This window comes from Paenibacillus sp. BR2-3 (genome assembly GCF_046529485.1).
In the GTDB taxonomy this organism is placed as follows: domain Bacteria; phylum Bacillota; class Bacilli; order Paenibacillales; family Paenibacillaceae; genus Paenibacillus_AQ.
The window spans coordinates 3,229,604-3,460,289 of the sequence record NZ_CP126311.1; the positions used below are offsets into that span (position 1 = coordinate 3,229,604).

Consider the following 230,686-nt stretch of genomic DNA (forward strand, 5'->3'; position numbering starts at 1 on the left):
TTAGCTTACTTCTGATGTGTATTACCGCATATTCATTTCCGCATATTAACCTCTTTAAACTTCCGCTTTACGGATTGTCTTGCTTGACTCTATTTCGACAAGTTCAATTCGAAGAGAAAATAAAAAAAATCACTCCGCTAAGCTCATAAAGAGGAAACGAAAGTAATTTTTCAAAATAAAATCTAGCGGGCTTTCGGGCTCGCCAGCACCCACGCTGCTTCTGAGGCGCTGGGAGGACCCGAAGGAGTGAAAATCCTATTCTATTTGCTCGTCAGATAATGAGCGTTGATAAGCCTCAATAGCATGAACTAGCTGTCCATTATTACCTGTACCATGAATCATTGTATGCTTCAATAAAGAGCTTCCGTTAGTCTCTATAAGCGACCTAAGAATACCTGCCCTCACTAGATCCTCGATGCATCCCTTTGGAAACCCTTGTTATTGAGAATATCAAAGGTCTTGTTTATGTCTTTAGATTCTAAAATCCTTTCATCTATAAGCAATAAGTTCTCATCACCTGTTTGCTTTCTTGACCCAAGATATCTCTTTAAATAATCATGCGTTCTTGCATTTAGATTCATCCATTCAATTAAGTCGGGATTCTTATCCCTTCTTAAATGGACAACGTGTTCTACTGGAAATATTTAATATTTATTCCATATGAGATTCAAGGTCAACACTAGCATACCTTTGATCTATAAAGATATTGTGAATAAATTCACACCTTAACTATACTAAAATAACTGTCTTGACATCGTGTAGCACCATATTCTCACATGCTGCTGTATATTGATTGGAAGTTATTACAATGGACTTCTTTGCCCGATAATACCTAATCGAACTGTAAACTTCTTGAACAGCACCCAATCCTACTGGATTTGAATAACGCTTTGCCTGGACAACATTTCGATATCCTTCCCGATCTGTAAAAACTAAATCAGATCCAAAATCTCTACTGCCGACTGTTTTATACGCATCCTTATACCCCAAAGCCAAAAATAAACGATATAGATATTCTTCAAACTCCTTGCCGTCTTCCATACGATCTATATCATGGATCGTAATTTTAAGTGGATCGATTTCTGCAATTTTGGAATAGCCACTTTTCCTTTTTGAAAGAACAAAAGCTACTACAACAGTTGTAATAACAACAATAAAAACCATTAGAATTATAGTATTGGTCAACCTATTTCCTCCTAAAAAAGAGACCTCACCAGCAATGCCAGTAAGGTCTCTTATCGATACTTCCGGACTGCACTGTCGGTGCTTCCAGTTCGTTTAAGATTACATTATCATATTTAGGACAATTGTAAGTTCTCTTATGGCTCTTTACACAACAATGCCACCGCTACGTTAAACAAAATTGTTGATGCTACTCCTGTAACCGTTATTGATATTCCAACCATCCATAAAATCATTTTCGATGTTTCTTTGCCAATCTGAGATTCAACAAAAGTCTCAGTTGCGAGGCCAAGGTTTTTACTTTTGTCACTGATAATGTTTTTTATGGCGTCTTCATTAGGTACTTTAGAAAGTGATTGTTGAATTACATCCTTAATTTCACTGGTTTGATCTTTCATTTCTGAGCGAATTACGTGACCTAATTCTCTCAAATCTTCCTTAGATGCCATGTTGGAAAGGCTAGTCTCTACTTTTTCAAGTCTTCTGAGGATGTCATCCATACCGCCGCCTCCTCCACCTGAATATGAAAGCTCTGATGTAGCTATTGATTCTAACGCAGCAGAACCACTCGTTCTATAATCTGGAGTTACCTTATTTTTTGAAGCATTACCTATTGGAGTTACATTTGAGAAACTAACAGTAGCATTCTTGATCGGTTTAAATTTATCACCCATTGTCCGTACCAACTTCTTCATCTATCCTAAAAAAACTCTCTCCGATTTTTGTTCCATTCTTTAGTATTAACACATTAAATTCTCCTGGACGTACCTATTTATTCACAACAAAAAAAGGAATGAGCCGCTATGTCTAGCATTATCAACCTCATGACACGCTGTTTAAGCTCTCCCACCTGACGATCTACAAAGGAAATTCGCACTAACTGTGCTGGGAGGTATAAATACACCTTTCTTGAGCAGCAGCCCTGAGAAGCGCAGTAGATCGTCCTAAGAGCAAACAAAAATCCGATGCATGGGAGCACCGGATCAAGGTAACTATTTAATTCGCTTTAACTGAGCTTCCTGGTCAATGGACCGGACCGAGAGCAATTCAATAATTTTATGTTGCGACTCTTGAACCTCTTCAATTCTCTTCACACGCTCATTCGTGTCCAAGACAGCTTGTTTAATAAGAGTCTGTTCTGTCTCTATCCGATCCAAGCGTTCATTCACAGGAACTAACTCTTCCCGAATGACGGATCTCAATAACTGCACCAAATCATTATCCATGTGCTCCGCTCCTTCAAACTTGATAGAGACATTGTATCAGAATCAGATATTTTATTCTACCGGGAGGAATTGTATTATGGCAAGCATTCAAAAGCGTGGAGGATTGTTAGTTTTCACCGACCTCCAGTGAAAAGTCATATCGCCGTATTCTGATGTTTTTGCCGAAGCTCGGCAGAAAGTATGGTGTAATAGGGCAATCGCAAGTTATCGTGTTTCCTTCACCGCGTGAAGAAAATAGTTTTCACACAATTGATCGGTTACTTTCTAGCGCTCGATACCAAAAACTACTTTTGTGCGCTGCCCGCACAAAACTCAAATATTTCCACCTGGTTACTGTGCTTCACATAGTTTTGCGCACCCTGCACGCGAAACTCCAAAATTCTTTAGCTGCCGGACAGCAATAATTTGGAGCATTTTAAGCGAAGCCCACCTACTTATATCTCATCTTCAACAATGCAATCATCCTATAATTGAATTGAGGAAAAACAATGAAAATGAAAAAAATAAGCTTAGATGGTCGTAAAGTATATCCAAGACCTTCAAAAAGAAATCGAAAAGCAGGAACACATAATTCAATTGATCGAATCCTACTCACCTGAAACTCTTGAACAAAAGATTATTTTAGAATATGCAATTGAAGAAAGCGTAAAGAACGTTGCTGATAAGATCAATGCTGAGGGTCATAGAATCGGGGAACGGAAATATATAAGCAATGATATTACAGCGGTAATAATCCAAAAGCCTATACTTGATGAGCTACACGAGATTGTAAAGAAATCATTTGAGCACAACAAAAAAGGAATGAGCCGCTATCTATGATCCATAACTCGTCTTTTAAGCCCTCAAACGTGACGATATAGTCAGGAATTTCAACCTAACTGCCCTGGGAGGTATAAATACACCCCTCCGCTCTCATAGGCCGTAATTCGCATTTACGTAGCCACAAAATAAAGAAAAGTCCGACACCTGACCACGCCGGACTGAGCAATCTATTTAATTCGCTTAAGCTTGGCTTCCTGCTCAATGGATCGCGCCGAGAGCAGCTCAATAATTCGATTCTGATTCTCCAATATAGATTCTACATTGATTACACGTTCGTTGGTGTCCAGCACAGCACGTTTGACCAACTCCTGATCTTGCATCATTATTTGCTGGTCTTGTTTCATGTTCTGCTGTTCTATTTCTATTCGATCCAAGCGCTCATTGACGGTTAATAATTCTTCCTTAACGGGAACTAATTCTTCCCGAATGACAGAACGCAATAACTGCACCAAATCGTTATCCATATGCTCCGCTCCTTCAAGCTTAATATATAGATTGTACCAGAATCAAATTTTTTATTCTACTTGGGAAATTAGGGAGGTCACATAACTATGGAGAAAGGAAACATCGAACAACGAGGTAAAAACTCATGGAGACTGACCGTGGAACTTGGCTACGATGCCCAGGGAGAACGGGACTTCGAGCGCAAGACAATCCGTGTAAAGGATCCTGAATTGCAGCGGGCCCCGCGGCGGCTACAAAACCACCTGGACGAGGAATTGGTGAAGTTCAAGATGGAAATCGAGTCCGGTCATTATATCCGGCCTGAGAAGCTCACATTCAGTAAATTTAGAAGTGGATTGCCAAATTCGTGGAGAATGAGCTTGAGGAGAAAACGAAAATCAGTTATAAGTTCCACACTAAGCGCCGGATTCTTCCCTACTTCAACCAAAACGATGGTTATGCCGATCTGCGCCTTCTTCAGCTAGTTTAGTGCTACCTTCAAATTCATGCACATGCCTTTGTACCAGTTTATAAGATGATGTTTTCTGCTTTAGTGTGTGTCTTTTCTTCTAATTCCTTATTGCAATAGCATTTAAACGAAGAGCTTCCCTAATGGACACTCTCGCTGCCAGCAGTTCACGTCTTGCTCGACTTCCAATGGGTAATCTGCGAAGATTTTCATTAATTCCCTCAAGTCTTTCCAACAAAATGGTAATTAACGATGTTAATCTCTTCCTTCGGAAGGAATTTTTTAATCATAAAATAATTTATTTATAGGCTAACGCCGTGAACGTTATGGGTTGCAGTCCATAGACTATGGTCGAGGTATTTTTATCTGAGGAGGTAATTCATGAATACAAATTATTATCAACAAGTCAGTTGGAGCTGCATGAATAAATATGTGGGTGTAATAACAACTGACGGTCAGTCATATGACGGGTTTATTGCTCACGTAGACCAGGACTATGTTACTCTTGCTATTCCCACGAACGAAATGGTAGATCGTTTGAACGGAATGCCGGCGCAAGAATCCACCTATAGACAATTCGGATTCCATCCAGGTTTTTTCCCAAGACGCCGCTTTTTCCATCGACGAATTCCTTTTTTCGGAATACGGGACTTATTTTTGCTTTCATTTTTCATATGACGATATGATTAACCGGGGATTCTCCCAAGAAAGGGCGTTCCGAAAGGGCAATGTCATTAAGTTAAGGCGCAAGGCCAAAAATCAAGAAAAAGAGTAGGTTATCGAAAAGATAGCCCGCTCTTTTTTTTGCACTAAAAAAAGAACTTGACAAGCAGATGGAAATGTGTGGCGAAGCCCCTTGAAAAAACGAGGAGGTTACGCCAATGGATGAGTACGCGATCTCGCTAAAAAAAACGCTGACATCCCTCATACGAAAAATGTCAGCCGCACCCGCTCCTTTTGTCAAAAACCCTGAAAAAGATTTTACCCGAAAGAAAAAGCTGCCCTTTGAAACGGTCATGCAACTCCTGATTTCCATGGGAGGAAACAGCCTTTACAAGGAACTCTTGGAATCGCAGGGCTATGACGTAAACACCGCAACCACTTCTGCTTTTGTCCAACAGAGGAATAAAATCCTGCCGTCTGCTGTGGAATTCTTGTTTCACGAATTTACGCAATCCTATACGGATATCAAGGACTACCGAGGGTATCGATTACTTGCCATTGACGGTTCGGATTTGCATATCGCAACCGACCGGGCGGACACGGATACCTATTTCCAAAGTCAACCGAACACGAAAGGCTACAACCTTCTGCATTTGAATGCAGCCTATGACTTATGCAACAGACTTTACGTGGATGCCATTATTCAGCCACGGAGGTTGTGCAACGAGGGAAGGGCGCTGGCTGCCATGGTTGACCGTTCCCCCATTCAAGGCAAAACCATTGTTACTGCCGATAGGGGTTATGAAAGTTACAACAATTTCGCGCATATGGAACGCAAAGGGTGGAGCTATGTCATACGGGTTAAGGATTTGGATTCGAATGGCATTCTTTCGGGCTTGCATCTGCCCTCTGGCGGAGCGTTTGATATGGACGTTCATCTGACACTCACCAAAAAACAAACCAAAGAGGTCAAGGCTCATCCTGAGATGTACAAGTTCGTCCCTTCCACGTCTACCTTTGATTTTTTAGATTTGCACGAGAACTTGTTTTACCCGATTTCCTTTCGGGTTGTCCGTTTCGTCCTGCCGGGTGGCGCTTATGAAACCGTCATTACGAATCTTTCTGCCGCTGATTTCCCACCCGATGAAATCAAGTCCATTTATAACATGCGATGGGGCATTGAAACCTCTTTCCGGGCATTGAAATACACCGTCGGCCTGACGAATTTTCACGCAAAGAGACAAGAGTCCATCACCCAAGAGATTTTTGCAAGAATGATCCTGTACAATTTCGCTGAAATGATGACCTCGCACGTCGTCATTTCCCAAATGGATAAACGGCACCCCTACCAAGTCAACTTCACGGTTGCCGTTCACGTTTGTAGACATTTCCTGCGCTCACGGGACGATGAACCCCCGCCCGATGTAGAAGCACTGATTCGCAAGAACATTTTGCCGATTCGACCCATTCGCCCAGGGCAGAAGAATACGCGCAAAATCCGCTGGAAATCAGTCGTTAGCTTCGTCTACAGAGTAGCATAATTCGTTTCGTATGAACATTTTTTTAAGCGGATATTCCGTCCGCTTGTTTGCTGTGCGCTTTTTTCTTGCTTGCACCAAAAAAACAAACGGCACAGGGCTTTTTCCCATGCCGTTTCGGATTCCATTTTTATTCCCAGTCTTATCTTTGAGCTTATCTTAATGACATTGTCCGAAAGGGGCACCCTTTTTCTATGTTAAACCCTTTTCATACATAGTATTATTAGAAGAAACAAGTTCTTAATATAAGCGGTATTGAGGCAATATTTAAATATCTGGTTATTGATTAGCACTATACATACGTATTTATTGAAGATGCGCATATCCCCAATATTTTAAATCGAAAAGCAAAGAGCATTTATCTTGATTGGATGTTTCCTCTAAACAAGAGTGTCCTGATCTATGTTTTTGAAGCAGAGTAAGGAATAAATGGCGCCCCTTTCGGGACGCCCATTTGTATTTCGAACGATTATACCAAGAAAGATTTCGAAATGATTACCAGCAGGATGAACAGCACCAGAATTGCACCGGTGGATGTAAATCCGCCCATACCATAACCTCTATTTTCTTCACTCATGATTAATTCCTCCTTTGTAATTGAGTACAAAACAAGATATGTTCGTTCCGGGCAAGGTGTTTGGGTTCAATCGTAAAATAGCCTCATGCCCTGTCCCAGCCGAAGGTTTAAATTGCTCCATAAATAGCGTAAAATAAAGCATGGAAGAACTATCGTCCCCACCGATGGTTTTTACGAATGGCAGCAGCGGGAAACTGGAAAACAGCCCATGCGAATCGTTATGCGTGATGGAGGCATTTTTTCCATGGCGGGTCTTTACGATATATGGACCAGTCCGGAGGGCAAAAAACTGAGCACTTGCACGATTATAACAACCGCCCCAAACAGTCTTATGACAGACATTCACGATCGGATGCCGGTGATCCTGCGACCTGAGGATGAGGAAGAATGGCTTAGTCGGGACAACTGCGGGGTGCCGTCCTTGATGAAGCTGCTGAAGCCTTACGATCCTGTGAAAATGATTAATCATCCTTTGTAGAACCGTACCGCTTGTTAAAAGCCAGTTCGAACAGGCCCGTTGCCGATAACCCGGCAAGTCCTCCTGACCATAGCCGCAGCACCAGATCCATCGAAGTAAACGGATAGGCCAGCACACCGACCAGCAGACCGATAGCCAGCCCTACGGCTGGAACAATGTTCCGCGGCAGATTCACCGTATTCTTTACAAGCTGCACTAAGGCCAGTACAAACACAGCTAATACTGAAGCAAAGGCTAATACCCCGTTCAATGCTTCGTTATTCATAGTACGTCAACCCTCCTTCGCCGTTATAAGCAATCCCGCACGGTTCAATACGGTAAGCATCCGGTAAAAATCATAGCTGCCCCCCGCCGGCGTATCCAGAAGACCCGCCTTAAACGCTGCCTTCACTGCAGGCTCTGCCCATGCGGGAATGGTCATAGACGCCCGGCTTTCGATTAAAGTCAAACGTTCTGCAAAGAATGCCCGCAGCTCCTTCAGCTCTGCTTCGAGCTCCTCAAGCTTCTTCTTATCCTCGACCGACATTTCTTCCTCCTCCTTCGCACCTTCGTCATATTGGTAAAGATTGTACATGTCCATGATGCCGATCAGCTTCGCAGCATAATCCGGGTCTGTGGCATACCCGGCAGCAGCAATCTCTTTTGCCGCCGTTATACCTGATGCTCCAATTACCTTACGATACAAATCCCGATTCCATGACACCCCGTTCTTAATAATTTCGGAGTGGTCCGACACCGATTCACCCCAGTTATGATAGGCACGAAAAGCAATATTCAACTTTACAGCCTTGCCGTTTACATATTCGGTTGTCTGTACATTCACGCTGCCAGCTGGGCCACTCCCTTTGATCCCAAACAAATTATTGGCTCTGGAAGTTAATCCGCTATTCCCCCAACCGGATTCCAAAGCGGCCTGGGCTATAGTCAGCGATGCAGGAATTTGGCTCTGCTGCATATTCAGTACGGCCAATGGAGCGATGGTTGCGATAAACTCTATCTTGTTCATGTCTTCACCCCCTCTCTTACTATTAAATGCTCGCCTTTATTGAATGCTTGTGCATATACAGCAGCAAAAAGCACCCTTTGACTGTAGTTTTCAACTACAACCAAAAGGTGCTTCCTGTCATTCATCTTTTACCCGATTTGTGATCTGGCTTCGCTTTCCAAACTCAGCAGCTGCTCCCTGACCTTGACTACTTCACCGATAATAATAAGCGCCGGATTGCTTATGTTCATGACTGCCAACAGCTTCTCCATGTTGTTCAATGTTCCGGTGACGGTGCGCTGGCGGCTGGTGGTGCCGTTCTCAATCACCGCAACGGGCGTTGTTCCCTTCTTTCCGTGCAGAAGTAATTGTTCCCGAATGTCGCTGAACTGACTAATTCCCATATAGATGGCAATCGTATCCACACTGTTCACAAGGCGGTCCCACCGGACGGGAGATTCATGACCGTGACACCTGCTGCCTGTCACGATGGCGAAGGAAGCCGCCAGACCACGGTGCGTTAGAGGGATGCCCGCAGAAGCAGCCGCGCCGATAGCCGAAGTGATGCCGGGTATCACCTCATAAGAAATACCTGCCTCCGCCATCGCCAAGGCTTCCTCGCCTCCCCTGCCGAATACAAAGGGATCTCCTCCTTTAAGACGCACCACCTTGTTTCCGTCTGCGGCATACTGGATCATCAGCTGCTCTATTCTCTCCTGCGGCATAGAATGATGTCCCGGCGATTTGCCGCAATAGATGCGCAGCGTTTCCGGTTTAGCATAGCTTAGCAACCCTTCATTCACCAACCGGTCATACAGTATAACGTCAGCCTCTTGAATCCGAAGCATCGCTTTTATGGTAATGAGCTCCGGATCTCCAGGACCCGCTCCAACGATGGCAACACTCCCGGGCTTCATGAGCTTTTCTCCATAGCTGCGACTTCCAGACCTGCCGGTTCCATGCGTCCTCGGGAAGGCTCTTTAATAGAAGGAAGCAGTTTGATCATAGAGCTTCTTTGAGAGAGATAGAACAGGATACCTGTAAACAGAACACCACCGATGAAATTACCGAGCAGAACGGGTACTCCGTTCCAGATCCACCAATCAGCGAAGCTGACATCCGCACCCAGCATCATTCCGGCCGGGATCACGAACATATTGACAACCGTGTGTTCAAAGCCCTGTCCGAAAAAAGTCAGGATCGGCAGCCACATCGCCAGGATTTTGCCGGAAGTGGATTTGGAGGTCATAGCCATTACAGCACCAAGCGTAACCATCCAGTTACAAAGTATCGCCTTAATGAAGGCGAGGAGCATTCCATCTCCGCCCATTTGCTTGTAAGCAATGGTCTTGCCTTCACTTGCAGTAATTAAGGTTTGAATTAACGGGTTGCTCATATCAGTGCCCATCTTTGTTATCGTAAGTCCATAGAGAGCCGCATAAACTGCACAACCGATCAAATGTCCTGCTATGACCCAAACGTAATTATTGAGCATGCGGCGTACGGATGTTTTCTTCTCAAGGACTGCGAGCGGAATCAATGCAAAGCTTCCTGTCACAAGTTCCAGTCCAAGCAGAATAATCATTACAAAGCCTACCGGAAAAATAAGTGCGCCAACCATAGGGATTTTCGTCTGTGCCGCCGCTGTAAAGGCCAGTGTTGTCGCACAAGCGAGAATAGCACCACCCAGGGCACCGCGAACCAGCAACTGAGCAGATGAGAGTTCAGCTTTGACCTTCCCGGTCTCTATCATTGTGTATAAAACCTCATTCGGCTTCACATAATCCATATTAGTCCCCCCCTCCTGTTGGTTTGAGTTACACGGTCACATATACAGAACCGTTAACCGGATCAACATCAACAACGAAGGTGGTGACGCAGCCGGTATCCGGCTCCTGCACGGCACCGCTGTGCAGGTCAATACGCCAGTCATGCAGCGGACAGTGAACCTTGGTGCCGCAGACCATCCCTTCCGATAATGCTCCGCCTTTATGCGGGCACTTATTTTCAACGGCCAATACCTCACCGTCAGACAGACGGAACAGGGCAATTTCGATGTCGTTAACTTTGAAGGTTCGTGAGCCCTTTCGGTCAATATCGGTTACATTTCCAATCAGCATTTTGGTCATAGTCATGGCTGAATCCCCCCTATTTATTTAATCTCTACTGGTTCTATAGCTATAGGCTCGAAATTTTTGCGCAATTCCGGCTCGTTAACGATTTGCTTCCAAGGATCACTGGTAAGGTTGAGCGTAGTCTGGATTCTTTCCTGCAGTGCAAGCCGATCCTCACGGTTTTCCAGTGCCTTTTTCACACTATCCACACCGACTCGCTCCACCCAGATCGATGTCCGCTCATTCCACCCGGCATTCTCGCGATAATATTGAAGGAAAGCGCTGGCCCATTCCACTACCTCATCTTCCGTCTTCACCACACAGAGCAGATCGGTGGCCCGGACATGCACGCCGCCATTACCTCCAATATGCAGCTCCCAGCCTCCGTCAATCGCCACAACGCCAAAATCCTTAATGGTCGCTTCCGCGCAGTTTCGCGGACAACCGGATACGGCCAGCTTCACCTTCGCCGGAGCATTCAGGCGCTCGAACTCTTTCTCCAGCCTTATCCCCATGCCGATGGAATCCTGTGTGCCAAAACGGCAGAAGGTGGAACCTACGCAGGTTTTTACTGTACGCAGTGTTTTGCCGTAAGCATGCCCGGAAGGCATATCGAGCTCCTCCCACATCTTCGGCAGGTCCTCTTTCTTGACGCCGAGCAGATCCAGCCTTTGTCCTCCGGTAAACTTCACCATCGGCACCTCGAATTTCTCGGCGATCTCTGCTATTTTTTTGAGCTCTGTCGGGGAGGTAACTCCCCCGTAGATGCGGGGAACCACAGAATACGTTCCATCCTTCTGGATATTGGCGTGATAGCGTTCATTCGTGAACCGCGATTCCTTCTCATCCACATATTCTTCAGGCCACAGCATCCCCAGGTAATAATTGAGGGATGGACGGCATTTGGAACAGCCTTCCTCATTGTTCCACTCCAGCACGTTCATCACTTCTTTAACGGTCTTTAGCTCCATCCGTTTAATCTCGGAGACAATCTCATCCCGGCTCAATACGGTACAGCCGCAAATCCCTTCCTTAACGGATACTGCCGCATCTCCGGCATACAATTGCAGCAGCCCTTCCACCAGCGGCTTACAGCCTCCGCAGGATGCAGATGCTTTTGTACATGCCTTGATTTGACCGACACTGGTGCAGCCTCCGGATTGAATGGCCTCGGCAATTGCGCCTTTCGATACGCCGTTACAGCCGCAAATAATCTCGTCATCCGCCATAGCTTCCAGACGATTCTCCGAGGATGACGACATACCGTCCACAGAAAATCCAAGCAGCAGTTCCTTCTCTCTGCCTTTGATATTCTCACCCTTCTTGATCATCGAGAAGAGCTGGGCACCGTCATTCGTATCGCCGAACAGAACCGCCCCAATCAGCTTATCCTCCTGAATCACGAGTTTCTTGTAAACTCCGTCTATTTCATCCTGATATCGGAGCGCCCGGGAGCCTTCAGGCTCAATAAACTCTCCTGCAGAGAATACGTTCACTCCGGATACCTTTAACTTTGTAGAGGTGACTGATCCCGCGTAGCCCTCTGTCGGCGCTCCCGCCAGTCTTTTGGCAAGCACCGCGCCTTGTTCATATAAAGGGGCGACCAAACCATAGGCGATTCCCCGGTGCTCCGCACATTCCCCAAGCGCAAAGATGCCGGGGATATTCGTTTCCATATAATCATTCACGACGATCCCGCGATTCACTTCGATACCTGTCTTTTGTGCCAATTCAATATTTGGCTTGATGCCTACTGCCATCACAATCAGATCGGCTTCCGCGATACTTCCATCAGCGAAAAGCAAGCCTTTGACCCGTTTCTTACCGAGGATGGCTTCCGACTGCTTGCGCAGCAGAAACTTCATGCCCTGTTCCTCCAGCTCTTTCCTAAGCATTTCCGACGCTGCCTGATCCAATTGGCGTTCCATAATATGATCTTGAATGTGTACTACGGAAACCTCCATTCCCAAATGAAGCAAGCCTCTTGCCGCCTCCAGACCCAGCAGACCTCCGCCGATAACCACCGCTTTTTTATAAGATTGGGATGTCTCCTGCATGATCCGGCAGTCCTTGATATCACGAAAGGCGATTACTCCTTCTTTATCCGCACCCGGCAGGGGAAGCATGAAGGGGTTGGAACCCGTCGCCAATATCAGCTCGTCGTATTCCGCTTCAGCCCCTCCGTCTGAATATACTTTGCGGCTTTTCGTGTCAATTCGGGTCACGGTATGGCCGATATTTAATGTAATATTATGACTCCGATACCATTCCAGATCGTTAATGATGATTTCATCCAGGCTCGCTCCACCGGCAAGAACAGAGGATAACATAATCCTATTGTAGTTCGTGTGTGGTTCTGCACCGAAAATTGTAATTTCATAAGCCTCGGGAGCAAGCTTCAGCAAATGTTCAATAGCGCGAACTCCAGCCATACCGTTACCTATAAGTACAAGTTTTTTGCGGGTTGATGTCATATTTATCTCTCTCCTCTCCGTATTGCACAACATAAAAAGCCCGCTTCACTCCGCACGGAAACATAGAGTTCCCGAGCAAAAAGTGAGAGCAGGCGCCATTGCCGCTTCAACCGAACACATCGTTGTATTCGTGATTGATAAATTTGTTAAACCGACTATACAACACAAATCCGGTATACGTCAACAATTATGACATATAAAATTTTAAAATCTTAATTCCATCGACAAACAGGTGCTTTTTATGTTATATAATATAACATGTTATTCTTTTTCCAATACTACAAGCTGGTTCACTTATAGACTATCTTAGAAAAAAGGGGCGTCAAACTATGCATTCCCTGTTGGTCATTTATAACGGTACGACTAAAACAGAACCCATAGAAGACTCCCTAAAGTGTAAATTACCGGAGTTCATCCTCCGATCCAGCGGTTATTTGGTAGATGTGGCATACACGGCAGATCAGGCTGCTTCAAGGATTAAGGAAGCCGATGCTTCTATTCTGCATGTACCGGTTTCCGAGATTAAAACCTGGGGAGCTCTTCTTATGAAAGAAAAAACCGCACCCGTTATATGGTGGTGCAATGATGAAACTGCCAATCTATCACTTGCCGCTTGCGGGGATCATATTATGGTAGACGGTATCTTGGGACCCTCCATGCTGCCCCGGGAGATTCATTGGAGTCTTCACTTCAGCGCCAAGCAATGCTTCGAAAGACAGCAATGGCTTAAGGAAAGGGAACAGCTGCTGTCCCGTATTGAAGAACGGAAATGGATTGATATGGCAAAGGGAATCTTGTCCAAGGTAAAAAACATATCCGAATCCGAGGCATACGACCTTCTGCGCAAGCAGGCGATGAACGAACGCAAGCGTATGGTCGATGTTGCTACTTCCATAGTCAAGGTGTATCAGCTGCTGCAGGATCAAACACAAGGGGGCACCACGTTATGATTAACCTGTTAAAAGAAGTTGCCAGAGGCAAACGGGGCGCCCGCGATTTAACTTATGAGGAATCCGTCCAGGCTGCCGAATCCATTCTGGGTTTAACCGCAACTCCTGCGCAAATCGGCGCCTTCCTGATTGCAGAGCGCATAAAGCTGGAGAGTGTCGAAGAATTGGAAGCGTTCGTCTCCGTATGCCGTAAATATGCGCATCGGGAGCCTGTCCGGGAAGGCCTGGATTGTGCAGGTCCCTACGATGGAAGAACCTCCTCCTTTGTCGCTACGTTTCCTGTGGCCTTTCTGCTGGCGGCGGCAGGCTTGCCTGTCACATTGCACGGATGTGCCTCTTTGCCTCCGAAATGGGGAGTTACGCTCCCGGACATCATCTCGGAAGCAGGGATTGATATCGGCAGCTTGTCACGCGCCCACGCCATATCCGCAGCCAGGCAGAGCGGTGTGCTGTTCGCAGACGCTGAACAGTGGTGCCCTCCGCTGGGGGATATCCGCAGGATCCGCGAGGAAATTGGCATGCGCACTATTTTTAATACCGCTGAGAAGCTGATTGATTATAGCTGTTCTCCATTTATCGTGTTTGGAATCTATCACAACACCGTCTTTGATCGGTTGTCGCGGCTGTTAATTAAGCTCGGTTACCGGAAAGCACTGGTTGTGCAAGGCGCGGAAGGCTCCGAGGATCTCTTTATCGATCGTCCAACCCGGATATATACCGTAAAGAACAGCACTTCCGGCCTGGGAATCATCGATCCGGAATCCATGGGGCTGGACACGCCTGTGCCGGAGATGCAATGGACTTCCCGCCAGCAGTTTCTTACAGCGGAAGCTGTGCTGCAGGGCGGCGGCCACATGGCCTTTTATAATCAGACTCTGCTGAACGGAGCCGTCAGACTGCATCTTGCTGAAAAAGTTAACTCGGTTGAAGAAGGGCTGTATATCTGCAAGGACCTGCTGGATAACGGCGAGGCATGGAATGTATATACGGCTTGGAAGAACGCGCTGCTGCGAAGCGGAGAAAAATGCGAAATATAAAAAGAAACGGCTTTGCCGTCCTTAAAGGGACGGCATCCGGTTCTCGTAAAAAAACGCCGGAGCTGAGCCTCCGGCGTAAATCTTGTCACATATGACGATTCGCCCTTACACCCATAATGTGCGGGTAATAATGACCAGTAAGATGAAGAGCACCAAAATAGTTGCCGTAGATGTTCCCCAACCTCCGCCCTTTCCTACGCAGCAGCCAGTATATTCACCCATCATAATTCCTCCTTTATCTTTTAACGTACAAAGACATATTATGCCGGTATTCTGTATTGGAGTGGGTGTTTAACTATTCTTATACAGCTGTTTCAAAGGTAATCCGGTTTTTTCCGCTCCGCTTTGAAATATACAGCGCTTCATCCGCCAGACGCAGCGTCTCACTCGTATCTTTATATTCCGGCCTCCACACCGCAGCCCCTACACTGCAGCCAATATTAACGGTTTCTCCATCAAATTCAAACGGCTCATTAATGGTATTAATAATCCGCTTGGCAACGACTTCGGCCTCCAGCATCGCTTTAACCGCCGATGTATGTAGAATAATTACAAACTCATCTCCGCCGACCCGGGTAACAATTTCATTATCCCGTGTACAATCCTGGAGACGCAAGGATACTTCCCGTAGCAATTTATCACCTATAGCATGTCCCATAGTATCATTCACTTTCTTGAAGCCGTCAAGATCAAGATAGAGGAAACTAAGGGTCGTCTTGTTGTGCTTGGCCCGGCTGACGGCACGAACGAGGAAATCATCAAGTGCTAAGCGGTTCGGAAGGCCAGTAAGGGGATCATGACGCGCCATATCTGACATATAACTGAGCGCTGTCTCGGTTTTGGTCAAATTATTGACTAAATTTCGCAGTGATCCGGACAAAATAGCAATATCCTTAAATCTGTTAAAGGTAGGGATTTCAACATCCGCACCAATGCTGATCAAATCAGCAGTTTTCGCTATTTTGTTAAGCGGACGAACAATCCAGCCGGCCAAAAGCCAGCCAATGATCCCGAATACGACCGCTGCTGCCATTCCTGAGATAATGATAAACTTTTTAAGCTGATATATTGAAGCGAACGCTACTTCCGCAGGCTGACGAATAATGACTGACCAGCCCAGTCCGGGATAATTCAAATAACCATCGCCATAGGAGAAACCCGTCAGATACGGCTTTTTATCGGTACCCGGATCGATCATCCAGGAATTCTCACCGTTACGGGCCTGCTGAAGTGCATCGCTGGACATCTTATGACCAACAAGCCCCTTTGGACCGAGCAGTATAGTGTCATCTTTTTTGCTCACAACATATACTTCTACATCCTTCAGACGACCCTGCAGTGGCTTTAAAATAGATTGCTCAACCTGATGGGACCATTCCCAGCTGAAATGGGCGGCCAAAACGCCGATTTTCCTCGATTGCTTATCATAGATCGGGAGGCTGTAATCGACGAATTGCAGAGCCTCTCCGGATGGGTTGGGCAGCAGTTTGGCCAGAAGAATAGCATCGTGAACATCACCGATATAGGGTCCTTTGAACCCCTCTTGAAAAACCGGCCGCTGTGATATATTTCCCCCTAGCAAAACATTGTCGGTTGAAGATAATACATTCCCTTCTGTATCCAGAAAGCCCACCCAGGTGAAAACAGGCATGCTCCTTTTCAATTCATTCAGCAGCCCGTCTATCTCCTCTTTATTCACCGGCTCCTGGAAAGCTTTAAGCTTGCTTAGCACCTCCACTTCCCCGGATCGCGACCACATAAAGTGATCGAGATTCTCGGACATTTGATAAGCAACCTCGGCTAAAGAAGTGCCGATACTCACCTCAACGGATTTCGTGGATTCCCTCCCAATTACAATACTTAGCAGTGCAGTCAGCAAAATAATCATAACTGCGAATGCGCTTGAAAAAACCGTGCGCAGGCTCAATGACACTTCACATTCTCCTTATCCGTTGCTATTCACAATTTCATTTACCTCAAATGTCGAACACAGTCGATAAATAATTTATCGGCTGGATGTCAGCTTTTATTAATATCGGCTGGCTGGATCTAGAACGATTTCTTGATTAACCTCACCAATTTTATCAATATTGTACTGACTTCATCACTGCACCGTGATTCCTCTTCAGCGTTGTAGTATAATCTGCTAAGAATTGTATACCCAAAATAAGGAGTGACGTCAATGTCCGAACAATATGAAATGTACGACGACCCGTTTAAAATGCTTATCCTGCTGGCTACACTGGTATCCGAGAAGCAGGGCGTTGAATTAAAGTATGAGAACGTCCCTGCTTATGAAAATGATGTATTCTCGATCCAGCATCAGAAATTCGTATATAAAAAAGACGGTACCGAAATTTCCTGGTTTGAATTCCTGGGCCGTGACATCGCTTCATCCAACGACCTGAGCCGAGCCGAGTATAACAAAATGTTCGTTGACTGCATGGCTTCCCTTTACAGCCTGTAAACCCTCAACCGATCTGCATAAGGCTGCCTGATTGGAGCCTCTCCTGCTGCTATTTCAGATAGCATTCCGGAGAGGCTCCTGTTTGTGTGTGATACTTCCGTTATGTATACTAAAAATTTTATCAAAATACTACTTTAGGAGATTGTCGCGCTGCGCTCATTTCGATATAATAGCAAATAAACAGGCGGTGGTAACTATGGAGGGCGCCAGCAGAAAAGAACCATTCCGTTATGTGATGAACCAGCCGATTGAATGCTGGATTGAAGTGCCAGCCAGCAATTCCGGGCCAGGTGCAGGAAAGCTGACTGAAGGCGTGCTGCTTGACCTCAGCCGATCCGGCTGTAAGGTTCGCTCTTCCCTGAACCTCCGCTTCTCGTCCGGAGATACCAAGCTGCTGATTCATTTTCAATTAAATGAAGTGAAGCTAAAGCTGGAGGGCAGTGTCCGCTGGGGCTGGATGTACGGTTTGGGCCAATTCCAGTATGGTGTACGGCTTGATTTGGAGGATGAGGAAGAAGAATTGCTCCTGAATGAGATCGAGACATGGACCATTGCACAGCATTCAAGTCATCAACTGCCAAAGTAAATATAACAACAGTTACGGACGTCTATCTCCACGTGAGGGGCGTCTTTTTTGCATAATATAAACAATAGGAATGTTAGGGGTGTACACCCCGTGGGAGGCCTGATTCTTGATCTGAAACTAATGCTTGTTCAATAAGTAAATTTTTAACGTCCATGCTGGTCTTGAAATTAACCGAGCAAGGTATCCTTGATTTAGATGACGATGTGAACCATAGACTTACTTCCTGGAAGGTTCCTGACAATGAATTCACCCATACTAATAAGGTTACCCTTCGAAAACTGCTTAGTCATCAATCGGGGGTCATGGACCCTGAAGGAAGTTTTGGGGAGCTTGATTCCACTCAAAGCATGCCTGCAATGATTGAGCTATTAAAGGGAAGAACCTCTTACTGTAAAGAATCAATAAAAGTCAAGTACGAGCCTGGGAGCGACTTTCAATATTCAGATGCAGGTTTTTGTATCATACAACAGCTAATAGAAGATGTTTCTGGAAAGCCTTTTGAGCTAGTAATGAATGAACTTGTACTTGGACCGTTAGATATGAAAAATAGTAGAATAGAACAATCAATACCGAAAGCAATAAGCGGAGAGTTTTCTTGCGGACATAAAAACAACGGAAATGTTGTTGAAGGCAAGTATCCGATCTACCCTTATCCAGCAGCTTCTGGACTTTGGACAACACCATCAGATTTAGCCGTATTGGTGATTGAATTAATGAATGCCTTAAAAAGTAAAAGTAAAATGGGACTTTCTGAAAGCAAGGTAAAAGATTTGATGACCTCACAAGGTTGTAAAGAATGGACTGGATTAGGTGTTTTTCTGGATGGTTCAGGACAAGAAATTGAAATTTCTTCACTTGGCTGGGGTGTAGGGTTTCAATGTATGATGGTGGCGTATCCGTATTTAGAGTCTGGTGCGGTTATTATGACAAATACAGATTTAGGAGTCCATCAATTAAAAGGGATTATTGGAGAAATATTTAATTCCCGCTGAAAGCAGCGGAGAGGACGGAACGATTGCGGAAAAGCGGCAGAGGTCGCCTTGCTCTCCGGATTTTTACCGTTAAGGAAAATAAATAAAATCTGGAGAGCACAGCGATTGGAGCAACGGTCCGTTCGCGGAGCGTCCACCTAAAACATCGGTTAGTATTCTTCTAGGCTATCAGGATTCAACTCTCCGCTTAACAAGCACCGTAATTACATATAACATAACAGCAGCAAAACCCGCCTCAAACAACATTGGCCCTATTTTGAAAAGATCCTGAAAGGCTACCGCCATACCCCCATCGGATGTCGGAACTTTTCCGGTCAGTTTGATCTGAAAGGCACTGTCAAGAGAATTAATACTTGAACCGAATAGTGCTAGCTCCAGCCAAGCAAAGCCATTCTGGACTACAATAAACGTGGCAATCCCGATCCATACGCCAGCTCTAAAACGAAGGCTGCGGGCTATGGTTATGGACAGCATGAGAATGAGCATCACGAAGCAGGCAGACCAGAGCAATTGAATGAGTCCCGCTGCTGCGACGGACCCGAAATCCTCCGGAATCCCCCGTGAGTCCAACAGCATATATAAGCCTAAATGGAGGGCCGCCAACGCAATAACACCAAGCAGCATGAATAAATACGTCAATAGCGGTGAAAGAACGGTATATACGGATTTCAATGGCAAAAGACGGCGGTGATAGGATTTAAGATTGTAATCGTACGTAATGCATGCCTGCACCAACAGGACAACTCCGCCAATGGTATAGGATGCAATGTTCATAATAAACATCGCCTCCCGATCCCAGTCCGAAACCTCTGCCGATATCCAAATCCCTGACTGCACAAGCAGCAATACTACCAAGGCGCCCCATATTTTGTCTCTATTTCGTCTAAGGTCATACTTAACCAGCTTCAGCATTCCGCGTACACCTCTCTGAACAGTTCAATGATACTTTTGCCTTCCCGGAGGCGAAGGTCTTCGACTTCACTATGCAGGACGATTTCCCCCTCTTTAATGAAGATCACATCGTCAAAGATCCGCTCGATATCCGAAATCAGATGAGTCGAGATCAGAATCGTGCTGTCTTCTTCATAAAATTCGACCAAGGCATCCAGAATTCTCGTACGTGCCACCGGGTCTACTCCGCCAATGGGCTCATCCAGAAGATACAGACTGGCTCTTCGCGATAAAGCGAGTGTAAGCTGCAGCCGTTCGTTCATTCCTTTGGATAGTGTCTTGACACTGTCGCTTTCCTTAAGCTTCATAAACTCCAGCATGCGCACCGCTTTATCATTATCGAAATCCACATAGAAGTCACGATAAAATTGCAGCGCATCCCTTACCTTCATCCAGGATTCCGTAAGGGGCCGATCCGGCATGAACGAGACTACCGCTTTACTCTCCAGACCAACAGGCGAACCCAGGACAGACACCGTACCGGAGGTAGGCTGGGTCAGCCCGGCGATAATTTTCATAAGAGTACTTTTACCGCTGCCGTTGCTGCCCAGCAGTCCGGTGATTTTGCCCGCGCCAAGCTTAAAGGACACGCCGCGCAGCGCTTGCTTGGATCTGTATTTTTTCGTAACCTCATGAACTTGAAGTATGCTCTCCACTCTGTAGATCCCCCTATTCTCCATCCTTTGTACGGATACTCTCAGCCACGACGGTTACAATTTCTTCCCCCTCGAAGCCAAGCTCCTTCATTCCGCGAATAAAACGGTCCAATACATCCTTCGCCATTTCCTTTTTGATCGTCATGATTTTATCTTCCTCACTTGTAACGTATCTTCCCATTCCGCGCCGCGTCTCCACAATCTCTTCACGCTCCAGCTCCTGAAAGGTTCTTTGCACCGTATTCGGATTGATCTGCAGTTCACTGGCCAGCTCACGCACCGAGAGAATCTTATCCCCCGGCCCCAGCTTCCCCGTAACGATTTCACCTTTGATATAATTCATGATCTGGATGTAAATGGGCAGGTTGTTATCGAATTCTATCGTCATGGTCAGGCAACGTCCCTTCGTTTGAACACTGTAAATCCTGCCAAGAGAAACAGGAGCAAATAGACGGCCAGCATCACAATGGAAAAGGAAAGCGTCATCCCCGGCATTGGAGCTCCTCCATTCTCATAAACCGCGAGGTTCAAATTAGGAAATAAGAAATATTTATAGAAATCTTTGAAAATAACCATTTTATCAATCGTTATGGCAAACATCGTAATCCCTATCGTTACACCCGTGGAGGTCGTCAAAATCCCGATCATAAAGGCTAGAGTTAAATATATGGTTGTGTATATGAACCCATACATAACGGACTTGAGAATCTCATTGAATCCTGCCTCTCCCCCGCTGGTACCGAACCATAGTATGCCGGAGGCATAAGTTGCAGCTACCGTCACTATCGTCAGGGTCAAGGCATACAACAGCACCGCAATATATTTCGAGGTCAGGATCGCTGTCCGGCTGCGGGCGCGAATCAGCAAAAACTTGATGGTCCCCTGGCTGTGTTCCTTGGCAACAACACCGGCTGTGCCGATGATTGCGATAATCGTCAGTGCCTGACCGAGACCGTTCGGCAGCAGCATCTCTGTAGAGAAGGCAGCGGCAGACGGGAACATTTCGCCGGCTACCGAATGCACGATATAACCAATCACAAGCGGCAGCATGATTAACAGCAGATACGGCACGAGAAACGTGCGTTTTTTTGATATTTTGAGCCATTCGTTCAGCACTAAGCGGTTTAAGTTACGCAATGCGGTTGCCCCCTGTCCATTTCAGAAAATCTTCTTCCAGACTTTGTTTGTTCTCGGTAATCCGGTAAATCCCTATTCCCCCGGCAGCGAGGGCTCCCACCAACTCAGGTACCCCGGAATCGTTCAGGGTTACGGTTAACTCACTGCGGTCACTGTCCGCAACGATTAACTTAACCCCATCCATTTCATTCAAAATAGAAGCGGCGTTGTCCGTCCGGTCTACACGAATGGTTAAGGTTACCTCTTCTGTTTCATCCGGCTCTGCGCCAAGATTTGTCACGGTCACCAGTTTTCCATTCTGGATCACAACCGCGCGGTGACAAATCTGTTCAATCTCGGCGAGCATATGGCTGGAGATCAGAATGGAGATCCCTTCCACTTCCGCTATCGTACGCATATAGTCACGCATTTCGCGTATTCCGGCCGGATCAAGTCCGTTCGTAGGCTCATCAAGAATTAACAGCTTCGGCCGGTGCAGGAGCGCTTGGGCAATTCCGAGCCGCTGGCGCATACCCAGCGAATAGGCCTTAACCTTCTTGTTCATTGCTTCTTGCAGTCCTACCAGAGTTACTACCTCATCAATCCGTGCTTTATCCACGTTCTCGGACATACGTTGATACTGCAGCAGATTATCAAACCCTGTCATATAGGGATAGAACTCCGGATTCTCAATGATGGCTCCGATATGAGCAATAGCCTTCTGGAAGTCGTTTCTAATGCTGCTGCCCTGGACGATTACATCCCCTTCTGTCATCCCAATCAATCCGGTCATCATGCGAATGGTTGTCGTTTTACCTGCGCCATTTGGCCCTAGCAGTCCAATAATCTCTCCTTTGCTGATATCAAAAGAAAGCTTATCGACGATGGATTTCCCCTTGATGATCTTACTGACACCGTTCATTTGCAGCACAAGGGTGTCGTTTACGTGCTCTGTACTCTGCTGGTTCATGGTAATCCTCCCTATCTAGGTTTGAATTCAGGTATTGGACGTAGCTCCGATGAATATTTGGACTTCCGGCCGCTGTTGTCTCTGGATTTCTTGATTTATACCGCTGTTTGCGGATGAAATCCAGAGACAAAGGCGGTCGCTATCGCTCCTACAGTTCCAAAATTCCCCTTCGCTACTTCCTCTACCTGATATCTTTTTTCAAGTTCATCTTATATAGTACGTTTTGCTTTATCGCGTTAGTGTTATAGTTGAATAGTACACTAATATTATGACTCTGTAAAGCCCGATTTGAGAAATTATTTCCATGTTCATCTATTAATCTGAAACACCAAGTATTCTGCTGCCGTTTCATGTGGTTAGAGGCTCTTCGATCCGATGCCTTTTTGTCTCTTTTCCGCTATAATGACTTCATACATATCAAAGTAAAGGAAGGGATAATTATGGAACCTGTAGTCTCTATTCGCTGGCTGCTGGCGCGGTTGTACGAGACGGAGCTAGTCATCGTCGATTGCCGTTTTCTGCTCTCCGACCCGGAAGCCGGACGCACAGCATACAATAAAGCTCATATTCCCGGCGCGATATATTTACATCTGGAGGAGCAGCTCTCCGCTCCTGTCGGCGCCCATGGCGGACGGCATCCGCTCCCTGACGTGGCTGCACTTGCCCAAACCCTGGGCAAAGTTGGCATTAATAAGGATAGCATCGTTGTAGCGTATGACGATCAAGGTGGCGCATTTGCTTCACGGCTCTGGTGGCTGCTTCAGTATTTGGGACATGAACGCGTATACGTTATGGACGAGGGATACACCGCTTGGAAAAACGCAAAGTTCCCCGTCAGTGACCATCAGGCGGTGCGGATTCCGAGTCAATATGAAGTTAATGTACAGCATGACATGCTTGTTAGCGTGGAGGATGTGCAGTCCGCAATCAGCAACGGGGCTTCGTTATTGATTGATTCGCGGGAACCCCGCCGCTATGCCGGACTGGAAGAACCCATTGACGCTAAAGCCGGACATATTCCCGGGGCGGTCAACAAGTTCTGGAAGGATGTACTGGATGAACAAGGGCGCTGGAAGAATGCTGATGCGCTTAAAGAACATTTTGCGGATATTAAAATGGAGCAGGAAGTCATTGTATATTGCGGTTCAGGCGTTACGGCCTGCCCGAATGTGCTTGCACTGGGGCAAGCGGGTTACAGGAATGTGAAGCTGTATGCGGGGAGCTGGAGTGATTGGATTAGTTGGCAAGATAACCCTATCGCCACTGGGGAAGAATAAATACCAAGAGCCCGCGTTGGACGCGGGCTTTTTATGCAGAGGTTATGGCGGTGTAGGGTTCGTACAGAGTACCAAGAGATATCTCAAGTCAACGTGGAATCAACCGGAAGTCGCAGAAAACAGATGCAGAGCGCAGCGGGCAGTATGCTGCAAAGCGCCAGACCCTACATCATGGAAGAATGCTGGCGGCTACCTAGGTCTGGTGTAATAACACACTTTAGTTTGCCGATCCCTGAGAGGGGCCAGTGGTAGAGAGGCAGCAGCACCAACCGCACCGATGTAGGTTTTGCCCTCTTGCTTGCTGTGAGACCCGCCATGTGCATGGTGTCTGAGCACGAATAAACTTGCCGCTTACCATACGCCCGCATGCAGAATAGGGAAGCTTGCTGGCGTGTCCCCTTTTTGGCGTGCTGCTATAACGGTGATGTGAGTGAGTCAACTTCTTATATGAGTGGTCAACCATGAATCAACGCTAGTATCCTAACGCGTGTGATACCGTATGATAGCTTGGAACCAAGCTGTTTCCTCGAACAGCGGTGCGAATAACTTATTCAACATTCTGGTATTTAACAAGTGGTATACGGCATTGCCAGGACTAAGTTTTAGTGAACCTATAGTTTAACCGCCAGGCAATAGTTCACATTATCGAATGCCGTTATTTTGTGTTCAGGCTGGCTGTCATTGTAGGCTTGAAACAGCTGTTCGGTAATTTCCGCAGGAGTCAAATGCTGGTAGATAAGCAGGTTGGCCTCTTCCAACATCTGCTCCAGCTCGGAATAGGAGTAGCTTGCCTGCATGGGCTCGCCCGCCTGCGCGGCCATCATCACCTGCTTCTGCGCCCGTTCACCTGCCTGCGAGGTGAACGTCTGTTCATCGGGATAATCAAAGACGATACTGCTGCCGCTCGGGAGCAGTGAAGCAATGGCAGACAAGAAATGCTTAAACACATCCTTGGGCAAATAATAGCTGATTCCCAGCAAGCTGCTAAAGCTGATTAGACTCGGGTCAAAAGCGGGGCAGGCCAGCACACGGCTCGGCCAATCCGGTTCGCCAAAGTCGGCTGAAATGCAGTGCAGATTTGACGGCGCGTCATAATGTAGGGCTGATACACGTCTGCGTTTGTCGGCTGCAGTAGCAGGATGATCGATTTCAAAGATTTGCAACTTCGTTGCCCACTTCGGCTGGCGGTAAGCGAAGGTGTCGTAACCTGCGGCAAAAATGAGATATTGTCTGGCGCCCAGCGTGGCGGCAACCGCAAGTGCCTGTTCGGCAAATGCAGCCCTGCCAAGTGGAGTTGGAGACAGTTGATGATCAACGATTTTACGCAGCGCTTGCTCCTGTGAACCAACAAATTCTGGCTCGAAGAAAGCAATCGCCAGTGACATATTGCTGGCAATATTCTCGTATTCCTCATCGGTTAATAGTTGTATGGCGAGTTGATCATCAAAAATTTTGAACTGATTATGCTCGGCGTGATACGCTCTTGAGAACGCACTGACGAGCGCAGTTAAACTTTTATTTTCCATTATCCATCACCTCATATCTGTTGTAGCATAGAGACAGTGAACGAAACAATACTTGATTTTTTTGTATTTTTATGGTATAATAATAGTAATAAATTTATAAAAATCACACTTTCGCCATATTTAGGGGCGTTTTTTTTGTTTCGACGCTGACAAATGGCGCTAATTGATACACTGGTGGAATCGGATGCTGCCGTGTAGTTGCTTCTCTTTTCTGAGGCAAAGTCGGTAGCAGCACTGAAAGCACTTCCTGACGGCAATGATAAGAACGGTCTATCCGAATGCTTGCTCGTATGCTGTTTAATACACCATATGGACCATTGCGTGACACAATGAAGGCCGGTAGACTCTCTCTTTCGAGTAGCTACCGGCCTATTGGTGAACGACTAAATCGTACCTCACCAACATCTCACGTTACTTATGCAGAAAAAAAGTCAACAACGTACTTTGTGTTCCAGCTTAATCAATAGAGAATCAACAAGCGATGCACCAACTAGAATTAGCAGAAATTTATCATGTTAAGTGTAGCGGTCAGGCGCAACGTTTTGTTAGATTTTGTTATTATGTTTCAAAGTTATGACTACATTTCCTTTTTTATGACCTTGATCGACATACCGGTGCGCCTCGACCATTTACTCCAGCGGATAGCAGCGATCAATAACCGGTTTCAGCCGGCCCGTCTCGGTAAGTTCTTTGAGAAAAATCAGTTCTTCTTTGCGTGGGACTGCTGTCCCACCGATGACTTTCTTGTCTGTTGTCATAGAATACCACAGCCCTTTAAATTCTGACCCCACCATGCCCGTATGAAGATAATATCCTTTGTTCTTCAGCGAGCTTTTACATTGGGATAGCGTAGTCTTGCCTACTGCGTCAAAAATCATATCGTAACCCGAAGCGCCAATAATGAGGACTTTTTCCGGTCTGGATGTTGCCTTTTTTGAGGAAAAACAGAGCGGTATTTGCTCCAATAGCAAGAGTAGCGGCTTCCTCATAGGTCAAATTGTTCGGTTTAGTTACCACTGCCCCATCTTCGGGCAGACATTTGTACTCGGCGTGTGCACCAAAATTCAACTTGAAGGTCGATGCAAAAATCGGGTCACCTGCCTTGAACCGTGTTACATCTTTGCCGACTGCTTCAACTTCACCGGCTAGTTCCATTCCGAATATCGGATTTCTTGGTTTTCTGAAACCTAAAGCGATTCGACCGGGGAGCCAGAACATGGGGGGGACTGTAAAACTTCGCATTCTAGAGTCCCCGACGTTTAAGGTAGTCGCATGCACTTTTACCAATATTTCATTGTCTTTGGGCGTAGGTTTTTCGAACTCCTTGAGCTGAAGAACCTCCGGTGATCCGTATTTTGTTGCTGCAATTGCTTTTATAAGTACTCCTCCTTAACATTGAATCCTTTAACAATGAGCAATACTGTACCTGAAGCCTGAAAAGAGACGGTATCCGGGGCTCCTGCTGCTAAAATTCGCGGCTTAAGGTCAACAAGGACAGCACACTGATTACTCCAACAGTAATGATAATCGCTTCAAGAAACCTGAAGCAAACATGCCAAAGAGCTATAGTTTCATTATACTTTCTTAAAATTGGAAACATTGTAGTTGCAGTACCAACCGCTGAAACGGACAAGAATTAACTCCAAAAGCGCTCCCAATATCACCTGGCCCGCGTGTTCGGAACCTTTAATCAGGTAATCGGGACCTTTTAGGATAGGATTGTATAAATTAAGACCTATTACCGCCGTAACTGCTGCAAGTATAAACAGTACTCCCACAATTTTTGCAGGCTTTCTGTTAGGATTCACTGGTATCCCCATAAAAGAACACCTCTTCCAAAGGTAAGTTGAAGGCCAGAGCAATGCGAAAAGCCAGTTCCAGAGACGGGGAGTAGTTTCCCTTTTCCAGGGCCACGATCGTTTGTCTTGTTACGCCCGCCTTGTCAGCCAATTGCTGCTGGGTCATTTCATCATGGTTGAATCGTAATTTTCGGATGTGATTGCCGACAAGATTTTTGCCCATATTAGACTCCTCTCCGATAGTGATAAAGTTTCGTAACGGAGCCGGTCACATCGGAGATGAATCCGGAGGCGATCAGGATCACGAACATCACCTGTAACGGCTGATCCATGACCAGTGAGCCCATGGCAAGAAGAAAGCCGACGACAAAGACAAAAAATGAATTTCGGGTCGCTTTCAAATCAATGAGTTTATCCAGTTCATCCGCAAATGCCGGTTCCTTTTCTCTGGTCGTTATTCTAAAGACAATGTTAAAAATAATGCTGATTATGATATGCGCGACGATTGAAATCACAGTCAGGACGAGGACGAAAGAACCCCAATAGCGAAAGGTTTCCGCGGTCCCAAGCCCTCCTTCTGGATACTGTGTATACATGTACAAGCAATAAAATCCAAAAATGAGTATGGCGCTGATCAACGATACGATGCTCTTCTTTTCTTGATAGGTCATGGTTTACGCCTCCTAAAATAAGATCCTATATAAGATGAACTAAAGATTTTACTATTTAGGGGTCGTTCGTAACTACGGAGACTGTTTGGACTTCCGGCCGCTGTTGTCTCCGGATTTCTTCAATTGTACCGCTGTTCGCGGCTGAAATCCGGAGACAGCCCATGCTTTCGGAGCGAGCTTTCCTGCGAAAAGCTTTCGGGCGGTCGCTATCGCTCCTACAGTTCCAAACCTCTCCTTCGTTACTCCTCACCCTAATATCATTTTTTAAGTTCATCTTATATAGTCATTTTGCTCCAAACAAATAACCACATTTCCCCTTTTGTGTCCTTTTTCAACATACGCGTGAGCCTCGGCCGTCTGTTCCAACGGATAGCGCCGATCTATGACTGATTTTATCTTCCCCGCTTCAATAAGCTCTTTGAGGAAAACTAGATTTTCTATACTCTGCTTTAAGCCTGCAGCCGTAAATATTGCTTTTTTGCTGCCGATCTTTGAAGTCCATAACATTTGAAGCATAGTTCCCAGTGCAGGGACAGTCGAGAGATAGACCCCTCTTTGCTTTAGTGAGCCTTTACAACGTAAAAATGAACTCTTGCCTACTGCGTCAAAAATAACGTCATAGGTCTGCACGATTTTTGTGAAATCCTCTTTGGTATAGTCGATTACCTTATCGGCTCCCAGCGACTTCACTAATTCTACATTCGCTGTACTGCATACCCCGGTCACTTCTGCCCCAAAAACCTTCGCAAGCTGCACCGCATAAGCGCCTACGGACCCTGAAGCGCCATTGATTAGGATTTTTTGTCCGCTCTGAAGATTTGCGGTATCTCGAAGGAAAATCAATGCCGTTAATGCCCCATCGCAGACGCCGACGGCTTCTTCATAGCTCATATTGGCCGGCTTTAGGGCCACCGTGTCGCTTTCGGGCAGACATTTGTACTCGGCATGAGCACCGAAGCTTTTTGGACTTACACCAAAAACTTGGTCACCTGTCTTAAATCGCTTTACATCTGTGCCTACGGATTCGATTTCTCCGGCCAGCTCAACCCCTAATATTGAATATTTGGGTCTTGCAAGACCATAAAGGAATCTAATAATGAAGGGTTGAGCCTTTCGGAAGGCGCAATCCGCAGGCGTTACAACTGCCGCAACGATTCGTATCCGTACTTCATTGTCCTTTGGAGTGGGTTTTTCTACTTCCTTTAGCTGAAGAACATTCGGTGTTCCATATTTTGTGCATACGATCGCTTTCATCAGTAAACCTCCTCCTATGCGGTAATTTTTTCCTTAGTAAAGTATTATGTACATAATGTAACTTAAACTATACATTGAGTCAAGGGTGCTTTACACCTAATTGAGAAATAAATCCCTGACCATTGCGAATTTTAGTACGTAATAACAGCAACTGGACCATATATTAGCAGTGTATCTGAATAAGTTATCGTTATTGTGCAGGAGGTGCGAATGTTGAATAGCCCGAGACCCGTCAAGCTGTTGGGACTTATAGCCGGGGTTGTGTTCCTGGACATTTTAGTTTTGTCACCAGGCTTATTAGGGGTGGAAATTGGAGGAGAAAGTGTGCTGGAAACAGCTTCCGGCGTAACCTTATTGGTTATCAGTATCCTTGTTGTACTTTACGGGAGTTATGTTTTACTGTTTAAACCTCCGGTTGTGACGCCTGTAAAAGACATGAAAACGGATGAGGATTATATCGAGGCTCTTACCCATTACCGAAATGTAAAAGTGCTAAAGAAGGATATTTCTCTTGCCTTGGATCAGTTAGCACGAATAGACAAGAAGAAGGACACCTTGTTAGATATCCTTAGTCAGAGATTTGATCAAACGGAGCTAAGCTACAAGAAGTTTATCGCTGTCATTGATGAGGTCCAAAACCTTTTTTACCTAAATATCAGGGGTATTCTGAATAAGCTTAGTGTTTTCGATGCATCAGAGTTCTCCATATTCGCCAGTCAGCAAAGACCTGTGCAGTTCTCTAATAAACTGGTACAAGAAAAAACAGATCTATACAATGAATACCTGGCTTACGTGACAGGGTATCTTGGCGCAAATGAGGAAATTCTGCTGAAACTAGACAAATTAGTATTGGAGATCTCTCTTTTAGGCAGTACAGATTATAGAGATGTCGAAGATATGCCCTGCATGCAGGAAATAGATGCATTGATCAAACAGACCAAATTCTATAAGCAATGAGAGGAAGATGAGTATGGCTGGCAAAGGGAAAGGTAAAGCGTTGGTGGTGTTGGGGGCTATTGCTGTGGCCGTTTTTGCACTTGTCTATTTCGGGATCAGCTTAACCTCTAATATTGGCAAAACCCAGACTCAAATCACTTCGGAAGATGCAGCTAAACAACTGGATAAACTCTACAAAAATATCACTGTAACTACTGCCGAACAGATAAAGGGTCAGATAGACCTTGATCCTGTTGCTGTTGGTGATTCTTTGCCCGATATCTCTAAATTCCCTGTATCCGTAACAAACACTACCGACCATTTCGTGGAGATCTTCTCTTCCACTGAGAAATCTGGAACGGGTATGAATGGATGGTTGAATGAAGTAGCGACAGATTTCAATAAGTCCAATATTGCGATGAACGGGAAGCCTGTTTCGGTCAAAATCCGTAATATTGCTTCGGGTACAGCCACAGATTACATTAGGTCTGGCAAGTATGTGCCTGATGCTTTCACACCTTCCAATGAGCTATGGGGAGAAATAGTAAAGGCACAAGGCATTCCCACTCAGCTTGTATCCAAGCGTCTTGTCGGCAATGTAGCTGGCATAGTAACCAATAAGACAAAATATGATGAGTTGGTAAATAAATACGGTTCCTTAAACGTCAAGACCATTACTGATGCTATTGCGGATAACGAGCTGGCTATGGGGTACACCGATCCTTTTGCCAGTTCTACGGGGTTAAACTTTCTGGTGGCCGCCCTTGGGACTTTTGACAGCTCTGATTTGCTTGGAGAAAAAGCGGTCCAAGGATTTGAGAAATTCCAAGCCAATGTACCTTTTATAGCGTCCACAACTTTGCAAATGCGTGATGCAGCCAAGTCGGGGATGCTTGATGCTTTTATCCTGGAGTACCAAACCTATGTGAACGCACCAGATCTGAAGGGAAGCTACGTTTTCACTCCTTTTGGCGTAAGACATGACAGCCCGCTTTATGCTTTAGGTGATTTACCTCAAGATAAGCTGGATATTATCAAGAAGTTTGCAGAGTTTGTTGAACAAGATCGATATCAGCGTTTGGCTGAGGAAAAGGGTTTTAATGGACTGGATGATTACAATTCAGAGCTTAATGCAGTTGATGGCAGTGTCTTATCCTCTGCACAGAAGCTGTGGAAGGAAAAGAAAGATGGGAATAAACCGATTGCGGCGGTATTTGTTGCCGATGTATCAGGGAGTATGAATGGCGAACCTCTAAATCAATTAAAAGATTCCTTATTAACAGGTCAAAAGTACTTGGGCAGAGACAATAGCATTGGTTTTGTTTCTTACTCCAGTAACGTTTCAATCAATCTTCCTATCGGGAAGTACGACGCGAATCAGCAGTCCATGTTTGTTGGAGCGATAAACAGCCTTCAGGCTAGCGGAGGTACAGCTACATTTGATGGAATTGTGGTGGCAATGAAAATGCTTCAAGATGAGTTAGCTCTCCACCCTGATGTCAGACCTCTGATCTTTGTTTTAAGTGATGGGGAAACGAATGAAGGGCATTCTCTTAAGGATATCCGGGGGATAATTGAGAACTTCAAAATTCCAGTTTACACGATTGGTTATAACGCAAATATCCAGGCACTTGAAAGCATTTCAAGTATTAATGAAGCAGCCAGCATCAATGCAGATACAGAAGATGTTGTATATAAAATCAGCAATCTGCTCAACGTTCAAATGTAAATTTTATCCCAAAAGGAGCGGTATTCATGACATTTACAATGGAAGTCGCAAGTCCCGAGATGCTTAAGTCGGCGATTGAAGAGCAGGTTAAACCTGAGCCGGAGGAAGTATCACAACTAAAAGAGTTGGCATTAAGCAATGTCACTACGATTTTGGAGTTGGATATCGAGTCATTGGAGAAGCGGAAATCGGTATTGCAATCCATTGATAGTTTCGGTATGAATTCCATGAAGTCATCCTCGGAGAAAAACTCCCTCTTGCAAGTATCTGTAGGGAATTTATCCAAAACAGGCGATGAAGGCGGCCAGGTCGCCAAAAGCTTGACGGAGCTGCATCTGCAGTTGAAGGATCTGGACCCGAGCGCAGTGGATTTTGCCAAAAGTGGTTTTCTGGGAAAATTCTTTAACCCATTGCGTGCTTACTTTGCCAAGTATCAAAAAGCGGATGCTGTCATTTCGGACATTATTACTTCTTTAGATAAGGGGAAGTCTGTCTTAAAGAATGATAATACAACCTTGGAGTTTGAACAGCATGCACTTAGGGAGCTTACTAAAAGACTTCAAAAGGAAATCCAGCTGGGTGTGTTGATGGATGAAGAGATTGAGACCCAGATTGAAGCCGCAAAATTACGTAAGGAGTCAGAAGATAAAATCCGGTTCATTACAGAAGAAGTGTTGTTTCCTTTGCGTCAGCGTGTGATGGACCTGCAACAAATGCTGGTAGTTAATCAACAGGGAATCATGGCCATTGAAGTTGTCATAAGAAATAACAAGGAGCTGATCAGAGGTGTAGACAGAGCCAGAAATGTTACGGTTTCAGCCCTGAAAATCTCGGTTACTGTGGCCAGTGCGCTCTACAATCAAAGAATTGTCCTGAAAAAAATTGAACTTCTAAACCAAACCGCGGACAGTCTGATCAGCGGCACCTCAAAAATGTTGAAAGATCAGGGTGCAGCGATCCATAAGCAATCTCTTGAAACCAGTATTTCAGCAGACACTTTAAAACAGGCTTTCACTGACGTGCTCTCGGCTTTGGATTCTATTAGCACCTATAAGCAGGAGGCCCTCCCCAAAATGCGTGAAACCATTAATCAGTTCAGAGAACTGGCTGATCACGGAGAACAGCAAATCGCGCGGCTGGAGAAAGGCCAAAGGTTGGGTTTGTAGGAGAATCTCAATCTCCAGCCAGCTTAAGCAGTTCATTGACGACCAGATCAGGTTGGTAGCTGTGAATGTAATGGGAACTTTCAGGGACGATGATTTGACTGCCTGATACTGACCATGCGGGAAGCGCCGCTTCGCTGTCCATCCATGCTTTATCCTTGCTCAGCTTGCCGAAATAGTCGGCGGTCAGAACGGTAATGGGGATATCGAGCGGTCTCTTGTTGGCGAGTATAATCTCAGCATTTTTCTGACTTTGACGGATTTCATCCGTCATGTCCCGGTTCCCCGCCTTTAGCAGAGTGGCTTTGCGGTTCAACTCCTTCAAATCGTCCGACAGCAGGTACTGCCTATTGCTTTGGTCGGAAGCCCACTCCGCGAAGCCATCCATATGATACAATGCCCGCAGCGCCCCCGTTGTTCGAAGTACCCGATATACAAGTGGAATGACTGTAAACCCCGAGTTGGATGCGTAATATTCCGGGCTTCCGCCATCAATGAGTAGAATGGCCTTCACTTCAGATGGGAACCGCTGTGCATATCGAATCGTCTCCAGTGAGCCGAGCGAATGGCCGACGAAAATATAAGGCGGCTTCTGCCCCGAAACACGGAGCAGCTCATGAATCTCCTCCGTAACGGTATCAATATCTCTTTTTCTGCCTGTCGTATCGCTATACCCATAGCCAAACCGGTCATAAACCGCAAATTTAACATGGGGTTTGAGCCCCTCATATAAAGGATAAAAGTCCGCATATGGATTTGCTGTCCCCCAACCGGAAGCGAACACGACTGTCGTGTCCCCCTTCCCCCCGGCATATAAATGCATCTTATGATCCGCCACCTCATACAGATTGCCGACAGGTTTATACGATTTAGCGTCCTTCACTGAACCGTACCATTGATATGCAGATCCGATACCTGCCAGCAGAATAAGAAGGCCAAGCAAACTAACCGCGATTTTGCGAATCCATCTCCACATGATTCATCATCTCCTTCGACGTGCCTCTATTTAGTACCCCATTCATCAGTTTGCCGATGGTTCCAGACAGGTTTCTGTTTTACGGGATACCAGTGCCTTTTGTTCCCATGCTCTGCTTCTCCAGCGCATAAAGAGTACCAGGCCCCGCACCCATTCGTCAATAATGAATCCCCAATACATACATAAGCGGCATGCTGAACAGCCACATAATCAATAAGGCAGAATTCATTGTGAACCGGGCATCGCCTGCAGCTTGCAGGGACCGTTCGAAGATAATATTGAAGTTTCTTCCCGGCTCCAGTAAAAAGCTTAATAGAATCAGATTCGACCCCAGCCGGATAATCTCCTCCGATTCGGTGAACATTTCAAGCATCGGAATCCGGAAGATGCAAATAATGGTGACGGCCGCCAACGTGATCAGCGTACTGCGGAACAGATTGCGAAGCACTTGATTATAGGCTTCCTCACGCTCGCCGGCCCCTACAAGTTGTCCGACAATGATTTGAATTCCCCTTCCGATTGAAATCGCTATAATCATGACGATGAACAAGATGTTCTGTGTGTAAATCCGGGTGGTCAGCATCATGGCGCCAAGTGACGAGATGAAGGAGATAATAACCAACTGGCTAACGTTATAGGACAGGTTCACCGCGGAGGACGGAATGCCGATCTTTAGCACTTTGGACACAAGGTCGCGCTTCCAATGAATTAAATTGAACCACCGGACAGGGATGCCAACCACCTTCCGGAGGATGAACAAATTCAGCGTTAAACCGATTAACTGGCTTACATTCGTCGAGATTGCCACACCCGTCACACCAAGCTTGGGAAACCCCATAGGACCAAAAATGAACATATAATTACCGAAAATGTGCAGTAAATTGATCCCTATGGCTACCAACATAGTATGACGGGTATATCCATGAGATTGAATGATCGCCACCGTCACCGTGTTTAGTGCCAGCAGCACTAAAGCCCCTCCGGTAATCAGCAAGTAAGTTCTTCCACTGAAAAAAACGACAATCATGCTCATGAAGAGACCGAAAAGAAAATTGATTCCCAGCGATGAAGCAACGATTGTTTCGATTTCCTCCGTTCTGCGGGACCCGAGATATTGGGTAATGACAACGGTGGAACCTAATGCAATGAAGTTAAATGTCAGCACGGCAAACATGATAATCTGATTGGACACGCCGACAGAGGCAACCGCTTCATCCGAAACCTTGCATATACAGACTCATTTTGTACAATAGCGACTTTTGCTGCAAGAAGGATAAAAACCAGCAAGTTCCCAGTTTATTGGGAGCTTGCTGGTTTCTGTGTATTTCATTATCATCCTGTGGCGTCTTGCATACCGGAGAGAGCTGGACGGATAGGTTATTCTACATTCATGTAACGCTCATACGCATCGGTACGAATTTTGAGCAACTTATCAAGTCCCATATCATTGAGTTTTTTTAGATAGGCATCCCAATTTTTGTCGATTTCGCCTTTCGTTACCCACTGGGCACGCATCGTTGCCACATAACTGTCGATGTCCGTAGTCAGGGTAGGCAGCTCCTGGAACTCATTCGCGTTATACATTACATTAGGGAAAGGTGTCGTTACGAACTCACTTCCCAGCTTGTCAATCTTCAGTTTCAGGCCGTCACCGGTCTCGGGATTGAGAACAATGTTCTTCTCGAAGGACGGGCTAACATATTTCGGACCGAAATCCCGTAAAGACTGTTCCCAGTACCAGGCATCCGCGCTAGTACCTGCAGGCGGGTCCATCAGCGTGTAAGTGCCGTCGTCGTTCTTTTGAAGGACGGTTCCAATAGCGCCCCAGAAATTCTGGATACTGGCTTCATTCGTATAGAACTGGTCGGCCCAACGGGCGACAATTTCCGGGTTTTTACTGGAAGTGGTAATCAACAGCTCATTGCGTCTAAAGCTCAAGCCGTTCGGATCTCCAGGCTGATACTGCTTACCATCCGGACCGGCAATCGGCGGAATCGTCACATATTGATCCTTCCATTTTCCGAATACGGCGTCCGGTGTCCACTGATTCGTGAATCCCAGAATCGGAGCGTCCGCATTTTGCTGCTTGGCCGATGTCATGGTGCTGTCCTGGGTGAACATCTCTTTATCGATCAGGCCCTCGGCATATAATTTATGCGCATACTCGAGCCCTTTCTTATATTCTTCGGAAACCGGAAAGAAAACGGGTTTTCCATCCTTAACCATCATACTGTTGCCATTGAGATCCGTGATTCCAAATGGATTGAGGAAATCCGTGCCTAAACCTTTCTCGGTGTAAGGAATCTCGTCGTTCTTTCCGTTCCCGTTCGGATCCTGTTCTTTAAAGGCTTTTAGCACAGTATAAAGTTCATCCACATTACCGGGAACGCTCAGCCCCAATTTGTCGAGCCAGGTCTTGTTAATAACGGGTTGTTGGGAAGTGATGGGACGCGACGGCAATCTTGCAGGCAAGGAATAGATTTTTCCGTCGGGAAAGGTGCTGATTTTTTTCATCTCAGGCGTTTCTTCCATGGCCGCTTTCAGATTAGGCATATATTGGTCAATATATTCGTCCAGCGGACGGAAATAGCTCAAATTATTAACGATGTCGGAATCTGAGAATACCTGATCGCCCAGGACGACATCCGGCAGTGTGCCGCTCGCAAGCATGATGGATTTCTGTTCGCCCCAGTCGTTGGAGGACATCACCTGCCACTCGATTTTAACATTTGTATTCGTTTCGAGATCCTTAAGCCATTGGTTCTTTGTGAAAGTGTCTCCCATATTTCCCCATCGAACAGTGAGTACTTTCAGTGTTATGGGCTCATTTACAATCGGCAGACCTTCTTTGTTAAAACCGCTTGCCGCAGTTTTGCCTGAATTATCCGCCTTGTTTCCACTGCACCCGGCAAGACCGACCAGCAGCGCTGACACAAGAAGAATTGCAGTAATCATTTTATACAAACTTTTATTTACGTTATTCCCCATTCCGAGCTTCCCCCATTCAATTTAGATAAGCAGTCGCGTTACTCCTTCACGGCGCCGATCATCACCCCCTGGTTAAAGTACTTTTGTACAAAGGGATATACGCACATGATCGGCACTGTTGCTATGATAATCACGGAATACCTCATAATATTGGCGAGACGCAAAGCGATTTGCGCGGCCTCGCCGCTTCCCATGCTGGACTGCATCTGATTGGTGATCAGTATATTGCGCAGGATTAACTGCAAGGGATACAAATTCGGATTCTTCAAATATATCAACGCGTTAAAATACGAATTCCAATAGCCGACGGCGATCCATAATCCCAGCACTGCAATCACTGCTTTCGACAAGGGCAGAACCATCTGGACGAAATACCGGAGATTGCCGCATCCGTCAATCTGGGCCGACTCCCACAGATCGCCGGGAATACTGGTTTGGAAAAAGGTCCTCGCAACGATGATATTGTACACCCCAACGGAGAATGGTAGCACCATGACCCAAAAAGTGTCATACAAATGAAAATCCCGGATGGTCAGAAAGGTGGGAATCAATCCGCCGTTGAAAAACATCGTAAAGATGAAAAACAAGGAGAAAAACTTCCGTCCGACGAGATCTTTTCTCGACAGCGCGTACGCCGCTGAAATATTGACGACCAGCCCGATGGCGGTTCCTACCGCCGTATACAAAATGGTATTTCTGTAGCCGATCCAGATATTTTCATGCCTCAGCAGCTCTTTGTAGCCTTCCAGCGTAAATCCTTTCGGAAACATCCATACCTGTCCATTCGCCACCGCGGCCGGATCGCTGAATGAGGCGATCACGATGAAATACAGCGGGTATATCAGAATGACCAGTAAAATCACCGCAACAGTGTACATTAGAACTTCCATTACTTTATCGGATGAGCGATCTTTTGGCTTGCCTACGCTCTTTTTAACCATAGCTTCCAGTACTCCCATTGGTTCCGCCCCCCTGCTACCATAAACTGTTGTTGCTGATTTTTTTCGAAATCTGATTCACAAGAATCAATAGAATAAAATTGATGACGGTGTTGAACAAGTTAATGGCCGAGGAAAAGCTGTACTGGCTGCTGAGCAGCCCGATTTTGTACACATAGGTCGATAGTATCTCGCTTGAGGTGATATTCAGGTCATTCTGCATCAGATACACCTTTTCAAATCCGACTCCGAGCAGTCCGCCCACCCGCAGAATAAGCAGTGTAATCGCAGTCGGCATGAGCATGGGAATATCAATATAACGGATTTTGTGCCAACGGCTGGCTCCGTCCACAGTAGCCGCCTCATACAGACTCGGGTCTACCGCAGAGAGCGCGGCGATGTAGATAATGCTGTCCCACCCGGTATGCTGCCACACATCCGACCAGACATACACGCTGCTGAATAATCCGGAAGAGCCCATCAGATCGGGAGCCTCTCCACCAAACAGATGGTATACGTTTCCAACCAAACCGGTGCTTGGTGAGAACAAAATCAGCATGAGGCCGACCATAACAACCGTTGAGATAAAATGCGGCATATACGTTACCGTCTGGAAGAAACGTTTAAACCGGTTTGCTCTCATTTGGTTGACCATCAGTGCGAGCACAATCGGAATCGGAAAGGTAAGCAGGCTGTAAAGACTGATGACAAGGGTGTTCTTAATAGTTGCCGAAAATTGATAGGAATGAAAGAACTTTTCAAAGTATTTGAATCCCGCCCAAGGGCTATCCGTAATTCCGGTGGCCGGACTGTAATCCTTAAAAGCGATTAGCACCCCGTACATCGGTTTGTAGGCAAATAAAAGTGTTAAAATTACAGCTGGAAAAAGTAATACGTACAGGCCCCAATTTCGTCTGACCAGTCCGTATGCCCGCCCTATATCAAATTGACCGGATCTCATGATATTCCATTCCCTCCTGATAACAAATGTTAAACCGCTTTCATGCCCCTTTTGCGCCGGCCCTTTGAACTTCTTCAGTATAACTTCTTACATCCCCGTTTACCGGACATAGTAGGAGCATTATTCGGACATTTCCGGTCCCGTCCACTGCAAAATAGGGAGTCGGCTTCATGCACGGGCGGGAAACAATAACGATATCCAGACTTTTGTATGCGCTTTCCGGACTTTGACGTCAAATGGAGCCGATTCGTTATGCTTTTTTCAAACAAAGGTTTTATAATGATTTTTGTACCCATTAAAAGCGCATTCAATAGGAATGGATGTGCGTGAAAGGACAAGACACCTGGGCTTATGGCAAAAACTAAAGAAAAGAAATCGTACCCCATCATGCATTATGTAAAAATCATGCTCCTTATTTCATTCATTGCGCTCGTGGTAGACTTGGTGATCAGCATTGCTTCCATTTCCATTGTCAAGCAGCAGTCCACGCGAAATTTGCAGGATACAGCCGATTTGTATATCAACCGCATCAATCATGATTTTGCTTATATTAACCACTATATGGGGTGGACGCTGGCGAACAATGAAAACCTGAACACGATGGATAAATATCCTGTGAACAGCGTTGCGTTTCTAAAGGCCAATGAAAGACTGTATAAGCGTTTCGCCGAACTTCAGAAAAATTACGAGCAAGGGTATAATTTCTTTTATTATTTGGAGAATCATCAATATTTCCTGAATGCTGCTCCAATGGGTATCTCCTATTCGGATTACCAGAAGCTTAAACAGCAGATTATGTTATTTGTTGAGGATAAAGATGTATACGAGAAGTTTTATTCCAAATGGACCCCCATCCTGGTAAACGGCAAATATTATATCATCAATATGGTTCCTTACTACGATCACTACTTAATAGGGCTAATCTCCGCGGATGATCTGATCCATCCCTTGCGTCAAATCAATCTGGGAGCAAACGGGTATGCCGCTTTGGTGGATGAGCATGGAAAAAGCATATCCGGACAGGTATCCGACAGCGAAAGCTTACCGCAAAATAACGAAACATCTTCCATCTTAAGCTTTATGCAGTCCCGAACCATGGTCAGCAGCGAATTCTCTAACGCTACGTTCAGCGCCCAGATGGTAATCAGGTTTGGAGCCTTTGAAAAGATCATGATTGCCCAGTTGATGATTATTCTCCTGTTCTTCATTCTCATCTCCACGCTCAGTGCCGTAATGATGTTATTTATTAGAAAGGTGCTTAGTCCCATTCAAAGCTTCTCGGAAAATCTGGCGCTCATCACGGATGATGGCGAACCGGCCAATTTTGAAAGCAGTAAAATTATCGAGCTGGAACAGGCCAACGAGCAATTTAAAAACCTGGTTGAGCAAATCAAGAAATTCAAAATCGATATCTATGAGCAAGAACTCGAGAAACAAAAAATTCGGCTCGATTATATGAAATTACAAATCAAGCCCCATTTTTTTCTTAACTGCCTCACAAGCATTTACAGTATGGCGCAAATTCAAATGTATGAGGAAATCGAGAAAATGGCGATGGCTACCTCCAGATATTTCCGGTATATCTTTCAAAGCGGTGAGAATTTTGTCAGACTGGATGATGAAATCGAGCATGTCCGAATCTATCTCGATATTCAAAAATCACGTTATCAAAACGGCTTTTCCTATCAAATCCAGCAATCGGAGGATACAGCCAGCACGGTGATTCCGCCGTTAGTGCTCCAGACTTTTATCGAAAACTCCATTAAATATGCAGTTTCAAGAACCCAGGAATTGCAAATTGTTCTGGCGGTATTCAAGCGAAAACAAGAAGAAGAGGAAATGATTGTGATGCGGATAACCGATACGGGTCCCGGATTTCCGCCGGATATACTGGAGAAATTGATGAATGGCACGACTTTGGAGCAAACCGGCGGCAGCCGCATCGGTATAATGAATACCCTGCAGCGGTTAGAGCTCCTTTACGGCCAGAAGTCGAAGGTGGTTTTCTCCAATGGAGAAGATGGAGGCGCTTGTGTCACAATCACACTCCCAAAATTGCCGCTGACTTAAGAACATCCCAAGAGAGGGGTATGGACTATGAATGCTTTGCTGGTGGATGACGACTATTTTGTAATCACGGCACTGGAAAAGAGAATGGACTGGAAGGCGTTATCCATAGATAACATTTATACAGCCTACAATGTCGCCCAGGCGCGTGAAATTCTGCTGCAGCATCCGGTTCAAATTCTTATATGCGATATCGAAATGCCCCAGGGAAGCGGACTTGAGCTCCTCGCCTGGATTCGTGAGGAACGGTACAGTGTGCAGGCGATTTTCCTGACCAACTATGCCGATTTCAACTATGCCCAGAAGGCGATTGAGCTGCAGAGCTTCGATTATTTCCTCAAGCCGATCGAGTTCGACAAACTGACGCTGATTATACAAAAAGCCGTCTCCAAAGCAAAGGAGCAGCAAAACAATGAAAAGGCGATACGCGAAGGGTATTTTTGGCATAAAAATCGAACACATATGCTGGAGGATTTTTGGCGCAGGCTGATCTTGGGGAAAGCTTTTCCGTCCAGTTCCATCGCCATTGCTTCTTTTCTGACAGAGCATAATCTTCCGTACCAGATAACGGATCAGTTTCTCCCAGTACTGGTCAATCTTTTTCCTTATGATGGAAGTTTGGTCAAAGAAGATAAGAACCTGTTCGATTACGCCCTGCTGAATGTGATGTACGAGCTGTTCCAGGACTCTCTCATTTCCATTGAAACGATTACGGAATTTAAAGATTACAACTGGATGGTTATTCTGAAATGGAACGGCTCCCCCGAGTCCCGGCTTATCGAACAAATATGCGGCTCGTTTATTCAACAAGCGAATAAATTCCTCAAATGCGACGCTTGCTGCAATATTGCAGTATCCCGTACACTTGAGCATATCCGCAAAACGATTAAAGACCTGCTGCAGATGAACGAGGAATTGATCAAACACCGCAATCAGACCTTTTTGCTGGAACAATATCATCAATCGGAAGCGGTTTACACACCGCCGAACCTTAATCTTCTGGAACAATTACTGAACGATAACGGCTATACCGCTTTTCTTGAGGAAACGGGCAAGTATTTGCACAATCTCATTCAGGGCCAGGTCCTGAACACTTCGGTTCTGAGCCTGCTGCGCCTTGACATTGTTCAGCTCGTGTACGCCCATTTGAAAAGCAAAGAAATTCAGGCACATAAACTGTATACAGGAAGATCCGGGGATCAATTATTGATGCAGTCTCTGAATTCCATTGAAGATATGCAGAAGTATATCAAATATTTGGTGAATACCGCCGCGGATTACCGCAATTTTGCCGAACAACCCAAATCCGTCGCCCAGAAAATCACGCATTACATCCATACCCATTGCGGTGATGATCTCTCAAGAACAAGTCTGGCGGAGATCGTCTTTCTCAATCCGGATTATCTGGCAAGGCTGTTTAAAAAAGAAATGGGAATATCGCTTGGCCATTATATTATCCAAACCCGGATTGCAACAGCAAAGCACCTCTTGGAAACCTCTAATCAGTCGGTCGATGTCATCGCAAGCAAAGTCGGCTATTCGAATTATTCGCATTTCTCCAAGCTGTTCAAACAGGATACCGGCTGCAGTCCAAATGAATATCGGAAAAACCGGAAGGCCGAGTTTACCCGTTTGAGCTGAAAAGCAAATGCGTTGGAAAACTTTCCCTAGCTTGTCATCACGAAAAGGCCGCAGCCCCCATCTATGGGGAGCTGCGGCCTATAGCTTGTTTTTTACTTAAAGCACCCAATTCCCCTTACGAAATACCGGTTCTATTGTTCCATCCGCCAGCTCGCCGTCAATATCCAGCTCAGTGGAGCCGATCATGAAATCTACATGCGTTAAGCTGACATTTGCGCCTTTTTGCAGAAGCTCCTCGCTGGTGAGCTTGGTCCCGCCTTCGATATTAACCGGATAAGCGCTGCCAAGCGCAAAATGACAGGATGCATTCTCATCAATACCGGTATTATAGAATACCCGGTTGAGACGTGAGATCGGTGAATCATGCGGCACCAATGCCATTTCGCCAAGGTATGAGGCCCCTTCATCCGTTTCCAGCAGGGAGGTCAGATGCTCACGGCCGGATTCGGCGTCATAGGATACAACCTTCCCATCCTTAAAAGTAAACGTTATTCCCTCCACCAATCGTCCGTTCAGATTTAGCGGAAGTGTGCTGGCAACCGTACCGTTAACCCCTGTTCGCAGCGGCATGGTATAAATTTCTTCTGTAGGCATGTTTGCTACAAAATACACACCGCTCGCATTCTCACCGCCGCCTCCACGCCACAAATGACCTTCCGGCAACTCCACATGCAGATCTGTGCCGGGGGCGCGGTAATGCAAACTCTTATAACGTTTGGCGTTCATAAGGTCCTGGCTTTTTTTCAAATGGCCGATATGCTCGCGCCAAGCCGCTACCGGATCATCACTGCCCACCCGGTTCATCTGGAATACGGCTGCCCACATCGCCTCTACCCGCTCTCCTTCCGGGAGATCGGCAAATACTTTATTGGCCCAAGCGCGTGTCGGCGCCTTGATCAGTGACCAGCTGATTTTACTGTTCCGGGTGTAATTCTGATAATTCTTACGCGCTATTGCGGCTGCTTTGACCGCCGTCGACACCTTGGAGGAATCTATCCCTCGGAACAGTTCAGGGTCCGGCACTTTTATATGTAAAATAGCTCCGTTCTCTTCGGCAAACCGCTCCAGCATATCCGCCTGCCACTGTGGATAGTAACTGAAGGAGTCTTCAGGCGCCTTCTCGTAACGGATGCGCGTAGTGACCTCATCCTCCCATTCCACCATCACATATTTGGCCCCCGCTTCATAAGCCTTCCCAACTATCAAGCGTGTGAGATCTACGGTTTCCAATGGGGAATGTATCATCAGCACTTGTCCGGGCTGCACATTGACCCCGACCTTCACGACCAGATCCGCGTATTTATCCAGCATCAGATCAAAATCTTTCATCATTTTCTCTTCCTCCAACTCTTTGATGACTTTACCTGCTGTTGTTATTTTAGCGCAAAACGGGAACGGTTGCGATTCGAATAGAAATAAAGCGGCTCCCGAAGAGAACCGCTGCTGCATAGTAAGGGACCTTCTCTTTCTATTTTTTATCCACCTGAAGCATTGTGACGGTCTTTAAAGAATAGGTATGCATGATCTTGTCTTCAGAGATGACATTCAGCTTGGTCAAGCTTGCCACCTTCGCCGGGTCTGATTTGGAGAGCATACGCCATACCTCGGGGTCGGATAAGGTTGCATAGAGCTTGTGATCATCATATTCTTTTCGGTTTTGGGTCACAAGCTTCACTTTATAGCTCCCGATCTCCGTCTCGTTGATCCCCTGCCCGCTAACATATGTCATAATATCCTGCCGAAGCTCGGCCAATTCCTTTTCGACCTCTTTTTGCTTCTGCTTGAGCCGATAGTATTGCTGTACCTTTTTCTCCATGATCCTCACGCTCCTCTCCTGATATATGTATGCCGAGATCAACACATAAATTATTCACAGAAAACTGGGAGCGAAATGTTATAAAATAGAAATATGCAACTCTATTAATCCTGAGCTGAACGTGCTCAATACGAGGGGATGAAATGATGGAAACTACTACCACCAGCACCAATCTGCAATTACCGAGAAGCCGCCCGGAAGAGCAAGGGATTACATCAACAGCAATATCGGACTTCCTGAATGCGGTGCATAACAAAAATTTGGAGCTGCACAGCTTCATGCTGGTGCGGCATGGTCATGTGGTGGCAGAAGGCTGGTGGTCTCCGTACAGAAGCAACCTCCCTCATATGCTATATTCCCTAAGTAAAAGCTTCACCTCTACTGCAATAGGTCTAGCCGTTTCCGAAAACCTGATCTCTCTGGACGACTTGGTCATCTCTTTCTTCCCTGATGAAGCCCCTGAGGTCATCACACCGAATTTGGCCAAAATGAACGTGCGGCATTTATTAATGATGGGCACGGGACACGTAGTGGAAACCATGGAGGCGATACATCGGAGTGAAGATGGCAACTGGGTCAAAGCATTCCTCGGGGTCCCCGTAGAAAAGGAACCTGGTACTCATTTTCTTTATAACACCGGGGCTACTTACATGCTGTCAGCCATACTCCAAAAGGTCAGCGGTCACACCCTGCTGGAATGTTTAGAGCCGCGCCTCCTTACTCCGCTTGGCATTGAAGGTGCAACCTGGGAATCCTGTCCCCGCGGTATAAATACCGGAGGCTTCGGCCTTAGTCTTACAACCGGAGACATCGCAAAGTTCGGCCAGCTGTACCTGCAAAAAGGTTGCTGGAACAATCAGCGTATCCTGCCGGAAGCTTGGATTAATGAAGCCACCTCCAAGCAGATTTCTAACGGAGATGGCGGCGATAGCGATTGGACTCAGGGTTATGGCTATCAGTTCTGGCAATGCCGACATGAGGCTTATCGCGGCGATGGGGCATTTGGTCAGTTCTGCATTGTCCTGCCGGAACAGGACGCGGTTATAGCGATTACTAGCGGTACAAACGATATGCAGGGTGTGATAAACGCGGTCTGGGAGCATTTGCTGCCCGCTATGCAGCCGGAGCCGATTTCGCCCTTTGATGCCTCAGCAGCCGCTAATACGACTGCCCAGTTAAATCTTTTAACGATTCATCCACCCACCTTGCAACTCTCTTCATCATTAGAGGAAACAATTAGCGGCAAGCTTTACAAGCTGGATGACAATGAGCAGCAATGGCATTCCTTCTCCATATCCTTCAACAATAATGAAGCCGCTGTCACTCTTCAGAATGCGCTCGGTGAACATATCATTCATTTAGGAAGAGGTGTATGGGTTGAGAGCTTTGCCGCCATTCTTGACGGGAACCTAAACCGTATGATGTCCAGCTTTACCTGGATAACAGAAGATACGCTCCAGTTAACTCTCCGGTTTATAGAAACTCCTTATTATGTAACCGTTAACGTCAAAGTTGAGAACCATATGATTATCCTTCAACACAAGTTCAACGTTTCCTTCGATCAGACGGAGCCGGAATCAACAGTCGGAAGAGCATAATTCCCGCTGAACGATTTCAAAAGAATAAAGGCCGGGAACCTCTTTCCAGAGGAATTCCGGCCTTTTTTTGCTAAACTTCAAACTCGGCAATTTCGAGAATAACCGGACAATGGTCGCTCCCTAGTACGTTGCATTCTATCGTCGCATTAACCAATCGGGAGGCAAGCCTTGAAGAGGCCAGAAAATAATCGATCCGCCAGCCCACATTCCGCTCCCTTACCTTCGGCATGTAGGACCACCAGGTGTACGCCCCTTCTTGCTCAGGATATAACTGTCTGAATGTATCCATAAATCCGGCTCCCAGCAGAGTTGTCATCTTGCCTCTCTCTTCCATGGTGAATCCGGAGTTGCCGCGGTTGGACTTTGGATTTTTCAAGTCGATATCCTCGTGGGCCACATTTAAATCTCCGCAAACAATAACAGGTTTAAGCTTGTCCAGCTCCAGAACATAATTCCGGAACCGGTCCTCCCAATCCAGCCTGTACGGAAGTCTCGACAGATCACGTTTTGCATTGGGAGTGTACACATTCACCAGATAGAAAGAGTCGAACTCCAGCGTTAGAATCCGCCCTTCGGCTTCCTGATCTTCTTCCAATCCAAATCGGACAGAGAGCGGTTTGATTTTGGTAAAAACGGCCGTTCCCGAATACCCTTTCTTCAGCGCATAATTCCAATATTGATAGTATTCCTCTCCCAGCTCCAGCTCTATTTGCCCTTCCTGAAGCTTGGTCTCCTGCACACAGAATATATCTGCTGCGCTTTCTGTAAAATAATCCATAAATCCCTTGGTTACGCATGCTCTTAAGCCATTTACATTCCAGGATATCAGCTTCATACCATTCACTATCTCCCTACAAGTCACTATGATTGATTCCAGTGTATCATAACTTCTGCTGATTACATCGCCAAACCATTCTATGAATGCACCTGAACTATTACGAGGCTTTAACTTTTTATATTTTGCACTGCTGGCCATGTTTATTCCTTTTCTCCCGGTTTACCTGGATGAGCAAGGCTTAAACCCGGCACAGATTGGCTTTATCATTGGTACAGGGGGTTTCGTAACCCTCATTGCCCAGCCGTTATGGGGGATGATCAGCGACCGGACCAAGACCATCCGCAAAGTGCTGCTGGTACTGCTGCTGTGTTCGGCCGTCTTCGGCTTTCTATTATATGACTCCAGCAGCTATGTCCAGCTTGTATTATTTGCTATGCTGCTCTATTTCTTCCTGATGCCCATTGATCCGCTTACGGAAAGCCTGAATTTCCAGATTGCCGAGGCATCAGGAATCAGTTACGGCTCGATTCGAACGTACGGTGCTCTCGGTTATGGGGTAATGGCTCTGCTCACCGGTTATGTTATGTCCTATTTGGGTGCGCACAGCCTGGGGGTTCTATTCGCAGCGATTGGCATTATAAGCATTATCGTAAGCTGGTTCATGCCGGTTGCGCCGGTCATAGGGAAACCCGTTACACTAAGCAGCCTGAAGCATTTTCTAAGCAACAAGGAGACTTTACTATTTCTGGTGCTTGTGTTTATCAGCTCTGTTCCGGCTAGGATGAACGATACCTTCCTTGGGGTATATATCAGTGAGCTGGGCGGCAGCCCTGAACTGGTGGGTCAAGCCTGGTTCCTGGCGGCAGGCAGTGAAATTATCGTATTTGCCCTAAGCTTCTGGTGGCTGCGCAAAGGCAAAGAGCTGATCATTATTTCATTCTCCGGCGCCTTTTATTTCATCCGTTTCTTCCTGTCGGCCTGGATTACGGACCCGCAGCTGCTGGTCTATCTGCAAATTCTCCAAGTCCTTACCTTCCCGGTCTTCTATTCGGCGGCCAGACTCTTTACTTGTCCGTTTCGGCTATGTCTTTTCTGGGAATGGTATTCGGCCTGATTCTTTACCGGATTTATGGAAGAAGACTCCATGACGCTGAGAGAGCAGTTTAACATACCAAACACACGTTGATGTACTTAAGAAATCGCTCCTTTTAAAATGGTTGTAGTCCGACACTTCCATTTTTCCAAAGGGCGATTTCTTTGTTTTGTTCTATTAATATTTTAAGAAACGATTCCCGCTGAGAGCAGCGGAGAGGACGGAACGATTGCGGAAAAGCGTCAGCGTTCGCCTTTGTCTCCGGATTTTTACCACTAAGGTAAATTAAAAAAATCTGGAGACAACAGCGATTGCAGCAACGATCCGTTCGCGGAGCGTCCACCCAGAAACCCTACCTATATCCTACTCCAAACTTTAATTGAAGTCCGCATCGACCCACTCTATTGAATTGTGCTTACTACCTAAGTTATTCGTTCACGCATTAATAGATTTACTTGAATAGAATATTCTATCAAAACGGAAAGGAGGTCATTATCATGGCTATCTTATTACCGCAACAATTCTTCAATTTAGCTGCTAGCGTCGGAAAATCCTACTACGAGGATTTATCGGGAGGAGTTAACGCTACAGTAACTGTACAGAACAACTCTGGCAACCCTGTGAGTCTAGTGATTTACCGCGTCAATGCACCAGTTATCACTTATCTCATCCCTGCATTTAACAGTCTGACACTTGCCGTTGACTTACTATTAGTCGCTGCTCTATTAACTTCAGCTGCTGGCGCTGCATTTGGTACGATTCAAATTGCAACCTCCGATTTCTAATCTCCCCAACATCTCTGACTGATTGTTCAGTTGGAGATGTTTTTTATGTTAAGATGGGTTTAAAACCGCGAGGAACGATCCAATTATGAATGATACCCTCAATGTCCTGATCCAGCGCCTGGAGGCGAGTAAAGATCCGATAACGGCTAAAGCTATGTCCGCTTATATGCGTGACCAGTTCCCTTTTCTCGGAATCAAAACACCCCTCCGCAGTGAAATCATCAAGGAATTTCTGGCCCTTCATCCCCCGGAGAGAGAATACCAGTACACAGCACTCGATATTTTGCTCAAAATAAGAAGAAAACTGGAGCCGCAGGATCTCCCGCTTATCGAGGGCTTCATCACCAGCCGCTCCTGGTGGGATACAGTAGACCTTCTGGCTTCTAATGCTGCAGGCTTCCTATTACATAAATTTCCACAGCTGCAAGCAGAATATGGAGAGAAGTGGCTTCAATCCGATAACATGTGGCTGAACCGGACAGCCCTTCTCTTTCAGTTGCATTATAAGCAGGACACGAACGAAGCCTTGCTGTACCGCTACATTCTTACCCATGCGGAATCTCCCGAGTTTTTCATACAAAAGGCGATAGGCTGGGCATTACGCGAGTATTCGAAGATCAATCCCGCCTCCGTGAAGAATTTCATCGAAAAGGAAAATTTGAAGCCTCTTAGTAAACGGGAAGGCCTCAAATGGATGAATAAATAAATCTATTATTTATCCGTAGTGACATGACTGCCCCAAATGGAGATCCCTTCCTTGCCAGTTGCGGTGAACGTCATTACATAAGTGCCCGTCCCTTCATTCCACTCTTTCAGAAATACACCCTTGTATACTGCTCCGTCTATGGTTAGCTCTGCTGCATGTTCTTCCGTAAGCTTCCATGTTCCGGTGACGGCGCCGGATATGGAGCCATCAGCTGACAGCTCTATTAACTCCGACTGGACAATATCCGCTGAAATATCTTTATTATGGTTGACGTATTTATACGCGCCGGTCACTTCTTTTTTGCTGTACTTGCCAATGGATTCTCCGCCATAGCGGTGAGGGGCAACAACCGGCCATCCGTCACTGTTCATAAACATCTGATCCACCCTTACTTCATCCTCTTCTCCGCGGTTCGGAAAACGGGTATGAAATATCAGAAAGTACTTTCCGGAGTCTTCATCATAATAAGCCGAATTATGACCCGGTGAGATTAGCTTGACTCCGTACGGCGAGTAGGCAGGATCATCGAATAGAACACCGGCGGTCCCTTGCGCGTCAATCATCTTCTTATCCTCAGCATCGGTAAAAGGGCCCTCTGGTGTCTTCGAACGGGCTACGCGGATATTATAACCGCCGTTCGCATCAAGACCGCCATAGGAGAAAAACAGGTAATAGTAATCGGTTTCAGCACTGTACAGCATATAAGGACCTTCAATCCGCGCATGATTTGCGCCAAGCAGCTTCTTCCCGTAGCCCTGATCCGGCAGCGGAAAACCGGTTGTCGTATCCAGCTCCAGTATAAAGATGCCTCCGGAGTATGAGCCGTATACCATCCACAGTTTACCTTCCTTGTCGAAGAAAACATCAGGATCAACAACGTTCGGCTTCTGGGTCGCATCATAAATTTCGCCATCGTTACCGATTCCGGACATACCGGATTTTAAAATAATGCCCTTGTTCTTATACGGCCCCTCGATATGCTCCGATACGGCGATTCCCATCGCAGACAACGGAGAATCTCCTCTGCAGGCATCATAATACATATAAAATTTGCCATCAGCCAGCTGAATTACATCCGGAGCCCAAAGTGTATCTGACTGAGCCCATGCAAAAATAAAACGCCAAGCCACAGAAGCGGCCTGACGCATAATCCGTCTATTCTGATTTCCAGTACTGATTACTGCTTAATAATCGCCGTTCTCCACCAAAACCGGTACTTCATATACGCCCTTCAGGACACGCTGTTTCTTCTTCACTACATCTGGCGGCTCTACAGCAGGCGCACTCGGATGCAGAAGCCAGGATTTTACCAAGTGTGTATCGGACACCTTATATACCGGAGGCTCATGTTTGAGGTCAATTTCCATAGCATACGTGCTCCGTAAAGCAAAAGCATCACCAACCGGAGGCTTGATCAAATCAGGCGGCGTTCCGGGGATGGCAGTGAGCATGGAGCCTTTATTCTCCAAACTTGGCATGGAAGCGAGAAGACCCCATGTGTAAGGATGCCTTGGATCGTAGAAAATTTCCTCCGCGGTTCCCATTTCAACAATCTGCCCGGCGTACATAACCGCTACCCGGTCTGCCATTTTGGCTACGACACCCAGATCATGAGTGATGAAAATAATCGCTGTACCGATCTTTTTCTGCAAGTCCTTCATCAACTCGAGAATCTGTGCTTGTATGGTTACATCGAGCGCTGTAGTCGGCTCATCTGCAATCAAAAGCTTTGGATTGGCGGCAAGCGCCATAGCAATGACGACCCGCTGTCGCATCCCTCCGCTGAATTCATGCGGATACTGCTGGAACCGCCGTTCAGGGGAAGGTATTCCAACAAGGCGAAGCAATTCAATTCCACGTTTGACTGCGGCTTCTTTAGTTATTTTCTCGTGTTTAAAAAGAACCTCCGTAATCTGTCTTCCGACCTTCATCATCGGATTCAGCGACGTCATGGGGTCCTGGAAAATCATACCGATCTCCTTGCCGCGGATTTTCTGCATTTGCTTATCCGTCTTGCCGATCAATTCCTGTCCATCGAACAAAATCTGCCCGCGTTTATACTGGCCTTGCGGCGTCGGAATCAGTTTCATAATCGCCTGCGAGGTTACACTTTTACCGGAGCCCGACTCACCAACGATAGCAAGCGTCTCTCCTTTATCTACATGGAAGCTGACACCACGGATCGCTTGAACTTCTCCGCCGCGAGTTTTGAAAGAAATCGCTAAATCTTTTACCTCTATAAGGCGCTCCATTCTGTCACCCTCTCCATTGTTTGTTATTTATGATAATGATTATCATTATTATGATCATACTTATAATTTTATCTATTTTTATAATCGGGAGTCAAGATTTTTCTGATTTATCCCGTAAATCTCGCCCCATAAACAAATCGCTCCCAAGCCTTTCGGAGCACAAGCACTTCAAAGCTGTGTTCTGTTTTCGGTCCTGGGAAAACGGAGGCGGTTATTGGTGCGGAAGTCCGACACTGCCGTCCGGCCGCCACATGAAGGAAATGTTCTCCAGCACGGTTTTGGCGATTTGGCGAGAGGAATAGATGCGCTGAGTGTAGGCGTAGATGATGCCTTTAGTGAGCGTTTTGGGATGGTTGGTGGTACTTCCATTTTACCAAAAAGGCGATTTTTCTTTTTGCTATTTCTAGAGAAGATTGAAGAAGCCATTTAGGCTCAAAGCAGCGGAGAGGACGGAACGATTGCGGAAAAGCGGTAGCGGTCGCCTTTGTCTCCGGATTTTTACCGCTAAGGAAAACTCCCACCTCATTCTTTCTCCAAAAGCAAAAGGATATCCCACAGCCATTTCCATGGCTTTGGGACATCCCTTTTTTTAGCTTAAACCCACCACATCTCGCCGAGCGGCTCATGAATCAGCACCTGACCGAGGTTATCGACGGCTTTGGAGAATCCCTCCTCGACTGACATCAGTCCGTCTTCATGCTCAATGCTGACAACGTAGTCATACCCTACCAGACGCAGGGCGCTGATAATATCCGCCCAGGTCTTCAGGTCATGACCAAAGCCAACCGAACGGAACTGCCAGGCGCGGTCAAGCATTTTCTCATAGGACTGCATATCCGTCAGACCATGCATGTTCACATTGATCGGATCAATTACGGTGTCCTTAGCGTGGAAGTGATGAATCGCACCCTTACGCCCCAAAATATGAATGGCCTGTACGGGATCAATGCCCTGCCACCACATATGGCTCGGGTCCAGATTGGCGCCGATTACCTCACCAGCAGCTTCTCGAAGACGAAGCAGTGTTGCCGGTGTATGTACGGAGAATCCGCCATGCAGCTCCAGTCCAATCTTCACATCATGCTGAGCCGCAAAGGCTCCCCATTCCGTCCAATAAGGAATGACTTTATTCTCCCATTGCCAGGATAGGATCTCCTGGTAATCGTTAGGCCAGGGAGCTACCGGCCAGTTAGGATATTTGGCATTCTCGTGGTCACCGGGACACCCGGAGAATGTATTTACAACCGGAACTTCGAGCTTTTGGGCCAATTTTACGGAATTGACGAAGTCTTCGTGATCCTTGCGAGCAAGCTCCTTCTGCGGGTGAAGCGGATTGCCGTGACAGCTTAACGCACTGATCATCAATCCACGGGACTCCACTGCATGCTTGAATTCCTTCAATGCCGTTTCGTTCTCCAGCAGCAGCTGTGGATCGCAGTGGCTTTTGCCGGGGTTGCCTCCGGTGCCGATTTCTACCGCCTTAAGTCCTTTGGATGCCACATAATCCAATGCATCTTCCAGCTTGCGTCCGCCGAACAATACCATAAATACTCCAAGTTTCATGCTGCTTCTCCTCTCATTATCCAGGGTTTAGCCTATTCAGGCCTTTTTATATCTTAATTATCGGATGATCCGTCAAAATAAACCGCGCGGCCTGTCCGGGCCGATTCATAAATGGCTTCCAAAATTTGCGTGACGACAAGCGCCTGTTCCGGCTTCACCAGGGGTTCCTTATCTTCTTTTACCGCTTCCAGCCATAGACGGGCTTCACGGTCCGCTTCAGTCTCTTGGGCGCCTGTGTAGAAAGCCACACCGCCGGAGGAAAGATCTACCTTGGTCTCATACAGACGTCCGGCGCGTTCTCCGTTCAGACGAAGTCCGTCCGTCATGTCCGCACCGCCTTCTGTTCCTGCAAGCAGCGTCTTAGCTTCCCCGAACTCCGAAACGTTAAGCGCCCAGCTGGATTCCAGCACAATCGTCGCACCATTCTCCATCGTGATAAAGCCGAACGCCGAATCCTCTACCTTGAACTGCTCCGGGTCCCAAGGACCAAAAGCGTTGGCGGCATTCTCTTTATGTCCTAGCTTATGGAAGACAGAACCGGTAACACTGCGCGGCTTGTAGTTATCCATCATCCACAATGTCAAGTCCAGCGCATGCGTACCAATATCGATCAGCGGACCGCCACCCTGCTTCTCCTCGTCCAGGAATACGCCCCAGGTTGGAACCGCACGCCGGCGTAGCGCGATAGCTTTGGCATAATAAATATCGCCAAGCTCACCGCTCTCGCACAGACCCTTCAGATATTCGCTATCCGAACGGAAACGGTTTTGGTAAGCAATCGATAGCTTTCTGCCGGTCCGGCGGGCTGCATCCAGCATTTCCTGCGCTTGGGCAGTCGTTTTGGCCATCGGCTTCTCACACATTACGTGGCAGCCTGCTTCCAGTGAAGCTACAGTAATAACGGAGTGGCTGTCATTCGGCGTACACACATGAACGATATCGAATCCGCCGTCTTTCAGCATTTCCTCGTAATCGCTGTATACCTTTGCTCCTTCTACCCCGTATTTCTCTGCGGCTTCCTCCGCACGCTCGAGCTCAATATCGCAAAAGGCAACCATCTCGGCGCCGGCTTGACGAGACAAGCTAGGCATATGTTTTCCGTTTGCGATACCACCGCAACCGATAATAGCAATTTTTAATGTGTTAGACATGAACTTTTCCTCCTTGTTTTGCGTACTCTTGTACCCATTTCAAGCTATCGGCAACGCTTTCGAGCGGGGAACGGCTGCAGAAATCCTGTTCGACTACCGCCCATTCCACACCAGCTTCTGCTGCCGCCTCCAAAATACCGGGAAGATCCACTTCTCCCTCACCCAGTACAACGGTCTCTGCGGAGCCATCTTCACGCTTCTTCATATCTTTCAAGTGGATAATCGGCAAACGTCCGGCATATTTATGGATATATTCCACCGGATCATATCCTCCATAATATACCCAGCACGTATCCATCTCTACCTGAAGCAGATCAGCCGGCACCTCTTCAAATATACCGTCGAACGCCGTCCGCTCCCCGTAGTGCTCCGTGAATTCAAAATCATGGTTATGGTAGGATAAAACAGCGCCGCGATTCTTTACTTTTTCACCGATGATCGCCAAATTCGCAGCAACCTCACCCCAATTGCGCTGTTCCTCCGTCAGGTAAGGCACAGTCAGGTTCTTATTGCCAATGGCCAGATTATACGTAACTTCCTGTTCCGTATCATTAAGCATGGCATCATAAGGACGATGTGCGCCCAGAGCAACCAGCCCGGTTTCCACCAGTAAATGCTTAACTTCCTCCGAACTGCGACCAAAAAAGTGATAAAACTCCACTCCGCTATAACCGAGGTCCGCCACCTTGCGCAGCGTTCCCTCGAAATCCTGTTCTAACTCTGCTCTAAGTGTGTACAATTGCAAGCCAATTTTCAACATTACTCAATCACTCCAATTAGTGTAATCTAGTAACATGTTAGTATGAAAGCGTATAAAATAAAATGAAGAATATGATTAAAACATGAACGATCTGATCAACATTTTATTGTTTCTTCATTAAGAGACAGAAAGTGCTGCAGCTGCCCGGCCTGACCCGGACTCATAGAGATCAAAATCCTTTACGACCGCGTTTGTTCTGCCTGCTTCAAAGACAGCATCAATTAACTTCAATACCCGTAGTACTTCGGCATTATTGACAATGGGTTCCGCTGTTCCTTCAATTACTGCTGTAAAGTTATCAAAGAAGCTGGAGGGCTGAACATAAGCTGCAGGTAAAGCTTCAGTGATTGTCGCCCCTTCGGATGGGGGAGCCATGGTTTTGGTTAAGCCTACCCCTGCCTGAATAGGCTTTGGCTCGATTTTTTCCGCCTCATTATTCCGCTTCACAATTCTTCCCTTCAAAGACCAGTCCTCGATAATAGCTGATCCCTCAAGACCTTTAACATACCATCGCGGCAGCGTAATAAAGTTTGTAGTTCCAACCTCAACAACTGCAGTGACTCCATTCTCAAAGTGCAAGCAGGCTTCAAATCCATCATCCACTTCATTGCCCAAGATAAAGCTCAATCGGCTGGTTACACTGGTAACCTTACTGTCAATCATGAACAATAACTGATCCAGCAAATGAACGCCCCAATCTAAAAGCATGCCGCCGCCGTTTTCCTTAAGATGACGCCAATCTCCCGGGATGCCGTTTGCTCCGTGCACACGGGATTCGATTTGGAACAGGTCACCGATCGTTTTCTGATCATACATTTCTTTGATAACCAGAAAGTCTTCATCCCAGCGTCTGTTCTGATGGACCATCAGGACGCAGTTGTTCTCATTCGCAACGGCAAACATTTCTTCAAAATCCTCACAGGAAAGGGTCACCGGTTTCTCACAGATGATATGTTTGCCAGCTTTCATTGCCTGTATGGAAAGATCCTTATGGATCTCATTTGGAGTTGCGATTAAGATAACTTCAACCTTCGAATCATTCAAAACGTCCTCGTAACTATCATAAGCAAAATAACCGTCTTCGATGGAGGCTTCCTGACGTGCCTGAAGCACATCATATGTTCCTACGACTTCCAAGCCTGCGTTTTCTTTGATCAGCTTACCGTGATAACTTCCCATACCGCCATATCCGATGATCACTACGGAATGTTGTTTTGTTGTACTCATGGATTCGCCTCATCCTTTTTGTAATTTATATGTCAGCTGTTTCCCTATTTACATGGTAATCTCTAAGCTCCTATAATAAAATGAATAATATGATACATACATGAACAATTTGGCTATCATTTTAACACTCAGGAGGATTTATGTCCCACGCTGCCGCATGTCACGTTTTATCCGCCGGCTTTTCTTTTCATCGCAAGCCGTTTCATATGTCACAGAGTGAAGGAATCAAGAATTATCTTATCCGCCTTCAGACAGAGGGCCGCAGCCGGGCTCTGATCGATGGAGTCATGTCTCCGGTAGAGACGGGCGATCTGATGCTGTTCGCGCCTGACGATCCTTATTATCTAATTATTGACAAAGAGAGCTATCCCGTAGGCAAACCGCGGATCGAAAGTGGTGATTATCACATTTTTTGCGGGGGAGAGTGGATTGAAGATTGGTGGCAACGTTGCCCTCGACCTTCACGTCTGAGTGTTCCGCTCAGTGAGGGCTTTCTCGGCTTATTCCGTCAGCTTGTGCTTGAACAGCGCCGGTTATCCAACTTTTCCCCAGAAATATCTGGATGTTACCTTCAAATCCTATGTATGGAAATCGACCGGATCATGACGGACAAGCCTGCGATTACCCCCAAAGGCTATCTGGCTTCCCGTATGAAGCAATATGTTGAGGAGCACGCTGCATTTCCGTTTCATCTCGAGGATGTTGCCAGTCATGTAGATATTTCCGTCTCACGCGCTGTCCATCTTTTTAAAGAATCCTTCGGGACCAGTATCGTCAAATATGTAAATGATGTCAGGCTGGAGATGGCCAGAGAGCGGATTACCTTCAGTCCCATGCCCCTGGAGCATGTCGCGGAGACCTGCGGTTTTGCGAACTACACCTATTTTCACCGCGTATTCCGGAATCGGTACGGCATGTCTCCCAAACAATTCCGAAGCTTCAGCAGAGAGCGGATGTAGGCCCCAGCCCAAACGTCTATTTTTCCCCATAAAAAAGGAGCGCCATCCGTCGAGATTCGCTCCTTGTGCTTGATCTTATTCATTTGCTGCTGCTTGCTGGGTGTTACACGGACATGCTGTGAAATCGCACCATAATCTCCATTAGTTCTACGGTTGTTTGCTGAGCACCAGGCTCCGGACCGCTCCGCTTTAAGAAGGGCCTTTTGGGTTTTCGTACGCGCCATGCGGCACCACTCTCCTGTTCAATAGTATGTTTTTTAGGACATCCGTTCCTATTTATATTTTATCACAGGATTGCTATTAGTGAAGCGGGCATTTCAGTATAATTACTATAAGAAAGCAGACCTGCCATCATTTCAATAAAAGACTTGGAGGAATATGAGATGCAGTACGAGGTATTATATGAGGGCGCGTTTGCCATGCTGAAGGTGAACCTGAATCCCGGGGAAAGCATCAAAGCCGAGATGGGCGCTATGGTTGCCATGTCTCCTAATGTTGAATTAAGAGGCACTGTGGACGGCGGTTTAATGCGGGGTCTGGGCCGAATGCTGAGCGGTGAAAAGTTCTTCTTCCAAGAGCTCACCGCCACCCGTGGACAAAGCGAAGTGCTGCTGTCTCCTGGTTCTATAGGGGATGTTCAGGCTGTAGAACTGGACGGGTCCTATAAGCTGTATGTGCAAAAGGACGGATTTCTGGCCGGTACGCAGGGTATTCAGGTCAATACCAAGATGCAGAATCTGGCTAGAGGCTTCTTATCCGGCGAAGGATTTTTTATCGTGGAGATCAGCGGCAGAGGTACCGTCTTCCTCTCCTCCTTCGGCGCCATTCATGCCATCAATCTGGAGGCTGGCCAAGAAATGATTATTGATAACGGGCATCTTGTCGCCTGGCCGGATTACATGGATTACAAGATCGAAAAGGCATCCTCAGGCTGGATCAACAGCTTGACCAGCGGTGAAGCCATTGTCTGCCGCTTCCGCGGGGAGGGCGTTGTGCTGGTGCAAAGCCGTAACCCGGGCAACTTCGGAACGTGGATCAGATCTTTTGTGCCTACCAGAAGCTGAGTACCGTTATAAACTAGTTCAACATTAAAAGGTGACACGATAGGCTCTCATGTCACCTTTTAATTTATTGCTATAACTCATGACACCTCAAGTGCTGCTTATGATACCGCTTCGCTTTCCTTTTCCCTTTTACATCCGCTGGACTTGCAGGTATTATAGGAGCCCTTGAAATCCAGACGGTGATCCGTAACGGTAAATCCATATTCCCGCTCTAGACGATGCTCCAGTTCAAGCAGCCAATCCTCCTTAATTTCTTCCAGCTTCCCGCATACGTTGCAAATCAAATGATGATGCATATGTTCATGCACGCCTCCGCGCAAATCATAACGGGCCACCCCGTCGCCAAAATTCATTTTCTCCACAATGTGAAGGTCGCATAACAGCTCCAGGGTTCGGTACACTGTCGCCAGTCCCAGATGCGGATAGCTGCTTTTGACGATCATGTATACTTCCTCCACACTTAAATGGTCCTGCTCATGATCAAGCAAAACCTGGACGATGGCTTCGCGCTGTGACGTTAATTTATAGTTTTGTGCTGCAAACTGCTGCGCAATATGTTCAATTGGGTTCATAATCTTCTCCTACTCTAAACGATCAGATATAATTAGTAATCGTTACGAAATAAGCATAACAAAATTAACCACGGATGAAAAGAGGCTACTCGCTGCTGCAACATTACCACTTTCGACTTCGTTATAGAAGATAAGAATGCCGTAGTGCCTAATCCTATTACGAGGTGAATTCATATGAACATGAAAAAAAGTGCATTGACCGCTATAACAACCGCGTCTCTTCTCTCCTTCTCCCTGGGAGGACAAATCTTCGCCGCAGAAGGAAGCTTCAAGGATCTCGGCAGCGTGAACGGAAAAGAAAAAATAATATCCTTAAAAGATCAGGGATTAATCAAAGGTGTTTCGGCTTCGCAGTTTTTGCCACAGAACAAAGTAACCCCTTCTTACCAAGGCAGCATCCAACGTTCATTAAAATACAATATCACCACTTTGGATGCCTCCGGGAAGTTTAATCCTAAAAGTGAAATTACCCGCGCTGAAGCAGCTATTATGCTGTATAACGCGCTGGAGTATCTGAAATCCCACTCTGTTGAAACTCCGTTTCAGGAGTAAACTATTCCGCTTCCCCGCTCAGCCGGTTAAGAAATTGCCGCGCGCGGGGACTTTTCGGATTCACCAGCACATCCTCGGGCGTTCCTTCTTCCAATATATTACCCTCGTCCATCAAAATAAGGGTATCCGCCACATCAGCGGCAAACTTCATCTCGTGGGTTACAATCACCATGGTCATTCCTTCAGCAGCCAGCTGCTTAATTACCTTGAGCACTTCTCCTACCAGTTCGGGGTCAAGTGCCGACGTGGGTTCGTCGAACAGCAGCACCTCCGGTTCAACGGCCATCGCACGGGCAATGGCTACCCGCTGCTGCTGTCCCCCGGACAACTGGTGCGGATAGGCCTCCGCTTTTTCCCCAAGGCCAACCTTCTCCAGCAGCGTCAAAGCACGTTTCCGCGCCTCTTCTTTAGAGCGCTTCTGGACGGTCACCTGGCCTTCCATCACGTTGCCGAGGGCTGTCATATGGGGGAAAAGGTTGTAGGATTGAAAAACCATGCCTGTTTTTTTACGCAGCTCCAGAACTTTATTTTGCGGGATTCTTCTGGAGTCTGTAAAGCTTAGCTTTGTATCACCGAGTACAATGCTCCCCCGGTCGGGTACCTCCAGCAGGTTGAAGCAACGCAGCAGCGTCGTTTTTCCGGAACCGGAAGGGCCAATAATGACAAGTACTTTTCCATGCTCCAGCTTCAGATTAATACCCTTCAATACCTGCAAAGGGCCGAATGATTTATGCAAATCAGAAATTTCAATCAAGCGAATCTTCTCCTTTAGCTCGCAGAATATCGGTCAAGCCGCTTCTCCAGGTAATTCTGCAATGCGGACAGTACGGAGCTGAACAGCAAATATACCAGACCCGCTTCGCAGTACAAAAGCAGCGGTTCGTAGGTTGTAGCTACAATCTGCTGTGAAGTTCTGAACATTTCCGTATAAGTGATCGCTGCTGCAAGAGATGTGTCCTTAACCAGACTGATGAAGGAGTTGGCAAGCGGCGGAACCGATACGCGTGCAGCTTGCGGCAGTATAACCCTGCGCAGAGCCTGGCCTCGTGTCATTCCTACCGAAAATGCTGCTTCCCACTGACCTTTATGTATGGAAAGAATGGCAGCACGTACTATTTCCGAAGCATAGGCCCCGACACTGAGCGAGAACCCGATAACGGCAGCCGTGAACGGTTCCAGTATAATTCCGATAGCAGGTAATCCGTAAAAAATAATAAATAACTGCACCAATAACGGAGTTCCCCGAATGACCCACACATAGAAACGGGCGATCAGCTTCGGAAGAGTCCAAGAGGACAGACGGACAAGTGCGGTCAGCACGGCCAGCAGTAATCCCAATGCAAAAGAAACCAGTGTCAGCGGAATGGTAAAAGCCACCCCGGCTTTAAGCAGGGGCAGCAAAGAATCAATTAGTATCTGTATTTTACGGTCATCCATTGATCAGACATCCTTTTTGGCATCTATTATTTGGAAACGTCCTCCCCGAAATATTTCTCAGAGATTTTCAGATAGGTTCCGTCGCTCTTCATTTCAGCCAGCGCGTCACTGACAGCTTTGACCAGTTCGTCATTGCCTTTCAGGAAGACTGCTGCGCTTTGAGAGCCCTCGGCAATTTCATCGACCTTCTTGATCTTCACATCGGGTTTTTGTTTCTTCAGGTCCAGAAAAGACAAACCGTCATTTACCGTTGCATCGATCCGGCCCGAGGTCAGCAAATCGATAGCCTGATTGAAGCCTTCCGTGGCTACGATTTCCGCACCGTTCTCACGTGCAATGTCCGACAGGTTGCTGGTGAGAGATTGACCGGCTTTTTTGCCCTTTAAATCCGCAAAAGTCTTAATGTCTTGGTTATCTTCACTAACAATCAGTACGGCTTTGGAAACGATGTACGGATCGGAGAAATCATATTTAGCTTTACGATCTTCCGTGATCGATACTTCATTGAAGATAACATCGAACCGCTTCGCATCCATACCGGCAAAGATACCGTCCCATTGTGTTTCAATGAACTCAGGCTCCACGCCAAGGCGCTTGGATACTTCCCGGGCAATCTCGACATCAAAGCCCGTAAGCTTGCCATCCGAATCATGGAAGGTGAACGGTGCATATGTACCTTCCGTACCAATCCGCAGCTTGCCGCTGGCTTTAACGGCTTCCAGGCTATTGGACTCAGCCGGCGCTGCAGTAGCAGCCGCACCTTCGTTAGCTGCTGCCGATGGCTCAGCAGTTGTATTGTTGTTGGCATTATTGCCGCAAGCGGCCACAAGCACCACAGTCAGCACGAATAAAATCATTAAACTAAATTTTTTCATTTCAATTCCCCTCTCTTATCCTTATCTGTATAGTGCGGGTTGTTCCCGGTAAAATGAATAGTACACTGTCGTGTCAGGTTCGTCAATACCTTTTTTCCGATTATAACCATCGGATTTATCGAATTAGGTAAAATTCCTCCTGTCCTTCACATTTATACCAGCATATTTATCTTACCCAAAAGTGGCTAAATGCCCCCGGCCTTTTACATATCTTTAAGTTATGGTATATTTAGAACCAATTGCGAATTCAATATTGACCTGTTTATTTCACTAGGGGAGTCTGATGACTGAGACGGTGCTTGAGCTCCGGACCCTTGGAACCTGATCTGGATCATACCAGCGGAGGGAAGTGGAACCGGACTTTCAAGTGATGCATATTCATGCAGACTGGAATTTGTGGCCCATTCATTTCCTTCGGAAATGGATGGGTCTTTATTTGTTTAAAGGAGGCAAGTCAGATACGAAAATGATCTCCATTCATGAATTATCCTACTCTTTTGGCACATTGCTGCAAGCCCCTGTCTTCTCCGGGTTGTCTTTGAAGGTTCAGCAAGGAGAGTTTGTCTCTGTCGTCGGTGCCAGCGGTTGTGGAAAAAGCACTCTGTTCAAAATCATTGCCGGGCTTCTGGAACCTGCTAGCGGAGAAATATTCATGCATGGCAAACCCTCCTCCACACGCACCCGCTTAGGAAAAATTGCTTACATGCCCCAGCAGGACCTGCTGTTGCCCTGGAGGACGGTATTGGATAACTGTCTGCTGCCCTGGGAAGTTAACCGGGTCCGCACCAAAGCGGAGACGATCACTGCAATACGGGAAACGCTGGAGCATTTTGGACTGGCCGGAATGGAGAACGCCTATCCGTGTGAATTATCGGGCGGAATGAGGCAACGGGTTGCTTTTCTCAGAACGCTAGTAACCGGAGGTGACCTCATGCTGTTGGATGAACCCTTTGGCGCACTCGACGCGATGACCAAACGGGAAATGCACAGGTGGCTTGTGGAGCTGTGGGGCGGACTGGGGAAAACGGTGCTGTTCATAACACATGATCTGGAAGAAGCAATACTGCTCAGTGACCGGATTTACGTGATGCATAACAGAAGTCCTGATGGTTTCCTGCAGGAAATGACCGTAGATTTACCGAGACCCCGGCGATACACCATGAATTACGAACCGCGGTTCCTGAACCTGCGAGAGGATTTGGAGCGAAGATTGTATGACACGAACACGAACTCTTTTTAGGAAATGGCTTTGGAATTACAGCGCTTCCTTCCTTCTGTTCTTATTCCTATTGGCGGCTTGGGAGACGGTCGTGCGTGCCGGGTGGATTCCGGCCTTTATACTTCCTGCCCCTACCTCCATTTGGAGAGCTCTGGCAGAGAACAGAAAGCTGTTATTTGGACTGCATTTACCGGCTACGCTGCAGGAGGTTTTACTGGGATTCATTCTATCCGTGGTCCTGGGATCGCTGCTCGGTACCGGTATGCATATGTCGCGTATGGTTGAGAAAGCTTTATACCCTTTTATCATTATTAGCCAGACCATTCCGCTGATCGCTTTGTCTCCTGTCTTCATTTTTTGGTTCGGTTACTCCCTTGGGGGCAAGGTTGCCGTCGTCTTTCTGACTGCTTTTTTTCCGATTGTTGTAGGTTGTTACGATGGACTGCGCAAGGGCGCAGATCGTTACAGAGAGTTGCTGATGACTATGGGCGCGAACCGCTCACAACTGCTGGCAAAAGTTCAGATTCCGCTGGCGCTGCCCTCCTTCTTCTCCGGACTAAAGTTAGCCATGGTGTATTGTGTGATCGGAGCAACCATTGGCGAATGGCTGGGCGGCAGCAAGGGGCTCGGTTATTTCAGCCGTCGTATGGCGGGCAACCTGCAGAGTGATGATATGTTCGCCGCCGTTTTTCTGCTATCTGCACTCGGACTTGTTCTGTTCATGCTTCTCGTACTATTAGAAAATATTATTCTCAAGAAAAGAGGTTCCTCCTAATTATGAAAATGTTGAGTAAATTAAACAACCCTGCTTCCCTGCTGCTTCTATGCCTGTTCCTTTTCCTGAGCGGCTGTTCTGCCTCATCCAATTCTGATTCCAAAAACTCACTCCCTACAGAAGCCAGTCCGGCTCTTCACAAGCTTACGCTGATGCTGGATTGGTATCCGAATGCGGTGCATTCATTATTTTATGTGGCTGAACAGAACGGCTATTTCGCAGAGCAAGGTTTGGATGTGGACATCCGGATGCCTGCCGACGGCAATGATGGTCTAAAGCTCGTTGCGGCGAATCAAATCGATCTGGCTCTGAGCTATCAGCCTCAGGTGCTTATGGCACGCGGGGAGGACATTCCCGTTCAATCTATCGCTGCTATTGTCAGACATCCGCTCAACCACATGATGGTTCCGGCAAACGGAGATGTACATAGCCCTAAGGATTTGGCCGGCAAAAATATCGGCTACTCCTCCATTCCGCTCTATGAAGCTATGGTCCGCACCATGATAAAGAACGACGGCGGTGACCCGCAGTCTGCCAACCTGATCGATGTAGGCTTTGACCTTATTCCGGCTGTATCCACTGGAAAAGTGGAAGCTATTATGGGCGGATTCATTAACCACGAGGCGTTGATCCTGGCTAAAGAGGGGCATCCTGTAACCTCCCTCAATCCGACAGACTATGGGGTACCCGACTATTATGAGCTTGTGCTTGTCGCCAGTGAACAAGGAGTACAGGAATCGGAAGATGATTTCAAAAAATTCATGACCGCCATCTCGAAGGGTCAACAGTTCGTACAGGAGAATCCGGAAGAAGCGTTATCTATATTGCTCAAGCATGAAGATCAAACCTCTCCACTGGACCAGGAAATAGAAAAGAAAAGCCTGCAAATCCTGCTGCCGCTTATGGATGCGGGTGATCAGGCCTTTGGCTATCAGGACCCTGCGTCCTGGGAGAAGGTTCATCAATGGTTAACCGAAAATGGACTGCTTCAGACTGAAGTAAAGACCGAGGAATCCTACATTAACCTATAAGTAATAACCTTTCAGGAGGAAATAAAATGACATATTTATCAAAGGTACGCCAGAAAAACCCGCTTGTTCACAACATCACCAACATCGTGGTCACTAACTTCACAGCGAACGGACTGCTCGCACTGGGAGCCTCCCCTTTTATGGCGGATGCGCACGAGGAAGTAAAGGATGTCGCCAAAATGTCCGCTGCAGTGGTTCTTAACATTGGAACACTGAACGATCATACGATTCAAGCGATGCTGCTGGCCGGACAATCGGCCAACGAACACGGTGTGCCTGTTGTACTTGACCCTGTGGGTGCTGGAGCAACAGCCTACCGCACGGACGTCACGCACAAGCTGACAAGTGAAATGCAGATTACAGCCCTGCGCGGCAATGTAGCCGAAGTTGCCCATGTGGTTGGCGCGAGCTGGTCCATTAAAGGTGTGGATGCAGGAGAAGGTGAAGGCGATGCAGTCACCCTCGCTCAACAAGCCGCGCGCAAGCTCGGCTGCGTAGTCATCATTACCGGCAAGGATGATATCATTTCTGACGGGGACATCACCTACATTGCCAGCAACGGTCACCCCATTCTGACAAAAGTAACTGGCACAGGCTGCCTGCTAAGCTCAGTCGTCGGAGCTTTTCTGGCTGTAAGCGGCGGTGCTTGGCTGGAAGCGGCTGTGGAAGCCATCTCCTTCTATGGAGTTGCCGCTGAACTGGCTGCCGAATTAACGGCTGAGCAAGGGCCGGGCAGCTTTCAGATTGAGTTACTGAATCAATTGGCACTCCTGACTCCGGAAAAGTATCAAGAGTTGTCCCAAATTAAAAGGCTTGCCTAATTAATCAGCCCCCTCTAAGGAGAAGCATAGATGAAAATATATAAAGCATTGACGATTGCCGGCTCGGACAGCGGTGGCGGCGCGGGCATTCAAGCCGATCTCAAAACCTTTCAGGAATTGGGCATCTACGGGATGTCAGCCTTGACCGCGGTAACCGCCCAAAACACGTTAGGTGTGCAGGGTGTCTTCCCGCTAGAGAAAGAAGCGATAGCGCAGCAGCTCGATTCTATCGGCGATGATTTGGAGCCGGATGCTGTAAAGACAGGAATGCTGTTCAGCGCGGACATTATTCGTATCGTAGCGGCAAAAGTACAGCAATATGGATGGCGTAATCTGGTCGTTGACCCAGTTATGGTTGCCAAGGGAGGCTCCAAGCTTTTACAGGAGGAGGCCGTACAAGCTTTAATTGATCATCTGCTTCCACTGTCCCTCATAACAACACCGAATATCCCGGAGGCCGAAGTTTTAACCGGCATGAGGATTTCCAGCTTGAAGGATCGTGAAGAAGCAGCCAAAAAAATAGTGGCGATGGGCTCACGCTATGTGGTGTTGAAGGGCGGGCATGATGCCGATAGCCGCGGGGTTGTCGATCTTGTGTACGATGGGCATGAGGTCTTATACATGGAGAGTATGCGGGTTCAGACCCGGCATACTCACGGCACAGGCTGTACCTTTTCGGCGGCGATAACCGCTGAGCTTGCCCGGGGTAAGTCCGTAACGGAGGCGACCCAAACAGCCAAAGCCTTTATTCAAGCGGCGATTGAAGATGAACTTGGTATCGGCGGGGGACATGGGCCAACGAACCATTTTTCCTATCAAAACAGACTGCGGGGTAGTGGTTATGGGGCGCATTAATAGCGATGTCTTGAGGGAGAAGCTGAAAGTCTATTTCATAATGGGCAGCATCAATTGCCGCAAGTCTCCTGAGGAGGTATTAACTGAGGCGATTACCGGAGGCATAACGATGTACCAGTTCCGTGAAAAGGGGATCGGAGCGCTGACAGGCTGCGCCAAGTATGATCTGGCCAGAAAACTGCAGCAGATTTGCCAATCACATGGCGTCCCTTTTATCGTAAACGACGATATCGATTTGGCAATCGCGCTTGATGCCGACGGCATCCATGTAGGACAGGACGATGAACCAGCCAGGTTGATCAGGCACCAAATCGGCGCTCATAAAATTGTAGGCGTATCTGCCCATACGCTGGAGGAAGCACGACAAGCAATTGCGGACGGAGCGGATTATCTCGGGATCGGCCCGATCTATCCTACCACCTCTAAAGATGATGCCAAAGCGGTTCAAGGTACTGCGCTTATTGAACAAATTCAGGTTCATGGGTTAACCCTTCCTCTGGTCGGGATAGGCGGAATCTCGCTGCTGAACGCAGCTCCTGTCATTGCGGCCGGTGCGGATGGAATCTCAGTGATATCCGCAATTGCCGCAGCAGATGATATCAGCGGAACGGTAAGGGGTTTGGTGCAGATCATTCGGGGGACATAACCAAGGGGGCCGACGCCCCCTGATTTCCTGAAGATTTAACGCCCGGACCCATCGATGATCAGATCCGCTTTTTCATGTGGTTGTTCCAGTTCAACATATTTCTGTTCTGCCGGCATCCATACTTCTTCCCAGGTATGTCGCATGTTTTCCCCATCTCGTTCAATTCCTCGTGCTAACCGGGTTGAAAAATCAGTTTCTATCCAAATCGAGTAGTCGTAGTAATCCACAAGCTCTTGCCTAAGAGCGTACACGCCCTCAACAACCAATAATCCAATGGGGACTCTATGCCAATCATCTAGTGCATCCTTGTTCCAGTCATATCTCTGATAGAAACCGTCTGTGTGATTTTTAATTGGTATCAATACTTGATCCAGCAATCTTCTCCAGTCAAAATTAACGCCAATCCCGTCATTTTCATCCCCTCTTCTGTTGGAAGGCAGGTAGAAATCGTCCATATGTACAATAGAGGCTGGTAATTCCCCATGATAATGATCCCTTAGCTTTTGGGCATAAGTGCTTTTACCGGCTCCACCACAGCCATCAATCCCAATAATAATGGATTTTTTATTTCGATTTACCCTTAGAATTTCCTCTAATACTTCCCTGATACCCGGTTCATTCATCGTAATATCTCCTGAATTTTTCACTTTAGATTTGTCGTATAAATTCTTTAAATCTCGTGCCCTGATAGATCAATTCTCCTTGATCACCAACGGAAATTAACCCAAATTGATTTGCTCTTAAATGGAATTTATTCCGCGTGCTATCTTCAAATTTGAAAGTAATGAAGTAATTCGTACTGGCACTTGAATCGGAACCTCGGCAGAATTATTTGAAATCCAACTTTTTAATCCCTTAATGATAATAAACAAGAATGTCCCCACCACTAATGTAAATACAAGACCTCCAAAAATTCTGAAGAACAAAGGCGTATCTCGTAAAAATCCAAAAAAACCATCGGGTTCACCAAAACTAGTCATGAATTACCTCTTTCTTTATTGATTTAAGTAATAGACCCATTTGCCAATCTCTTTCCCTGTGTAATAAACCACATCAATTAATATTATTACTACTACTACTACTAATAATACAGAAAGCTTTGGATATTTCTTAAATAAAGGTTTCAAATTCTTTTCAATAAAATCCATTTCATCCCACCTTCAGCTAAACAAAATTAAATTGCTTTATTTATCGAAAAAAGACAGCCCTTGCAATTCCAGTGCTTCTCGAAGCTGCTTTACTGCTTTTGGGCCTAAACCATGCAGTTGTTTTAGTTCCCGCTCACTGAGCTTTGAAATCTGTTCTAATCGTGTGACGCCGGAATTCGCGAGTGCGCGAAGCGCAGGCTGCGACAAACCAGTTGGGAAATCATTTTCCTGCTTATTCAGATTATCCATCTTAGTAGCACTCCTTCTATTTTTCAATAATTGTTCATTAGTTGCTTGATTACGGGTTCAATTCTTTTTTCTAAATCCTCTTCAAGCTCATAAAATTGATCATCTATTTTTTCTAATTTGCTGTCCGTCTCTTCATCATCCCATGAACTTATAATCTCGTTCCTTTCATCTATATCCGTAGGGACATTTCCTTCAGGAAACAGCTTATTCACTTTCAAAAGAAGTTTAATGACCTTATCGGCTTTTATTCTATGGAGATCTTCCATCGTTTCTATCAGGTAATCTGCACCCGTGTTGTAATAAAAACTGATCAAACCTCCATCGTTCACACTATCAATCAGGACCCTTGTGTTATACCAGCTATATATTCTCTTAGTGCCTTCAGCCATATCGGATCTGACTCGGCCATGGTTTAATATCCTTCGCTTAAATATACGGTAAAGGCATAAATAACGAGGGAAATCTAAATAAAATATGGTATCCGACTCTTTCAAACGCACTTTAAGTGTCCTTGAATAGTTTCCATCCAGCACATATTTATCTTTATGAATCAATTTTTCAATGACCAAATCCCATTCTTCTGCACTGGAAGCTTGCCATCCCGGTTTCCAATATAATGAATCAAGATGAACAACCGGAAGTCCCTGATTCTTTCCTAATAATTCTGAAAAGGTAGATTTCCCTGAACCTGCACAACCTAAGACAAGTACCTTTTTCATACAGTTCCTCCCGGCTGCTTATCGTTTATCCTCTCGTTATCTTGTATATTTCTCTGGCAGTAACTCATTTATTTTCATTTTTATATATTTGTCTTCCCTCTTTAAAATGACATAAGTATCCTTTCCATAATCACTTATGAGTTCTCTGCAAATCCCGCAGGGAGATACAACTTCAATTTCTTGATGGTCCTGGGATGGATCAGGGTGTCTTACAGCTACAATGGTATCAAAATCACTTTCCCCCTCGGAAATTGCTTTTCCTAAAACAATAGCTTCAGCACAAACAGATACCCGTCCGATATAAGCTTCTAAATGAACAGCCGAATATATTTTCCCGGATTTTGTTCTTACCGCAGCTCCAATATGATGTTTGCCGTCTATGTATAACCTCTCGATTGTGCTCTTTGCCACGTCTATAAGATGAAAATCTTCTTGATCTAACAGCATATTGAATTCACTCCTGGTCTATTCACATTTCATATATAGTTTTTCCATCCAACTCCATACCCATAGCCCCCAAAACAAACCACCTACAGGAAATATGATTAAAGAAGTAACTAAATCCATAATAAAATCCTTATCGAATATTATTGTGTATTGATGATCAAAAAAAGACGAGATTAATGTAAAAAGTAGGGCGGTAGATATTCCCCAACCAACGATGCCATTGATTATTAAAAATCTTTTCTTTCCTTTAGTTCTCGTTTTCTCCCATTTATTCCTTTGTGCTTCTTTCACTGAGAGCAACCATCCTTTTAGTTGGATTTTATAAAACGTTTAGGTTCGGCCCCTTTGAACCGGTTTTTCAAGTGCATATAATTCGTCTTCTATTTGATTTATTCTTTCATTGAGCATAACTCTGGCGTCCGTTATTGCCTTGTTGTAGATATAGGGTCCAAGCTCTTTTATCATAAAATCAATAAGTTGTTCCGCAGCTAAATCTCCGATGATTTCGGATCTCTCGTTTTCAAAATAGGTCCTAACATTGTCGATAATCTCATCCTTTTCTTCTTTGGGCAGTTTTATTGAAATGATCATGTGGTAATCTCCTTCAGAAAGATTTTTTTCTAAGATGATTCTCCTGTCAATATTCATACAGGGATGTACAGTAATTACTCAAAAAATGCATTCGGATACTTTAATTCGCCTTTAATTTTATTTAACTCATCAACTTTCAATTCAAATACCATAAACACTTCATCTGGAACTTGAAATTGCATTAATTCTAATCCAAATGGTCTAGCTGGTCTAAATCCGAACTGTGGATAATATATTTATTAATTGCTTACCTATGCCCTGTTTTTGATGGCCAGGTCTTACAGCAATAGGTGCTAATACGATTACCTCGTGCTCCATATCTCCTTCAATTACTAATGCTTTGCTCATCAATAAATGTCCAACTAATTCTTTTTCATCTTCAGCAACTATTGACAGCTGCGGAACAAAATTATTGGATACTCTTATCCTTTCAACTAATCTTGCTTCTGCTTCTCGATTTCCAAAAGCAACAAAATTGATGAAAGTTTTCGCAAACTCGTGACTTCAGTCGTGAGTTAGAAAACTTCGGATAGGGCGTGGCATAAGACACGTTAACTATCCGACTCTTCTTTGAATAACTCACAAGAACTGTTATAATTAACTTGTACAGATTGCTCATTGAAAACTGAACATATGGGGTTGCAGGGGGAAGGCTCTCCTGCGTAAAATGTTCAAGCACATCCGCCCTCTCTAGCTGAAAAGCGAAAACCAAGCAGTAAGCTAGAGAGCAGAGTCCAACGTACAAGCTTCGTAAGAACCGCAGGAACTGCGGGGATAGCCTGCTTATCTTCGCCTGTCATGGCGTTCAGCGCAGGAATCTCGTGACTTAAGTCATGAGAGGTTCAATTCAGTTAGTATTTCATAGACATGTTTCTGTCTATGATTTCCCTTTGACAAGTAGTCTATGTTATAAAAAAAATGAATTTCGTGGTTCATGGTTTATCCTTCCATTCTAATGATTCTGATGAATTTGGCCTCTCAAAATTTCTTCTATTTTATTTAATGATTCTACGATGAAGTCAGGTTGTATCTCATGATCCCATGTCCTCTTATTTCGATTAATCCAGCAGGTTGAAATCCCTTCTCTATTGGCTCCAAGAACATCTGAAGCAGAATCTCCAATGTGAAGTACCTGTTTTGGATGAACATTGTAGGATTTGAGCACTTCTTTAAACATAATATTTCTGTCATCATTTTTATAGGATTGATACTGCTCGGATGTAAAAAGTTGGGCACCGTATGTCGCAGATATATCCGGAATCATAGCAACATCCGCATCACTAACTATACAAACCTTATATGTACGTGAAATACTTTCAAGAAAGTCAACTGTATCATTATAAAAATGCGAAAATGTATGTTCTTTAAACAAGATTTTGACTGCATCACTTGTATCATATGAAATCTTTAATTCACTAAATAACGTTCTAAAGCTGGACTCATAGACTTCTTTCATTAATAAAAATTGTCCAGTCTTTCTCGATTCATTCCATTGAATGAAAAAATGTTTAAGTAATGAGTCTGCACACTATACAGCAATTTGATTCGTATAATCGCTTTGTAAAACAGGCTTCCATATCTGTTCTGTTCTACTGTCCACATTTACTAATGTTTGAAACATGTCTAAACTAATAACTTCAAATTGCTTCATTGATTTATCACCCCCGAAATTAATCTTCAGGAACAATCCGCTACTCCCGTCACCCCAAGTAAGAAAAATCGCCGAAAGCCAAGAAAATGGGATAAAGAAATCTACAAGGAACGGCATTTAATTGAATGCTTTTTCAATAAAGTGAAGAACTACCGTCGCTTGGCGACTCGCTTCGATAAACTGGCGCAGAGCTTCCGAGCTTTTTTAACGCTTGCTTCAGATTATGGTTTGGCTTGCTTAGGTTTGCATACACGCCCTAATCATTTAATCCCTTTCCACCCAGAATTTGCTGCATACATTTTTCAACCCTTGACTCTCGAGTTTTGGATTGTTTGGGTTCAGAAAAATAAAGAATATATGCTCTTTGCCGTCCGGGCGTCAATGCTTCAAAAGCAGTTTTCAAGGCAGGGATTTCATCGAATTTATTTTGAAATTCTTCAGGAATTATGAATTCTGTATTCTTTTTAAAATCCACCTCCAAACCGGCTTTTTCAACTTCAATGGCTTCATAAATATAGGCTTTCAAGATGGTTTCCATTGCAACTATTTCTCGAACATTGGTGAACCGAATCTGGCGCCCCGCCTGTACATTCTCCGTTTGTTTGATTAGAATACCATGGGCATCATGTAACAAGGCACCTTTGAAAAACAGAAGCGCACAGTATTCTTTAAATCCATGTATTAAAACTATGTTTCTTTTCTGAAACGTGTAACAAGGAACACCCCACTTCAATTCTTCGGTCAGCTGACAGTCAAGAATGATCATTCTCAATTTCTCAAATTCTTCCTGCCACTTTTTGGCTTTACTTAAATATTCATCAACCTTAGGATTCATTCTACTATTTGTCATCAAGGAACACCCCTCTTCATCATAATAATATTGTGTTTTCAAAATAAGCAGTTCATTTTCAAAATCTACTTGATTGCTTGCTTAGCTTGCCCCCTTTTGCGCCCGATCCATGCTGGTGAACACGGACTACGGTCGTGTCGATCATGACCTGGCTCCAATCGGGTTCTATCGAAACATGATCCAAAATGATGTCCCATATCCCTGCCTTTTGTAAGCGCCAGAAAAAACTGTAGGCGGAAGACCAGGAACCATAATAGGCAGGCAACTCGTTAATGGTCTTCCTGCTTTGGAGAGCTTCGACTACACCAATACTTCCGCTCAAGCGGTCTGCCAAAGCCCCAGGGACGCCATGTATAAGATAGGTATTGTACGGCGGTAATCCGTATGTTTTATACAATTTAAGGTGGGGTAAATTACAAATCAAGACCTAATCTAATCATATCCCTGCATTGAATTCCGTTTTCGTGAATCTCTTCTTTATAATGTCTTGTAAAAAAATCCCGATCAATCCCAGTAATGCGAAATCCACATTTCTGATAAATCATAAGCTGATCTATGCTTGAGTTTCCTGTGCCTATTTCGATAGTTTTAGCATTTTGTTCTTTTGCTTTTTCCATCGCGTTAAAGATTAATTTTTTACCTATCCCTTTTCCTTGGAAGTCTTCACGCACGGCGATATTCACAATTTCAACGGTTTCAGGCCGAGTCCTTATAAGTACCAAAGCACCAATGATTTCTTCGTTAATATGGGCTACGAAGCATTGACCTCTGGCGAGATATTCTTTAATAATCTCCTCCGATGGATCAGCAAGAAGCAATAATTCGATGGGCGCATCCTCGCTAGCCTTTAATAATCTGATTTTCACTTCCATGAAATTTCTCCTTATAATACTCCATAGTAAGTTACACTCAAAAAATCAGTTATTCAATGTACTTTAAGTTAAGGTCATTACACCAATCAATCGCTATTTGTTTATATCGTCTGTCCCGATAAGCGTACCATTCTTGTTCAATTCCTAAATGATTCACCTTATCCTTAAATCTTCTGAAAGCGCCCTTACCTTGAATAGCTTCAAATAGAGAATCTCTTCTTCTTTGATCGTCCACTTCATAACAGAAATCATTCATCATTAAATATTCGTTAATATCAAATGTTGATGGCAGTTCTTCATATTTCTCAAAGTTTTCGAGTACATCTATTGCAGTTATAATATTCTCTAGTTGCCAATCCCGTAAATGACTAAACGGTTCATCCTCTTCTGCAGTTCTGATATCTTCATCAGATACTGAGATAACTTCCCCTGTTTTGAGGTTTAAGTATGCACTTGTCCCCTCTACTTGCATTTCCATACCGTCAATAATTTCCTGAAGATTAATAGGTTTGTTCATCTGAATCCTTCCTTCATTAAGATATTATGTTCTTCATAGTGTTACAAAATAATTGCAAAAAATATAACGAAGTGGCTCTTCTCGGACGTTTTTAAGTGATTCCCAAAAAATATCATCAGTGTATATACCGCTTGATTTAACTTCAATCTTATTATTTTCAGACATGTTTATCATTCCTCTTGTACCGATAAAAGCAATTGTTGAGTTACTTGCGAAAAAGACAATATTTCTATTTAGTTCCCCCTTTTTTACAGTCTTAGCAGAAAAATTCATTACTTTTACGGAAAGCTTATTTTTCTCGATATATTCTTCAATTGAAAGAGAAAGATTCATAGTACTTTACTTCCTTTCTAATGCTTCTGTTTATTTTCGCCTAGGTTCTGTTATTCACGACGTCCATCTGGCGCCTCTTATTTCTCAAAATACAATGACAAACAACAATTGAAAAATAACAACGACACCATTTAGCAAATTATGTGCAATCATACAGCCCACAATGCTCTTAGTCTTTAAAAACAAATAACCATAGAACAACCCAGATACAAGACAAGTAAGCTGTTGTAATATATTGTAATAAATTATTTGAAATGGCGAAAGCGAAAAATTAATATGGGCTATCATAAATATTGCTGTTGATGCTAGAATAACCAGGCTAAATAATTGTTTATCATTCTTAAAATGATTCTTCCACAAAAACACCATTAATGTGATGACTAACGATCTAAACAAGATTTCTTCACTGGTACCGGAAAGAAGAATCTCAAACAAATAATAGCCTGTAAAATTAATAGTGTTTACCGGAAAAGAGAATTGTGGTGATGTTCCATAAACTGTTATTAGTAAGACGCCAACTCCCGCCTGAATAATGATCCATACCACAATAAAAATTAAAACAGCCTTAAGGGAATATCCAAAACAATTGAAATTAAATCCAAAACATTGAAAATCTACATTCAAAACCTTTGTAATCAATACAATCACTAAAATAGTTATTAAAGCTTGACAAATATGATGAATGATGAGGACTATAAAAACATTATCTGGATCTAGGTTTTCAAAAAGGGGATACAGCTTTTGTGCAACAAAAAATGAAAAAACACTAGTGATTTGAACGTATGTGACTAAACAAATGAATGATATTATACAATTTATCAACCTTTTCATTATCCACTACCTCTTGTTATGATCTTCCCTCAATTACCAAAATTAATTTATTTCTATAAAACTTTGTTTGAATACGGAATTTTTCGAATTAAATAATGGCTAACTAAAAAGCTTAATATAATACCAAACAGGCTTACAAGAAGAAACTTAACATATGCAGAAACATCTAAATTTTCGACTGTATACTGCAGGATAACTACAATGGGAACATGAAAAATATACACCGTAAAAACATCTGCCGACAAATATTGAAAGATTGAATTAGTCTTATTGAATTTCCTATGAAATAAAAATACTAATCCAATACTTAGTCCTGAGCACAAGTAGGTTTCCACTACGGAATATGTTAAACTACCCCAATTTAATCCACCTTTTTGGAAAATAGAAAACTCACCAGAATATAAGACTAAAGCAAGTAATATCCCAATTAAAAGCCATATAACACCAACTGATCTAGGAATTTTAATTATCCAATTATTCTTTGCTGCAAAAATTCCCGCAATAAAAAATGACATATATTGTGTAACATGAGCGAATTCAGTTTGTATGACTCCAAGGAAACCAGTCCAATGGTCAATCGGATACCAAATCCGGACAATAAAAGTAAACATAGCTATCATAAATGTAAAAAGTATTATACTGATTTGACTAGGAAATGACTTAGGTGGTTTTTTATGTGTTATGTATTTCTGCATTATCGTTCGTATAATCGTATAAATAAAAACATATACCAGTAAATGTTCGATAAACCATAAGTGACCAAAGTTCATATCAGGCCATGAAGGGCCTGTCCATCTTGTAGGTTGTCCTCCGATTCCAAAATATATCTTAATATAATAGTCCCAAATACCAATAAACGAACTATCTCTGAAATTTATATAATAAGAATACATAAGAAGTGGAATTATTATAAAAAAACCTAAAATTAGAGGTATACCGAGTCGTATAAGACGATCTTTAAGAAACTCTCTAATCCCTTTTTTATCAAATGAATGAGGTACAAAATAAGCCGAGATTAAAAAGAAAAGACTCATAAAAAATGCAGCATTCACAGCAAAGAAAGATCCTAAGCCTGGTGAATTAATTGTTTTAAAGTACCACCATCCCTCTGAACCTCCGTAGGGTTGACCTGCATGATGAGCGACCACAAGCATGATTAGTACTATTCTTAAATTGTCTAAAAAATATAATCTGTTTTCTGATTCTTTCAAATGTGTTCAGCTCTCCTTTGCTTTGTTTCTTTTGATTTTTTATTCGATACAATTGGCTTGGATGGTTTATTCCCCTTCTAAGCTCGTAGGATAAAAACCCACCTTCGGCGAGCAAGCTTGGGGTGGGTTTTTACTTTCTCTTGTTGTGATTAATTGTATTTATATTTTGCCTCTTATCATTTAACCGCTGTAAATCAGATACTCTTTGTCAAAATAATTTCTAAAGGCTCATTCTCCAGTAATAAACATCCTGAGTCCGTATAACCTAATTTTCTATAGAAATGTTGGGCTTCTTCGTTTGCTAGTGTTGAAGTCATTACAAATTTAAATCCTCTTTGTTTCATCAATTCTTCCCAATATAGAACAACTTTTCTTCCAATACCGTTACTTCGATATTCTTCATCAATCCATAATAGGTTCATAAATGGTGTGTTGTCCCAAAAATACCCATATCTCATCCAACCGATATTTTTATTTTCTTCGTTACGTAAAATGAATATTTCATTTCCTTTTATCTTGGATATAACTAAGCTCTCTAAAATATGTCTATCTCGTTCAATAATATATTCATAGTCTGCCTCAGTAGAATAATCAATTTTCATTGATGCCCCTCCTCATTTACATCCCATAAATACTACATCCAGACCAAGTATCGCTTGCGGCCAGCCGCGTTATCAAATTAGTTTTACTACAACACTTATGAAATAAGCTGCTGGCTCTAATAATAATTGTGCAAGTAAAGTACCCAAAAAGCGTGATACCATTAAAAGAATATATATCTTGCCAAGTCGGTCACTGTATTCCTTATTATTCAAAGCTTTATCTGTTATTAAACCGACTTGCGGGTCTATAAAAATAGTTAGTAAAATTGTTGCAATACCGTTTATTAGTCCAGATGCTTGTGATGCTGTCGTACTTAATTCAGGTACTAAACGCGCAGCGTATAATGAAGATAACACTCCAATTGTATAAAAAGCAGTAATGAACAGATTAAATAATATAAATCTTTTGGATATCCCAAGATATCTAAACTGATGTAATGTTAAGGACGGCTTTCTGATATAATGCTTTGTATTCTTAATCTGACCAATTGTCACACTCGTGATGAGTCTTGGTAATGAGCCGGCAACTTCAAATTTAGAGATAACTCTACCCCATAAAAGAACAAATGAAGGAAAAAGGATAATTGCAATTAAAGTACCTACCGAAGATGCAATAATTATAATTCTTAGATATAGCAAGAGATTAAATGAATCATGATTCTTAGCAAAATCAATAAATTTAGCTGTCAAAGGGGCTTGAACCAAATTAGCTGTTCGAGAAACAAGAACCATAATTCCTGTTAATGATAAAGCTACGGCAATTTTACCTGTCTTGACTCCAGCATACCTTAAGGAGTAAGACAACGTTTCGCATGTGTGAATAATCATTGTTAGAATAAAAGTAATTAACAAGTATTTCTCCATGGTCCATCCCCACTTACGATCAAAGTTCCTTTAGAATTTCAACAACTTGAATTAACGTTTCGTCCCATAGTTTTTTCCCTAGTTCTTTGGATGCCTTCGTCGGATCTCCGATAACGCCAGTTTTAGAGTATTTTGTAAAATCCAGTAAAGGATCTCCCCAATCCGGTTCGCTACTCATTGGATTAGAAATTAATTCAGGTTTTATACTGTCCGGCCTTTTATATAATCCAATCGACGTAGTAAAGCTATCCGCATGTCCGCCGGGAAATTCAGGATCTTCAAACTTACACCACACGCTATAAAAGGGATGCCCCGGATTAAATATCTGAATGGTGCGATTATAAGTTTCGTTCAACTCAGTAATCAGGTGATCCAAATTATGCCCTCCACAGCCTCTCCAAATCACAAATTTCTTAAATCCCTGTTCAATCATAGATTTTATAATGGATTTAATCACTCCCTCAAAAATGCTTTGTGGAAGATTTATGTATCCTGACCCATAATTCTTATGTTCCGGCGTTGGCCCAAACGGTAATGCAGGAAGCACCAATGCTTTAAAGTTAGATAATCGATACGCTTCTTGTGCAGCTTCAACCATCAATGTTTCTGCGAACCAAGTATCAAAATCAACAGTTGTATGCGGCCCTTGTTGTTCCGTGCATCCGGTTGGAATGATAATTGTATATTCTTGTTCTGCCTTTTCTTTGATCTCCAGGTAGGTTAAATGACCATAACGAACTTCCATCATCTTTTTAATACACTCCTTCTCCATTCATTTAAATATTGTCCTTATTAATTTGACGGTATGTGTTTAGGCTCATCGGAATATGTCCAAATGCTAATATCAAACTACTAAGAAATAATAAAGAGGAATGCAAAACGATCGAAGCACATAGAAAATATAGGACTGGACTCACAGCTAAGGGTACAGGTATGCCAATCATTGGAGAGAAAAGCAATTTATATTCCCGATCTCTTCTAAAATATCGTATCCATCCAACATAATATAGCAGTAGGAAAATGAACATTCCGATTAGGGATAGAACTTCATAGGGCTTATCAATATGTATTGATGAAAAAATGGGTAGTATAAATACCCCAAGCCTCCCAAGCCCTTCAGCTATCTTGAAAATCGAACTTTCTTTATCTTCCAGTTTTGCAGGCATATTTTTAGGTGGTATTCCAAAGAACAAAAGATTAGGCAATAATACAGCAATCGGGATGATTAAACTAATAATATGAAACAATTCAATCTCTCCTTACTATCTCAATTATTATCTTATGTAACCTACAATTTCGTTTAACTTCTCTATATCACAGGGTCGTATCTTTAAAGTTGTCTGTGGTACCCCTGTTCCTCCATATACGTATTTGAATCGATTCAATTGGCTGTCTAATATGGTTGGTATTTCTTTATTAATTAATGATACACTTCCGATCTTACTTCCAGTAACTTGTTCTACTTCTTTCGGAGAGGCTAGTTTGACTTGTTCAACTGATAATATCTCCCTAATCGTACTAAAATTAACCCTTCCATGATCTCCAGAAAGTATCAAACCCAAAAATCCTTTTTCTGTTTTTAAAATTAGTGTTGGAGCGGTTTGACCGATCTCTATCCCAAAATACTCAGCCCCTTCCTTAGCAGTGTTAATCTGCTTCAAGTGTTTAATAATCTCATAATCAATGTCCTGTTCATCTAAAAGAGAAACTAATTTATCCATAAACTCACTTCTTTCACAATTGTATCTGTAGACCAAGGGCGTTAACTCCGCAGCTTAAATATGTTGTTAGATGCAGTCGATCTTTTATGAATTCACTTCAACGTCGCTATTGTTTAAAAAGTTTAGTATGTAATGATTAATAATTTTAGGCTGCTCCATTGACATTCCATGCCCTACATTCGGAATTAAAACTGCCTGAATTCTAGGAATCCATTTCTTTGCTCTCGCGATGACCTTCCTGGGGTCGTAAATCACTTCTTTATCTCCCACAAGTAATAAAACACTCACCTTTATTTTTTGTAACTCATCATTGGAAAGAACACTGGGCCATGCAGACTTTGATTTGCTCTTCAATCTATGTTTACTCGATGTACGCTTTAGATTAATACCTGCTGCAAATTGTTGAATAAATAACGGGTTTAGTTGATATCTTCCATCAAACATCCAATCCATAAAACTTTGAAGTACCTTCCCCTTGGAAAATAACAAAAGCGAAAAAATTCTCAGGAAAAATTGTATCCTAAAAGGTTTTAAAGTCGCAGCTGGACAAAGTAATATCACCTTATTTACAAACTCAGGAAAATGACTTGCGAAATTAAGTGAAATAAATCCACCATAAGTCAGTCCTGCAATATTTGGCTTTTCTAAGTGGAGTGCGTTAATAACTTCAAACAACCATTCAGATAAATCTGTTCTATTCGTTGGCTTTCGATTGTAAATACTTTTATTTCTGTCCCCAATGATATCAATACAATAGGTACAAAATTCTGCACTTAGTCCTTCTATATTGGGATACCACATTGTGGAACTAAAACCCAGACCATGTAATAGGAGCAGTGGAGGCTTATCCTCTGAACCACTAATTATTACATGTGTTTCACCAAAAGTTGTTGAGACGTAAATCGTTTTATATGGAACAGGCCACAAAGAAAGACACGTAGTATAAGCATCGCAGTAGTCTTGAAAACCGTTCTCTTTTTCTATTTCCAAAATAGCAACACTCCCTATTCTTTTGTGAATCGTTAAAAATCAGCTAGTTAATCCTATCCTTAGCATTATGCTATCTATTATTTCATTTGTACTTAGTTGATCTGTGTTGATATGCTCTTTAAATAATTCGTTTCTTAGAGTGGCTAGACATTTTATCGTTTGTTGGTAGGTCCACCCTCCTTCATGATCCCCTCGGGAAGCTAATCTTTGATATATAGTTTCTTTTGAAGCCATCAGACAGAAGTGATAAACCTCATTATCTATGCTTTGGAATCCTTTTAGGATGTAATCAAAATTTCCCGGTTTATATATAGTCATTGGAACTATTAAATGTTTATTGTACTTTTTCTTTACTTCACCAGCCGTTTTCACAGTTAGAGTTTTCCATAACTCCATATCCTGAAAATCATCCGTTCTTTCCTCTTGACATCTAACCTCTTCAGGGATGATTTTCCTTAGCATATAACCAATCTCTTCAGGATCAAAAATCATACTATTAGGAATATGAGTTTGAAGTACTTGGGCAGTTGTGGTTTTCCCGGCACCAAATGCTCCGTTAATTATTACTATCATCTATGGCCTCCCCGCAGCGTTGAATGCTATGTTATCAGAAGTTACCCTACTCTCCGATTAAGCTATGAATGAGGGGGATTTCTGAAATGTTTGAGATTATCCGAAAACTATGGTGTATCCGTCGGGATCTTGTATATAAATATTTTTAAAAGTCCTCCCGTTGTTATTTGTTGCTTCAATAGGACCTAATGGTAATTCATATGAATAAATGTGTCCCACCCCAAATCTGGACCCTTCCAATCAGTCGGATAATTATCACGCTTTGCCGAAGCTTGATTTGGTTTCACGTCACTGGGTTGTTTAGCTTGTTGAAGAATCAATTTCAAGTCATCTCGTAAAGCATGTCCCCAATAATTAACATCACAACCAAGCACATCACGATACCAAGCTAACGATACTTCAAAATCCGTTACAAGTCTCACTTGCAAACTTTCATTAAAAGTTACTCTAATAATTTTTATAGTAGCAAATAACTTAATACTAAAATAACAACATCATGCAAACCATGAGCAATAGAAAGTGATAATAATGTACAGTCCTTGATTTTATATCTCGCAAATCCATATATTAAGCCTAGAACAGAGGTCATTATAACTTGCATAATGTTATGCCCGTTCGGATAATGAGACAAACCAAACAAAATAGAAGAAAATATAACGGCCTTAAGTTCGGAATTTGTAGCGCTCTGAATTCCTTTATAAAAATATCCCCTAAAAATGAATTCTTCACTAAATCCTATAAATATAAGTAGATAGATGATATAAAACACCAAAACACTAGTTGAAGATGGCTTAAAGTTTAATATGTCATTCTTATTTATTCCTACTAGCAATGGCACAATAACAAATGAAATAGTAATTGCAAAAATTCCAAATGCGATCATAATTTGTTTTGTTAGCTTATTCCTGCTGAATCCCAAATCTGAAAGTTTATTATTTTTAATTCTAAGTATAATCATTGGGATTAATGCCATTACAACGGGTATAAGTAATGTAATTATCTTTTTAATTGGAATATTACTACCCAAAGAAACTAAAGCCTTTGAAAAAGATACTATTACAGCAATAACAATAAACGTGAAAAGCATTTCTGCATACAGCTTTACTTTCTCTTTCATCTCACTATCTCCTTGTGAACTTCGAATACCATCCCAATTAGTTTTTTCATAACCTCTTGGTTTCTATTAATTCTTCTTCATTGAATTCCATCCTGTATACAATTCCATGAGTTCACGCTTCTGACAAATCGTACTAGATTCCCCCTCCATGTAACGAAAAATCCGGTTCAGAAAATAACTTCTCTAAAGATGGATACAATTCCTTATCAGACATGACCTTATCTTCACTTGAAAACGTCATCTTTCTTAAATCTTCAAAAACTAATACCTCTCTGACCTTCCCTTGTCAGTAAGCCCACGTGTTCTTTCGCTTCCTTCAGTTTTAGGTGATTCGCCGTGCCTTACCAATCTAATAGCTGTGATTTCATCTCGCCCTTGATGTCCTGTCAGGCTTTATACAAATATACCACTACCCCTAATAAATGGTAATGGTAAAATAGATGTTTATATATAATTTTTCTAGATTGCATATAACGTTTTTGTATTCACGACGCTCTACCACTAGGGGAGCGATACGGTTGGGGCCATCTTACGATACCTTCAAAATGTCTCATTCATTTACTAAGTATTCAATTACGGGATAGGAAACCACATTCCTATCTCTATAGGTTGAAAGAATTACGTCACTTTCTGTACTCAAAATGCCTTGTTGTAATATTACCGGTTTGAATCCTCTTTCAATTGCTCCATTATAGGTAAATAACACGCAATGCTCAGTTGCAAATCCTGCAATGATAACTAACTCAATACCCTGATTCAACAAGATTTGTTCCAGTTCTGTCTTCCAAAAAGCATTCGAGTGCTCTTTAGTCATTTTCAGATCATTATTTTGGATTTGAATTTCCGGTATAAAATTATATAAATCTCTATTTGATTCTTGAATGCCTTCTAAATATCAACAATTAAGAACCCTAACCCCATCGAATCACAACTCCTCAAAATATTATCAACTACCGATGGCTACAGTAATACTTGTAATAAGCAGCAACAAAGATACAGGTGCCCAAATTCTTCTTTCCCATACGCTCCTTGTAATAAAGTTCAGTATAGTAGCAGTCACCGAAAAAATAACAACAAACCAGATAGCCGATTTTGTAAACGAATACCACCCCGGAAATATTAAACCTGATTTACTTAGCACTATAGAGGCTAGTAATGTCAGAATAATGACTTGAAATAAACAGGCCATACGCATAGCTGGTGGATATTTTCCGGGAAATTTCCCGCCCATTGCATAACTTCCCCAAGGCATTCCTGCTGCTAACGCAAGTTGAAATAGAATTACAATTCCGATTAAAGTAGAGAATATTATTGCTGATATTGATACAAGCATAGTTACACCTTCTTTTTAGGATTAACACCAGAATCAGTACTTGACAGGCAGGGATAAGCGGATTCAAGCCGTTGGGCAGACTGTATAGCCCTTATTATCGTGCTGATATACTAAAAGAGAACAGACCGGACTGAGGTGACGCTAATTGTGGATTCAATGCCTTCTTTAGCCCGCTTTCAGCAGAATAAGTGCACCTCTGTCCGCCAAATACGAAATCAGGGGTATTTCAAGAAGATAACGTCTCCTGGGTCCGTTCACAACCCGAATTTGAACTTAGGAATTTCCTTTACAGGTGTCGATCATAACTACGATCCGAGTAATTCCTTTTGCACAGTATCCCTCTCCGTCAAGAACTGATAATGATGTTGAGCCTCTTTTTAAGTTTCACCTATGATTTAAAATTTTTTTTATTAATCTCCAAATCACTTCGAATAGGGAGTAGCTAATTCCGAAAACAATTATCCACTCGATCATTTTTGCTTCACCATAATAATGTTCATATAATTTTACCGCAGTCAAAGTTACAAATATTTGAATTAAAGTGATTATCGTATACATATAGTAATTCCTATTCATACTATTCCCCCACAAACGAAATTGCCTTCTTTTTTACGATCATGACCCTACATTGTATGTCAGCGCACTCTTCGAATAGACTCATAATTAGTCAAATTGATACCCGCATGTACCAATTAATTTATTGTTTGTCTTTAAAAATAAACCCCATGCCCACTTATTCCGTACTGAGACTAAAATCCATTCCGAATTGAATTAATCCTAATTTTTGTGCTACTTTATAGACAGTTAATTTTTCTCTTCTTCATCTCCAACCAATAAATTACCACTTGATAATTTCCATTTTTCACTTACCGAATTCTCACCAGTATAATAATCTACTTTATCATCAGTTTGAAATACTTCTTGGTACGGTAATATATTAATCTTACCAGAATCAGGATACTCACAAATGTCTATGCCAACATTCGTACGAATATCAAGATACTTACATGGTTGTTCTGTATGGTTAAATAGTTGATGTGCTCCTTTCGGTCCCATTTCAAAAAACGCAATATCCCCTTCGTTTAATTCCACATATCCTTCTGGAGTTCGTAGCATTGCTTTACCTGCTAAAACAACAAATATTTCTTCTGCATTCCGATGGAAATGATATGGGTACGAATACTTACCGGGATCTAACGATCTTATATCGAAATATAAGTGTTTTGATTTGACCAATTCTGCCAATTTATCACTTGTATGCCAAGCGAATTCTGCAATTGGTGACTGCCTTTGTGTAAAAGTAATATTCTTTTCATTAAAAATGTTAGCCATATGAACACCTCATTATTTATTTGTTTTTTGGTTTTATGTATGGTCTTATAAATCAATTTACAGCCCTTTCCGATAACGTTGTTATATTCACGAACCCTCACTGGCTTAAGGGACGCTAGCCCCGGGTCCGAAGGACTTAGCCAGTGCAGGGTTGTCTGCTGATTTCGCTTCCTCGAAATGCCTCTGCAAACCAAGGACCGTATGGCCCGCAGCGTGAATACGGTGTTATATGGCGTAACTGCCTTCTTTGATCAACATTCAAATTCTTGTACAAGTATTGAGTAAATATATGAATCTTGCCATCTATTCTTAGATCTAACATGTTCTCTTAAATGCCCTTCCTTCTTCATTCCGATCTTTTCCATTACTCTTGCTGAGCCAACATTCTGTGGTCTGCACGTCGCATAGATTCTATGAAGTCCTATTTGTTTAAAGCCAAACTTTAACAGTATATTTGCAACCTCGGTTGCAAACCCATTACCCCAGTAATTCTTAGAAAAACAATACCCGATCTCTGCATTGCTCCCCTCAATGTTTAAGCAACAGTTTCCGATAAGGTCATTAGTAGTTTTAATAGTTATTGCCAATTCATGTTTTTCTCTGGGATTTATGTACTGAGCCGAAATGGATTTATTTATGAAATCTTTAGTATGGCCTTCTGAGTTGGGGCCCCACAATGTATATTTTGTTACTTCCTCATCGGAACAGTAACTATGTACCCTTGACCAGTCTTCTTCTTTGAAATCTCTTATTAAAAGTCTCTTGGTTTCGATAATCATTTTTGTCACCTAATCTTTTATGTTGTATTTTTATAAGCATTGCAGTTATGTCATATAACGTTTCCGCATTCACGAACCCGAGAGGCTTAAGGCAGCGTAGCTGCCGGGTCAAAGACTTAGCCTCGCAGGGTTGTCCGCTGAATCCACTTCTCGTAATGCCTCTCGCGGACCGAGGGCCGAATGGCCCGAAGCGTGAATATTGTGTTATCGGATGTCAGCAGCTTCTTCGAAAAACTAATTTCATTTATTTGCTTTCCTTTATTATATTGTTAAAATTAATGATTTCACCAACCTTGTATTCTATGAACTCCTCTTTATTGCCCCTATAGATATTAATCACGATAGAGTTTAACGCGCTCCTTATTATTTCTTCACTTAACCCTTTAGAATAAAAAACAAATTCTCCTTTATATCTCGCTATGTTTTCATAATTATTGTTTTGTTCAGAAACATTTCCAAACCAATACCTATTAATGTTATCTATGGAGTTTAGTGATTGTTTCCATTCTATTAGGGCGTGTCTGAAAACTAGATATTGCTTCAAAAACGTAACCGTAGCATAATTTTACAAGGACGAAATTACAAGGAGCTTGTAAAAAGATGCTAAGACGCCACGAAATTAAAGACCAGGACTGGGAACGAATACAAGATTTATTGCCACCCGAAAACACAGGAGAAGGCAGGCCCTCAAAATCCAACCGAGTGATGCTTAATGGAATGCTCTGGAAAGTCAAAACAGGTGCGCCTTGGCGTGATTTGCCTGAACGGTTTGGTCCTTGGAAAACTGTGTATTCCCGATTTCGTTTGTGGAGTAACGACGACCTTTTTCAAAAGATTTTTGAGGCCTTGACCCGCGATGCGGACTTGCAGGATGTCTCTCTGGACAGCACCTCCTGTAAAGTTCATCAGCACGCAGCGGGGGCTAAAAAGGGGCCGAAAACGCCGAAACCAATCAAGAAATCGGACTTTCCCGAGGGGGCCGTAATACCAAAATCCACGCCGTAGTAGATGCGCTGGGCAATCCAATTCGCCTGTATTTAACACCTGGAAATATCCATGACTGTACGGTAGCCGCCCACGTCCTCTCTGACGTAACGTTGTCTGGCAGTGCTGTTTTAGCCGATAAAGCTTACGGAACTCTTAGCATTCGAACGTATATTGAATCCCAAAACGCAACGTTCTGCATCCCGCCTAAATCCAATACGACAGATCCTTGGGACTGTGATTTTTACCATTATAAAGAACGCCATCTTGTGGAATGTTTTTTCAACAAACTCAAACAATTTCGTGGGATCGCAACACGCTATGACAAACTTTCCCGAAACTTTTTGAGCTTTGCCTTTCTGGCTTCTGCGATGATTTTGTTGAAATAGCTCCATTAAGATTAGTTTTCAGACACGCCCTAGTTGAGGAAATTCAATTTTAGTATTTGATGAATGTTTCACCTCAAAATTAAATTCTAATTTCCGAAAATGATCCTTGGTTGGGTTAATTAATCCTTGAGTACCGACTTCACTGTATTGTTCATTACTTAAAATTGAAACAAGTGCTTCAACTGTAATTTCTGGTTCAGGAAAATTATTACAAGAAGCTGAGAATAAAACAACAGTTAGTATGCTTATTAATCCCCTTAAGTATCTCAAATAATCGCCTACTTCCACTTCACTTATTTCTATTCATTAAATCTCTTCAATATATGACACACTAACTGATTTTAATCATTTCGCTGATTTCCGATAACGTTGTTGTATTCACGAACCCTCACCACCTTAAGGCCGTCAGGTCGGCCGCGATGCGGTTAGGTGGTACAGGGTTGTCGCCTGATCAACATCAGTACATTTACCTCGGGCGAACCAAGGAGCGTCAGTTCCGCAGCGTGAATACGGTGTTATCAGAAGTCATATGCCTTCTACGAGTTATCTTAACATTCTTCATTCAGGTCTTTCTTTAGGATATCCATAAATGCTCCTGTAATGTTTTCTTTCCTCGGTAAAATCCCACCATTGCTTTCCATAGCAACTATTATTTGCGTAATATATAATGAATCTAAATTGATCTTCTACACAAGGATCAATCCTTTCCCCATATAAATGTTCTAAATCATAAAATAATCTTGCACCGTCTTTATCTCTTAATTCATTCCAAGAATAATAACCTAACATTAATAAATCCTTTGCAAATTTAGGTCCAATTGAGGGTAAGCTTTGAAATTCCGATAATGCCTTTAGTTCCTTTGCTCTAGATTCTGAAACTTTTAAAATTGAACATATTTCGTTAAGTGTAATTTTATGAATTTCACTTATGAGTATTTTATTGCTTCTTAGCTCTTTTCTCTCTAGAGTAGTTAATTCTAGTTTTGGGCTCTTATTCTTTTTCATTCTCTTACTCCTTTTAGAGTTCACTAGAATTTAATTTCATATGATTTCTGATAACGTTGTTGTGTTCCCGACGCCTCACCACCTTAAAGCCCATAGGGCTGGCCGCGATGCGGTTAGGTGGTGCAGGTGTGTCTGCTGAATTATCTTCCTCGAAACCCCTCTTGCGGACCAAGGATCGCTTGCAATCCGCAGTGGGAACACGGTGTTATATGATGGGGATGCCTTCTTCGAGTTACTCACAATATTGTCTTATCGTCTCTAATACATCTTTAAATGGTTTTATGTCTTAAGTGACTTTTGAATATTCCTTTCATTTAACTTGCTTTTGATTTGAAGCAATTATTTGAATGTGGTATCATATTATTAAGAAAGACCAAGTGCTGGTAACACTTGGTCGATACAATTGGCTTGGATGGTTTATTCCCCTTCTAAGTTCGTAGGCAATAAAAACCCACCTTCGGCGAGCAACCTTGGGGTGGGTTTTTACTTTTTCTTGTTGTTATTAACATACGTTAAAAGAGCAAGGATAAACATTCCAAAGAGGAACATAATCGTCAATGCATCTTTTACTTCCATGGCTTCACCTACTTTCGAAGGGAAACCATGCCCACCCAAGATTCAATTGTATCTATATTTTACCAGTTATCCCTTAACCGCACAAGCGTTCTTATTAGTCTTTTAGTTTTAATAAGATCTTTATAGATTTGTATCCCTTTCATATAACGTTCTGGTATTCACGACGTCCCACCACCCTAAAGGAGCGAAGCGACTGGCCGCGACACGGTTGGGTGGTGCGGATGTGTCCGGCTGAAAATGCTTCCTCGGTACTGCCAATTGCATCATCGAATCCACATCTAACTTCTGCCGGACCAAGGACCGTATGGCCCGTAGCGTGAATACGGTGTTATATGAAGGATAGGACTACTCGATTAACTCTCAAGTGTTGGATTCCATACAGCGATGCTATCTCCTGGAACAGCGATTACATCCCAATGTTCATTCTTATTAGTATTGTTCCAAACCCCCAATTGCCAGCTTTCATATCTGTCATGATGTCCAAAAACAAAAAGCACTTCCCCTGACTCAAAAGTAATAAAGAGATGAGGAATTGTATCTCCTAACTTTATATCTATCACTAGCGTTGCAATAACCCTGACATAAGATTGAGATATCGATATTATTGGATTTAAAAGAATATTTTTACATCTCGTTTTTCGTCTTAGAAGCTAAAAGGTAAGGGGGATATACATGTAGGTCAACAGTTGTCAATTTAATCCATATTTTGTGTGTGAATTACTTTTTGCTCGGCCGAAGTTCACCCACCGTTGTTCGTAAGATCTTGGGCTTTTGCCTGGCTCCCGGCGGTTTTCCTTTGGAGGCTCTGCGCGGTCGTAGCACCTCTTGTTCCAAGGAAGACCACGGCAGATAGAGATAGACCCGCATCACTTTGAGCAGTTGCCAAGGCGTATGTCTGGTGGCAAAAGAGGCTTGCACCTCTTGAACCAGAAGTGCTGTGATCAAGACCAGAAACAACTGGTTCCAGATCGCCTGCGGCTTATAGCTGTGCACATGCACCGTCGACAAATGCTGCTTGATCCATTTGAAAAACAACTCCACCAGCCAGCGGCTTTTGTAGATCTGTGCGATGTCCTCAGCCGACAAATCCCAGATCGAAGTGACGAGCCGGTAGCGACGTCCCTGCTCATCCGTGAATTCAATGAGCCGTAGCGTTTGCTTGTCGTCACGAAAGGCACTGCCCATTTGAACCTTGGTATCCCGGAGGATTCGGCCCTCGGCCTCCACGGGAGATTCCTCCAAAACAGTAGTGAATGCCCGATCTCTCAGACGCATCACAAACCGAATCCCATCCGTGCTCCATGCCTCCATCTTTTTGTAGTCATCGTAGCCCCGGTCCATTACATAAGTGGTGTCGGATGGGATGACGAGATGAAGGGCACAGGCCCGGTCCCCGACATTGCCGGAGGTGGGTACCATGGCATCGGGAAAGACGGTATCTGGCGATGCGGCCACGAGACGCAGGTGCATCTTCACGCTGCTGGCTTTGCGGGACACCCGCGCCCAATCCCCAAGGCCAAATGGCAACGAAATACTGGAGGCATCCACGATGCTCAGTTTCCAGATGGTTTTGGAGATCCCACCCAGCGTTGCCGTCCGTCGTTTGGCGCGCTGGGCAAGTTGCTGAAAGATCCACTCGGGCAGCTCGGTGGGCAGACGATCCAAGGAACGGGACAACTGGGAGCCACTGATGCTGTCGAGATGGAACAGGCGCTGCAGCTCGGGTTGTGCACGAATATGAGTTCGATTTCGCTATAGGAAGACCATCGGTTCATCTGAGCGACGACAAAAATAAAGACGGCTTTCATGACGGTGAGCTTTTTGCTGTAGTGATCGAACAAGGTCCGATCCAGAACGTTGACCGGAAGTAAAGATAAGAATTGACGAACGACCGAATTTACGCTAACGTTATCCATGTGAGTCTCCTTTGTAAGGGGGTATGGACAACGTGCCTACCCTTTTACAATAGGGGATTTTTCTATTTCTCGCCAGTTCGTTTATACGATTCGGTTAATGTCAGCTTTTATGCAACGCTAGTGTATATCTATAATTTGTTTTAATCGTAATTCACAAATAATTTTTGAAGCTTCTATCCATTCCAATTCTGGCAAATCGTCTACACTAGTCGGAATGTGTTCAGGAAAACAATCAAATACTTTAAATCTACTTTCAATATTTAAATAAATCTGACCATCTATTATTTGTCTATTTGCTTCTGATTCAGAAAATTGTACTTGTATGCCGTAAAATCTAATTCCTTCAACCTGAGAACCTACACAAAGGTACTTTAATGTCTGTTCTGCAAGACTCCTTTGAGTCGCTTCCAAAGTAATCACCTCTCTTAGAGAACTGCCTATCTTTCATATAACGTTCCCTGCATTTACGACGTTCAAGCGGCTTAAGGCAACGTAGTTGCCGGGTGGCTCCACCACTTAGCCGGTTGAATGTGTCCGGTGAATTCGCTCCCCGAAATACTCCTTCCGGACCAAGGGTCGCATGCGACCCGCCGCGTAAATGCAATGTTATCGGTTGTCAGCGACTTCTATGAAATACTTACAAAGTTCTTCCACTATCGTTCCCCATTAGTTCATCGGACATAGTAAAGTAGAAAAGGCTCGTGCCGAAAGGTTTCGGACCTATACCATACAAGATTCAAATTTAATGACTAATTATCTTTTCCCGTCGGAACAGATTTGGCCCATATAATAATTTTCATTCGAGGTAACTTAAACCATGAAACACCATCGAACGCCGAATTTATCAATAAATTGGACTAGACAAGGACTGAAGAATATTGGACCTATTGGAGTAATCGTTTTGCTGTCATCATTCATTTTATGATATGCCTCTCTTAAAACTTCTTCGTTCTCAAAAATAGCGACTATTTCCATAGTGGAATCTGCTGTTAATTCTTTTGTGCCACCAAAGTCACTTAGCATTAATCTAGTACCAAGAATGTGCATTTCCGCATGAATAACAAATTTTTCAGGCTCTTTTTGAGAATCATACATGATTGAATCCGTGTCGGTGTTAAAAGCCTTTTTATAAAGATCGATTGCTTCACAACAAGTGCCATTCAAATATAATTGTGGTACTAACATGCTTTTTCTCCCCTTTGTTAATTCACTTTGTTAAGAAGTATCTACGTAATTGAGTATTTAAATCTTTTCTTTCGCTGATTTCATATAACGTTGTTGTATTCACGAACCCGTAGGGTTGTCTGCAAGCATTCACTTCCTAGCCCTATCTTCTGCAGACCAAGGAGCGTAAGCGAAGCAGCGAGAATATGGTGTTATACGCTGGTTCGTTCTTCTGTGAGTCAACCACATTGCTTGTTTCTTTATTCGATTGTACAATGTTTATATATGTTTTGGAGGTGTTGTTTAATATGGATTGGCCAACTGTACGAGAAAAATATCCAGAAAAATGGGTCCTAGTCGAAGCTTTATCTACTCAATCCTTGAATCATAAAAGAAATATTAATAATATGTCAGTTATATCAGACTTCTTAAACCCTAAAGAAGCTTGGAGTTCATATAAAAAACTTCACTTATCAGACCCGAGTAGAGAATTATATGTATTCTATACAGGTAATGAACTCATTGAAGTAATTGAACAGCCATTCACTGGAATTAGAGGTCTTCAATGAAAATTCAATTAGTCAACGGTCTTCCGATTATCTCCTTCCCATTAACTTACAATAATCAAACCATCCTCTTGAACAATGTCCTCTTAGATACCGGATGTTCCACCACCATATTTGACACCGATATTGTTGATAAAGTCGGTTTAGAAATTGACTTTATTAGTGGTAAGTCAGTTCGCATGTTTGGTGTTGGTGGACAAAGTGAATTATGCTACCAGCAAGCAGTTTCTAATCTATTGATAGATCATCTTTCACTTCAAAACTTCACCATTCAACTCGGAATTACAAAAGAATCATATGGATTCGAAGCAATACTTGGTATCGATATCATGTTGCATTTTGGTTTTAAGATAGATTTTGTGAACTTAAAGGTTTTATACAATCTTTAACGAACTTGCGTATAACGTTGTTGTATTCACGACGTCCCTACACCTTAAGCCCGAAGGGCGGCCGCGATGCGGTTAGGTGGAGGGATGTGTCCGGCTGATTCTGCTTCCCTGCTACTGAAAATCCATCCCAGGGGGATATTGGGATTCACTACAGTTTGAGGGGACGATCTATGAGGAGGCTATTGATGATTCCACACGCATCAAGCGCCTGTTTGAGAAAGTGGAACGTTTGGAGCGAAGAATTTCTGAGCTCGGTAGGGAGAACCTTGATCTTCGCGTTAAGTTAGGATTGGAAGATGGTGTGCCCTTTTGAAGAAGCGATGCCGGGTCCGATACAACGACGCGCTTGTTCCTGATGTAACCGTCTTATGGATAACCCCTCAGATGCTATGTGCTATTTTTCACAGGTGGGGGAGTTTTAAATGCTCATGTGTGAATACTCCGGAGCAAATTGAGCCATCGTTCCGGTGAGTGAGAGCCACCTCTCCGGCGTTTTTGAGCCACCCTTCCGGAAGAGAGAGCCATTGCATGAAGCTCCTGCTAGAATGTTCTTTATGCGTTGTTGAAAGATAGCGCAAATCATTCGTGAGGAGGTCATACAATGACCCCATATCGTGAAATCTTGCGGCTTTATAGCCAAGGGATTAGCCAACGTAACATCGCCCTTAGTTGCGCCTGCTCGCGCAACACCGTCTCCAAAATCATTCAACGAGCTGGAGAACTTGGGATTGTCTGGCCGTTAGAGAAAGATCTAACGGATGGTGAGCTTCGCCAGCGGCTGTTTGCTGAGGCGGCCCAGGCTCCGACCCGCAAGCATCCGGACTACGCGTACATCCACAAGGAGATGGCTAAAAGCGGCGTAACGCTTAGTTTGCTTTGGAATGAGTATTGCGAGAACTGCCGAGCGAGCCAAGAGATTCCGCTCATGTATTCGCAATTCTGCCACCACTATCAGCAGTACACCATGAAATCGAACGCAACCATGCGTATCCATCGTAAGCCAGGCGAACAACTTGAAGTGGATTGGGCAGGACAAACCGCGTCCACCATTGACCGTGAGACAGGCGAGATCATGACCATGTATGTTTTTGTTGGCGTGCTGGCCTACAGCCAGTATGTTTATGTGGAAGCCTTCGCTTCGCAAGATCAGGAGAGCTGGATTACCGCCCATATCCATATGTATCAATTCTTTGGTGGATCCACTCGTGTACTCATTCCGGACAATCTGAAGACGGGAGTAGAAAAAGCATCCGGGCACTCCCCAGTGATCAATAAGATCTATCATGAGATGGCTGAGCACTACAACACCGCCGTCATTCCCGCACGTGTTCGTAAACCAAAGGACAAGCCGAATGTGGAGGGAGCCGTTGGTGTAGCCTCCACATGGATTCTAGCGGCGATACGTAAACAACAGTGTTTCAGTGTTGCCGAACTAAATCTAGCCATCCGGGAGAAACTCGATGCCTTAAATGCAAAGTCCTTTCAAAAAAAAGAAGGGAGCAGGCACAGTGTATTTATGACGGAAGAAAAACCGTTCTTACTCTCCTTGCCTGCTACCCCCTATGAGTTGGCGACCTGGAAGATCGCCACTGTCCAATTCAATTATCATATAAGCGTTGAGAAGATGCACTACTCAATCCCCTATGAATATATTAAGCATCGCGTAGATGTACGAATGACGAGAGGCGTGATTGAAGTCTTCTACCAGAATCACCGAGTATGCTCCCACCCGCGCCTTCATGGAAAGCCGGGGCAGTACAGCACGGTGGAAGATCACATGCCGGAGAACCATAAGAAATTCATCCAATGGAACGCGAACCGTTTTATCTCTTGGGCACAGAGTGTGGGCACGCATACTGCCGCCTCTGTCCAAGCGATCCTCAACTCCCATAAGGTAGAGCAGCAGGGCTACAGAAGCTGTATGGCCCTGCTCAAGCTTGCCGATAAACATGGCGTTATTCGCCTTGAAGCCGCCTGCGCCAGGGCATTGTCCTACACGCCAAGGCCTAGCTTCCAAAGCATCAAAACGATTCTAACTACCGGACAGGATCGGCTTGAAGCGCAGCCAGAAACACAGGAACCCTCATCCCCTTCTGAAAGCCATGGCTTCATCCGCGGCGCAGATTATTACGGGAGGGGTTAATCATGGTGCATGAACCGACCCTACGCAAACTACACGAAATGCGCCTCTCCGCTATGGCGGACTCCTATCAAAATCAATTGTTAGACCCAAACTTTCAAGCCCTTTCGTTTGAAGAACGTTTTGGACTCCTGGTTGACACGGAATGGTCTAGGAGAAAGAACAATCGGCTGACCACGTTAATCCGCAAGGCAGACCTTCAACAAAGCAACGCGTGCATTGAAGACGTTGAATATCACGCCGACCGCAAACTGGACCGGACACAGATCCTTCGCTTGGCAACTGGAACGTACATCCATGATAAACTCAATATCATCATCATGGGTGCGTCAGGTGCAGGTAAAACCTATCTAGCTTGCGCCTTCGGCATTGCCGCCTGCAGGAACTTCTACCCGGTCAAATATATACGCTTGCCCGAACTGTTAAATGAGCTTGCCGTAGCACGAGGGGAGGGGATCTTCCAAAGGGTGATGAAAAGTTATAAGAAGGTTCCTTTGTTGATCATGGATGAATGGCTGCTTGTTTCGCTAAAAGAAAGCGAGGCCAGGGATCTACTTGAAATCGTAGAGACACGCCATCAAAACGGGTCCACCATATTCTGCTCGCAGTTCGCTCCTGCCGGCTGGCATGGAAAAATTGGTGAAAGTACATTGGCAGATGCTATTCTCGACCGAATCGTACATTCATCCTACACGATCACAATCGAAGGCATGGACTCCATGCGTAAGCGCAAAGGACTCATCAACTAACCATTCCTACTTTTACAGGAGCTACCGATTACTAGTGGCTCCCACCACCGGAGAGGTGGCTCACTTTTCCCAGAGGACTGGCTCACTTATCACCGGAATGATGGCTCTATTTCATCGAAATATTCACATGTGGGGGGATTTTCAGTTGACAATTACATAATACATCTTTAAATGGTTTTATGTCTTAAGTGTCTTTTGAATATTCCTTTCATTTAACTTGCTTTTGATTTGAAGCAATTATTTGAATGTGGTATCATATTATTAAGAAAGACCAAGTGCTGGTAACACTTGGTCGATACAATTGGCTTAGATGGTTTATTCCCCTTCTAAGTTCGTAGGCAATAAAAACCCACCTTCGGCGAGCAACCTTGGGGTGGGTTTTTACTTTCTCTTGTTGTTATTAATATACGTTAAAAGAGCAAGGATAAACATTCCAAAGAGGAACATAATCGTCAATGCATCTTTTACTTCCATGGCTTCACCCCCTTTCGAAGGGAAACCATGCCCACCCAAGATTCAATTGTATCTATATTTTACCTTCTATCCCTTAACCGCACAAGCGTTCTTATTAGTCTTTTAGTTTTAATAAGATCTTTATAGATTTGTATCCCTTTCATATAACGTTGTTGTATTCACGAACCCTCACTGGCTTAAGCTGCAGGTCGATCCGCACAGGATTGGCCTGCCGGGTCGAAGACTTAGCCAGTGCAGGGTTGTCCCTGACATTGCTTCCCTGCCTCCGCCTCAGGGGACCGAGGGCCGTAAGGCCCGATGCGTGAATGCGATGTTAGACGATGTACAAGCCTTCTTTGATTTTACTTGCTAAATTCCTTTCGTATTTTCGTTATATATGAAAACACATTGCCAATTTCAACAAAATCAATTGCTTCTCGAAGTTTTGAACATATAAATTCTAATTCTTCTCTCCTTTCTTCTATACCGTCTTCATATTCTTTATAGTCATTAATAAAATCAGCTTCGTTTTGATATATATCAAATCTCTCAAGAACATATACTTCTTTAAGTTGTACAAACAAAGCTATGAAGTCTCTAATATTTTGGGCTACTAGTTTCATTTTTCTATCATCCATGGGTTGAATGAATAAGATAGGACATTCTTCAAGATCCTCAACAGTCCAGTTATTTGTAGAGAATGCAAAGTGATCCCCATCAGTGCCCGTACGCCCAAAAATAACTGCATCATTAGGAGTACAATGATATCTGTCTTCGTCATCATTAAAACTAATATAGAATCCCATATAGTCATCGAGTGAACTATCATACTTTTCTTGTAATTCAAAATCTAATTGAATAAGTTTCTTTAGAGTTTTTGGTTCTTTGTATTTTCTGAGCACCCATGTTTCCTCCCTGTGTTCTGCTTGTATTTCGCCTAACGTTCTTGTATTCACGACGCCCCACCACCTTAAGGGACAAAGTCCCGGCCGCGATGCGGTTAGGTGGTGCGGGTGTGTCCGGCTGATTCTGCTTCCCTGCTACTGCCAATTGCATCATCGAACACACTACTAACTTCTGCCGGACCGAGGGTCGAATGGCCCGATGCGTGAATATGGTGTTAGCTGATGGAACTGCCTTCTTCGAAACAACTGACATATTCTCTTCTAAGTATTGAATACATCTTCTGGTCTGTAAATTTCCCCTTTACTTTTAATTGTTCTCTTAATATCCCTTCAAATGTCATCCCTAATTTTTTCATCACTTTTTCTGATCCTAAATTTTCAAAATTACAACGTCCTTCAATCCGGTTTAATTCTAACTCTTCAAACCCATACCTAATTATCGGTTTTGTCGCTTCCGTAATAATTCCCATGTTCCAAAAATCGTTTGATAGGGCAAATCCAATCTCAGTTCGTTTATGTAATTCATCTATACTAACAAATCCAGTTCTTCCAATAATCTTGTTCGTATCTTTGTAAACTATTCCCCAATGATATGCTCCTTGAGAGTTATACTTATCAATTACTTGATTTATGTAATTTACTGAATCTTCTAATGACTTATGATTATCCCACCAGGTAAATGTTGTAACTAACGGATCAGAAGCAAATTCAAAATAATCACTAGCATCTTCTAAATTCAATCTTCGTAAAAACAAGCGATGTGTTTCGAAAACCGGAGAGTAATCAAATAGTTTATTAATTTTCATGTGTTTTATTCCTTTATAATAGATTTGCAGTTCTTTCAGCTAACGTTCTTGCATTCACGAACCCCGAAGGGGTTGTCCGCTGACTCCACTTCCTCGAAATGCCTCTTGCGGACCGCGGGCTCAGCCCGATGCGTGAATGCGGTGTTAGCTGAAGTACCTGTCTTCCTCGAATTAACTAAGACAATTACTTAAACTTTGTTCTTTGGAAACTAATAATGTTATCAAGCCTTTCGTCCCATTCACTTCCCAAATAAGAGTTTAGAAGGAAAACAATGTTTTCGTAATTTATTATGGTGATCCTTTGGTCAATATCCGCAAGTGCGCCATTTACATAACCGGTACAGAAAATAATACCTTTGTTTATCTTGTCGTTATTCACTGTATAAGCAAAAGATTTCACGTAGGTGTTAGTTAATTCAGTTATTTCATACAACTTGCACTCAATATAAACACGTTCCTCCCCATCTGGCCGAGCTATTGATGCAATAATGTCTTTGCCGCCATCTCTTGTCGCAGAAGTCCACTGCGTTTTGTAACCCATACGGGAATATAAATACTCAATTAACCATTCAAACTCTATCGGTTTCAATTTCATAAGATTTCGCCGTGGTTTATTTAAATAGATAAATCGAGCATAAATTATCTTTACACACTGACTAATCCCAATAATTCTTTCGTCCGGTAAATTATGTTGAGAATACGCGTACCCCTCTATTGCAACTACAGCTTGATAGGGAGAGTGAGGCAATAGTTCTAAAATCCACGTCAATCCTTCCCATGCATCGTTACGATTTCCAATTCTTTTATACATCTCATTTGATTCCATAGCTATTAATACTTTTTTCATTTCTGGGCTAATCATTTCAGTTTCTTTTAGATATTTGTATGTTTTGTAACTATCAAGATCAATATTTCTATTAATCGGAACTAATAAACATCGCAATAAAGACTTTACTTTACTGATGCTTTTACTTCGAATATTACTTATGTAATCTTCAAGCCATTTATCGTAAGGAATTCTTAATTGAGGGTAAACATTTTCTCCTTTTAATATTAATTCAAACCATTCATCAAAGTTTTGATAATTGTCAGAATAAAGATTTTGTAGCAACTCCATATTTATTATGCACCTACTTCATGGTTTTCTGTTTTGATCCGCAGGTATTTCAGCTAACGTTCCTGTATTCACGACGTCGAAAGACTTAAGGGCTGATTAGGATGAGCGAAGCCATCCATGACACCGGTTCGCGTAGCGAAATTAGTCTTGAGATGTGTCCGCAGCTTACGCTTCTTCGACTCCTGAGTTATCTTCCCTGTATTCGCTTCTTACCTTCTGGCGGACCAAGGGGCGAATGCCCCAAAGCTTGAATACGATGTTAGGTGTTGTTCTTGGGGGGACGTCTGTGAGCTTCTTTCCACATTTAAAATGAGTCAGTTTCCGAACAGGAAACGTTCCTTTGTATCTTCGAGTCCACCCGACTGGCTTTAAAATCCGTCTGTTTCCGGAGGAAACATTCCTACCCCTCTGTCAATCCGCATACCTTTAAAATCCATCGCTTTCCGCACAGGAAACGTTCCATTGATCCAGCCCTTCACAGTATTTATACGGGTTTCTCCCCCCAAGAATTTCACTTAACGTTCTTGTATTCACGAACCCTCTCTGGCTTAAGGCCGCCAGGCCGGGTGGCTTCGCCACTTAGCCAGTGCAAGGTTGTCTGCTGATCCCACTACCCCGAAATGCCTCTGCAGACCAAGGACCCGCCAGGGTCCACAGCGTGAATACTGTGTTATAGGATGTTCCGGCCTTCTTCGATTTTTCATAAAAAATATTCTTTGTAATGGATGGGACAGTTCTTTATTTAGTTCTTTATTCGGCCCTTACTTATATCTTTATTTAGGTCTTTATTCAGGTCTAAATTTAGTATTACAGGTTTTCACTGCATTAAAGTTATGTTATGATTTGAACAAGAAAGCCGAGTGCGGCTAACACTCGGCCATACAATTGGCTTAGATGGTTTATTCCCTTCTAAGTCTTCTCAGGTCATAAAAACCCACCTTCGGCGTGCAACCTTGGGGTGGGTTTTTACTTTCTCTTGTTGTTAGAATTGATGTATGTTAATAGTGCAAGGATAAACATTCCAAATAGGAACATAATCGTCAATGCATCTTTAACCTCCATGGCCTCACCTCCTTTCGAAGGGAAACCATGCCCACCCAAGATTCAATTGTACTTCTAGAGTTTACCATACTAGTCCATTGTTGGATAGAATGTTTGTTCGTCTTTTAGTGTTTTAATACGTTTTGCCGGAATTTCCTATAACGTTCCCGTATTCACGAACCCGAAAGGCTTAAGGCGCTTCAGCGCCGGGTCGAAGACTTAGCCTTGCAGGGTTGATCGCCTGATTCCGCTTCTTGGCTTCTTACCTTCTGGCGATCCAAGGGCCGAATGGCCCGCAGCGTGAATATATTGTTATACGCTGTTCCTGGCCTCTTGAGTAAACCTTCGAATCCTTATTTTTTGTTTTCTATATTGATTGATTCTTTTAGTTTTTTAATCGTTTTTAATATTGCTTCTCTGTTGTTTTTTTCCTTAATCCATTTAGGTAATCTACTAAAAACCCTTGATTATACCATCCTAATTTTTCATGTTTATTGCTTTCACGAAGTTTAGCTTTCACGTAGTCTTCAATAAATTCTAAATGTTTTAAATTGTAAGCCCATAGTATATTTCCTTTACAATTTGCTGTTAGCCATAGTTGATGATTATTCGAGTTCACTTCTATTCTGCCACAATGATTACAAACAAAAGTCTTCTTCTTAAAAAGGTTAAAAACTTTCTCTTCATTACTTGTTGTTACAGTTGCGCATTTATGACAAGAAGGGCACTTAACTAAAAAAGAATCAGCAAAATCATAAAGATGAAGTCTTGGATCTTTAAATCGAAATACCATGTGAAATCACCCTCATCTATTATTAAAGATTTTTCTGTTTTCAGGAATTGCGTATAACGTTGTTGCATTCACGAACCCGAAAGGCTTAAAGCGACGTAGTCGCCGGGTGGCTCCGCCACTTAGCCTTGCAGGGTTGTCCGCTGATTCCGCTTCTCCGAAATTCCTCTTGCGGTCCGAGGGACAGTTTAGCTGGCCCGATGCGTGAATGCAGTGTTATAGGATGTCAGCGCCTTCATCGAGAATGCCCAACAGCTTTTCATTTACTTTACATCCTTTGTAATTTCGCGAAGTTCTTTATCGGTTATTAGTTTATCAATAGCTCCAGTTTGATTCCTAATTAATAATTTGTGTTCTCCTTGAGCGTCAATTTCGATTGTCTCAACCGTCTGTGAAAATGGGATATCATACGTTAGACCCAATAACTCAATCAAATGGCCAGAGATCTTAAGATATTTTCCTTTTAAATAAAATGAGCCTTGCGCAGAATGACCAAAACCGCCTCCAAAATTATTGGATGTTAATTCACTCACAGACGTAACAACATTTTCCTTTTGATCATAAAAATTATCCACACAAATTCTATGTTGACCTTCTATTAATTGACCTTCTTTTATCAATCTTTTAATTTCACTGTTTCCATTATTAGAAAATATAGGTGCATAAGTTGCCTTCTCATATTCAGGTAAAAAGATATGCATACTAATAATAATCTTCATTATCCGTCCCTGTTCATCCAACTTGGTCGATGGTCTTAAATTATAAAGTTGAATATCTTTTCCTATCATCTTTGAGCTTGCTTCTGCATATTTGATAGCTGGTCCGGTGTAATCAGTAGCGGAAAAGAACATTCCGCTTGATACTTCATTTAAATCTATCAAAGCACCGCCTAATTTCTGAAGATCACCTCTACCTACTTTTGCGCCTTTCACAGTATAATCCTTTGCTTCTCCCATTTCCTTTTTAGATTGTTGTTCTAACAGCACATCTATTTGATACAATGTATTACTAAATGATCCCCGTAGTTTTTCATCATGTGTAACATTACTATCTTTGTTAAGAAGCTTCATCGCAACTGCTGAAATTTTTTCATATGCTTCTCCGTCCTTTTTGGGCTTATATCCAAAAATTTGTTCAAATAAAATATCAATAGGTGAACTCATTATTATCCCTCCATCGATTATTAGATAATATTTCAAACCATCATTAATGTGATAGTTTTGCAGTTTGAAGTTTTTGCGTTGATTTCCTATAACGTTCTTGTATTCACGACGCACCACCACCTTAAGGTCACGAAGTGACCGGCCGCGATGCGGTTAGGTGGTGCGGGTGTGTCCGGCTGAATCTGCTTCCTTGCTACTGAAAATTCCTCATCGAATCCTCTTCTAGCCTCTGTCCGGACCGAGGGGCGAATGCCCCAAAGCGTGAATACGGTGTTAGACGTAGTTCCTGACCTCTTCGAATTGCCACAAGGTTTTAATTATTGGTTAATATTCTATCGCCCTTAGTAGTTGGTTGAGATATTACTAAAAATTCTATTGAATCATCTGTCTCATTAAAAATTTGATGTGGTGTTTGTTGAGGTACTTCAATACCTTCCTGTTGATTTAATTCATAAACTTCTCCATTGATTTCAATTACAGCTTTGCCTAAGAGAATAAAAAAGAATTGTCTTGATCGATTATGATAGTGTCTTGCCTCCTCAGTACCTGGAGGCATTCTTTCGTGAATTATGCTTAAATTATCTTGTTTTAAGAGATGCCATCCATCACAATTAATTCCCCAAATATAATGTTCTCCTGTTTCTTTACTTATCTTCATTATGTAATTTACTTCCTTTCAGTTGCAGCATTTAGCCGCGGGTATTCGCGGCGACTATTAGTACATAGCTTTTCTTTTTGAAGATTCGACATTACTCAACATGTTTTTTTGTTCAGTTTACAATTTCTGTATTGGAATTTAATTTCCTTCTTCAATATGAAAAAAGAGTCGCTTCAATAATACGACTCTTCAAAATTAATCTATTTGTCGCCCTTCAGGAATTACGTCTAACGTTCCCGCATTTACGACGCCGACGGAGTCGGTGTGTCTCGGCATATGCTTCCTCGCTTCCTACCTTCCGGGACCAAGGGACGGCATAGCCGGCCCGTAGCGTAAATGTTATGTTATCTGATGCATCTGCCTTCTTTGGAGTTAACTTGCTAACTCTCTTCTTTATTGTATCAAGTGGTTAATATATGCTTTTTGTTTTGATATCATTTTAATACAATCTTTACATAGCTTTTCTTTTTTCAAATTGTCCTTAAACATAACAATATATTCTGCTTTGACCTTTAATCCACCACCCTTACAACTTGAACAATACGCAGTTCTCGCTTTACTCCCATTTACAATGTTTGGGTATTTAACTTTTAAATCTCTATCTTGTACTTCGATTAATTCAATTTGATATATTGAACTACTTCCAAAGTCATAGACATATTCAAAGATCTCATTCACCCTAATATTAAGTTTATCTAATTGTGGTTTCGAACCTGCGCCAAATCCTCCGGGTTCGATTTCACCTAATCCAGAATTTGAAAATGCCTTACCACGATAAAATTCACTTAAATGATCATAGGTATCATGGTGAAATGCATCTCTAATAATATTGTCGAATTGTCCAAGAGTTTGTGAACTTAATATCGCTATTGTTTTCCATTTTGATTTTTGTCCTTTCTTTGAGATTTTAAAAATTAGTACTTTCTCCATCGAATTCACCCTTCATTATTAAAGTATTTGCAGATGTTTCAGATAACGTTGTTGTATTCATGGCGTCCATCTCCCTTAGATAGCTCTTATCTTAGAGAGATGGATGTGTCCGGTTGAATATACCCACTGCACTTCTTCATCGATCCGGACCGAGAGCCGAATGGCTCGAAGCATGAATACGTTGTTATACGACGATTCTCACTCCTAGAATTACTCACAAAAGTACTTTAATGACTTTAATGCTTCTCCTGTTAATTCAATCTTATTTTCGTTAGTAAAAACTTCAATTGAACGTTTTGTAGCTAGCCTAGTTTTGTCAGTTATCTTGTCTAAAAAATCAGCCCAGTCATAAAAATCACTTTTATTAATTCTTAATGTTTCGGAATGTAGATATTTCTTTGATATCTCTTTCTCATCTAGATGTTGTTTATAATACTTAGTAGTATACATTCCGCCATGATGAACCAATAGATTGCGGTCATTAAGTAATTTATCAAACTTCTTAGATTCATCACTTGAAAATGGTGAAATAACTAGAAGATCCTGATAAAGAGAATTTACCGTTTTCGCAGTTCCAAAATCCAATCCTTCCGAAACAATAAAACCAATCTTGTCCTTTATTTCAAAATCAAAGAATAATATATCATTCAAGTCTATATTTATTTCTTTTCTTTTCTTTAGAAATCTTTCAAGTAATCTTGGACAAATATTTATTGCGGCTGCAAAATTGTTCTTACAAAAAGACTCGAAATAAGCAACAAGCGCAATTATTGAGACTATCGCAGAAGCATTCGATGTATATTGTTCATCCTTACTATTATCTACAATGGTTCTTAATTGATTGATATCCATGTCGTATATGGCACCAGAAGGAACATGACCTGCAAAATGTTTTAAATCAATCATCGTGAGTCAACTCCCATTCTTGTATTCAGATTTATTGAGAATTGTCGTATAACGTTGTTGTATTCACGAACCCGAGAGCCTTAAGTGACCGTAGGGAACGGGTCGTCAGACTTAGGCCGCAGCGGTTGTCCGGCTGAATTACCCTCGGCATTTCTACTTCGGTCCGGACCGAGGGGCGGATGCCCCGAAGCGTGAATACGTTGTTAGACGCTGTTGCCTCTTCCTCGAAATCTCCTACTAATAATTACATTACTTATATGTCCCTTGCTTTATATATGGTTTTGTTTAATATATCTCTTACAAATTCAGTCTTCTTAAGGCTGTAATTATCTATATCATATCGGTAAGTTTCAGCAAGTTTAATTTTCAATAATTCATAGTCTATACGAGCGGTTTCATTTGCTCGTAAATAATCTCGAAATGCAATATGTTCTACAAATCCCTTTCCGTCTTTAGGGCATACATAAAGATGATACTTCATGCATCCATCGTTATGATTCCTTCTAAATACTTCTCGCCCCTCTGTTCCTAAATCCCCCTCATACTCATATCCTTCTTGTGCTAATCGTTCAATAATACTCGGCAAAATATCATATCTCTCAATTACAACATCAACATCAATAATCGGTTTGGCTGATAAACCTTCCACAGATGTGCTTCCAACATGTTCAATAGTTAAAATTAAATCTCCGATATAACTAAATATCATTTGCTTAATTTTTTCAAATTCTGTTTTCCATTCAACGTTATATGAAACAACTTCTATTACTCTTCTTTTTTTCGTCATTTTTATCTCCTTAGACTTGACTGTAGAGATATTTTTATATTCATTTAGGCAATTGCGTATAACGTTGTTGTATTCACGAACCATCACTGGCTTAAGACAGCGCCAGCTGCCGGGTCCGATGGACTTAGCCAGTGCAGGGTTGTCTGCTGATTCCACTCCCCTGATAATGCCTCTTGCAGACCAAGGGCCGTCAGGCCCGCAGCGTGAATACTGTGTTATGCGATGCCCTTGCCTCCTTTGAGTCATCTACTCCAATAATATTGTTGCTTTTTCGATTTCTCCTTGTTCATCTAGGTATTTCAAAGTCCTATCAATATCTTCATTATTCATAGTTTTTACAATTATTAAATGCTGAATATTACATCCTGGTGAATCTAGATTAGGTTGTTCAAAATGCTTTACTAATCTTTCTGGCGTGGTTACCAAACACCATCTCTTCATTCCATTATTAAAAGTTATAGTTACTTCAATTAGATCAAAAGAGTCCAATTCATCATCGAACCTCCAACTTTGTAGTATTGGAACAGCCACTTTCCCCTCAACAAAATAGTTTTTATTGATCCATATTCTTCTGTTCTGATTTCCGATTATTCTAAATTTATCATCATCTTCAGTAATTACTTTATAAAACCTTCCTATAGTAATTGCATGTCCGTATACCCCAACACTGGTACAGGTAATAATTCTTTCATCCATGTAATCACATCCGATACTAAGTTCTGATTGGTCTTTTATGTTTCCAAAAATTCTTGCAAGGGTTTCGCATAACGTTCCCGCATTCACGAACCCGAGAACCTTAAGCCCCAACGGGGCGGCCGCGACGCGGTTAGGTTCGCAGGGTTGTCTGCCTGCCCCAACTTCCTCGACTTTACTTCTGGCAGACCCAGGGCCGTATGGCCCGCAGCGTGAATGCATTGTTATGTACTGTACCTGGCCCCACAGAGTTACCTTCAATAGTGTTATTGTCCTTTAGTCTTGTTCAATGTTGGTTCTTGTTCATCTTCTAGGTTGTATATCAAATTTAGTGCATAATAATATTCCTCTTTCTTAAACCTCATGGTCGGTACAAGCCCTAACCATTGTACTTCTTCGCCCAAGTCTTCAATATTGTTTGATAATTGGCTTGTATCAAGGCCTATCCTATTCCAAATTATCTCTTCATCCTTTATCATGACTTCCGCCACTATTACTGTGCAGTACAGATCGCAATCATCCGGACACATCAGGATCGGAAGGATTTCCGGATTCATCGTCGATCGGTAGCGCGATTGAGCGAGTTTTCTTTCTTCTTCAGAACTTAGCCAATCGATCATTACTGGAATTAGTCCTAAATAGTGATTATTCGGGTAAAATTCATTTAGCCTTACATCAAAAGCAATTCCATCAATTACTATGTTGTAGTGTTCATCTTGTATGTACTGACTTTTTAGCTTTTCAACTTTGATGTGATTAAATATGATAATCACCTCATCTTTATACTTTGGTATCAGGTATTGCACATAACGTCTCCGTGTTCACGACGTCTATTCACCTTAAGCCCCTCTAGGGGCGGCCGCGATGCGGTTAGGTGAATGGATGTGTCCCGGCAATCGCTTCTCTGACTTATCTTCCGGGACCGAGGCGGCCTGTCCGCCGATGCGTGAACACATTGTTATACGCTGTTGCACGCTCCTTGAAATACGTTCAAAGCTGCTCTTTGAATATTTATTGATAAACTCTTAATATGGTAATTTCTTGTTATAATAAAAATAGTAAGTGTTTGTTTTCTTTCATCTTCTTTATAAATTTAACGATTCCTCGAATAATAATTATTGATAAAATGATAATAATGACTGGACCAATTTCTAAAATAAAAACAGGAACTAGTGCTGATAATGAAACGGAAATCTCGTAAATAAAAAAATAATCAACTATTCCAACAACTACAAAAGACATTACAATCAATTGAAATTTCTGATAATAATAACTAAGTTTATAATAGGCTCTTCTTAAGTAATCAAAAGCTTTCATGCTTCACCTCAATGCAATTTATTTACAATAAGCTACGATTGTGTTTGGAAATGGTTTCAGGTGTTTGTGCAATTGCGTATAACGTCTTTTTCACGAACTTCACAATCGTTGGGTTTCTCGGTGGTATTTGTGTATTTCGGGAATACCCTCAATGTTGCTTTATTTGTGCTCTTTTTCCGTAGTGCGCAAGCTTAATATTCCATTTGGTCAAGTGGGCTTTGGATGCGTCGGACATCTTTTACACTTACATGCGTGTATCGCTCAGTTGTACGTGTACTTTGGTGACCAAGCAGCTCCTGAATATAGCGAATATCGATTCCTCCTTCCAATAAATGAGTGGCAAATGAATGCCGGAGTGAGTGTACGCTTACCTTTTTCGTAATACCTGATGATTCTACAGCTCGTTCAAATAGTTTTTGGACGGAACGTTCCGTCAAATGGCGCCCTTTTGTTTGCCCTGGAAACAGCCAATCTTCCGGTTTTTCTTGCTGAATGTACTGCTGAACCACTTTAAATGCTGAATCGGACAATAGGGTCAAACGATTTTTCCTTCCTTTTCCTTGACGGACATGCAGCGTTTTTCGATCTTTGTCCAGATCCTGATACAAAATAGACTGATGCTTCAAGTTATGGGTTGATTTCAGGATCAACATGACTTCATTCATGGACAACACATTGGGGAGTTTATTCTCTTTTTAGGTCTGATATAAGGGACAGTCTCATCTTGATGAAGCACCTTTTGAGAAAAAAATTTGATCGCGCTTATTGCCTGGTTAATGTAAGAATGTGAGCATCCTTTATGCAGTAAGAAAAGAGAATAATCTTGTATCAACCGATGATTAGCAGAAACGGACTTCTCGCTGGTATACTTCATAAATCGTTCGACCTGACCACAATAGGCCTTAATCGTCTTGCTGCTGTAGCCCCGTAAAATCAATTCATTTCTTAATTTTTGTTCCTGATCTGAATTCCATTTAACCGTAGTTTCTTTTTGTAAGTTAGCCCGTTCTTGAAATAAGTAGCAGTCCTCCAACAATTCATTTTCCACATATAATACGTCGTCTTTAAAAACGACTAACAGCTGTTCAACCTTCTCGAACGTAAAGGCAGAGTCCAAACAGCTTCTTCAGGGAGCCACTTTCTTCCCGATTCATTTTTGATTTTAGCAATGTCTACGCCCTTAAACTTGTTGAACTTTAAAGCCAATGTCTTCTCATCACGTTGTGTTATCGATATCTCCACAAGTCTCACCCTTTCATTATACCAATCGCACTAAATTATGGGAATTAAAAAAGGGAGACCGCAAAGTCTAAATAGACTTCGAAATCTCCCGATGCTTTCGGTGTATTCATTCTAATTTCAACAGAAACCCTGTCTTCTGATTTTTACTAAAGCCTGCATTCTCATAAAAGCTATGTACTTCTTCCCGTTTAGATCCTGTCATTAACATGACTTTATAACAATTGAATTGTTGAGCGATTTATACACAGGAGGAAATGAGCTCACCATTCCGTTCAATGACAATAATCTTGATAAACCTATCATTCCAGATGTCACCCCATAGTTCTTCAAGTGAAGCGTTAATCTCCAGTTCAGGATCATCTTCATGTAAATGCTTGTACAATTGAAGTAATTTCGGCAATTCATCCCTCTGTATTAATCTAGCAGAAACTGCTGGCATTATAAATGTTCACACTCCTTCCGATATGATGATTTCCGTTGTTGCCTCATAAGCTTTTAGGCTGGCCCGCCCGCCTATAGGATAGGTTAACATTGGTGAGGTGTGTCCGAAATCGACATCGGCAATCACCGGAATCTGCTCCAGTTCCTTTTTTGTCTTTATGATTTTTCTTAACAGGTCGCTTGTCATGTGGGATGCTTTTTGAAATCTTCCGATCACTAACCCCTTCACATGTTTGAAGTCAGATTGGTGGATCAGGGATTGCAGGTCTCTGTCAAAGGTGGCCGGTGAGGATTCATAATCATCTTCTAAAAAAAGCACGGCGTCCGCCAGACTCGGCATATATTCGGTTCCCTGCAGCAGGTTTAAGGTACACAGATTTCCGCCTATTATTGTACCCTCCGCTTGCCCCTCGTTAATGGTAAAAGGCCATTTATTCGTCTTGAAAATACGGTTCTCCTGATCCAGAAACCACGAATCATCGCTCCACTGTTCGGAGGGTTCAACTTTTATCTCTTTATCGCTTAACATTAATTTTTTAAAATACTCAGTTGTATATGCATTTCCATAGCGCATGGCGAATGTAGAGAAATGGGGTCCGGAGTACGTAATTAAGCCTGTTTTGGTGTAAATAGCATGACTTAACGCTGTAATATCCGAGTATCCGCAGAGCCGCTTCTCTTTGATCCGCTGCGATTAAGCTTAGACTTCTTGAAGGTGAGATCACACGTATTTCATCGCCTAATTGTAATTTGTCTGCTCTCAATGGACCCCACTCCTTTTAGCGTTTTTCAGGCACTGGTCACTAATCGGTATTTTGCTAAATAATCTCAAGCGCCCGTTCCATCTTGCGTATATACGCCGGTTCGTTCCCTGAACACATAAACTTAACATCCATACTTAACTGAGCACTCACCTGGGTCTGAGCTTTCACTGGAGCCTGAACATTCACTATGTCCGCGCTTTTCAACACTTGGGATAACCTTCTTACGGTCCCTGCGCTTCCATCGACGATTTGAATATCGGGGAACAGTTTTCTTAGTATATTTTTATAAAAAGGGTAATGGGTGCATCCTAGCACGATTGTGCCGTAAGTACTCATATTAAACGGTGCGAGCTTCGCACGAAAATAATCATTAATAACCCTGATGTCGAAGTTTAAGGCTTCGCAATATTCCACAAGCTCCGGTAAAGGCAAGGAATCCACTATACATTGCTCATCTACCCGGGATACCAGGTCGGTATATTTCGATTGCTTCAAGGTGAGCTCGGTAGCAAAGACCAGCACTCTTTTACCGGTTGACCGGTTCATTTCTACAGCAGGCTTTACCGCGGGCTCCATCCCGATGATGGGGATATCATAACCATTTCTTAATCCTGAGATCGCTATACTGGTTGCAGTATTACATGCGATAACAATGGCTTTAACATCTTCCCGGGTAATTTGGTCTATGGACTGTTTGACATACTTGTTTACTTCCTCGCTTGTTTTCGTTCCATACGGAACATGAAGGGTATCCGCAAAATACAAAAAGCTTTCGCCAGGCAGCCGCTTCATTGCCTCATGCAATACTGTAATTCCGCCGATTCCCGAATCAAAAAAAGCTATTCCCATTTCTCCCACTCCTATTAAAAAAACATCCAGCGCATATCCAGTGCCGGATGTTGACTCTTATGATGTATTTCTATTCTTACATTGTATGTTCCGGATTAGCCTCGGTTCCCGCTTTTATTAGTTCTGTTGCCCTTTGGGCCTTCCGTTCCTTTGCCTCCCGGGCCTTCCGGTACACTCTTTTTCACTTTAATTGGCTTCGCCGTTTTATTCCACCGGGTCCAGCCCTTGCTGCCCGTTCCTCGGCCTGTGCCGCCGCCCTTGCTTTTTGCACCCATATAATCACTCATTCCAAAAGTATTTGGTTCCTGCTTGATGCCCCACCTATCTTACCATTACTAAGTGTGGAATGTTATTCATTTCAGCAAATCTTACTTAAACCAGCCTTTCTCCTTAAAGCGGGTAATCGCTTCGATCCGGTTGCCCACACCTAGCTTGTCCAGAATTACGGAGATATAGTTGCGGACGGTTCCGGTAGTGATATACAGCTGACTTGCGATTTCTTTCGTATTTTTGCCGTCGGCGATCAGTCCCAGGACTTCCTTCTCCCGCTGGGTCAGCGGGTTGGATTCAACAGCTCCATAGGCTTCATCCATCAGCTCGGGAGCATACATGCGCCGACCGGCCATTACACTGCGAATCGAAAGTGCCAGTTCCTCACTGGGGCTATCCTTGAGCAGATAGGCATCCACACCGGCCTTTACTGCACGCTCAAAATATCCCGCCCGGGCAAAAGTAGTGAGAATCATAACCTTGCAGCCCGAGCCCTTGATCGCCTCCGCCGCCTCCAGTCCGCTCATGGCCGGCATCTCAATGTCCATAATGCAAATATCCGGTTTGTAGAGCTGAACCAGTGTTACGGCTTCTTCCCCGTTGCTTGCCCTGCCCACAACCTTCATGTCCTCTTCCAAATCCAGCAGGGAGGCAAGCGCCCCAAGCAGCATTCGCTGATCCTCGGCAATGACAATTGTAATCATATTGACGCCTCCTGTTCAGACTGCTTAAATACGTTGGGGACCTTGATCACAATTGTGGTTCCGCCATCCCTCACGATATCCATACAGCCGTTTACAAATTCGAGCCGCTCTCTCATGCCCTGCAGCCCGTGACCTTTAAAATATAAATGATCCCCCGGAGTTCCAGCTCCGTTATCCCTGACCTTAATGGTCAAATCCGTGCGGGACGGTTCAATGCTGATGCAGCAGGCCTCGGCCTTGCTGTGCTTCACTACATTCGTAACGGCTTCCTTTATGCACATGCTAAGAACATTCTCCGTAATCAGCGAGGTGTTGGTCAGCTTAGGTTCACCCTCTAGCGAGAAATCTATTTCCGCCGCCTTCAGCAGCTCCCGGATACGCACCAGCTCCTCCTCCAACCGGATGCCGCGCATCTGTGTAACCATTTCGCGAACTTCCTTCAAAGCGCTTCTTGCTGTTTGGCGGACATCATTAATCTCGGATTGTGCCTGAGCGGGATTTTTGCTGATGAGCTTGCCGGCCAGATCGCTTTTGAGGCCGATCAGCGAGAGCTTTTGACCCAGTGTATCATGCAGATCGCGGGCGATCCGCTGACGTTCCTCCAGCTTGACCAGCTCGGAGATACGCTTGTTGGCATCCTCCAGTTGACCCTGGAGCTTATCCTGATTGTTGCGGTTGTAGGTTGTGACCGGAAGTAGCACGACAGCAATCATGCTCACAAGCACAAATGGCAGCTGGGTAATAAACACCGGGTTACGCGAGAGCAGACCGTAGTTGATTGTAACTATAGTAGTAAGCAGATGAATGGAATACAGCGTAAAGAATCCGATGCGATTCTGTATATTCCCGATAAAAAAGGCCAGAAACAGCGCAAAATACACATATCCGAACAGCAGCGTCATGGTGATCGAGACCGCAATCTGCACACTCGTCCAGAAATACACCACCCAGCCTTTGGATACAAAAGAAAGCACATAACATATGAAGAACAAGGCGATCATGATAATTCCGGAAACCACCTCGTACGTGGAGGATGACCGGAAGATGAAATAAAAAGGCAGAATGTAAAAAACGACCCACACATAAGGGCTGAGACCCGTGCTTTTGTGAAAAATATGATGCCACTTCTGCATGCCTGTCACCCTTTTTGCCATCGGTATAGTACCCTTATTTTAGCACAAACTATGCGAATTCCGGCAATCCTCATTAAAAAGAGAGGGAGATCAGAGCCCGAAGTCCTCTTTTCGGCTCTAAACTCCCTCTCTGGCTGCAATTCTAATCGGTGCTGTCGAATTATTCCACTCTCTGCAATCTGGGCGTTTGAACCTTCAACGCTTCCCCTTTTTCCTGCGGATTGCGAAGTCTGGACTTCATCTCCTTGAAGCTGACGAACCCCTTATTCTCCTCATCCCATAAACGGAAGTGAATAGCCTTCAGACTGGTGCCTATGGTAATGGTCGTCGCTTTTTGCAGCGGGGGCGTGGCGTTATGCGCTTTTTCCAGATTATAATTGGGTACCTTCGGGCTTAAATGATGGACATGGTGGAAACCGATATTGCCGGTAATCCACTGCAGCAGCCTCGGCAGCTTGTAATACGAGCTTCCTTCCACGGCAGCCATGACATAGCTCCATTCCTCTTCGTTCTCGAAGTAGGAATCCTCGAATTGATGCTGCACGTAGAACAACCAAATTCCCAAGACGCCGGATACAAATACGACGGGCAGCTGCACCAGCAGGAAGGCCTGCCAGCCAATGGCCCAAATGAGCACACCGTACAGTGCCGCGATAGAAACGTTAGTCAGATAAGTATTCATCCGCTCTTTGCGTCTTGCGCCTTTGGCATTGAAACGGTATTGGATCAGGAAGATGGCAATGGGCCCGAGTCCGAACATAACCAGCGGATTACGGTAGATCCGGTAGGACAGACGCTTCCAGCGGGAAGCCGCCACATATTCGTCCACAGTCATAATCCAGATATCGCCGATTCCTCTTTTATCCAGATTACTGCTGGTAGCGTGGTGAATGGAGTGGCTGCGTCTCCACTGCTGATAAGGAACGAGGGTCAGGACACCTGTAATGGTGCCAATAATATCGTTGGCTTTACGGCTTTTGAAGAAGGAGCCATGACAACAGTCATGACAAATAATAAACGTCCGAATCACAAATCCGGCAGCCGGGATCGCAAACAGGAGCGTGAGCCAGTAAGAAACGGAAAGGCTGAAGTAGGCTCCGTACCATAAAATCACAAGCGGTCCCAACGTATTAATGAGCTGTCTTATGCTCGCTTTACGGTCGTTTTTCTCGTAAGGGGCAACACTTTTTTTTAGACTGGAGAGCTGAGTTGTATGGTTCTTCGTCATCGCAGGGGTTCCTCCTTGATGTTTCTGGAAAAGTTACATCTATCTAATCTAATTATAGATAGGGTGTCCCCTGCTTAGTAGTCATAAACATCAAGTACAGTGTATGACAAATGTCATAGTTCCAATCCCCAATGTCATCCGTCAATTATCACGCTTCAGATGGCGCGTGTTTGCAAGAAACAGGGTGAAGACCAGTACCAGAATGGCTCCGGCATAGATCAGCGTGTCAACCGGACTCTCGTGATCAATAATGATGAGCCGGATGATTGCCGTAATACCGATGTAAATAAAGTAACGGAGCGGGAAATGATGTTTTGCCTCGAAGTATTTGATAATTAAGGCAATGAACTCGAAATACAAAAAATAGATCAGAATACCCTCCAATAAATCCAGCTTGTTTAAATCTCCCCCTTCTTTTATGAAACCAAAGATATAAATCGTTTCTTTGCCCAAAAAAATAACGAGAATGAGCGCCAGCACAATTAAAGCGATGTTCAGAACCCACTGCAGAACGACCGGAACGTACTCGAATTTGTTTTTTGTTTTCAATCCAAATCACCTCCTGCGCTAAAAGTAGTCTTAGTATAGAGGTGATTCCGTTTTCACAGCAAGCCATTTTGTATTCAGGCTGCAGCTTGGTTTTCTATTTCATCCACGGTATACTGGTCTTAATCTAGTTTATTCCTACTACTATCTGCAAAAGGAGATTACGAAATTGCCCATTAACCGTCCTTTAGTTACGAATAACGATTTACAGGAAGCTATGGTACGCAAACTTCATGTGCGTGTCTTCCAGGATGACCACATGGTCAATTCCAGCGCAACTGTCGTGCGTTTTACAGATGCCGATGTCGTTATGCAGTCAAGAGTAAGTGATCTCACTTATTATTCCCGGCGGAGCTGCCAGTTCTTTGAGGTAAGATCTTAACCACTCTTCATGTAACAGGCAATACCGCCATGCTGAAATTTCAAGCCGATCACTCTACGGGCGGCCTTCCCACCCTTTACCTGATAGAAACGAGTGAAACGGAACGTTTAACTTTTGCGAACAGCAATACAGGTACCTCCCATAGCGTTATTGATTTCTATGTTCCGCAGCTGGAAGCAGGCAGTGAGGGTCATGGGGGCTTTGGATTTAAAGATCCGAGCGGAAACTCTTTCGGGGCCACTAATATTGTTTATGCCTAATCATTGCTCAATCAGCAAAAAGGGGGTGTCCCACAAGCCATGGAAATGGCTGCCGGAACACCCTTCACTTTGTGGAGCAGGATTGAAGTGGGTGTTTAGATGGACGCTCCGCGAACGGACCGTTGCTCCAATCGCTGTGCTCTCCAGATTTTATTTATTTTCCTTAACGGTAAAAATCCGGAGAGCAAGGCGACCGCTGCCGCTTTTCCGCAATCGTTCCGTCCTCTCCGCTGCTTTCAGCTTGGAACCATTCCAATTATCTCTCTTAAAACAGCAAAAAGAAACCTCGAAGTCGGGTGGCTTTCGCTTGCCCACAATCTGCTGAAGCGGGCCGCTACGGATCAATAACGCCAAATGGCAAGCCTCCAATAACCCGGGGGCTTGCCATTTTTCTAATTTGAGAGTCATCGAAACTAAGAGAGGCTGTCGCATTCATAGAAAAATCCACTGATGAAACACCCTTTTTTCACAGTGGGGGATTATTTTTTTAATCCGGTCTTTGCTTTCATTTTCTCATTCAGAATATCCTGGAAGCTTTGGGTTTGCTCAAGGGCTCTTTCCTGCTTGGAATTGACCACGGGCTGAGGTCTAGTAAAATGATGATTGAAAGCCATAAGATTATGTACTGTCATACTCACTGGGTTCAACCTCCTTCCGTAATCTTTCCGCAATTTTTCGTGCATGTGGAAAGCTCATCCCTTATTTACCCCGCTCTTTCCAATCCTAAACAGTTTAAATTCAATACTGGAAAAACCAAATAACCTCCGGCCTTGGAAAATTGGCCGGAGGTTATTTCTGGATCATTCATATGAACATTCTTATTTCAATGCTGCCCATGAGGCTTCATTCAGGTGTTCCAATTCATCACGGGTGAGCTGGAAAGTCATGGCCCCGATATTTTCCGTGGCATGGCGTTCCTTCGAAGCACCAGGAATAGCAACAACAGTATCCCCATGATAATGGATCAGCCAGTTAAGCGCGATTTGACCAGCTGTTACGCCGTACTTTTCACCAAGTGCACCTAATGAATCTATTAACGGTCTGCTCCGGGTCATACTCTTGTCGTCCATTCCGGATTGCATCCGCCGAACGCGGGATATTCCGCTGATCTGCGCAGGGTCATTATGAAAGCGTCCTGTTAATATCCCCTGCTGCAACGGCGAGTAGGCAATGATCGATATCCCCAGTGTCTTGGCTGCTTCCATAATCCCGTTCCGATCGATATTACGGTGCAGCAGGTTGTATTTCACCTGATTCGAGACCAGAGTCAAACCATATTGCTGTAACAACCGGTGAGCCTCGACCATTTGCTTCGCTGAATAATTGCTGACTCCCACGTAGCGGATTTTGCCTGCTTTAACCAGTCCGGCCATGGCTTTCATCTCGCTGGCTATGGAAGACAAGGAAAAGGGCTGGTGAATCTGGTACAGATCAATCGTCCGCCCGCCAAGACAACGGATTCGCTCATCAATGGTAGATGTTATGGACTTTGCTGTACGGAACATGGGCCACCACTTCGTAGCAATCAGAGGAGTGAACTTTACGCTCTCCTCTGATTGTAATTGGTCCAGAACATAAGCCAGCGCTTCCTCCGATTTGCCGCCTCCGTAAATCTCTGCTGTATCTACCCAGTTCATACCGCCTTCCAAGCTAATCCTTACGATATCCAGGATGGCTCCTTCATCCAGATTGCTCCAATACCGTCCTATCAGTCCGCTTCCCCGGCTAAACTGCCAGCAGCCTAATCCCAGTGAAGAGACTGACAATGAAGACTGTCCCAAAGAACGTAACTTCACAGCTGTTGTACTTGGCCCCATTTTTCATCCTTCTTTCAAATCAAGTATTGATTAACGTATGTAATATTTTTAACATAACACTTCCATCCAGGAAATAGAACACCAATGCGTTAGGATTCGACTTGGGAGACAGATTCAGAATATTATGAAATATGGTATAATTACCCTGCCCCATTGCTCTTTATGACAAATGGATACCGGATACACCATAATAATGGAGGGAAATCATGTTTAAAATTATTGGTTTTATGCTGCTGTGGAACTTGGTGGGAAATCCTTTTCTGGCCCTGCTTATCCTGCTGGTTGTCCTGTATATTCTGGACCGCAGATATGTAGGCATCTTCCCCAGTATTACGAAGCCCTTCCGCAGAGCGCGGCAAATCTCCAAGCTTCGGACTACAATTTCGCTTAACCCCAACGATGTGTCATCCAAATATGAGCTGGCCCGGCATTTGGCGGAACGCAAGAAATATAAGGAGGCGAAGGAGCTATTTCTGCAAATTGAAAACCGGTATGAGCAATCCGCGGAATACTGGGTTGAACTGGGCCGTGTGAATCTGAAGCTGGGACAAATGGATGAGGGCGAAGCCCAGGTACTGCATGGACTGGAGATTAACCGCAGGGCGCAGTACGGTCAGCCTTATCTTCGGTTAGCCGAGGCCTTCCGCCACACGGACCGAGACAAAGCGTTACATTATGTAACTGAGTTCCAGGAAATTCAGTCCTCTTCGAGCGAGGCTTACTACTTGGCCGGGTCCATGTACAAGGCTCTCGGCAGAGTGGATGACGCGAAGCGTGCTTTCGCGGAATCTACAGCCATCTACCGAACGCTTCCCAAATACAAGAAGCGGCAGGAACGCAGGTGGGCGCTGCGCAGTTTTTTTGCTAAGATGCGCTAGTTGAATTTCTACTACTACATACTTATAGAAATTCAAGAACCTCTATGTTCACTTATACAAAGTGATCGCATAGAGGTTCTTTGATGTTACATATTCACTTCATGCTTCGGGGACTCCCCACTCTCTTTAACGCTGAAAGGCCACCAGTTCGCCCGGCCGAACATCCGGACCATAACCGGAACAAAGAACGGCAGGAATATCAAGGCATACAGGGCCAGGCCGGAGAGAACAACCGTAGCAATCTGCATCATCGATAATACCCCGGAAGGATACATCGAGGCGAAGGTGCCGCCCAGAATAATCACGGCTGACAGAATGACTGTTCCCATATTGCGCATTGCGTGCAGAATGGCTTCACGAACATCCCAGGTTTTGTTCTCGTTAAAGCGGGCCATCAGGAAAATACTGTAGTCCACTCCCAGCGCCACCAGCATAACGAAGCTGAAGAACGGTGTCGTCCAGGTTATTCCGGCATAGCCCAGAAGATTAACAAATATGGCTTCGGTCACACCCAACGCTGTAAAGTAAGTGATCACAAGCGATAGGATCAAATATACCGGCATAATAACCGATCGGAGCAGCAGCACCAATATGATGAAAATACCACTAAGCATCAAGATAACCGTCCGTGTGTAATCCTCATTGGAAACGTTCTGCAAATCACTGTAGGTACTGGTCACTCCGCTAAGGGCCGTTTCGGCATTTTCCAGCTTTGTGCCTTGAACCGCACGGTCTACAGCTGCCTGAATTTCTCCAACGCTGTCAATCGCCTCGGAGCTGTAAGGATTTCGAGACAATACAACATCCAAAGTCATCACTTTACGGTCTTCGGACAAGTAGTTGTCGAATACCTGTTGAATTCCCTCTGTTTCAAGCGCCTCTGCCGGCACGAAGAAGCCGCTTAGCTCATCATCCTTTGCCGCCTGGATTTGATTGAGATAATCCTGCGCAGAATCCAGTCCGCCTGTGATCTGCTTCAAGCCGTCCGCGCTGTCGCTTAAACCCTCAGTCAGCTTTCCGATCTGTCCTGTCAATTGGCCGAAGCCGTCGGCAAGCTGCTGCTGCCCGCCTTGCAGCTGATCCAGACCTCCTGAAAGGGAGGGAATCTTATCAACGATTTGACCTTGACCGGCTGCTGCCTGATTCAGTCCCGCCTGAAGCTGTCCGATACCCGCCACCAGCTTATCCAGCCCCTGAGCCAGTGCGGTTTGCCCGGCGGCTGCCTTGGTATAACCGGCATTCGCCTCATTCAAACCCGCAGTTGCACCCTTCAGCTGCTCTGTAATTTGAGTGAGTCCAGCAGCAAGCTGTGCGGCACCTGTACCGCTTTGCTCCACGGTTCCTTTAATTGTCTGATAATCCGCATCCTGAAGCAGATCCGGGTGACTGGTCTCCATTCCCGTAAAGGATTTGCCCAGTCCATTCAGCGCAGTCGCTACACCCTGAAGCCTGACATTAAGCTGTCCTAACCCGCCATCGAGTGCCGACAGTCCACCGGCGATTTGCTGATAACCCGCCAGCAGGGCCCGGTTAGCATCCGCCAGCTGCTGTGCACTTGCCGCCGCCTGTTGAAGTCCGGCTTTGATCTCTCCTGCTCCTGAGGAGCCGCTCTTTATGCCGTTCTCAATACGGGAGAGGCCATCGCCTAACGCAACAAGACCGTCCTTCAGCTCAGCCGTGCCTTTCGTCAGCTTTGCGCTGCCTGCTGATGCCTCCTTAAGCTTCGGTGCATTATCGCTTAGCTGCTGGCTCGCTTCCGACAATCCGGCTTGAATCTTGGTCAGGCCCTCTTGTGTCTGATTCAGTCCCTCCGAAAGTGTCCCTACCTGAGTCGGTATCAGGAAATCATTAATTTCCTCGCCTGTGGGACGCGACATGCTGCGAACTGTTTTAACGCCGTCCACCTTCTCCAGCTCGCGGCTGATTTTCTCCGCCAGTCCCATATACTCCGAGGTATCCATCCGGTCATCATTCTTGATGACGATCTTGCCAGGCATGGATTCCCCCGGCCCAAAGCTCTCGGAGATAATGTTGAAGCCTTTGACCGAAGCATAGTTAGAACCAATTTCATCCATGCTGTTAAAGGAGAGCTTTCCGTCATACGTGGCGAGAAAAGGGACAACCACCGCAGCAATGATCAGCAGGGCAGCCCAGGGTCTTTTCAAAGAAAAGGAGCCTGCTGCACCCCAAATTCGGCTTTCGCTATGCTCAAGCTTGCCGCGAGACGGCCAGAATAATCTTTTACCCAGCACAGCCATAAAGAAAGGCACAACAGTAACAAGTGCCAGCAGCATTACAGCAATCCCTACAGCCACAGCAACTGCTGAACGGTAGAGCATGAATTTCGAGAAGCCGATCGCTACAAATCCGACAAAAACCGCCAGCCCCGAATAAAAGACCGTGCCACCAGCCTTGCGGTAGGTTGCAACAATCGCACTTTGGGTATCTTCTGAAGCAGCAAGCTCTTCTTTGAACCTGCTGATCAACAGGATGCAATAATCCGTCCCGATCCCGAACAATACGGCAACCATAAATATTTGAGTGAACGTCGACAATGGAAAATCAAAGTGATCCACCAGGAAGGCCACAATGGATTGCGCTATAATATAGCTCAGCCCCACCGTCAGTAGCGGTACAAAAGGAGCTACGAACGAACGGAACACCACAAACAAAATAAGCAAAATAAAAACAACCGTAATGTATTCCGATTTCTTGAGTCCAGCCTCCGAGCTGACAATCGTATCCTCGGTAATCAGTCCCTCACTGGTTAAATAATGATCTGCATCGACGTCCTTGAGCAGCTTGTTAACTTTATCAGGAAGCTCCTTGACAGCCGCATCTCCGCCTATGACAGACAGGGCCACCATAATCGTCTTGCCGTCTTTGGCGATCAGCGTATCTTTTAGCCCGCTTTGCGAGAAAGGGTCCGTGATCGAATGAATATGTAATACTTCCTTGTTGTCGGCCAGCTTCTGGACACCCTGCTTGATACTCTCAGTTTCTTCCGCCCCGATCCCCTGCGGCTTGTTGAACACAAGAGCTACCTGATGCAGTGTTTCCCCGCCCTTGGCGTCAGCCACCTCCTGCATGATCTCACCCGCTCTTGAGGAGGTGTATCCTGCCGGAACCGAAATCTGCCCCTTTTCGCGGACGAGATCAGACATCGCCGGAGCCGTAATAAATAAAATCACCGCCGCTGCGAGCCAGACTGCAATGATAGCCCATCTTGCTTTTAAAATAGCTTTCAAATGTTTCTCCCTCCCGATTCCTGCATTAAGCTTCCCAGCTTCTCAAACATTCGGATAAACATTTCAATATCACTTTCCTCAAAATGGAACAAATAAGGAGATAAAATCACCTGTACTTGTTTCTCAGCAGCGTCATATACACTTTTTCCATACGTAGTCATTGACAAATACACCTGCCGCCGGTCGTTCTCGTCACGGGTGCGCTCAATCATCCCCGCTTCCACCAAACGATTGATGATGGCGGTAATCGAACTCTTTCCCACCGCGAAGGATTCTGCCAGGTAAGTAGAGGTGCATAGCTCCTGGCCATCAATCAGGCGAAGAATGAGATATTGATCGCTGGTCAGGTCTTCAGAAATTCGATCTCTTATTTGCGCATTAATACGCCTCGTTACTACCAAATAGGCGTCCAGGTAGCGATTAATCCAATGCTGAGCATCTTTTTCCAATCCTCTAACCTCCCTGCTAATAGTTCATGTATAGAATAGTTTCATTATAAAACTATATGGATTCCTCCTGTGAAAGTCAACTCTCAACCAAGCTGGCATTCAGGAAATACAAAAAAAAGGTTTCCCCGCAGCAGTATAACTGCTGCAAGAAAACCCTGCCCTGTTTACATATGTTATTCCTCATCCTCGGATTCATCGGTCTCATACACACAGCGGAACAGCTCGATGCCCGCACCGTTCTCACCAAGGCTGTATACCATAAAACCCAGGCTGCGGTAAAAGTTTGCGGCGACCTCGTCCTCTGTCTCTGCCATAAGATACCGTGGCTGGCGTGCTGTCAGCAGTTCCAAAATCATGCCGCGCGCGTATCCCTTCCCTCTGTTCTCCGGCAGCACGGCGATATGCTTGACCTCCAGCGACCCATCCTCAGTTTCTTCGTAACCTACGAGGCCAAGCAGCAGGCCATCCTCTTCCCAGCCATATAGTTGCAGCGCCGGTTGTTCGCTGTATTCTGCCAAGGTTTGCTGAAGAGCATCAGGCTCGTCAATTACCGCATAAGTCAGCAGCTCTTTTACCTCCGGTGTGCCTATGAGATGCTTCAGATCAATTAACATAGACATTATTCTTCCTTCCCGCCTTCAATAATCTCAATGCTTCCGTCGCTCTTGCCCAGAATGGCCATATCAGCGATTCCGATGAACAGACCATGCTCCACGACGCCCGTAATGCCCTGCAGTGCCAACGCCAGCTCCGGAGCCGAATCAATAACCTCGAAGCGGCAGTCTGCTATGTAATTGCCGTTATCCGTCCTGTACAGCTCTTCCCCGCTGCGGCGCAGCTCCGGCTTGCAGCCCAGCTTGGCAATCTCTGCAACCGTCCACTCCCAGGCAAAAGGAACAATCTCCACCGGAAGCGGGAATTTACCCAACGTATGTACGGCTTTGCTCTCATCCGCCACCACAATCATCCGGGAGCTATTGCCGGCGACAATCTTCTCACGAAGTAAAGCGCCGCCCCCGCCTTTTATCAATTGGAGCTTGCTGTCCAGTTCGTCCGCTCCGTCAATCGTCAGATCCAGGCTGTCAATATCGCCAAAGGCCACAAGCGGAATTCCCAGCTCACGCGCCTGCTCCTCTGAAGCGCGGGAGGTCGCTACTGCGGTAATATTCAAGCCTTCACTAACACGCTCGCCAAGCCTGCGTATCGCCCAATAGGCCGTCGACCCGGTCCCCAGCCCAACCTTCATGCCGTCCTGAACATATTCTACTGCTTTTTCTGCCGCCAACTGTTTCACATTGACACTCATTTAAATACCCCCACGTTATACGTTATAATAATCTATAATCACAATTGTATGAAACCCATGTTCAGGAGGATTCCGGATGAGAACCGAAAACCAGATTCAAGCCAAAATCAACGAATTGACCCTCCAGTGCAAATCACTGGAAACGCGTCTGGGCCCTTTAGCCGAGGACAGCCCGCAGCGGGATAACCTGAAGGCACAGCTTAGCCGTTTTGAGGACATGATCCTGATGCTCGAATGGGTTCTTAACGCGCCAGTCGGCAAATATCACGCCTAGGCCTTAATCTTATTCCAGGATTTTACCGTAACAAAGACTATCAGGATCCCCTACATAAGGTCCGAACAGATCAATCGGCCGGTAGCCATGCTTAACATAAAGAGCAATCGCTTCCGGCTGCTTGATTCCTGTCTCCAGTCTAATTTCCTTGTATCCGGCGGCTGCGGCCTTCTCTTCAAGAAATAGCAGCATTTGGGTCGCTATCCCCATGTTGCGGCAGCCCGGGTCTACGTAGAAACGCTTCAGCTCCATAGCCGGAATATCTCCCCCTAAGTAATCAAGCGGCCGTAATCCTCCGCACCCTATGGACAGCCCATTCTGATAGGCCACTACAAAAGTCATCTCTCTTACCTTCGGATCTTTAAAATCAACGACATAGATGGTTTCATGAGGGTAACGTGCCTTGAGATCCTCGTCCAAACGGTCAATAAGCCCCCTTAAATCAGGATTCTCCGGCTCAACAACAATAAAATTCACATCAGTTACTGGTAACACTTCGTACTCCTTCCGCAGCCCGCTTTTTTAATGGATAGATATTATTCGGCGGAAACATATCTTCCAATCTCTGCTTCATACAATTCTGCATTTTCTCTCTCAAAACAAATAAAATCAATTCTTGTCAAAGGCAATGAGCCTGGTTCATGCTCTTTAACATATTGGATAACGGTATGAAGGGCCGTCCTGCAAGCTAATCCTTTTGGGAAATTGTAAATGCCCGTACTAATATTCGGAAAAGTAATACTTTGGGCTCCCTTGGAACAAGCGAGGTCCAGACTGCTCCGGTAGCACTTGGCTAATATGGCTTCTTCCCCGCCTGCTCCGCCTTTCCAGATCGGTCCAACTGTATGTAAAATGTATCGGACCGGAAGTCTGCCTGCATGGGTAAGCGCGGCCTCCCCTGGAAGACAGCCGCCCTGCTTTTGCCGTATAACAGAACATTCTTCGGCAATTTGAGGACCTCCTGCCCGGTGAATCGCTCCGTCCACACCTCCGCCCCCATATAATCCGGAGTTGGATGCGTTCACGATAATATCCCCATGCCATTTGGTAATATCGCCTTCACTTACAGATATCGTCACATTGTTAATGATGATTTGCACGGTAGGCTTCCCCCTTCGCTGCTTCCTCCAGATTTATAATCAGCTCTTTCTCCTTGCTGTTAATGGTCTTGTCTATAAAGGCTTCATGCTCAATGGGTGCGCCCCCGAATGCAGATTGTCTTATGCTGTTAAGCATCCAGTTCTCCGCGTCCGTCAGCCTCATCTCGCCCTTCCCTTCAGCTACTCTATAAAGCGTGAGCGTAGTTGCCGGCCTTACATTATCAGTGGCAGTGGATCCATTCATCCCCGCAGGCACAGTCAATTGGAACAAAGGAACAGCACCAGACTCTTTAGCGTTGCCGGAAATGGGTAAATGATATACGGAATACATCAAAGAGGCACCGCGGGACGAAGACCCTGACTCACTCCGGTTCGCAATTAATTTGCTGTTCTTGTAGGCAAGTACCCCGCCCGCCAGCAGCAGCAGGAGCACGACAGTCAATAATGCATAAATCATCCGTCCTCACCGTCCACTTCACATTAAAAAAATTACAATACCGACTTAATATTATCACGGCGGGAACAAGTCTGAAATGGCTGAATTCGAAAGAAGAGATTTTTTTTGAAAATGGGACGGTTTCTCTGCGTTCAGTATTCCAATACCCTGTATCCGGTGCGGCCAATCCTATTTTCAGTAAAATATTTAAAAAGTAAGCGGTACCGTTTCTATATAGTTATTTTGAAATATTCATATTAACAGTTGAAACTTTGTATGGCATGTCTCATAATGTAGGTAGGAACGCTGCTTGTCAATCCATATGGAAATCAAGGGAGGATAACCGGAAATGAAATTTTTCTTGGATACCGGAAATATTGAAGAAATCAAACGTATTACCCGCCTCGGTTTAGTGGATGGCGTTACGACGAACCCGTCGCTGATCGCCAAAGAGGGCAGACTTTTTAAAGACGTTATTAAAGAAATCGTTGCCATCGTGCCAGGACCGGTAAGTGCTGAAGTTATCGGACTGAAAGCGGAAGAAATGCTTAAGGAAGCTTATGAAATCGCGGAATGGGCGCCGAATGTTGTTATTAAGCTGCCTATGACTGAAGATGGATTGGAAGCTTGTTATGAGCTTACGAAGAAAGGGATCAAGACGAACGTAACCCTCATATTCTCTGCTGCTCAAGGTCTTATGGCCGCTAAAGCGGGAGCTACTTACATCAGCCCGTTCGTTGGCCGTCTGGACGATATCGGCGTAGATGGAATGGCATTGATCAAGGATCTGAAGACGATTCTGACCAACTACGGACTGACTTCCGAAATCATTGCAGCAAGTATCCGTAACATTGCACATGTGGAGCAAGCGGCCATTGCCGGCGCACATATCGCAACCATTCCTGGATCACTCCTGCCTTCGCTTTGGAAACACCCGCTTACCGACAATGGTATCGAACGCTTCCTGAAGGATTGGGAAAAGGTTCCGCAAGCTTAAGATCAATATCCTGCCATAGAACGAAAGGCTGTCCCTTAGGTAGTTCTACTACTGAAGAGACAGCCTTTTTCATTTTGGATGTTAAATAAAATAAAGGCTTTGTGATATTGGGGTCAACACCAGAATCAGTGCTTAACAAAATGTTGCAACCTAGCCACACACCAGACCCTGTAACCGGTGATTAGAGGGAATTCCTCCCTGTAAATTAGCAAACCCACCTCATACGGCATGATTAGAGGGACAATTTCCCTCTATTTGCCTAAAACAAGCTAGCACTGACCACTTTAGAGGGATTATTTCCCTCTATTTGCCCGAACAAACTGGCACTCGCCACTTTAGAGGGATAATTTCCCTCTATCTGCCCAAACCTAATTAGAAATCCGGGGTATTTTAAGTAAATAGCGTCCCCTGAGCCCGCCAAAACGGTATTTTGGAATTAATTCGCTGCCCAACTCCAGATTTCCTGATTTGAAACCCAGCCTCATTATGGATGATTGTCCTGAAAGTTTGATAACAGGATTTACTGCGGTAACGTTCTACAAAGATGCTCCGTGAACGGACGTTGATCTTTTTTCTGTTCAATGCCGTTGCAATAGTAATCATACGGCCACTGTCGGGCAAAATTTACGACCGTTACGGTCCTGAAGCCTTGCTCATTCCCGGAAGCCTGTTTGTGATGGCCGGCCTGGTCCTGCTCTCCTTCGCTTCTTCAACCGCCGCATTGTTTCCGGCCGCGCTGTGTTATGGCATCGGGTTCGGTTCAATGCAGCCCTCCCTGCAGACCTGGATGATCCAGTCGGTAGAGCCACGCCAGCGGGGAATGGCGAACGGCATGTTCCTGAACTCGTTGGATCTGGGTGTAGCCGCCGGTTCCATGCTCCTCGGGGTTATCGCTCTATACACCAGCTATGCAGTCATGTACCGTTTTTCCGCACTGACTCCCGGACTTTTGCTGATAATCTATGTCTCGATTCTAGCATTAGGTCAGCGGGCCCGCTGCCGTCGGGCATGACGTATATGCCTTCCCATCTTCGCCGTCTTCCTGCCGACAGATTTTCCCGGCTTATTCTTATTGGGAGTAACAGCAAATAAAGTCAGCAAACCGCCAACTGCTCCAACAGCAGCCAATGTAGCAAACAGCACCCAATGCCCCCTGGTCATAATAAGCGATACTACTGGCGGTCCCAGTGCCACACCAATAAAGCGCATGCTGCTGTATAGGGAGGTGATGGTGCCGCGATTTTTCTTTTCAATTCCCTCCGTAAGAAGAGCGTCCATACAAGGCAGGGCAACACCGATCCCAATTCCCACCAAACTCAAAAAACCGACCAAAAAATAAATTCCATTACCAAATCCGGCAATCACCATCGCCACCGTAAGCAGCAACATACCGCTGAAGCCCAGCCACTTCATCAGCCCCTTGTTTTGACCGATAATTTTCCCGCCTCCGTAAGAAGACAGACAGAGCAGCGTGAGCGGAATCGCAAGAACAAAGCCTTTCATGGTACCCTGCAAATTATATTTCGATTCTAGCGTCTCCGATAAATAAAACAAAACTCCGAAGATCAGGAACATGCAAATCCCGCCAATGGCAAAAATAGCGTACAGCCAGCGCCCTTTTTTATGTAAAACACCAACAATCTCGGACAGGAATTCACGAATTCCCGGCTTCTCGTCCTTCTCGTCCTCCTCCGGCTTTTTGACAAGAAATAAGACCATTAGAAAAGAAATCGCACAAAGAATTGGAATCGCAATAAAAGGTGCATACCAGAGCAGCGTACCCAGATAAGCACCCAGGATCGGACTTAAAACCTTACCGAAGGTGTTCGAAGTTTCAATAATACCCAAGCTTTTACTGACTTCCTTTTCATCCTTGAACAAATCACCCACAAAGGGCAGCACAATAGGAAAAGCGCCTGCGGCTCCAATCCCCTGCAAAAAACGTCCCGCCAAAATGACCCAATATGCGCTGAGCCCGTCCATAAACCATGCCGCGGCAACGCAGATGGCTCCGCCAATCGCTGCAAGGATAAGACTGGGCAGAATGACTATTTTCCGTCCGAAACGGTCCGAGAGATAACCTGCTACAGGAATCATTAATATGGCCACCAGTCCAAAAACGGTAATCAGCATACTGACCTGAAACGCAGAGATATCAAGTTGCCGGGATATTTGCGGCAAAATAGGTATAAGCATGGAGTTGCCAAGGGTCATAATTAACGGAATGGAAGCTAACGCAACCAGATCCCATTTCTTATCCTTCATGTACTTACCACCTTCGTCTTTGTTCGCAATACTTCTTATTGTGGTTTGTTTCGGCACCTTTATTCATGGAAGCAAAAACCGCCCTTTCGCAAAATACGAAGGACGGTCTATGTTTCAGATATTAAGCGTATCGGCTTTAGATGGATTCGGCTGCAACGGTATCCACTTTAGCAGCAGGGAGGAAGCGGCTCGGCTCTCCCAGGCTGTAAATGTGCAGTAAATGCATCGCCCGGGTGCAGGCGGTATAGAAAAGCTTCCGTTCACTTTCCCGACTGTAATTTTGTTCCGAACCGTCGTAGATAATCACTGCGTCAAACTCCACACCTTTTGCCAGATAGGCTGGAAGTACTAGCGTACCCTTTTGAAAATTGGGGGTCTCTTTCGTAACCAGCCTTACTGGCAGCTTTCCTTTCAATTCAGTATACACACGTTCACTCTCTTCCGCGGTTTTACAGATAACGGCCACATAATGATAACCGCGCGAATGCAGCTCCTTAATGTCGCTCTCCACTGCGGCAAGCAGCTCAGGCTTACTGGACACGACGCTTACCAAAGGCTCTTCTCCTCGCCGGTTAAACGGTATGATTCGTTCCCCGCCAGGGATCATGGCCCGAGTAAACTCCACGATCTCATAAGTCGAGCGATAACTGCGCGTCAGCGAGATCACTTCCGTGTTTTCTTCCCCATACACGCTTACCAGGCTGGCCAAATCTCCCAAAACCTCACCCTGCGCATAAATAGCCTGATTAAGATCACCGAGTACGGTCATTTTGGCACGGGGAAACAATCTGCGCATGAACTCAAGCTGAAAAGGGGAGTAATCCTGCACCTCATCGACAATAACGTGGCGGATAAGTGTATTGGTGCGGAAGCCCTGGCTCAGCTCCTTCAGATATAAAAAGGGTGTAGCGTCCTCATAAGTCAACTCATTAGCATGTATAGTATTTAGGGTTTGTACGCATACATCATCCCACTCCGGAGGAAGATCATGGTTGCCGTTCAGACGTTCCAGCAGTTCCAGATTAGTGAATAAAGTGCTGTATAGTCCCTTCACATCAACAAAACGGCCACGCTTGACCCAGCGCCGCAGCGGCTTCAGACGCTGGCTGACCACATAACGGCCGAGCAGCTCTTTTTCCGTATCGTAGTCATCGAAGGATTCTCCCTTACCGCGTTTTTTCCGCTGCATCATTTGAAAGGCCCGATGGTATTCATCTGAATCCAGCACTTCGATCTGATTTTCGACCCAGTTCGCACTGCGCTCCTCGTGGCCGAAATCAGAGATTTTTTTCAGCAGCCAGCCAGTCATAAGATCGACCCGGTTAGCCAGCTTAATTGCGGGATCAAAGCTATAAAATTTCTGCAGCAGATCCTCCTTGCTTACAATCACCCGCCCCTGAAATACCACAGGCTTGAACAGCATGCCTTCACGCTCCAACAAAAAGACATACCTGCGGATCACATCAAGGAAGGACACCGAAGATTTGTAGGCTATTCCTGCTCTCCGTATCCCTGCTTCAGGTCCTTCCGGAGCATTTAAGAGACTCTCCGTCTGGTTAAAGACATCCTCCAGCTGAAATTCATGGCCCAGCCGGTGTTCCAGATACATCTGAAATGTCGTCTGCTGCATGTTTTCCTCACCAAGCTCAGGCAATACCGTGGATACATAGCTGTTGAAGAGAGGATTGGGAGAGAAGAGCAGCATTTGATCCGCCTGAAGGACTTCCCTGTATTTATATAGAAGATAAGCAACTCTCTGCAGAGCGGCAGACGTCTTTCCGCTGCCCGCAGCCCCCTGAACTACAAGCATCCGGCTTTTATCATTGCGGATAATCGCGTTTTGTTCTTTTTGAATCGTTGCCACAATGCTCTTCATCCGGTCGTCGGCACTATGGCTGAGAACCTGCTGCAGCAATTCGTCACCAATCGTCATCCCCGTATCGAACATGACTTCGATGTTGCCGTTGTCTATAACAAATTGACGTTTGAGATCCATGGTGCCGGCTACGACACCGCCCGGAGTATCATAGACAGCCGGCCCCGGTGCGCCATCATAGTAAAGACTGGATATGGGAGCGCGCCAATCATAAATCAGAAATGTCCCGTCATCTTCCATTAAAGAGCCAATTCCCAAATAGATCTGCTCGGTCTTTCCATTGGGCTTTTCCGTGAAATCAATACGTCCGAAATAAGGGGAGACCACCAGCTTTTTATATTTTTTCAGCGCCTTGCTGGACTGCAAATGATGCCGCTCGCGCTCTGATAGAATCTGCGACTGCTGCCGCAAACTTGTAGAAGTCTCACCAAGATCGTCCGGGCTGCTGAAATTAACGGTAACCTCTTCCCAGAAGTCCTTACGCATATCGACAACCTCGGTGCGGTGCAGGCCAAGCTCTTCCGATAAGACCCTGATACGGCTGCCTAAAAGCTTAGTTACACCGTTAACTCTCCCTTGTTCTTCTTTCCACTCGCTCTCATTATTCGTCACTGCTTTTCATCCCCTTTAAAAGGTTGAACTTATTCTTTCTCCTCTGACATCCGGTTGATTTGTTCAGCTACCCGGTCCAGCCGCTCCAGCTGATATCCATAGTCATACACAGCCGCCGCTACAATGGATAACCGCAGCTGACCTGATTTTTCAGCATTGTACCCCAGAATAGCCGCTTCCAGAAAACGGTCGTTATCATCACCCAGCGGGTCCGTATCCGTTGTATTCGGCTTTAGCTTGTCTTCAAATTTGAGTAATATGTGTTCATGGTATTTGATCAGCTGCTCCAGATGGCGGTCGAACAGAATATCGGTCTCCTCTGAACGCTCGGCCTGGAAATAATGACGATCCACCGCCTCCAGTACCTCAAATCCCTTTTGCACAGAGGACAGCAAGTTTTTGTAAACCACCATTTGGCGTGTCTGGCTGTACTTGGCACGTCTGAGCGATTTCTGCTCCTCTTCGAACAAACTGTACTTATCCGCAAGTGATTTGATCGAGCCCTCCAGCGCATTTTTCTCATCCCGAAAAACACTTTCTTTCATCTCATGTGAAACCGCGGTCCGCAGCAGCAGGGACAAACTTTTAAAAACATTCTCGATCTGCTGGATATATTGCTTACGGGGCTTGGGGGGAAACACAATAATATTAATTAGGAATGCCGACACAATGCCTGTAAGGGTTAGCAGAAAACGATTCAGCGCAAATTCCCATTGCCCGGAAGCTTCCATCACAGAAATAACGGTGACCAGGGTAAGTCCGATCGTATCTCCCCTGTTCATTTTCATACTTATCATAATAACCAGAATACACACAAGTCCAACCGCAATCGGTTGATTGGATAACAGCAGCCCGCCTAGGAGGGCAAGCACCGCCCCCATTGTACTGGTCTGGATTTGATCCAGAAAATAACGCCAGGAACGGTAAATCGATGGCTGCATCGCAAAAATCGCCGCAATCGCCGCGCCAACCGGAGATGAAAATTGCAGCAGCTCGGACAAGTATAAGGCAAGAGTTACTGCCATTCCCGTTTTAAGTATGCGGGCGCCAAAAGCCAAAACCATCCCTCCCATATTGTTCTAGAGCATAACATATGCACTATTTTGTACTTCATGCAATCTGTATGTATTCCATTAACCTTATTACCCTTGGAACACATTCACGAATTTTAGGACTGCTTAAGCTAATTTTCAGCCAGAATTCATCTTTTTGGGAATAATGATACAGCAGCACCATAATCCTGCACAAGAGGAGGTGAATACATGCGCAAAAATGTCAAAAGAATCATTACCCTTACAGCCGCCGTTTTGTTCAGTCTTTCCCCTGCAGCCGGGTTTACAGGTCATGCCGGAGCGGAACAGGCGACGCCTTCGCCAGCACCTGATTCGCTCTCTTCCGCCCGCTGCCATGAACATCATCACGGCAAAGACGGAAGATTTCATTCCGGAGGGCATTTCATTATGATGGAAACCTCCAGGCTGCTTGAAATGGAGTGTTCCTCACTAAAGGAAAGTCTCAAAGCCGGCAAAACTCTTCCCGAACTCGCTTTAGAGAAAAAAGGCTGGACTGAGGAGCAATATGTACAAAAGCTGTCTGAGGCCGCCGTCCGGAATCTGGATCAGGCCGTAGCCGAGGGACGCCTTAGCGATGCGGAAGCCAAAAAGCTTAAAGAACGGCTCCCTGCTATGTTGAAGCTGAAAATTAGCAAGATGGGTAAATTTCATGAGTAGCAATGCAGATACCTTCCCGATTCTTCAGGAAGGTATCTGTATATTAATCAGCTTTGCTCTTAGGCTTTCGGTATCCCTGATAGAGTTTGAATAAACCAATGGATAACATCAGCCAGGCGCAGCTGGCGGCATATCCCCCTATTACATCACTTGGATAATGCACCCCCAGATAAATCCGGCTCCACCCAATTCCGCCTGTCATAAGAACTGCCCCTGTAATCAACATTACACGTCCGGGTCCAGAACTTAAATGGCGCCAGAGCAGATAGGCAATTACCCCGTATAAGGAAAAGGCAGCCATGGAATGGCCGCTCGGAAAGCTGTATCCAACCTCTTCGATAATTCTGTGTATATTGGGCCGCTCCCGGTGAAACCGCAGCTTCAAAAACGTATTCAAAATTTGTGAGCCTAGTCCCACCCACAAAAACAATACCAGCTCCATCCGGTGCCTAAGCAGGAAAAAAAGCAACATCATCGTCAGAAGCGAGAAGCCGATGGCTAACCATGAAGAGCCCACTAAGGATAAGCCTTTCGCTAGAAAAGTCAGGGAAGGCGATTCTGCAGATTGTACTGCACCGATAATATAGTTATCGAAATAAGTCACTCCGTTCAAAACCACCAGCACCGCGATCACGGCAAAAACCACAGCAAACCCAATGAATAATACAAACTCCCTGTATTTGTGCTTTGAAATACTCATGAACGCTCCCCCTGTTAATCTCCGATGCTGCAGAACGTATTTCCTGAGAATGCCATTCCCGTGGTATACTTGCTTAGAAATCAATTCATGGAGATGGAGTGCTGCCAAGTGGAAAGTCTCAAGCTGCAGGAACGTTTGTTGAACCAATTCATTTCAACAAAGGTCCCGGTCACGATCTTTACAACTAATGGTGTCAAAATGCAAGGACTCGTAACCGCTTATGATGCCTTTACCATCACTTTGCATGGCCAGGGTGACGGGAGACAGAACGTACTGTTCAAATCAGCCGTGTCCACTATCGTTCCCCTTAAGCCAGTCTCACTCAAGTAATTAATGGAACACCGGAATTTTTTCCGGTGTTCTTTATATTTTGAACAATGCCGGCCTTACACATACAGGTTTGGATACTTCGGCTGTATTCCCTGTGAATGTCAGGCGTCCGGTTTTTCCATCCAGTGCGAACACTACCAGGTTATTTCCGTCGCGGTTGGCAACGATGAGATAGCCGCCATCCGGTGTTACAGTGAAGTGGCGCGGATGTCCGCCGCGTGTGGAAACATGCTCTATCAGCGTCAGCTTGGCAGTATCTGCATCAACGGCATATACAACAATAGTGTCAGATCCCCGATTGGAGCCATACAAAAAACGGCCGTCCCTGGACAGGGCAATTTCCGCGCAAGTATTTTCTCCAATGAATTCTTCCGGCAATGTAGGCACGGTCATCACAGTATTTAGAACTCCGGTCCCACGTTCATATGTGAACGATGTAATAGTGGAATCAACCTCGTTAATGACGTAAGCCGAGTTGCCGTCAGGATGGAAGGCTAAATGGCGGGGGCCCGCTCCCGGATGCAAGGCTGTGTCCCTTTGAGGCTCCAAAGTCCCGCTCTCCCGGTTAATACGGTAACACCGGATCATATCCAGACCCAGATCCGAGACGAATACAAAACGGCCGTCCGGGCTGAATATTGCCGAATGCGGATGCGGGCGATCCTGGCGCTCCGGATGAGCCCCGTGGCCCGAATGAACGGCTGTGTCGCACAAACGTCCGGTTTTCCCCTCCTCATCTAAAGAAACCAGACCTATGGTTCCTCCATGATAGCTGCATACCACCAAGTATTGACTGTCCAAGTCACGTGAAATATGGCAGGTTGTCATTTGGCTCTTGCCGTGGGCAGGCATTGTCGCTGTCCGGCTTAGCTCACTTAGTTCACCCGATTCCGGATGGATCGCGTAAGCCGCTACCTCTCCCTCTTTGCCGCCTTCTCCATTCGGCTTCTCCCCTATCGCATAGAGCCGCATGTTTAAGGGATCCACGTTAACAAAGGTTGGATTGGCAATACCTTCTATCTTATGCACCAATCGGAGTGAGCCCCCGGCTTCTCCATTGAACTGAAATACCTGGATACCGCTGTCAGCTGCATCGGAATATGAACCTGTAAATAGCAGCAGCTTTGCCTGTTCATGTTCAATCATTGTTCTGTTCCTCCTCGAAATGTCGCTTTCCAAATCTCTTTATCGCAGCAGTCATTATTATAATTTACCTTCTTTCACCGTCCATGACAAATGCAGCGAAGAAAATGTCATTAAATATTTTAAAAATAAGACTTCTCAAGCCTCAGGGAATATGATATGATGTAAGCGCTAACATTAATCTTTTATTTTGTATAAAGGGGGAACGTGAATGAGTAGCATCCTGCTGGAAGCCAAAAATGTTTATGAGGACTTCGAGGTGGAAACGGACATTCTGTTCTTTAAGGTCGGAGACCATGATCTGGTCATTTTTCACGGCAGAAACTATAATATAAAAAAGAGAATGTCTGCCGAGCAATTGAATCGTTTACTGTCCAATTCGAGCTACTATCATGTGAATGGCGGCTGTTATGTCAATCTAAACAAAATCAGCTCCATAGAAGATGACTGCATTTATTTCGGGGAAATGGGCTTATATGCCAAGCAGGTCCGTGTCCCAAGACGTAAACAGGAAAGCATCCGCCATCTGCTAAGAGGACGACTCAACGCTTAAGAAAAAATTCAGTTTCCTAGCATTCGAAAAGCCTGGGGTAACACGGAGACCCGTGTAACTTTTGGCTTTTTTTGCTATTCTTAATAAAAACTTAAAAAGAAAATGTGCTTTTTTATACTTTCTTAAGGTTTGGGATTCAGTTTTCTGATAAAGTGGTTTAAAGACAGGCAGCATATATATTGAAGGGAGTCATTACAAATAATGGACAAAAAAGACTACAATGAGAACGAACATCTGGAAAACGACGGTACTACGGAAGAACACAGCGCTTCCGCCAATGAAGTTGAAGGTCCTCTCGCAGAGGAAACCAGCCCGGTGATCGAAGAGGTTAACCCCTCGGCACCCCCCGCTGCTGCAGAAATAGAGCAAAGTGTTCCCGTAATGAGCAAAGTCGGTGAAACCCCGGCAGTCGTACCTGCAGCCCCCAAAAGCAATAAAGGCTGGATGATCGCTTCTATTATTCTGGCAGCTGCACTGGTTATTGTTCTGATTAAACCTCCTTTCCAAAAAGCGGACGGCGAAACTGCTGTAGCTACGGTTAACGGAACGGACATCACCAAAGATCAACTGTATGCGAAGCTGGTTGAGGCTGGTGGCGAAAATACGCTGCAATCCATGATTACCACTGCACTCGTTGATCAAGAAGCGAAAAAAGCGAATGTATCTGCCGTTACGGATGAAGATATCAATGCAGAGATTGAAGAGCTTAAAACCCAGTTCGGTGGAGAGGCAGCCCTGAATTCCGCATTGGAGCAAAGCGGCATGACACTGGACGACCTTAAGAAGCAAATGCCGATTCAAGTTCAGATGCGCAAAATACTGGAGCAGCAAGTAAAGGTTACCGATGAGGAAATTAAAACTTACTATGACGCCAACAAAGCGTCTTATGATATTGCTGAGACACAGGTTCGCGCTTCCCACATTCTCGTCAAGACCCAGGCTGAAGCTGACACAATCCTGAAACAGCTTAAGGATGGCGCAGATTTTGCAGCACTGGCTAAAGAGAAATCTGCAGATACGGGCTCCAAGGATAACGGAGGCGATCTGAACTTCTTCAAACGCGGCGAAATGGTTCCCGAGTTCTCCGATGCGGCCTTCAAGATGAAGGTTGGAGAAACCAGCGGTGCGGTTAAATCGCAATACGGCTTCCATATCATTAAAGTAACGGACCGGAAAGAACCGAAGACCTCTACCCTGGAAGAGAAGAAAGAGGAAGTCCGCAAAACTCTCATCACCCAAAAGATTTCCGAGATGTCCTCCACGTGGCTGGAAGAAATAAAAGCTAAAGCTAAGATTACCAACACCCTTACTGATGCCAAAGATGATGCTGGAGCTGCAACAGACGCACCGGCAGCTAGTGAAGCACCAGCAGCTGAATAGTACAAAGTTGGTCCCTGCTATATTTGAAGAACAAAAGAAATCGCTCCTTATAAAATGGTCGCTTCGACACTTCCATTTTACCAAAGGGCGATTTTTTTTGTGAATTAAAGAAGATTTGGGAGTAAGGGTTTCCGCTGAAAGCAGCGGAGAGAACGGAACGATTGCGGAAAAGCGCAGCGGTCGCCCAAAAGCTTTCCGAGGGAAAGCTCTCTTCGAAAGCATATGCTTTCTCCGGATTTTTACCGCCAAGGAAAATAAAAAAAATCTGGAGACCACAGCGATGGAGCAACGGTCCGTTCGCGGAGCGTCCACTCAGAACACCTGCTTAAGGCTTACTCAAAAGAGTTAAGAACCCTAATGTCCTTTTTTACGAATCTGCTTGTCGTGATGGTCTCCCCACTCTTTCGCCTGTGCGGTTGCAATAGCGATGGCCCTGCCTTCTTCGTAACCATCCTCCAGAAGTGCGTTAGCGATCTCAATGGTTTTGTGGCGGATGGGGGCAGTGAAATTTTTGAGTGAATCCGGATAATCCTCTTTATTCCAGGGCATACAAAACTCCTCCTTGATTCGGTTATAGTACTAATTAGCCCGATCCAGGAGGAGTTAAACGTAAGTACCCTTATTTAAATACTTTCACGCGATCTTCAATCGGCTGGAATTCTTTAGGGTCCGGAGCAGCCGCTACCGAGCCGAACGGAAGCTGTGCGATCAGTTTCCACTCAGCCGGAATGCTCCAAGTTTCTTTTACCTCGTCATCAATCAACGGATTATAATGCTGCAGCGAGGCACCAAGACCTGCTTCGGCAAGCGCTGTCCACACCACGAATTGAAGCATGCCCGAGGATTGGTTCGACCAGATCGGGAAATTGTCCGCGTACAGCGCGAAGTTCTCCTGAAGCTGCTTTACAATTGCCTGATCTTCAAAAAATAACACGGTACCGTATCCGCTCTTGAACGACCCCAGCTTTTGGGCTGTGCCTTCAAACTGCTCGGCAGGAACGATCTTCCGCAATGTTTCCGTTGTAATGTCCCACAATTTATCGTGCTGCTCTCCCAGAAGAACTACCGCTCTGGAGGTTTGTGAGTTGAACGATGTAGGGCTATGTAAAACTGCCTCTTCAACGATCTCTTGAATTTTGGCATCGGATACCGGGGATTCTTTAATGATGGCATATACGGAACGTCTTGTTTTAACTGCTTCAAAGAAACCATTCGACATAAAATAACTACCTCCATTTAATTTAGATACTTACTTTTTTAAATCATAATACATTTTTTCCGAAAACACAACTTCTAAATACAACTTTATTTGTCGGGTTTACATAGCGGCCAACTCTTATTGTAGCTATTCCAGGTTTTTTTATTCCGATATACATAAATACCTGAATGAGCTACAACGAATCAGCAAATGTATAGAAAGAAGGTATTTATATTTATGTATGAGCAGAACAAAAATAGGGCTCTGTATCCTACCGCTGCTGCTTGCAGCAAGTTTAAGTGTTGCAGGCTGTAGAGGTATCAGTTCATCTCTCCCAGAAGCAGCGTTCTGACCAAAAGATAGGATATAACAATGAAACCCGGCTCCCTCCGCTGTTAAGCGGCAGGTGAGCCGGGTTTCTTGTTTGGAATTCAGACAGTCAGGATTAGCTTATTTACGATCAACAAAGATCCAGCCTTCACTGTCGATCTTTACCGTCGCCTGCAGGGCTTGTGCTAATAAACGAAGCGGAACATAAGTAGATCCGTATTCATCCACGAACACCGGCTGGCCAAGCTTCACCTTAGTTCCGTTAATTACAGCTTCTTTGGAGCCCACCTTAAACAGCATCTTCTTGCCGTTCAGATCATCGGTTACCACAGTCTGACGGGTCCCCTTATTCCATGTTACCTTGGCATCCAAATCCTGCGCCAAATTACGGAGCGGGACAAATGTCGTATTCCCTTTTACTATTGGATAGTAATATTCATCATCAGGAGCGATCACTATTGATTTTTTCGTAATCCCGATATCCTCTTTAAGGATCCGATAGGCATTAGAATTAACATTAAAGTTTCTCAGTGTCTCACCCGGAGTCAGCTGGATTGATGTAAGATCAAGCGCACCGTTCTTGCTGATTGGGTCAGCGGTGACCGGCCCGTTAATATTCCACGACTCACTTTGTGCCTTGAAGGAAATGCTTTGGAGCGGCAGATCATCGCTGGCGGGGAGAGCTACATTCAACTCTACATTCTGCTTACGTACATGAAGATCACTGTCCACAAAGATGTCTGTCTGCAGCTTCGTCTCTTTACTTAAAACGGTACGCAGCTCAGGAGTAGATTCGTACAGTTTGTCCAGCTGTTTGTCATAAACCAGCAGTACAGTATCAACCGCAAGTTTTACCGCATCATGAAGCACAGTTACGACCCCTTCTTTATCTTCCAAAGGGATCATGTCGCCCAAGCCCAAATTAAAGGGATCAACGAAAGAATCGCTATTCGATTGCAGTACTGGCAGCAGGTAATCATACAACCCTTCAATCAGCTTTGTGAAGCCTTCAGTATCCTTGGATACCGAGCGGAGAAAGGATTTAAGTAATCCTGGAAGCTGGTCGCCGGTGAATTCCGCATGCAGCTTCGTCAAGTTCACCTGCTGACCGTATACGGCCTCAGTAACAGGGGACACGCTGATATCCGATGGATTCGGCAGATTGTTGACCACAAACTGTGCAAGAAGTTTAGATATTTCCTGCGTCTTCGCCTGATCTATCGGTTCCTCGCCTAATAGTGTTCCGTAGTCCGCTATAGGGAAGTAGAACGGCTGCTTTGCGCCTTCGACTGTAAATACCAGCGCTTCCTTATCCAGGAACAAGGTAAACGGCACGTTCAGCTGTTTGAAAACCACCGTACCCTGTGCAGAAATATTACCATTGTCCTGCAGTTTGACACGGCTTACATTTAAAGAAAAAGAATTAATAAGGTCCACGATTTTCTTATCTTCAGCACTTATCCCAGGTGCTGGGACGGCTTTAAGAGAGAGTGACATACTGGATTCCGATGACTTTACGTCTAAATCTCCAAGCAAGGCCTTGTTGACATCCAGTCCCCCTACGGCTTGACAGCCTGCCAGAATCAACAGTAATGCGATGAACGATGCAAACCATTTTGTGTGTACTTTTAACTTCCTCATAGCATCTCACCTCTATCTGTTTTTTAGATAACCAGTTTATTATCTCAGTAAGGGAAAGATTTGTAAAATAGCAATTTTAAACAACTATTTTTTAGTAGATTTTCACAATAGCCAGAACCAATAAATGTGCGGGATAAAAAGACCACCACACCCACCGGGGAATCCGATGTTTCTCCAAACGCTGCCAAAAAGCAGGACCCCATGCAATTATTATGGTAGGCACTATACTTGCCATTTGTATTAACCACCCATTATAGAACAAGTAGAGAATATTCAATGCCAAATGTGCCAGTACCATCGCATAGGATTTGGTATAACGGAAAATCAGAACCAGCAGCAGGCCATAGGCACCGTAATCCACCGGGAAATAGTCCATAAGTACACTAGCCACCGCAATAATCGGCAAACCCAGCCAGGGGTTAGGCAGGCGGTCCAGCACGGCCAGTATAACAGCCGCCAACAGCAGCGTAATCACGACGTTCAGCCCTTCAGGATTAATCGCCAGGTTATAGGGCAGCTGTGAAATGATGGCGATCAGCAGCAGCCTCAGTAAATATTTCGATCTGGAGGTCGTGTGAAGATGCCCTTGAACAAGCCCGTAGCAATAAATAGGGAAAGCGATCCTCCCTACATATCTCCAGGCCATTTCTTGCGGGAAAAAGATATAGCCAATATGATCGATCAGCATCGTTATCATCGCAATCAGCTGCATAGTTGTCCTCCGGTTTTTTTACTTATTATCTAACGGTTTGACATTCATCGCAAGCTGGAGGACCACATGACGAAAAAAGCCGCTCCCGGATCGTACCGGAAGCGGCTGGGATGATGGAATCCAAGCAGATATGACTAAGAGGTTTTCGATTTATTGTAAATATCAAATCCAACCGCGAGCAGCAATACAAGTCCCTTTATTCCCTGCTGCCAGTCTACACCGAGACCAACCAGAGACATACCGTTGTTCATGACGCCCATAACAAGACCGCCGATGATCGCACCAATGACGGTTCCAATCCCCCCCGACGCCGAAGCTCCGCCGATAAAGCAGGCAGCGATAGCATCCAATTCGAAGTTGGTGCCCGCTTTCGGTGTGGCCGAATTCAGACGGGCTGCGAATACCAGACCCGAAAGGGCAGCCAATACGCCCATGTTAACAAATACCCAGAACGTTACACGTTTGGTTTTTACACCGGACAGGCTTGCCGCCTTCTCGTTCCCACCCAAAGCGTATATATGCCGCCCCATAGTCATCCGGTTCATAACGAAGGAGTAGATGGCGATCAGCACCAGCAGGATGACGAGAATGTTCGGAATTCCGTTGTATTGGGCAAGCACAAAAGTAAAAGCATTAATAACAATTACAAGTCCCGCAGCCTTGGCTACAGATAACCAGACCGAGGCCTGCTCAAAGCCGTATTTGGTTTGTACTTTTCTGGTTTTGAACTCCTGATACACGACTACTGCAGACAAGAGGACGCCAACCAGCAGTGTGATCACATTCAATGCGCTTCCGCCAAATAAATCCGGGATAAAGCCGGAGCTGATTTTCTGGAACGACTTAGGAAAAGGGGCAATGGACTGCCCGTTCAGTACGATCATTGTCAAGCCGCGGAACAGCAGCATCCCGGCCAGCGTAACTATGAATGCAGGTATTTTGATGTAGGCGACCCAGAAGCCCTGCCAGGCACCGACAAGCGCACCCATCAGCAGTGAGAGAACGACTGCAAGCACCGGGTTCATCTGCATATCCACCATCATAATTGCTGACAATGCACCGATAAAAGCTGCCACGGACCCGACAGAAAGATCAATATGGCCGGTAATAATGACTAACACCATCCCAATGGCCAATACAAGAATATAGCTGTTCTGAAGAATCAGGTTCGTGACGTTAAGCGGCTTCAGCAAGATGCCGTCAGTAAGAATCTGAAAGAAAACCGATATAAAAATAAGTGCAACAATCATGCCGTATTGGCGGATATTTTTCTTGAAAAGTTCACCTATAGCTCCCATTCGGTATTACCCCCTGCTTCGTGTCATGTATTTCATTAAGGTCTCCTGAGTTGCATCCTTACGTTCCACCTCGCCGCTGATGCGGCCTTCGTTCATAATGTAGATCCGGTCGCACATGCCAAGAATCTCGGGCAGCTCGGAGGATATGACCAATACGCCTTTTCCTTCAGACGCCAGTTGATTGATAATAGAGTAGATTTCATATTTCGCCCCGACGTCAATGCCACGGGTAGGTTCATCCAGAATGAGAATATCCGGTCCCGTGTATATCCATTTGCTGAGTACTACCTTCTGCTGATTCCCACCACTGAGATTGACTGTTTTTTGCAGGATGCTCGGCGACTTGATGTTCAGCTTCTTCCGATATTCTTCCGCGACCAGCACCTCTTCGTTCTCATTAATAACGCCATGCCTGGACAGCTTGTTCAAACTGCTCAAGGTAATATTGCGTTTAATATCATCCATTAGAATGAGTCCGTAATGCTTGCGGTCCTCGGTAACATAGGCCAATCCGTTCTCCATAGCCTTATTAATGTCGGTTAAGTGCACTTCCTTGCCGTGAATGAATACCTGACCGCTAATGCGTTTGCCGTAGGATCTGCCGAATACACTCATGGCCAGCTCTGTTCGTCCCGCTCCCATCAGACCGGCAATGCCTACCACTTCACCCCGCCGGATATGCATATTAATGTTGTCCAGCATTTTGCGGTCCTGCTGCGTCGGGTGGTATACTTCCCAGTTGCGGACTTCAAAGATGGTCTCCCCTATTTGCGGAGTACGCTCCGGATACCGATGGGTCAGATCCCGGCCAACCATACCCTTGATAATGACATCCTCGGTAACCTGATCCTGCTTCATATCCAGTGTCTGTATCGTCAGCCCGTCACGAAGTATGGTTACAGAATCCGCTATCTTCTCGATTTCGTTCAATTTATGCGAAATGATAATGGACGAGATCCCTTGCTTTTTGAGCTCCAGAATTAGCTCCAGCAGATTCTCACTATCATCCTCATTGAGCGCCGCAGTGGGTTCGTCAAGAATGAGCAGCTTCACTTCCTTGGAGAGCGCCTTTGCGATCTCTACCAATTGCTGCTTGCCGACACCTATAGTGGATACCTGTGTAAACGGCGATTCCTTAAGGCCGACGGTTTGAAGCAGCCCTTTTGTCTTAACCGTCGTTTCGTTCCAGTTGATCACCCCGCGCTTTGCCTGCTCATTCCCGAGGAAGATGTTTTCCGAAATCGACAAATACGGAATCAGCGCCAGCTCCTGGTGGATGATCACAATCCCCAGGCTTTCGCTATCCTTAATATCCTTGAACTGGCAGACCTGTCCTTTGTAAAGGATATCCCCCTCATAGGTTCCATGAGGATACACACCGCTCAGTACTTTCATCAGTGTAGACTTGCCGGCGCCATTTTCTCCGCATAAAGCGTGAATCTCGCCTTCTTTTACCTTCAAGTTCACATTTCCGAGCGCCTTTACCCCGGGAAACATTTTGGTTATGCCCTTCATCTCCAAAATATAGTCCGTCAATGCTTCTCACCCAGCTTTCCTTGTGACTGTAATAACGGAAACGGCAAGCAGCCTCTTCAGGCCGCCGCCGCATTCCATCGTCCGCTTATTCGCTCCAACCGCTTCGCCGATTACTCGCCGAGTTGTTCTTTGGTATAGTAGCCGCTTTCTACAAGAACCACATCAACATTGGAAGCATCTACGGATACCGGTTCCAGCAGGTAGGAAGGTACGATTTTTACACCGTTGTCGTAGGTTTTTGTATCATTCACTTCTGCTTCAGTACCTTTAAGCACGCTTTCTGTCATGTCTACTGCTTTTTTCGCCAGTTCACGTGTATCCTTAAATACCGTTTGGGTCTGTTCGCCGGCAAGGATCGATTTGATGGAAGCCAGCTCTGCATCTTGACCGGTGACGATTGGCAGCTTCTTGTCCCCTGAACCATAACCAACGCCTTTAAGAGAGGAAAGTATGCCGATGCTGATACCATCATAAGGAGACAGTACGGCATCCAAATTCTCGGTAGCATAATTCGCGCTCAGCAGGTTATCCATACGGGCTTGGGCTGCTGCTCCATCCCAGCGAAGGGTAGCCACCTGGTCCATCGTAGTCTGTTTACTGCGGACAACCAGCTTGCCGGATTCAATATAAGGCTGCAGGATGGACATGGCGCCATCGAAGAAGAAGTAAGCATTGTTATCGTCCGGGGAACCGCCGAACAGTTCAATATTGAAAGGTCCTTTACCTTCCTTCAGTCCAAGCTTTTCTTCAATATACGAGCCCTCCAGGACACCGACCTTGAAGTTATCGAAGGTTGCATAATAATCTACATATTCACTTTTTTTGATCAAACGGTCATAAGCGATAATTTTAACGTTCGCATCATGCGCTTTTTGCAGCACATCCGTCAGTGCTTCACCATCGATTGAAGCGATTACAATTGCATTTACGCCTTTGGTAATCATGTTCTCGATTTGGGAAACCTGATTTTCCACAACATCCTCGGCATATTGCAGGTCTGTACCGTAACCCAGCTTCTCGAACTCTTTTACCATGTTGTTGCCGTCATTTACCCAGCGCTCCGAAGATTTCGTCGGCATTGCGATCCCAACCTTACCGCTAGCCCCGTTCGAACTGCCACTTGAACTATTGCCATTTCCACTGCCGCAAGCAGATAAAATGAGTACAAACGCCATCATCAACATCATCCATGAATATTTTTTCATTTCGGCACTACCCCCTGAAGTATTCTGTTGTCTTTAAGGAACGTTAGCTCCGTTTGACAATTTGAGTATAGCAAGGCGATGAGGGAATCGTATTTACACTGAAACTACTGTTTTTATAAAAATCGAACCTTATTGTTAGCGTTTTCATGAATGAGCGCATAAAAAGAAGGGTTTGAATAGATCAGACCCTTGCATCATTATGTCTTGTTAACCTAAGTCACACCACCTTCCTCCGGCAGCGCACCTTTGCGGAATTGCAGAGGAGACACCCCCGTATGCTTCTTAAACGCGGTGCTGAAATAATGCTGGGTCTCGTATCCCGTCCGCTCCGCAATCTCATGAACACTCATTTCCGTAGAATTCAGCAGCTGCGATGCTTTCCGAATCCGGATCTGGGTCAGATAAGCGCCGAAGGAAGTCCCTAACTCCTGCTTGAAGAGTCTGCTCAGATAAACCGGTGAGGCCTGAAGTATCCCCGCCATAGAATCCAGGGATAAACCGTATTCGCTGTAATGCTCCAGGATATATTGCTTGGCTCTGCGAACCATGGGCGATAGAGGCACTTCTTTGGAAAGGGAGACTCTGCACCTGCGGTATGATGCGGCAAGCTCTGTAATTTCTCCCTCCACAGGCTCGATCCCGACTTCAACGGCAATCTTGAGATTTATACGAACCTCCTGCTCCACCCTTGCCAGCATCGCTTCAGCGGCGTTTTCCCAGAGAAGAATCACAATAAGTCCACTCGAATCGCGGAAAATGGCTTTGGGATAGTCGCTCAGCAGCTCCATCGCAATATTCTCAATGGCAAACATAAACAACTGGCGTTCAGTCTCCTTCATCCCTGAATTCTGCAATTCCCATCTCCAGCGGATGATACCCAGCAGTTCAGGGCGTGCCTGCGGTAATTGCAAAAAATGAAGCTGTTCCTTAATCTCCTGCTGACTAAGATTCCCATCCAGCCACTCTTGGCAGAAGCGTTCACGCAGCAGCGGAAAATTCTTCAAAATTTGCCTGGAGGCCTGCTCCTGATGCCGGCTCTTCTGCCGCTCTTTCTCCAGCTCATCCCGTACCCCCCGCATCACCTGCGACAGCTGCTTTGGATCGGCCGGCTTCAAAATATAATCGTTCACCTGCAGCCTGATCGATTCCTGTGCATACGTAAATTCGTCATGTCCTGTAATCACGACGATTTTGCAGGCTGGCAGTTGCTCTCTTAATCTTTTCATCAGCTCAATCCCGTGCATAATAGGCATGTTGAGGTCAACGAGAGCTATATGAATGGAGTGCTGCAGCGCATTCTCCAGTGCTTCCTCCCCGTCCTCCGCTTCCGTTATAACCTGCAGCCCCAGTCCTTCCCAATCCACGGACTGCTTAATGCCTTCCCGGATAATATATTCATCATCCGCAATCATTACCTTCCAGCGCTCCATACTTGTATACCTCCATGTGCGGTTACTCTATATGCTTTTATTCATGTTATAGCTTCCCTCGAACAATCGGATGCCGCAAAATCACGGTAGTGCCGGTTCCTAATTCGCTATCGATATGAATACCATATTCTTTGCCATAAGTAAGACGAATTCGCGCCTGAACGTTCAGAATTCCATATCCGCTGCCGGTGCTTTCCGTTATATATTGCTCAACTTCACTGGAATCAGGCTCTTCTCCAACACTCTCAAGCTTATGCTGCAACATAGTGAGTCTTTCCCGTGTCATACCGGCGCCGTTATCCCGCACGGTCAGGTACAGTTCCCCTTCCCTTTCCTCCACTTCAATCGAGATGTGGCCAGGACCGCGCCGCTCCTTAATCCCATGATAGATAGCGTTTTCAACAATGGGCTGAAGCAGCAGTTTCAACACATATAACTCCTGCAGCCGCGGATCTGCATCAACACTGTAAGCAAGCTTGCTGCTGTAACGGGTCTGCTGGATTTTTAAATAACTCATAATATGCTCCAGCTCATCCGCCAGCGGAACGATATCGCTTCCCTTGCTCAGACCCAGGCGGAACAGCCTTGACAGAGACTGAACAACCTCCGCAATATCCTCTGACCCTTTACTCCGTGCCATCCAGTGTATGGTATCCAGTGTGTTATACAAAAAATGCGGCTTGATATGAGCCTGGAGGCTCCGAAGCTCCGCCTCTCTCTTCTGCCGTTCCTGCAGTTCTGTCAAAGAGAGCAAGCGGGCAATTTGTGCCAGCATGGTGTTAAAGCTTCGGCCCAGCATCCCTATTTCATCGGAGCGGTTTCCCCAGTAGCGTACATTCAAATCGCCGGATTCCGCCTTGCTCATAAAGGACATCAGCTGACCGATCGGACGGGAGATGGAATAAGCCAGATAAAAAGAGGCTGTCATCCCCAGCATACAGACCACAAATACAAAGGTAACGACATTAAACGTTATTTCACGAACCCCATATGCGGATTCTTCCATTGGAAACACACCCACAGTGGTCCACCCGGTAAAAGGGGATGTCCTGTAAATAAGCTGCAACCGCCGGCCCTCCACCTTCTCCGAGGTTATCCCCGAAGTCTCCGTGATCAGCTTCATGGGTATATTTTCCATAAAAGGGTGCTGAGGCGCGTAAATCATTTCCCCGTTATGATCCACAACTGTGAGATATCCTGTTTTGCCAAGCGTAACATCTCTGGCCGTTTCTGCAATAACACGAAGCTTCAAATCTACCAGAACTACCCCCTGTACAACCTGAGTCTCTGGATCAATTATGGCTCTTACCGCAGATACAACCTCGCTCTCCTTGTAATCGACATGGGACCTCACTGCCCGTCCATAGGGATGTCCAATGATTTTGAATATCCCCTTATTGTCAACGGCCTCTTTATACCAATCTTCGTGGGTTATACTGGTTCCCGAACGCGTATACATCTCATTGCTGATGAAATCTCCCTGACTGTTCACGATCATGATTCCAGCGATTTCAGAGCTGAGTGTCGTAAAGCCCTGCATAAACTTGCGGATGTTATACTCGGCGGATTCTCCACTGTACGTTCCTTCAGTTGCTTGTGTAGTCTCCTTCATTTCTCCTTTTAAAAAGCTCTGTACCCCGGGATCAAAGGATATCAGGTACGTAATCTTCTGCAGATTCTCGACGTCATTCTCCAAAGCCGCATTCACCTTGCCGATCAGCTGCATGGTATTCTCATTGCTCTGATCCTCAACAATACGGTCTACAGTCCAGCCTATCAGCAGGCCTAATCCGATAGCGGGCAGAATGCTGATGAGCAAAAAGTGGATGATGAGCTTGTAGCGTATCGGTAAATTATTCAATTTAAGCTTGTCCATGGTCAGCCTGTTCTTACGGGTCATCGCTCTCCGCCCCCCATGCAGCAGTTACTTGGCATAGTAATTATCCACATTTGCCCGCGTAACCACATCAATGCCGGTATCCACTGTATCCGGAACAGGCAGGGGCATATTATGGGCATACGCGGCAGGATCGGCAGCCAGATCGCGATGCAGCTGAAACAGCTCCATCAGTGACCAGTACCCCATATTCCATGTGCCTTGAGCCATCGTAGCGGATATCGTTCCATCCTTCACCAAATCAAGGGTACCCTTATCCGTGTCAAAGCTGATGATTTTGGGAAGCTTATCATCCCCTTTATGGGCCTCCACCGCTTCGGCAACTCCGATTCCTCCTCTTGATTCTGTCGCAAAGATGCCCGCCAGGTCCGGGTACTGGGATAATATTTGTTCTGCCGCCTGCCTGGAGTATACTTGATCTCCCCGACCATCCTTGACAGCAACAAGTGTCATGCCGGGGTATTTACTGGTAATGGTATCTTTGAATCCGTCCGTACGCTCTTGATGATTATGCTGATCGGGTGTAGTAACAATGGCAATCTTCCCATTTCCTCCCGTCAGCTCAGCCATCTTGCGGGCCGCTTCTACACCCGCATTATAATTATCCGTTCCGAGATAGGAATAGGCCTTGCTGTCAGGGGCTCCCGAATCAAACAGGACAACGGGTATGCCGCTTTCAACCGCTTTATTGATGGTTGCCGTCAGCAGCTTGGAGTTTACGGCCGAGAGGGCGATTCCCGCCGGTTTTTTGGCGATCACCTGTTCCAATACGGTCATTTGTTCACTTGCATTATGTTGAGTAGAACCATGATATTCTACCGATACATTCAGCTCCTCCGCCCCGTCCTCGAAGCCTTTAAGGACACTTTTCCAATAATCTATCCCGATCTGAAACGTGACCATGACGTATGTGTCTTCTATATTGCCGCGGAGTCCCGGTGTCTCCCACGGATCTGCAGACTGAGCCTGCAGCTTGTAATTCAGTACATATACAATGAAAATTCCGATCAGCAGGACATAAACAAGCCACAGCTTTTTCATACTGAAACCCCTTTCAACGATAAATACGGGTGAACCTAACCCCTCAACCCATGCCCATCATACTCTTTTTAATTTATAAAATAAACAACTATTTCAGCAGGATATGAAGAAAAGAGGCTTACGGAAGTCACCCTCCATAAGCCTCTATTAGATTGATTATTCTACCACAGCAGGTATTTGTCCCTGGCTAATTAAGCTTTAACATACAGGCGGCTGCGTTCTTCCCAATATTCGCCCGGCTGCAAACTGAAGAGTCCGATTTCGTCAGCCGGAAGATCCACATTCGGTGCATTAACCAAGTTAATTTGCGGCTCTGGACAAAAGAAGCCCTCTGTCGCGAAGTTGTTCCAAATCATCCACTGCTTATAGGAGGTGCCGACGTCATAAACCAGAGTTACGCCCTCCTTGCTGTCCGTGAGCTCCATGCGGTTGCGTCCGTTCTGGGCGGCTGCGGTGTAATGGTTGTCCATTGCCGCGTAAAAAGGATAAACCCCCTCGTCCCGAAGCTCCACTTCCTGTGGCTGCAGTTCCTGGTAAGCACCGGTAGGCAGCATCCGGTCATTCAGCTCCCAGCGTTCCCCAATCGTAAGCTTCACGCGATAATCCTGAGCAGAACTTCCGAGGGCAAACGGCGCGTTAACTGCTGTGTGGAAGGCCAGCAGACATGGCATGATATCGTCTCCGTCATTATGCACCAGCAGCTGCTGGGACAATCCGCCCTCCCCAAGGCTGTAACGCAGCTTGATAGTGTATTTATGGGGGAGATATTGATATGAAGGGTGATTTTCATCCACCTTAATCATTACGGTAACAAAGCTTTCACCCGTTCCACTGCCGAATTCCTCAACCTCCCAGGCTGCCGTATGTAAAAATCCATGCAGATGGTTGCCGGTTGCGGCTTCATTTACGGGGAACTGATAGGTTTGTCCATTCCACGGGAACTTGCCGTCCTCATAACGGTTTGGAGGGAATAGAACAGGAATTCCATGAATCCCCGGGTTTTGTTTGAAGGCTTCCATCTCCCCGGCTCCAGGCTCATGGAGAAAACGGTAACCGCTTTCGGTATCGCGAAAACAAATCAGATTGCCCCCGATTCCAGGCAGCACTGCTGCCTCATAACGTCCGGCCTTCAGCCAGATTGCGGCCTCGCCTTCATACTGTCCTTCAAATGCTGAAATTGACATAATAGCTTTGACTCTCCCTTCCAGGATGAAATAATGGCTCTGCACTTGTTAGATTACCACATCTTGCCTCAGTAGCAACATGTCAATTTATAATTGCTCTACCTCTACACTCATCACATGCTCGATACGCTTTACATCATAATAGATTTCTGTTGCATAATCCTTGTCAGGTGCAGAGATGACCATGTCTATCATCTGTCTTCCGTCATCCAGATCTTTAATTTTCATCCGCCGGATCACTCGTTCCGAGTTTCTGAATTTCCCTTGTGAGACTTTATGACGATTCTCAATATTCTGGATAACTTCTGTCAAATCATAATTGGACTCCATAATAATTCTCACGGAAACCTCATGCTTGTTGAGTCCCTGCGGCCCAATCGCCCTAATCAAATGAGGGACAACATTGACGGCGAACATCAGAAGAACCACCGCATAAGCCGCCTCGACATAAAAGCCCGCACCCACTGCAATTCCAATCCCCGAAGCCGTCCAGATCAGTGCTGCCGAGGTCAGTCCGGAGATCGCATCCCCGCCTCTTCGCAAAATAACACCCGCACCCAAAAAACCGATTCCGCTAACAATCTGGGCCGCCAGCCGCATGGGGTCCATATTCAGATGATCCGGGCCGGAGAATTTCTCAAACGCATGAATGGATACTAATGTCACAAGGCAGCTCGCAATACTGATGACCATACTGGTCCGAATCCCCAGCGGCTTCTGTTTTAATTGCCGGTCTATACCGATGAAAAGTCCGAACAGCATGGCAATAAGCAGTTTAATTAAAGCTTCTGTATGAATTTGCATATGACCCCTCTCTTTCATTCCGTGATAAACATATTACATTATAACGGATAACAAGTCTTTTGCTTACAATATTTTTTTATATGAAAAAAACCGCTGGACGCGGCTCTGAAGCAGTAACTTTGCTCTTCCTTTAACTTATGCTTAGTTGTCCGCTGTTAGTCATTTTATCCGTGCAGAAGGGATTCAGCGCCATCACAATAGATCTCTGTGCCCGTAATATGACCGGAGTCGTCCGATGCGAGAAACTATAGCGCCCGGACATATAGCATTGACGCGAATTTTATACCGGGCCAGCTCCAAAGCGGCCATTTTCATAAAAGCAACCTGACCAGCTTTTGTTGTACTGTAGGCCGAGAAGCCGATTCCTGAAAATACACGGTTCCCGTTAATGGAACTTGTGATCAGAATACTGCCGCCCTTATCTTTAAGGTGAGGTATAGCATATTTGACTGTAGCGATGGTTCCCCGCAAGTTGATATCATGTGTCTGATTCCAGTCCTCAATTTCCATGGTTTCGATAGGGGCCATTGCACCATTAATCCCGGCATTGGCAAAAACAACATCCAGACGCCCCCATTCCCCTGCAGCCTTTTTAAGGGCTTCTTCTACCATTTCCGGTTTCGAAACATCACATTCAATTACAGCGGCTTTCCCGCCCTCCTGCTCCACTTCCCGTTTCACTTTCTCCGCTTCCTCTATGTTGCGGTCAAGCATAATAACGCTGGCTCCATTTCTGGCAAACTCCAATACTGCAGCGCGACCTATCCCGGAGCCTCCTCCTGTCACGATTGCAACCTTGTCCTTCAGCTTCTGATCGGCCATCAATAAACATCCTCCTTAAGATTGAGCAGGTTGTCAGTATAATTCTTTCCTTAACTTTTACCTCGCATACGGAGATATGAATCTCTGTCCTGAACAAAGGCGCTGTTCCAAAAGCGATACAAATGATACAAATGGCAATCGAACAAGATTCAAGCGGTGCTGAGGTGGACGCTCCGCGAACGGAACGTTGCTACAATCGCTGTTGTATCCGGATTTATTTTGAATTAACCCTTAGCAGGGTAAATCCGGATACAAAGGCGAACGCTAACGCTTTTCCGCAATCGTTCCGTTCTCTCCGCTGGGTTCAGCGGGGACTGCTTCTAAAATCACAAAAAAGAAATCGCTCTTTTAAAAGAAGCGATTTCTTTGTACATTCAATATAACGGACGAGCTCTTCTACTTATGAGACAGCCCCAGGTATCCGGTTAACTTAAGAATACTTCCTACCGTACTCTACCCAAGCATCATCCGGTCATCAGCAAGCTTGTGGCCGCTTATGCTTTCGAATTCACCCAGCAGGCGCTCGACAGTCAAATCCTTTTTACGGGACTCATCGATATCGAGAATTATACTTCCCTTATCCATCATAATTAGGCGGTTGCCCAGACGAATGGCCTGTTCCATATTATGAGTGACCATAAGCGTTGTCAGTTTCTTCTCACGGACAATCGATTCTGTAAGCTTGGTGATCAGCTCTGCGCGGGAAGGATCAAGTGCAGCGGTGTGCTCATCCAGCAATAAAATTTGAGGCTGGGTAAACGTAGCCATCAGGAGACTAAGCGCTTGTCTCTCCCCTCCGGACAGTAGACCCACCTTGGCCCGCAGGCGGTTCTCCAGACCGATTCCCAAGTGTTCTAATTGCTCACGGAACAGATTCCGCTTGGCAGACTTCACACCAAAGGACAGCAGCCGGCTTTTGCCGCGTTTATAGGCCATCGCCAAATTCTCTTCAATCGTCATATGGGGTGCGGTTCCTGCCATTGGATCCTGAAAGACCCGGCCGATCCAGCGGCTGCGCTGAAATTCCGGCAAATGACTTATGGAATTCCCTTCAATCAGGACTTCACCGAGATCCGGTTTCATCACACCGGAAATAATATTCATCAGCGTCGATTTGCCAGCACCGTTACTACCGATAATCGTTACGAAATCTCCGGCATGAAGCTCCAGATCGATACCGAGCAGCGCGATCTTCTCATCCGGTGTTCCGGGATTGAACAGCTTGGATACATTATCTAGCTTTAACATCCAAAGAGCCCCCTTTCTTGCGTTTCAGGGCTTGTTCAGCCAATTCAGCAGTCCGCTTCCGGGCTGTACTTTTCAGCTTCATAAACCGCTGTACGGAAGGGAATACCAGGGCAACAATTACAATAATGGCTGTAATCAACTTCAGATCGGAAGCGTCGAGCCATTCTACCCGCAGCGCAAGCGCAACAACGATCCGGTAAACAATAGATCCAAGTACAACTGCCAGGGTCGCGCGAAATACACTGCCCGTTCCAAAGATGGCTTCACCAATGATTACTGACGCCAATCCGATGACAATCATACCAATACCCATGGAGGAATCGGCAAAAGTGGAATATTGGGTGACAAGCGCTCCGGAGAGTGCCACCAACCCATTCGCCAGACTGATGCCGAGAATAGTCGTATTATCAGTGTTTACACCGAAGCTGCGTATCATTCGAGCGTTATCACCTGTGGCCCGAAGAGCTAGTCCCAGGTCGGTTCGCAGAAAAAGATCCATAAGCACCTTCAGCAAAAGTACCGCGAATGGCATAACCAGCAAGGGGTTAATTGAAGTAAACAAGGTATTCTCGCCCATCAGCGAAACATTGGGCTTTCCCATGATACGCAAATTAATGGAGTAAAGAGCAATCATCATCAGAATACCGGACAATAGCCCGTTAATCTTACCTTTTGTATGGAGCAGCCCGGTGCACATTCCAGCGGCCATACCGCCTGCAAGGGCAGCCAGGGTGGATAACCATGGAGAATACCCATGGGTAATCATTACGGCAGCGATTGCACCGCCGGTTGTAAAGCTTCCGTCCACTGTCAAATCGGGAAAATCCAAAATACGGAATGTAATATACACTCCGAGTGCCATAAAAGCATAAAGCAATCCAAGTTCGGTTGCCCCGAGCAGTGAATTAATCATAGATGACTTCCTCCTAGACATAAGGGGCGTTCACAAGGAATCGCCCCCACATTTGTTTCGTTTATTGAATAATGTTGTTAGCTTGATCCGCAACTTCGCCCTTCATGGCGTCGGTCACTTCAATTCCCTGTTCTTCCGCAGCCTTCAGGCTAAGAATCAGATCCAGCTTCTCTTGCATCGTTACTTTCAGATCACCCGGCTTCTTGCCGTTCTTCAACACCTCAACAGCCATTTGACCTACTTGATAGCCATGGTCGAAGTATTTGAAGCCTACGGTTGCAAAAGCGCCTTTCTCTACCGTATCCCGGTCACTTGCGAAGAATGGAAGCTTATTATCATTGGCCACTTGAATGATTGTGTCCACACCGCTTACCACCGTATTATCCAGGGTCAGGTATAAAGCATCGACCCGTCCTACAAGCGACTCTGCAGCCTGCTTAACCTCTGAAGTATTAGTAACCGCAGCCTTTACAAGCTCAATGCCGTGCTTATCCAGCGCTGCCTTGGCCTGGTCAGCCATAATGACGGCATTCGGTTCGCCTTCATTGATAACAAGACCGAGCTTCTTCACATTCGGGAACTGTGCAGCAATGAAATCCATCAGTCTGATAATCGCTTCCGGATTTGTATCCGAAGCTCCGGTTACGTTTCCGCCTGGATGTTCAAGGTCCGTAACGATCTTCGCGTCGATAGGATCTGTAACAGCCGCAAAGATCACCGGTGTATCATCTTTAATAGACTGAACCACTGCTTGAGCCGAAGGAGTCGCGATGGCGAGTACGAGATCATTGTCATCGGCAGCAATCTTCTGGGCGATCGAAAGGTTGTTGGCTTGATCCGCCTGCGCGTTTTCCAGATCGACGGTGAGGTTTTCTCCTTCAACAAGTCCGGCATCCTTCAAAGCAGCCAGAATGCCATCGCGTGTTGCATCAAGCGCGGGATGCTCCACATACTGCGAGATGGCGATCTTATACGCTTTAGTCTCCGCATTACCTGCAGCGGCATCTCCTGAATTCACTGCAGCGTTACCGGAATTAGCAGCATTCCCTGAATCAACAGCAGCGTTATTATTTCCACAGCCTGCAGCAACTAGCATCATACACAAGCTCAATCCAATCCAAATTTTCTTTCTCTTCATTAGAATACCCCTTTTCGTTTACGGTATCAGTGCGTGCATAGGAAGTAGCGCCAAAGCATGATCGCTTTTACAGATAAAAGCATTAAAGCGATAGCTCACACGAACCTTACATAAGCACTAGCAAATCTATTAAACTTATATTATATGGAGGTTGAATATCCGTCAATCATTTATGGGGTCTCCATATTTTACAATATCAGCACAATCACAATTCATTCCGTTAGAAGATGCTTGTTATCCTTGACATTCATTGCCTACACCCCGAACTACATAAAAAAACGGGACATGCACACACTTAACCTACAGTTTGAGAAGGAGAGTGTGATATGATCTTTTATCAAAAGAAACTCTTGTTAACCGTTATTGCTCTGATGGCCACTGCAACAATCAACACTGCTTGCGGCAATTCAAATAACGAGGAGAATAACCAATCCGCCAGCTCTGTTTCCCGTAACGACACCCGCTCCTCCGGCTACATCGAGAAGGCATCCATCACCGACAATGAAGGTAAAACCTGGGTTCCGCTGGAGCCTGCCATTGCTTCACTCGGCTACCGCATGAAGGATGAAACCTCGAATGGAGGATACGCAAAAATCGGCTTCAGCGATGTGATGTATATGCTGCGCCCTGATTCAAGGCAGGTGTTCTCACTTGGAGAGAAATTCTCCATACCGGAACCGCCTCAACGCCGGAACGGCCACATTTATATGACAACAGCTTCGTTATCCAAGCTTCTTCAAACCGAAGTCGGCTGGAATCCGGAGAACGGGGAAATCGCCATCAACACTCCTTCGGAGCCCAAAGGAACAACCGCTGCAAACCGAGCCGGCACTGGAATGGCTTCACAGGGCAACACCATCAGAATCCAGAGCGCCTCAGTAGATACCACGCAATTAATTTCATATGCAAAAAGATTCCTTGGCGTCCCTTATGAATTCGGGGCAGGACCGTATGAAGAATCCAAAACCTTCGATTGCTCATCCTTTACACGCCATGTATTCAAAAAATACGGTGTTAACCTGCCTCGTCTTGCCAAGGACCAGGACAATCAGGGAAGACGAGTCAGTCGCAGCGAGCTGGCGCCGGGAGATCTAATTTTTTTCACCGTACCGGGTCGGTTCAGAAGTGATGCTATCCCAGGTCATGTAGGGATTTACATGGGAAATGGCAAAATCATTCATACTTGGGGCGACCCTGGTGTACAAATCAGCAATCTGGATACTGGATATTGGAGTAATGTCACTCTGCATATGCAGCGCGTTTTATAAAAGGGTAAAAAGCGTTCCGGCCATGAACAGGCCGGAACGCTTTTTAGCTCAAGATGAAAGAAAACCCTTAACGGAACATGCCCCACAGCCGAATTAGATGGAACGTATTGTTCGGATCAATCTTCTGGGCAATTACAAACCTTACGATCTGCTCTTCCTGCACTGATGTGAGCTTCTCATTCATTGCTCCCGCTGCATTATGCACCAGTCTCTTCACGATGGCGCTGTCTTGCAGATCCTGCCTGGAGATTCCGTTGATCATATTTTTGACACGTTCCTTGACCGCCGGATTCTTCATCTTCAGCTTGATCCGTTCCACGAGCTGCGGGCTTATTCCATATTGATGATAACTCATGCTCGGCACCTCCAGTCATATCCAAACCTTTCTAAGTATATGAGGAGTCGCTGCCGCATGTGCTATCTAATCAATCAAATCTCCCTGGAAAATCTGTTCGGCCTGCAGATAGCCGCGAAGCGGGGCATAGTCCGGAGATGTCCAGAAGGACGCATCTCTTAAAAGCTCGGCGGCATCATCGCGTGCCTGCTCCAGAACATCAAAGTCCGCAGTCATGTCAGCCAGCCGGAACTCCGGCAGGCCGCTCTGCTTCGTCCCGAAGAAATCTCCCGGCCCGCGCAGCTCCAGATCCCTTCGTGAGACCTCGAATCCATCATCCGTTTCCGTCATGGCGCTCATCCGTTCACGTCCCATTTCGGACTTCGGATCGGCAACCAATACACAGTAAGAGGCGTGCTCGCCCCTGCCGACCCGCCCGCGCAGCTGATGCAGCTGTGACAAGCCGAAGCGGTCAGCGTCCATGATAACCATCAGTGTGGCATTAGGGACATCGACACCCACTTCAACCACTGTTGTGGATACGAGCAATTGAAGCTCATTACTATAGAACGCACGCATAACCTCGTCCTTCTCACCCGGGGTCATCCGGCCGTGCAATAAACCAACCTTATAATCGGGAAAGGCCTGTCCCATCTGGATATGCAGGTCAATAACATTCTGCACGTCGAGTTTATCCGACTCTTCTATGAGCGGACAGATCAGATAGGCCTGCCGTCCCTGGTCTACCTCACGTCTAATGAGCGTCAGCACCCTGTCCATGAGATCATGCTTAACCCAATAGGTAATGATCGGTACCCGTCCCTTAGGGCGCTCCGATAACGTAGATACATCCATGTCACCAAAAACGGTAATGGCCAGCGTACGCGGGATAGGTGTGGCCGTCATCGTCAGCACGTCCGGGTTGTAGCCTTTACGGCGCAGGACACTGCGTTGATTAACCCCGAAACGGTGCTGCTCGTCGGTAACAACAAGTCCAAGACTCCGGTAGAACACATCCTCCTGAATCAAGGCGTGGGTGCCCACAACAATATCAATCAAACCTATCTGGAGCGATGCCAACAAATCTTTGCGCTTGCGTCCGTTTACACTTCCTGTCAGTAATCCTACAGTTATCCCGAACGGCTCAAACATTCTGGCGAGTGACCGCATATGCTGTTCGGCCAAAATTTCTGTAGGCACCATAAGCGCTCCCTGAAAACCTGACCTAACCGTAGTGAACAGCGCTATGGCAGCAAGAACTGTTTTGCCGGAGCCTACGTCCCCTTGCAGCAATCGGTTCATGCAGTAGGGAGAACGCATATCATGCAGAATCTCAAGCTCCACATGCTTCTGGGCATCCGTAAGCTCAAACGGCAGACTGCGCACAAACTGGCGGACTGTGGCATTATCCACTGTATGTACGACGCCATCCATCCGCCCGCGGTTCAGCACACGAAAAGCCTGTACTTTCAATTGGAACAGAAATAACTCTTCGTACACCATTCGCCGCCGGCCCTGCTGGCCTTCCCGGCTGTCCTCAGGCTGGTGAATCGTAGCTATTGCCCGTTTGCGCGGCATAAAATCATATTTCCGCATAATCGAATGCGGTAATATTTCCGGAATGAGGTCCCCGTACTGCTGCAAAGCTCCATTAATAATCTTTCGGATCCATGACTGTGTGATCTTGCCCCCAACGGAGTATACAGGTTGCAGTGTTCCCGTCTTCCCTTCGCCACGGTCCGGAAACTCATAGTCGGTTACGGTAATTTGGTTACGCTTCTGATCCCACTTGCCCGTTAGAACAATTTCCCGCCCTATGGTCAGCTGCTCCCGTACATATTGACGGTTGAACCAGGTGGCCGTGAACATCCATGGTTCTGACATCATTTTGCAGCTTAGTCGGGATTTGCCCCCGAACCGTTGCAGTACAGGGATGCCGATGACTTTTGTCTCAATGGTCACTTTATCGCCGTGCTTCACCTCACTGAGTGATCGGGGACGGTAATCCTCATAACGAAAGGGGTAATATTCAAGCAAGTCCTTCACTGTAAAGACGCCAAAGGCGTGAAGCTCGCCTTGCTTTTGAGCGCTCACGCCAGTTATTTTCTTAACTTCAATTTTGTCTAAAGTTTGTGTCATGTTCATCCCTCATTATGCGGGCCAAATGAAGACGGCTAACGTTCCGTTCCCGACATGGCTGCCTACTACAGGGCCGATGTTGGTCAGTACTTGCTCTTCCAGCGTGAAATGTTCCGCAAGCTCGTTCAGGAATTCCTTGCCGGATTCCGGCAACGCCGTATGACCCACCGCCACATTGATTTTATCCACGCCCTGCAAATCTCCCTTGAACAGCTCGATCATGCGGGCAACGGCCTTCTTGCGTCCTCTTACCTTCTCCACAGCATAAATAATACCTTCTGCGTCTATGGAAAGAATCGGCTTGATATTAAGTAATGTGCCCAGTATAGCTGAGGCTTTTCCAATTCTGCCGCCCTTTTGCAGATACTCAAGCGTATCTACCAGAAAGTACAGCTTACGGGAACGCCGCAGGTTCTCGACGGACTCCAGAATTTCCTGTGGTTCTTTGCCCTCTGCCGACAATCTGGCCGCATGAGTTACCATGAACCCGAAGCCGTAGGAAGCTGACAAGGAATCTACAACAGTTATCACTTCTCCTTCTTCCTCCAGCATGGACTTGGCCAACATAGCAGACTGGTATGTACCGCTAAGACCGGATGAGATATGAATTGAAAGAATCGGGCTGCCCGGGTAACGTTCCAAAATCGTACGGTACACATTCATATACTCAACCGGAGACGGCTGAGAAGTGGTCGGCAGTTGTGACGAACGGGGGAGACGCTCGTAGAACTGCTCCGGCGTCATATCCAAATTGTCCCGGTAAGCTTCTTCACCGAACATTAACGTCAACGGTACTACCTCAATGCCGAGTTCTTCCGCCATTGCAGGCGGTATATCGGAAGTACTATCGGTTACAATTACGGTACGATTCATGGGCTTCCTCCCCAAATTTTATTAAATCCAACGCTATAAAATTGAGATAAGTTCAGGCTTAAGGCTCCACGGAAAATAAATAGTAATACAGGGGCTGGCCGCCTTCATGGATCTCAACCTCTACGTCCGGATAAGTCTCCTTCAACCACTGGCTTAAAGCCTCCGTAACCGCTGCTTCTGCTTCTTCCCCTAACAGCACAGTGACAATTTCATCACCGTTCACGACCATGTTGGACAACAGGGACTCACTGGCAGACAGCAGATCATCAGCAGCGGCAACGATTTTTGAATTCGAGATTCCGATGTACTGCCCCGATTTAATCTCCAGTTCATCAAAGTTGGTATCACGTACGGCATGAGTGACCTGACCCGATTTAACCTGGGTAATCGCCTCCAGCATATTAGCGGAGTTGGCCTCCACAGCATCCTCTTCCTGGAAAGCAAAAGCAGCGGCAATACCCTGTGGAATACTCTTGCTTGGGATCACCGTTATGTCGCGTTCGCCTTCAAGAAGTTCCTTGGCCTGCTGTGCTGCCAGTACAATATTTGAATTGTTAGGCAGAATATAGACATGCTTCGCAGAAATCGAAGAGATCGCATTCACGAAATCCTCTGTACTGGGATTCATGGTCTGACCACCCGCAAGCACCACATCTACTCCAAGGCTTTTAAAAATATCTGCAATCCCCGCACCGGAAGAAACTGCTATGAAGCCATAAGGAGCCAGATCATCCGCCGGCGGTTCCGCCGGAGCTTGAACGCTGCGCTTCTCTTTCGGAATATCCGCGAACACATCCGGCATTGGAGCGATGTCCATACCAGCTGTAAGCAGGTCCCGATGCTGCTCACGCATGTTCAGAATGTGAATCTGTGTGATCTCACCATACTGTAAAGCCAGATTAAGCACTTCTCCCGGAGCTTTCGAGTGCACATGCACCTTAATCGTCTCGTCATCAGAAATTACGATGATAGAATCTCCATTTACTGATAACGCTTTCCTAAAAATTTCCTCATCAAAATCCGCCACAGCAGTGCCGCTCAATTGACGATTAATGAAAAATTCCATGTCATATAAAAATTCAATATCTTCCGTGGACAGCTGGGACTGTGCGGTAGTCTGCAATGCGGACAAGGCATGGTCTGGCTTGCCTAATCCTGCAACAGGCACTGGTGCCGTAACAGTTTGTCCTTGTTCAGGTACTGAAATACCGGATTTCCCGCTTATCAGGTAATGATGAAAGCCTTCGTAAATGTAGACAAGGCCTTGGCCTCCAGAGTCCACAACACCTACCTGCTTCAGGACAGGCAGAAGTTCTGGTGTATTGGCTAATGCTTCCTTGGCCTTTGCCAGCACTTCAGTCATCAGCTCTGTGACATCACTTGTCCGTCTTGCAAAATAGACAGCATGTCTTGCAGCTTCCTTGGCTACGGTAAGGATAGTACCTTCTACTGGCTTTACAACTGCTTTATAAGCGGTATCCACTCCGGTTTGCAATGCTGCCGCAAATTGCCCAGTACTCAGCTCTTCATGCTGTGCAGCGTACCGGCTAAAGCCTCTGAACAATTGAGACAAAATAACACCGGAGTTGCCCCGTGCACCCATTAAAAGACCCTTTGAAAGGACCCCTGCGCATTGGCCGATAGAGGATGTATTATTCTTTTTTAATTCGTTCGCACCTGCGGTCATGGTTAAATTCATATTGGTCCCGGTATCACCATCAGGAACCGGAAAGACATTTAAAGAATTAACGTGCTCAGCATGCTGCTGCAGCTTCTCCGCTCCTGTTAATACCATGGCGGTAAAGTCTGTTCCATTTATAGAACGCTTGCTCAATGAGAATTCCCCTTCCTAACTTCATGCCTAATCAACGCTTTCATTAACTGGACATAATGCACTAATTTCCATTGTACTATAAGAGTCTATAGAAATAAATGTTTTTGAATCGGTTGACGTAGCATTTTTTGCTATGATATTATATTTAAGTATTGTTTTATGCAGGTGTCAGTAACAAGGAGGTGTAATATATGTCCCGCAAATGTGCAGTAACAGGCAAGAAGCCGAGCAGCGGAAATCACGTTTCTCATGCGAACAACCGCAATCGTCGTTCTTGGGGAGTTAACGTTCAGAAGGTCCGTATCTTGGTAAACGGCAAACCGAAACGCGTATACGTCAGCACCCGTGCTTTGAAAGCCGGCAAAGTTGAACGCGTCTAGTTTTTAGAAATTTTACAGACCGACCGATATTTCTTATCAAGCAAAAAGCACCCTTTACAATTTGTAAGGTGCTTTTTTTCATGTTTTCTTTTGTGTTTGGGCCCTAGCTTTTCTGAAATGTGTTCAAAATCGCTTTAACAAACCCTCCCAAAAATCTCGGCAGCTTGAATGTGTAAAATTTCATAATTCACCCTCCCATCATTTCATGCCTTACGGTAGGAGACTTGCTCGGATGCACAAGCGGAACGGCACTGCAGTCCTCTCAGTTCCACAAGAAGAAACGGCTTCGCCGCCCGATTACGGACGACACCCGTTTCTCATAGAAATATAACAAAGGATAAGGCGCACCTTATACTTTCCTATATCTCAAAAAAAGGCTACATGAGATTTCTGCTCATGTAACCATATTTATGCTTAAGGCTCTTGTCCTATTACCTTTAGTCCTCTGATCGCCTTTTATCGGACGCTGACGTTTGCGGCGGCACGAATGGAAGCGATGGCTGCAGCACGGTCGCTCTTGCCGAATACCGCGTTTCCCGCCACTAATACATCCGCTCCCGCTTCCGTGACCAGCGGTGCCGTTGCTTCAGCAATGCCGCCGTCCACTTGAATGCGCAGCCCTGGATTAACCTCATTCGCCCACTGGCGGATTTGCCGGATTTTATGCAGAGTGCCCGGAATGAACGCCTGACCCCCGAAGCCGGGATTCACCGTCATCACCAGCACCATATACACATCCGCAAGCACCTCTTGTACCGCAGCAGCAGGAGTCCCGGGGTTAATGGCCACTCCGGCCATAAGTCCAAGTTCCTTGATCTGATGCACAACCCGATGGAGATGAACACATGCCTCCGTATGAACCGTAATTACAGCTGCGCCCGCGTTGGCAAAATCCGCAATATAATGTTCCGGCGATTCAATCATAAGATGAACATCGAGAGGCAAAGAGGTGTGGGCTGACACAGCTTTTACAATGGCTGGACCCAGCGTAATATTGGGCACAAAGTGTCCGTCCATTACATCGACATGGATCCAATCCGCACCGCAGGCTTCGGCTTCCGCCACCTCAGCGCCTAAAGCGGCGAAATCCGCCGATAACAAGGATGGGGCAATCATAATCATGAAATCAATACCTCCGCTTCTTGTCCTTCATTTCGTTAAAAAAAAGCTTGTAATGCGCATAACGGCTTTCGGCAATGACTCCGGCTTCCAACGCTTCAATTACGCGGCAGCCGGGCTCGTGCAAATGACTGCAGCCGCGAAATTTGCAATTCTCCGAATAAGGTACAAACTCCCGGAAGCAGGTGGACAGTTCTTCCACACCAAGCTCCAAAAAGTCCAGTTGGCTAAAGCCCGGAGTATCCGCTACAAAGCCGTTCTCTCCGATATCCATCAGCTCTACATGGCGCGTTGTATGTCGGCCTCTCCCCAGACGCAGGCTGATTTCACCTGTCTCCAGAAGGAGTCCGGGCACAATCCGGTTTAAGAGGGTGGATTTGCCCACCCCGGACTGACCGGAAAAAACACTGATTTTTCCACCCAGCCGTTTCCGCAGCTCATCGCTCCCTGAACCTGTCATTGAACTGGTTACCATCACTTCATAGCCAATGCGTTCATATAACTCTTTTACCTGGTTAGTAGCCTCCTGGTCATCTTCAGCCAGATCAAGCTTGGTTAGAACAATTAGCGTGTCGATTCCGGAATGCTCGATATGAACAAGAAATTTATCCAGTAAATTCAGATTCATATCAGGCTCGCGAACAGAGAATAGAAGTACTGCAAGACTCACATTGGCAACAGGCGGACGAATCAGTTCGGATATCCTTGGCAGAATTTCATTAACCATGCCCTCTCCGTTTTCGGTAAGAACATAGGTAACCCGGTCACCGACAAGCGGTGATACCCCTTTTTTCTTAAAGATGCCTCTTGCCCTGCACTGCACCGCTTCTTCCTCCGATGCAATGGACCCGCCCCGGTACGGTTTTACATAATAATATCCGCTTAAAGCCTTTGTAATTACTCCTTCAGGCATACATAGTGAGCCTTCCTCTCCTGAGTTTGCTATTCTATCTCATATTAGTCTCCATTATTATCTTTGGATTTACCCTTACCCTTATCCTTGCCATTATTTAGTGCACCCGTCTGGTTAACGTTGCTATTCCCATCAGTTCCGCCAGTGTCCGGATTATCAGGCGAAAGGGCCGGCTCCGCTGTCGGCTCCTCCGTTGCAGGCTGCTGGGTAGGCTCAGCCGTCGGTTCTAGTTGAGGCATTGGAACCGTATTGTTTTTGGCATCCATATAGGAAACCAGATAGGTTTCAAAAAACTCACCGTCACGATAAACCGACACCACCCCATCCTTATTCGGGGCCAATACCATTTTTACCGGCAATACCTGCGTATTTGCAATGGTGCGTGTTCCCCACTCCTGATTCTCACCATTGTTGCGGGCATCCGCAAATACAATCCGGATCTTTGTCTTCTTGCCATCCTGTGATGGCGCGACCGGCAGATTAAAAGTATAATCCAATGCTTCCGGCGGATAACCTGTACTTAAGTAGATGGTAATTTTGGTGCCTGGAGCGACGGGTGTACCCTTGTCATAAGGCCATTGCTTTGTTACTTTACCCTTCTCCACAGCAAAGCTGGCATCTTCCTTCACGTCCCCGAGCACAAGCTTGAATTCCTCCAGCTTCGCAGCGGCCTCATCCTGTGTCAGACCGGTAAGATCGGGCATATCGACACTTTCTTCTCCCTCACTGACGATAAGGGTAACCGAAGCCGTCTCCGGGTCAAATCCGCTTCCAGGTAGCGGGTCCTGGGTTATTATTTCTCCTGCGGGTGTGTCCGAGCTATTGCGATTATCCTGAATGATCCGGTTCTGTTCTACGCCTTGTGCCATCAAGACCTTGGTTGCTTCATCGAAAGTCATCCCGGTGAAATCATCTATTTTTGACAAAGGTTTAGCAATACTGACTGAAAGAACAATGCTTGAGCCTTTTTTCACCATTGTATCCTTAGGCTTGCTCTGATTGAAAACTACACCCTCTGGATAATCCGGGTTGTACTCCTTAATAAGCGGATCTTCTACAATAAGTCCAGCTTCGTCAAGCTTAAGCTTTGCATCCTCAAGCGGCAAGTTAATTACATACGGAACGGCAACCTCCGGAACATCCAGCATAGCTTTGACATACAAGACGACACTAAACATCGACGCTAGAAGCAGCAGGGTGACTCCAATCCAAAGCGCCGGGCGTACCCATTGCTTCTTTCCTTTGGCCACAGGATAATCGTCCACATCCCGCTTCATCCCTTCACCGCCTCCGTTACGGATACCGGAACCCCTCTGGATGGGCTTAATCGCTGGAATGATTCGTGTTTTATCTTCATCATAATCATCATGAAAACCAACCTTCGATTCACTGCGGCGTTCCGGCAGCAGACATGTTTCCAGGTCCTGCAGCATTTCTTTGGCCGAAACATATCGCTCATCGGGGTTTTTGCGCATGGATCTCAAAATTACATTTTCGACGCTTTGCGGAATAAGAGGATTTAATTTCTTCGGCTCCTCAAACTCCTCCTGAAGATGTTTCAACGCCACACTGATCGGACTTTCGCCCAAAAAAGGCAGGTTGCCCGTAAGCATCTGGTACAGAACAATTCCTAACGAATACAAATCCGATTTCTCGCCTGTCGATACGCCTTTGGCATGCTCCGGTGAGAAATAATGCACAGAACCGACAACGGAGCCGGTTTGGGTAATCGTAGTGGAGGTAACCGCCCGAGCAATCCCGAAATCCGTTACTTTCACCCGCCCATTACGTCCAATCATTATATTATGAGGTTTAATATCGCGATGAATAATCTGATTCTGATGGGCATGGTCAAGAGCATCACATATTTGAGAAGCGATACGCACGGATTCATCCACCTGCAGCGGAGCCCGCTCTTTTATAATTTCATTAAGATTCTTGCCTTCTACGTACTCCATAACGATATAATGGATCTCATCTTCCTGGCCGACATCGTAAATACTGACGACATTCGGATGAGACAGCGAGGCAGCAGATTGCGCCTCCCGCCGGAACCGGCGAATAAATTCCTCATCATGCACAAATTGACTGCGCAGAACTTTTATTGCAACGTTGCGGTTTAACAAAATATCATGGGCTCTATATACGAGCGCCATTCCGCCTCCGCCAATACGTTCGATGACTTGGTAACGGCCGCCCAATTCGTGACCGATCATAAGTCCCACCCCTTTGCTTCGGGCACAGAGGCCTCTTCTTGATGTTCTAACATAGCGACGCTAATATTATCGCCGCCGCCGGCCAGCAGTGCCAGCTGAAGTAATCGGTCTGCTCTTTCCTCAAGCGATATTTCCTGAATTCCCGCTACTTTGCCCAAATTCTCCGTGCTTACAAAATTGCTTAAGCCATCGCTGCACAAAAGCAGCACTTCCCCGGGATTCAAGGTTATGGGAGCCAGATCAACCGAGATTTGCGCATCCGTCCCGAGTGCTCTTGTAAGCACATTGCGGCGCGGATGGTTCTCAAGCTCCTCCTGGCTGATCTGGCCGTTCTTAAACAGCTCATTGACCAGCGTATGATCTTCGGTTAGCTGAAGTGCTGTACCGTCCTTCACTTTGTAAGCTCTGCTATCGCCGATGTGGCCGATATATCCGGCCGGTCCATTCAGCAGGACAGCAACGACAGTTGTACCCATATTGTGGTACTTCTCATCGCTGGAAGCCTCCTTGTAGACAGTATCATTAGCCTCCAGTATGGCGTCTGACAAAGCTTTACCCAATCCTTCATCAGAGATATCCGGCTGAAGACCCTCAAGCTTACGCCGAATGAAATTCAATGCGAGTCTGCTTGCGATGTCACCAGCCAAATGTCCGCCCATTCCGTCGGCGATAATGCCTAGGGTATACCCGTGGCGCGTCGCGCCGATCCAGACCGAATCCTCATTGACGGAACGTACCCGGCCAATGTCGCTGGCATGAACTGTTCTGATCAAATATCCTCACCCCAACTCCATGTGTTTAGCACGCAGCTGTCCGCATGCGGCTGCGATATCATGGCCCTGCTCACGGCGTATTGTAACATTCACTCCGTGATCTGCCAATATCCGTTGAAATTCAAAGATGTCACTGCGGGAAGTTCTAACATATTTACGTTCCGGCACGTGATTGACCGGAATCAGGTTGACGTGGCACAGCATGCTTTTCAGCACACCGGCCAGTTCCTCCGCATGCTCAGGCTGGTCATTCACACCACCAATCAACGCGTACTCGAAGCTAATGCGCCGGCCCGTCTTGGCCTGATAATAACGCAGAGATTCAATTACATCATCAAAAGGATAACGCCGGTTAACCGGCATGAGCTTGGAGCGCAGCGCATCGTTGGGAGCATGAATGGAGATCGCCAGATTAATCTGTGTATCCTCATCCGCGAATTTATAAATGCTTGGCACAATGCCGCTGGTCGATACCGTAATGTGACGTTGTCCGATGTTCAGACCCTTTTCGTGGATCATCAGGCGGAGAAATCTCATGGTTGCGTCATAATTCTCAAAGGGTTCCCCTGTACCCATGATAACAATACTGCTGACGCGTTCGCCCCGTTCGTCCAGAATTTGTTGGGATCTTACGACCTGAGCAACAATCTCTCCGGCTGTCAAATCACGCTTCAAGCCTCCGAGTGTAGAGGCACAGAACGTGCAGCCGATCCGGCAGCCAACCTGTGTAGTAACACATACACTGTTGCCATAGTTATGCTTCATGATTACTGTCTCGATCGCATGGTCATCATGCAGACCGAACAGGAATTTCACAGTACCATCCTTCGATTCCAGCTTCGTAATTTCCTTCAGCGCCGAAATGGAAAATTGTTGCTCCAGCTTCTCGCGCAGACCTTTGGACAAATTGCTCATCGCCTCAAAATCGTTCACCCGTTTCACATACAGCCAATCAAAAATCTGCCCGCCGCGAAAAGCCGGTTCTCCGTTGTCTTTGGCCCACTGCTGCAACTCTTCCAAGGAAAAATCATATATTAAAGGTTTCATTATAGTTTGCACCTGTTCTTTCATAAGGATATGCTTATTATTTCTCATTCTTTCTATTTTAACATAAAATTCAGAGACGGTAAAAGAAAAGCCCACCGGTAAGCCCGGCGGGCGGGGATGCTGCTAATAAACTTAGCAGATTTTTAAATGTTACAAACGCCGCTGCAGCCGGGCAATGTAGAACCCGTCACTGCCATAATGATGCGGCAAGATTTGAATACCTTCGCCTATGCCCAAAGCGGTGTCCTGAAGCCGGTCCCATAATGGGGACGTGAAGGTTATCGCTGTAAAGTCTGGACTCTGCTCCAAAAACGAGGACACGATATCCCCATTCTCTGCCTGTTCCGTTGTACATGTACTGTAGACCAGCACACCTCCCGGCTTAAGCAGCTTTGAGACCGATTCCAGCAGAACCCTCTGCAAAGCGGCGATACTGGCAACGTCCTCCGGTTCTTTACGCCACTTCAAATCAGGTTTTCGGCGGATCACTCCAAGACCGGAGCAAGGGGCATCGAGCAATATCCGGTCGAAAGATGAAGACTCGCACGTATTAACAAGATCCATTGCATCCCCGCTGCCTGTCACAATGCTCTCCAGTCCAAGACGCTGTGCCTGTTCGGAGATCAGCCTGGCTTTATGCTGATGCAAATCATTGGCAAAAATATAGCCCTCGTCTTTCATAAGCTCAGCCATATGGGCGGTTTTGCCGCCTGGAGCTGCGCAGCAATCGAGAACCCTCATTCCTGGCTCAGGAGCAACAGCTTCTGCTACAAGCATCGAGCTTTCATCCTGAATGGATAAGAAACCGTCTCTATACCAGGTGGAGAGAGCCAGATTCCCCCCGCCTCTGATCACAATTCCGTAAGGGCTGACTTCTGAAGCAGAGGCCTGAAGGCCCTGCTCCAGCATTTCATTAAGCAGCCGCTCCCTGCTGATCATCGTTGTATTGACCCGCACACTTACTGCAGGCGGTTCATTATTGGCGGCACAAATGGCTTCCGCCGTTTCTGCTCCGTATTCATCCATCCAGCGCTGCACCATCCACAGGGGGTGGGAATGCTGGATGGAAACTCGCTCAGACTCGCTCAGATCTTTAGGCAAGACCGGCAGTTCTCCGGCTCGAAGCACACTGCGGAGTACGCCATTCACCATCCCGGAGATTCCCTGATGGCCTCGTTTCTTCGATATATTAACCGCCTCATTAACAGCCGCATGCGAAGGAATGCGATCAAGGTACAGAATCTGGTACAGACTGAGCCTCAGCAGGCTTCGCACCCACGGCTGCAGCTTGGCAATACCTTTGGCAACAAATTTCTCCAGCACGTAATCAAGCGTATTCATTCTTGAGATTGTACCGTACACAAGCTCAGTGGCCAGTCCGGAGTCTTCCCGGCTCAGGCCTGCTTTTTGCAGGCTACTGTTAAGTAAGAGATTGCTGTAAGCTCCTTGTTCATCTACCCGTACCAGGACATCCAGTGCAACCTCTCTGGCCGAACCCATAGCAGCCTTGTTGTTACGGCCCCTGGCTTTGTTCCGGCCATTGCCATTGCCGTTACCGCCCGCGCTCACACCAGCACCGTTCCGGGCTTCATAGTTCCCCCACGGGCGAAGTCAGCGGCGCTCATGGCTTTTTTGCCCGCAGGCTGAACTGAAGTCAGCAGCAGACTTCCATCTCCGGTCTTTACTTCAACGCCGTGTTCATTTACCGTCAGCACCGTTCCGGGTTCTGCCGAAGACTCCTTATTCCGAGAGCTGCTGGCCGCGGAGGGGTTTGCAGCCGCCCAAACCTTAAACGTCTCTCCATTCCACTCGGTAAAGACACCGGAAAAAGGTACTAATCCGCGTATACGGTTGTAAATGTCGCGTGATGACGCATTCCAATCAATCCGCTCATCTTCCCGTTTAAGGTTAGGCGCATACGTAGCTTCGCTGTCATTCTGCGGTGTTGCCGGGACAGGACCTGCCAGCAAGCGCGGCATTTCCGCCTTGAGCAAATCCCGGCCGGCCAAGCTTAGTTTCCCGAACAGCGTTCCCGCTGTATCGTCTTCTTCAATGGACACTTCCACGCGAGAGATCATATCTCCTGTATCCAGACCTTCCGCCATATACATCAGTGTAACGCCCGTCACTGTCTCTCCATTGATCACCGAACGTTGAATCGGCGCCCCGCCGCGGTATTTCGGGAGCAGCGACCCATGCACATTCACACAGCCGCGCGCAGGCAAATCCAGCACTGCTTTGGGCAAAATCTGCCCGTAGGCAGCTGTGACAATCAATTCCGGCTCATAGGCGGCCAGCTCATCTATAGCTTCCTGACGGCGGAGCCGCTCCGGCTGCAGCACCGGCAGACCCAGGGACAAAGCCGCTTCCTTGACAGGTGATGGCGTCAGGGTCTTCTTTCTGCCTTGCGGCCGGTCGGGCTGGGTGAGAACCGCAACGACGTTATAACCTTCTTCCACCAGCATTTGCAGACTAGGCACGGCAAAGGCAGGGGTACCCATGAACACAATCTTCATCTTGTTCACTCCTCAGTCACGTTTCGGTCCGGTTTCATCTCGTATACCTTCTCGGCAATATCTGTAAAAAGCACTCCGTTAAGATGGTCTATCTCATGCTGAAAAGCCCGTGCAAGCAGACCGCTGCCGGTAATCGTAATTTCTTTGCCTTCCCGGTCCAGACCACGCACAGTTACCGTCTCAGACCGTCGCACATCCCCGTTCAGTCCCGGAATGCTCAAGCATCCCTCAGGCCCAAACTGTTCGCCTTCCGATTGGGTGATTTCGGGATTGATCATTTTGATCAGCCCATGCTCTTCGTCCGCATCGACAACGATAAGCCGCTTCAGGATACCCACTTGCGGTGCAGCGAGTCCGACCCCTTCAGCGTCATACATCGTATCAGCCATATCATCAAGCAATTTTTTAACATTAGGGGTTACTACCACTACTTCCTTTGCCCTTTTATGAAGAACCTCATCCGGCTCCAGTACTATCAACCGTATCGCCATATCGCCAACACCTTCCTTGTTCTGAACAATAGTTCCTTAGTATTTTATTACATCAGCATCTGCGGGTCCACATCAATACTGACCTGCAGTCCTGTATCACGCGCTGAATCTTCCAGTTCCTCCGCCACTTCACGGGCGAGACCGATTACATCAATAGATCCGCGCCATTTAATGATGCATTGGAATCTGTATCTGCCTTTAAGCCTCGGGATGGGAGAAGCAACCGGGCCTAACAGTTCAAGTACATCCGGAGATTCCTGGTCCAGAATGCCGTACCATCTGCGCTGCCTTGCTTTGCCCTGAAGATTCAGAGCATAATTCTCCGAAAGGCGAAGGAGCACCGGCAGCTGCTCATGGGATAGTGTAACCAGAATCAACCTGCAGTAAGGAGGATAATGCAAGCTTCTCCGGTGCTTCAGCTCTTCACGAATAAATGAAATATAATCATGGCCGCTTGCATGAACAATGGAGTAATGCTCAGGAGTGTAGGATTGAACTACTACCTCTCCCGGAAGCTGATGCCGTCCCGCACGACCCGCAACTTGAGTCAAAAGCTGGAATGTTTTCTCTGCAGCACGAAAATCCGGCAAATTGAGCGCTGAATCCGCTGTAATTACACCTACAAGTGTAACATCGGGGAAATCCAGTCCTTTGGCTACCATCTGTGTTCCCAAAAGAACATCCGCCTTTTTGTCCCTGAACTGACCCAGAAGTTTCTCATGCGAACCCTTCTCCGTCGTTGTGTCCACATCCATTCGAATGACGCGAATCCCCGGAAAAAGCTTTCCCAGCTCTTCTTCGACCCGCTGTGTTCCTGTTCCGAAGAAGCGGATATGCTCACTGCCGCATTCCGGGCATACCTTCGGCGCCGGCTCAGCATGTCCGCAGTAATGGCACCGCAAATTATCGCTCCGGCTGTGATAGGTCAGCGAAATATCGCATTCCGGACAGCCGGCCACATAACCGCAGCTCCGGCACATGACAAAGGTGGAGAAGCCCCGGCGGTTCAGAAGAAGAACAGTTTGCTCTCCACGCGTTAGTCTGTCTGCTAACGCCGCATGAAGCTTGCGGCTGAACATAGATCGGTTGCCCTCTTTTAACTCCTCGCGCATATCCACCACCTCGACCTTGGGGAGCTCATTGCCCAGCGCCCTGCTGGGCATCTCCAGCAATACGGGTGAGAAGTGTATATCACTCTGTGAATTGGCTGCATAATAGCTCTCCAAAGAAGGAGTCGCCGAGCCCATTATGACCACAGCATCCCCCTGCCCGGCCCTGCGGACAGCGACATCTCGGGCATGATACTTGGGATTCTCCTCCTGCTTATAAGAGGATTCATGCTCTTCATCCATAATAATCAGACCCAGATTGGTAAACGGAGCAAAGATCGCCGAACGCGCTCCAACGGCAACCGTAGCTTTGCCTTCCCGGATTTTGCGCCATTCATCATACCTCTCCCCGACAGACAGTCTGCTGTGCATCACCGCAACTCCGCTGCCGAAGCGGCCCTTGAACCGTTCCACCATTTGCGGAGTGAGCGAGATTTCCGGCACAAGGACAACCGCCTGGCGGCCCTGATCCATACATCGCTGAATGCACTGTAAATAGATCTCTGTCTTTCCGCTTCCCGTCACACCATGCAGCAGAAACACTTCATGCAGCTGCTCATCAATAGAACGCGCAATCCGTGTATAGACAACTTCCTGTTCTGAGGTCAGCGGCAGGGGTTCGCTTGGCTTGAAGTCACGGCCCCGGTACGGGTCACGGTACACTTCAATCTCACTAATCTCTATGAATCCCTTCTCCTCCAGACTCTTCACTGTGCCTGCAGTTACTTGCAGCACCGATAGGACCTCTTTCATAGGCAAAGGAAGCATAGCTTCCATATCTATTAAAAAAGACAATACTTCCTTCTGTCGCGCGGATCTGGCCGTAAAGCTGTTCAGTGCCTCCCGTGCCGTGTCCGGACCAATTGCTAAGTTCACAGCCTTCAGCTTTTTCTTCCCCAGCTTATCCTTGATCGATTGGGTTTCTACAAGCACACCCCGCCGCAGCATGAACTTCACCGTCTCGGCAGCCTCCGGAAAAGCCCTGGTCAGCTGCTTCATCGACACCTCGCCGCTCTGTGCTACGAAATTCGTAATGTCACGCTCTTCCCGGCCCGTATCCGGAAACATCGGAAATAGTTCCTCATCCGGGAATATCATTTCTGTTCCCGTACCAGTGGCTTGGTCCTGTATAGTCTCACCCATTGAAATGAAACGCTCTGCCTTCCCCTTCAACGCCGTCGGCAGCATAGCCTGCAGCGCAGAAATCCGGCGGCAGGCATACCTTTGGCTCATCCAGTCACCCAATTCCACCAGTTCGGGGGAAAGCGGAGGAATTAAATCCAGTACTTCCTGAATCGGCTTCAGCCCCGGAACCTCACGTGTGTCCCCTGATTCCAGAGAAATAACAAACCCCTGCACTGTACGGTGGCCGAACGGAACCGCAACACGGCTGCCCACTTCAATCCACACCTTCAAAGCTTCCGGGATGGAGTAATCAAAAGGCCTGTCAGTGCTGCGAACAGGTACATCGACAATGACCTTGGCTATATCCATTACAGTGTTACTCCGGAAATACGCTTGGCTGCCAGCGTTAGCAATTGGCGGGCAACTTCGTCCTTGGACAGCTGCGGAAGACTAAGCACCAGTCCGTCACGATCATAAATAGTGACTATATTCGTGTCGGTCCCAAAACCGGCGCCGGCAGCAGTAACATCATTCGCAACAATAAGATCGCAGTTTTTACGAACGAGCTTGTCCTTGGCATACTCCTCTACATTGCCTGTCTCCGCTGCAAACCCAATCAGGAATTGATTTTTCTTGCGTTTGCCGAGAGTTTCCAGAATATCCGTAGTTTTTATAAGCTCAAGCGTCATTGAGTCTCCACTTTTTTTAATTTTGTCAGGCATACTCTGTTTCGGGCGATAATCCGATACGGCCGCTGCTTTAATCAGAATGTCACAATCCTCCCACAGCGCCGACACCGCCTCAAGCATGTCCTGTGATGATTGAACCTGAATCACACGGATATCCTGGGGAGGACGCTCATCCGTTCGGGCTGCCACCAATGTTACTTCAGCGCCCATAGTACGTGCTGCACGGGCTATGGCGAAGCCCATTTTGCCGGATGAATCATTGGAAATATAACGGACCGGATCTATTCGTTCTATAGTACCACCGGCTGTAATTACGACCTTTTTGCCGGATAAGGGACCGGATCTTACACTTTCCTGCAGCTTAAAAAACGTCTCTATACAGCCAACTATAGCCTCCGGCTCCTCCAGTCGTCCTTTTCCAACATAACCGCAGGCCAGCAAGCCTTCACCCGGCTCTATAAATTGCACACCGCGATCCGCGAGAATATTCATATTCTGGATGACCGCCGGATGCTGATACATATGTACATTCATCGCCGGAGCCACCATAACAGGGGCTGTTGCGGCCAATAAAGTAGTAGAGAGCATATCGTCTGCAAGTCCATGCGCCATTTTGGCGATGATATTCGCCGTAGCCGGTGCAACCAGCACAAGATCGGCAGAGTCGGCAAGCTCGATATGAGAAATGGAGGACGGGTCACGCTCCTGAAACGTATCGCTATATACACGCTGCTTCGATAACGACTGCAGCGTCAGCTCTGTGATGAACTCTTTGGCTGAGGCTGTCATAATAACGTGAACCTCTGCGCCCTTTTGCACAAGCTTACTGCATAAGGAGGCTGCTTTGTAGGCTGCAATTCCCCCAGTGATGCCCAGCACAATTATTTTACCCTTTAACATGATATTCCCTCCTGTGCCATGTCCCCGACAATCGAGTGTCTGGTCATATTCCTTATCATCAAGAAAAAAATAACAACCTTCCGGTTGTCAGGAACAGCCCGGTCCGGGCTATCATAAGTCATTATTCACTCCTAAATTGTTCATAACCTCAATAAGAAACGGCATCCCCGCCATTGCATGAGGCGGTGAGCGTTTCAGCATACAATATAAGCAGCTTATGAAATAATCTATAAATTGCTCATATCTTCGAATAATAGACTCTTATCCGCTCCGGTGACATTTAATTCAGAAGAAACTACTCTTCTCCGCGGGTCACAATAAGACGGTCTTCGAATATTTCTTCAAGGGCAATGCCAACCTGTTTGTGGGATTTCGGAGACTTAATATCGGTCTTGCCGCCCTCGCGCAATTCTCTTGCCCGGCGAGAAGCTGCGACTACCAGAGAATATTTACTGTCGACTTTAGTCATCATTTCATCAATCGATGGATATAACATGGGACACCTCTTCATAGTTTATACTAACCTTACCCGTGAACAATCTTGCTTGGTATCACTTGATTTTACAATGTTCGGCCGTAATAATGCTTTCTATTCGCTTGCAGGCCAAATCAATTTCATCATTGACCACAGCGTAGTCGTAATGCCTCATGAGATTAATCTCATCCTCGGCCACAGACATGCGGTGATTAATAATATCCGGGTGTTCGGTGCCGCGCCCGCGAATCCGATCCTTGAGCTCATCCATAGAGGGAGGAAGAAGGAACACAAAAATGCCCTCAGGAAATTTCTCCTTAACCTTGAGTGCACCCTGTACCTCGATTTCGAGAATAATATCTTTCCCGCTATCCAGTGTCCGCTCGACAAAATCCCGGGGAGTACCGTAAAAATTTCCCACGTACTCAGCATATTCAAGGAGCTGGTCAGTCGCTATCATATCGGCAAACTGTTCCTTGGTTTTGAAAAAATAATTAACGCCATCCTCTTCGCCCAAACGCGGGCTACGGGTAGTAGCAGATACCGAATAGATAAGTTTTGGCATTTTGGGCCGCAAGGCGGTGCAGACAGTTCCTTTACCGACTCCGGAAGGGCCGGATAACACGATCAGTAATCCTTTTGACATAGTACACTCCATTTAGTTGTTATTCGTCGTTATCGTCGTCTTTGCTGGACAAGCGGTGTGCCACGGTCTCAGGCTGTACAGCCGACAAAATGACATGATCACTGTCTGTAATAATGACGGCACGGGTTCGACGGCCGTAGGTAGCGTCAATCAGCATATGCCGGTCTCTTGCTTCCTGAATAATCCGTTTAATTGGTGCAGACTCCGGGCTGACTATGGAAATGATGCGGTTGGCCGATACGATATTTCCAAAGCCGATGTTAATAAGTTTGATTGCCATATTCCGGTTGTTCCCCCCAAAAGTTACAGCTTGTCTTTTCGAAAAGGCTCCATTACTCTAAATTCGCCGCTTGTTCACGAATCTTCTCCAGCTCCGCTTTCATTTCCAGAACACGGTTGACCAAAGACAGCTGGTTGCTTTTAGAACCTATGGTATTCGTCTCTCGGTTCATCTCCTGAATGAGAAAATCCAGCTTTCGTCCAACCGGGTCATTCCCCCGAAGCAGAGTTCTGCATTGATCAATATGACTGTATAGACGGGTCAACTCTTCATCAATATTGCAGCGGTCGGCAAAAATAGCAATTTCCATTCCGAATTTAGGCTCATCAAAAGGAAAAGTCCCATCATTGAGCTCCGTTAGGCGCTGGCGCAGCTTATCACGATATTCACTTACTACTAAAGAGGCTAACTCCAGCATTTCTGAGTGGAGCATTTCCAGCTTCTCCAGTCTCAGCTCTAAATCAGCAGTGAGGTAACGCCCTTCCCTGGCCCGCATCTCAAGCAAGGAATGCAAGCTCTGCTCCATGCCTTTCTCAAGCACTCCCCGCCAGGAATCAGATAAAGCAGCCTCTGCGTTTGCTCCCTCACCATTCTTCATGATGTCAGGCAAAGATAACATATCCCGCAGACTAAGCTCGCCGGAGAAACCGAATTCTCTTATCAGCTCGTTGGCGGCCCTTATATACGACTTGACCGCCGAGTGGTTCAGAACCAACCCGGAAGCCGTCTCTTCTTCTTGTTCCCTATTGATGGTGACATCAACCCGACCCCGTTTGATATGCTCTTGGACCTTCCTTCTCAGCATATCCTCAAAACCAGTCCATTCCCTGGGCATCCGCAACACAACTTCGGAGTAACGGTGATTCACCGATTTGACTTCGAACGAAATCTTGTAACCGCCGAAATGCAGGGAAGATTGACCGTATCCGGTCATGCTAAATGACATCGGCATCACATCCATTACACTATTGTAATTGATTATTCTTAGCGAAACAAGGGGGACAATTTGCGCCCGGATTTCTCCCAGACATACTCCAGCAGCTGCACACTCATGTCGTAGAACATAAAAGGAGTCATCAGATAGATGCCGTTAAAGTGTTCTGTAGCCGCGTCGAGCAGTTCTTTGGCAATAGCCACACCCTCGGCGCGTCCGGCCTCGCCTTCAAGCCCTTTCATCCGCTGGCGGACTTCTTCAGATAGCTGGATTCCGGGAACTTCGTTATGAAGGTATTCCGCATTCCGTCCGCTCGCCAGCGGCATTACACCGATGAAGACAGGTATATCAAGATGGGCGGTTGCTTTAGCTATATTAGCGATCAGCTCACGGTCATACACAGGCTGGGTCATAATATAATCCGCACCTGAAGCAATCTTTTTCTCCAAGCGCTGTACAGCTTTGTCCAAATGCTTCACGTTCGGGTTAAACGCTGCACCGATGACGAAGTTCGCCTTTTGCTTAAGGGGCTTGCCCGAAAATGCAATCCCATCATTCAGCTGCTTGATCATCCTGATAATCTCAAAAGAGGTTAAATCGTAGACTGAGCTGGAACCGGGAAGATCGCCGAATCGTGCAGGATCACCCGTAACAGCCAGCACATGATCGATCCCCAGGGCATCAAATCCCATTAAATGTGACTGTGTACCAATGAGATTACGATCACGGCAGGTAATATGCACAAGCGGACGAAGTCCTGTCTTGGCCTGAACCAGATGTCCAAGCGCCATGTTGCTCATTCGGGTTACGGCCAGGGAATTATCCGCCAGCGTCAATGCATCCGCACCCGCTCTTCGCAGTGCCTCCGCGCCCTTCATAAATTTCGCAATATCCAGATCACGGGGCGGGTCCAGCTCGACAATAACGGTATGCCGTTCTTTCACAAGATCAACCAGCGTCGGCTCATCACCGCCCGTACCTTGTTCACCGCCAAAATGCTCCTGAACCTGCACACGCTCCATACCGCGTGATGTCGGCACAGGAAGCGGCTGGGGAACGTATCCCTGTAAAGCGGATGCAATCTCTGCGATATGCTTAGGTGTTGTTCCGCAGCACCCGCCGATAATCCGGCTTCCCATATCCGCAAACGTCAACGCCATCTCGCCGAAGTATTCGGGTGAAGCGCCATATCTGTACTGGCCGTCCACATAATCCGCTACCCCTGCATTAGGATAGACGGATACGGGTAGAACGAGATGGCCCTGCAAATGCTTCAGTGCTCTCTTGATCCCGTTAGGCCCGGTGCGGCAGTTAAAGCCGATAATGTCAGCACCGTCATCCTCCAGAATTCGAAAGGCTTCCGGGAGGCTCAGCCCATCCAGGGTTCGCGCCGTTTCATCCACGGCCAGCTGGCAGATAACGGGAAGCTTGCTCTGATTCCGCACTGTACGAAGCGCCAGATGCATCTCTTCCACATCATAGAACGTTTCCAGCATAATACCGTCAACATCCTCTTCGAGGAGCGCAACAATCTGCTGTCCGAAATATTTCTTCAGCTCCGCCGCCGATAGATTAGCCCGCTTGCCGGCCCGGATCGAACCGACTGCTCCGACTACGTACCCATTCTCTCCAGCAGCCCGGCGGGCGATTCGGACTCCGGCGCGGTTGATTTCTTCTACCTTCGACTCCAGTCCGTATTTGGACAGCTTGTCATAGTTCGCCGAGAACGTATTGCTCTCCAGCAGCACTGCTCCAGCCTCTATATAACTGCGATGTACATCCTCAATGACCTCAGGAGAGGTCAAATTCAATTCTTCATAGGAAATGCCGACAGGAAAACCCTTCTGATATAAATAGGTACCCATCGCCCCATCCCCGACAAGTACATTTTTTCCCCATGCAGACCGCAAATCGGGCTTCATCAGAGACCCTCCCCCTGATATTAGTTTCATACTAATGTAACATAAATCGGGATGAATGATAAGCTTTCCGGGCAAAAGAGGCTCATCGTTCGACATGGCGTGCATGCGGACGGTTCCATTGCTTCATAATATATTCAATATATGAAGAGCAAACTGAGGAGGGATTGCACAACGATGAAAAAGCCGATCAGGAAACAGCTGCTTAAAAAATACGCCGCAACCGCGCTTCTTTCGGTGTTGGGAATTCTGTACTTGTACGCAGGTGATTTGATGTTCGGGTATGGCAAAAATAATGTAATCGAGCTGGCTTCCTATATGTTTTTAACCAGTTCGGAGAAAGTACTGGGAGTACTCCTGTTTCTATGTCTGATCGGACCGGATCTTGTTCACTGGATCAGCGGACATCAGCCGGGTCGGGAAGCTGAACGATAACGCCTGACGGCGGCGCCAATAATCAGGACAGCCGGGATGGCAATGGTGAAGATGGGAAAAACTTTGTAAAGGAGGTATCCTCCCTCTTCGAGGTGCTCCGTTAAACTGCGGGCGTTCAGTAGAGAAGAGAATAGAATAATTAACGCTAAGGGATAGATCAGGGTACGGTAAGGTAGACCGAACAGATCGGAGATACCGACCAACGCCGCTCCGTAGAAGACCGCAATTTTGAAAAAAACCCCGATAATCAGCAGCATGACTACCAGAATGTCCAATCGCTGGATAAAATCGGACAGGGCCGCTTTGCTAATGGTGGACAAGAGCGGAAATGGTGAACGCTCCAGCATGTCACTGCCGAGAACCGTGATATTGACGATTGAGGTGTAGCTGAGCAGCAGTCCCGCGAGAAGCATGGCGGCGGGGATGACCCATACTCCCTTTTTATCGTCGCTAAGATAGGGCATCAGCATAGTCAAACAGATGATTTCACCGTATGGGAACATATAATTATGCTGAACCACCGAAATCGCAACGGGCCGAAATCCGTCCCCCAGCACGGGGAAAATACGCGTCCATTCCATCTCTCCAGACAAAAGGATCAGCACTGTAAAGATCCCACCAATGGACAGCACCAGGACCATAAAGATCAAGGAAGTACGTGCGAGCACCTCGATCCCTTTATGCAGAACATAAGCGCAGGACAGGATCATCAACGCACCTACAACCATAATGGGTGTGCGGTGCAGGGTTGCCATTACAAGCAGAGCACTGCCGTCCCGCAGATCACGGCCTGCGATATTTATGAACATTACCACATAAGAAATGACCACTACCGCTCCCAAAGGTTTGCCAAGAATCGCCCTGGCATAACCGGATAACGGTTTGTCGGGGTACAGCTTATAAAGATAAGCGTAACCCGTGAATAGGACGAGCCCTACTATACAGCCGACCAGTATGGAAATCCAGCCGTCTCTGCCGGATTTGGAACCATTGACAACAAGTGCCGTTCCAAGTTCAAACAGGAACGTAAGCGAAAAAAACTGCACCAATCCTATTTTCGGGCCTCCCATGAACTTCTTCCTTTCCTATTCCATGTTTTCCGACTGGAAGGAACGCGTCCTCATATCGGTATGTCGGATAACTGACTTCACCTTGATGTTCACTTCGCAGCGGGTAAATACAATATCCCAACGATCCTCCACCTTTTTCCACCCTTTCGGATTATCCCGTTCAACCGCTTCTCCGAATCCGAGGTAATCGCTCTTGAATTTCATGGCTGCCTTGACGGCAGCTTCTGTTTCCTTCCTGGTCTGTTCACTCAAACGTTTCTCCAGATCCCTCAGCACCTCGGGCTTGGTCAAATCCAGCGGACCGGTGGACTCTTTCAGTCCGGCCTGTTGTTCAATGCTTATGTTCATAATCGGATGCTCCGGATCTTTGGCGTCTGCTTTAATCGTGGTATGCACCTGGTATACATTAAATGCTGCAATATCATCTTTTCCCAGTTCGATGAACGCTGCATTCTGCTGCAGCTTGTTATGCAGGCGGCTTGTGCCCATTCCCTCCGCGCCGTCCAGAAATCCCACCAGCTTGTCTTGCTTGAATACACCGAGACCGGAAGTCCGCAAGATAGCCTTTGGCTTGATTGCCTCCACATTTTCCTTGCTTTTCGCCGCTTCCAGATCGCCGTTTATTACTACACCGTTGATAATCGCGCCCCCGCCTTTTGCCACGATACCCCGGATTACATCGTCCACCTCCATCTGGAAGTTAAACCCAAAGGACTGTGATGTGGTTTCCAGCTTCTTTACAAGATCATTGGCCGGAATTTTCGTAAAAACGGTTACGATGGACAGAATGTCTTTTGCCGACTGACCTCTGGATATAAACATCAGGCTGCTCAGGCGCATTTCGGATTCCCGCTCCAGAATATCCATAATATCCTGAATCCCTTCGCGGGCCAGCTCCTCTGATATGATGATAACCTTTACATGCCCCAGGGACAGCAATCGCGAGAGCTTCCGTGAAGCGTTTTCCAGCGCCTCGTATATCGATCTTCCGCTTCCTTCAAAGAGAGCAACCGGCGAATTCCCCCTGCTGTTTTTACCCGTGTTTTCTTCCGCCACGACTACCTGGAAAGCTACTTTGTATTTTTGGTCCCCCGAAAGCCCTTTGTCGATGGACATACCGGAAACAATGGCTCTACGGTTTAGTTCCATGCTGTCCCAGCAGCTGGTCAACAGCAGAAGAAAAATGCCCGGGAGCAACAGCAACTTGAACATTTTAAGCATCTGTACGCCCCTCCTTCCCGGAAGCGGATGACTCGTCATCATTACTGGTGTTATTATTCGCATCCTTTGATTTATGGGGACGGAGGTGAATCATCCACATGGGCACTCTCACTAAAGTATCCTTCTGTCCTCTCAAGGAAAATGGACTGAACGGGGATAAATACGGAACACCGAACGAGCGCAGGCTGTTCATGTGGGCAACCAGTACGATCAACCCTAGTGTAATGCCGTAGAAACCGAACACGGACGCAGCTGCAATAAAACCAAAACGGACGATTCGTCCCGCTATCGCCAGATTGTTGGAGGGAATCGCGAAGCTGGCAATACCGGTAAGCGCCACCACGATAACCATGACCGGCGTAATAATGCCTGCTTCCACCACAGCCTGACCCAGGATCAAGGCGCCGACGACCGAGACGGTCTGTCCAACCGCTCTTGGCATCCGGGTGCCGGCTTCCCTCAGGACTTCAAAAGCAATCTCCATCAGCATCGCCTCGACTGCAGCCGGAAACGGGACGTTCTCCCGTTGGGCCAGCAAGCTGATCAGCATCGGCGTCGGAATCATTTCATAATGAAAGGTCGTCAGCGCTATATAAATCGAGGGTCCAAGAAGCAAAATGATAAAGCTGACATAACGAACCATACGCATTAATGTGGCAATATCGAACCTTTGGGCATAATCGTCAGTCGATTGGAAGAATTGGGCGAATACCGTAGGCAGTATAAGCACAAAAGGCGTGCCGTCAACGATGAGCACGATTCTTCCTTCCAGCAAATTGGCCGCCGCTACATCCGGACGTTCTGTATTATAGACAGTGGGGAACGGCGTTAATACCTTATCCTGAATAAGCTGCTCGATATAAGAGGATTCAAGGACAGCCTCGATGTCGATTCTCTTCAGCCGCGTTCTCACTTCGTCCACGATCTTGTCATCCGCTATATTTTTGATATAGATAATAGCGACATCCGTATTCGTCACTTTGCCGATTCTCATAAATTCAAACCACAGCTTCGGTGATTTAATCCGCCTGCGGATTAGTGATATATTCGTGCTCACCGATTCTACGAAAGCGTCTTTCGGTCCCCGGACAACCAGTTGGGAGGAAGGCTCGGTGATGGTGCGCCATTCTCCGCCTTTCGTTCCGCCTACGATGCCCTTGGTGCATCCATCCAGCAGAATAAGGGTATCTCCCGACAGGATGGCGATCATTATTTCATTCCAATCGCTCTTAATTTCTGCTTCACCCAGCCCCATCGCTCTGCACAGGATGAGCTGAAGCAGATCTTCCGGCTCCCGGGACATTTCCGGCGCTGTAAGGTGGGAATTGTCTAGCAATGAACCCATTACGAATTCGTTCACCGCCACAGTGTTCACCAGGCCGCCCAGATGGACGACTGCAGCCTGTACCGGGTCTTCTCCGCCGATTTGAACCTGCCGGATCGTCAGGTCGGGACTGGCCCCGAGCTCCCGCCTGATGTTGTCCAGTGTCTGCGTGAGATTTGGCGAAAGTTTCGGAGCAGCGATATTTGCATTCCCGGCTGAGGTTTTAACCGAACCCTTATCACGCTTGCCTCGCTTTTGAGAACCGCTATCTATCATCTGCCTCCGCCCCTATCAAGTCTTATGGTTTCCATTATTTGCGATTCCCTCTATTGTTATGCGTCCTTCTGCTCAGGACGGCATTTATAGTCTCCGCAAGTGAACGGCAAAAAACCGCCGTTTAATAGCGGCGGTAAGAAAAACTTGATTCGATTGGTAACTCCGGTTACTTAGATTGAAACTATCCCTGTGAACACAACCGCAGCCGGACCGGTCATGTAGACATGATTGTCCTCTTCATTCCATTCGATAAACAGGTCGCCGCCCTTCAGGCTAATCACGGCCGAACGATCGGTCAGTCCATTCAGCACTGACGACACCAGTGTGGCACAGGCCCCCGTCCCACAAGCGAGTGTTGGACCTGCTCCCCGCTCCCAGACCCGCATGTCAACATGCCCGCGATCCAGTACGGTTGCAAATTCGACGTTTACTTTTCTCGGGAACAGGGGATGAACCTCAAGCTTCGGTCCCCAGGTTGCAAGATCGAAGGAAACCGCATCTTCCACATAGATCACGCAGTGAGGGTTGCCCATGGATACAGCGGTAAACTTGAATTCTGTTCCATCGGCTTCAATGGAACGGTCCAGAACCGGCTCCGCATCGATAGCTACAGGAATTTGCGGGCCTGAGAGTACAGGCTCACCCATATCAACCGTTACGGTTTCTACAACACCGTCTTTAACGTTCAGAGAAACCTTTTGTTCTCCGGCACCTAGGGTTTCAATTACAATTTGCTCGGAGCTGACAAGACCGTGGTCATATACATATTTGGCTACACAGCGAATAGCGTTGCCGCATTGCTCCGCTTCAGAGCCGTCCGAGTTCATGATTCGCATCATATAATCACCGCGCTCCGAAGGCAGGATGTATACCAGCCCGTCAGCACCTATACCAAAAAATCGATTGCACAGGATAACGGCTAACTCAGATGCGTTCGAAGGCAGTTCCTGCTCTCCAAAAACGACGATGAAGTCGTTGCCGAGGCCGTGCATTTTTGTAAATTCCATTGAAGCGTCCACTCCCTTAAAATTGGCTGAACCAAGCATACCTCAAGGAGTGGAGCAATGCTATTGATTTTATGCCGAAAATTTTGTACTTTTTATCATCGGATGGCTGCTGCTGCGTCTGCGGATTCGTTTACCGCTCCAGACACTGCCCGCTCCCATAACAAAGGTAGGAATGCCTGCAGTTACCAGAACGAGGCACCACTCACGGAAGCTTAGCGGCACTGTTTTGAAAACAGGCTGCAGCACCGGCATATACATAACAGCCATCATAAGGATTATAGAGGACAGCACGGCGAGAACCAGATACTTATTCTGAAAAGGATTGCGGTGGAACACAGAACGAGAGCTGCGGCAATCGAAGACGTGAATCAGCTGCGCCATAACCAGCGTGGCAAAAGCAACCGATTGAGCCCGAATCAGCTGCGACGGACTATCCGGTGCAATCCGCAGCGTCAGCCAAAAGGCAACCAGGGTACATAGGCCGATCAGCAGCCCGCGGCTGATGATTTTCCACCCCAACCGGCGGGCAAAAATGTTCTCTTTGGCACCGCGGGGCTTGTGCTCCATCAAATCCTTCTCAGGCTGATCCACTCCAAGCGCCATCGCAGGCAGTCCGTCGGTCACCAGGTTGACCCACAAGATCTGAATCGGAACAAGCGGCAGTGGCAGACCGAGCATCATCGCGAAGAACATCGTCAGAATTTCACCGACATTGGAAGCAAGCAAATAACGGATAAATTTACGGATATTCTCGTAAATATTCCGGCCCTCTTCAATGGCTGCCACGATCGTGGAGAAGTTATCGTCGCCCAATACCAGCGACGATGCCTCTTTGGTCACATCCGTCCCGGTGATTCCCATGGAAATCCCGATATCCGCCGCTTTTACCGCCGGAGCATCATTTACACCGTCCCCCGTCATCGCCACCACATGGCCGCGGCGCTGCAGAGACTTCACGATACGCAGCTTATGCTCGGGCGACACACGGGCGTATACATACACATTGTCGGATACTTTATCCAGTTCAGCTTCATTCATCCGGGAGATCTGACTGCCTGTGAGAACCGTACCGCCACGCTGCAGGATACCAAGCTGATGGGCAATGGCTTCTGCGGTGGTGCCGTGGTCACCGGTGATCATCACCGTTTTGATGCCGGCCCGGCGGGTGATGCTGATCGCATCGCGCACTTCACGGCGCGGCGGGTCAATCATACCGGCCAAGCCTATGAAAATAAGCTGGCTTTCCGCTTCCTTCTCATTGGATGCCGTTTCATTCGGCCGCATATCCCGGTAGGCCATACCCAGCACACGAAGCGCTCCTGAAGCCATTCCCTCATTGGCATCAAGCACCTTCTGCCGCAAAGTAGGGGTGCATGGAACCACTCCGCCTTCCCAGAGCATATAGGAACAGCGGCCCAGCAGCACATCAGGCGCTCCTTTCGTGCAGATGGTCCGGCCGCCCGGATGACTCACAATAACAGACATTAACTTACGTTCCGAGTCAAAGGGGAATTCCTTATCCCTCGTATAAGATACAGCCAGGGCTTGAGCGGTCAGTCCCATTTTTGCTGACAGGGCTACCAGCGCTCCTTCAGTGGGATCGCCTTTCAGTGCCCATACACCGGTGTCACTCTGTCCTTTATCTGTCTCGTTCCCTTTACTTTTTGCTTTCCGCTTGCCAGTCGTTTCGGAAGGAAAGGTCTCATGGATTTCAGCATTATTGCACAGAGCCCCTACCTGCAGCAAACGGCGCAGGCTTTGATCATGCTTAAGATCTACCGGCTTGCCCTTCTCCAGAACCTGACCCAGCGGAGCATACCCTTCCCCCGTTACCTCCAGAATGCGGCCGCCCGACCAAAGACGGGTTACCGTCATTTTATTCTGGGTTAACGTGCCTGTCTTATCGGAACAAATGACCGAAGCACAGCCAAGAGTCTCTACTGAAGGGAGTTTACGGACAATCGCCTTGCGTTTGATCATCCGCTGGACTCCGAGAGCGAGCGCAATCGTAACGATTGCGGGTAATCCTTCGGGAATAGCAGCTACGGCCAGGCTGACCCCGGCCAAGAACATCGCTGTCGCAGGCTGGCCGTGCATGATTCCTGCTACTACGACTACAATAGTCAGGCCCAAAGAAACATAGATGAGTATTTTGCCGAGCTGCTCCAGACGGTGCTGAAGCGGCGTTTCTTGTGCATCGGTATTTTGGATCAGATCGGCTATTTTGCCCATCTCTGTATCCATTCCGGTCCGGACGACCATGGCTTTTCCCGTACCCCTAGTAACCATCGTACCCATGAAACCGATGTTTTTCTGGTCACCCAGCGGAACCTCGTCGGCATATATGGGTTCAGAATGCTTGGCAACAGGCAGAGATTCACCAGTCAGCGCCGATTCTTCCGCATAGAGAGCGCTGCACTCCAGCCAGCGGACGTCTGCAGGAATCCGGTCTCCGCTCTCCAGGAGGACAATATCACCGGGAAGCAGCATTTTGGCGGGAATAATCTCGCTTTTACCTTGACGGATGACCTTGGCCGATGGTGCGGACAGCTGCTTCAGAGCCCGCAGTGACCGCTCGGCCCGGAATTCCTGAACAAATCCGAGCACCCCGTTAAGTAAAATAATAACGATGATTGTGACTGCATCCAGATACTCACCCAGCAATCCGGATACGAGAGTCGCCCCCATCAGCACCAGCACCATGAAATCCTTGAACTGGTTCAACAGCAGGGTCAGCGGGGACACTCGCTTCCCTTCCGACAGTTCATTTAACCCGCATTCCTTGCGTCTTTCGACGGCTTCCTCTTCGCTCAGGCCCGTCTGCGGATTAACCTTGAATAGTTGTTGCAGCTCCTCCGCACCGAGCCGGTGCCAACTGTTTTGTTCCATGTCCTTTCTATCCCCTCCCGGTCGTTTCTTGACCTCCGGCGGCACACAGCTTTTCCACCTGTTTAAGACCAATGTATTCAGGGTCGTCCTGAAATATCACCCTCACCCCGGGTCCCCTTTTGCGCGAACCGAGTAAAGTATGGCATCATAGGAGAGGAACGAAATTCATTTTATCGCGACAGGAGAAGTTTATTATGGCATTAGACGGTATTGTTACCCGTTCCATCGTGCATGAGCTTCAGGCATGCGTAGGGGCACGGATTGGTAAAATATATCAACCCAGCAGCCACGACCTCATTTTCATTCTGCGGGGGGGCGGAGCCGGCAAACTGCTGCTGTCCGCTAATCCTACCTATCCGCGAATACATTTTACAGAAAGAAATACGATCAACCCAACAGAAGCGCCCATGTTCTGCATGCTGATGCGCAAGCACTGCGAAGGTGGAACCATTGAGAACATTTCACAGGTAGGCATGGAGCGCATTATTCATATAACCATCCGAACCAGAGACGAGCTCGGAGACGTTTCCGCCAAAAAAATCATCATCGAGCTGATGGGCCGTCACAGCAATATCATTCTTACAGATCTTACCTCGGGTACTATCATCGACGGAATTCATCATGTTACTCCTTCCATCAGCAGCTACCGGATCGTAATGCCAGGCTTCGCCTATACAGAACCGCCGCAGCAGCACAAGCTGAACCCTTTGGAAATCGGGCAAAAGGAGTTTCTGAGCCTGATCTCTTCCGCCGAAGAAGCTGCACTGCAGGAAAATTCGGACAACGAGGAATCTGCTCAGGTGGAGGAAGAGCCAAAGGCTGACGGTTCAGGAGGGCCTGCCCCATCGGTGGATCCTGTTGGCTGGATTGTGCATGCATTCAGCGGAATCAGTCCGCTTATCGCCGGGGAGATCGTACAGCGTTACAGAAACTTTGAAGCTCTAAATATCAACACACAATCCAATCCAAAAAATCCGGTCATGCTTTGGGAAGCCTTCAACTCCATTATGGAGCAGGTGAGGAGGAACCAATTCTCCCCTGTCACGGGAGCAAATGCCAAAGGCAAGCTGATTTTTTCCGCGATTCCATTAACACTTTTGGAAGAACCTGTGAAGGAATTCAGCTCAATTAGCCAGTGCATGGAGGATTACTACGGAGATAAGGCCGAACGGGATACCGTGAAGCAGCGCGTAAGCGACCTGATTCGGTTCCTCGGCAACGAACGGAGCAAGAACATCAAGAAACTCGCAAAGCTGCAGGAGGACCTGGATGAGGCGCAGGAAGCAGACCGTTACCGGATCTGGGGTGAGCTGCTGTTCGCCTCCCTTCATACCCTTTCCAAAGGTGATACAACAGCCACTTTAGTCAACTACTACGATGAGAACCAGGCTGAAATAGCCATCCCGCTGGACCCGCTGCTGGGCCCTTCGGACAACGCACAACGTTATTTTAAAAAATATAACAAATACAAGAACAGCCTCCTCGTCATTGATGAGCAGCTCATCAAAACGCATGAGGAAATAGCATACATGGAAAGTCTGCTGCAGCAGCTCGCCCACGCCTCTCTCAACGATATTGAGGAGATCCGGGACGAGCTGGTAGGACAGGGATATCTGCGCGACCGGAACAAAAAGGGCAAAAAGAAGAAAAAGGCCACCCGCCCTACCCTGCAGGTGTTCACCTCTTCCGAAGGGGTGGATATTTATGTCGGCAAAAACAATCTGCAGAACGAGTACGTTACCAACCGGCTCGCTTCACCGAATGATACCTGGCTGCATACCAAGGACATTCCGGGCTCCCATGTCGTCATCCGCAGTGAGCAATTTGGGGATGCCACACTGGAAGAGGCGGCACAGCTTGCCGCATACTTCAGCCAGGCCAAACAATCGAGCAGCGTTCCGGTAGACAGCACTTTGATCCGTCATGTTCGAAAGCCAAGCGGCTCCAAGCCGGGTTTTGTGATCTATGATCATCAGAAGACGCTGTTTGTCACACCGGATGAAGCGCGGATCAAGAGTCTCCCCAGCACTTTAAAAAGTTAATTCAGCGCAAAAAACCTCCAGCCATCCGACGATAATGCGTCAATGGTGTTGGAGGTTTTTTTAGCTATATAAGTTGAACTAAAGATTTTGACCTATGCTATAGGTGTTACCCGTAACTACGGGAATGTTTGGACTTCCGGCCGCTGCCCATCCCCAGATGTTTTGGATTAGACCGCATGCAGCGGTAAACATCCGGGGACAGCAGATGCTTTCGAAGCGAGCTTTCCTGCGGAAAGCTTTCGGGCGGTCGCTGTCGCTCCTACAGTTCCAAAATTCCCTCCCGTTACTCTCCCCATTCATCATGTAATTCTTTAGTTCGTTTTAACTAGCTCTTTAGTTGGCCAAGTACATCAACTGAAACTGTAACACTCCCGATATCCCCATGGAAAATCACGCCTTGCCGAGCACCGTGGAAATCAGATCCGCCAGTAACAACAAGCCCATATTCCGCTGCCATAGCAAGATACCGCGCTTCCTCGGCCGGGCCGTGATCCGAATGATAGACCTCGATGCCTCTAAAGGCACTTCGCTCTACAATCCCGCGCACCAGTTCATCATCACCGTACAAACCCGGATGGGCTAGCACCGGAGCGCCACCCGCGCCGATGATCCATTGGCAGGCTTCCTCCGGGGTGATGCGCGGAGGCAATACAAAGGCCGCTGCACCGTCGGCCAGATACTTGTCAAAGGCATCCCGCATATCAGCCGCAGCTCCCAGCCGGACTAGCTCATCAGCAATATGGGGCCGCCCGATGCTCTCATCAGGCTTCAGCTCGCGTCCGATTCCTGCTACGACTTTTTCCAGAGTAATATCAATGCCCAGGTTCCGCAGCTTCAGGATTATTGCTTCATTCCGCTGCGCACGGGTGGCTCTCAGTTCTGCTAGCCGCGACAAAAATAAGCCATGCTGAGGATCGACATAGTACCCCAGTACATGTATGTCTTTACCGCCCGCACGCGTACTTATCTCAACACCGGGCACAACCGTAATACCGTACTGTTTCCCTGCTTCCAGAGCTTCCGCAATGCCTGCTACAGTGTCATGGTCCGTGATCGCCAGTGCCGCAAGCCCCTTCTCCCGGGCGAGACGCACATTTTCCGCAGGCGGCTGCATCCCGTCTGAAGCTTGTGTATGCGTGTGCAGGTCGCAGCGTCCTGACTGGTCTGCCAGCCTGATCATTCGTTCGTTCATCCTAATTCTCCCCCGCATGCTGGCGCAAAAACGTCAGGAACGTTACAGCCGAGATGGGCAGCAGTGCCGATTTCAAATGTATGGCATAGAACTGCCTTTTAAATGACGCATCCGAAATGTTCACTACTTTTAAAAGCCCCAGCGCAACCTCATGCTTAACGGATGACGTAGATATGATCGTAATCCCAAGTCCTGCTTCCACCGCCGATTTCACAGCACCTGTACTGCCGAGCTCCATTACAATCCGCATGGCCCCCGGGTCCAGTCCCTTGGCAATCAGCTGTTCCTCCATAACACGGCGTGTACCCGAGCCCTGCTCCCGCAGCACGAACGGGTGCTGCAGCGCCTCTTCCAGAGTAACCTCATCCTGTTCCGCAAGCGGATGATCATGGGGCACAATCAGCTTCAGTTCATCCCCCATTACCGGTTCAATAACCATATCGGGGTGGGTTACCGGGGCCTCAATTAAGCCGAAGTTAAGCTGATGCTTTGTGATCTCCTCCAGAATCTGCGACGTGTTCATCACTTTCATCATAATGGAGATGTGCGGGTACGTTTTGCCAAAAGGACCCAGAAGACGCGGAAGGACATACTCGCCAATGGTCAGGCTTGCCCCCAGCTGCAATCTTCCCTCGAGCATATGGGTGAACGCCGACATCGCCACATCGGTTTCCCTAATTAAATCAATGCTGCGCAGCGCAAAGGGCATCAGGGTTCTGCCCGCCTCCGAGAGAACGATTTTTTTGGTGGAACGGTTGAAGAGCTTGGTTCCGAAATAATCCTCCAAAGCCTGTACCTGCATCGTTACAGCCGGCTGAGTCATATGCAGCGCCTGAGCCGCTGCCGAGAAGCTGCCCCGCTCCGACACGGTATAAAAAATATGCAGCTGATGAAAGTTCATGTTCGCCACTCCTTCATTAGAAACCTTATACCGCCCCTTCCCATCATACCGAGCTGACGATACCAAGAAGAAACGGCTTCGCCGTCCTGAAAGAGACGGTATCCGTTTCTCGTAGAAATATAAGCAAAGTATAGTGAAAACTTATACTGTCTTATATTTTAAAAAAGGGCATGCAGCCTCAAGCCGCATGCCTCCTTATCTCATCTTCCTGCTACACTGCGTTTCCGGGATTTTGGGCGGATACAATATTGTTGTCATCTTACCTCATCGCAACAGGTTGTTCAAGCCTCCGGAGCGGTGAATTTAAGTTGAGCAAGTATCCGCATTATCTATGCAGCAGCATCCCTTGATCATTTTGCATCTTTTCTTGATTCGTGCCGCTTCCTCAGATATGTGCTCTATGGAATCAAAACGCTGGTACCGGTTGGTAACAACGGCGATAGAGATCGAGACAAGCGGAATCTCTTCTATTTTTCCAGAACGGCTCTCCGTCAGTACATACTGCTGCGTCAGATGATCTGCATGATAAAAGTCTTTTACCATGGTGTCAAATTCCCTGATTATGGTATCGCAGCATTCCTGATAGTTGTAATCGTTAATAAAGACTATGAAATCGTCCCCGCCAATGTGGCCCAAAAATCCACCCACCCGCAGTGTGCTATGCTTTAATATCTCAGCTGTTGACTGGATCATCCGATCGCCTTCCTTGAACCCATAGGTATCGTTGTAGGCTTTAAAATGATCTAGGTCGATGTACAATACACTGAATTGATCCTCAAGCAGCGACTTTACCAGCCATTCATTAATACTCAAATTCCCGGGCAGTCCCGTTAGTGGATTTAGAAAGCTTGCAGCTACAGCTTGTATCTCGGCAAAATTCAGCAACAAATCGCGGACACTCACAGTGCCGAAAAAGCGCTCCTCATGAGTGACTATCACATAATCATACAAGTTCTCTTCCTTACGGTTCATAGCCAGCTTGCTAACCTCAGTGATGGGTGTTTTATACTGCACAACAAGCGGATTCTTATCCATCAGCAGCTCTATGGATCTCCCCATATAAAGCGTAAAGCCGTATAAGGTTCCAATCTGCTGATAGAAACTTTTTCTCATAATAAGTGCAATCGGGCAGCCGTTGTCACACACAACCACACCTTGAAGCTGGGGATTGCTTTTAAAGATATGATCTACGAATTCGCATTTGCTATTGGGGGGAATCTGCGGGATTTGCTCCGCAATTTCCCCGATCTGGAGAAGCATACTCACAGCCCCTTCCTACCGGACTTTGACTTGTAACCCTTAATCAACGTTTTTCGCCTAAATAACCATCCAACGGTTGAGGGATGGGCCTGCCAAAAGCATATCCTTGACCATAATCAATACCAACCTTCTGTAAATAATGAAGTTCCTCTGCCGTTTCAATCCCTTCGGCAATTACGAGAGTGGCAGAACGGGCAGCATACTCCCTGATCAGCTCCAGTAATTCCTGCTGCTCCGGATTGCCGTGGATTCCGCAGATCAATGACTTGTCCAGCTTAATAAATTCAGGCTTCAAATAGACTAAAGTCTTCAAGCTGTTGTAACCCGAACCCGCATCGTCAACAGCAATCCGAAAGCCCTGCTCCCGATAATGGGACAAGGCCTTCTCAAAGCTAACATAATCTTGTACCGCCTGGCGTTCCGTCAACTCGAAGACAACACAACTTGGGGATAATCCCAGCTCTTTCAGAAGTTCCAGCGTTTCCCCGCTTCTGTGGCGTGAATCATTCAGGATACCGGGATGCACATTGATGAAAATAAGCTTATCATCCTTAGCTTTAGGATTCGGCAATCTCTCGACATATCGGGTAAGTGACAGTCGGCGGCAGTATTTTTCCAGTCTGAACATCAGATCCGTTCCCCCGGCAAACTCATAAAAGTGCTCGGTTGTTGGAAACTGAGGCGAAGAGGGTGGCCTGTTCAGCACTTCATGCCCAATGGTCAGCCCGTTCTGCAACTTGAGGATCGGCTGGAAGTATGTATCCATTAATCCCTTGTTCATAATGTCCAGGAGATCTCCCAGTCTCTTTAACTCCTTAATTTCGCTCTTCATTCTTCCGTTCAAATGCTGAAGGTAGTGAGGAAGCACAGATAACTTATTATGTATTTGCAATGGTTTGTTCATAACCTCTCCTGTATGCTTTTCTCATGAATTCTGTCCCTCGCTCCACCAGCATACATAAGAACTATTAACCTGTGATTAAATCAAATCATGATCTTATCTTTTATTGTGATGACAAGACAAATAGCCCCACAATGTGAGGCCAATACTTCATTCTTCATAAGCTACCTGCGCTTACGTTTCTTTTTAATGAGCTTCATGCGGCGGGCGTGGCGCAGCCACGAATAATAGGTCTTCAAATCCCGCAGCTTGGGATTCGATGAAATTTTGCCGAGAAATGAAACAATGATCAAGTTGTACAGCGGTTGGCCGGAGAGATTACTTACGCCTTCCAGCTCATTGAACTCGGCCGCCATCACCAAGTCATCGTCAATCAAGTACGCGTTCTGTTCACTGTTCGGATAAGGTTTTATCCGTTTCTGCTTCAGGCACTGCCATAACCAGGCTGCAATTTCCCCTTCGTCGCTGCCCGCTTCGCTGATCCGGTCCAAGTATCGGTTCTTCGCATGATTCGTTATAACAATGTTGGCGACCCTATAGTCATTCAGCAAAATATAGAAGGGCTCATGAGAGCCCCATCCTTCCTTTCCCTTGTCGCTCATCATCATCACACTCCACCGTATGTAAGGGGGCTTGGCACGCCTTTATTGTTGTCATCTTACCCCATTGCCGAGGGTAGTACAAGTTCATGCCCGCAGAAAAATTCCACAAAAAAACAGACGCCAATTTCGCGCCTGTCTTTTACCGCTGCCGGCTTATAATCCGTAGTAACGGGACTTGTCCGGTCCATTGCTGGTATATTCCGTCTTCAATTCATTGCGGTAAGACCTTTCGATCTTTCTCACATACGAAAGCCTGCGGACATTTTTCATAACTTCCTCAGCCCGATCTGCGTTAACGTACATAACGGCGTAATGCATCTTCCGTGAGACATAGTGCAGAGTTCCGTACTTTTCCAGATTACGCGCTGCCTTCACGTCACTAACCCAAACAATATATCCTGTGCGTTCCGCAAACATAAGCTCATCGCCTTCCTGTCTCTCTCTTTATCCCGGCTGCCTTATCCGCAAGAGCAACTGCCGCCGCTGCCGCAACCGCCTTTAGGCGCAGGATTGTTACTTGGAACCTTGATGCTGTTCGAAACCGAGAAGGCTATGGTTTCTGACATGGAGAACAGGATGTCATCCAGCATTTTCTCGGCCTTCTTGAAACGGGCTACCGCTTCGAACTGCTCCAGCTCCGCTTCAACCGCAGCAACCTCATCCTTGGCCGAATGATAGTTCGGGTGAAAATGGCCGAACCTCTGTGTCTCCTCGAACAGCTCCTTCTTGCTGTCAAGCTGCTTAATCATCGCCTGGATTTCGGGGCTCGCATCAACCTGCCCTTTCCAGTATAAGTAATCCGTCACTTCAGCGGATTGATTAATCATGTCGCCCAATTCATAGGCGTATGTCAGCACTTCAGCCATATCGACCGTGTTAAATTCCGCTACGCTCATGAGCTCAACTCAATTCTATGTCAAAGTTCTACTTGGCAGTAGACTCACTTATCATAACATATTCAGCTGCTCCAGCAGAAGGGGAATTATCTTCGCCCGGGAATAATCATCTGCATCTCTTTCCAGGCACCTGCTGCAAGCTCCATCTCTTCGGCTGACCCCTCTTTACTGCGAAGCAAATGTCCCGCCATTCGCCAGGGATTACCCAGAACGCGGGAGGGTATGAACTCACAGCTTTCATCCTCCAGTGAAATCCGCACCTTAACCCCCCACTTCAGCGCTTGCTCCATAACCTTCTGCGCAGTGGTGCTGTGATAACAGTGCCATTCCCTGCTCCACATAGAGGGTATACTTTCTTCTCCTGGCAGCAAAGTTTCCTCAGGATCAAGTGGGGCCGGCTGCAGATAGTGCTGTGAAGCTCCGGTATGAATCAGCCCCTGCTCCGGTCTTGGAGCAGGAAGGATATATTCGCCAGGCTGCTCTGCTTTCTTCCGGTGAAATGCAGGAACGGTTTCTGTCTTCTCTTCTTCTCTTCCCTGCACATCCCGATGTGGAGCCAGTCCAGCGGCTGCAAGCTCAGTACGGACGTTCTTCTCTTGTTCCTTAGGCACAACGAAGTGAAGCGGTCCCAGACGGGTAAGATGGCCCTGCAGTCTTGGATGCGAGGCTATCGCATCCCCATCCTCTTCATTTCTGCAGGAAAGCAGAAGAATGTCGGCCAGAGAAGTTCGGCCAATACCTTCTCTCCATTGTTCCAGAACGAGCCTTACCTGCTCCGGCAGACCGCCTATCGTATGCATATGGAGCCAAGCAATGACTTCATCCGGGGGCATCCCCCGTTCATTGGCGAACTCCAGCCGCTCCCGCGTCAGCCGAAAGCTCCACATGATTTCAACCGACAGCAGCTCGGCGCAGCTGGCAAGAGTCCAGCGGACAATGAAGGGAACGTCTGGCGGGACAAGCACCTCAAAATCCGTTTGTACAATGAGCATGGCGGATGATGAACCATTTTCAGACGGTCTTAAAAACTCCGCCTTCGTCGGCAGCTTGATCCAGCGGAAGTATATGCTGCCCTTATTGTCAGTTCCGACTTGGCACCAGCCAAAGCCGGCCAGGCATTCCAGCCAGGCCCGGCTTGAAGCCTCCAGACCCGAACGATGTGCCGGCACAACCAGCGAGGAAGCCTCCATCCAGTCCAGAATTTGTGATACAGATACCCACTCCTTCAGAACAAAATCAGGTCGGGCTATCAAACAGCGAAAATGCTGGCCGGCAGGCTCCGAGCTCCCGTAACGATTAATAACAGCAGTATACAAAAGACTCGTCATGTCAGATTCCGGGAGGTGAAGCCAGCTCTCCAAGATCTCCTTATCAAGGATGTATGCACTGTCATTCCGTTTCAGCAATCCCAGACAGAGCATCAGATCAACCATTACCGCAGCGGGCAGCGGATAGATTTCAGAATAAGGATAGTTTAATGCAAGTCCCCGCAAATGTTTCTCCTGAAGAGACAGCCTCGACGCCAGCCGACTTATATGTTTCTTGTGAATACTGCCTTTAACTGTAACAGGCAGTCCTTCTTCAGCCACAAACAGCAGCGCCTGAAAAAGGTCACCCGCCAATCCCGAGGCCTCTTCCATAGCAGTATAAATATTGCTGTTCTCTTCTGTAGCTGGGGTAAAGGGGAAGCAATGTCTCTGAATCTGCGGCAGCCTCTCCGCAGGGATGTAATAAAGCTTCTCCCCCCATATTTTTTGCAGAGCTGAAAGCATACCAACCCGCCGCAGCTCAATCAGAGCAAGTTTTTGTTCTGCAGGGCACAGGTTTGCCGGCCGAAATTGCTTCACTTTCCCTTCTTCAAAAGGCTGGGAGGCATAAGCCGCACATATCCTCTTAATCAGCTCCTGCGCAGGTGCCGTTAAATGTATCAAACACTATCCACTCCGTTCAACTCGGCGTATCTCACCTCGTATTGGTAGCCCTGTTCGGCCAGAAACATCCGGCGGTGCAATGAAAATTCCTGTTCCCTGCTGTCCCCGGACACCAGTGTGTAGAAATAGGCTTTGTTCTCACCGGGCTTCGGCCTTAGAATACGTCCAAGACGCTGGGCTTCCTCCTGCCTGGAGCCGTAAGCACCAGACACCTCTATCGCAACGGAGGCATCCGGCAGATTCACGGCAAAATTGGCCACCTTTGAGACTACCAGCACAGGCAGTCTGCCCTCGTTGAACGTGGTGTAACTATCCATCCTCTCCTGCTGCGGTGTTTTGCCACTAATCAAAGGTGCACCAATGCTTTCAGCCAGTTGACTCAGCTGTTCTATATACTGGCCTATAATCAAAACAGGCGCCCCTCTATGAATATCCAGCAGCTGCTGCACAACTTTTAATTTAGCCGGGTTGGAGGCGGCAAGCCGAAATTTTTCTCTGGCGGCAGCGTACATATATTTAAGCTTCAGCGGGTTATTCATGGGCACAATCATCTCCACACACTCTACCCCGGCAATCCACCCTTCATTCTCCAGTACCTTCCAGGGCATATCATACCGCTTGGGTCCGATCAGGGAGAACACATCTCCTTCGCGCCCGTCTTCCCTTATAAGGGTGGCTGTGAGCCCGAGACGGCGTGTCGCCTGAATATCCGCAGTCGCACGGAAAACCGGGGCGGGCAGCAAATGTACCTCATCATAGATGATCAATCCCCAGTTTCGTTCGTCAAACAGATTCATATGCCGGAATTCTCCGCCTTTAGAGCGGCGGTGCGTCAATATTTGATAGGTAGCTACGGTTACGGGCCGAACCTGCCTCTTCTCGCCGGTATACTCTCCAACCTCTTCTTCCGAAAGATTCGTCCGCTGTGTTAGCTCATTCATCCACTGCCGGACAGAGGTCGTATTGGAGGTAAGAATCAGCGTTTCACATTGCAGGGCTGCCAGCACAGCTAGGCCTACAACCGTCTTCCCTGCTCCGCATGGCAGGACAATCACGCCGCTTCCTCCGCTTCCGGCTTTATCCTCGAAGTGCTCCACGGCTTCCCTCTGATATTCTCTTAATCTGAAGGAGTTTTCTCTCTCTTTTCCGCTGCCGCTGTCCGGATCTCTCCATGCGACACTCAGAGCCTGCCCCTCATGGTACCCGGCGAAATCCAATACTGGATACCCCAATCCAGTCAGCTCTTGCTTTAACTGGCCCCGCTTCGCCGCACTGGCGGTAAGCTCCAGGGGACCGGTCCGCTGAAGGCGAAGATCCGTCAACTGAGGATACCGATCCAGTTCATCCATCAGGTCCTTGTGATCTCCCCGGAGAACAACCCTTTCAGGCTCCACCGCATCAGCGTGAAGTGTTAACCGGCCGTATCTGGACATGATCATAGAGATCTCATCCTCCAGACCTGCCGGAACCTCCCAGCGTGAGAGAACTCTAAGCTCAAAAATAATCTTATCCGCCGTAAGCCCAAGCGAGGCCGCATTCCAAAGAGACAACGGGCTGATACGATAGGTATGAAAGGCGGGCGGACTTTTTATAAGTTCAGCAAATATAGACAGCTTAGCCCTTGCAGCCTCAAAGCCATTATGTACACATTCCAAAAGTATGGACCTGTCCCTGCGAACAATGCATGCTCCTCGTCCTTCCATAGGACCCTCCTCCTTAACGGATAGCCGAAAAAGCCCATTCCGGTTACGGACATGAGCTTTCCCTGGTTATGTTACCCTAATGCAAATGGTGCTGCGAAATTTCACTGAGGGCTTTTCCTGCCTCATCCACATAAATTTGGCGTACCGCCAAATCACCAATAGACACAACGCCAATCAAATTACCCTCTTGTACTACCGGCAGCCGGCGAATTTGCTGTGACGCCATCAGTTCGGTTGCTTCATCCACGGACATATCTTCTGAAGCCGTTCTGATGTTCGTACTCATTACCTGCTCTACCGAGCTGGAACCCGAATGTTTGTCAGCATAACCCCGAAGGACTAAATCACGGTCGGTGATCACTCCAATCAGCTTCTTGCTGTCCGAACTATCAACTACGGGAACAAACCCCGTGTCGTTGTCTCTCATAATAACTGCCACCTCATAAATGTTATCCTGAGGCGTGACAGTGATAGGATTCCTGGTCATGGCTTCTTTAACTGTTCTCAAGTTAGAACCCTCCTCATCTTTTGGCGAAACATGAGAGTAGGTTCTCCTTAATTATAAAAATTATACGACAGCCGTATCCTTCAGCCGGGAATCCGCCATGGCGATCAGCAGCTTCACCCCATGGAGCATGGCGTCCTCATCGAAATTGAACCGGCTGTGGTGATGCGGATAAACAGCATTTTTATCGAGATTGCCTGCACCGACGAACATAAAACAGCCCGGAACACTTTGAACATAATAGGCAAAATCCTCCGCAGGCATCAGCTTCTCCATCGTGATGACCTCTACAGAATCCCCGAGGGCCCGGGGCGCTTCAATGAAAAAGCGCCGGCATTCCGCCTCATGATTGACCAGAGGCGGATAACCCATCAGATAATCCACCTGGGCTTGCGCTCCGTATGCGGCGGCTACCGCTGACGACATCTCTTCTATTCTCTGCCGGATCAGAAGCCGGGTCTCTTCATCGAAAGCCCGGACTGTGCCGGTGATCCGGCATTTCTCAGCAACAACATTCTGGGCGAAGCCTCCTTGTATCGTGCCCACACTGAGTACTGCAGGACGCAGCGGGTCAACGGAGCGGCTTACGATGCTCTGAAGCTGAGTTACCAGTGCGGCTCCGGCCACAATGCTGTCAATGGAGCGGTGCGGAATACCCGCATGACCGCCTTTGCCTAATATATCGATAAAAAATTCATCCGCAGAGGCCATTAGCGGCCCAGGTGCGCTTGCTACCGTTCCTACAGGAAGCGGGGTCCAGAGATGAAGACCATAGACAGCATCCGCGCCGTTCAGTACCCCCTCGGCAATCATGCCTAATGCTCCGCCGGGACACACCTCTTCCGCAGGCTGAAACAGAAAACGAAGCTCTCCCTGAAGCTTGTCCCTCCGGCTGCTGTAATACGCAGCCGCACCGAGCAGCATCGCCGTATGGCCATCATGACCGCAAGCATGCATGACTCCTTCATTTTGCGATGCATATGGGCATCCGTTTTCTTCCCTGATCGGCAGCGCATCCATATCGGCACGGAGAACCACTGTACTCCCCGGCTTCCCGCCCCTTAAAATCCCTACCACACCATAACCCACCGAACTTTTTTCAACTTCAATCCCGAAGCTTGCCAGCTTGTCCGCCACAAAGGCAGAGGTCTCACGCTCCTGATAAGACAACTCCGGATGTCGGTGCAAATGGCGGCGCCATTCAATCATATCCTGCAGCAGCTGTTCAACCGGCATCTGCTCCATAGTTTCCATTCCCTTCCTTAAAGTCGCCCCTTTACACACAGGAAGCCGTCCTTTTCTCTCTGTTCACTTGAAAATCGGTCATATGCCTTTTATTGTAGCAGAAACACGAAAAACTGTGTATTGCACGCCGCCCTCCAGTCTTGCACAACCTATGGAAACATACTATCATGAGGTAGAACCGTGAACATTTTGTTAAAAATAAATCATTATACTTCATAAGGGGGGATATACTCGCCATGATTTTTGAGAACACGGGCCTCGTGGGACTTCAAAGTGATCTTCTCTACCTGGACGAAAGCGCGGAAAAAGCAGGGTTTATTCGCTGGCAGTGGGAATACTATCGGGCCACTTATGACTGCAAAATTGAAGACCGGCAGAACGGCGGCGAATACTATCTGCGTGTCAATACACGTGCTGTCGAGGGTAAACTGGAGAAGCCGGACGCTATACTTGCGATTGAAGCCATTTACCTGGGCAAGGCAACATTCCCTCACGGTCTGGAATACGAGTCACCCGTACCTCAATCGGTTCTAGCCATTGCGGGAGAACGTATTTTGGAACTAAAACAGCTGCTTGAGGCTTGAACAGGAGCAGAACAATGAAATCAAAAAGCACTTCCAGCAAAAAAGGAACACCTGATTTCCAGCTGCTCATACTTACGCTTTTGCTCGTCGGCTTCGGGGTGATCATGGTATTCAGCTCCAGCTCCAGCCTGTATTTCAGAGGCGACCCCTTATATTTCTTGAAACGCCAGCTTGTCTGGGTGGTACTGGGCAGCTTCGTCATGTTCACTGTGATGAATATTCACTACAGCCGGTTTAAGAAATGGTATGCGCCTATATTCATTATCACGGTTATTTTACTGCTTTTTGTGGCTTCAACGGAAAGAATTAACGGAGCGAAGAGTTGGCTGAGCATAGCAGGCCTGGGCATTCAACCGACCGAGCTGGCCAAAATATCGATCATCCTGTACCTTGCGGCCCTGATTACCAAAAAAGGTGAACGGCTGCGGGATTTGCGATCAGGCTATATTCCGGTCATGGTCATCGTCGGCATCGTAGCAGGACTGATCATGATGCAGCCGGATTTAGGCTCCTGTCTCATTCTGGTGGCTACGAGCGGGCTTGTAATCTTTGCCGGCGGGGCCAGCATGAAGCATATTCTGGGCTCTATTGCACTGCTTGTACTTGGCTTAGGCCTGGTCATGGGGACAAAGACAGTAATCGACTCCTTCTCCCCCTCTCCGGATAAAACAGCAGCCGCTCAGGACTATAAGCAAGGTCGCGTCGACGCCTTTTTGGACCCTTTTGCGGACCCGCAGGGTGACGGCTACAACATTATCCAGTCCTTGACCGCTTTGGGTCAGGGAGGCGTAAGTGGTGCGGGCTTCGGTCAAAGTGTGCAAAAGCTGCATTATCTCCGTAATGCGGAGAACGATTTCATCTTTGCTGTTATTGGTGAAGAGCTGGGCTTTATCGGAACCGCACTCTTTTTGTTAATTTATTTATATTTTGTTTGGAGAGGCATATTGATTTCTCTTAGATGCACCGATCCTTTCGGAACACTTGTCGGTATCGGAGTCATGGGTTGGATTGCCATTCAGGCCTTTGTCAATATCGGAGGAGTTACCAAAACCATCCCTCTTACCGGTGTTACCCTGCCATTTATCAGTTATGGCGGCTCCTCCTTGCTGGTCACGATGCTCTCCATGGGCATTATACTCAATATTTCACGGGAAACGAACCGTCCCGCCAAAGAGGAAGTAACTAAATCAATAACAACGGTAAGACAGGTACGTGCCCGATAAGGCCGCCCTGCACATCGAAAACAAAAACTAGCCAGTCTCCATAACCCGGAGACTGGCTAGTTTTTCACCTTTTTTCAGCTTTAAGTGCAAGATCCTGTCTCATTCGTCAAAATATCTACTTCTGGGACAGCCTCGTTTCTGCTTCATGGGCTTACGCTCCAAGCAGTTATAATACCTATTACGAAATTTCATCATTTTTAAAGGCGACGCCCTCAACCTTAACATTAACCTCTACAATATGAAGTCCAGTCATGCTCTCCACAGCCTCGCGCACATTCTGCTGCAGCATCCGGCATACTTCATGAATCGGCGTTTCATAGAGCACGATAATACGCAGGTCTACGGCCGCTTCCAGTTGTCCCACTTCAACGGTAACACCTTTTTGTACATTTTTACCGCTAAGACGTTTCGCCCAGCCTTCCGACAAGCCGCCTGACATGGCTGCAATCCCTGGAGTCTCCAAAGCAGCCAATCCGGCAATTTTCGAGACCACATCATTCGAAATTCGTATATTTCCCATTTCCAGCTGAAGTTGTTCCGCCATGCCAAATCCCCCTTACACTCATTATCAATTATTGTAATTCCTAAACAGGCTAAAAAGCAAATGACTTTCTCTCACTTCGTTTACATCCCCTGACAATTTGGGTATATTGATTATGAAATCAACATACATAAATTGGACTGGAGGGTGCCCTACATTGAAAAAATGGATTTCACCATCACTGCTCATCATTACATTTGCGCTTAGCGCCATTGGACATTACGCGAACTGGGATCATACGCTTCAGTTTATCCTGTCAGCTGTAGCCGTCGTATTTGTGGCCGGTTTCCTGGGCAGGGCCACGGAAAGCGTGGCCCATTACGCAGGGCAGCGTCTGGGAGGCTTTCTTAATGCCACCTTTGGCAATGCCGCCGAGCTGATCATCGCCTTCTTCCTCGTTAAAGAAGGGCTGTACGATATGGTCAAAGCGAGTCTCACCGGCTCCATCATCGGAAATTTGCTGCTCGTATTGGGTCTTAGTATATTTGCCGGGGGATTGAAGCATAAGGTACAGAATTTCAATGTCACTCTCGCCGGACTTAACGGTTCTCTAATGATCGTGGCCGTCATTGCCTTGTTTGTTCCCGCTATGTTCTTTAATACCCATTCCATCACCGGGGAGGATACGGATCAACTCAGCCTGATCGTCGCCGGGCTGCTCATCGCTTCTTATCTGGCCTGGCTTGTATTCTCCATGATTACACACAAGAAGTACCTGGATGATGTCACGGTCGACAACGAAGAGGAATTGCCTAACGAACACGCCCCTGTCTGGTCCAGAAACAAATCCATCCTGTATCTGGTCCTCGCAACTGTAATGGTGGCCTTCGTCAGTGAATGGCTTGTTGGCACATTGGAGACATTGACGGAACGCTTCGGTCTTAGCGAGCTGTTCGTCGGGGCTTTCCTGGTAGCCATTATCGGTAATGCAGCAGAGCATAGCGCCGCTATTCTGCTCGCGATGAAGAACAAAATGGGTGCCGCTGTCGAAATCGCTGTGGGCAGCAGTCTGCAGATTGCCCTGTTTGTTGCCCCGGTGCTTATTTTCGCAAGTTATTTCAGGGGCGATACAATGGACATCGTCTTTACTACGATTGAGCTGGTAGCCATCGGAGTATCCGTGTTCATCGCCAAGTCGATTATACAGGACGGTTCTACGAACTGGTACGAGGGACTGCTGCTTCTGGCGGTGTACCTCATTCTGGGCGTCTCCTTCTATCTTGTATAAGATACCTTCATTACATGTAAAAAGCGCACGGAAAAGGCTCCCCTGCCTCTTCCGTGCGCTTTTAATTGTGATTAAAACCCTTGTCCGACAACAAAACATAACAGCCTTATTCCTTTGCCCTGTTATTTAGTGCCTCGTATAAAACCGCCAAATTCCGTTCCAGCTTGCTCAGAACCAGCTTACCTGTAAGCTCCGGCACCAGCCCCGCTCTGACCGCAAAATCCACTTCCTTGGAGAATCCGTACATCTGGGTGTCCAGCACTTCCTCATAGAGAGGGCAGTAGCGTGTCGCCAGATTGGTCATCTGAACTTCGATAAGCTTCTCAATTTTATCGGCATCTTCTTGTAGAAGAGTGATCGCTTTAAGATTAAGCTGTTCCTGCAATTCCGATGAAGTCATGCATCTTCCCCCCCATGTCCAAAAGTTACAGCAGTGACGCTATTTAATTTAATATTAGTCGAAATCGGATTTCAATACAAGAATTCAGTTTTCCAACTTAAAAAAACGTCCAGTCGGAATCGACAAGACGTTTCAGAACAAGCAATTACTAAGCTACTACAGTAAAATTCAAACCGTGTCTGGAAAACACTTCGCTCATCGCGGCCTTTGCTTCTTCTGCATCCGTACCATGCACGTGCAGTTCATAACTTTGGCTCGATACCAATGTAGTAAACAATCCAAGGATACTCTTAACATCGATGTACTTGTTGTCTGCTTGAAGAACGATTGAAGAATTGAACTTGCTCGCCGTTTGGGCAATATCAACGATTGCCGCATTGTTACTGGACATAAGAATCCCTCCACAACTTGATTATGAAAATAGTCTTTATGTTATCATCATTATGATACATTGAATCCGCTTACCCGCGCAAGGTGTTTCTTATCTTTCTATCTTACTTCAGGTTTTCCGGATTAAGACCTTCCAGCTCAGGCACAACAAAAATACCGTCTTTACGGATCAGAACATCGTCAAAATAGATCTCTCCGCCGCCATACTCAGGACGTTGAATCAGTACAAGGTCCCAATGAATCGAGGAACGGTTGCCGTTATCAGTAACTTCATAGGCCTGACCCGGTGTAAAATGCAGGCTGCCTGCGATCTTCTCATCAAAAAGAATATCCTTCATCGGGTGGAGAATGTAAGGGTTAAAGCCGATTGCAAATTCACCGATATGGCGGGCTCCATCATCCGAATCCAGAATGTCATTCAGACGAGCGCTGTCATTGCTGGAAGCCTCAACGATTTTACCGTTCTCGAAGGTAAACTTAACATTTTCAAAAGTAACGCCGTTGTATAGTGTGGCTGCGTTATAGCTGATTGTACCGTTAACGGAATCGCGAACGGGTGCGCTGTATACCTCACCGTCCGGAATGTTCTTTTGTCCGGAGCATTTCTCGGCGCCTATGCCTTTGATGGAGAAAGTAAGATCCGTGCCGGGTCCGGCAATGCGTACCTTGTCTGTTTTTCTCATCAGATCAGCCAGAGCATCCTGCGCTTTGTCCATTTTGGCATAATCCAGATTACAGACTGCAAAATAGAAATCCTCGAACGCTTCTGTGCTCGTGTTGGCTAGCTGGGCCATGCTTGCATTCGGATAACGCAAAACTACCCATTTCGTATGTTTTACCCGCTGCTCGCTGTGAACCGGGTGGGCATACAGGGAGTTGTACAGCTTCATGTTCTCCTCAGGCACATCAGACAGGTCGTTGACATTCTCGCCTGCGCGAATACCGATATAGCAGTCCATTTGCTTCATCCGGTTCAGATCGATCTCAGCCCAGGTCTGCAAACCTTCCCGTGTTGCGTATTTAAGCATACTCCGTTGTACCGTTCGGTCAGTTAATTGCACAAAAGCGTATCCGCCGGCTTTGCCTATTTCTTCCACAATTGCGTTGATCAAATCGCGTTCACTGCCAATCATTTCGACCAGCACATTCTCTCCCGGCTGTACATTTACGGAGTACCCTACGAGGTTTTCCGCCAGCTTTTGAATTCTGGGATCCTTCATCTCTCTCTTCCTTCCTCATCCTAAAAAATCACATGCCCATCTATTGTAGCATGCCCGTTATAGAGCGCAAGACCTTCGGTTACCGTGTGAATTCTTAACGGTATCCATAGAAATCAATCTGTGTCACATAGGTTTCACTGCGTGTCTTCTGGATATCTCCGGGAAAGTTAATGGTTCGGGTCCATGCCAATCGTTTGGGCAGATTGCGTTTTACGTCAACGTTTAAATGATAGACAGTCTCAACATGTGCCTTGTCGAGCTTGCGCTGAAGTTCTGTGTTCTGCTTCTTCCAGTACGTCTCCAGAGCCTTATTCAACTGAGGATTGGCCGAGGATTGGCTCTCCTCCCCAGTTTGGTTGAAGGATCGAAGCGCCGACATCTCCTGATTCAACTGAGCCGCCAGCTGAGCGTGGGCCTCATCAGGGGACAGTTCAATCCGCAGAACCCGGGTCCCTCGTCCGGCTCCAGCTTCCTCTGTGACCGTTTTATCCATCCCCTCCAGTTCCTCCAACTGATAAATCGGATTTAGGCGAGGCAGTGGATTTCCCTCCTGTGGAAAGGACTGGGAGAGAGGCTGCCATTGGCCCCCTATTTTTTTCAATTGGCTATAGTAGGACTGTTTATTAGGAATAGCACTTCCCAGCTTATTTATTTTGCCGGTGGCCGCAGCTTTAGAGGAATTGCTGTCCGGGAGGAGTGTATAGAGAGTTACTTGATTGTGATCCTTCACTTTCCCGCCGTAATATAAAGTTTCATAAGGGGTGCCATCACTGCCCCGCAGCAGCGCCGTTGCCCCTTCAAATGTAACTCCATCGCTGCCTGTCATACCCGCCAGAGCCAAATCCAGATCGTCTCCGGCCGGCTTCTCGTTCCTCAGGCTGCAGCCGCTGCTTAGAGCGCAGTATAGCGTTAAGGTCACAACCACTATTCCATTCCGAATAAACAGCCTTGTCATAAGCTTCATGCCCTTCCCACCCTATTTTTAGTTATAGGTTCTCCTTATAGTCAGGGCTTATACTTTGGATCACTCTAATCCTTATAAGTGACGCAATGCAAAAAAATCCTCGAGGACTTCGCCTCAAGGATTCTCCACTCTGCTCTCCATGTTCCTATCGATAACAATCCGATTCCGGCCATTGTTCTTCGCTTCATACAGCGCCATATCCGCCCGGTAGAATAAAGATTCCACACTTACCCGATCATCAATCCAGCTCCATTCGGCAATCCCGCAGGATACGGTCACATGCGGCTCCGTCTCCCCTTGCACCCGTAAACGGATTCGCTCGGCTACAATTGCAGTCTGGTGAACGCCAAGCTGCGGCAAGTAGAGCGCCAGCTCTTCCCCGCCCCATCTGGCTGCGATATCGCCTTTGCGAATGGATGTTTTCACAATATCACTGACCTGCCTCAGGATTTTATCGCCTTTCTGGTGACCGTATGTATCGTTAACCATTTTGAACTGATCAATATCAACAACGATTAATGATCCGCAGAAATCAGTCCCTTGTCTGATACCGATCTCCTCATCCAGATAATGCCGTGCGTACAGACCTGTCAGACTGTCTCTGTTCGCCAGGCGTCGAACTTCTGCGTGTAAACGCGCATTCCCGACTGCAAGCCCGATATGCCCTGCCATTGCCTGCAGCAACCTGTAGTTATCATAGGAGAAATAATGGGGCTCCCGATGACTCAGCATAATGGCCCCTCGGACCTCTCCCCCTACGCTCAATGGAGTCGCGATAAGCGACTGTGAATCGGTTGCGTCCATCAGCCGGGAGGCTGTCTCCGGATGCTCCATATAATCGGATAGAATCACCGACTCGCCCGAGGCATACACCTTTCCTCCGAGTCCTTGTCCGATCTCTATAATTTCATTCATCAATGCGTGATGATTGCAGGCTACCGTCTCCAGCCCGCCCTTCTCTTCATTCAAATGGAGAATACAGCAGTAGTCAGCCTCGAACATCTCCAGCAGCTCTTCAAAGGCAAATTGAAAAATATCACTAAGGCGCAAGCTTTGGTTCAGACGCTGGGTGAGCTCATTGCTCATCCTCAATTCACGAATCAGCTGATTGGAGCGTTCATACAGCTTGGCATTCTCGAATGCGGTTCCCGCCGTGTCCGCCACCATGGACAGAAAGCGTAAATCAACATCCAGAAATGATTGTTTATACATGACCATATGAAAAACACCATAAACACCCTGCTTACCGCTAAGCGGAAGACCAATCTCTATAAGCTTGCTATCCTCGTTGCTGGCCTGAATGGCTACCTTGCCGTCTTTGAACGCCCGGGCAGATGCGTCATTGCTCTCCCAGCGAAGCGGAAGCGGCTTCACCTGAGGATGAGCGCTGCGGTGATCCTGGGATATGAAGAGCACAAGCCTCGCACCCGGATACATCGCGGAAATACTCTCAATAACCTCAATTAAAACAGCATCCACATCAATATTATCATGCATTCTCTGAACAATCTGGAAGAGCAGGGAGTGGCGGTTACTTTCCTTCTCGGCATTCAGATGGACATCCGCAAGATCGGATACGAAAATATGCTCGAACCTGCGATAAAAGCATGTACGGAAATGCCGGGCCAGCACTTCAGCAATCTCCCGGCCGCCCTTCTCATACTGTTCAGTAGACATGGCACAGCCAAGAAAAGCGAATATATCACCTTTGGAACGCGTATAAACCGGCAGCGTCAAGAAGGTCAGGCTTGTCCCATTTTCCGTCATATGAGAGCTATTGGTCTTCCGGGATAGCAAGCTTAGGCCGGCAGCCTCTTCCCAGCAGGAACTCCAACGCTCATTGACCTGATTGATATGGTTCATCCATTTACCTTCATAATTAAGGACACACCAATTCCACGATTCAGTGAATGGAAGGGAAGCCTCTCCCTTGTACCACTCATGAAAGCTGTCCACAATCAGACCGTCTGTATAAGGAAAATCATAGGATACGATGTCCGTTTCCCTTAACCATGCGGTAGGATCTTCAGAATCGTCGTTGGATTGCATGGTGTCCTGTGTCAGCACATGGCTGCCTTTATGACCGTAAGCTTGCTGCTTTGACATAAAGAGGATCCCCTTACTATCTCTAATTTTAAAATTCTATTCCGATAACATTTATTAGTTAACCATATTTTACTCCCTTTCTTTCTGTAATGCATTATATTTTCCGCAAAACCGGGTTTTTTTTTAGGTCCTAAGCCCTAACGACAAAGAACGACAAAATCTCTTTAAACATGCGCTTGACTTTGCTAGTTGTTTTCATATAATATTTATTGTTGAACAAGACTGTAACTGGTCTTATATTGGGCGAAACGTTGTGTCACCCTCACGCGGGTTCGTTACTAATAGGGCAGCGGCTGAACTTCCCTATAGTGTGGATCTATAAACTTCCACGGATACGGCACGCGGCACAAATAGGCCCCACCTGAAATTTCAAATAAAAAGGAGTCTACTATAACATGGCACGTTACACAGGACCTAAATTTAAACTCAGCCGCCGTCTGGGCATTTCCCTTAGCGGTACAGGTAAAGATTTGAAACGCCCTTTCCCACCGGGACAACATGGCGCTAACCAACGCAGAAAAGTAAGTAACTACGGAATGCAGCTTTTGGAAAAACAAAAACTGCGTCACATGTACGGTTTGGGAGAGAAACAATTTAAAACTCTCTTCACTAAAGCTCAAAAGCTTCAAGGTATCGCGGGCGAAAACTTCATGTTCTTGCTTGAGAGCCGCCTGGACAACCTCGTATACCGTCTTGGATTTGCTAACTCCCGCGCTGGAGCGCGTCAGTTGGTATCCCATGGTCACGTAACTGTTAACGGCAAAAAAGTCGACATCGCATCTTACCGTGTAAGCACTGGCGATGTAATCGGTCTTCGTGAAAGAAGCCGCGCAATGTCTTCCATCAAGGAAGCTCTGGCTAACCGTTCACACCTTCCGGCTTACCTGGATTATGCTGAAGGCTCCTTCGAAGGCAAATACATCCGTTTGCCAGAACGTTCCGAGCTGTCCCAAGATATCGATGAGAAACAAATCGTCGAGTTCTACAACCGTTAATACTTTCTGTATAGCGGTTATTATGAAAGCCTCCGGATTTATCCGGAGGCTTTTTTATTATTTCATAAAAAAAAGGAGCACCGAATGGCGCCCCTCCTCCAAGATTCAATTATTATCCGATACAACTACTTATGCCAAGGTAAGCTTAGCGAACTTGCGCTTGCCAACCTGCAGTATATCTCCCTCTTGCGGGGTGATTTCAGCATTAGGGTCCTCTTGCTTCACTTCGTTCAGCTTCACGGAACCCTGTTGAATACTCCGCTTCGCTTCTCCATTAGAGCCTGCAAAGTTAACCAGTGTAAGCAGCTTTACCAGCTTGATTGTTCCGTTTTCCAGCTCATCGGCAGGAATCGCGAAGGTTTCAATATCGTCAGGTAATGCACGCTGCTGGAACACCGTTACGAAATGCTGCTGGGCAGCATCCGCAGCCTCCACATTGTGGTACATGCGTACAAAAGTATGGGCCAGCCGCATTTTGGCATCTCTCGGATGAACGGTCCCCTCCTGCAACCCTGTCTTCAACTCTGTAAGCTGGTCATTGCTGATATCAGTTGCCAGCTCGTAGTATTTCAGCATCAGCTCATCCGGAACGGACATGGCTTTGCCGTATATTTCATTCGGCTCTTCATCGATTCCGATGTAGTTGCCAAGACTTTTACTCATCTTCTGCACTCCGTCCAGCCCTTCGAGCAGCGGAGTCATGATCGCAGCCTGGGTATCCACACCATATTCCTTTTGGAGTGTCCGTCCCATAAGCAGATTGAATTTCTGATCCGTACCGCCGAGCTCCACGTCACTTTTCAAGGCAACGGAATCCATACCCTGCATAAGCGGGTAGAAAAATTCGTGGATGCTAATGGGCAGACCGCCTTGGAAACGCTTTGTAAAGTCGTCACGTTCCATCATTCTCGCTACCGTAACTTTAGCAGACAAAGTCACTACATCGGCAAACGACATCGGGCTAAGCCATTCGGAATTGTAGTATACCTTGGTTTTCTCCGGGTCTAATATCTTGTAGATCTGCTTCTTGTAGGTTTCGGCATTACGCTGCACGTCTTCCTCCGTCAATTGCTTGCGTGTTTCCGATTTGCCGGTTGGATCACCGATGCGTCCGGTAAAATCACCGATAATAAGCTGCACCTGATACCCCAGTTCCTGAAATTGACGCAGCTTATGCATGACAACGGTATGCCCGACATGAATATCCGGCGCGGACGGATCGAGTCCCAGCTTCACATTCAGTGGCACTCCCGTAACCACGGATTTCATGACCTTGCGCTTCAATTCTTCCTCAGGCACGATTTCCACAACACCGCGTGAAATCACTTCCAGCTGACGTTCCGTCTCCTGCTGCTGGGCTGCTGATAGTTCTTCCCATTTCATTCTTTTGTTCCTCCTTGAATTTCTCTTATACTGTGAAACAAATCATGTTAAATAAACGTCCTTCTAGTGAAGCCGAACACAAAAAAGCCCCTTTATCATCCCAAGGGACGAGAAAGAGACTCGCGGTACCACCCTAATTAAAGCCCTTGTATACACCGATAGCGCAGCAGAAGGCTTTCACTTCATTACCATAACGGGATTGCACCCGGTGCCGGACTACTGAACCGGAGCTTTGCTCCTGCCGTTCCTCCGGACAGCTCCAGACTGTAATTCAAAGGGGCCTGTTATCGGTTCACACCACCCACCGACTCTCTGCAAACGTAAAGCTTACCTTCTACTGATGTCTTTCCGCGCCTTTTTGATATCCGATTGCTTTCATTTATATCACATGACCTTTTTAAAAGTCAAACGGGAAAGAAACGGGATGACGCTAGAAGCGCATTCAAAAGCGCCAAATTGTGCTATAATAGTTCCGTTATAAAGGAGGATTATCGTCGATGGTTGAAGAGAACATGAAGAAGACCGAAAAGAAACGTCCCCCAGGGAGAAGATCCTGGCTGCGCAGGCTCGGTTCTGTGGCCAAATGGATGTTTATCCTGGGCATAATGGGCATATTGTTTGCCGGCGGTGCCGTCACAGGCTATATTACTTCGATTGTAAAAGATGACCCTGTCCGTTCCGAGCAATTAATTCAGCAGCAAATTAGCCAAAACGCGATTACCGGGTTTGCTTATTTCCGCGACGGCTCACCCATAGGCCAACTCCGTACGGAGGAGGACCGCAGGCTCATTGATTACAACAATATTCCCCAGATTATTATTGATGCCGTCCTCGCTATAGAGGACAAGAACTTCTACGAGCATAGTGGCGTTGATTTGAACGGAACCTTACGTGCTGTTAAGCAAAAGCTGCTTAATGAATCCGTTCAAACCGGGGGAAGTACACTTACGCAGCAGCTTGCAAGACGGGTATTCCTTAATCTGGACCGGACGGAAGACCGGAAAGTTAAGGAAATATTACTTTCATTGCGGCTGGAACGCTTTTTAGCCAAACCGGAGATTTTAACAGCCTATTTAAATAAGGTTCCTTTCGGTAACGGCTCGAACGGCTATAATGTGTTTGGGATCAAAGCCGCATCCAAGGGTATATTCGGTCTAGAGGATCTGGACAAGCTGAATATCGCCCAAGCGGCATATTTGGCGGGTCTCCCGCAGCTTCCTTCCGCTTATTCCGCGTTCAACGGACTGGGAGAATTCAACGAGACGGCATTCAAAAGGGCACTGGAACGCCAGCATCTGGTCCTGCGCCGAATGCTGGAGGAGAACAAGATTACTTCCTCACAGTACGATGAGGCCCTCGCCTTTGATATTAAGGGCTCCCTAGCGGCTCAAAGCAAGAAGGCTTACGCGACATATCCATACCTGATGCTGGAGATGGAACGTAAAGCCGCAGAGATCATGCTGTCTGTAAACGAAGACAAGGCAGATGCGGCGGACGCCGGAGAGGAAACCGGAGAAGATACTTTGCTGCTTGAGGAAGCACGGCAGCAGCTTATGACCGGAGGCTACCGGATATACACCACGATTGATAAAAAAGTATACAGTGCGATGCACAGCATATCCGATAACAGCGACAACTTTACCAAGGACAGCAAGTCCAAAGGCAAGGAACAAACAGCAGGAATAATGATCGACAACAAGACTGGTGCTATTCTGGGCATGATCGAGGGCCGCGATTTCAACATCGAACAGATGAACTATGCGACACAAATGGTTCGTCAGCCAGGCTCTACCATGAAACCTATTGCCGCCTATCTTCCTGCTTTGGATGCCGGATTAATTCAGCCAGCGGGAATATTGGATGATGCTCCGATTATTTTGAAGGATGGCACCAAAGGCTTCCACATTCCCAAGAATGCCAATAACCGCTATCAGGGCCTTGTTACAGCCCGGTACGCATTGAACAAATCGCTCAACTTGCCTGCTCTGAAGCTGTTTAACGAAAAGGTAGGCATCGAGAATTCATGGGCTTTTGCCAAAAAGCTGGGAATTACCACGATCCAGGATGAAGATTATAGCGCCCAAACCGGGGTTCTGGGTGGACTCCGCTATGGTGTATCGGTCGAAGAACTGACTAATGCCTATTCTTCCATCGGTAACAAAGGGGCATTTAATGATGCCTATATGATTGAAAAGATCGTAGATTCACAAGGGAAAATTGTCTATCAGCACAAAGTCAACCCGGAGCAGGTATATTCCGAGCAAACCGCTTATCTAATGACGGATATGCTGCGAACCGTTATTACTGAAGGTACTGCCAGTACCGTAAAGAGCAATTACAAGCATTTCGGCGAGATTCCCATCGTCGGAAAAACAGGCTCTACTCAAAACTATGCTGATGTTTGGTTTATGGGCTTCACACCGGACGTTACGCTAGGGATGTGGGTAGGTTACAAAGAGCCCGTAAATACGCTTGCAGGCGATACTCAGAAACGGCAGGCACAATCCTTATGGACCAAGGTCATGAATGCCGTTATTGATAAAAAACCGGAGCTGTTCGTGACACCGAAATTCACCCGGCCCGAAGGAATCGTCAAAAAAACAGTTTCTGCCTACAGCGGAAAGCTGCCGTCTGAACTGACCGATAAATTTACTACGGATTTATTCAACGTTAAATATGTTCCTAAAGATAGCGATAGCGGAATTACGAAAGCAAAGTATATTACGTTCAACGCTGTAAATTACATTCCTCAGGAAGGTACTCCCGATGATTTCCTGAAGGAAAAAATTGTAGTCACACGCGAAAAACCAATTCAAGATTTGGTTAAGGAGCTCCTGGCGGCCTTCCCGGGGATGAAGGACCCCGAACCGCTGGCTTATTATATGCCGGAGGATGCGAAATCGGATGTTCCAACCGAAGTGGATCCGCGTGTGGACGACGGACTTGCTCCAACTGCGCCGGGAAATGTTACAGTATCCTACAGTACTGGCAAAGCGGTTATTTCTTTTTCGCCAAGCGGCTCAGCTGATGTAGTTGGCTATCGGCTGTACCGTTCGCTGAACGGAGGTTCGTTCCAGAAGCAGCTGGTACTAATGGCTGGTGATGCTACTGTCTTCCCTTCAGGTACACCTGCCGGCGCCAATGCAACCTTCTATGTCGCAGCCGTGGATGTGGCCGGACATGAGACCGCCTCAGGCAGCATTGCCGGTGGTGCCGGGGCAACACCGTCCCCTTCACCAGCGGCAACGGATCCTTCACCAACGATACCTGATGCAGAAACGACGCCTGGTACAGAGGTCATCCCTGGAGGAAGTATAGACGATCCGGGTATGATCATTGTAGATCCGACCGGCGGTGAAGCGACTCCGGCACCAAGCGGAAGCAATGCCGGAAACGGCAGCAGTACAGGTACAGATAATAGTGCCAATACCCCATAGGAAGCTATATAAACCGAACTAAAGAATTAAATTATGAAAAGGGGAGAGTAAAGGAGGGGAAGTTTGGAACTGTAGGAGCGATAGCGACCGCCTTTGTCCCCGGATGTTCACCGCAGCAAGCGGTTTAATCCAAAACATCTGGGGATGGGCAGCGGCCGGAAGTCCAAACATTCCCCATAGTTACGGGTAAACACCCCATAGCATAGGTCAAAATCTTTATTTCAACTTTTATAATAGCTTTACTTCTGAGTCAGACAGCTTTTAAAGACCGTTCCCTAATTTCTGCAGGGAACGGTCTTTTCTGTGTTTCGCAGTAATCCGCTCTAGTCTTCAATCGTCGATAAATCCCCGGCTGGAAGATGAAGCTCCCATGCTTTCAGTACACGGCGCATAATTTTCCCGGACCGGGTCTTCGGGAGTTTATCCTTGAATTCAATCTCACGCGGCGCTGCGTGGGCAGACAGTCCGGCTTTGACGAAGGCGGCAATCTCCTCTTTCAATTCAGCAGTAGGCAGATAGCCTTCACGCAAAGAAATGAACGCTTTGATCACTTCGCCGCGGGTAACATCCGGCTTGCCGATGACACCGGCCTCAGCCACGGCTGGATGCTCCACAAGCTTGCTCTCCACCTCAAAGGGTCCGATGCGCTCGCCGGATGTATTAATAACGTCGTCAATCCGGCCCTGAAACCAGAAATACCCTTCCTCATCCATGTAGGCGGAATCACCGGAAATGTACCAGCCGGGAATACGGAAATACTCCGCATACTTGGCCGGATTATTCCAGATCTTGCTCATCATTGACGGCCAAGCCGTTCGAATTGCCAGATTTCCCATAGTATAAGGCGGAACCTTATTTCCGTGGTCATCCAATATCGCCGCTTCAATTCCGGGCAGCGGACGGCCCATGGAACCGGGTTTAATATCCATACCGGGATAATTGCAGATTAGCTGTGCGCCGGTTTCCGTCATCCACCAGGTATCGTGAATTCGCTGATGGTACACCTTTTCCCCCCACCTTACCACTTCAGGGTTAAGCGGCTCTCCTACGGACATCACATGCCTCAGGCTGCTTAAATGGACATCCTGAAGGCTGCTCTCCCCCGCTCCCATCAGCATCCGAAATGCTGTCGGCGCACTGTACCAGACCGTTACACCATAACGGTCAATCGTCTTATACCAGTCCTGCGGACTGAACCGTCCGCCCCGTACAACATTCGTGACTCCGTTCAGCCATGGGGCAAAAATCCCATATGAAGTGCCCGTGACCCAGCCGGGATCTGCAGTGCACCAATAAACATCCTCCGGCTGCAAATCCAGCACGATTTTACCTGTATAGTAATGCTGTATCATTGCTCTTTGCACATGGTATACGCCCTTGGGCTTGCCGGTAGAGCCGGAGGTATAATGTATGATAAGACCGTCATCCAGACCCAGCCATTCCGGTTCCAGTTCGGGGGAAGCGAGGGCCATTTCCTCTTCATAACTGATCTTCCCTTGCTCCGGATCAGACCCGCCGCCTACAAGAAAAATGTGGCGCAGCTCGGGAAGCTCCTCGCGCTTTACGCGTTGCAGCAGCTCCGGCGTTGTTACGAGCGCGATGGCGCCGCTATCCTCCAGCCTGTCCTTAACCGCTGTTTCCATGAAAGCTTCGAACAGCGGACCCGCCACCGCACCCACCTTTAAAATACCGAGCAGGCTAAAGTACAGCTCCGGTTGCCGGGGCATGAAAATAAATACCCTTTCTCCCTTGCCGATGCCGTATTTACGCAGAATATTGCCAAACCGGTTGGAGCGTTCCTGCAGATCGGAAAAGGTATACGCTTCTTCCCGTGTTGGATCACTGTAGAGCATGGCTGTTGCCGTCCCGCGTCCTTCCAGTACATGACGATCCACCGCTTCATAGGCCATGTTAACCTTGCCCGTTCCGTACCAGGAGAAATGCCGCTCCGCGTCTTCCCATTTAAATTCGGCCACTGCGCGGGCATAATCAGGCATATTGGAGCTCTGCACACGGCCCGGTATAATTTCACTATGGACTTGACCCATCACTGTTGCCTCCCTCACTAATTTAACTTAAGCTTAAGGAAAGACTTTCTTCCTAATTAATGATGTCAATGTATCATTTGTGAACTTTTTATGTCAAAATCAGTATAGCACAGGAAGCGTTTTCATTCCATGGGTTATGATGATTTGAGAGGAGACGGCTATGGAGCACCGCAAAGTTCTGGTTACCCATACTCTTTTACACGCTGATAAGGTTATCACTGTTCAAGGACCCCTTTCCCCAGAGCTTCTGGAAGGTCTGCAGATGCATCCTGAGCTGGATGCTTTCCGACGTCCCCTAGAGCAAAAAGAAGCGCTGACCGAGATCGCAGGCCTTCCTGAAGGCCGCATCATTGCTGCAGTAGAGAGCAATACCATCGTTGGCTACGTTACTTTTCACTATCCTGATGAGATGGAGTTGTGGTCACAGGGCGGCATGGAGGATTTGATAGAGCTCGGAGCGGTGGAAGTAGCGAATGCTTACCGGGGAGCGGGACTTGGCCGTCTGATGATTGCTACTGCTTTTGAGCAAGGGCAATTGGAGAATTGTATTGTTTTCACGACCGAATATTATTGGCATTGGGATTTGAAAGGCAGCGGACTGAATGTATGGGCCTATCGGCAGATGATGGAAAAGCTTATGAAAATCGTCAATATGGTGTGGTACGCTACGGATGACCCCGAAATTTGTTCGCATCCCGCCAACTGCCTGATGGTTCGAATCGGTAAAGAGGTGCCGCTAGCCTCCGAGGAAATGTTCGACCGGGTACGCTTCAGACAACGGTTCATGTACTAGACCCGCAGCAGCGGAAACCGCCGCAGATCACAAGAATGGCAGCATATACTCCAAAATCGCATGCGAGCGCTGTGAAGCTTCCACCGTGAACTCTTTGAAATTGACATGTGCTGATCCGTCCGCCTTATCAGACATAGACCGAATAATAACAAAAGGAGTGGCGTTCATATAACATACTTGTGCTACAGCCGCACCTTCCATCTCCGCACAGACACCATCCAGCTGTTCCCGCAGCTCTTTTACAACCTCCGGACTCGCAATAAATTGGTCCCCCGAGAGTACCTTGCCTGTCCGATGACTTACATTCAGCTCACGGCAAGCTTTCTCTGCCAGCACCACCAGACCCGCATCAGCCGCAAAGGATGAGACCTCCTGATAAGGGATAACCCCGCGTGAAAATCCGAGCGCCGTCACATCCATATCGTGCTGCATGCACTCCGACGAGATGACAATATCCCCAATACCCAGTTCAGGATGCAAAGCTCCGGCTACCCCTGTGAACAGTACCTGAGAGGCACCGAAGCTATCCACCAGGATTTGAGTCGTTACCGCCGCATTCACTTTACCGACCCCCGATTTACAGAGCACCACAGACTTGCCCGCAATAATCCCCCCATGATACTGAATTCCAGCTTTGAGGACTGTCACCTTACTCTCCATACCTTCCAGCAGCAGCTTGATTTCTTCGTCCATGGCCCCAATCAATCCGATGACTTGACTCATATGTATATCCGCTCCTCACTCTGATCTGATGATAAAAACATAAAAAGCCCCAAGAGGAGCTTTCTACGTTAATGCTATTCAATAAATATGAACTACTCGTTCACGTGACTGACAGACAAACGGAGAATCGTCTCATGCGGCAAAATAACCCGTGCATTCTCGACCGTTTCTTTCTTCATCAGCTTCGTCAAAAGTCTCATGGCTACCGCACCCAGATCATACATCGGTTGAGCTACGGTTGTCAGCAGAGGACGTACCATGGAGGCCATACGAATGTTGTCTACGCTCATAATCGAGAAATCATCCGGCACCTTCAGACCCTCGTCTTGAATGCTGTGGATGGCTCCGATGGCCATTTCATCTGTTGCGGCAAAGATAGCGGTCGGTTTCTTCTTCAGACCCAGGAAGTACTTCATGGCTTCGACGCCGGATTCGTAGCGATAGTTACCGATGCGTACAAGATCCTCCTGATATTCAATACCTGCGGCTTCAAGCGCTTTCTTATAACCCTGGAAACGGGCATAACCGTTAGCAGGGTCCTGCAGCGTACCGCTGATCATAGCAATCTCACGGTGACCGTGACGGATCAGGGTATTCACGGCATCCAGTGCAGCCGTTTCATGATCGATATCTACGGATGGATAAGTACCCTTCTCATCACGTGTTGCGCACAGCACAATCGGAACTGAGGAGGTCTGAAACGCCTGGATATGCTCATCCGTTACTGTTCCGCCCATGAAAAGCAGTCCGTCGACCTGTTTCTCCAAAAGGGTGTTAATCACGCGTATTTCCTTCTCTTTACGCTTGTCAGCATTACATAAAATAATGTTGTAATGGTACATATTGGCGATATCTTCGATTCCGCGTGCTATTTCGGCGAAAATGGAGTTGGAGATATCGGGAATGACAACACCAACAGTTGTCGTTTTCTTACTGGCGAGACCTCTCGCCACGGCATTGGGACGATAGCCCAAACGTTCAATTGCTTCAAAGACTTTCTTCCGGGTCTGCGGTTTCACATTGGGGTTATTGTTCACAACCCGTGATACCGTAGCCATAGATACGCCTGCTTCCCGTGCTACATCGTAAATGGTTACCGTCAAATTACTCTCTCCATTGCGATAAATTTTATCGTTCGACTAATTAAAATTATGATACGATACTTTGTACCTTTGTGCAATGATAACGCTTCATTTTCCTTTCAAAAAATCTTTCAAGGACAAAGCTGTTACACAAATATTAGACTAAACTCATGCTACTTTTTATATCGTAACAAAATATGACTGAAAAATCCAACATTCTTGAAAATTTTTCATTGTTTTTGCATAAAAACTTTTCATTTTGCTCTTTCTGGAGATTGAAGAGTCAGTTGGGAGAGTCTGAGGCCCGTTTCCTCCATCCATTTATGATCGGCATAATTACTGGCTAACCGGTATAAATCGAGCAGCAAATCAATGCGGCTCTGAACAGCGGACAGAATGGCGCCTTCCAAATCCGTCAAATCCCCTGCGTTAAAACCCGCAAAGGTCTCTTTCAGCACACTAGCCCATTCATTTCTCTCCGCAAAAGAGATGTGGCGTCTGCAAGAGATATCCCCCAGTTCACTAATCAGTTTACCCAAATCCTTCTTGATACAGGGCAGCGGTTCATACCGGGAGCATGCACGGCAAGTGTAAACAGGAACTCCGGTGATTTTTACCTTGGCACTATAAATCAGCGTATGCATATGTATGGTCATGATCCCGCCGCAGCTGCATGACTTATTCATTAAATTATCTTTATACATTTCCCCACACCTCAAGCTAGAAATTGAAAAAAAACAAATCATTGCAAACCATTCCTTTTTCAATTCTAAAATATTCGACACCTCTCTCCAAAATCCTTCTCATTTGCATATCATGTTTTATTTACCAGCCATTCAAAGTATTGTCACTCTGAAAAGTGACTTCATAATTCAAATTTGATACAATAACGGGATCATGTTCTTCGAAAGGAGCTGTTGCATACGATGAGACTAGCCGGTAAAAAGGTTATTGCACTTGTAGACGATGAGGTCGAGGATTTGGAATTATGGTATCCGGTTTACCGGGTTAGAGAAGAAGGTGCCGAGGTACACTTGGCGGGCCTCACCAAAGATCAGATTTATACTGGAAAATATGGCGTTCCCGCCAAAGCCGATTATTCGTGGGATGAACTGAGTGTTGCTGACTATGACGGAATTCTCGTCCCGGGCGGATGGGCACCGGACAAGCTTCGCCGTTACCCCAAGGTGCTGGAGCTGGTGCGCGATATGAATGAGGCCAAGAAGCCGATCGGGCAAATATGCCACGCAGGATGGGTGCTGATTTCCGCCAAAATCCTGGAGGGGGTTACCGTTACCTCTACTCCGGGTATCCGGGATGACATGGAGAATGCCGGGGCAATCTGGAAGGACGAGGCAGTCGTAGTCGACGGTCACATTATCTCCGCACGCCGTCCACCCGATCTGCCGCCATACGGTAAAGCCTTTTGCGATGCACTTGCGGGGGAATAACGAATTAACAAGCCTGCTGATCCTGTACTATTTGTACGGGAACAGCAGGCTTTTTTTCACTAGCTGCAGCTAGCGAATTTTCATAAAGTGACTCTCCAGAATCGGATTCGGGTATCTTTCCAAATGAAATGTAAGAGGCTGAGGCAGCTTGGTTACTCCAACATCATAATTATTGCTGGACGAATAGCCATCTGGACTACTACTTTGGGTCATTGAGTTGCCTGGGGACAATTCATGCTGGATGCCCTCTCCGTCCGTAAATTTATTATTAATACTTATTGAACTCATAGTCTCTTCATAGCTTTTTCCTGAATTTTTTACAGTATAATTCAAAATGAATTGGCCAGCAGAAGCACCTGCGGCTTCCCGGGTCACCTTCAGATTATTATCTGGACTCCGTAGAATCTCGAGACTATCCAAATCGACAATTAGCTCAAGCTTTGATTTCTCTAGGGCATGAATACCTTTCAGAGTTAAATCAATCGATCCATCACTGACCATGTTGTTGTGGCCAAAGACCAGTGTAAGTCCGTTATTCATATCCCCATAGGCAAGTGAGTTCCCCAGCTCTACAGTCTGTTCTCCATCTCCCTGGATTAATTTAGGTGCAATCAGGCTAAAAATGTTCATTGTATTGGCCGGATCGGATTGAATATTAACATATATTCCCGTTGGTGCAATAGAGACATTTTTGATAATAACGGATTGATCCGCGATTACGATTCGCTTATTTAGATTGAATTCCTCGCCGGCTGTTTGTAATGCCAATTTATCTAGTTTGATGGGAACTTTCAATGAGGTGCGGTATTTCGTGCTACTTGAAAGCATTGCCTCCGGTGTGTTCTCTGTTATGATCAATTCTGCCGTTAACTGATCCTCCAAGTCTTTGACATCCGCCCATCTAACATCAAGCAGATCCCGCTTAATCTTTGTGTTATCCGATTCCCCGGAAAAAAAGCTGGAGTATAAACCGTAATTCAAGTCGCTGCCTGATCTGCTTTTCAAACGTAGCCCGTCGAGCTTGACCTTCTTTCCAGTGTTATTCTCGAAAGTATACAGAAGTAGCAAACCTTTCCTGTCGACCACCGCCCCGTTGATTGTCAACTTGTAGCCGTTGCTTTCTGCAACTGCATCTTCAAAATGCTGAACGTAGCCGGCATCCAGTGCTGTTTTCAAGGTAATATTGTTCTCTGCAAGCGGACGAAACACCTCAAGCTCCTTCCAGTCTTTGGGCATTTGTTTGGCAATTTCGACCCGGTGATCCCATGCCTCTAACGAGGCAACTGTTACAAAAAACAAGAGGATTACAGCCATCACCGCCGCAAATCCATAGGTTATGCGTATACGTTTCCGCCGTTGCTTTCCGCGCTCGATCCCTCTTATAATAGACGTTTCAATAAGGGCATCGGGTGTATCTTCCTCCTTCACTTTTAAGTCAAGGAAATATCCCTTTAATAATTCCTCTTCTCTTTCAGCCATGATACAGATCCCCCTTCCCTTTCATTTTATCCCGTAACTGCTTCAAGCCTTTGTTCAGCCAGGTTTTAATCGTGCCTTCCGGCTTGCCCAGCACATCTGCGATTTCGGTTAGGGTCATGTCCCGGTAATACTTCAGCACGAGCACCTGACGATATTTGGGTTTGACGTGATCCAGTGCCTGCTCCATATCCAGCTTGCGGTCACTTGCCAGCTCCATAATTCCACTCTCAAACCGCTGAGGCTCCAGCGTTACTGTCCGCTTCCTGCGCCGCAGCTCATCCATGCAGCAATTGATCAGAATGCGTATCAGCCATGGTGTGAACCGGGCAGGGTCTTTCAGGCTTTTTCGCTTGATCCAAGCCCGGCAAGTCGCTTCCTGCAGCATTTCCAGCGCGTCGGGTTCGCTGCGCAAATAGCTATAGGCAATCCCGTAAAGGGTTCTTTTTTGTTCAGATACGCGTTCAAAGAAAACCTCTTCCTCAGTGTGCACTGCCTCGGCCTTTATAATATTTTCCATTCCTTAACTTGCTCCCCTCCTTGCCGTGTTCCACTTATTACTGATTTCTCTTTTATATAATGACTGCACTCGGAAGCAAACGGTTTTATCTTTTTTGTGCTGAGTGCATACAACAGAAAAAGCCCGGCATAAAGCGCCGGACTTTCAGGAACGATCTATAAAGTTCTTTCTTTCGTTTCTGCACCTGATCCAAGCGGAATTCCGCCTGAAACGGCAAACCGGGTTAGCTGTGCTTCTGTCTCAGAACTTGTACGGCTCTTGAAACAAGCCTTGGCTACTGCTCTGGCTTCGGAGGCCAGTGTATTCAAAGTACGGTGCTTCACCTTCAACAACGACTGGGGCGACATGCTGAGATCGCTGATTCCGAGCTCAAGCCACAAGGGAAGTGAGCGCTCATCGGCAGCCATTTCACCGCAAACACTGACGCTGATACCGGCATCCTGCGCAGCCTCCACGGTCATACGGATCATACGCAGCACAGCAGGGTGATACGGGTGATACATATGGGCAATCTGCTCATTCATCCGGTCGACGGCAAGCACATATTGCACAAGATCATTAGTCCCGATACTGAAAAAGTCTACTTCCCGGGCGAGGGAATCGCTAATCATAACTGCGGCAGGAACCTCAATCATAATCCCTACGGGGATGTTACGATCAAAAGGAATACCACGCTTCTCCAGATCTTCCATCACTTCGCCCAGAATGGCCTTGGCCTCCTGAACCTCCTCGATGGAAGAAATCATGGGGAACATCAGCTTCACATTGCCATAGCTGCTGGCCATCATAATGGCCGTCAGCTGTGTTTTGAACATGTCCTTGCGATCTAGACTGATACGGATGGCCCGGTAACCGAGGAACGGATTTTGCTCCTCCGGAAGCTGGAAATAATCCAAATGCTTGTCCCCGCCAATATCAAGGGTACGTATCACAACCGGATTGCTACCCACCTTCTCGGCAACCAGCTTGTACACTTCGAATTGCTCCTCTTCACTCGGGAACGAATCGCGGTCCATGTACAGAAACTCCGTCCGGAACAGGCCGACGCCTTCCGCCCCGTACTTCAGTGCCATATTGAGTTCCTTAACCGAGCTAATATTGCCCGCAAGGCGCAGGGTTACGCCGTCTTTTGTAACGGATTCGACTGAGGAGAGCAGCTCAAGCTGTTCACGTTTCTTATGCTGCTTTTCACGCATCTGGGTATATTCACGTACCGTTGATTCATCAGGATGCAGCTGTACAGCGCCCGTCTCGCCGTCCATGACGAGCATATCACCGGTCTGAATAGGGTTTGACAGCTTATTCTCCAATCCCGCTACAAGCGGAATTCCAAGCGCCCGGGCCATGATGGAGGAGTGCGACGTTTTTCCACCCATCATGGTGACGATGCCAAGCACGTAAGTGGGATTCAAATGGGCCAACTGGGAAGGAGACAGCTCCTTAGCCACCAAAATATAAGGCTGGGTATCGGATGGCAGCGTCACCTCCGGCGCTCCGAGCAAATGCTTGAGCAGACGGTTGCCAACATCCTTGATATCGACCGCTCGTTCTTTCATGTATTCATCATCAAGCAAATCGAACATCGCTACAAAATGATCGATCGCCTCTTTGACCGCAACCTCTGCCGCCTTATACTGCCGTTCTATAATGCCGCGGATTTCGCTCATAAAGACCGGATCATCCAGTATCGCCAGATGCGCATCAAAGATGCTCGATTCCTCCGGCCCTACAACTTCCCTGAATTCTCTCTTGATAAATTCTATTTCATCCTTGGAGGTGCGGATACCCTCATATAAACGCTCAAATTCTTTAGCCAGATCCACCGGATTCACTTCATTGTCCGGCAAACTCCATTCCCAGTTCGGTAAGACAAAGGCCTTCCCGATGGCAACACCTGCTGCGGCGCCAATGCCTTGTATCATGGTTCTATCCCTCCAACATTACTTTCATGCAAAACAACGGACATCACGGACGACTGCCCTTTTTTAACGTTTTTAAATGGACCATAGCTCCAGGATTTCACACGGTCCGGATTCGTAATAACCATAGGAGTTGCCAGTGAGGTCGCATGTTCACGCAGATAAGAGAGGTCAAATTTGACCAGCAGCTGTCCCGGCTCTACGCTATCCCCTTCCTTCACTACCGATTCAAAAGGTCCTTTGAGCTGTGAAGTGTCGATGCCGATGTGCATGAGTACCTCCAGGCCTTCCGGAGTTGATATGCCTACAGCGTGCATAGTTGGATATACATGCATAATTTTGCCGAAGACCGGTGAAACAAGCTCCCCTTTTTCCGGCATAAAAGCAACACCGTCACCTACAAGCTTGGCCGCAAAAATATGATCCGGCACCTCCTCAATCGGAAGCATTCTGCCTTGCATAGGAGCACTAAAGATCACCTGCGGCAAATCGCGCAGCAGCAGCTTATTAATCTCCTCGCGGATCAGCTCGGAATACGTACCGAAAACGACCTGCACATTGCCGCCTCCAAGCTTGATGATTCCGGCGGAGCCAAGGCCTTTTAATGCGCCAGTATCTATATATCGGTCGTTATTCACTGTAAGTCTTAGGCGGGTAATACAGGCCTGTACCTGTACAATATTCTCCTTGCCTCCCAGCGCCTCCAGAATCAGCGGAGCCTGATAAGGAATATTGCCGGCCCATTCGCCCAGCTCCGAACCCTCCTCCCGGCCGGGAGTCGGGATTTGAAAGCGGCGAATCGCCCAGCGGAACAGATTATAATAAACAATCCCGTATCCGATGCCGATGGGAATGAGCAGCCAGGCCCGCTCTGACAGATGCAGGTTCAGGAAGAAATCGATAGCCCCTGCCGAATAGGAGAATCCGTGATGGATGCCCAGCCAGTAGGTAATGACCATGGCTAATCCTGACATTATAGTGTGAAGGATGAACAAATAGGGAGAAGCAAAAAGAAAAGCGAACTCGATCTGTTCTGACACCCCAGTCAGAAAACAGACCATCGCCGCGCGCAAAAAAGTCTTTTTGATCTTCGGCTTTAAATCCTCCCGGGCTTCCTGAATAATGGCAAAAGCAATAGCCGGCAAAGCAAACATCATGATCGGAAACAATCCGGCCATAAAGCTTCCGGCCGTTGGATCTCCGGCAAAAAAACGCGGCAAATCACCCTGAACGACAACCCCGTCAGCTGTCGTAAACGATCCCAGCTGAAACCAGAATACATTATTGAGGATATGGTGCAGCCCAAAGGCTGTCAGAACCCTGTACAAAATTCCGTACAGGAATAAAGAATATCCGCCCGTCAGTTCGATGAACCTGAACAGGTCGTTAAGGCCCTGCTGTAAGAGCGGCGCAACACCAAGCATTACCCAGGCAAATAGGGCGGAGAACATTCCCATAAACAACAAAACAAAACGCGACCCTCCAAAAAACTGGATCGCTTCCGGAAGCTTGATATTCTTAAACCGGTTATGAGCGATACCGGCCACAATCCCGAGCATAATACCGATCAGTGTTGCAGGCTGAACACTTCCGTCTCCCATATTCATCACAATTCGATCATAAGTGAACATGCCCGCCAGCGCTGCAAGCCCCGCCGGTCCGGCCTGATTGGACAATCCCCACGCTACGCCCACGGCGAACAAATAAGGCATGAAGTAAAAAATCCCTTGCCCCGCATACGTAGCCACTTCGGATACCGAAGAAAGTCCCCATGCAGACCACGGTAAGCTGCCAATACTTAGCAGAATAGCTGCCGCCGGCAGCACCATGGTGGGAAGCATTATGGCTCTGCCCAGTTGCTGCAGTGATCCGAGCCAATTCAAGGCGACCCTCTCCTTTCTTTCTATATTGAATGGTAAGCGCTGCGGCATCTTTTGTCAAAAAGAATACGACATTCTCATTACGCAAAACATATGTTGGGATTTGGTATAAATCAGGAGGCTTTACCCGTTTACTCAAACATCTATTATACTTAAAGTCTGTGTATTGTGCACCGCAATTTTGTCGGGCTGAAGGGGAGACTAAATAGCAAAATTGCTCAGAGCAAACTGAGCTCGTCAGGTTGGATGCGACAATTTTTAGTTCGGCGGCGAAGGTGAAGTTACTTGTATTTTGTGCAATTAAAAGACTATAGAAAGTCACTAAAAGCAATATAATTGCACTTCATACAATTATAAACTATTGTTTGGCCCTCAATCCTATCTTGTGCGTTTTTTAATTGTACCGAGTGCAATTAAAAATCAATTGGGGGCTTTTTCTATATATTTAGTTGTACGAAGTGCAATTAGCATACGATCAACCGTGTACCTTTACCATATTTGATCCGGCTTCATCGTCTTCACTTCATAATACCGCACACGCTCTCCATGATTCACCGGTTTCATCAATCCTTTATCGCCGAGGGTGCGCAGAAGCTTACGTGCCGTACGGAAGTTAATATCAAAATGCTCTGTTACATCCCTAGGACGAATCGGCCTTCCCAGACTCCATGCGTAGCGCAGCACTTCCTTTTCCTCCGATAGTATATTGATTATGGCTTCTTTACGGGTCAGATAAGGAGCCAGCAGCAGCTGCAGAAGCATCCGGCACACTTCAGGCCGCTGCTGAACGTCATCAAAGGTGAAATGGATCATTTTCCAGCCCATCCCTGTGAGAAAGGTTTCCCGGTTAACGGCATAGCTAAATCTTTCTCGGTCCATATCTTTAATGTGGCTCTGGAACCCATCGCATTCAATACCGAAATGACAACCATTCGGCGGCAGGAATGCAAAATCCAAAAATTGCGACTTGCGGTTCCAATCGTAAATTTCGTATTCCGGATGCAAATGCTCCAGCGAGCCAAACAACGGCCACAATACGTTCTGCAACAGCAGCTTCTCAGCATAGTTATGACCTCTGAGCAATCTTCCCCTTCTCTCTCCTGTTCTCGCATTCGAGTGGTGATCGATGAATAAACTGTGAGCTTCTTCGAATTCCATAGACTATATCTCCTCCCAAAATAAATAAAAAACGCCCTTCTGCCGCAATTTCCTGCGGATAAAGGACGTTCTTCGTCTGGTTTAAGTATATCAACCTTTATTGATTAAGCCTAGTAACCTTCCGGGCTTCCGGGCTTCCGGGCTTCCGGGCTTCCGAGGTGCTGGGGTTCCGGTCCCCTTCTCACATCCGGCTGCGGCCGTGCATCGTTATGGCTTCTTCGACCTTGATGCAGCGGTCCATAATCGCCGTCATTCCATGCTCAGCGCAGATATCGGCCGCTTCCTTGCTGACGATTCCCTGCTGCAGCCACAGCACCTTTGCACCGATAGCAGCCGCTTCACGTGCCACGTCGGCACAGTATTCACTGCGGCGGAACACGTTGACGATATCCACGGGCTCCGGGATGTCCGCCAGGGTGTGATAGCATTTCTCGCCCAGAATTTCCCCGTCGACCGAAGGATTCACTGGGATAATCCGGTATCCCCGGCTTTGCATGGCATTTGCGACCATATAGGAGGTGCGGTCTGTCTTGTCAGATAGCCCCACGACTGCGATGTTGCCGGCTGAAGCCAGAATATCGCCGATCTGCTCTCGGGTCGGATTCTCAAAGCTCATCACCGATTCACCCTTTCAAATGTAGTGTAGTTCTGTAATCATAGTTGTTAGTTTACCCATTCCACATTCGCTCCAAGCGCCCGTAAATGGTCAAAGTACTGCGGATATGACTTCGCAACATGATGCGCATCCTTAATGAGCAGCGGCTGGCGGGCGCGTAAACCCACTACCGTTAGGGCCATGATTACACGGTGATCATAATGTGCATTGATCGTTACGCCGCCTTCCACACCCTCCGGCATCCCGTGAACGATGATCTCATCACGGCGTTCCTCAACCTTGGCCCCGGCGCGGGTCAGTTCAGCCAGATAATCGGTGATGCGATCGCATTCCTTATAGCGCAAATTTTCCACGTTATAAAAACGTGATGTCCCTTCTGCGAAGACAGCAGCCGCAACCATTGCCAGAACCGCATCTGTAGCAGCATCCCCATCGAATTCAACAGCCTTCAGAATCCCGTTTCCTTTGACATGTACAATCCCGTTATCATGCGTAAGAGGCACTTCCATCATACGCAGTACATCGACGATTGCTCTCTCTCCCTGCTTGCTCTTCTCTGCCAGCCTGTGGATTTTTACATCCGAGTGGGTGACTGCAGCCGCCGCAAGTACTGCGGCAGATCCCGGGTAATCTCCCTGCACGGTATAAGACTTCGCCGCATAAGCCTGGCGGCCTGGAACCTTAAAGGACATATAATCGTCTGCAGCATGTACAATAATCCCGGCCTGCTCCAGCACCTCAAGGGTCTGTCCGACAACCACCTTGGATTTCAGATCATCCAATACGATAATTTCGCTATCTTCATTCAGCAAAGGAGTCAGAAAAAGCAGTGCGCTCAAATATTGAGAGCTGACCGCTCCCGATACCGTTATCTTGCCGCCTACAGGATTACCCCCCCGTATAGTAATGGGCAAACGGCCCTGATTATGCTCCACTTCGACTCCAAGCTGGCCGAGAGCCGTAATAAGATCGTCGTGCGGCCGTTTGCCTAGGGAGTCAGGATACGTGTTCACAAACGTCACCTCTGGACAAAGCGCTGCTACAGCCATCAGAAAACGCAGAACCGCTCCGGCGTTGCCTACATTCAGCTCCTTGACGTTACGAGGTGTACGTCCAAACCCCTGAATGACAATTTTCTCGTCATCCTCGGTAAGTACCGCACCCAGATCGGCTATACAGCGGCGGATGGCGTCGCTGTCCTCACTGTGCGCCGGATGATAGATCGTGCTTACGCCTTCGGAAAGGGCGGCTACGAGCAAATAGCGGGTCGTATAATTTTTGGAAGAGAGGGCTCCGAATTCTCCTTGCAGGGATGGCGTAGGCTTAACAATAACGTCCATAATTTTATAACTCTCCTTTTTCTGTAAGTTTTATATGTACGGCTCCGTTTGACAGGGTATTCCGCGCTTGTGGTATTATTGAAGCAATCTTCTGACGAAAAGAGGTCCCATCAATGAATGATATCCCCCAGATCACAGCTCAAGAATTAAGACAGCGTCTCATGACAGGTGAAGACCTTATCCTGATCGACGTTAGGGAAGATGAAGAGGTTGCCTTCGGGATGATCCCAGGCGCACAGCATATCCCAATGGGTGAGATCCCATACCGTACAGATGATATTACGGCTGAAGCCGAGGTTATCTTCATTTGCAGGTCCGGTGCACGCAGTCAGCGTGTCTGTGAATATCTTCAGCAGCAGGGCTATAACAAAACCGTCAACCTAAGCGGCGGCATGATTGAATGGAACACTTAAAAGCTCAACCGCGGTAGTGCATTAAAATATGCTGCGACACTTGTGCCGCATTCAAGCCCGTTGTATCGACCGTGCAATGCGCGAACCGGTAAGCATTCCGGCGCTCTTCCATAATGCGTCTTACCCGTTCTTCCGCATTGCCGGCGAGCAACGGCCGTTTATCATCTCCGCCAATCCGTGAAATAATATCCTCAGCAGTGGCTGTCAATGCCACAACAAATCCATTCTCAAGCATCAACAACGTATTCCCCGGTGCTAATACAGCACCACCGCCAGTCGAAACTACTCTTCCCCCAGCTTGCAGAGTACGCTTTAACACCGCTGTCTCTACAGATCGAAAGTATTCTTCACCACTGTCCGCGAATATTTCCGGGATACTACGGCCTTCTTGCTCTATAATCACATGATCCAAATCAATAAACTCATAGTCCAATTCCTCAGCGACCAGAGTCCCAACCGTTGTCTTACCCGTTCCCATCATTCCTATCAGGATGATGTTCTTATTCTTGACCTTCATAACTACCCTCCAACCGCGACATTTGTCATATCATAACACAGGGTCAAAACATTAGACAATGTCTTCTCATGGCTTTATAGGCGATAGATTTTATAACAAAAAGGCCCGGAAGCCCCGTTTTTGACGGAGACTTCCAGGCCACTTCTAACGATTATGTCAATGATGTTACTCTGCCAACCAGTTGTGGTGGAAGACGCCTTCTTTGTCCACGCGCTTAAAGGTGTGGGCTCCGAAGTAGTCGCGCTGTGCCTGCAGCA

General features: G+C 46.4%; 242 protein-coding genes, 9 pseudogenes, 1 riboswitch and 1 other annotated feature (1 of these 253 only partly in view). Of the genes and pseudogenes, 59 read left to right on the plus strand and 192 right to left on the minus strand.

Going from position 1 to position 230,686, the window contains the following annotated elements; translation table 11 throughout:
* Positions 1-747 precede the first annotated feature (747 nt).
* The 3 genes and pseudogenes from PaeBR_RS15345 to PaeBR_RS15355 all read right to left on the minus strand — a co-directional run.
* Positions 748-1,173, minus strand: a pseudogene (locus PaeBR_RS15345) (restriction endonuclease); the annotation flags it as partial.
* A 146-nt stretch (positions 1,174-1,319) separates the two neighbouring features.
* Positions 1,320-1,856, minus strand: a complete 537-nt coding sequence (locus tag PaeBR_RS15350; RefSeq protein ID WP_410511429.1) for a hypothetical protein — start codon at positions 1,854-1,856, stop codon at positions 1,320-1,322.
* 318 nt (positions 1,857-2,174) lie between these two features.
* Positions 2,175-2,408: a hypothetical protein gene (locus PaeBR_RS15355; protein WP_410511430.1), complete on the minus strand. Its 234-nt coding sequence runs from the start codon at positions 2,406-2,408 to the stop codon at positions 2,175-2,177.
* Positions 2,409-2,921: 513 nt separating this feature from the next.
* On the opposite strand from PaeBR_RS15355, the gene PaeBR_RS15360 reads away from it, so the two are divergent.
* A complete protein-coding gene (locus PaeBR_RS15360; protein ID WP_410511431.1) occupies positions 2,922-3,227 on the plus strand; it encodes a hypothetical protein in 306 nt (101 codons plus the stop codon).
* Between the two features lie 170 nt (positions 3,228-3,397).
* Here PaeBR_RS15360 and PaeBR_RS15365 read toward each other — a convergent pair whose 3' ends face one another.
* Positions 3,398-3,694 carry a hypothetical protein gene (locus tag PaeBR_RS15365; protein ID WP_410511432.1) on the minus strand — a complete coding sequence of 99 codons (297 nt, stop codon included), beginning with the start codon at positions 3,692-3,694 and terminating at the stop codon, positions 3,398-3,400.
* 87 nt (positions 3,695-3,781) lie between these two features.
* Between PaeBR_RS15365 and PaeBR_RS15370 the strand changes: the two genes are divergently transcribed.
* Entirely contained in the window at positions 3,782-4,159 is a 378-nt protein-coding gene (locus PaeBR_RS15370; RefSeq protein ID WP_410511433.1) for a hypothetical protein, read from the plus strand.
* Here the strand turns inward: PaeBR_RS15370 and PaeBR_RS15375 are convergent.
* Positions 4,121-4,225, minus strand: a pseudogene (locus tag PaeBR_RS15375) (YmaF family protein); the annotation flags it as partial. The gene PaeBR_RS15370 and the pseudogene PaeBR_RS15375 sit on opposite strands and share 39 nt — an antisense overlap.
* Positions 4,226-4,524: 299 nt before the next feature.
* Between PaeBR_RS15375 and PaeBR_RS15380 the strand changes: the two are divergent.
* Positions 4,525-4,821: a phosphatidylinositol kinase gene (locus PaeBR_RS15380; RefSeq protein WP_410511434.1), complete on the plus strand. Its 297-nt coding sequence runs from the start codon at positions 4,525-4,527 to the stop codon at positions 4,819-4,821.
* Between the two features lie 203 nt (positions 4,822-5,024).
* A complete protein-coding gene (locus PaeBR_RS15385) occupies positions 5,025-6,347 on the plus strand; it encodes an IS4 family transposase (protein ID WP_410511435.1) in 1,323 nt (440 codons plus the stop codon).
* Between the two features lie 466 nt (positions 6,348-6,813).
* On the opposite strand, the gene PaeBR_RS15390 is transcribed toward PaeBR_RS15385, so the two are convergent.
* A complete protein-coding gene (locus tag PaeBR_RS15390; protein WP_410511436.1) occupies positions 6,814-6,921 on the minus strand; it encodes a YjcZ family sporulation protein in 108 nt (35 codons plus the stop codon).
* A gap of 151 nt (positions 6,922-7,072) precedes the next feature.
* Here PaeBR_RS15390 and PaeBR_RS15395 point away from each other — a divergent pair, with 151 nt between their 5' ends.
* Positions 7,073-7,399, plus strand: coding sequence for an SOS response-associated peptidase (locus PaeBR_RS15395; RefSeq protein WP_410515201.1), 327 nt, complete (start codon positions 7,073-7,075; stop codon positions 7,397-7,399).
* On the opposite strand, the gene PaeBR_RS15400 is transcribed toward PaeBR_RS15395, so the two are convergent.
* From PaeBR_RS15400 to nirB, 6 genes are all read right to left on the minus strand, one after another.
* Positions 7,383-7,664, minus strand: coding sequence for a holin (locus PaeBR_RS15400; RefSeq protein WP_410511437.1), 282 nt, complete (start codon positions 7,662-7,664; stop codon positions 7,383-7,385). The two genes, PaeBR_RS15395 and PaeBR_RS15400, sit on opposite strands and share 17 nt — an antisense overlap.
* A 6-nt stretch (positions 7,665-7,670) precedes the next feature.
* Positions 7,671-8,405, minus strand: coding sequence for a glycoside hydrolase family 73 protein (locus PaeBR_RS15405; protein ID WP_410511438.1), 735 nt, complete (start codon positions 8,403-8,405; stop codon positions 7,671-7,673).
* 128 nt (positions 8,406-8,533) lie between these two features.
* Entirely contained in the window at positions 8,534-9,301 is a 768-nt protein-coding gene (gene cobA, locus PaeBR_RS15410) for a uroporphyrinogen-III C-methyltransferase (protein WP_410511439.1), read from the minus strand.
* The gene (locus PaeBR_RS15415; RefSeq protein WP_410511440.1) at positions 9,298-10,173 is read right to left on the minus strand and encodes a formate/nitrite transporter family protein; all 876 of its coding nucleotides are present in this window, start codon (positions 10,171-10,173) and stop codon (positions 9,298-9,300) included. The genes cobA and PaeBR_RS15415 overlap by 4 nt, the downstream gene beginning before the upstream one ends.
* A 28-nt stretch (positions 10,174-10,201) precedes the next feature.
* Positions 10,202-10,513: a nitrite reductase small subunit NirD gene (gene nirD, locus PaeBR_RS15420; RefSeq protein WP_410515202.1), complete on the minus strand. Its 312-nt coding sequence runs from the start codon at positions 10,511-10,513 to the stop codon at positions 10,202-10,204.
* Between the two features lie 23 nt (positions 10,514-10,536).
* The gene (gene nirB / locus PaeBR_RS15425; protein WP_410511441.1) at positions 10,537-12,972 is read right to left on the minus strand and encodes a nitrite reductase large subunit NirB; all 2,436 of its coding nucleotides are present in this window, start codon (positions 12,970-12,972) and stop codon (positions 10,537-10,539) included.
* A 329-nt stretch (positions 12,973-13,301) separates the two neighbouring features.
* Here nirB and PaeBR_RS15430 point away from each other — a divergent pair, with 329 nt between their 5' ends.
* Both PaeBR_RS15430 and PaeBR_RS15435 read left to right on the plus strand, forming a co-directional pair.
* Entirely contained in the window at positions 13,302-13,922 is a 621-nt protein-coding gene (locus tag PaeBR_RS15430) for an ANTAR domain-containing response regulator (protein ID WP_410511442.1), read from the plus strand.
* The gene (locus PaeBR_RS15435; protein ID WP_410511443.1) at positions 13,919-14,959 is read left to right on the plus strand and encodes an anthranilate phosphoribosyltransferase; all 1,041 of its coding nucleotides are present in this window, start codon (positions 13,919-13,921) and stop codon (positions 14,957-14,959) included. Before PaeBR_RS15430 ends, PaeBR_RS15435 begins: the two co-directional genes overlap by 4 nt.
* Before the next feature lie 105 nt (positions 14,960-15,064).
* On the opposite strand, the gene PaeBR_RS15440 is transcribed toward PaeBR_RS15435, so the two are convergent.
* Positions 15,065-15,181, minus strand: a complete 117-nt coding sequence (locus PaeBR_RS15440; RefSeq protein ID WP_410511444.1) for a YjcZ family sporulation protein — start codon at positions 15,179-15,181, stop codon at positions 15,065-15,067.
* Positions 15,182-15,260: 79 nt separating this feature from the next.
* Positions 15,261-16,892 carry a diguanylate cyclase domain-containing protein gene (locus PaeBR_RS15445; RefSeq protein ID WP_410511445.1) on the minus strand — a complete coding sequence of 544 codons (1,632 nt, stop codon included), beginning with the start codon at positions 16,890-16,892 and terminating at the stop codon, positions 15,261-15,263.
* Positions 16,893-17,141: 249 nt separating this feature from the next.
* Between PaeBR_RS15445 and PaeBR_RS15450 the strand changes: the two genes are divergently transcribed.
* The 3 genes and pseudogenes from PaeBR_RS15450 to PaeBR_RS15460 all read left to right on the plus strand — a co-directional run.
* Complete coding sequence (locus PaeBR_RS15450) at positions 17,142-17,426, plus strand: hypothetical protein (protein ID WP_410511446.1); 285 nt, start codon at positions 17,142-17,144, stop codon at positions 17,424-17,426.
* 196 nt (positions 17,427-17,622) lie between these two features.
* Complete coding sequence (locus tag PaeBR_RS15455) at positions 17,623-18,012, plus strand: PilZ domain-containing protein (RefSeq protein WP_410511447.1); 390 nt, start codon at positions 17,623-17,625, stop codon at positions 18,010-18,012.
* 119 nt (positions 18,013-18,131) lie between these two features.
* Positions 18,132-19,004 (plus strand): annotated as a pseudogene (locus PaeBR_RS15460) (serine hydrolase domain-containing protein); the annotation flags it as partial.
* Positions 19,005-19,172: 168 nt separating this feature from the next.
* Here PaeBR_RS15460 and PaeBR_RS15465 read toward each other — a convergent pair.
* Genes PaeBR_RS15465 through PaeBR_RS15485 form a run of 5 tightly spaced genes read right to left on the minus strand, consistent with a single transcriptional unit; the run spans position 19,173 to position 22,697 of the window.
* Positions 19,173-19,916, minus strand: a complete 744-nt coding sequence (locus PaeBR_RS15465; protein WP_410511448.1) for a hypothetical protein — start codon at positions 19,914-19,916, stop codon at positions 19,173-19,175.
* A complete protein-coding gene (locus tag PaeBR_RS15470) occupies positions 19,910-20,611 on the minus strand; it encodes an ABC transporter ATP-binding protein (protein WP_410511450.1) in 702 nt (233 codons plus the stop codon). Before PaeBR_RS15470 ends, PaeBR_RS15465 begins: the two co-directional genes overlap by 7 nt.
* A gap of 13 nt (positions 20,612-20,624) precedes the next feature.
* Entirely contained in the window at positions 20,625-20,999 is a 375-nt protein-coding gene (locus PaeBR_RS15475; protein ID WP_410511451.1) for a GntR family transcriptional regulator, read from the minus strand.
* A gap of 2 nt (positions 21,000-21,001) precedes the next feature.
* Entirely contained in the window at positions 21,002-21,748 is a 747-nt protein-coding gene (locus PaeBR_RS15480) for an ABC transporter permease (RefSeq protein WP_410511452.1), read from the minus strand.
* Positions 21,741-22,697 carry an ABC transporter ATP-binding protein gene (locus tag PaeBR_RS15485; protein ID WP_410511453.1) on the minus strand — a complete coding sequence of 319 codons (957 nt, stop codon included), beginning with the start codon at positions 22,695-22,697 and terminating at the stop codon, positions 21,741-21,743. The genes PaeBR_RS15480 and PaeBR_RS15485 overlap by 8 nt, the downstream gene beginning before the upstream one ends.
* 440 nt (positions 22,698-23,137) lie before the next feature.
* Here PaeBR_RS15485 and PaeBR_RS15490 point away from each other — a divergent pair, with 440 nt between their 5' ends.
* The gene (locus PaeBR_RS15490; RefSeq protein WP_410511454.1) at positions 23,138-23,974 is read left to right on the plus strand and encodes a sulfurtransferase; all 837 of its coding nucleotides are present in this window, start codon (positions 23,138-23,140) and stop codon (positions 23,972-23,974) included.
* Positions 23,975-24,585: 611 nt separating this feature from the next.
* On the opposite strand, the gene PaeBR_RS15495 is transcribed toward PaeBR_RS15490, so the two are convergent.
* From PaeBR_RS15495 to PaeBR_RS15525, 7 genes and pseudogenes are all read right to left on the minus strand, one after another.
* Entirely contained in the window at positions 24,586-25,500 is a 915-nt protein-coding gene (locus tag PaeBR_RS15495; protein ID WP_410511455.1) for a class I SAM-dependent methyltransferase, read from the minus strand.
* Between the two features lie 545 nt (positions 25,501-26,045).
* A pseudogene (locus PaeBR_RS15500) lies at positions 26,046-26,877 on the minus strand (NAD(P)-dependent alcohol dehydrogenase).
* Between the two features lie 88 nt (positions 26,878-26,965).
* Positions 26,966-27,100 carry a DUF4386 family protein gene (locus PaeBR_RS15505; RefSeq protein WP_410515203.1) on the minus strand — a complete coding sequence of 45 codons (135 nt, stop codon included), beginning with the start codon at positions 27,098-27,100 and terminating at the stop codon, positions 26,966-26,968.
* Positions 27,075-27,320: a hypothetical protein gene (locus PaeBR_RS15510; RefSeq protein WP_410515301.1), complete on the minus strand. Its 246-nt coding sequence runs from the start codon at positions 27,318-27,320 to the stop codon at positions 27,075-27,077. The genes PaeBR_RS15505 and PaeBR_RS15510 overlap by 26 nt, the downstream gene beginning before the upstream one ends.
* A complete protein-coding gene (locus PaeBR_RS15515; protein ID WP_410511456.1) occupies positions 27,298-27,522 on the minus strand; it encodes a helix-turn-helix transcriptional regulator in 225 nt (74 codons plus the stop codon). The genes PaeBR_RS15510 and PaeBR_RS15515 overlap by 23 nt, the downstream gene beginning before the upstream one ends.
* A 1-nt stretch (position 27,523) precedes the next feature.
* Positions 27,524-27,970 (minus strand): hypothetical protein, encoded by a 447-nt coding sequence (locus tag PaeBR_RS15520; RefSeq protein WP_410511457.1) that lies wholly within the window; start codon positions 27,968-27,970, stop codon positions 27,524-27,526.
* A gap of 270 nt (positions 27,971-28,240) precedes the next feature.
* The gene (locus tag PaeBR_RS15525) at positions 28,241-29,224 is read right to left on the minus strand and encodes an NAD(P)-dependent alcohol dehydrogenase (protein ID WP_410511458.1); all 984 of its coding nucleotides are present in this window, start codon (positions 29,222-29,224) and stop codon (positions 28,241-28,243) included.
* A 210-nt stretch (positions 29,225-29,434) separates the two neighbouring features.
* Between PaeBR_RS15525 and PaeBR_RS15530 the strand changes: the two genes are divergently transcribed.
* The 3 genes from PaeBR_RS15530 to PaeBR_RS15540 are packed head-to-tail and all read left to right on the plus strand — an operon-like array spanning position 29,435 to position 33,055.
* Complete coding sequence (locus PaeBR_RS15530; protein ID WP_410511459.1) at positions 29,435-30,181, plus strand: hypothetical protein; 747 nt, start codon at positions 29,435-29,437, stop codon at positions 30,179-30,181.
* Positions 30,182-30,194: 13 nt separating this feature from the next.
* Complete coding sequence (locus PaeBR_RS15535) at positions 30,195-31,889, plus strand: VWA domain-containing protein (RefSeq protein WP_410511460.1); 1,695 nt, start codon at positions 30,195-30,197, stop codon at positions 31,887-31,889.
* Between the two features lie 26 nt (positions 31,890-31,915).
* Positions 31,916-33,055 (plus strand): toxic anion resistance protein, encoded by a 1,140-nt coding sequence (locus tag PaeBR_RS15540; protein WP_410511461.1) that lies wholly within the window; start codon positions 31,916-31,918, stop codon positions 33,053-33,055.
* A gap of 7 nt (positions 33,056-33,062) precedes the next feature.
* On the opposite strand, the gene PaeBR_RS15545 is transcribed toward PaeBR_RS15540, so the two are convergent.
* From PaeBR_RS15545 to PaeBR_RS15565, 5 genes are all read right to left on the minus strand, one after another.
* Positions 33,063-34,028 carry an alpha/beta fold hydrolase gene (locus tag PaeBR_RS15545; protein WP_410511462.1) on the minus strand — a complete coding sequence of 322 codons (966 nt, stop codon included), beginning with the start codon at positions 34,026-34,028 and terminating at the stop codon, positions 33,063-33,065.
* Positions 34,029-34,185: 157 nt separating this feature from the next.
* Positions 34,186-35,220 carry an MATE family efflux transporter gene (locus PaeBR_RS15550; RefSeq protein WP_410511463.1) on the minus strand — a complete coding sequence of 345 codons (1,035 nt, stop codon included), beginning with the start codon at positions 35,218-35,220 and terminating at the stop codon, positions 34,186-34,188.
* A 185-nt stretch (positions 35,221-35,405) separates the two neighbouring features.
* The gene (locus PaeBR_RS15555; RefSeq protein ID WP_410511464.1) at positions 35,406-36,983 is read right to left on the minus strand and encodes an extracellular solute-binding protein; all 1,578 of its coding nucleotides are present in this window, start codon (positions 36,981-36,983) and stop codon (positions 35,406-35,408) included.
* A gap of 71 nt (positions 36,984-37,054) precedes the next feature.
* Positions 37,055-37,975: a carbohydrate ABC transporter permease gene (locus PaeBR_RS15560; protein WP_410511465.1), complete on the minus strand. Its 921-nt coding sequence runs from the start codon at positions 37,973-37,975 to the stop codon at positions 37,055-37,057.
* 16 nt (positions 37,976-37,991) lie between these two features.
* Positions 37,992-38,915 carry an ABC transporter permease gene (locus tag PaeBR_RS15565; RefSeq protein WP_410511466.1) on the minus strand — a complete coding sequence of 308 codons (924 nt, stop codon included), beginning with the start codon at positions 38,913-38,915 and terminating at the stop codon, positions 37,992-37,994.
* A gap of 351 nt (positions 38,916-39,266) precedes the next feature.
* On the opposite strand from PaeBR_RS15565, the gene PaeBR_RS15570 reads away from it, so the two are divergent.
* Together PaeBR_RS15570 and PaeBR_RS15575 are read left to right on the plus strand one after the other, a co-directional pair.
* On the plus strand, positions 39,267-40,985 hold the full coding sequence (locus PaeBR_RS15570; RefSeq protein ID WP_410511467.1) for a sensor histidine kinase: 1,719 nt from the start codon (positions 39,267-39,269) through the stop codon (positions 40,983-40,985).
* 27 nt (positions 40,986-41,012) lie between these two features.
* Positions 41,013-42,623 carry a helix-turn-helix domain-containing protein gene (locus PaeBR_RS15575; protein WP_410511469.1) on the plus strand — a complete coding sequence of 537 codons (1,611 nt, stop codon included), beginning with the start codon at positions 41,013-41,015 and terminating at the stop codon, positions 42,621-42,623.
* A 96-nt stretch (positions 42,624-42,719) separates the two neighbouring features.
* On the opposite strand, the gene PaeBR_RS15580 is transcribed toward PaeBR_RS15575, so the two are convergent.
* Both PaeBR_RS15580 and PaeBR_RS15585 read right to left on the minus strand, forming a co-directional pair.
* Positions 42,720-43,952 carry an aminopeptidase gene (locus PaeBR_RS15580; RefSeq protein ID WP_410515204.1) on the minus strand — a complete coding sequence of 411 codons (1,233 nt, stop codon included), beginning with the start codon at positions 43,950-43,952 and terminating at the stop codon, positions 42,720-42,722.
* 139 nt (positions 43,953-44,091) lie between these two features.
* Positions 44,092-44,439, minus strand: coding sequence for a hypothetical protein (locus PaeBR_RS15585; protein ID WP_410511470.1), 348 nt, complete (start codon positions 44,437-44,439; stop codon positions 44,092-44,094).
* 146 nt (positions 44,440-44,585) lie between these two features.
* Here PaeBR_RS15585 and PaeBR_RS15590 point away from each other — a divergent pair, with 146 nt between their 5' ends.
* Positions 44,586-46,037: a serine hydrolase domain-containing protein gene (locus tag PaeBR_RS15590; RefSeq protein WP_410511471.1), complete on the plus strand. Its 1,452-nt coding sequence runs from the start codon at positions 44,586-44,588 to the stop codon at positions 46,035-46,037.
* Positions 46,038-46,107: 70 nt separating this feature from the next.
* Here the strand turns inward: PaeBR_RS15590 and PaeBR_RS15595 are convergent, their stop codons facing one another.
* The gene (locus PaeBR_RS15595; RefSeq protein WP_410511472.1) at positions 46,108-46,872 is read right to left on the minus strand and encodes an exodeoxyribonuclease III; all 765 of its coding nucleotides are present in this window, start codon (positions 46,870-46,872) and stop codon (positions 46,108-46,110) included.
* An 82-nt stretch (positions 46,873-46,954) separates the two neighbouring features.
* On the opposite strand from PaeBR_RS15595, the gene PaeBR_RS15600 reads away from it, so the two are divergent.
* The 3 genes from PaeBR_RS15600 (at position 46,955) to PaeBR_RS15610 (ending at position 49,399) form a co-directional block, all read left to right on the plus strand.
* On the plus strand, positions 46,955-47,929 hold the full coding sequence (locus PaeBR_RS15600; RefSeq protein ID WP_410511473.1) for an MFS transporter: 975 nt from the start codon (positions 46,955-46,957) through the stop codon (positions 47,927-47,929).
* 476 nt (positions 47,930-48,405) lie between these two features.
* Positions 48,406-48,693 (plus strand): hypothetical protein, encoded by a 288-nt coding sequence (locus tag PaeBR_RS15605; protein ID WP_410511474.1) that lies wholly within the window; start codon positions 48,406-48,408, stop codon positions 48,691-48,693.
* Between the two features lie 85 nt (positions 48,694-48,778).
* Positions 48,779-49,399, plus strand: coding sequence for a DNA alkylation repair protein (locus tag PaeBR_RS15610; protein WP_410511475.1), 621 nt, complete (start codon positions 48,779-48,781; stop codon positions 49,397-49,399).
* Positions 49,400-49,404: 5 nt separating this feature from the next.
* On the opposite strand, the gene PaeBR_RS15615 is transcribed toward PaeBR_RS15610, so the two are convergent.
* The 7 genes from PaeBR_RS15615 to PaeBR_RS15645 all read right to left on the minus strand — a co-directional run bounded on the left by PaeBR_RS15615 (position 49,405) and on the right by PaeBR_RS15645 (position 56,352).
* Entirely contained in the window at positions 49,405-50,529 is a 1,125-nt protein-coding gene (locus PaeBR_RS15615) for a glycoside hydrolase family 43 protein (protein ID WP_410511476.1), read from the minus strand.
* Positions 50,530-50,583: 54 nt separating this feature from the next.
* A complete protein-coding gene (locus PaeBR_RS15620) occupies positions 50,584-51,651 on the minus strand; it encodes an ABC transporter ATP-binding protein (protein ID WP_410511477.1) in 1,068 nt (355 codons plus the stop codon).
* Positions 51,652-51,862: 211 nt separating this feature from the next.
* Positions 51,863-51,979 (minus strand): transposase, encoded by a 117-nt coding sequence (locus PaeBR_RS15625; protein WP_410515205.1) that lies wholly within the window; start codon positions 51,977-51,979, stop codon positions 51,863-51,865.
* 266 nt (positions 51,980-52,245) lie between these two features.
* Positions 52,246-53,214, minus strand: a complete 969-nt coding sequence (locus tag PaeBR_RS15630) for a sugar phosphate isomerase/epimerase family protein (protein ID WP_410511479.1) — start codon at positions 53,212-53,214, stop codon at positions 52,246-52,248.
* Between the two features lie 53 nt (positions 53,215-53,267).
* The gene (locus tag PaeBR_RS15635) at positions 53,268-54,365 is read right to left on the minus strand and encodes a Gfo/Idh/MocA family protein (RefSeq protein WP_410511480.1); all 1,098 of its coding nucleotides are present in this window, start codon (positions 54,363-54,365) and stop codon (positions 53,268-53,270) included.
* Positions 54,358-55,125, minus strand: a complete 768-nt coding sequence (locus PaeBR_RS15640; RefSeq protein WP_410511481.1) for a sugar phosphate isomerase/epimerase family protein — start codon at positions 55,123-55,125, stop codon at positions 54,358-54,360. Before PaeBR_RS15640 ends, PaeBR_RS15635 begins: the two co-directional genes overlap by 8 nt.
* Positions 55,126-55,242: 117 nt before the next feature.
* On the minus strand, positions 55,243-56,352 hold the full coding sequence (locus tag PaeBR_RS15645; RefSeq protein ID WP_410511482.1) for a Gfo/Idh/MocA family protein: 1,110 nt from the start codon (positions 56,350-56,352) through the stop codon (positions 55,243-55,245).
* 140 nt (positions 56,353-56,492) lie between these two features.
* Here PaeBR_RS15645 and PaeBR_RS15650 point away from each other — a divergent pair, with 140 nt between their 5' ends.
* Both PaeBR_RS15650 and PaeBR_RS15655 read left to right on the plus strand, forming a co-directional pair.
* Positions 56,493-57,311 carry a helix-turn-helix domain-containing protein gene (locus PaeBR_RS15650; RefSeq protein ID WP_410511483.1) on the plus strand — a complete coding sequence of 273 codons (819 nt, stop codon included), beginning with the start codon at positions 56,493-56,495 and terminating at the stop codon, positions 57,309-57,311.
* Between the two features lie 383 nt (positions 57,312-57,694).
* Positions 57,695-58,375 carry a TIGR00266 family protein gene (locus PaeBR_RS15655; RefSeq protein ID WP_410511484.1) on the plus strand — a complete coding sequence of 227 codons (681 nt, stop codon included), beginning with the start codon at positions 57,695-57,697 and terminating at the stop codon, positions 58,373-58,375.
* A gap of 98 nt (positions 58,376-58,473) precedes the next feature.
* Here the strand turns inward: PaeBR_RS15655 and PaeBR_RS15660 are convergent, their stop codons facing one another.
* On the minus strand, positions 58,474-58,947 hold the full coding sequence (locus PaeBR_RS15660; protein ID WP_410511485.1) for a Fur family transcriptional regulator: 474 nt from the start codon (positions 58,945-58,947) through the stop codon (positions 58,474-58,476).
* A 174-nt stretch (positions 58,948-59,121) separates the two neighbouring features.
* Between PaeBR_RS15660 and PaeBR_RS15665 the strand changes: the two genes are divergently transcribed.
* On the plus strand, positions 59,122-59,499 hold the full coding sequence (locus tag PaeBR_RS15665; protein WP_410511486.1) for an S-layer homology domain-containing protein: 378 nt from the start codon (positions 59,122-59,124) through the stop codon (positions 59,497-59,499).
* Position 59,500: 1 nt separating this feature from the next.
* On the opposite strand, the gene PaeBR_RS15670 is transcribed toward PaeBR_RS15665, so the two are convergent.
* Genes PaeBR_RS15670 through PaeBR_RS15680 form a run of 3 tightly spaced genes read right to left on the minus strand, consistent with a single transcriptional unit; the run spans position 59,501 to position 61,811 of the window.
* Entirely contained in the window at positions 59,501-60,253 is a 753-nt protein-coding gene (locus PaeBR_RS15670) for an amino acid ABC transporter ATP-binding protein (protein ID WP_410511487.1), read from the minus strand.
* Positions 60,254-60,267: 14 nt separating this feature from the next.
* Positions 60,268-60,936: an amino acid ABC transporter permease gene (locus PaeBR_RS15675; RefSeq protein ID WP_410511488.1), complete on the minus strand. Its 669-nt coding sequence runs from the start codon at positions 60,934-60,936 to the stop codon at positions 60,268-60,270.
* Positions 60,937-60,962: 26 nt separating this feature from the next.
* A complete protein-coding gene (locus PaeBR_RS15680) occupies positions 60,963-61,811 on the minus strand; it encodes an amino acid ABC transporter substrate-binding protein (protein ID WP_410511489.1) in 849 nt (282 codons plus the stop codon).
* Between the two features lie 262 nt (positions 61,812-62,073).
* Positions 62,074-62,176: riboswitch (TPP riboswitch) on the plus strand.
* A 5-nt stretch (positions 62,177-62,181) separates the two neighbouring features.
* Between PaeBR_RS15680 and PaeBR_RS15685 the strand changes: the two genes are divergently transcribed.
* Genes PaeBR_RS15685 through thiE form a run of 6 tightly spaced genes read left to right on the plus strand, consistent with a single transcriptional unit; the run spans position 62,182 to position 67,158 of the window.
* Positions 62,182-63,051, plus strand: a complete 870-nt coding sequence (locus PaeBR_RS15685; protein ID WP_410511490.1) for an ABC transporter ATP-binding protein — start codon at positions 62,182-62,184, stop codon at positions 63,049-63,051.
* Entirely contained in the window at positions 63,026-63,805 is a 780-nt protein-coding gene (locus tag PaeBR_RS15690) for an ABC transporter permease (RefSeq protein ID WP_410511491.1), read from the plus strand. Before PaeBR_RS15685 ends, PaeBR_RS15690 begins: the two co-directional genes overlap by 26 nt.
* An 8-nt stretch (positions 63,806-63,813) precedes the next feature.
* Positions 63,814-64,836 carry an ABC transporter substrate-binding protein gene (locus PaeBR_RS15695; RefSeq protein WP_410511492.1) on the plus strand — a complete coding sequence of 341 codons (1,023 nt, stop codon included), beginning with the start codon at positions 63,814-63,816 and terminating at the stop codon, positions 64,834-64,836.
* Complete coding sequence (thiM, locus tag PaeBR_RS15700; RefSeq protein ID WP_410515206.1) at positions 64,833-65,657, plus strand: hydroxyethylthiazole kinase; 825 nt, start codon at positions 64,833-64,835, stop codon at positions 65,655-65,657. Before PaeBR_RS15695 ends, thiM begins: the two co-directional genes overlap by 4 nt.
* A gap of 30 nt (positions 65,658-65,687) precedes the next feature.
* A complete protein-coding gene (gene thiD, locus PaeBR_RS15705; RefSeq protein ID WP_410511493.1) occupies positions 65,688-66,512 on the plus strand; it encodes a bifunctional hydroxymethylpyrimidine kinase/phosphomethylpyrimidine kinase in 825 nt (274 codons plus the stop codon).
* Positions 66,499-67,158 (plus strand): thiamine phosphate synthase, encoded by a 660-nt coding sequence (gene thiE, locus PaeBR_RS15710; RefSeq protein ID WP_410511494.1) that lies wholly within the window; start codon positions 66,499-66,501, stop codon positions 67,156-67,158. Before thiD ends, thiE begins: the two co-directional genes overlap by 14 nt.
* A 35-nt stretch (positions 67,159-67,193) precedes the next feature.
* Here the strand turns inward: thiE and PaeBR_RS15715 are convergent, their stop codons facing one another.
* The 11 genes from PaeBR_RS15715 to PaeBR_RS15765 all read right to left on the minus strand — a co-directional run bounded on the left by PaeBR_RS15715 (position 67,194) and on the right by PaeBR_RS15765 (position 71,768).
* A complete protein-coding gene (locus tag PaeBR_RS15715) occupies positions 67,194-67,781 on the minus strand; it encodes a uridine kinase (protein WP_410511495.1) in 588 nt (195 codons plus the stop codon).
* A 25-nt stretch (positions 67,782-67,806) separates the two neighbouring features.
* A complete protein-coding gene (locus tag PaeBR_RS15720; RefSeq protein WP_410515207.1) occupies positions 67,807-67,944 on the minus strand; it encodes a DUF2500 family protein in 138 nt (45 codons plus the stop codon).
* On the minus strand, positions 67,899-68,138 hold the full coding sequence (locus tag PaeBR_RS15725; RefSeq protein ID WP_410511496.1) for a hypothetical protein: 240 nt from the start codon (positions 68,136-68,138) through the stop codon (positions 67,899-67,901). The genes PaeBR_RS15720 and PaeBR_RS15725 overlap by 46 nt, the downstream gene beginning before the upstream one ends.
* Before the next feature lie 15 nt (positions 68,139-68,153).
* Positions 68,154-68,306 carry a hypothetical protein gene (locus PaeBR_RS15730; protein ID WP_410511497.1) on the minus strand — a complete coding sequence of 51 codons (153 nt, stop codon included), beginning with the start codon at positions 68,304-68,306 and terminating at the stop codon, positions 68,154-68,156.
* A 36-nt stretch (positions 68,307-68,342) separates the two neighbouring features.
* On the minus strand, positions 68,343-68,555 hold the full coding sequence (locus tag PaeBR_RS15735; RefSeq protein ID WP_410511498.1) for a DNA-directed RNA polymerase subunit alpha C-terminal domain-containing protein: 213 nt from the start codon (positions 68,553-68,555) through the stop codon (positions 68,343-68,345).
* A 23-nt stretch (positions 68,556-68,578) separates the two neighbouring features.
* The gene (locus PaeBR_RS15740; protein ID WP_410511499.1) at positions 68,579-69,274 is read right to left on the minus strand and encodes a DUF4375 domain-containing protein; all 696 of its coding nucleotides are present in this window, start codon (positions 69,272-69,274) and stop codon (positions 68,579-68,581) included.
* 36 nt (positions 69,275-69,310) lie between these two features.
* Entirely contained in the window at positions 69,311-69,721 is a 411-nt protein-coding gene (locus PaeBR_RS15745; RefSeq protein WP_410511500.1) for a cytidine deaminase, read from the minus strand.
* 18 nt (positions 69,722-69,739) lie between these two features.
* Entirely contained in the window at positions 69,740-70,012 is a 273-nt protein-coding gene (locus tag PaeBR_RS15750) for a hypothetical protein (protein ID WP_410511501.1), read from the minus strand.
* 39 nt (positions 70,013-70,051) lie between these two features.
* The gene (locus tag PaeBR_RS15755) at positions 70,052-70,369 is read right to left on the minus strand and encodes a DUF2164 domain-containing protein (RefSeq protein WP_410511502.1); all 318 of its coding nucleotides are present in this window, start codon (positions 70,367-70,369) and stop codon (positions 70,052-70,054) included.
* A 153-nt stretch (positions 70,370-70,522) separates the two neighbouring features.
* Positions 70,523-70,792 carry a GNAT family N-acetyltransferase gene (locus PaeBR_RS15760; protein WP_410515208.1) on the minus strand — a complete coding sequence of 90 codons (270 nt, stop codon included), beginning with the start codon at positions 70,790-70,792 and terminating at the stop codon, positions 70,523-70,525.
* Between the two features lie 472 nt (positions 70,793-71,264).
* Entirely contained in the window at positions 71,265-71,768 is a 504-nt protein-coding gene (locus PaeBR_RS15765) for an HAD family hydrolase (protein WP_410511503.1), read from the minus strand.
* 234 nt (positions 71,769-72,002) lie between these two features.
* Between PaeBR_RS15765 and PaeBR_RS15770 the strand changes: the two are divergent.
* Positions 72,003-72,182 (plus strand): annotated as a pseudogene (locus tag PaeBR_RS15770) (transposase); the annotation flags it as partial.
* Between the two features lie 37 nt (positions 72,183-72,219).
* Here the strand turns inward: PaeBR_RS15770 and PaeBR_RS15775 are convergent.
* From PaeBR_RS15775 to PaeBR_RS15870, 20 genes and pseudogenes are all read right to left on the minus strand, one after another.
* Entirely contained in the window at positions 72,220-72,813 is a 594-nt protein-coding gene (locus tag PaeBR_RS15775; protein ID WP_410515209.1) for a YdeI/OmpD-associated family protein, read from the minus strand.
* 58 nt (positions 72,814-72,871) lie between these two features.
* The gene (locus PaeBR_RS15780) at positions 72,872-73,147 is read right to left on the minus strand and encodes a hypothetical protein (protein WP_410511504.1); all 276 of its coding nucleotides are present in this window, start codon (positions 73,145-73,147) and stop codon (positions 72,872-72,874) included.
* Positions 73,148-73,226: 79 nt separating this feature from the next.
* Positions 73,227-73,679 (minus strand): GNAT family N-acetyltransferase, encoded by a 453-nt coding sequence (locus PaeBR_RS15785; protein WP_410515210.1) that lies wholly within the window; start codon positions 73,677-73,679, stop codon positions 73,227-73,229.
* Positions 73,680-73,734: 55 nt separating this feature from the next.
* The gene (locus tag PaeBR_RS15790) at positions 73,735-74,202 is read right to left on the minus strand and encodes a UPF0158 family protein (protein WP_410511505.1); all 468 of its coding nucleotides are present in this window, start codon (positions 74,200-74,202) and stop codon (positions 73,735-73,737) included.
* Positions 74,203-74,235: 33 nt separating this feature from the next.
* Positions 74,236-74,535: a hypothetical protein gene (locus tag PaeBR_RS15795; RefSeq protein ID WP_410511506.1), complete on the minus strand. Its 300-nt coding sequence runs from the start codon at positions 74,533-74,535 to the stop codon at positions 74,236-74,238.
* Positions 74,536-74,619: 84 nt separating this feature from the next.
* Positions 74,620-75,366 (minus strand): CPBP family intramembrane glutamic endopeptidase, encoded by a 747-nt coding sequence (locus PaeBR_RS15800; protein WP_410511507.1) that lies wholly within the window; start codon positions 75,364-75,366, stop codon positions 74,620-74,622.
* A gap of 53 nt (positions 75,367-75,419) precedes the next feature.
* Complete coding sequence (locus tag PaeBR_RS15805) at positions 75,420-76,577, minus strand: acyltransferase family protein (RefSeq protein ID WP_410511508.1); 1,158 nt, start codon at positions 76,575-76,577, stop codon at positions 75,420-75,422.
* 194 nt (positions 76,578-76,771) lie between these two features.
* On the minus strand, positions 76,772-77,179 hold the full coding sequence (locus PaeBR_RS15810) for a GNAT family N-acetyltransferase (protein ID WP_410511509.1): 408 nt from the start codon (positions 77,177-77,179) through the stop codon (positions 76,772-76,774).
* 72 nt (positions 77,180-77,251) lie between these two features.
* Positions 77,252-78,043, minus strand: coding sequence for a lipid II flippase Amj family protein (locus PaeBR_RS15815; protein ID WP_410511510.1), 792 nt, complete (start codon positions 78,041-78,043; stop codon positions 77,252-77,254).
* Positions 78,044-78,062: 19 nt separating this feature from the next.
* On the minus strand, positions 78,063-78,791 hold the full coding sequence (locus PaeBR_RS15820; RefSeq protein WP_410511511.1) for a creatininase family protein: 729 nt from the start codon (positions 78,789-78,791) through the stop codon (positions 78,063-78,065).
* A 28-nt stretch (positions 78,792-78,819) separates the two neighbouring features.
* A complete protein-coding gene (locus tag PaeBR_RS15825; protein ID WP_410511512.1) occupies positions 78,820-79,290 on the minus strand; it encodes a hypothetical protein in 471 nt (156 codons plus the stop codon).
* A gap of 27 nt (positions 79,291-79,317) precedes the next feature.
* A complete protein-coding gene (locus PaeBR_RS15830) occupies positions 79,318-79,764 on the minus strand; it encodes an aminoacyl-tRNA deacylase (RefSeq protein ID WP_410511513.1) in 447 nt (148 codons plus the stop codon).
* 84 nt (positions 79,765-79,848) lie between these two features.
* Positions 79,849-80,754 (minus strand): alpha/beta fold hydrolase, encoded by a 906-nt coding sequence (locus tag PaeBR_RS15835; protein WP_410511514.1) that lies wholly within the window; start codon positions 80,752-80,754, stop codon positions 79,849-79,851.
* A gap of 39 nt (positions 80,755-80,793) precedes the next feature.
* A complete protein-coding gene (locus tag PaeBR_RS15840; RefSeq protein ID WP_410511515.1) occupies positions 80,794-81,327 on the minus strand; it encodes an AAA family ATPase in 534 nt (177 codons plus the stop codon).
* 457 nt (positions 81,328-81,784) lie between these two features.
* Complete coding sequence (locus PaeBR_RS15845) at positions 81,785-82,444, minus strand: CPBP family intramembrane glutamic endopeptidase (RefSeq protein WP_410511516.1); 660 nt, start codon at positions 82,442-82,444, stop codon at positions 81,785-81,787.
* A gap of 90 nt (positions 82,445-82,534) precedes the next feature.
* A pseudogene (locus tag PaeBR_RS15850) lies at positions 82,535-82,807 on the minus strand (histidine phosphatase family protein); the annotation flags it as partial.
* A gap of 187 nt (positions 82,808-82,994) precedes the next feature.
* Positions 82,995-83,327 carry a cysteine hydrolase family protein gene (locus PaeBR_RS15855; RefSeq protein ID WP_410515211.1) on the minus strand — a complete coding sequence of 111 codons (333 nt, stop codon included), beginning with the start codon at positions 83,325-83,327 and terminating at the stop codon, positions 82,995-82,997.
* A gap of 63 nt (positions 83,328-83,390) precedes the next feature.
* Positions 83,391-83,777 carry a hypothetical protein gene (locus tag PaeBR_RS15860; protein WP_410511517.1) on the minus strand — a complete coding sequence of 129 codons (387 nt, stop codon included), beginning with the start codon at positions 83,775-83,777 and terminating at the stop codon, positions 83,391-83,393.
* Positions 83,778-84,581: 804 nt separating this feature from the next.
* On the minus strand, positions 84,582-85,109 hold the full coding sequence (locus PaeBR_RS15865; protein ID WP_410511518.1) for a cupin domain-containing protein: 528 nt from the start codon (positions 85,107-85,109) through the stop codon (positions 84,582-84,584).
* 251 nt (positions 85,110-85,360) lie between these two features.
* Positions 85,361-85,888: a GNAT family N-acetyltransferase gene (locus PaeBR_RS15870; protein WP_410511519.1), complete on the minus strand. Its 528-nt coding sequence runs from the start codon at positions 85,886-85,888 to the stop codon at positions 85,361-85,363.
* Between the two features lie 600 nt (positions 85,889-86,488).
* Between PaeBR_RS15870 and PaeBR_RS15875 the strand changes: the two genes are divergently transcribed.
* Positions 86,489-87,261 (plus strand): IS5 family transposase gene (locus PaeBR_RS15875; RefSeq protein WP_410511520.1). Its coding sequence is split into 2 segments (ribosomal slippage): positions 86,489-86,819 and positions 86,819-87,261, totalling 774 coding nucleotides; the frame shifts between segments, so codons are not numbered across the junction.
* A gap of 18 nt (positions 87,262-87,279) precedes the next feature.
* Here the strand turns inward: PaeBR_RS15875 and PaeBR_RS15880 are convergent.
* The 4 genes from PaeBR_RS15880 to PaeBR_RS15895 all read right to left on the minus strand — a co-directional run bounded on the left by PaeBR_RS15880 (position 87,280) and on the right by PaeBR_RS15895 (position 90,579).
* Positions 87,280-87,549, minus strand: coding sequence for a hypothetical protein (locus PaeBR_RS15880; RefSeq protein ID WP_410511521.1), 270 nt, complete (start codon positions 87,547-87,549; stop codon positions 87,280-87,282).
* A 270-nt stretch (positions 87,550-87,819) separates the two neighbouring features.
* On the minus strand, positions 87,820-88,266 hold the full coding sequence (locus tag PaeBR_RS15885; protein WP_410511522.1) for a helix-hairpin-helix domain-containing protein: 447 nt from the start codon (positions 88,264-88,266) through the stop codon (positions 87,820-87,822).
* Between the two features lie 483 nt (positions 88,267-88,749).
* On the minus strand, positions 88,750-88,842 hold the full coding sequence (locus PaeBR_RS15890) for a putative holin-like toxin (RefSeq protein WP_410515212.1): 93 nt from the start codon (positions 88,840-88,842) through the stop codon (positions 88,750-88,752).
* Between the two features lie 717 nt (positions 88,843-89,559).
* Positions 89,560-90,579 carry an IS4 family transposase gene (locus PaeBR_RS15895; protein ID WP_410515214.1) on the minus strand — a complete coding sequence of 340 codons (1,020 nt, stop codon included), beginning with the start codon at positions 90,577-90,579 and terminating at the stop codon, positions 89,560-89,562.
* Here PaeBR_RS15895 and PaeBR_RS15900 point away from each other — a divergent pair.
* On the plus strand, positions 90,570-90,713 hold the full coding sequence (locus PaeBR_RS15900; RefSeq protein ID WP_410511523.1) for a hypothetical protein: 144 nt from the start codon (positions 90,570-90,572) through the stop codon (positions 90,711-90,713). The genes PaeBR_RS15895 and PaeBR_RS15900 overlap by 10 nt on opposite strands.
* Positions 90,714-90,875: 162 nt before the next feature.
* Here the strand turns inward: PaeBR_RS15900 and PaeBR_RS15905 are convergent, their stop codons facing one another.
* Complete coding sequence (locus tag PaeBR_RS15905; protein WP_410511524.1) at positions 90,876-91,169, minus strand: hypothetical protein; 294 nt, start codon at positions 91,167-91,169, stop codon at positions 90,876-90,878.
* Positions 91,170-91,568: 399 nt separating this feature from the next.
* Positions 91,569-91,943, minus strand: a complete 375-nt coding sequence (locus PaeBR_RS15910; protein ID WP_410511525.1) for a hypothetical protein — start codon at positions 91,941-91,943, stop codon at positions 91,569-91,571.
* Positions 91,944-92,230: 287 nt separating this feature from the next.
* Between PaeBR_RS15910 and PaeBR_RS15915 the strand changes: the two genes are divergently transcribed.
* The 4 genes from PaeBR_RS15915 to istB all read left to right on the plus strand — a co-directional run bounded on the left by PaeBR_RS15915 (position 92,231) and on the right by istB (position 95,766).
* Positions 92,231-92,491 carry a hypothetical protein gene (locus PaeBR_RS15915; protein WP_410511526.1) on the plus strand — a complete coding sequence of 87 codons (261 nt, stop codon included), beginning with the start codon at positions 92,231-92,233 and terminating at the stop codon, positions 92,489-92,491.
* The gene (locus PaeBR_RS15920; RefSeq protein ID WP_410511527.1) at positions 92,488-92,877 is read left to right on the plus strand and encodes a hypothetical protein; all 390 of its coding nucleotides are present in this window, start codon (positions 92,488-92,490) and stop codon (positions 92,875-92,877) included. Before PaeBR_RS15915 ends, PaeBR_RS15920 begins: the two co-directional genes overlap by 4 nt.
* 601 nt (positions 92,878-93,478) lie before the next feature.
* Positions 93,479-95,020: an IS21 family transposase gene (istA, locus tag PaeBR_RS15925; RefSeq protein WP_410511528.1), complete on the plus strand. Its 1,542-nt coding sequence runs from the start codon at positions 93,479-93,481 to the stop codon at positions 95,018-95,020.
* 2 nt (positions 95,021-95,022) lie between these two features.
* Positions 95,023-95,766 (plus strand): IS21-like element helper ATPase IstB, encoded by a 744-nt coding sequence (gene istB / locus PaeBR_RS15930; RefSeq protein WP_410511529.1) that lies wholly within the window; start codon positions 95,023-95,025, stop codon positions 95,764-95,766.
* A 381-nt stretch (positions 95,767-96,147) separates the two neighbouring features.
* On the opposite strand, the gene PaeBR_RS15935 is transcribed toward istB, so the two are convergent.
* From PaeBR_RS15935 to psiE, 24 genes and pseudogenes are all read right to left on the minus strand, one after another.
* Complete coding sequence (locus PaeBR_RS15935; RefSeq protein ID WP_410511530.1) at positions 96,148-96,240, minus strand: putative holin-like toxin; 93 nt, start codon at positions 96,238-96,240, stop codon at positions 96,148-96,150.
* Between the two features lie 341 nt (positions 96,241-96,581).
* On the minus strand, positions 96,582-97,175 hold the full coding sequence (locus PaeBR_RS15940) for a hypothetical protein (RefSeq protein ID WP_410511531.1): 594 nt from the start codon (positions 97,173-97,175) through the stop codon (positions 96,582-96,584).
* Positions 97,176-97,339: 164 nt separating this feature from the next.
* A complete protein-coding gene (locus PaeBR_RS15945) occupies positions 97,340-97,930 on the minus strand; it encodes a GNAT family N-acetyltransferase (protein WP_410511532.1) in 591 nt (196 codons plus the stop codon).
* Between the two features lie 184 nt (positions 97,931-98,114).
* Positions 98,115-99,047: a restriction endonuclease gene (locus tag PaeBR_RS15950; protein WP_410511533.1), complete on the minus strand. Its 933-nt coding sequence runs from the start codon at positions 99,045-99,047 to the stop codon at positions 98,115-98,117.
* 966 nt (positions 99,048-100,013) lie between these two features.
* Positions 100,014-100,109: a putative holin-like toxin gene (locus PaeBR_RS15955; RefSeq protein WP_277345901.1), complete on the minus strand. Its 96-nt coding sequence runs from the start codon at positions 100,107-100,109 to the stop codon at positions 100,014-100,016.
* Between the two features lie 382 nt (positions 100,110-100,491).
* Positions 100,492-100,881: a hypothetical protein gene (locus tag PaeBR_RS15960; protein ID WP_410511534.1), complete on the minus strand. Its 390-nt coding sequence runs from the start codon at positions 100,879-100,881 to the stop codon at positions 100,492-100,494.
* A gap of 260 nt (positions 100,882-101,141) precedes the next feature.
* Positions 101,142-102,041: a restriction endonuclease gene (locus PaeBR_RS15965; protein WP_410511535.1), complete on the minus strand. Its 900-nt coding sequence runs from the start codon at positions 102,039-102,041 to the stop codon at positions 101,142-101,144.
* A gap of 313 nt (positions 102,042-102,354) precedes the next feature.
* Entirely contained in the window at positions 102,355-102,699 is a 345-nt protein-coding gene (locus tag PaeBR_RS15970; RefSeq protein WP_410511536.1) for a cupin domain-containing protein, read from the minus strand.
* 393 nt (positions 102,700-103,092) lie between these two features.
* Positions 103,093-103,629 carry an IS1096 element passenger TnpR family protein gene (locus PaeBR_RS15975; RefSeq protein ID WP_410511537.1) on the minus strand — a complete coding sequence of 179 codons (537 nt, stop codon included), beginning with the start codon at positions 103,627-103,629 and terminating at the stop codon, positions 103,093-103,095.
* 210 nt (positions 103,630-103,839) lie between these two features.
* Positions 103,840-104,535 (minus strand): hypothetical protein, encoded by a 696-nt coding sequence (locus PaeBR_RS15980; protein ID WP_410511538.1) that lies wholly within the window; start codon positions 104,533-104,535, stop codon positions 103,840-103,842.
* A gap of 253 nt (positions 104,536-104,788) precedes the next feature.
* A complete protein-coding gene (locus PaeBR_RS15985; RefSeq protein ID WP_410511539.1) occupies positions 104,789-105,478 on the minus strand; it encodes a GrpB family protein in 690 nt (229 codons plus the stop codon).
* A gap of 90 nt (positions 105,479-105,568) precedes the next feature.
* A complete protein-coding gene (locus PaeBR_RS15990) occupies positions 105,569-106,105 on the minus strand; it encodes a hypothetical protein (protein ID WP_410511540.1) in 537 nt (178 codons plus the stop codon).
* Positions 106,106-106,281: 176 nt separating this feature from the next.
* A complete protein-coding gene (locus PaeBR_RS15995; protein ID WP_410511541.1) occupies positions 106,282-106,821 on the minus strand; it encodes a hypothetical protein in 540 nt (179 codons plus the stop codon).
* Between the two features lie 238 nt (positions 106,822-107,059).
* Positions 107,060-107,332 (minus strand): hypothetical protein, encoded by a 273-nt coding sequence (locus PaeBR_RS16000; protein ID WP_410511542.1) that lies wholly within the window; start codon positions 107,330-107,332, stop codon positions 107,060-107,062.
* Between the two features lie 191 nt (positions 107,333-107,523).
* Positions 107,524-107,997 carry a tyrosine-type recombinase/integrase gene (locus PaeBR_RS16005; RefSeq protein WP_410511543.1) on the minus strand — a complete coding sequence of 158 codons (474 nt, stop codon included), beginning with the start codon at positions 107,995-107,997 and terminating at the stop codon, positions 107,524-107,526.
* A complete protein-coding gene (locus tag PaeBR_RS16010; RefSeq protein ID WP_410511544.1) occupies positions 107,994-108,449 on the minus strand; it encodes a phage integrase N-terminal SAM-like domain-containing protein in 456 nt (151 codons plus the stop codon). Before PaeBR_RS16010 ends, PaeBR_RS16005 begins: the two co-directional genes overlap by 4 nt.
* 363 nt (positions 108,450-108,812) lie before the next feature.
* Positions 108,813-109,013 carry a hypothetical protein gene (locus tag PaeBR_RS16015; protein WP_410511545.1) on the minus strand — a complete coding sequence of 67 codons (201 nt, stop codon included), beginning with the start codon at positions 109,011-109,013 and terminating at the stop codon, positions 108,813-108,815.
* 9 nt (positions 109,014-109,022) lie between these two features.
* A pseudogene (locus PaeBR_RS16020) lies at positions 109,023-109,691 on the minus strand (S66 peptidase family protein); the annotation flags it as partial.
* Positions 109,692-109,833: 142 nt separating this feature from the next.
* The gene (murI, locus tag PaeBR_RS16025; protein ID WP_410511546.1) at positions 109,834-110,628 is read right to left on the minus strand and encodes a glutamate racemase; all 795 of its coding nucleotides are present in this window, start codon (positions 110,626-110,628) and stop codon (positions 109,834-109,836) included.
* A 95-nt stretch (positions 110,629-110,723) separates the two neighbouring features.
* Positions 110,724-110,903, minus strand: coding sequence for a DUF3934 family protein (locus PaeBR_RS16030; RefSeq protein WP_410515215.1), 180 nt, complete (start codon positions 110,901-110,903; stop codon positions 110,724-110,726).
* A gap of 93 nt (positions 110,904-110,996) precedes the next feature.
* Positions 110,997-111,602 (minus strand): response regulator, encoded by a 606-nt coding sequence (locus PaeBR_RS16035; protein ID WP_410511547.1) that lies wholly within the window; start codon positions 111,600-111,602, stop codon positions 110,997-110,999.
* Entirely contained in the window at positions 111,599-112,735 is a 1,137-nt protein-coding gene (locus tag PaeBR_RS16040) for a histidine kinase (RefSeq protein ID WP_410515216.1), read from the minus strand. Before PaeBR_RS16040 ends, PaeBR_RS16035 begins: the two co-directional genes overlap by 4 nt.
* 160 nt (positions 112,736-112,895) lie before the next feature.
* Entirely contained in the window at positions 112,896-113,963 is a 1,068-nt protein-coding gene (locus tag PaeBR_RS16045) for a fatty acid desaturase (protein WP_410511548.1), read from the minus strand.
* A gap of 141 nt (positions 113,964-114,104) precedes the next feature.
* A complete protein-coding gene (psiE, locus tag PaeBR_RS16050) occupies positions 114,105-114,512 on the minus strand; it encodes a phosphate-starvation-inducible protein PsiE (protein WP_410511549.1) in 408 nt (135 codons plus the stop codon).
* 166 nt (positions 114,513-114,678) lie between these two features.
* Between psiE and PaeBR_RS16055 the strand changes: the two genes are divergently transcribed.
* The 3 genes from PaeBR_RS16055 to PaeBR_RS16065 all read left to right on the plus strand — a co-directional run bounded on the left by PaeBR_RS16055 (position 114,679) and on the right by PaeBR_RS16065 (position 115,499).
* Complete coding sequence (locus PaeBR_RS16055) at positions 114,679-114,891, plus strand: hypothetical protein (RefSeq protein WP_410511550.1); 213 nt, start codon at positions 114,679-114,681, stop codon at positions 114,889-114,891.
* A gap of 29 nt (positions 114,892-114,920) precedes the next feature.
* Positions 114,921-115,151: a hypothetical protein gene (locus PaeBR_RS16060; protein WP_410511551.1), complete on the plus strand. Its 231-nt coding sequence runs from the start codon at positions 114,921-114,923 to the stop codon at positions 115,149-115,151.
* A 99-nt stretch (positions 115,152-115,250) separates the two neighbouring features.
* The gene (locus PaeBR_RS16065) at positions 115,251-115,499 is read left to right on the plus strand and encodes a hypothetical protein (RefSeq protein ID WP_410511552.1); all 249 of its coding nucleotides are present in this window, start codon (positions 115,251-115,253) and stop codon (positions 115,497-115,499) included.
* 131 nt (positions 115,500-115,630) lie between these two features.
* On the opposite strand, the gene PaeBR_RS16070 is transcribed toward PaeBR_RS16065, so the two are convergent.
* Together PaeBR_RS16070 and PaeBR_RS16075 are read right to left on the minus strand one after the other, a co-directional pair.
* Positions 115,631-115,789, minus strand: coding sequence for a hypothetical protein (locus PaeBR_RS16070; RefSeq protein WP_410515302.1), 159 nt, complete (start codon positions 115,787-115,789; stop codon positions 115,631-115,633).
* A gap of 180 nt (positions 115,790-115,969) precedes the next feature.
* Positions 115,970-116,947 (minus strand): aldo/keto reductase, encoded by a 978-nt coding sequence (locus PaeBR_RS16075; protein WP_410511553.1) that lies wholly within the window; start codon positions 116,945-116,947, stop codon positions 115,970-115,972.
* Positions 116,948-117,174: 227 nt separating this feature from the next.
* Here PaeBR_RS16075 and PaeBR_RS16080 point away from each other — a divergent pair, with 227 nt between their 5' ends.
* Positions 117,175-117,846 (plus strand): tetratricopeptide repeat protein, encoded by a 672-nt coding sequence (locus PaeBR_RS16080; protein WP_410511554.1) that lies wholly within the window; start codon positions 117,175-117,177, stop codon positions 117,844-117,846.
* An 86-nt stretch (positions 117,847-117,932) separates the two neighbouring features.
* On the opposite strand, the gene PaeBR_RS16085 is transcribed toward PaeBR_RS16080, so the two are convergent.
* From PaeBR_RS16085 to rpiA, 4 genes are all read right to left on the minus strand, one after another.
* The gene (locus PaeBR_RS16085) at positions 117,933-121,094 is read right to left on the minus strand and encodes an MMPL family transporter (protein WP_410511555.1); all 3,162 of its coding nucleotides are present in this window, start codon (positions 121,092-121,094) and stop codon (positions 117,933-117,935) included.
* Positions 121,091-121,543 (minus strand): MarR family winged helix-turn-helix transcriptional regulator, encoded by a 453-nt coding sequence (locus tag PaeBR_RS16090; protein WP_410511556.1) that lies wholly within the window; start codon positions 121,541-121,543, stop codon positions 121,091-121,093. Before PaeBR_RS16090 ends, PaeBR_RS16085 begins: the two co-directional genes overlap by 4 nt.
* A gap of 173 nt (positions 121,544-121,716) precedes the next feature.
* Positions 121,717-122,163 carry a GNAT family N-acetyltransferase gene (locus PaeBR_RS16095; RefSeq protein ID WP_410511557.1) on the minus strand — a complete coding sequence of 149 codons (447 nt, stop codon included), beginning with the start codon at positions 122,161-122,163 and terminating at the stop codon, positions 121,717-121,719.
* Positions 122,163-122,849, minus strand: coding sequence for a ribose-5-phosphate isomerase RpiA (rpiA, locus tag PaeBR_RS16100; protein WP_410511558.1), 687 nt, complete (start codon positions 122,847-122,849; stop codon positions 122,163-122,165). Before rpiA ends, PaeBR_RS16095 begins: the two co-directional genes overlap by 1 nt.
* Positions 122,850-122,925: 76 nt before the next feature.
* On the opposite strand from rpiA, the gene PaeBR_RS16105 reads away from it, so the two are divergent.
* The gene (locus tag PaeBR_RS16105) at positions 122,926-123,123 is read left to right on the plus strand and encodes a hypothetical protein (RefSeq protein WP_410511559.1); all 198 of its coding nucleotides are present in this window, start codon (positions 122,926-122,928) and stop codon (positions 123,121-123,123) included.
* A gap of 9 nt (positions 123,124-123,132) precedes the next feature.
* Here PaeBR_RS16105 and PaeBR_RS16110 read toward each other — a convergent pair whose 3' ends face one another.
* The 3 genes from PaeBR_RS16110 to PaeBR_RS16120 are packed head-to-tail and all read right to left on the minus strand — an operon-like array spanning position 123,133 to position 124,680.
* Complete coding sequence (locus PaeBR_RS16110; RefSeq protein WP_410511560.1) at positions 123,133-123,618, minus strand: GNAT family N-acetyltransferase; 486 nt, start codon at positions 123,616-123,618, stop codon at positions 123,133-123,135.
* Positions 123,619-123,659: 41 nt separating this feature from the next.
* Complete coding sequence (locus PaeBR_RS16115) at positions 123,660-124,223, minus strand: macro domain-containing protein (protein WP_410511561.1); 564 nt, start codon at positions 124,221-124,223, stop codon at positions 123,660-123,662.
* Positions 124,207-124,680, minus strand: a complete 474-nt coding sequence (locus tag PaeBR_RS16120; RefSeq protein WP_410511562.1) for a hypothetical protein — start codon at positions 124,678-124,680, stop codon at positions 124,207-124,209. Before PaeBR_RS16120 ends, PaeBR_RS16115 begins: the two co-directional genes overlap by 17 nt.
* 328 nt (positions 124,681-125,008) lie before the next feature.
* Here PaeBR_RS16120 and fsa point away from each other — a divergent pair, with 328 nt between their 5' ends.
* Both fsa and PaeBR_RS16130 read left to right on the plus strand, forming a co-directional pair.
* The gene (fsa, locus tag PaeBR_RS16125) at positions 125,009-125,656 is read left to right on the plus strand and encodes a fructose-6-phosphate aldolase (RefSeq protein ID WP_410511563.1); all 648 of its coding nucleotides are present in this window, start codon (positions 125,009-125,011) and stop codon (positions 125,654-125,656) included.
* A 568-nt stretch (positions 125,657-126,224) separates the two neighbouring features.
* Positions 126,225-126,668 (plus strand): annotated as a pseudogene (locus PaeBR_RS16130) (MFS transporter); the annotation flags it as partial.
* Here PaeBR_RS16130 and PaeBR_RS16135 read toward each other — a convergent pair.
* The 3 genes from PaeBR_RS16135 to PaeBR_RS16145 all read right to left on the minus strand — a co-directional run bounded on the left by PaeBR_RS16135 (position 126,641) and on the right by PaeBR_RS16145 (position 131,467).
* The gene (locus PaeBR_RS16135; protein ID WP_410511564.1) at positions 126,641-127,921 is read right to left on the minus strand and encodes an MFS transporter; all 1,281 of its coding nucleotides are present in this window, start codon (positions 127,919-127,921) and stop codon (positions 126,641-126,643) included. The pseudogene PaeBR_RS16130 and the gene PaeBR_RS16135 sit on opposite strands and share 28 nt — an antisense overlap.
* A gap of 136 nt (positions 127,922-128,057) precedes the next feature.
* Entirely contained in the window at positions 128,058-130,409 is a 2,352-nt protein-coding gene (helD, locus tag PaeBR_RS16140) for an RNA polymerase recycling motor HelD (RefSeq protein WP_410511565.1), read from the minus strand.
* Between the two features lie 29 nt (positions 130,410-130,438).
* A complete protein-coding gene (locus PaeBR_RS16145; protein WP_410511566.1) occupies positions 130,439-131,467 on the minus strand; it encodes an FUSC family protein in 1,029 nt (342 codons plus the stop codon).
* A 204-nt stretch (positions 131,468-131,671) separates the two neighbouring features.
* Between PaeBR_RS16145 and PaeBR_RS16150 the strand changes: the two genes are divergently transcribed.
* Positions 131,672-132,139, plus strand: a complete 468-nt coding sequence (locus PaeBR_RS16150) for a hypothetical protein (RefSeq protein WP_410511567.1) — start codon at positions 131,672-131,674, stop codon at positions 132,137-132,139.
* A 43-nt stretch (positions 132,140-132,182) separates the two neighbouring features.
* Here PaeBR_RS16150 and PaeBR_RS16155 read toward each other — a convergent pair whose 3' ends face one another.
* Positions 132,183-132,839, minus strand: coding sequence for a phosphatase PAP2 family protein (locus tag PaeBR_RS16155; RefSeq protein ID WP_410511568.1), 657 nt, complete (start codon positions 132,837-132,839; stop codon positions 132,183-132,185).
* A 24-nt stretch (positions 132,840-132,863) separates the two neighbouring features.
* Between PaeBR_RS16155 and hfq the strand changes: the two genes are divergently transcribed.
* Positions 132,864-133,169: an RNA chaperone Hfq gene (gene hfq, locus PaeBR_RS16160; RefSeq protein WP_410511569.1), complete on the plus strand. Its 306-nt coding sequence runs from the start codon at positions 132,864-132,866 to the stop codon at positions 133,167-133,169.
* 33 nt (positions 133,170-133,202) lie between these two features.
* On the opposite strand, the gene PaeBR_RS16165 is transcribed toward hfq, so the two are convergent.
* Positions 133,203-134,315, minus strand: coding sequence for a lactonase family protein (locus PaeBR_RS16165; RefSeq protein ID WP_410511570.1), 1,113 nt, complete (start codon positions 134,313-134,315; stop codon positions 133,203-133,205).
* A gap of 208 nt (positions 134,316-134,523) precedes the next feature.
* Between PaeBR_RS16165 and PaeBR_RS16170 the strand changes: the two genes are divergently transcribed.
* A complete protein-coding gene (locus PaeBR_RS16170; protein ID WP_410511571.1) occupies positions 134,524-134,865 on the plus strand; it encodes a LytTR family transcriptional regulator DNA-binding domain-containing protein in 342 nt (113 codons plus the stop codon).
* A gap of 201 nt (positions 134,866-135,066) precedes the next feature.
* Positions 135,067-136,245: a peptidylprolyl isomerase gene (locus PaeBR_RS16175; protein WP_410511572.1), complete on the plus strand. Its 1,179-nt coding sequence runs from the start codon at positions 135,067-135,069 to the stop codon at positions 136,243-136,245.
* Between the two features lie 354 nt (positions 136,246-136,599).
* Here PaeBR_RS16175 and PaeBR_RS16180 read toward each other — a convergent pair whose 3' ends face one another.
* The 16 genes and pseudogenes from PaeBR_RS16180 to PaeBR_RS16255 all read right to left on the minus strand — a co-directional run bounded on the left by PaeBR_RS16180 (position 136,600) and on the right by PaeBR_RS16255 (position 154,642).
* Positions 136,600-136,794 (minus strand): DUF2188 domain-containing protein, encoded by a 195-nt coding sequence (locus PaeBR_RS16180; RefSeq protein WP_410511573.1) that lies wholly within the window; start codon positions 136,792-136,794, stop codon positions 136,600-136,602.
* 70 nt (positions 136,795-136,864) lie between these two features.
* Positions 136,865-137,464 carry a nitroreductase family protein gene (locus PaeBR_RS16185; protein WP_410511574.1) on the minus strand — a complete coding sequence of 200 codons (600 nt, stop codon included), beginning with the start codon at positions 137,462-137,464 and terminating at the stop codon, positions 136,865-136,867.
* A gap of 429 nt (positions 137,465-137,893) precedes the next feature.
* Positions 137,894-139,414, minus strand: coding sequence for a copper amine oxidase N-terminal domain-containing protein (locus tag PaeBR_RS16190; RefSeq protein ID WP_410511575.1), 1,521 nt, complete (start codon positions 139,412-139,414; stop codon positions 137,894-137,896).
* 91 nt (positions 139,415-139,505) lie between these two features.
* Positions 139,506-140,126: a TraX family protein gene (locus PaeBR_RS16195; protein ID WP_410511576.1), complete on the minus strand. Its 621-nt coding sequence runs from the start codon at positions 140,124-140,126 to the stop codon at positions 139,506-139,508.
* A 134-nt stretch (positions 140,127-140,260) separates the two neighbouring features.
* Entirely contained in the window at positions 140,261-141,424 is a 1,164-nt protein-coding gene (mmsB, locus tag PaeBR_RS16200; protein ID WP_410511577.1) for a multiple monosaccharide ABC transporter permease, read from the minus strand.
* Positions 141,425-141,430: 6 nt separating this feature from the next.
* A complete protein-coding gene (mmsA, locus tag PaeBR_RS16205) occupies positions 141,431-142,960 on the minus strand; it encodes a multiple monosaccharide ABC transporter ATP-binding protein (protein ID WP_410511578.1) in 1,530 nt (509 codons plus the stop codon).
* Between the two features lie 110 nt (positions 142,961-143,070).
* Entirely contained in the window at positions 143,071-144,165 is a 1,095-nt protein-coding gene (gene chvE, locus PaeBR_RS16210) for a multiple monosaccharide ABC transporter substrate-binding protein (RefSeq protein WP_410511579.1), read from the minus strand.
* 212 nt (positions 144,166-144,377) lie between these two features.
* A complete protein-coding gene (locus PaeBR_RS16215; protein WP_410511580.1) occupies positions 144,378-145,595 on the minus strand; it encodes a response regulator in 1,218 nt (405 codons plus the stop codon).
* Positions 145,596-145,641: 46 nt separating this feature from the next.
* On the minus strand, positions 145,642-147,495 hold the full coding sequence (locus tag PaeBR_RS16220; RefSeq protein ID WP_410511581.1) for a sensor histidine kinase: 1,854 nt from the start codon (positions 147,493-147,495) through the stop codon (positions 145,642-145,644).
* Between the two features lie 24 nt (positions 147,496-147,519).
* Complete coding sequence (locus PaeBR_RS16225; RefSeq protein ID WP_410511582.1) at positions 147,520-148,533, minus strand: substrate-binding domain-containing protein; 1,014 nt, start codon at positions 148,531-148,533, stop codon at positions 147,520-147,522.
* Positions 148,534-148,724: 191 nt separating this feature from the next.
* Positions 148,725-149,717 (minus strand): aldose 1-epimerase, encoded by a 993-nt coding sequence (locus tag PaeBR_RS16230; protein WP_410511583.1) that lies wholly within the window; start codon positions 149,715-149,717, stop codon positions 148,725-148,727.
* 87 nt (positions 149,718-149,804) lie between these two features.
* Positions 149,805-150,521: an MgtC/SapB family protein gene (locus PaeBR_RS16235; RefSeq protein WP_410511585.1), complete on the minus strand. Its 717-nt coding sequence runs from the start codon at positions 150,519-150,521 to the stop codon at positions 149,805-149,807.
* A gap of 164 nt (positions 150,522-150,685) precedes the next feature.
* Positions 150,686-151,343, minus strand: a pseudogene (locus PaeBR_RS16240) (SDR family oxidoreductase).
* A 453-nt stretch (positions 151,344-151,796) separates the two neighbouring features.
* Positions 151,797-152,591, minus strand: coding sequence for an ABC transporter ATP-binding protein (locus PaeBR_RS16245; RefSeq protein WP_410511586.1), 795 nt, complete (start codon positions 152,589-152,591; stop codon positions 151,797-151,799).
* Positions 152,575-153,504, minus strand: coding sequence for an ABC transporter permease (locus PaeBR_RS16250; protein WP_410511587.1), 930 nt, complete (start codon positions 153,502-153,504; stop codon positions 152,575-152,577). The genes PaeBR_RS16245 and PaeBR_RS16250 overlap by 17 nt, the downstream gene beginning before the upstream one ends.
* Before the next feature lie 61 nt (positions 153,505-153,565).
* Complete coding sequence (locus PaeBR_RS16255; protein ID WP_410511588.1) at positions 153,566-154,642, minus strand: ABC transporter substrate-binding protein; 1,077 nt, start codon at positions 154,640-154,642, stop codon at positions 153,566-153,568.
* A gap of 326 nt (positions 154,643-154,968) precedes the next feature.
* Here PaeBR_RS16255 and PaeBR_RS16260 point away from each other — a divergent pair, with 326 nt between their 5' ends.
* Complete coding sequence (locus PaeBR_RS16260; protein ID WP_410511589.1) at positions 154,969-155,910, plus strand: NlpC/P60 family protein; 942 nt, start codon at positions 154,969-154,971, stop codon at positions 155,908-155,910.
* Positions 155,911-155,977: 67 nt separating this feature from the next.
* Here the strand turns inward: PaeBR_RS16260 and PaeBR_RS16265 are convergent, their stop codons facing one another.
* The 4 genes from PaeBR_RS16265 to PaeBR_RS16280 all read right to left on the minus strand — a co-directional run bounded on the left by PaeBR_RS16265 (position 155,978) and on the right by PaeBR_RS16280 (position 161,090).
* Positions 155,978-156,265 (minus strand): stage VI sporulation protein F, encoded by a 288-nt coding sequence (locus tag PaeBR_RS16265; protein WP_410511590.1) that lies wholly within the window; start codon positions 156,263-156,265, stop codon positions 155,978-155,980.
* A gap of 66 nt (positions 156,266-156,331) precedes the next feature.
* On the minus strand, positions 156,332-158,383 hold the full coding sequence (gene recG / locus PaeBR_RS16270; protein ID WP_410511591.1) for an ATP-dependent DNA helicase RecG: 2,052 nt from the start codon (positions 158,381-158,383) through the stop codon (positions 156,332-156,334).
* Positions 158,384-158,395: 12 nt separating this feature from the next.
* A complete protein-coding gene (locus tag PaeBR_RS16275) occupies positions 158,396-159,256 on the minus strand; it encodes a DegV family protein (RefSeq protein ID WP_410511592.1) in 861 nt (286 codons plus the stop codon).
* A gap of 58 nt (positions 159,257-159,314) precedes the next feature.
* Entirely contained in the window at positions 159,315-161,090 is a 1,776-nt protein-coding gene (locus PaeBR_RS16280) for a DAK2 domain-containing protein (RefSeq protein ID WP_410511593.1), read from the minus strand.
* Positions 161,091-161,281: 191 nt separating this feature from the next.
* On the opposite strand from PaeBR_RS16280, the gene rpmB reads away from it, so the two are divergent.
* Positions 161,282-161,470, plus strand: a complete 189-nt coding sequence (gene rpmB, locus PaeBR_RS16285) for a 50S ribosomal protein L28 (protein WP_036686205.1) — start codon at positions 161,282-161,284, stop codon at positions 161,468-161,470.
* 103 nt (positions 161,471-161,573) lie between these two features.
* Here the strand turns inward: rpmB and spoVM are convergent, their stop codons facing one another.
* From spoVM to PaeBR_RS16365, 16 genes are all read right to left on the minus strand, one after another.
* Positions 161,574-161,654: a stage V sporulation protein SpoVM gene (spoVM, locus tag PaeBR_RS16290; RefSeq protein ID WP_020431362.1), complete on the minus strand. Its 81-nt coding sequence runs from the start codon at positions 161,652-161,654 to the stop codon at positions 161,574-161,576.
* 272 nt (positions 161,655-161,926) lie between these two features.
* A complete protein-coding gene (rpe, locus tag PaeBR_RS16295; protein ID WP_410511594.1) occupies positions 161,927-162,592 on the minus strand; it encodes a ribulose-phosphate 3-epimerase in 666 nt (221 codons plus the stop codon).
* 4 nt (positions 162,593-162,596) lie between these two features.
* Positions 162,597-163,502 carry a ribosome small subunit-dependent GTPase A gene (gene rsgA, locus PaeBR_RS16300; RefSeq protein WP_410511595.1) on the minus strand — a complete coding sequence of 302 codons (906 nt, stop codon included), beginning with the start codon at positions 163,500-163,502 and terminating at the stop codon, positions 162,597-162,599.
* 44 nt (positions 163,503-163,546) lie between these two features.
* The gene (gene pknB, locus PaeBR_RS16305) at positions 163,547-165,718 is read right to left on the minus strand and encodes a Stk1 family PASTA domain-containing Ser/Thr kinase (protein ID WP_410511596.1); all 2,172 of its coding nucleotides are present in this window, start codon (positions 165,716-165,718) and stop codon (positions 163,547-163,549) included.
* On the minus strand, positions 165,715-166,491 hold the full coding sequence (locus tag PaeBR_RS16310; protein ID WP_410511597.1) for a Stp1/IreP family PP2C-type Ser/Thr phosphatase: 777 nt from the start codon (positions 166,489-166,491) through the stop codon (positions 165,715-165,717). The genes pknB and PaeBR_RS16310 overlap by 4 nt, the downstream gene beginning before the upstream one ends.
* Positions 166,492-166,497: 6 nt before the next feature.
* Positions 166,498-167,538: a 23S rRNA (adenine(2503)-C(2))-methyltransferase RlmN gene (rlmN, locus tag PaeBR_RS16315; protein WP_410511598.1), complete on the minus strand. Its 1,041-nt coding sequence runs from the start codon at positions 167,536-167,538 to the stop codon at positions 166,498-166,500.
* A 150-nt stretch (positions 167,539-167,688) separates the two neighbouring features.
* Positions 167,689-169,107 carry a 16S rRNA (cytosine(967)-C(5))-methyltransferase RsmB gene (rsmB, locus tag PaeBR_RS16320; RefSeq protein WP_410511599.1) on the minus strand — a complete coding sequence of 473 codons (1,419 nt, stop codon included), beginning with the start codon at positions 169,105-169,107 and terminating at the stop codon, positions 167,689-167,691.
* Positions 169,104-170,054, minus strand: coding sequence for a methionyl-tRNA formyltransferase (gene fmt / locus PaeBR_RS16325; RefSeq protein WP_410511600.1), 951 nt, complete (start codon positions 170,052-170,054; stop codon positions 169,104-169,106). The genes rsmB and fmt overlap by 4 nt, the downstream gene beginning before the upstream one ends.
* A 5-nt stretch (positions 170,055-170,059) precedes the next feature.
* Positions 170,060-170,545 carry a peptide deformylase gene (def, locus tag PaeBR_RS16330; RefSeq protein WP_410511601.1) on the minus strand — a complete coding sequence of 162 codons (486 nt, stop codon included), beginning with the start codon at positions 170,543-170,545 and terminating at the stop codon, positions 170,060-170,062.
* A gap of 47 nt (positions 170,546-170,592) precedes the next feature.
* Positions 170,593-173,148: a primosomal protein N' gene (priA, locus tag PaeBR_RS16335; protein WP_410511602.1), complete on the minus strand. Its 2,556-nt coding sequence runs from the start codon at positions 173,146-173,148 to the stop codon at positions 170,593-170,595.
* Positions 173,148-174,368: a bifunctional phosphopantothenoylcysteine decarboxylase/phosphopantothenate--cysteine ligase CoaBC gene (gene coaBC / locus PaeBR_RS16340; protein ID WP_410511603.1), complete on the minus strand. Its 1,221-nt coding sequence runs from the start codon at positions 174,366-174,368 to the stop codon at positions 173,148-173,150. Before coaBC ends, priA begins: the two co-directional genes overlap by 1 nt.
* A gap of 295 nt (positions 174,369-174,663) precedes the next feature.
* Positions 174,664-174,864, minus strand: coding sequence for a DNA-directed RNA polymerase subunit omega (gene rpoZ, locus PaeBR_RS16345; protein ID WP_410511604.1), 201 nt, complete (start codon positions 174,862-174,864; stop codon positions 174,664-174,666).
* 55 nt (positions 174,865-174,919) lie between these two features.
* The gene (gene gmk / locus PaeBR_RS16350) at positions 174,920-175,489 is read right to left on the minus strand and encodes a guanylate kinase (RefSeq protein WP_410511606.1); all 570 of its coding nucleotides are present in this window, start codon (positions 175,487-175,489) and stop codon (positions 174,920-174,922) included.
* 19 nt (positions 175,490-175,508) lie between these two features.
* Complete coding sequence (gene remA, locus PaeBR_RS16355) at positions 175,509-175,769, minus strand: extracellular matrix/biofilm regulator RemA (RefSeq protein WP_006209218.1); 261 nt, start codon at positions 175,767-175,769, stop codon at positions 175,509-175,511.
* Between the two features lie 52 nt (positions 175,770-175,821).
* The gene (locus PaeBR_RS16360) at positions 175,822-176,715 is read right to left on the minus strand and encodes a YicC/YloC family endoribonuclease (RefSeq protein WP_410511607.1); all 894 of its coding nucleotides are present in this window, start codon (positions 176,713-176,715) and stop codon (positions 175,822-175,824) included.
* Between the two features lie 38 nt (positions 176,716-176,753).
* On the minus strand, positions 176,754-178,625 hold the full coding sequence (locus PaeBR_RS16365) for a bifunctional homocysteine S-methyltransferase/methylenetetrahydrofolate reductase (RefSeq protein ID WP_410511608.1): 1,872 nt from the start codon (positions 178,623-178,625) through the stop codon (positions 176,754-176,756).
* Positions 178,626-178,799: 174 nt separating this feature from the next.
* On the opposite strand from PaeBR_RS16365, the gene PaeBR_RS16370 reads away from it, so the two are divergent.
* Entirely contained in the window at positions 178,800-179,057 is a 258-nt protein-coding gene (locus PaeBR_RS16370) for a hypothetical protein (protein WP_410511609.1), read from the plus strand.
* On the opposite strand, the gene PaeBR_RS16375 is transcribed toward PaeBR_RS16370, so the two are convergent.
* From PaeBR_RS16375 to PaeBR_RS16395, 5 genes are all read right to left on the minus strand, one after another.
* A complete protein-coding gene (locus PaeBR_RS16375) occupies positions 179,030-180,127 on the minus strand; it encodes a GerAB/ArcD/ProY family transporter (RefSeq protein ID WP_410511610.1) in 1,098 nt (365 codons plus the stop codon). The two genes, PaeBR_RS16370 and PaeBR_RS16375, sit on opposite strands and share 28 nt — an antisense overlap.
* 15 nt (positions 180,128-180,142) lie before the next feature.
* Positions 180,143-181,348, minus strand: a complete 1,206-nt coding sequence (locus PaeBR_RS16380) for a Ger(x)C family spore germination protein (protein ID WP_410511611.1) — start codon at positions 181,346-181,348, stop codon at positions 180,143-180,145.
* Positions 181,341-182,948 (minus strand): spore germination protein, encoded by a 1,608-nt coding sequence (locus tag PaeBR_RS16385; protein WP_410511612.1) that lies wholly within the window; start codon positions 182,946-182,948, stop codon positions 181,341-181,343. Before PaeBR_RS16385 ends, PaeBR_RS16380 begins: the two co-directional genes overlap by 8 nt.
* A 170-nt stretch (positions 182,949-183,118) precedes the next feature.
* The gene (gene dapF / locus PaeBR_RS16390) at positions 183,119-183,955 is read right to left on the minus strand and encodes a diaminopimelate epimerase (RefSeq protein WP_410511613.1); all 837 of its coding nucleotides are present in this window, start codon (positions 183,953-183,955) and stop codon (positions 183,119-183,121) included.
* A 69-nt stretch (positions 183,956-184,024) separates the two neighbouring features.
* A complete protein-coding gene (locus PaeBR_RS16395) occupies positions 184,025-186,844 on the minus strand; it encodes a calcium-translocating P-type ATPase, SERCA-type (protein ID WP_410511614.1) in 2,820 nt (939 codons plus the stop codon).
* A gap of 194 nt (positions 186,845-187,038) precedes the next feature.
* Here PaeBR_RS16395 and PaeBR_RS16400 point away from each other — a divergent pair, with 194 nt between their 5' ends.
* Entirely contained in the window at positions 187,039-188,886 is a 1,848-nt protein-coding gene (locus PaeBR_RS16400; RefSeq protein ID WP_410511615.1) for an NFACT family protein, read from the plus strand.
* Positions 188,887-189,211: 325 nt separating this feature from the next.
* Here PaeBR_RS16400 and PaeBR_RS16405 read toward each other — a convergent pair whose 3' ends face one another.
* The 11 genes from PaeBR_RS16405 to PaeBR_RS16455 all read right to left on the minus strand — a co-directional run bounded on the left by PaeBR_RS16405 (position 189,212) and on the right by PaeBR_RS16455 (position 200,031).
* On the minus strand, positions 189,212-190,078 hold the full coding sequence (locus tag PaeBR_RS16405; RefSeq protein ID WP_410511616.1) for a PHP domain-containing protein: 867 nt from the start codon (positions 190,076-190,078) through the stop codon (positions 189,212-189,214).
* 1 nt (position 190,079) lies between these two features.
* Positions 190,080-190,979, minus strand: coding sequence for a selenium metabolism-associated LysR family transcriptional regulator (locus PaeBR_RS16410; RefSeq protein WP_410511617.1), 900 nt, complete (start codon positions 190,977-190,979; stop codon positions 190,080-190,082).
* A 303-nt stretch (positions 190,980-191,282) separates the two neighbouring features.
* Positions 191,283-192,239, minus strand: a complete 957-nt coding sequence (locus PaeBR_RS16415; RefSeq protein ID WP_410515217.1) for a diguanylate cyclase domain-containing protein — start codon at positions 192,237-192,239, stop codon at positions 191,283-191,285.
* A gap of 43 nt (positions 192,240-192,282) precedes the next feature.
* Positions 192,283-193,143, minus strand: coding sequence for an EAL domain-containing protein (locus PaeBR_RS16420; protein ID WP_410511618.1), 861 nt, complete (start codon positions 193,141-193,143; stop codon positions 192,283-192,285).
* A 161-nt stretch (positions 193,144-193,304) separates the two neighbouring features.
* Positions 193,305-193,742: a hypothetical protein gene (locus PaeBR_RS16425; RefSeq protein WP_410511619.1), complete on the minus strand. Its 438-nt coding sequence runs from the start codon at positions 193,740-193,742 to the stop codon at positions 193,305-193,307.
* A gap of 153 nt (positions 193,743-193,895) precedes the next feature.
* The gene (locus PaeBR_RS16430; RefSeq protein WP_410511620.1) at positions 193,896-194,159 is read right to left on the minus strand and encodes a YlbG family protein; all 264 of its coding nucleotides are present in this window, start codon (positions 194,157-194,159) and stop codon (positions 193,896-193,898) included.
* Between the two features lie 41 nt (positions 194,160-194,200).
* Positions 194,201-194,638, minus strand: coding sequence for a YlbF family regulator (locus tag PaeBR_RS16435; protein ID WP_410511621.1), 438 nt, complete (start codon positions 194,636-194,638; stop codon positions 194,201-194,203).
* An 86-nt stretch (positions 194,639-194,724) separates the two neighbouring features.
* Positions 194,725-196,569 (minus strand): helicase-associated domain-containing protein, encoded by a 1,845-nt coding sequence (locus tag PaeBR_RS16440; RefSeq protein WP_410511622.1) that lies wholly within the window; start codon positions 196,567-196,569, stop codon positions 194,725-194,727.
* Complete coding sequence (locus PaeBR_RS16445) at positions 196,566-198,272, minus strand: DNA repair helicase XPB (protein ID WP_410511623.1); 1,707 nt, start codon at positions 198,270-198,272, stop codon at positions 196,566-196,568. Before PaeBR_RS16445 ends, PaeBR_RS16440 begins: the two co-directional genes overlap by 4 nt.
* Positions 198,273-198,348: 76 nt before the next feature.
* Positions 198,349-198,759, minus strand: coding sequence for a CBS domain-containing protein (locus PaeBR_RS16450; protein WP_410515218.1), 411 nt, complete (start codon positions 198,757-198,759; stop codon positions 198,349-198,351).
* Positions 198,760-198,840: 81 nt separating this feature from the next.
* The gene (locus tag PaeBR_RS16455; RefSeq protein WP_410511624.1) at positions 198,841-200,031 is read right to left on the minus strand and encodes an amidohydrolase; all 1,191 of its coding nucleotides are present in this window, start codon (positions 200,029-200,031) and stop codon (positions 198,841-198,843) included.
* A 227-nt stretch (positions 200,032-200,258) separates the two neighbouring features.
* Between PaeBR_RS16455 and PaeBR_RS16460 the strand changes: the two genes are divergently transcribed.
* Both PaeBR_RS16460 and ftsW read left to right on the plus strand, forming a co-directional pair.
* Positions 200,259-200,606, plus strand: a complete 348-nt coding sequence (locus tag PaeBR_RS16460; RefSeq protein WP_410511625.1) for a YugN family protein — start codon at positions 200,259-200,261, stop codon at positions 200,604-200,606.
* A 14-nt stretch (positions 200,607-200,620) separates the two neighbouring features.
* A complete protein-coding gene (gene ftsW / locus PaeBR_RS16465) occupies positions 200,621-201,829 on the plus strand; it encodes a putative lipid II flippase FtsW (protein ID WP_410511626.1) in 1,209 nt (402 codons plus the stop codon).
* A gap of 178 nt (positions 201,830-202,007) precedes the next feature.
* Here the strand turns inward: ftsW and PaeBR_RS16470 are convergent, their stop codons facing one another.
* Positions 202,008-202,373, minus strand: a complete 366-nt coding sequence (locus PaeBR_RS16470) for an Asp23/Gls24 family envelope stress response protein (RefSeq protein ID WP_019911482.1) — start codon at positions 202,371-202,373, stop codon at positions 202,008-202,010.
* 154 nt (positions 202,374-202,527) lie between these two features.
* Here PaeBR_RS16470 and cax point away from each other — a divergent pair, with 154 nt between their 5' ends.
* The gene (cax, locus tag PaeBR_RS16475) at positions 202,528-203,598 is read left to right on the plus strand and encodes a calcium/proton exchanger (protein WP_410511627.1); all 1,071 of its coding nucleotides are present in this window, start codon (positions 202,528-202,530) and stop codon (positions 203,596-203,598) included.
* Between the two features lie 106 nt (positions 203,599-203,704).
* Here cax and PaeBR_RS16480 read toward each other — a convergent pair whose 3' ends face one another.
* From PaeBR_RS16480 to PaeBR_RS16500, 5 genes are all read right to left on the minus strand, one after another.
* Positions 203,705-203,998 (minus strand): DUF1507 family protein, encoded by a 294-nt coding sequence (locus PaeBR_RS16480; RefSeq protein WP_410511628.1) that lies wholly within the window; start codon positions 203,996-203,998, stop codon positions 203,705-203,707.
* A gap of 148 nt (positions 203,999-204,146) precedes the next feature.
* A complete protein-coding gene (locus PaeBR_RS16485) occupies positions 204,147-204,389 on the minus strand; it encodes an HPr family phosphocarrier protein (protein ID WP_410511629.1) in 243 nt (80 codons plus the stop codon).
* Positions 204,390-204,492: 103 nt separating this feature from the next.
* On the minus strand, positions 204,493-205,608 hold the full coding sequence (locus tag PaeBR_RS16490; protein ID WP_410511630.1) for an aminopeptidase: 1,116 nt from the start codon (positions 205,606-205,608) through the stop codon (positions 204,493-204,495).
* A gap of 94 nt (positions 205,609-205,702) precedes the next feature.
* Positions 205,703-206,572: a hypothetical protein gene (locus tag PaeBR_RS16495; protein WP_410511631.1), complete on the minus strand. Its 870-nt coding sequence runs from the start codon at positions 206,570-206,572 to the stop codon at positions 205,703-205,705.
* A gap of 114 nt (positions 206,573-206,686) precedes the next feature.
* Positions 206,687-208,678, minus strand: a complete 1,992-nt coding sequence (locus PaeBR_RS16500) for a diguanylate cyclase domain-containing protein (RefSeq protein ID WP_410511632.1) — start codon at positions 208,676-208,678, stop codon at positions 206,687-206,689.
* A gap of 395 nt (positions 208,679-209,073) precedes the next feature.
* Between PaeBR_RS16500 and rpsD the strand changes: the two genes are divergently transcribed.
* On the plus strand, positions 209,074-209,673 hold the full coding sequence (rpsD, locus tag PaeBR_RS16505) for a 30S ribosomal protein S4 (RefSeq protein ID WP_410511633.1): 600 nt from the start codon (positions 209,074-209,076) through the stop codon (positions 209,671-209,673).
* Between the two features lie 129 nt (positions 209,674-209,802).
* On the opposite strand, the gene tyrS is transcribed toward rpsD, so the two are convergent.
* On the minus strand, positions 209,803-211,056 hold the full coding sequence (tyrS, locus tag PaeBR_RS16510; RefSeq protein ID WP_410511634.1) for a tyrosine--tRNA ligase: 1,254 nt from the start codon (positions 211,054-211,056) through the stop codon (positions 209,803-209,805).
* A gap of 100 nt (positions 211,057-211,156) precedes the next feature.
* Positions 211,157-211,416 (minus strand) — a binding site (T-box leader).
* Positions 211,417-211,553: 137 nt separating this feature from the next.
* Here tyrS and PaeBR_RS16515 point away from each other — a divergent pair.
* Positions 211,554-214,493: a transglycosylase domain-containing protein gene (locus PaeBR_RS16515; protein ID WP_410511635.1), complete on the plus strand. Its 2,940-nt coding sequence runs from the start codon at positions 211,554-211,556 to the stop codon at positions 214,491-214,493.
* Between the two features lie 323 nt (positions 214,494-214,816).
* Here PaeBR_RS16515 and acsA read toward each other — a convergent pair whose 3' ends face one another.
* Complete coding sequence (acsA, locus tag PaeBR_RS16520) at positions 214,817-216,541, minus strand: acetate--CoA ligase (protein WP_410511636.1); 1,725 nt, start codon at positions 216,539-216,541, stop codon at positions 214,817-214,819.
* A gap of 160 nt (positions 216,542-216,701) precedes the next feature.
* Here acsA and PaeBR_RS16525 point away from each other — a divergent pair, with 160 nt between their 5' ends.
* The gene (locus tag PaeBR_RS16525; protein ID WP_410511637.1) at positions 216,702-217,334 is read left to right on the plus strand and encodes a GNAT family N-acetyltransferase; all 633 of its coding nucleotides are present in this window, start codon (positions 216,702-216,704) and stop codon (positions 217,332-217,334) included.
* Between the two features lie 27 nt (positions 217,335-217,361).
* Here the strand turns inward: PaeBR_RS16525 and PaeBR_RS16530 are convergent, their stop codons facing one another.
* The 3 genes from PaeBR_RS16530 to PaeBR_RS16540 all read right to left on the minus strand — a co-directional run bounded on the left by PaeBR_RS16530 (position 217,362) and on the right by PaeBR_RS16540 (position 219,843).
* On the minus strand, positions 217,362-218,057 hold the full coding sequence (locus PaeBR_RS16530) for a 5'-methylthioadenosine/adenosylhomocysteine nucleosidase (protein WP_410511638.1): 696 nt from the start codon (positions 218,055-218,057) through the stop codon (positions 217,362-217,364).
* Positions 218,058-218,149: 92 nt separating this feature from the next.
* Positions 218,150-219,160: a catabolite control protein A gene (ccpA, locus tag PaeBR_RS16535; protein ID WP_410511639.1), complete on the minus strand. Its 1,011-nt coding sequence runs from the start codon at positions 219,158-219,160 to the stop codon at positions 218,150-218,152.
* Positions 219,161-219,393: 233 nt separating this feature from the next.
* Positions 219,394-219,843: a hypothetical protein gene (locus tag PaeBR_RS16540; RefSeq protein ID WP_410511640.1), complete on the minus strand. Its 450-nt coding sequence runs from the start codon at positions 219,841-219,843 to the stop codon at positions 219,394-219,396.
* Positions 219,844-220,065: 222 nt separating this feature from the next.
* Between PaeBR_RS16540 and PaeBR_RS16545 the strand changes: the two genes are divergently transcribed.
* Positions 220,066-220,590 carry a type 1 glutamine amidotransferase domain-containing protein gene (locus PaeBR_RS16545; RefSeq protein ID WP_410511641.1) on the plus strand — a complete coding sequence of 175 codons (525 nt, stop codon included), beginning with the start codon at positions 220,066-220,068 and terminating at the stop codon, positions 220,588-220,590.
* Between the two features lie 69 nt (positions 220,591-220,659).
* Here the strand turns inward: PaeBR_RS16545 and PaeBR_RS16550 are convergent, their stop codons facing one another.
* From PaeBR_RS16550 to aroA, 7 genes are all read right to left on the minus strand, one after another.
* Entirely contained in the window at positions 220,660-222,069 is a 1,410-nt protein-coding gene (locus PaeBR_RS16550) for a DUF4179 domain-containing protein (RefSeq protein WP_410511642.1), read from the minus strand.
* The gene (locus PaeBR_RS16555) at positions 222,062-222,586 is read right to left on the minus strand and encodes a sigma-70 family RNA polymerase sigma factor (RefSeq protein ID WP_410511643.1); all 525 of its coding nucleotides are present in this window, start codon (positions 222,584-222,586) and stop codon (positions 222,062-222,064) included. The genes PaeBR_RS16550 and PaeBR_RS16555 overlap by 8 nt, the downstream gene beginning before the upstream one ends.
* 155 nt (positions 222,587-222,741) lie before the next feature.
* Entirely contained in the window at positions 222,742-224,508 is a 1,767-nt protein-coding gene (ptsP, locus tag PaeBR_RS16560) for a phosphoenolpyruvate--protein phosphotransferase (protein WP_410511644.1), read from the minus strand.
* A complete protein-coding gene (locus tag PaeBR_RS16565; protein ID WP_410511645.1) occupies positions 224,505-226,388 on the minus strand; it encodes a glucose PTS transporter subunit IIA in 1,884 nt (627 codons plus the stop codon). The genes ptsP and PaeBR_RS16565 overlap by 4 nt, the downstream gene beginning before the upstream one ends.
* Before the next feature lie 486 nt (positions 226,389-226,874).
* Positions 226,875-227,543 carry a hypothetical protein gene (locus tag PaeBR_RS16570; RefSeq protein ID WP_410511646.1) on the minus strand — a complete coding sequence of 223 codons (669 nt, stop codon included), beginning with the start codon at positions 227,541-227,543 and terminating at the stop codon, positions 226,875-226,877.
* A gap of 181 nt (positions 227,544-227,724) precedes the next feature.
* Positions 227,725-228,159 carry a CoA-binding protein gene (locus tag PaeBR_RS16575; protein ID WP_410511647.1) on the minus strand — a complete coding sequence of 145 codons (435 nt, stop codon included), beginning with the start codon at positions 228,157-228,159 and terminating at the stop codon, positions 227,725-227,727.
* A gap of 47 nt (positions 228,160-228,206) precedes the next feature.
* Complete coding sequence (aroA, locus tag PaeBR_RS16580) at positions 228,207-229,499, minus strand: 3-phosphoshikimate 1-carboxyvinyltransferase (RefSeq protein WP_410511648.1); 1,293 nt, start codon at positions 229,497-229,499, stop codon at positions 228,207-228,209.
* 113 nt (positions 229,500-229,612) lie between these two features.
* On the opposite strand from aroA, the gene PaeBR_RS16585 reads away from it, so the two are divergent.
* Entirely contained in the window at positions 229,613-229,912 is a 300-nt protein-coding gene (locus tag PaeBR_RS16585; protein ID WP_410511649.1) for a rhodanese-like domain-containing protein, read from the plus strand.
* A 4-nt stretch (positions 229,913-229,916) separates the two neighbouring features.
* Here the strand turns inward: PaeBR_RS16585 and PaeBR_RS16590 are convergent, their stop codons facing one another.
* On the minus strand, positions 229,917-230,429 hold the full coding sequence (locus PaeBR_RS16590; protein ID WP_410511650.1) for a shikimate kinase: 513 nt from the start codon (positions 230,427-230,429) through the stop codon (positions 229,917-229,919).
* Between the two features lie 165 nt (positions 230,430-230,594).
* Positions 230,595-230,686 carry the end of an NADP-dependent phosphogluconate dehydrogenase gene (gndA, locus tag PaeBR_RS16595; protein ID WP_410511651.1) on the minus strand. Its footprint extends 1,321 nt past the window's final position, so the window shows 92 of its 1,413 coding nt (coding positions 1,322-1,413); its start codon lies off the right edge, out of view; the stop codon is at positions 230,595-230,597.

Coding starts and splice junctions, on each gene's coding strand:
- PaeBR_RS15390 (WP_410511436.1), bottom strand. CDS start 6,921: ATGAGTGAAGAAAATAGAGGTTATGGTATGGGCGGATTTACATCCACC.
- PaeBR_RS15650 (WP_410511483.1), top strand. CDS start 56,493: ATGTCCCACGCTGCCGCATGTCACGTTTTATCCGCCGGCTTTTCTTTT.
- chvE (WP_410511579.1), bottom strand. CDS start 144,165: ATGAAAAAATATTCATGGATGATGTTGATGATGGCGTTTGTACTCATT.
- PaeBR_RS16365 (WP_410511608.1), bottom strand. CDS start 178,625: ATGAAGCCCGATTTGCGGTCTGCATGGGGAAAAAATGTACTTGTCGGG.
- ftsW (WP_410511626.1), top strand. CDS start 200,621: ATGAAATCAAAAAGCACTTCCAGCAAAAAAGGAACACCTGATTTCCAG.
- PaeBR_RS15915 (WP_410511526.1), top strand. CDS start 92,231: ATGGATTGGCCAACTGTACGAGAAAAATATCCAGAAAAATGGGTCCTA.
- PaeBR_RS16250 (WP_410511587.1), bottom strand. CDS start 153,504: ATGATTAATTCACTGCTCGGGGCAACCGAACTTGGATTGCTTTATGCT.
- PaeBR_RS16525 (WP_410511637.1), top strand. CDS start 216,702: ATGGAGCACCGCAAAGTTCTGGTTACCCATACTCTTTTACACGCTGAT.
- nirD (WP_410515202.1), bottom strand. CDS start 10,513: ATGACCAAAATGCTGATTGGAAATGTAACCGATATTGACCGAAAGGGC.
- PaeBR_RS16550 (WP_410511642.1), bottom strand. CDS start 222,069: ATGGCTGAAAGAGAAGAGGAATTATTAAAGGGATATTTCCTTGACTTA.
- PaeBR_RS16490 (WP_410511630.1), bottom strand. CDS start 205,608: ATGAAGGATCCCAGAATTCAAAAGCTGGCGGAAAACCTCGTAGGGTAC.
- PaeBR_RS15485 (WP_410511453.1), bottom strand. CDS start 22,697: ATGAACCAGCAGAGTACAGAGCACGTAAACGACACCCTTGTGCTGCAA.
- PaeBR_RS15465 (WP_410511448.1), bottom strand. CDS start 19,916: ATGCTGAAGCTGGTTAAGTATGACCTTAGACGAAATAGAGACAAAATA.
- PaeBR_RS15755 (WP_410511502.1), bottom strand. CDS start 70,369: ATGAATATTGACAGGAGAATCATCTTAGAAAAAAATCTTTCTGAAGGA.
- PaeBR_RS15490 (WP_410511454.1), top strand. CDS start 23,138: ATGGAACCTGTAGTCTCTATTCGCTGGCTGCTGGCGCGGTTGTACGAG.
- PaeBR_RS15360 (WP_410511431.1), top strand. CDS start 2,922: ATGGTCGTAAAGTATATCCAAGACCTTCAAAAAGAAATCGAAAAGCAG.
- PaeBR_RS16215 (WP_410511580.1), bottom strand. CDS start 145,595: ATGGAGCGCTGGAAGGTAATGATTGCGGATGATGAATATATTATCCGG.
- PaeBR_RS16150 (WP_410511567.1), top strand. CDS start 131,672: ATGCGCAAAAATGTCAAAAGAATCATTACCCTTACAGCCGCCGTTTTG.
- PaeBR_RS15605 (WP_410511474.1), top strand. CDS start 48,406: ATGGCTATCTTATTACCGCAACAATTCTTCAATTTAGCTGCTAGCGTC.
- PaeBR_RS15745 (WP_410511500.1), bottom strand. CDS start 69,721: ATGCTGTTAGATCAAGAAGATTTTCATCTTATAGACGTGGCAAAGAGC.
- PaeBR_RS15910 (WP_410511525.1), bottom strand. CDS start 91,943: ATGTTAGTACCACAATTATATTTGAATGGCACTTGTTGTGAAGCAATC.
- PaeBR_RS15680 (WP_410511489.1), bottom strand. CDS start 61,811: ATGAAAAAATTTAGTTTAATGATTTTATTCGTGCTGACTGTGGTGCTT.
- PaeBR_RS15765 (WP_410511503.1), bottom strand. CDS start 71,768: ATGAAAGAAGTCTATGAGTCCAGCTTTAGAACGTTATTTAGTGAATTA.
- spoVM (WP_020431362.1), bottom strand. CDS start 161,654: ATGAAATTTTACACATTCAAGCTGCCGAGATTTTTGGGAGGGTTTGTT.
- istA (WP_410511528.1), top strand. CDS start 93,479: ATGACCCCATATCGTGAAATCTTGCGGCTTTATAGCCAAGGGATTAGC.
- hfq (WP_410511569.1), top strand. CDS start 132,864: ATGCTGCAGAACGTATTTCCTGAGAATGCCATTCCCGTGGTATACTTG.
- PaeBR_RS16495 (WP_410511631.1), bottom strand. CDS start 206,572: ATGAAGCTTATGACAAGGCTGTTTATTCGGAATGGAATAGTGGTTGTG.
- PaeBR_RS16360 (WP_410511607.1), bottom strand. CDS start 176,715: ATGTCATTTAGCATGACCGGATACGGTCAATCTTCCCTGCATTTCGGC.
- PaeBR_RS16190 (WP_410511575.1), bottom strand. CDS start 139,414: ATGAGGAAGTTAAAAGTACACACAAAATGGTTTGCATCGTTCATCGCA.
- PaeBR_RS16005 (WP_410511543.1), bottom strand. CDS start 107,997: ATGAATGAAGTCATGTTGATCCTGAAATCAACCCATAACTTGAAGCAT.
- PaeBR_RS16105 (WP_410511559.1), top strand. CDS start 122,926: ATGAGAACCGAAAACCAGATTCAAGCCAAAATCAACGAATTGACCCTC.
- priA (WP_410511602.1), bottom strand. CDS start 173,148: ATGGATATAGCCAAGGTCATTGTCGATGTACCTGTTCGCAGCACTGAC.
- PaeBR_RS16400 (WP_410511615.1), top strand. CDS start 187,039: ATGGCATTAGACGGTATTGTTACCCGTTCCATCGTGCATGAGCTTCAG.
- PaeBR_RS16035 (WP_410511547.1), bottom strand. CDS start 111,602: ATGATTACAATTGTCATTGCCGAGGATCAGCGAATGCTGCTTGGGGCG.
- PaeBR_RS15505 (WP_410515203.1), bottom strand. CDS start 27,100: ATGTTTCCAATTTTAAGAAAGTATAATGAAACTATAGCTCTTTGGCAT.
- PaeBR_RS15815 (WP_410511510.1), bottom strand. CDS start 78,043: ATGGAGAAATACTTGTTAATTACTTTTATTCTAACAATGATTATTCAC.
- PaeBR_RS16530 (WP_410511638.1), bottom strand. CDS start 218,057: ATGAGTCAAGTCATCGGATTGATTGGGGCCATGGACGAAGAAATCAAG.
- rpsD (WP_410511633.1), top strand. CDS start 209,074: ATGGCACGTTACACAGGACCTAAATTTAAACTCAGCCGCCGTCTGGGC.
- PaeBR_RS16425 (WP_410511619.1), bottom strand. CDS start 193,742: ATGAGCGACAAGGGAAAGGAAGGATGGGGCTCTCATGAGCCCTTCTAT.
- PaeBR_RS15810 (WP_410511509.1), bottom strand. CDS start 77,179: ATGAAAATTGATTATTCTACTGAGGCAGACTATGAATATATTATTGAA.
- thiE (WP_410511494.1), top strand. CDS start 66,499: ATGGGGCGCATTAATAGCGATGTCTTGAGGGAGAAGCTGAAAGTCTAT.
- PaeBR_RS16245 (WP_410511586.1), bottom strand. CDS start 152,591: ATGTTAAAGCTAGATAATGTATCCAAGCTGTTCAATCCCGGAACACCG.
- PaeBR_RS15980 (WP_410511538.1), bottom strand. CDS start 104,535: ATGATTGATTTAAAACATTTTGCAGGTCATGTTCCTTCTGGTGCCATA.
- PaeBR_RS15860 (WP_410511517.1), bottom strand. CDS start 83,777: ATGCTTGTATCAATATCAGCAATAATATTCTCTACTTTAATCGGAATT.
- PaeBR_RS15560 (WP_410511465.1), bottom strand. CDS start 37,975: ATGGGAGTACTGGAAGCTATGGTTAAAAAGAGCGTAGGCAAGCCAAAA.
- PaeBR_RS15735 (WP_410511498.1), bottom strand. CDS start 68,555: ATGGATAATCTGAATAAGCAGGAAAATGATTTCCCAACTGGTTTGTCG.
- PaeBR_RS16485 (WP_410511629.1), bottom strand. CDS start 204,389: ATGTCCAGTAACAATGCGGCAATCGTTGATATTGCCCAAACGGCGAGC.
- PaeBR_RS16080 (WP_410511554.1), top strand. CDS start 117,175: ATGTTTAAAATTATTGGTTTTATGCTGCTGTGGAACTTGGTGGGAAAT.
- PaeBR_RS16225 (WP_410511582.1), bottom strand. CDS start 148,533: ATGAAAAAGCTGTGGCTTGTTTATGTCCTGCTGATCGGAATTTTCATT.
- PaeBR_RS15790 (WP_410511505.1), bottom strand. CDS start 74,202: ATGAACAAACCTATTAATCTTCAGGAAATTATTGACGGTATGGAAATG.
- PaeBR_RS15530 (WP_410511459.1), top strand. CDS start 29,435: ATGTTGAATAGCCCGAGACCCGTCAAGCTGTTGGGACTTATAGCCGGG.
- PaeBR_RS16480 (WP_410511628.1), bottom strand. CDS start 203,998: ATGACTTCATCGGAATTGCAGGAACAGCTTAATCTTAAAGCGATCACT.
- PaeBR_RS15455 (WP_410511447.1), top strand. CDS start 17,623: ATGGAGGGCGCCAGCAGAAAAGAACCATTCCGTTATGTGATGAACCAG.
- dapF (WP_410511613.1), bottom strand. CDS start 183,955: ATGGAATTTACAAAAATGCACGGCCTCGGCAACGACTTCATCGTCGTT.
- PaeBR_RS16220 (WP_410511581.1), bottom strand. CDS start 147,495: ATGACCCGTAAGAACAGGCTGACCATGGACAAGCTTAAATTGAATAAT.
- PaeBR_RS16460 (WP_410511625.1), top strand. CDS start 200,259: ATGATTTTTGAGAACACGGGCCTCGTGGGACTTCAAAGTGATCTTCTC.
- PaeBR_RS16415 (WP_410515217.1), bottom strand. CDS start 192,239: ATGCTTCTCCAGATCGGGGAAATTGCGGAGCAAATCCCGCAGATTCCC.
- PaeBR_RS16555 (WP_410511643.1), bottom strand. CDS start 222,586: ATGGAAAATATTATAAAGGCCGAGGCAGTGCACACTGAGGAAGAGGTT.
- PaeBR_RS15555 (WP_410511464.1), bottom strand. CDS start 36,983: ATGATTACTGCAATTCTTCTTGTGTCAGCGCTGCTGGTCGGTCTTGCC.
- cobA (WP_410511439.1), bottom strand. CDS start 9,301: ATGAAGCCCGGGAGTGTTGCCATCGTTGGAGCGGGTCCTGGAGATCCG.
- PaeBR_RS16395 (WP_410511614.1), bottom strand. CDS start 186,844: ATGGAACAAAACAGTTGGCACCGGCTCGGTGCGGAGGAGCTGCAACAA.
- rpoZ (WP_410511604.1), bottom strand. CDS start 174,864: ATGTTATATCCATCGATTGATGAAATGATGACTAAAGTCGACAGTAAA.
- PaeBR_RS16450 (WP_410515218.1), bottom strand. CDS start 198,759: ATGACCAGGAATCCTATCACTGTCACGCCTCAGGATAACATTTATGAG.
- fsa (WP_410511563.1), top strand. CDS start 125,009: ATGAAATTTTTCTTGGATACCGGAAATATTGAAGAAATCAAACGTATT.
- PaeBR_RS15575 (WP_410511469.1), top strand. CDS start 41,013: ATGAATGCTTTGCTGGTGGATGACGACTATTTTGTAATCACGGCACTG.
- PaeBR_RS16065 (WP_410511552.1), top strand. CDS start 115,251: ATGGACGCTCCGCGAACGGACCGTTGCTCCAATCGCTGTGCTCTCCAG.
- PaeBR_RS16015 (WP_410511545.1), bottom strand. CDS start 109,013: ATGCCAGCAGTTTCTGCTAGATTAATACAGAGGGATGAATTGCCGAAA.
- def (WP_410511601.1), bottom strand. CDS start 170,545: ATGGCGATACGGTTGATAGTACTGGAGCCGGATGAGGTTCTTCATAAA.
- PaeBR_RS16445 (WP_410511623.1), bottom strand. CDS start 198,272: ATGGAAGGACGAGGAGCATGCATTGTTCGCAGGGACAGGTCCATACTT.
- PaeBR_RS15535 (WP_410511460.1), top strand. CDS start 30,195: ATGGCTGGCAAAGGGAAAGGTAAAGCGTTGGTGGTGTTGGGGGCTATT.
- PaeBR_RS15515 (WP_410511456.1), bottom strand. CDS start 27,522: ATGGGCAAAAATCTTGTCGGCAATCACATCCGAAAATTACGATTCAAC.
- PaeBR_RS16155 (WP_410511568.1), bottom strand. CDS start 132,839: ATGAGTATTTCAAAGCACAAATACAGGGAGTTTGTATTATTCATTGGG.
- gmk (WP_410511606.1), bottom strand. CDS start 175,489: ATGTCAAAAGGATTACTGATCGTGTTATCCGGCCCTTCCGGAGTCGGT.
- PaeBR_RS15715 (WP_410511495.1), bottom strand. CDS start 67,781: ATGAATGAACCGGGTATCAGGGAAGTATTAGAGGAAATTCTAAGGGTA.
- PaeBR_RS15380 (WP_410511434.1), top strand. CDS start 4,525: ATGAATACAAATTATTATCAACAAGTCAGTTGGAGCTGCATGAATAAA.
- PaeBR_RS15475 (WP_410511451.1), bottom strand. CDS start 20,999: ATGACGATAGAATTCGATAACAACCTGCCCATTTACATCCAGATCATG.
- PaeBR_RS15570 (WP_410511467.1), top strand. CDS start 39,267: ATGGCAAAAACTAAAGAAAAGAAATCGTACCCCATCATGCATTATGTA.
- PaeBR_RS15775 (WP_410515209.1), bottom strand. CDS start 72,813: ATGACAAATAGTAGAATGAATCCTAAGGTTGATGAATATTTAAGTAAA.
- PaeBR_RS15620 (WP_410511477.1), bottom strand. CDS start 51,651: ATGGAGCGCCTTATAGAGGTAAAAGATTTAGCGATTTCTTTCAAAACT.
- PaeBR_RS15610 (WP_410511475.1), top strand. CDS start 48,779: ATGAATGATACCCTCAATGTCCTGATCCAGCGCCTGGAGGCGAGTAAA.
- PaeBR_RS16540 (WP_410511640.1), bottom strand. CDS start 219,843: ATGTATAAAGATAATTTAATGAATAAGTCATGCAGCTGCGGCGGGATC.
- PaeBR_RS16030 (WP_410515215.1), bottom strand. CDS start 110,903: ATGGGTGCAAAAAGCAAGGGCGGCGGCACAGGCCGAGGAACGGGCAGC.
- nirB (WP_410511441.1), bottom strand. CDS start 12,972: ATGACATCAACCCGCAAAAAACTTGTACTTATAGGTAACGGTATGGCT.
- PaeBR_RS16000 (WP_410511542.1), bottom strand. CDS start 107,332: ATGAAAGCTTTTGATTACTTAAGAAGAGCCTATTATAAACTTAGTTAT.
- PaeBR_RS16500 (WP_410511632.1), bottom strand. CDS start 208,678: ATGTCAAAGCAGCAAGCTTACGGTCATAAAGGCAGCCATGTGCTGACA.
- PaeBR_RS15845 (WP_410511516.1), bottom strand. CDS start 82,444: ATGAAAGAGAAAGTAAAGCTGTATGCAGAAATGCTTTTCACGTTTATT.
- istB (WP_410511529.1), top strand. CDS start 95,023: ATGGTGCATGAACCGACCCTACGCAAACTACACGAAATGCGCCTCTCC.
- rpmB (WP_036686205.1), top strand. CDS start 161,282: ATGTCCCGCAAATGTGCAGTAACAGGCAAGAAGCCGAGCAGCGGAAAT.
- acsA (WP_410511636.1), bottom strand. CDS start 216,541: ATGGGTCAAGTCCATAGTGAAATTATACCGGGCCGTGTGCAGAGCTCC.
- PaeBR_RS15415 (WP_410511440.1), bottom strand. CDS start 10,173: ATGGATTATGTGAAGCCGAATGAGGTTTTATACACAATGATAGAGACC.
- mmsB (WP_410511577.1), bottom strand. CDS start 141,424: ATGGGAGCTATAGGTGAACTTTTCAAGAAAAATATCCGCCAATACGGC.
- PaeBR_RS16040 (WP_410515216.1), bottom strand. CDS start 112,735: ATGCAGAAGTGGCATCATATTTTTCACAAAAGCACGGGTCTCAGCCCT.
- PaeBR_RS15630 (WP_410511479.1), bottom strand. CDS start 53,214: ATGAAACTTGGAGTATTTATGGTATTGTTCGGCGGACGCAAGCTGGAA.
- aroA (WP_410511648.1), bottom strand. CDS start 229,499: ATGGACGTTATTGTTAAGCCTACGCCATCCCTGCAAGGAGAATTCGGA.
- PaeBR_RS15970 (WP_410511536.1), bottom strand. CDS start 102,699: ATGAAGATAAGTAAAGAAACAGGAGAACATTATATTTGGGGAATTAAT.
- tyrS (WP_410511634.1), bottom strand. CDS start 211,056: ATGAAATGGGAAGAACTATCAGCAGCCCAGCAGCAGGAGACGGAACGT.
- PaeBR_RS16385 (WP_410511612.1), bottom strand. CDS start 182,948: ATGATAGATAGCGGTTCTCAAAAGCGAGGCAAGCGTGATAAGGGTTCG.
- rpe (WP_410511594.1), bottom strand. CDS start 162,592: ATGATTATGATTGCCCCATCCTTGTTATCGGCGGATTTCGCCGCTTTA.
- PaeBR_RS16120 (WP_410511562.1), bottom strand. CDS start 124,680: ATGATTTATGCATTATTGACTGTCGTGCTCCTGCTGCTGCTGGCGGGC.
- PaeBR_RS16265 (WP_410511590.1), bottom strand. CDS start 156,265: ATGAGTTATCATCAATATGGAATAAGCCCGCAGCTCGTGGAACGGATC.
- PaeBR_RS15385 (WP_410511435.1), top strand. CDS start 5,025: ATGGATGAGTACGCGATCTCGCTAAAAAAAACGCTGACATCCCTCATA.
- PaeBR_RS16275 (WP_410511592.1), bottom strand. CDS start 159,256: ATGAATCGTACCGTAATTGTAACCGATAGTACTTCCGATATACCGCCT.
- PaeBR_RS15820 (WP_410511511.1), bottom strand. CDS start 78,791: ATGATGGAAGTTCGTTATGGTCATTTAACCTACCTGGAGATCAAAGAA.
- PaeBR_RS16185 (WP_410511574.1), bottom strand. CDS start 137,464: ATGTCGAATGGTTTCTTTGAAGCAGTTAAAACAAGACGTTCCGTATAT.
- PaeBR_RS15665 (WP_410511486.1), top strand. CDS start 59,122: ATGAACATGAAAAAAAGTGCATTGACCGCTATAACAACCGCGTCTCTT.
- PaeBR_RS16455 (WP_410511624.1), bottom strand. CDS start 200,031: ATGGAAACTATGGAGCAGATGCCGGTTGAACAGCTGCTGCAGGATATG.
- PaeBR_RS15350 (WP_410511429.1), bottom strand. CDS start 1,856: ATGGGTGATAAATTTAAACCGATCAAGAATGCTACTGTTAGTTTCTCA.
- PaeBR_RS16230 (WP_410511583.1), bottom strand. CDS start 149,717: ATGTCAATTTCAGCATTTGAAGGACAGTATGAAGGCGAGGCCGCAATC.
- PaeBR_RS16060 (WP_410511551.1), top strand. CDS start 114,921: ATGCTGAAATTTCAAGCCGATCACTCTACGGGCGGCCTTCCCACCCTT.
- PaeBR_RS16175 (WP_410511572.1), top strand. CDS start 135,067: ATGGACAAAAAAGACTACAATGAGAACGAACATCTGGAAAACGACGGT.
- PaeBR_RS16370 (WP_410511609.1), top strand. CDS start 178,800: ATGAAAAAGCCGATCAGGAAACAGCTGCTTAAAAAATACGCCGCAACC.
- rlmN (WP_410511598.1), bottom strand. CDS start 167,538: ATGAAACCTTTAATATATGATTTTTCCTTGGAAGAGTTGCAGCAGTGG.
- PaeBR_RS15960 (WP_410511534.1), bottom strand. CDS start 100,881: ATGGTATTTCGATTTAAAGATCCAAGACTTCATCTTTATGATTTTGCT.
- PaeBR_RS15740 (WP_410511499.1), bottom strand. CDS start 69,274: ATGAAAAAGGTACTTGTCTTAGGTTGTGCAGGTTCAGGGAAATCTACC.
- PaeBR_RS16590 (WP_410511650.1), bottom strand. CDS start 230,429: ATGAAGGTCAAGAATAAGAACATCATCCTGATAGGAATGATGGGAACG.
- PaeBR_RS16260 (WP_410511589.1), top strand. CDS start 154,969: ATGATCTTTTATCAAAAGAAACTCTTGTTAACCGTTATTGCTCTGATG.
- PaeBR_RS16170 (WP_410511571.1), top strand. CDS start 134,524: ATGAGTAGCATCCTGCTGGAAGCCAAAAATGTTTATGAGGACTTCGAG.
- recG (WP_410511591.1), bottom strand. CDS start 158,383: ATGACACAAACTTTAGACAAAATTGAAGTTAAGAAAATAACTGGCGTG.
- PaeBR_RS15965 (WP_410511535.1), bottom strand. CDS start 102,041: ATGAGTTCACCTATTGATATTTTATTTGAACAAATTTTTGGATATAAG.
- PaeBR_RS16045 (WP_410511548.1), bottom strand. CDS start 113,963: ATGACGAAGAACCATACAACTCAGCTCTCCAGTCTAAAAAAAAGTGTT.
- PaeBR_RS15840 (WP_410511515.1), bottom strand. CDS start 81,327: ATGATAGTAATAATTAACGGAGCATTTGGTGCCGGGAAAACCACAACT.
- PaeBR_RS15430 (WP_410511442.1), top strand. CDS start 13,302: ATGCATTCCCTGTTGGTCATTTATAACGGTACGACTAAAACAGAACCC.
- PaeBR_RS15520 (WP_410511457.1), bottom strand. CDS start 27,970: ATGACCTATCAAGAAAAGAAGAGCATCGTATCGTTGATCAGCGCCATA.
- PaeBR_RS16435 (WP_410511621.1), bottom strand. CDS start 194,638: ATGAGCGTAGCGGAATTTAACACGGTCGATATGGCTGAAGTGCTGACA.
- PaeBR_RS16165 (WP_410511570.1), bottom strand. CDS start 134,315: ATGATTGAACATGAACAGGCAAAGCTGCTGCTATTTACAGGTTCATAT.
- PaeBR_RS15945 (WP_410511532.1), bottom strand. CDS start 97,930: ATGAAAATTAATAAACTATTTGATTACTCTCCGGTTTTCGAAACACAT.
- PaeBR_RS15890 (WP_410515212.1), bottom strand. CDS start 88,842: ATGGAAGTAAAAGATGCATTGACGATTATGTTCCTCTTTGGAATGTTT.
- PaeBR_RS15830 (WP_410511513.1), bottom strand. CDS start 79,764: ATGGATAAATTAGTTTCTCTTTTAGATGAACAGGACATTGATTATGAG.
- PaeBR_RS15545 (WP_410511462.1), bottom strand. CDS start 34,028: ATGTGGAGATGGATTCGCAAAATCGCGGTTAGTTTGCTTGGCCTTCTT.
- PaeBR_RS15585 (WP_410511470.1), bottom strand. CDS start 44,439: ATGGAGAAAAAGGTACAGCAATACTATCGGCTCAAGCAGAAGCAAAAA.
- PaeBR_RS15495 (WP_410511455.1), bottom strand. CDS start 25,500: ATGGAAAATAAAAGTTTAACTGCGCTCGTCAGTGCGTTCTCAAGAGCG.
- fmt (WP_410511600.1), bottom strand. CDS start 170,054: ATGAAGATTGTGTTCATGGGTACCCCTGCCTTTGCCGTGCCTAGTCTG.
- PaeBR_RS15365 (WP_410511432.1), bottom strand. CDS start 3,694: ATGGATAACGATTTGGTGCAGTTATTGCGTTCTGTCATTCGGGAAGAA.
- PaeBR_RS15640 (WP_410511481.1), bottom strand. CDS start 55,125: ATGTTGAAAATTGGCTTGCAATTGTACACACTTAGAGCAGAGTTAGAA.
- PaeBR_RS15660 (WP_410511485.1), bottom strand. CDS start 58,947: ATGAACCCAATTGAACATATTGCGCAGCAGTTTGCAGCACAAAACTAT.
- PaeBR_RS15730 (WP_410511497.1), bottom strand. CDS start 68,306: ATGGATTTTATTGAAAAGAATTTGAAACCTTTATTTAAGAAATATCCA.
- PaeBR_RS15450 (WP_410511446.1), top strand. CDS start 17,142: ATGTCCGAACAATATGAAATGTACGACGACCCGTTTAAAATGCTTATC.
- ptsP (WP_410511644.1), bottom strand. CDS start 224,508: ATGATACAAGGCATTGGCGCCGCAGCAGGTGTTGCCATCGGGAAGGCC.
- PaeBR_RS16410 (WP_410511617.1), bottom strand. CDS start 190,979: ATGAACTTTCATCAGCTGCATATTTTTTATACCGTGTCGGAGCGGGGC.
- thiD (WP_410511493.1), top strand. CDS start 65,688: ATGAAAATATATAAAGCATTGACGATTGCCGGCTCGGACAGCGGTGGC.
- PaeBR_RS15540 (WP_410511461.1), top strand. CDS start 31,916: ATGACATTTACAATGGAAGTCGCAAGTCCCGAGATGCTTAAGTCGGCG.
- PaeBR_RS15635 (WP_410511480.1), bottom strand. CDS start 54,365: ATGTCTAACACATTAAAAATTGCTATTATCGGTTGCGGTGGTATCGCA.
- PaeBR_RS15950 (WP_410511533.1), bottom strand. CDS start 99,047: ATGGAGTTGCTACAAAATCTTTATTCTGACAATTATCAAAACTTTGAT.
- PaeBR_RS16095 (WP_410511557.1), bottom strand. CDS start 122,163: ATGTCTATGTTAATTGATCTGAAGCATCTCATAGGCACACCGGAGGTA.
- PaeBR_RS15885 (WP_410511522.1), bottom strand. CDS start 88,266: ATGAAAAAGAATAAGAGCCCAAAACTAGAATTAACTACTCTAGAGAGA.
- PaeBR_RS16380 (WP_410511611.1), bottom strand. CDS start 181,348: ATGCTTAAAATGTTCAAGTTGCTGTTGCTCCCGGGCATTTTTCTTCTG.
- PaeBR_RS15795 (WP_410511506.1), bottom strand. CDS start 74,535: ATGAATCTTTCTCTTTCAATTGAAGAATATATCGAGAAAAATAAGCTT.
- PaeBR_RS16470 (WP_019911482.1), bottom strand. CDS start 202,373: ATGGCGGAACAACTTCAGCTGGAAATGGGAAATATACGAATTTCGAAT.
- PaeBR_RS15600 (WP_410511473.1), top strand. CDS start 46,955: ATGAATGCACCTGAACTATTACGAGGCTTTAACTTTTTATATTTTGCA.
- PaeBR_RS16195 (WP_410511576.1), bottom strand. CDS start 140,126: ATGCAGCTGATTGCGATGATAACGATGCTGATCGATCATATTGGCTAT.
- PaeBR_RS15370 (WP_410511433.1), top strand. CDS start 3,782: ATGGAGAAAGGAAACATCGAACAACGAGGTAAAAACTCATGGAGACTG.
- PaeBR_RS15975 (WP_410511537.1), bottom strand. CDS start 103,629: ATGGAGAAAGTACTAATTTTTAAAATCTCAAAGAAAGGACAAAAATCA.
- PaeBR_RS15675 (WP_410511488.1), bottom strand. CDS start 60,936: ATGGATGACCGTAAAATACAGATACTAATTGATTCTTTGCTGCCCCTG.
- PaeBR_RS16545 (WP_410511641.1), top strand. CDS start 220,066: ATGAGACTAGCCGGTAAAAAGGTTATTGCACTTGTAGACGATGAGGTC.
- PaeBR_RS15590 (WP_410511471.1), top strand. CDS start 44,586: ATGGAAACTACTACCACCAGCACCAATCTGCAATTACCGAGAAGCCGC.
- PaeBR_RS16235 (WP_410511585.1), bottom strand. CDS start 150,521: ATGCAAATTCATACAGAAGCTTTAATTAAACTGCTTATTGCCATGCTG.
- PaeBR_RS15865 (WP_410511518.1), bottom strand. CDS start 85,109: ATGGCTAACATTTTTAATGAAAAGAATATTACTTTTACACAAAGGCAG.
- PaeBR_RS16255 (WP_410511588.1), bottom strand. CDS start 154,642: ATGAAGAGAAAGAAAATTTGGATTGGATTGAGCTTGTGTATGATGCTA.
- PaeBR_RS15525 (WP_410511458.1), bottom strand. CDS start 29,224: ATGAAAGCGATCGTATGCACAAAATATGGAACACCGAATGTTCTTCAG.
- PaeBR_RS16575 (WP_410511647.1), bottom strand. CDS start 228,159: ATGAGCTTTGAGAATCCGACCCGAGAGCAGATCGGCGATATTCTGGCT.
- PaeBR_RS15510 (WP_410515301.1), bottom strand. CDS start 27,320: ATGGGGATACCAGTGAATCCTAACAGAAAGCCTGCAAAAATTGTGGGA.
- coaBC (WP_410511603.1), bottom strand. CDS start 174,368: ATGTTAAAGGGTAAAATAATTGTGCTGGGCATCACTGGGGGAATTGCA.
- PaeBR_RS15440 (WP_410511444.1), bottom strand. CDS start 15,181: ATGGGTGAATATACTGGCTGCTGCGTAGGAAAGGGCGGAGGTTGGGGA.
- PaeBR_RS15355 (WP_410511430.1), bottom strand. CDS start 2,408: ATGGATAATGATTTGGTGCAGTTATTGAGATCCGTCATTCGGGAAGAG.
- PaeBR_RS15685 (WP_410511490.1), top strand. CDS start 62,182: ATGCATATTCATGCAGACTGGAATTTGTGGCCCATTCATTTCCTTCGG.
- PaeBR_RS15725 (WP_410511496.1), bottom strand. CDS start 68,138: ATGACTAGTTTTGGTGAACCCGATGGTTTTTTTGGATTTTTACGAGAT.
- PaeBR_RS15690 (WP_410511491.1), top strand. CDS start 63,026: ATGACACGAACACGAACTCTTTTTAGGAAATGGCTTTGGAATTACAGC.
- remA (WP_006209218.1), bottom strand. CDS start 175,769: ATGGCAATCAAACTTATTAACATCGGCTTTGGAAATATCGTATCGGCC.
- PaeBR_RS15595 (WP_410511472.1), bottom strand. CDS start 46,872: ATGAAGCTGATATCCTGGAATGTAAATGGCTTAAGAGCATGCGTAACC.
- PaeBR_RS16135 (WP_410511564.1), bottom strand. CDS start 127,921: ATGAAGGATAAGAAATGGGATCTGGTTGCGTTAGCTTCCATTCCGTTA.
- murI (WP_410511546.1), bottom strand. CDS start 110,628: ATGGGAATAGCTTTTTTTGATTCGGGAATCGGCGGAATTACAGTATTG.
- PaeBR_RS15645 (WP_410511482.1), bottom strand. CDS start 56,352: ATGAGTACAACAAAACAACATTCCGTAGTGATCATCGGATATGGCGGT.
- PaeBR_RS15695 (WP_410511492.1), top strand. CDS start 63,814: ATGTTGAGTAAATTAAACAACCCTGCTTCCCTGCTGCTTCTATGCCTG.
- PaeBR_RS15655 (WP_410511484.1), top strand. CDS start 57,695: ATGCAGTACGAGGTATTATATGAGGGCGCGTTTGCCATGCTGAAGGTG.
- PaeBR_RS16430 (WP_410511620.1), bottom strand. CDS start 194,159: ATGTTTGCGGAACGCACAGGATATATTGTTTGGGTTAGTGACGTGAAG.
- PaeBR_RS15405 (WP_410511438.1), bottom strand. CDS start 8,405: ATGAACAAGATAGAGTTTATCGCAACCATCGCTCCATTGGCCGTACTG.
- PaeBR_RS15870 (WP_410511519.1), bottom strand. CDS start 85,888: ATGATTATCGAAACCAAGAGACTTTTAATAAGAGATTTCAAAGAAGAA.
- PaeBR_RS16515 (WP_410511635.1), top strand. CDS start 211,554: ATGGTTGAAGAGAACATGAAGAAGACCGAAAAGAAACGTCCCCCAGGG.
- pknB (WP_410511596.1), bottom strand. CDS start 165,718: ATGATCGGTCACGAATTGGGCGGCCGTTACCAAGTCATCGAACGTATT.
- PaeBR_RS16420 (WP_410511618.1), bottom strand. CDS start 193,143: ATGAACAAACCATTGCAAATACATAATAAGTTATCTGTGCTTCCTCAC.
- PaeBR_RS15920 (WP_410511527.1), top strand. CDS start 92,488: ATGAAAATTCAATTAGTCAACGGTCTTCCGATTATCTCCTTCCCATTA.
- PaeBR_RS15935 (WP_410511530.1), bottom strand. CDS start 96,240: ATGGAAGTAAAAGATGCATTGACGATTATGTTCCTCTTTGGAATGTTT.
- rsgA (WP_410511595.1), bottom strand. CDS start 163,502: ATGCCTGAAGGAGTAATTACAAAGGCTTTAAGCGGATATTATTATGTA.
- PaeBR_RS15800 (WP_410511507.1), bottom strand. CDS start 75,366: ATGAAAAGGTTGATAAATTGTATAATATCATTCATTTGTTTAGTCACA.
- PaeBR_RS16405 (WP_410511616.1), bottom strand. CDS start 190,078: ATGAACGAACGAATGATCAGGCTGGCAGACCAGTCAGGACGCTGCGAC.
- PaeBR_RS15955 (WP_277345901.1), bottom strand. CDS start 100,109: ATGGAGGTTAAAGATGCATTGACGATTATGTTCCTATTTGGAATGTTT.
- PaeBR_RS15565 (WP_410511466.1), bottom strand. CDS start 38,915: ATGAGATCCGGTCAATTTGATATAGGGCGGGCATACGGACTGGTCAGA.
- PaeBR_RS15400 (WP_410511437.1), bottom strand. CDS start 7,664: ATGAATAACGAAGCATTGAACGGGGTATTAGCCTTTGCTTCAGTATTA.
- PaeBR_RS16570 (WP_410511646.1), bottom strand. CDS start 227,543: ATGGAATTCGAAGAAGCTCACAGTTTATTCATCGATCACCACTCGAAT.
- rpiA (WP_410511558.1), bottom strand. CDS start 122,849: ATGAGTGTCAATGTGAAACAGTTGGCGGCAGAAAAAGCAGTAGAATAT.
- PaeBR_RS16375 (WP_410511610.1), bottom strand. CDS start 180,127: ATGGGAGGCCCGAAAATAGGATTGGTGCAGTTTTTTTCGCTTACGTTC.
- PaeBR_RS16585 (WP_410511649.1), top strand. CDS start 229,613: ATGAATGATATCCCCCAGATCACAGCTCAAGAATTAAGACAGCGTCTC.
- PaeBR_RS15435 (WP_410511443.1), top strand. CDS start 13,919: ATGATTAACCTGTTAAAAGAAGTTGCCAGAGGCAAACGGGGCGCCCGC.
- PaeBR_RS15580 (WP_410515204.1), bottom strand. CDS start 43,952: ATGAAAGATTTTGATCTGATGCTGGATAAATACGCGGATCTGGTCGTG.
- PaeBR_RS16180 (WP_410511573.1), bottom strand. CDS start 136,794: ATGCCCTGGAATAAAGAGGATTATCCGGATTCACTCAAAAATTTCACT.